This is a genomic window from Paenibacillus sp. JJ-223 (assembly GCF_927798175.1).
Taxonomy (GTDB): Bacteria; Bacillota; Bacilli; order Paenibacillales; family Paenibacillaceae; genus Paenibacillus; species Paenibacillus hubeiensis.
On record NZ_CAKMMP010000001.1, the window covers coordinates 1 to 230,686 of the forward strand.

At 50.8% G+C, this 230,686-nt stretch carries 188 protein-coding genes, 1 pseudogene, 1 riboswitch and 2 other annotated features (1 of these 192 cut by a window edge); of the genes and pseudogenes, 152 read left to right on the plus strand and 37 right to left on the minus strand.

Translation table 11 applies throughout. The features are described 5' to 3' along the window. The 14 genes from L6H98_RS00005 to L6H98_RS00070 form a co-directional block, all read left to right on the plus strand. Positions 1-1,924: dynamin family protein (locus L6H98_RS00005; protein WP_236411857.1), on the plus strand; the 1,924-nt coding region annotated here is incomplete at its 5' end. A gap of 273 nt (positions 1,925-2,197) precedes the next feature. Further along, the gene (locus tag L6H98_RS00010) at positions 2,198-3,970 is read left to right on the plus strand and encodes an ABC transporter ATP-binding protein (protein ID WP_236411859.1); all 1,773 of its coding nucleotides are present in this window, start codon (positions 2,198-2,200) and stop codon (positions 3,968-3,970) included. Then, on the plus strand, positions 3,967-5,817 hold the full coding sequence (locus L6H98_RS00015) for an ABC transporter ATP-binding protein (protein WP_236411861.1): 1,851 nt from the start codon (positions 3,967-3,969) through the stop codon (positions 5,815-5,817). Before L6H98_RS00010 ends, L6H98_RS00015 begins: the two co-directional genes overlap by 4 nt. 137 nt (positions 5,818-5,954) lie before the next feature. Next, positions 5,955-7,142 (plus strand): formate-dependent phosphoribosylglycinamide formyltransferase, encoded by a 1,188-nt coding sequence (gene purT / locus L6H98_RS00020; protein WP_236412896.1) that lies wholly within the window; start codon positions 5,955-5,957, stop codon positions 7,140-7,142. After that, a complete protein-coding gene (locus L6H98_RS00025; RefSeq protein ID WP_236411862.1) occupies positions 7,132-7,590 on the plus strand; it encodes a GNAT family N-acetyltransferase in 459 nt (152 codons plus the stop codon). Before purT ends, L6H98_RS00025 begins: the two co-directional genes overlap by 11 nt. 180 nt (positions 7,591-7,770) lie before the next feature. Continuing rightward, the gene (locus tag L6H98_RS00030; protein WP_236411875.1) at positions 7,771-8,526 is read left to right on the plus strand and encodes a CAP domain-containing protein; all 756 of its coding nucleotides are present in this window, start codon (positions 7,771-7,773) and stop codon (positions 8,524-8,526) included. Between the two features lie 224 nt (positions 8,527-8,750). Then, positions 8,751-9,608 (plus strand): GDSL-type esterase/lipase family protein, encoded by an 858-nt coding sequence (locus tag L6H98_RS00035; protein WP_236411877.1) that lies wholly within the window; start codon positions 8,751-8,753, stop codon positions 9,606-9,608. Then, positions 9,608-10,573: an ABC transporter ATP-binding protein gene (locus tag L6H98_RS00040; RefSeq protein ID WP_236411879.1), complete on the plus strand. Its 966-nt coding sequence runs from the start codon at positions 9,608-9,610 to the stop codon at positions 10,571-10,573. The genes L6H98_RS00035 and L6H98_RS00040 overlap by 1 nt, the downstream gene beginning before the upstream one ends. Next, positions 10,566-11,555: an ABC transporter permease gene (locus L6H98_RS00045; RefSeq protein WP_236411881.1), complete on the plus strand. Its 990-nt coding sequence runs from the start codon at positions 10,566-10,568 to the stop codon at positions 11,553-11,555. Before L6H98_RS00040 ends, L6H98_RS00045 begins: the two co-directional genes overlap by 8 nt. Positions 11,556-11,630: 75 nt before the next feature. Then, a complete protein-coding gene (parE, locus tag L6H98_RS00050) occupies positions 11,631-13,610 on the plus strand; it encodes a DNA topoisomerase IV subunit B (protein ID WP_236411883.1) in 1,980 nt (659 codons plus the stop codon). Positions 13,611-13,622: 12 nt separating this feature from the next. Then, positions 13,623-16,088, plus strand: a complete 2,466-nt coding sequence (gyrA, locus tag L6H98_RS00055; protein ID WP_236411885.1) for a DNA gyrase subunit A — start codon at positions 13,623-13,625, stop codon at positions 16,086-16,088. Between the two features lie 240 nt (positions 16,089-16,328). Next, entirely contained in the window at positions 16,329-16,766 is a 438-nt protein-coding gene (locus tag L6H98_RS00060) for a MarR family transcriptional regulator (RefSeq protein WP_236411887.1), read from the plus strand. A gap of 223 nt (positions 16,767-16,989) precedes the next feature. Next, on the plus strand, positions 16,990-17,454 hold the full coding sequence (locus L6H98_RS00065; protein WP_339273151.1) for a MarR family winged helix-turn-helix transcriptional regulator: 465 nt from the start codon (positions 16,990-16,992) through the stop codon (positions 17,452-17,454). Further along, positions 17,451-18,965: a DHA2 family efflux MFS transporter permease subunit gene (locus tag L6H98_RS00070; RefSeq protein WP_236411891.1), complete on the plus strand. Its 1,515-nt coding sequence runs from the start codon at positions 17,451-17,453 to the stop codon at positions 18,963-18,965. Before L6H98_RS00065 ends, L6H98_RS00070 begins: the two co-directional genes overlap by 4 nt. Before the next feature lie 137 nt (positions 18,966-19,102). Here the strand turns inward: L6H98_RS00070 and L6H98_RS00075 are convergent, their stop codons facing one another. From L6H98_RS00075 to L6H98_RS00085, 3 genes are all read right to left on the minus strand, one after another. After that, positions 19,103-19,447 (minus strand): MGMT family protein, encoded by a 345-nt coding sequence (locus L6H98_RS00075; RefSeq protein WP_236411893.1) that lies wholly within the window; start codon positions 19,445-19,447, stop codon positions 19,103-19,105. A gap of 157 nt (positions 19,448-19,604) precedes the next feature. Then, a complete protein-coding gene (locus L6H98_RS00080; protein WP_236411895.1) occupies positions 19,605-20,333 on the minus strand; it encodes an RNA pseudouridine synthase in 729 nt (242 codons plus the stop codon). A 3-nt stretch (positions 20,334-20,336) separates the two neighbouring features. Further along, the gene (locus L6H98_RS00085; protein ID WP_236411899.1) at positions 20,337-21,200 is read right to left on the minus strand and encodes a class I SAM-dependent methyltransferase; all 864 of its coding nucleotides are present in this window, start codon (positions 21,198-21,200) and stop codon (positions 20,337-20,339) included. Positions 21,201-21,427: 227 nt separating this feature from the next. On the opposite strand from L6H98_RS00085, the gene L6H98_RS00090 reads away from it, so the two are divergent. From L6H98_RS00090 to L6H98_RS00100, 3 genes are all read left to right on the plus strand, one after another. Next, positions 21,428-21,880 (plus strand): flavodoxin, encoded by a 453-nt coding sequence (locus tag L6H98_RS00090; RefSeq protein ID WP_236411901.1) that lies wholly within the window; start codon positions 21,428-21,430, stop codon positions 21,878-21,880. A gap of 5 nt (positions 21,881-21,885) precedes the next feature. Continuing rightward, entirely contained in the window at positions 21,886-22,695 is an 810-nt protein-coding gene (locus L6H98_RS00095; protein WP_236411903.1) for a hypothetical protein, read from the plus strand. An 85-nt stretch (positions 22,696-22,780) separates the two neighbouring features. Next, complete coding sequence (locus tag L6H98_RS00100) at positions 22,781-23,347, plus strand: nitroreductase family protein (protein ID WP_236411905.1); 567 nt, start codon at positions 22,781-22,783, stop codon at positions 23,345-23,347. A 22-nt stretch (positions 23,348-23,369) separates the two neighbouring features. Here L6H98_RS00100 and L6H98_RS00105 read toward each other — a convergent pair whose 3' ends face one another. Further along, positions 23,370-24,827: a 4-hydroxyphenylacetate 3-hydroxylase N-terminal domain-containing protein gene (locus L6H98_RS00105; RefSeq protein WP_236411907.1), complete on the minus strand. Its 1,458-nt coding sequence runs from the start codon at positions 24,825-24,827 to the stop codon at positions 23,370-23,372. Positions 24,828-25,025: 198 nt separating this feature from the next. Next, positions 25,026-25,178, minus strand: a complete 153-nt coding sequence (locus L6H98_RS00110; RefSeq protein ID WP_236412898.1) for a DUF1540 domain-containing protein — start codon at positions 25,176-25,178, stop codon at positions 25,026-25,028. Positions 25,179-25,474: 296 nt separating this feature from the next. Here L6H98_RS00110 and L6H98_RS00115 point away from each other — a divergent pair, with 296 nt between their 5' ends. Continuing rightward, the gene (locus L6H98_RS00115; RefSeq protein ID WP_236411910.1) at positions 25,475-26,287 is read left to right on the plus strand and encodes an ATP-binding protein; all 813 of its coding nucleotides are present in this window, start codon (positions 25,475-25,477) and stop codon (positions 26,285-26,287) included. A gap of 82 nt (positions 26,288-26,369) precedes the next feature. Here the strand turns inward: L6H98_RS00115 and L6H98_RS00120 are convergent, their stop codons facing one another. Beyond that, positions 26,370-27,833: a HAMP domain-containing sensor histidine kinase gene (locus tag L6H98_RS00120; protein ID WP_236411912.1), complete on the minus strand. Its 1,464-nt coding sequence runs from the start codon at positions 27,831-27,833 to the stop codon at positions 26,370-26,372. After that, entirely contained in the window at positions 27,818-28,504 is a 687-nt protein-coding gene (locus L6H98_RS00125) for a response regulator transcription factor (protein WP_236411913.1), read from the minus strand. The genes L6H98_RS00120 and L6H98_RS00125 overlap by 16 nt, the downstream gene beginning before the upstream one ends. Before the next feature lie 212 nt (positions 28,505-28,716). Between L6H98_RS00125 and L6H98_RS00130 the strand changes: the two genes are divergently transcribed. Both L6H98_RS00130 and L6H98_RS00135 read left to right on the plus strand, forming a co-directional pair. Beyond that, complete coding sequence (locus L6H98_RS00130; protein WP_236411915.1) at positions 28,717-29,433, plus strand: YceI family protein; 717 nt, start codon at positions 28,717-28,719, stop codon at positions 29,431-29,433. 282 nt (positions 29,434-29,715) lie between these two features. Further along, a complete protein-coding gene (locus L6H98_RS00135) occupies positions 29,716-34,083 on the plus strand; it encodes a glycosyl hydrolase 53 family protein (RefSeq protein ID WP_236411922.1) in 4,368 nt (1,455 codons plus the stop codon). A 178-nt stretch (positions 34,084-34,261) separates the two neighbouring features. Here L6H98_RS00135 and L6H98_RS00140 read toward each other — a convergent pair whose 3' ends face one another. Continuing rightward, entirely contained in the window at positions 34,262-35,077 is an 816-nt protein-coding gene (locus tag L6H98_RS00140) for a DUF6492 family protein (RefSeq protein ID WP_236411923.1), read from the minus strand. A gap of 195 nt (positions 35,078-35,272) precedes the next feature. On the opposite strand from L6H98_RS00140, the gene L6H98_RS00145 reads away from it, so the two are divergent. After that, positions 35,273-36,037 carry a YheC/YheD family protein gene (locus L6H98_RS00145; RefSeq protein WP_236411924.1) on the plus strand — a complete coding sequence of 255 codons (765 nt, stop codon included), beginning with the start codon at positions 35,273-35,275 and terminating at the stop codon, positions 36,035-36,037. 219 nt (positions 36,038-36,256) lie between these two features. Here the strand turns inward: L6H98_RS00145 and L6H98_RS00150 are convergent, their stop codons facing one another. Further along, positions 36,257-36,970: a stalk domain-containing protein gene (locus L6H98_RS00150; RefSeq protein ID WP_236411930.1), complete on the minus strand. Its 714-nt coding sequence runs from the start codon at positions 36,968-36,970 to the stop codon at positions 36,257-36,259. A gap of 489 nt (positions 36,971-37,459) precedes the next feature. On the opposite strand from L6H98_RS00150, the gene L6H98_RS00155 reads away from it, so the two are divergent. The 11 genes from L6H98_RS00155 to L6H98_RS00200 all read left to right on the plus strand — a co-directional run bounded on the left by L6H98_RS00155 (position 37,460) and on the right by L6H98_RS00200 (position 54,823). Next, entirely contained in the window at positions 37,460-38,164 is a 705-nt protein-coding gene (locus L6H98_RS00155) for a hypothetical protein (RefSeq protein WP_236411931.1), read from the plus strand. Beyond that, positions 38,112-38,639: an accessory gene regulator B family protein gene (locus L6H98_RS00160; RefSeq protein WP_236411932.1), complete on the plus strand. Its 528-nt coding sequence runs from the start codon at positions 38,112-38,114 to the stop codon at positions 38,637-38,639. Before L6H98_RS00155 ends, L6H98_RS00160 begins: the two co-directional genes overlap by 53 nt. A gap of 1 nt (position 38,640) precedes the next feature. After that, positions 38,641-38,763: a hypothetical protein gene (locus L6H98_RS31225; RefSeq protein WP_290371397.1), complete on the plus strand. Its 123-nt coding sequence runs from the start codon at positions 38,641-38,643 to the stop codon at positions 38,761-38,763. 243 nt (positions 38,764-39,006) lie between these two features. Then, a complete protein-coding gene (locus L6H98_RS00165; protein ID WP_236411933.1) occupies positions 39,007-40,047 on the plus strand; it encodes an SPFH domain-containing protein in 1,041 nt (346 codons plus the stop codon). Further along, complete coding sequence (locus L6H98_RS00170) at positions 40,044-41,078, plus strand: sugar kinase (protein WP_236411934.1); 1,035 nt, start codon at positions 40,044-40,046, stop codon at positions 41,076-41,078. Before L6H98_RS00165 ends, L6H98_RS00170 begins: the two co-directional genes overlap by 4 nt. Positions 41,079-41,178: 100 nt before the next feature. Next, positions 41,179-41,889 (plus strand): response regulator transcription factor, encoded by a 711-nt coding sequence (locus L6H98_RS00175; RefSeq protein WP_236411935.1) that lies wholly within the window; start codon positions 41,179-41,181, stop codon positions 41,887-41,889. Then, positions 41,886-42,875, plus strand: a complete 990-nt coding sequence (locus L6H98_RS00180; RefSeq protein ID WP_236411937.1) for a sensor histidine kinase — start codon at positions 41,886-41,888, stop codon at positions 42,873-42,875. Before L6H98_RS00175 ends, L6H98_RS00180 begins: the two co-directional genes overlap by 4 nt. 176 nt (positions 42,876-43,051) lie before the next feature. Beyond that, on the plus strand, positions 43,052-43,822 hold the full coding sequence (locus tag L6H98_RS00185) for an ABC transporter ATP-binding protein (protein WP_236411938.1): 771 nt from the start codon (positions 43,052-43,054) through the stop codon (positions 43,820-43,822). Beyond that, positions 43,797-45,737 (plus strand): FtsX-like permease family protein, encoded by a 1,941-nt coding sequence (locus L6H98_RS00190; RefSeq protein WP_236411940.1) that lies wholly within the window; start codon positions 43,797-43,799, stop codon positions 45,735-45,737. The genes L6H98_RS00185 and L6H98_RS00190 overlap by 26 nt, the downstream gene beginning before the upstream one ends. A 295-nt stretch (positions 45,738-46,032) precedes the next feature. Continuing rightward, positions 46,033-48,627, plus strand: a complete 2,595-nt coding sequence (locus tag L6H98_RS00195) for a LuxR C-terminal-related transcriptional regulator (protein WP_236411942.1) — start codon at positions 46,033-46,035, stop codon at positions 48,625-48,627. Positions 48,628-48,847: 220 nt separating this feature from the next. Then, positions 48,848-54,823, plus strand: a complete 5,976-nt coding sequence (locus L6H98_RS00200; protein ID WP_236411944.1) for an invasin domain 3-containing protein — start codon at positions 48,848-48,850, stop codon at positions 54,821-54,823. Positions 54,824-54,971: 148 nt separating this feature from the next. Here the strand turns inward: L6H98_RS00200 and L6H98_RS00205 are convergent, their stop codons facing one another. Genes L6H98_RS00205 through L6H98_RS00230 form a run of 6 tightly spaced genes read right to left on the minus strand, consistent with a single transcriptional unit; the run spans position 54,972 to position 58,159 of the window. Further along, entirely contained in the window at positions 54,972-55,313 is a 342-nt protein-coding gene (locus L6H98_RS00205) for a cupin domain-containing protein (RefSeq protein ID WP_236411946.1), read from the minus strand. A 23-nt stretch (positions 55,314-55,336) separates the two neighbouring features. Next, positions 55,337-55,636, minus strand: a complete 300-nt coding sequence (locus tag L6H98_RS00210; RefSeq protein WP_236411948.1) for a metal-sulfur cluster assembly factor — start codon at positions 55,634-55,636, stop codon at positions 55,337-55,339. A gap of 20 nt (positions 55,637-55,656) precedes the next feature. Beyond that, positions 55,657-56,889 (minus strand): hypothetical protein, encoded by a 1,233-nt coding sequence (locus L6H98_RS00215; protein ID WP_236411949.1) that lies wholly within the window; start codon positions 56,887-56,889, stop codon positions 55,657-55,659. 13 nt (positions 56,890-56,902) lie between these two features. After that, on the minus strand, positions 56,903-57,553 hold the full coding sequence (locus tag L6H98_RS00220; RefSeq protein ID WP_236411951.1) for a DUF2249 domain-containing protein: 651 nt from the start codon (positions 57,551-57,553) through the stop codon (positions 56,903-56,905). Next, positions 57,534-57,908 (minus strand): hypothetical protein, encoded by a 375-nt coding sequence (locus L6H98_RS00225; RefSeq protein ID WP_236411957.1) that lies wholly within the window; start codon positions 57,906-57,908, stop codon positions 57,534-57,536. Before L6H98_RS00225 ends, L6H98_RS00220 begins: the two co-directional genes overlap by 20 nt. 17 nt (positions 57,909-57,925) lie before the next feature. Next, positions 57,926-58,159, minus strand: a complete 234-nt coding sequence (locus L6H98_RS00230; RefSeq protein ID WP_236411958.1) for a DUF2249 domain-containing protein — start codon at positions 58,157-58,159, stop codon at positions 57,926-57,928. Positions 58,160-58,485: 326 nt separating this feature from the next. Between L6H98_RS00230 and moaA the strand changes: the two genes are divergently transcribed. From moaA to L6H98_RS00260, 6 genes are read left to right on the plus strand one after another with little or no spacing between them, the layout of a single operon-like run. Beyond that, the gene (moaA, locus tag L6H98_RS00235) at positions 58,486-59,487 is read left to right on the plus strand and encodes a GTP 3',8-cyclase MoaA (protein ID WP_236412900.1); all 1,002 of its coding nucleotides are present in this window, start codon (positions 58,486-58,488) and stop codon (positions 59,485-59,487) included. A gap of 55 nt (positions 59,488-59,542) precedes the next feature. Then, complete coding sequence (locus tag L6H98_RS00240) at positions 59,543-63,265, plus strand: nitrate reductase subunit alpha (RefSeq protein ID WP_290371398.1); 3,723 nt, start codon at positions 59,543-59,545, stop codon at positions 63,263-63,265. Continuing rightward, entirely contained in the window at positions 63,255-64,724 is a 1,470-nt protein-coding gene (gene narH / locus L6H98_RS00245; RefSeq protein WP_236411960.1) for a nitrate reductase subunit beta, read from the plus strand. Before L6H98_RS00240 ends, narH begins: the two co-directional genes overlap by 11 nt. Positions 64,725-64,744: 20 nt before the next feature. After that, the gene (gene narJ / locus L6H98_RS00250) at positions 64,745-65,380 is read left to right on the plus strand and encodes a nitrate reductase molybdenum cofactor assembly chaperone (RefSeq protein ID WP_236411962.1); all 636 of its coding nucleotides are present in this window, start codon (positions 64,745-64,747) and stop codon (positions 65,378-65,380) included. Then, on the plus strand, positions 65,377-66,102 hold the full coding sequence (gene narI / locus L6H98_RS00255; RefSeq protein WP_290371399.1) for a respiratory nitrate reductase subunit gamma: 726 nt from the start codon (positions 65,377-65,379) through the stop codon (positions 66,100-66,102). Before narJ ends, narI begins: the two co-directional genes overlap by 4 nt. Further along, on the plus strand, positions 66,103-67,614 hold the full coding sequence (locus L6H98_RS00260) for a nitrate/nitrite transporter (protein ID WP_236411964.1): 1,512 nt from the start codon (positions 66,103-66,105) through the stop codon (positions 67,612-67,614). A gap of 162 nt (positions 67,615-67,776) precedes the next feature. Here the strand turns inward: L6H98_RS00260 and L6H98_RS00265 are convergent, their stop codons facing one another. Beyond that, on the minus strand, positions 67,777-68,481 hold the full coding sequence (locus tag L6H98_RS00265) for a Crp/Fnr family transcriptional regulator (protein WP_236411966.1): 705 nt from the start codon (positions 68,479-68,481) through the stop codon (positions 67,777-67,779). 69 nt (positions 68,482-68,550) lie between these two features. Here L6H98_RS00265 and L6H98_RS00270 point away from each other — a divergent pair, with 69 nt between their 5' ends. Continuing rightward, positions 68,551-69,264: a YwiC-like family protein gene (locus tag L6H98_RS00270; protein WP_236412905.1), complete on the plus strand. Its 714-nt coding sequence runs from the start codon at positions 68,551-68,553 to the stop codon at positions 69,262-69,264. A gap of 175 nt (positions 69,265-69,439) precedes the next feature. Here L6H98_RS00270 and L6H98_RS00275 read toward each other — a convergent pair whose 3' ends face one another. Next, positions 69,440-69,865 (minus strand): YlbF family regulator, encoded by a 426-nt coding sequence (locus L6H98_RS00275; protein WP_236411968.1) that lies wholly within the window; start codon positions 69,863-69,865, stop codon positions 69,440-69,442. A gap of 95 nt (positions 69,866-69,960) precedes the next feature. Beyond that, on the minus strand, positions 69,961-70,950 hold the full coding sequence (locus L6H98_RS00280; protein ID WP_236411979.1) for a multicopper oxidase domain-containing protein: 990 nt from the start codon (positions 70,948-70,950) through the stop codon (positions 69,961-69,963). A gap of 400 nt (positions 70,951-71,350) precedes the next feature. Between L6H98_RS00280 and L6H98_RS00285 the strand changes: the two genes are divergently transcribed. The 12 genes from L6H98_RS00285 (at position 71,351) to L6H98_RS00340 (ending at position 81,519) form a co-directional block, all read left to right on the plus strand. Further along, entirely contained in the window at positions 71,351-71,959 is a 609-nt protein-coding gene (locus L6H98_RS00285) for a hypothetical protein (protein ID WP_236411981.1), read from the plus strand. 39 nt (positions 71,960-71,998) lie between these two features. After that, on the plus strand, positions 71,999-72,655 hold the full coding sequence (locus L6H98_RS00290) for a hypothetical protein (protein WP_236411982.1): 657 nt from the start codon (positions 71,999-72,001) through the stop codon (positions 72,653-72,655). Next, positions 72,652-73,209 (plus strand): hypothetical protein, encoded by a 558-nt coding sequence (locus tag L6H98_RS00295; RefSeq protein ID WP_236411984.1) that lies wholly within the window; start codon positions 72,652-72,654, stop codon positions 73,207-73,209. The genes L6H98_RS00290 and L6H98_RS00295 overlap by 4 nt, the downstream gene beginning before the upstream one ends. Before the next feature lie 98 nt (positions 73,210-73,307). Beyond that, the gene (locus tag L6H98_RS00300; RefSeq protein WP_236411987.1) at positions 73,308-74,066 is read left to right on the plus strand and encodes an SMI1/KNR4 family protein; all 759 of its coding nucleotides are present in this window, start codon (positions 73,308-73,310) and stop codon (positions 74,064-74,066) included. Then, entirely contained in the window at positions 74,063-75,364 is a 1,302-nt protein-coding gene (locus L6H98_RS00305; RefSeq protein ID WP_236411989.1) for a hypothetical protein, read from the plus strand. Before L6H98_RS00300 ends, L6H98_RS00305 begins: the two co-directional genes overlap by 4 nt. A 48-nt stretch (positions 75,365-75,412) precedes the next feature. Beyond that, entirely contained in the window at positions 75,413-75,841 is a 429-nt protein-coding gene (locus L6H98_RS00310; RefSeq protein ID WP_236411990.1) for a hypothetical protein, read from the plus strand. A gap of 27 nt (positions 75,842-75,868) precedes the next feature. Further along, a complete protein-coding gene (locus L6H98_RS00315; protein ID WP_236411991.1) occupies positions 75,869-76,492 on the plus strand; it encodes an SMI1/KNR4 family protein in 624 nt (207 codons plus the stop codon). 57 nt (positions 76,493-76,549) lie between these two features. Beyond that, the gene (locus L6H98_RS00320) at positions 76,550-77,581 is read left to right on the plus strand and encodes a leucine-rich repeat domain-containing protein (RefSeq protein ID WP_236411993.1); all 1,032 of its coding nucleotides are present in this window, start codon (positions 76,550-76,552) and stop codon (positions 77,579-77,581) included. Positions 77,582-77,687: 106 nt separating this feature from the next. Beyond that, positions 77,688-78,134, plus strand: coding sequence for a carboxymuconolactone decarboxylase family protein (locus L6H98_RS00325; RefSeq protein ID WP_236411995.1), 447 nt, complete (start codon positions 77,688-77,690; stop codon positions 78,132-78,134). 42 nt (positions 78,135-78,176) lie between these two features. Beyond that, a complete protein-coding gene (locus L6H98_RS00330) occupies positions 78,177-79,142 on the plus strand; it encodes a sigma-70 family RNA polymerase sigma factor (RefSeq protein WP_236411997.1) in 966 nt (321 codons plus the stop codon). A gap of 640 nt (positions 79,143-79,782) precedes the next feature. Continuing rightward, positions 79,783-80,481, plus strand: coding sequence for a DUF1361 domain-containing protein (locus L6H98_RS00335; protein WP_236411998.1), 699 nt, complete (start codon positions 79,783-79,785; stop codon positions 80,479-80,481). A 12-nt stretch (positions 80,482-80,493) separates the two neighbouring features. Beyond that, positions 80,494-81,519 (plus strand): serine hydrolase, encoded by a 1,026-nt coding sequence (locus L6H98_RS00340; protein ID WP_290371400.1) that lies wholly within the window; start codon positions 80,494-80,496, stop codon positions 81,517-81,519. A gap of 92 nt (positions 81,520-81,611) precedes the next feature. Here L6H98_RS00340 and L6H98_RS00345 read toward each other — a convergent pair whose 3' ends face one another. Then, positions 81,612-82,634, minus strand: a complete 1,023-nt coding sequence (locus L6H98_RS00345; RefSeq protein WP_236412001.1) for a serine hydrolase — start codon at positions 82,632-82,634, stop codon at positions 81,612-81,614. Positions 82,635-82,981: 347 nt separating this feature from the next. Here L6H98_RS00345 and L6H98_RS00350 point away from each other — a divergent pair, with 347 nt between their 5' ends. Both L6H98_RS00350 and L6H98_RS00355 read left to right on the plus strand, forming a co-directional pair. Further along, entirely contained in the window at positions 82,982-84,055 is a 1,074-nt protein-coding gene (locus L6H98_RS00350) for an ankyrin repeat domain-containing protein (RefSeq protein WP_236412002.1), read from the plus strand. Between the two features lie 160 nt (positions 84,056-84,215). Continuing rightward, positions 84,216-84,803, plus strand: a complete 588-nt coding sequence (locus tag L6H98_RS00355) for a cupin domain-containing protein (RefSeq protein WP_236412003.1) — start codon at positions 84,216-84,218, stop codon at positions 84,801-84,803. A gap of 89 nt (positions 84,804-84,892) precedes the next feature. Here L6H98_RS00355 and L6H98_RS00360 read toward each other — a convergent pair whose 3' ends face one another. Continuing rightward, positions 84,893-85,780, minus strand: coding sequence for a LysR family transcriptional regulator (locus L6H98_RS00360; protein ID WP_236412004.1), 888 nt, complete (start codon positions 85,778-85,780; stop codon positions 84,893-84,895). A 112-nt stretch (positions 85,781-85,892) separates the two neighbouring features. Here L6H98_RS00360 and zwf point away from each other — a divergent pair, with 112 nt between their 5' ends. The 5 genes from zwf (at position 85,893) to L6H98_RS00385 (ending at position 93,952) form a co-directional block, all read left to right on the plus strand. Continuing rightward, on the plus strand, positions 85,893-87,419 hold the full coding sequence (zwf, locus tag L6H98_RS00365; RefSeq protein WP_236412005.1) for a glucose-6-phosphate dehydrogenase: 1,527 nt from the start codon (positions 85,893-85,895) through the stop codon (positions 87,417-87,419). A gap of 62 nt (positions 87,420-87,481) precedes the next feature. Further along, positions 87,482-88,147 (plus strand): fructose-6-phosphate aldolase, encoded by a 666-nt coding sequence (gene fsa / locus L6H98_RS00370; RefSeq protein ID WP_236412006.1) that lies wholly within the window; start codon positions 87,482-87,484, stop codon positions 88,145-88,147. 91 nt (positions 88,148-88,238) lie between these two features. Next, positions 88,239-89,657, plus strand: coding sequence for an NADP-dependent phosphogluconate dehydrogenase (gene gndA / locus L6H98_RS00375; RefSeq protein ID WP_236412007.1), 1,419 nt, complete (start codon positions 88,239-88,241; stop codon positions 89,655-89,657). 191 nt (positions 89,658-89,848) lie between these two features. After that, positions 89,849-90,952 (plus strand): metallophosphoesterase, encoded by a 1,104-nt coding sequence (locus L6H98_RS00380; RefSeq protein ID WP_236412008.1) that lies wholly within the window; start codon positions 89,849-89,851, stop codon positions 90,950-90,952. A 210-nt stretch (positions 90,953-91,162) separates the two neighbouring features. Continuing rightward, on the plus strand, positions 91,163-93,952 hold the full coding sequence (locus L6H98_RS00385; RefSeq protein ID WP_236412009.1) for a family 78 glycoside hydrolase catalytic domain: 2,790 nt from the start codon (positions 91,163-91,165) through the stop codon (positions 93,950-93,952). A gap of 55 nt (positions 93,953-94,007) precedes the next feature. On the opposite strand, the gene L6H98_RS00390 is transcribed toward L6H98_RS00385, so the two are convergent. Further along, positions 94,008-95,252, minus strand: a complete 1,245-nt coding sequence (locus L6H98_RS00390; RefSeq protein WP_236412010.1) for an AraC family transcriptional regulator — start codon at positions 95,250-95,252, stop codon at positions 94,008-94,010. 171 nt (positions 95,253-95,423) lie between these two features. Here L6H98_RS00390 and L6H98_RS00395 point away from each other — a divergent pair, with 171 nt between their 5' ends. From L6H98_RS00395 to L6H98_RS00420, 6 genes are all read left to right on the plus strand, one after another. Then, the gene (locus tag L6H98_RS00395) at positions 95,424-96,713 is read left to right on the plus strand and encodes a family 1 glycosylhydrolase (RefSeq protein WP_236412012.1); all 1,290 of its coding nucleotides are present in this window, start codon (positions 95,424-95,426) and stop codon (positions 96,711-96,713) included. A 26-nt stretch (positions 96,714-96,739) separates the two neighbouring features. Beyond that, a complete protein-coding gene (locus L6H98_RS00400) occupies positions 96,740-98,143 on the plus strand; it encodes a glycoside-pentoside-hexuronide (GPH):cation symporter (protein WP_236412014.1) in 1,404 nt (467 codons plus the stop codon). A gap of 306 nt (positions 98,144-98,449) precedes the next feature. Beyond that, positions 98,450-99,307, plus strand: a complete 858-nt coding sequence (licT, locus tag L6H98_RS00405; RefSeq protein ID WP_236412022.1) for a BglG family transcription antiterminator LicT — start codon at positions 98,450-98,452, stop codon at positions 99,305-99,307. Positions 99,308-99,416: 109 nt separating this feature from the next. Next, entirely contained in the window at positions 99,417-101,324 is a 1,908-nt protein-coding gene (locus L6H98_RS00410) for a beta-glucoside-specific PTS transporter subunit IIABC (RefSeq protein ID WP_236412023.1), read from the plus strand. An 18-nt stretch (positions 101,325-101,342) separates the two neighbouring features. After that, positions 101,343-102,806 carry a 6-phospho-beta-glucosidase gene (gene ascB / locus L6H98_RS00415; RefSeq protein ID WP_236412024.1) on the plus strand — a complete coding sequence of 488 codons (1,464 nt, stop codon included), beginning with the start codon at positions 101,343-101,345 and terminating at the stop codon, positions 102,804-102,806. Positions 102,807-102,974: 168 nt separating this feature from the next. Then, positions 102,975-103,550 carry a hypothetical protein gene (locus tag L6H98_RS00420; RefSeq protein WP_236412025.1) on the plus strand — a complete coding sequence of 192 codons (576 nt, stop codon included), beginning with the start codon at positions 102,975-102,977 and terminating at the stop codon, positions 103,548-103,550. Positions 103,551-103,558: 8 nt separating this feature from the next. Here the strand turns inward: L6H98_RS00420 and L6H98_RS00425 are convergent, their stop codons facing one another. Beyond that, positions 103,559-104,446, minus strand: coding sequence for an AraC family transcriptional regulator (locus L6H98_RS00425; RefSeq protein ID WP_236412026.1), 888 nt, complete (start codon positions 104,444-104,446; stop codon positions 103,559-103,561). Positions 104,447-104,579: 133 nt separating this feature from the next. On the opposite strand from L6H98_RS00425, the gene L6H98_RS00430 reads away from it, so the two are divergent. The 7 genes from L6H98_RS00430 (at position 104,580) to L6H98_RS00460 (ending at position 115,115) form a co-directional block, all read left to right on the plus strand. Next, a complete protein-coding gene (locus L6H98_RS00430) occupies positions 104,580-107,285 on the plus strand; it encodes a family 78 glycoside hydrolase catalytic domain (protein ID WP_236412028.1) in 2,706 nt (901 codons plus the stop codon). 153 nt (positions 107,286-107,438) lie between these two features. Continuing rightward, on the plus strand, positions 107,439-108,527 hold the full coding sequence (locus L6H98_RS00435; protein ID WP_236412029.1) for an acyltransferase: 1,089 nt from the start codon (positions 107,439-107,441) through the stop codon (positions 108,525-108,527). Positions 108,528-108,724: 197 nt separating this feature from the next. Continuing rightward, positions 108,725-109,285, plus strand: a complete 561-nt coding sequence (locus L6H98_RS00440; RefSeq protein WP_236412030.1) for an AAA family ATPase — start codon at positions 108,725-108,727, stop codon at positions 109,283-109,285. Positions 109,286-109,770: 485 nt separating this feature from the next. Continuing rightward, positions 109,771-110,610 carry a BglG family transcription antiterminator LicT gene (gene licT, locus L6H98_RS00445; RefSeq protein WP_236412032.1) on the plus strand — a complete coding sequence of 280 codons (840 nt, stop codon included), beginning with the start codon at positions 109,771-109,773 and terminating at the stop codon, positions 110,608-110,610. Between the two features lie 356 nt (positions 110,611-110,966). Beyond that, positions 110,967-112,889 carry a beta-glucoside-specific PTS transporter subunit IIABC gene (locus L6H98_RS00450; RefSeq protein WP_236412041.1) on the plus strand — a complete coding sequence of 641 codons (1,923 nt, stop codon included), beginning with the start codon at positions 110,967-110,969 and terminating at the stop codon, positions 112,887-112,889. A 64-nt stretch (positions 112,890-112,953) separates the two neighbouring features. Next, a complete protein-coding gene (locus tag L6H98_RS00455; protein WP_236412043.1) occupies positions 112,954-114,399 on the plus strand; it encodes a 6-phospho-beta-glucosidase in 1,446 nt (481 codons plus the stop codon). Between the two features lie 191 nt (positions 114,400-114,590). Beyond that, complete coding sequence (locus tag L6H98_RS00460) at positions 114,591-115,115, plus strand: GNAT family N-acetyltransferase (protein ID WP_236412045.1); 525 nt, start codon at positions 114,591-114,593, stop codon at positions 115,113-115,115. 162 nt (positions 115,116-115,277) lie between these two features. Here the strand turns inward: L6H98_RS00460 and L6H98_RS00465 are convergent, their stop codons facing one another. Further along, entirely contained in the window at positions 115,278-117,185 is a 1,908-nt protein-coding gene (locus L6H98_RS00465) for a serine hydrolase domain-containing protein (protein ID WP_236412047.1), read from the minus strand. Positions 117,186-117,478: 293 nt separating this feature from the next. Between L6H98_RS00465 and L6H98_RS00470 the strand changes: the two genes are divergently transcribed. From L6H98_RS00470 to L6H98_RS00485, 4 genes are all read left to right on the plus strand, one after another. Further along, positions 117,479-118,201 (plus strand): response regulator transcription factor, encoded by a 723-nt coding sequence (locus L6H98_RS00470; protein ID WP_236412050.1) that lies wholly within the window; start codon positions 117,479-117,481, stop codon positions 118,199-118,201. Continuing rightward, positions 118,198-119,268, plus strand: a complete 1,071-nt coding sequence (locus L6H98_RS00475) for a HAMP domain-containing sensor histidine kinase (protein WP_236412052.1) — start codon at positions 118,198-118,200, stop codon at positions 119,266-119,268. Before L6H98_RS00470 ends, L6H98_RS00475 begins: the two co-directional genes overlap by 4 nt. Positions 119,269-119,313: 45 nt before the next feature. Then, positions 119,314-119,574, plus strand: a complete 261-nt coding sequence (locus tag L6H98_RS00480) for a hypothetical protein (RefSeq protein ID WP_236412054.1) — start codon at positions 119,314-119,316, stop codon at positions 119,572-119,574. Positions 119,575-119,647: 73 nt separating this feature from the next. Beyond that, positions 119,648-119,830: a YjfB family protein gene (locus L6H98_RS00485; RefSeq protein WP_236412057.1), complete on the plus strand. Its 183-nt coding sequence runs from the start codon at positions 119,648-119,650 to the stop codon at positions 119,828-119,830. Positions 119,831-119,939: 109 nt separating this feature from the next. Here L6H98_RS00485 and L6H98_RS00490 read toward each other — a convergent pair whose 3' ends face one another. Then, positions 119,940-121,289, minus strand: a complete 1,350-nt coding sequence (locus L6H98_RS00490; RefSeq protein WP_236412058.1) for a response regulator — start codon at positions 121,287-121,289, stop codon at positions 119,940-119,942. After that, on the minus strand, positions 121,277-122,998 hold the full coding sequence (locus L6H98_RS00495) for a histidine kinase (RefSeq protein ID WP_236412060.1): 1,722 nt from the start codon (positions 122,996-122,998) through the stop codon (positions 121,277-121,279). Before L6H98_RS00495 ends, L6H98_RS00490 begins: the two co-directional genes overlap by 13 nt. A 278-nt stretch (positions 122,999-123,276) precedes the next feature. Here L6H98_RS00495 and L6H98_RS00500 point away from each other — a divergent pair, with 278 nt between their 5' ends. From L6H98_RS00500 to L6H98_RS00520, 5 genes are read left to right on the plus strand one after another with little or no spacing between them, the layout of a single operon-like run. Beyond that, complete coding sequence (locus L6H98_RS00500) at positions 123,277-124,200, plus strand: ABC transporter permease subunit (protein WP_339278435.1); 924 nt, start codon at positions 123,277-123,279, stop codon at positions 124,198-124,200. Positions 124,201-124,218: 18 nt separating this feature from the next. Next, positions 124,219-125,088 (plus strand): carbohydrate ABC transporter permease, encoded by an 870-nt coding sequence (locus L6H98_RS00505; RefSeq protein ID WP_236412062.1) that lies wholly within the window; start codon positions 124,219-124,221, stop codon positions 125,086-125,088. A 20-nt stretch (positions 125,089-125,108) separates the two neighbouring features. Continuing rightward, on the plus strand, positions 125,109-126,794 hold the full coding sequence (locus L6H98_RS00510; protein ID WP_236412065.1) for a hypothetical protein: 1,686 nt from the start codon (positions 125,109-125,111) through the stop codon (positions 126,792-126,794). A 27-nt stretch (positions 126,795-126,821) separates the two neighbouring features. Further along, positions 126,822-128,534 (plus strand): discoidin domain-containing protein, encoded by a 1,713-nt coding sequence (locus tag L6H98_RS00515; protein WP_236412066.1) that lies wholly within the window; start codon positions 126,822-126,824, stop codon positions 128,532-128,534. A gap of 46 nt (positions 128,535-128,580) precedes the next feature. Then, entirely contained in the window at positions 128,581-129,522 is a 942-nt protein-coding gene (locus tag L6H98_RS00520; RefSeq protein ID WP_236412068.1) for a family 43 glycosylhydrolase, read from the plus strand. 101 nt (positions 129,523-129,623) lie between these two features. On the opposite strand, the gene L6H98_RS00525 is transcribed toward L6H98_RS00520, so the two are convergent. Further along, complete coding sequence (locus tag L6H98_RS00525; protein WP_236412070.1) at positions 129,624-130,451, minus strand: sugar phosphate isomerase/epimerase family protein; 828 nt, start codon at positions 130,449-130,451, stop codon at positions 129,624-129,626. Positions 130,452-130,751: 300 nt separating this feature from the next. Here L6H98_RS00525 and L6H98_RS00530 point away from each other — a divergent pair, with 300 nt between their 5' ends. From L6H98_RS00530 to L6H98_RS00575, 10 genes are all read left to right on the plus strand, one after another. Beyond that, positions 130,752-131,192, plus strand: coding sequence for a MarR family transcriptional regulator (locus L6H98_RS00530; RefSeq protein ID WP_236412073.1), 441 nt, complete (start codon positions 130,752-130,754; stop codon positions 131,190-131,192). Between the two features lie 21 nt (positions 131,193-131,213). Further along, positions 131,214-133,163, plus strand: a complete 1,950-nt coding sequence (locus L6H98_RS00535; RefSeq protein WP_236412075.1) for an FUSC family protein — start codon at positions 131,214-131,216, stop codon at positions 133,161-133,163. A gap of 213 nt (positions 133,164-133,376) precedes the next feature. Then, a complete protein-coding gene (locus L6H98_RS00540; protein ID WP_236412077.1) occupies positions 133,377-134,009 on the plus strand; it encodes a spore coat protein in 633 nt (210 codons plus the stop codon). 405 nt (positions 134,010-134,414) lie between these two features. Next, a complete protein-coding gene (locus L6H98_RS00545; RefSeq protein WP_236412080.1) occupies positions 134,415-136,127 on the plus strand; it encodes a histidine kinase in 1,713 nt (570 codons plus the stop codon). Beyond that, entirely contained in the window at positions 136,124-137,548 is a 1,425-nt protein-coding gene (locus tag L6H98_RS00550; RefSeq protein ID WP_236412082.1) for a response regulator, read from the plus strand. Before L6H98_RS00545 ends, L6H98_RS00550 begins: the two co-directional genes overlap by 4 nt. Before the next feature lie 558 nt (positions 137,549-138,106). Then, positions 138,107-139,843, plus strand: coding sequence for an extracellular solute-binding protein (locus tag L6H98_RS00555; RefSeq protein ID WP_236412090.1), 1,737 nt, complete (start codon positions 138,107-138,109; stop codon positions 139,841-139,843). A gap of 60 nt (positions 139,844-139,903) precedes the next feature. Beyond that, complete coding sequence (locus L6H98_RS00560; protein ID WP_236412092.1) at positions 139,904-140,818, plus strand: ABC transporter permease subunit; 915 nt, start codon at positions 139,904-139,906, stop codon at positions 140,816-140,818. A gap of 13 nt (positions 140,819-140,831) precedes the next feature. After that, complete coding sequence (locus L6H98_RS00565; RefSeq protein ID WP_236412094.1) at positions 140,832-141,725, plus strand: carbohydrate ABC transporter permease; 894 nt, start codon at positions 140,832-140,834, stop codon at positions 141,723-141,725. A 291-nt stretch (positions 141,726-142,016) separates the two neighbouring features. Continuing rightward, entirely contained in the window at positions 142,017-143,645 is a 1,629-nt protein-coding gene (locus L6H98_RS00570) for an alpha-glucosidase (protein WP_236412096.1), read from the plus strand. 52 nt (positions 143,646-143,697) lie between these two features. Then, complete coding sequence (locus tag L6H98_RS00575) at positions 143,698-145,362, plus strand: alpha-glucosidase (protein ID WP_236412097.1); 1,665 nt, start codon at positions 143,698-143,700, stop codon at positions 145,360-145,362. 177 nt (positions 145,363-145,539) lie between these two features. On the opposite strand, the gene L6H98_RS00580 is transcribed toward L6H98_RS00575, so the two are convergent. Continuing rightward, the gene (locus L6H98_RS00580) at positions 145,540-146,460 is read right to left on the minus strand and encodes a DMT family transporter (protein ID WP_236412098.1); all 921 of its coding nucleotides are present in this window, start codon (positions 146,458-146,460) and stop codon (positions 145,540-145,542) included. After that, positions 146,457-147,317, minus strand: a complete 861-nt coding sequence (locus L6H98_RS00585; RefSeq protein ID WP_236412099.1) for an AraC family transcriptional regulator — start codon at positions 147,315-147,317, stop codon at positions 146,457-146,459. The genes L6H98_RS00580 and L6H98_RS00585 overlap by 4 nt, the downstream gene beginning before the upstream one ends. A gap of 360 nt (positions 147,318-147,677) precedes the next feature. On the opposite strand from L6H98_RS00585, the gene L6H98_RS00595 reads away from it, so the two are divergent. The 8 genes from L6H98_RS00595 to L6H98_RS00630 all read left to right on the plus strand — a co-directional run bounded on the left by L6H98_RS00595 (position 147,678) and on the right by L6H98_RS00630 (position 157,962). Next, on the plus strand, positions 147,678-148,142 hold the full coding sequence (locus tag L6H98_RS00595) for a hypothetical protein (RefSeq protein ID WP_236412981.1): 465 nt from the start codon (positions 147,678-147,680) through the stop codon (positions 148,140-148,142). Between the two features lie 222 nt (positions 148,143-148,364). Continuing rightward, entirely contained in the window at positions 148,365-149,687 is a 1,323-nt protein-coding gene (locus tag L6H98_RS00600) for a nucleobase:cation symporter-2 family protein (protein WP_236412100.1), read from the plus strand. A 234-nt stretch (positions 149,688-149,921) separates the two neighbouring features. Beyond that, positions 149,922-151,394 (plus strand): protein adenylyltransferase SelO, encoded by a 1,473-nt coding sequence (locus L6H98_RS00605; RefSeq protein WP_236412101.1) that lies wholly within the window; start codon positions 149,922-149,924, stop codon positions 151,392-151,394. A gap of 174 nt (positions 151,395-151,568) precedes the next feature. Then, positions 151,569-152,132, plus strand: coding sequence for a DUF4375 domain-containing protein (locus L6H98_RS00610; RefSeq protein WP_236412102.1), 564 nt, complete (start codon positions 151,569-151,571; stop codon positions 152,130-152,132). 82 nt (positions 152,133-152,214) lie between these two features. Then, positions 152,215-152,441, plus strand: a binding site (T-box leader). A 136-nt stretch (positions 152,442-152,577) separates the two neighbouring features. After that, the gene (tyrS, locus tag L6H98_RS00615; RefSeq protein WP_236412103.1) at positions 152,578-153,840 is read left to right on the plus strand and encodes a tyrosine--tRNA ligase; all 1,263 of its coding nucleotides are present in this window, start codon (positions 152,578-152,580) and stop codon (positions 153,838-153,840) included. 617 nt (positions 153,841-154,457) lie between these two features. Continuing rightward, entirely contained in the window at positions 154,458-155,381 is a 924-nt protein-coding gene (locus L6H98_RS00620; protein ID WP_236412908.1) for an ABC transporter permease subunit, read from the plus strand. Between the two features lie 13 nt (positions 155,382-155,394). Next, complete coding sequence (locus tag L6H98_RS00625; RefSeq protein ID WP_236412104.1) at positions 155,395-156,303, plus strand: carbohydrate ABC transporter permease; 909 nt, start codon at positions 155,395-155,397, stop codon at positions 156,301-156,303. A gap of 39 nt (positions 156,304-156,342) precedes the next feature. Then, entirely contained in the window at positions 156,343-157,962 is a 1,620-nt protein-coding gene (locus tag L6H98_RS00630) for an extracellular solute-binding protein (RefSeq protein ID WP_236412109.1), read from the plus strand. Between the two features lie 64 nt (positions 157,963-158,026). Here the strand turns inward: L6H98_RS00630 and L6H98_RS00635 are convergent, their stop codons facing one another. Next, positions 158,027-160,312 (minus strand): helix-turn-helix domain-containing protein, encoded by a 2,286-nt coding sequence (locus L6H98_RS00635; RefSeq protein WP_236412112.1) that lies wholly within the window; start codon positions 160,310-160,312, stop codon positions 158,027-158,029. A 209-nt stretch (positions 160,313-160,521) separates the two neighbouring features. Here L6H98_RS00635 and L6H98_RS00640 point away from each other — a divergent pair, with 209 nt between their 5' ends. The 5 genes and pseudogenes from L6H98_RS00640 to L6H98_RS00660 all read left to right on the plus strand — a co-directional run bounded on the left by L6H98_RS00640 (position 160,522) and on the right by L6H98_RS00660 (position 168,715). Beyond that, complete coding sequence (locus L6H98_RS00640) at positions 160,522-161,808, plus strand: alpha-L-fucosidase (RefSeq protein ID WP_236412114.1); 1,287 nt, start codon at positions 160,522-160,524, stop codon at positions 161,806-161,808. 14 nt (positions 161,809-161,822) lie between these two features. Next, a complete protein-coding gene (locus L6H98_RS00645) occupies positions 161,823-162,863 on the plus strand; it encodes a carbohydrate-binding family 9-like protein (protein ID WP_236412117.1) in 1,041 nt (346 codons plus the stop codon). Further along, positions 162,860-165,475: a transglutaminase-like domain-containing protein gene (locus L6H98_RS00650; protein WP_236412119.1), complete on the plus strand. Its 2,616-nt coding sequence runs from the start codon at positions 162,860-162,862 to the stop codon at positions 165,473-165,475. Before L6H98_RS00645 ends, L6H98_RS00650 begins: the two co-directional genes overlap by 4 nt. A 28-nt stretch (positions 165,476-165,503) precedes the next feature. Beyond that, positions 165,504-166,541 carry a glycoside hydrolase family 18 protein gene (locus L6H98_RS00655; protein WP_236412121.1) on the plus strand — a complete coding sequence of 346 codons (1,038 nt, stop codon included), beginning with the start codon at positions 165,504-165,506 and terminating at the stop codon, positions 166,539-166,541. A 51-nt stretch (positions 166,542-166,592) separates the two neighbouring features. Further along, positions 166,593-166,861 (plus strand) — a binding site (T-box leader). Positions 166,862-167,100: 239 nt separating this feature from the next. Then, positions 167,101-168,715: pseudogene (locus L6H98_RS00660) on the plus strand (glutamine--tRNA ligase/YqeY domain fusion protein). A 93-nt stretch (positions 168,716-168,808) separates the two neighbouring features. Here the strand turns inward: L6H98_RS00660 and L6H98_RS00665 are convergent. From L6H98_RS00665 to L6H98_RS00680, 4 genes are all read right to left on the minus strand, one after another. Next, a complete protein-coding gene (locus L6H98_RS00665; RefSeq protein ID WP_236412123.1) occupies positions 168,809-169,090 on the minus strand; it encodes a YxcD family protein in 282 nt (93 codons plus the stop codon). A gap of 5 nt (positions 169,091-169,095) precedes the next feature. Then, a complete protein-coding gene (locus L6H98_RS00670) occupies positions 169,096-169,590 on the minus strand; it encodes a hypothetical protein (protein ID WP_236412125.1) in 495 nt (164 codons plus the stop codon). A gap of 105 nt (positions 169,591-169,695) precedes the next feature. Beyond that, a complete protein-coding gene (locus L6H98_RS00675) occupies positions 169,696-170,259 on the minus strand; it encodes a PadR family transcriptional regulator (protein WP_236412127.1) in 564 nt (187 codons plus the stop codon). A gap of 188 nt (positions 170,260-170,447) precedes the next feature. Then, a complete protein-coding gene (locus L6H98_RS00680; protein WP_236412129.1) occupies positions 170,448-171,014 on the minus strand; it encodes a carbonic anhydrase in 567 nt (188 codons plus the stop codon). 246 nt (positions 171,015-171,260) lie between these two features. Between L6H98_RS00680 and L6H98_RS00685 the strand changes: the two genes are divergently transcribed. From L6H98_RS00685 to glnA, 19 genes are all read left to right on the plus strand, one after another. Further along, positions 171,261-172,775, plus strand: a complete 1,515-nt coding sequence (locus tag L6H98_RS00685; protein ID WP_236412130.1) for a carboxypeptidase M32 — start codon at positions 171,261-171,263, stop codon at positions 172,773-172,775. Between the two features lie 192 nt (positions 172,776-172,967). Next, a complete protein-coding gene (locus tag L6H98_RS00690) occupies positions 172,968-173,972 on the plus strand; it encodes an ABC transporter substrate-binding protein (protein WP_236412133.1) in 1,005 nt (334 codons plus the stop codon). A gap of 30 nt (positions 173,973-174,002) precedes the next feature. Next, positions 174,003-174,797 (plus strand): ABC transporter ATP-binding protein, encoded by a 795-nt coding sequence (locus tag L6H98_RS00695; protein ID WP_236412135.1) that lies wholly within the window; start codon positions 174,003-174,005, stop codon positions 174,795-174,797. After that, a complete protein-coding gene (locus tag L6H98_RS00700) occupies positions 174,794-175,627 on the plus strand; it encodes an ABC transporter permease (protein ID WP_236412136.1) in 834 nt (277 codons plus the stop codon). The genes L6H98_RS00695 and L6H98_RS00700 overlap by 4 nt, the downstream gene beginning before the upstream one ends. Positions 175,628-175,939: 312 nt before the next feature. Beyond that, positions 175,940-176,917 carry an aromatic acid exporter family protein gene (locus tag L6H98_RS00705; RefSeq protein ID WP_236412138.1) on the plus strand — a complete coding sequence of 326 codons (978 nt, stop codon included), beginning with the start codon at positions 175,940-175,942 and terminating at the stop codon, positions 176,915-176,917. Positions 176,918-176,992: 75 nt separating this feature from the next. Continuing rightward, positions 176,993-177,553 carry an outer spore coat protein CotE gene (locus tag L6H98_RS00710; protein WP_236412140.1) on the plus strand — a complete coding sequence of 187 codons (561 nt, stop codon included), beginning with the start codon at positions 176,993-176,995 and terminating at the stop codon, positions 177,551-177,553. A gap of 179 nt (positions 177,554-177,732) precedes the next feature. Further along, a complete protein-coding gene (locus L6H98_RS00715) occupies positions 177,733-178,977 on the plus strand; it encodes a hypothetical protein (RefSeq protein WP_356722645.1) in 1,245 nt (414 codons plus the stop codon). Between the two features lie 205 nt (positions 178,978-179,182). After that, positions 179,183-181,978, plus strand: a complete 2,796-nt coding sequence (gene mutS / locus L6H98_RS00720; RefSeq protein WP_236412146.1) for a DNA mismatch repair protein MutS — start codon at positions 179,183-179,185, stop codon at positions 181,976-181,978. 23 nt (positions 181,979-182,001) lie between these two features. Further along, a complete protein-coding gene (mutL, locus tag L6H98_RS00725) occupies positions 182,002-184,155 on the plus strand; it encodes a DNA mismatch repair endonuclease MutL (RefSeq protein WP_236412147.1) in 2,154 nt (717 codons plus the stop codon). A gap of 17 nt (positions 184,156-184,172) precedes the next feature. After that, on the plus strand, positions 184,173-184,958 hold the full coding sequence (locus L6H98_RS00730) for a class I SAM-dependent methyltransferase (RefSeq protein WP_236412148.1): 786 nt from the start codon (positions 184,173-184,175) through the stop codon (positions 184,956-184,958). Then, the gene (gene miaA, locus L6H98_RS00735; RefSeq protein ID WP_236412149.1) at positions 184,939-185,889 is read left to right on the plus strand and encodes a tRNA (adenosine(37)-N6)-dimethylallyltransferase MiaA; all 951 of its coding nucleotides are present in this window, start codon (positions 184,939-184,941) and stop codon (positions 185,887-185,889) included. Before L6H98_RS00730 ends, miaA begins: the two co-directional genes overlap by 20 nt. A gap of 345 nt (positions 185,890-186,234) precedes the next feature. Further along, a complete protein-coding gene (gene hfq / locus L6H98_RS00740; protein WP_056689929.1) occupies positions 186,235-186,477 on the plus strand; it encodes an RNA chaperone Hfq in 243 nt (80 codons plus the stop codon). A 170-nt stretch (positions 186,478-186,647) separates the two neighbouring features. Next, positions 186,648-189,341: a PBP1A family penicillin-binding protein gene (locus tag L6H98_RS00745; protein WP_236412151.1), complete on the plus strand. Its 2,694-nt coding sequence runs from the start codon at positions 186,648-186,650 to the stop codon at positions 189,339-189,341. 239 nt (positions 189,342-189,580) lie between these two features. Beyond that, complete coding sequence (locus L6H98_RS00750; protein WP_236412153.1) at positions 189,581-190,144, plus strand: DUF402 domain-containing protein; 564 nt, start codon at positions 189,581-189,583, stop codon at positions 190,142-190,144. A 231-nt stretch (positions 190,145-190,375) separates the two neighbouring features. Further along, positions 190,376-191,353: an AAA family ATPase gene (locus tag L6H98_RS00755; RefSeq protein WP_236412912.1), complete on the plus strand. Its 978-nt coding sequence runs from the start codon at positions 190,376-190,378 to the stop codon at positions 191,351-191,353. A gap of 495 nt (positions 191,354-191,848) precedes the next feature. Further along, a complete protein-coding gene (hflX, locus tag L6H98_RS00760) occupies positions 191,849-193,135 on the plus strand; it encodes a GTPase HflX (RefSeq protein WP_236412154.1) in 1,287 nt (428 codons plus the stop codon). Between the two features lie 84 nt (positions 193,136-193,219). Next, positions 193,220-194,473, plus strand: coding sequence for a methionine gamma-lyase family protein (locus L6H98_RS00765; RefSeq protein WP_236412157.1), 1,254 nt, complete (start codon positions 193,220-193,222; stop codon positions 194,471-194,473). 83 nt (positions 194,474-194,556) lie between these two features. Beyond that, positions 194,557-194,970 (plus strand): MerR family transcriptional regulator, encoded by a 414-nt coding sequence (locus L6H98_RS00770; RefSeq protein ID WP_236412159.1) that lies wholly within the window; start codon positions 194,557-194,559, stop codon positions 194,968-194,970. 131 nt (positions 194,971-195,101) lie between these two features. Beyond that, complete coding sequence (gene glnA / locus L6H98_RS00775; RefSeq protein WP_236412161.1) at positions 195,102-196,430, plus strand: type I glutamate--ammonia ligase; 1,329 nt, start codon at positions 195,102-195,104, stop codon at positions 196,428-196,430. A gap of 578 nt (positions 196,431-197,008) precedes the next feature. On the opposite strand, the gene L6H98_RS00780 is transcribed toward glnA, so the two are convergent. The 3 genes from L6H98_RS00780 to lexA all read right to left on the minus strand — a co-directional run bounded on the left by L6H98_RS00780 (position 197,009) and on the right by lexA (position 200,318). Next, entirely contained in the window at positions 197,009-197,866 is an 858-nt protein-coding gene (locus L6H98_RS00780; RefSeq protein ID WP_236412163.1) for a hypothetical protein, read from the minus strand. 1,233 nt (positions 197,867-199,099) lie between these two features. Continuing rightward, entirely contained in the window at positions 199,100-199,378 is a 279-nt protein-coding gene (locus L6H98_RS00785; protein WP_236412165.1) for a hypothetical protein, read from the minus strand. A 313-nt stretch (positions 199,379-199,691) separates the two neighbouring features. Further along, positions 199,692-200,318: a transcriptional repressor LexA gene (gene lexA, locus L6H98_RS00790; RefSeq protein WP_236412171.1), complete on the minus strand. Its 627-nt coding sequence runs from the start codon at positions 200,316-200,318 to the stop codon at positions 199,692-199,694. Between the two features lie 275 nt (positions 200,319-200,593). On the opposite strand from lexA, the gene L6H98_RS00795 reads away from it, so the two are divergent. The 8 genes from L6H98_RS00795 (at position 200,594) to L6H98_RS00830 (ending at position 207,646) form a co-directional block, all read left to right on the plus strand. After that, a complete protein-coding gene (locus tag L6H98_RS00795; RefSeq protein WP_236412183.1) occupies positions 200,594-200,968 on the plus strand; it encodes a LysM peptidoglycan-binding domain-containing protein in 375 nt (124 codons plus the stop codon). Between the two features lie 99 nt (positions 200,969-201,067). Then, positions 201,068-201,277, plus strand: a complete 210-nt coding sequence (locus L6H98_RS00800) for a DUF896 domain-containing protein (protein WP_236412185.1) — start codon at positions 201,068-201,070, stop codon at positions 201,275-201,277. 130 nt (positions 201,278-201,407) lie between these two features. Further along, entirely contained in the window at positions 201,408-201,920 is a 513-nt protein-coding gene (locus L6H98_RS00805) for a hypothetical protein (RefSeq protein ID WP_236412187.1), read from the plus strand. A 29-nt stretch (positions 201,921-201,949) separates the two neighbouring features. After that, entirely contained in the window at positions 201,950-202,741 is a 792-nt protein-coding gene (locus L6H98_RS00810) for an HAD family hydrolase (RefSeq protein WP_236412189.1), read from the plus strand. 583 nt (positions 202,742-203,324) lie between these two features. Beyond that, positions 203,325-204,287 carry an ABC transporter permease subunit gene (locus tag L6H98_RS00815; RefSeq protein ID WP_236412190.1) on the plus strand — a complete coding sequence of 321 codons (963 nt, stop codon included), beginning with the start codon at positions 203,325-203,327 and terminating at the stop codon, positions 204,285-204,287. Between the two features lie 12 nt (positions 204,288-204,299). Continuing rightward, entirely contained in the window at positions 204,300-205,169 is an 870-nt protein-coding gene (locus tag L6H98_RS00820) for a carbohydrate ABC transporter permease (protein ID WP_236412191.1), read from the plus strand. Between the two features lie 68 nt (positions 205,170-205,237). Next, positions 205,238-206,869: an extracellular solute-binding protein gene (locus L6H98_RS00825; protein ID WP_236412192.1), complete on the plus strand. Its 1,632-nt coding sequence runs from the start codon at positions 205,238-205,240 to the stop codon at positions 206,867-206,869. 102 nt (positions 206,870-206,971) lie between these two features. Then, entirely contained in the window at positions 206,972-207,646 is a 675-nt protein-coding gene (locus L6H98_RS00830) for a GntR family transcriptional regulator (protein WP_236412193.1), read from the plus strand. 103 nt (positions 207,647-207,749) lie between these two features. On the opposite strand, the gene L6H98_RS00835 is transcribed toward L6H98_RS00830, so the two are convergent. Further along, positions 207,750-208,289 (minus strand): cupin domain-containing protein, encoded by a 540-nt coding sequence (locus L6H98_RS00835; RefSeq protein ID WP_236412194.1) that lies wholly within the window; start codon positions 208,287-208,289, stop codon positions 207,750-207,752. 178 nt (positions 208,290-208,467) lie between these two features. Here L6H98_RS00835 and metH point away from each other — a divergent pair, with 178 nt between their 5' ends. The 22 genes from metH to thiO all read left to right on the plus strand — a co-directional run. Continuing rightward, positions 208,468-211,908 (plus strand): methionine synthase, encoded by a 3,441-nt coding sequence (gene metH, locus L6H98_RS00840; protein WP_236412195.1) that lies wholly within the window; start codon positions 208,468-208,470, stop codon positions 211,906-211,908. A gap of 80 nt (positions 211,909-211,988) precedes the next feature. Then, positions 211,989-212,933 carry a ribonuclease Z gene (gene rnz, locus L6H98_RS00845; protein WP_236412196.1) on the plus strand — a complete coding sequence of 315 codons (945 nt, stop codon included), beginning with the start codon at positions 211,989-211,991 and terminating at the stop codon, positions 212,931-212,933. A 140-nt stretch (positions 212,934-213,073) separates the two neighbouring features. Continuing rightward, the gene (locus L6H98_RS00850; RefSeq protein ID WP_236412197.1) at positions 213,074-213,214 is read left to right on the plus strand and encodes a hypothetical protein; all 141 of its coding nucleotides are present in this window, start codon (positions 213,074-213,076) and stop codon (positions 213,212-213,214) included. Positions 213,215-213,325: 111 nt separating this feature from the next. Continuing rightward, positions 213,326-214,135: a TIGR01457 family HAD-type hydrolase gene (locus L6H98_RS00855; RefSeq protein ID WP_236412199.1), complete on the plus strand. Its 810-nt coding sequence runs from the start codon at positions 213,326-213,328 to the stop codon at positions 214,133-214,135. A 7-nt stretch (positions 214,136-214,142) separates the two neighbouring features. Further along, entirely contained in the window at positions 214,143-214,964 is an 822-nt protein-coding gene (gene mutM / locus L6H98_RS00860; protein WP_236412201.1) for a bifunctional DNA-formamidopyrimidine glycosylase/DNA-(apurinic or apyrimidinic site) lyase, read from the plus strand. Beyond that, complete coding sequence (locus L6H98_RS00865) at positions 214,954-215,802, plus strand: deoxyribonuclease IV (RefSeq protein ID WP_236412914.1); 849 nt, start codon at positions 214,954-214,956, stop codon at positions 215,800-215,802. Before mutM ends, L6H98_RS00865 begins: the two co-directional genes overlap by 11 nt. A gap of 22 nt (positions 215,803-215,824) precedes the next feature. After that, complete coding sequence (locus tag L6H98_RS00870; RefSeq protein WP_236412202.1) at positions 215,825-216,166, plus strand: cyclic-phosphate processing receiver domain-containing protein; 342 nt, start codon at positions 215,825-215,827, stop codon at positions 216,164-216,166. Beyond that, entirely contained in the window at positions 216,163-216,480 is a 318-nt protein-coding gene (locus L6H98_RS00875; protein ID WP_236412203.1) for a thioredoxin family protein, read from the plus strand. Before L6H98_RS00870 ends, L6H98_RS00875 begins: the two co-directional genes overlap by 4 nt. A 2-nt stretch (positions 216,481-216,482) precedes the next feature. After that, entirely contained in the window at positions 216,483-217,256 is a 774-nt protein-coding gene (locus L6H98_RS00880) for an ATP-binding cassette domain-containing protein (RefSeq protein WP_236412916.1), read from the plus strand. 6 nt (positions 217,257-217,262) lie between these two features. Beyond that, the gene (locus L6H98_RS00885; RefSeq protein ID WP_236412204.1) at positions 217,263-218,318 is read left to right on the plus strand and encodes an SAM-dependent methyltransferase; all 1,056 of its coding nucleotides are present in this window, start codon (positions 217,263-217,265) and stop codon (positions 218,316-218,318) included. A gap of 242 nt (positions 218,319-218,560) precedes the next feature. Beyond that, positions 218,561-220,030 carry a serine/threonine-protein kinase gene (locus L6H98_RS00890; protein ID WP_236412205.1) on the plus strand — a complete coding sequence of 490 codons (1,470 nt, stop codon included), beginning with the start codon at positions 218,561-218,563 and terminating at the stop codon, positions 220,028-220,030. Between the two features lie 118 nt (positions 220,031-220,148). Beyond that, positions 220,149-221,144 carry an SAF domain-containing protein gene (locus L6H98_RS00895; protein WP_236412206.1) on the plus strand — a complete coding sequence of 332 codons (996 nt, stop codon included), beginning with the start codon at positions 220,149-220,151 and terminating at the stop codon, positions 221,142-221,144. Between the two features lie 71 nt (positions 221,145-221,215). Further along, the gene (locus L6H98_RS00900; RefSeq protein WP_236412207.1) at positions 221,216-221,929 is read left to right on the plus strand and encodes a hypothetical protein; all 714 of its coding nucleotides are present in this window, start codon (positions 221,216-221,218) and stop codon (positions 221,927-221,929) included. After that, a complete protein-coding gene (locus tag L6H98_RS00905; RefSeq protein ID WP_236412208.1) occupies positions 221,926-222,756 on the plus strand; it encodes a hypothetical protein in 831 nt (276 codons plus the stop codon). The genes L6H98_RS00900 and L6H98_RS00905 overlap by 4 nt, the downstream gene beginning before the upstream one ends. Positions 222,757-222,761: 5 nt before the next feature. After that, positions 222,762-224,588 carry an ATPase, T2SS/T4P/T4SS family gene (locus L6H98_RS00910; protein WP_236412211.1) on the plus strand — a complete coding sequence of 609 codons (1,827 nt, stop codon included), beginning with the start codon at positions 222,762-222,764 and terminating at the stop codon, positions 224,586-224,588. Next, positions 224,578-226,647 carry a hypothetical protein gene (locus L6H98_RS00915; protein WP_236412213.1) on the plus strand — a complete coding sequence of 690 codons (2,070 nt, stop codon included), beginning with the start codon at positions 224,578-224,580 and terminating at the stop codon, positions 226,645-226,647. Before L6H98_RS00910 ends, L6H98_RS00915 begins: the two co-directional genes overlap by 11 nt. A 31-nt stretch (positions 226,648-226,678) precedes the next feature. Next, positions 226,679-227,164 (plus strand): ABC transporter permease, encoded by a 486-nt coding sequence (locus L6H98_RS00920; protein ID WP_236412215.1) that lies wholly within the window; start codon positions 226,679-226,681, stop codon positions 227,162-227,164. A 16-nt stretch (positions 227,165-227,180) separates the two neighbouring features. Continuing rightward, positions 227,181-227,582 (plus strand): hypothetical protein, encoded by a 402-nt coding sequence (locus L6H98_RS00925; protein ID WP_236412217.1) that lies wholly within the window; start codon positions 227,181-227,183, stop codon positions 227,580-227,582. Beyond that, complete coding sequence (locus L6H98_RS00930; RefSeq protein ID WP_236412219.1) at positions 227,575-228,126, plus strand: hypothetical protein; 552 nt, start codon at positions 227,575-227,577, stop codon at positions 228,124-228,126. Before L6H98_RS00925 ends, L6H98_RS00930 begins: the two co-directional genes overlap by 8 nt. Next, positions 228,113-229,099, plus strand: a complete 987-nt coding sequence (locus L6H98_RS00935) for a hypothetical protein (RefSeq protein WP_236412221.1) — start codon at positions 228,113-228,115, stop codon at positions 229,097-229,099. The genes L6H98_RS00930 and L6H98_RS00935 overlap by 14 nt, the downstream gene beginning before the upstream one ends. Before the next feature lie 151 nt (positions 229,100-229,250). Continuing rightward, positions 229,251-229,360: riboswitch (TPP riboswitch) on the plus strand. A 202-nt stretch (positions 229,361-229,562) separates the two neighbouring features. Then, complete coding sequence (locus L6H98_RS00940) at positions 229,563-230,270, plus strand: thiamine phosphate synthase (RefSeq protein WP_236412223.1); 708 nt, start codon at positions 229,563-229,565, stop codon at positions 230,268-230,270. Further along, positions 230,263-230,686, plus strand: the 5' end (the start) of a protein-coding gene (thiO, locus tag L6H98_RS00945; protein ID WP_236412225.1) for a glycine oxidase ThiO. The gene runs 797 nt beyond the window's last position; 424 of the gene's 1,221 nt are visible here — the first part of the coding sequence; it begins with the start codon at positions 230,263-230,265; its stop codon lies beyond the right edge, outside the window. Before L6H98_RS00940 ends, thiO begins: the two co-directional genes overlap by 8 nt.

The following is a 230,686-nucleotide window of genomic DNA, read 5'->3' on the forward strand; positions in this document are numbered from 1 at the left end:
CCAGGCGCCGGCGGCGCACGGGCACCCGGCGGCTGGCGCTGAACGCCGCCGGCGCCTGGACGCTGCGGCGGCTCGGCTGGAGGCCGCCGCAGCGCTGGTGGAGCCGTACCCCGCCATGGGGTCGGCGGTACGGGACTTGCGTGCACGCGCGGCTTCGCTCGCGGGCGGCACGTTCACGCTGGCGCTGTTCGGTGCGTTCAGCGCCGGCAAATCCTCCTTCGCCAACGCGCTGCTCGGCGAAGCTGTGCTGCCTGTCTCGCCGCATCCGACGACGGCGGCGATCAACCGCATCATGGCTCCGGCCGATGGCGCGGAGCATGGAACCGCCCGGGTCCGGATGAAGACCCGGGCCGCCTTCCAGGAGGATTTGGCGTATTCGTTCCGCCTGCTGGGCTTGGGCGAACCGGAAGCCGATTGGCAGAAGCGGGTCAAAGGGCTGTCCCCGCAGGACGTGCATCCGGCGGGACGGCCGCATTACAGCTTCCTCCAAGCCGCCGCCGCAGGCTGGGCGGAGACGGAGGAGCTATTGGGACAGGAGGTACACGTCGACCTGGAGGGGTACCGCAGCTTTGTAGCCAATGAGCGGAAATCCTGTTTCGTCGACAGCATCGACCTCCATTACAGCTGCCCGGTCACCGAACAAGGCATCGTGCTGGTGGACACCCCTGGAGCGGATTCCGTGAATGCGCGGCATACGGGCGTGACCTTCAATTATATGAAGAATGCGGATGCACTCATTTTCGTGACCTATTACAATCACGCGTTTTCGCAGGGAGACCGGCAATTCCTGCAGCAACTGGGACGGGTGAAGGACAGCTCCGCCATGGATCAGATGTTCTTCGTCGTAAATGCCAGTGACCTTGCTTCCTCGGAAGAGGAGCTGGAACAGGTACTTGATCATGTCAGCACTCAGCTTCGCGCCAACGGCATCCGTTCTCCGCGCCTGTTCCCGGTGTCCAGCTTGATGGCATTGGAATCCAAAAGCGACGGCGATGCGGATCGTCTTGCCCGATCCGGGTTTGGCACGTTCGAAGAGGAATTCAACCGTTTTGCCGGACGCGAATTGGCCGATCTGGCCGTGGGCGGGGCTGCCGAAGAGCTGTCCAGAGTGGCGCAGCGTTTGGAGCAGCGCGCACAGGACGCTGCCCAGGGCGAAGAAGTGCTGCAGCGGCGCAGAGCCGAGCTGTCAGCCGGTATGGAGCAGTCCCGAGTTCGGATCGAGGCGTTTGCAGGGCGTACGATGAAGGAGGAGCTTGCGCAGGAAACGGGTGAGCTGTTGTTTCATGTCCGGCAGCGTTTGGGCTTCCGATTGGGCCAGTTTGTGGCTGAAGCCTTCCATCCTTCCGTGTTAAGGGAGGACCGCGGGAACCTGAAGGCGGCTTTTGCTGCTTGCGGCCGCGAACTGCTGCGCATGATTTCCGTGGAATTGGAGCAGGAATTGCTCGCCACGACGCTGCGTCTCGAGCAGGCCGGGAAGTCCTGGATCGCGAAGCAGCTCGCTGACTGCACCGCCGATCTGGAACGAATGCTGGAGGGCATGGATCTGTCGCAGGCGTTTGACGAGCAATGGGCAACGCCTTTGCTGAAAGAGATCCGGTTGGAGGAGCCATCCGGCTGGAAATCATACCAAAGCTATTTCCGTAATCCGAAACAATTTTTCGAAGGTGATGGCAGACGACGATTGCAGGAGGCCATCGAACCGGTCATTAAACAGATGGCTGCGGATGCGCTGCCGGCAGCTCAGGAGCAGCTCGTCGGATTCTACGATGACCGCGTGCGGGCGTCGCTGCGGCATCAAGCCAATCTCTTGACGGAACGGGTGCAAGAAGCGGCAGCCGCCCTGAATGAAACGATGACCAGCGGCGTGCCTGCCGAAGAGTGGCATAACCTGTCCGTACAAGTTATGGGCTGGAGAAGCGAATAGCGTTTTCATAATGAAATATGTCCGGTCATATCGATCGAAAAAAAGGTTCCCGACCCGAAAGGTCAACAAGGGAGCCTTTTTTTGTACGAACAACCTGAAAGCCAGAGAATATTCAAACATTTGCTTGAAAGCCGGGTCTTATGTTTCATTTATGACGCATTAAGGGTAAAGCCGCCTGAATATGGGCAGTTATTCGCTTTGCCGCCGATGAGGTACGGTGATAAACTTCATAAATGTTCATATTAATTTGAACGAGATAAAAGGAGGAGAAACATGGATGTTCTCAGGCAGCTGCAAACCTTTTTTTGGGAGAAGCGAAAGTATCTGTTTTTATCGATCTTATGCCTCGCCATAGCGACCGCACTCGGCCTTGTCTATCCGAACTTGCTGAGAATTCTGATCGACGATGTGATCGTTCCGCGCAATTTTGAAGACGTTCCCATACTTGCCTTGGCGGTGTTAGGTGTCGTTATCCTGAAGGCGGGAATGCAGTTTTTACACGGGTTTTTCGGCGGAAGGCTGGGTAACTACTTGGCATACCGTTTGCGCAATGCTTGTTACGAAAAGCTTCAGTTTTTATCCTTCCGTTATTATGACACAGCCAAAACGGGAGACTTGATGTCCCGCCTTACCGGAGACCTGGAAGCGATCCGCAACTTCATCGGATTTGGTTTCGCACAGATTCTCAACATGTTCCTGATGGTCATTTTCGGGGCCATCATGATGATGACCATGAGCTGGCAGCTTACTTTGCTGACATTGATCTGCATTCCGCTGCTCGCTTATGTCGCACTGCGATTCGAATCCCGGATACACCCTGCGTTCCAGGAAATGCGCCTGGCCCTCAGCTCGCTGACGACCGCAGTGCAGGAGAACATTACAGGCGTGCGCACCGTCAAATCGTTCGCCCGGGAACCTTATGAAGTCGACAAGTTTTCGACGCGGAATGAGCGCTACAAAACGAACCAGATTCATGCTGCAACCTTGTGGAGCCGGTATTTCCCGATCATGGAAATTTTGGCCTCGCTAAGCGTGGTGCTGCTGCTGATTATCGGGGGACGCATGGTTATACAGCAAACGCTTACCCTGGGTCAACTGGTTGCCTTTTTCAGTTTGATTTGGTACATAATCGGTCCAATGTGGGGTCTCGGCTTCCATATCAACAACTATACGCAATCCAAAGCTTCCGGCGAACGCGTGCTGGAGCTGCTGAATACACCCGTGGATGTCCGGGAATCGGAAGATCCCGTCATTCTGAAGAATGATCAGGTCCGCGGGCATGTTACGTTCGACGCCGTCACGTTTGCGTACGGCAACAAAATGCCAGCGGTAAACAACATTAATTTTGATGCGCCTCCAGGCACGGTCATCGGTTTCCTCGGTGGAACGGGTTCGGGTAAATCGACCATCATCCAGCTCTTAATGCGTGCCTACAACGTCAGTTCGGGGACGATTAAACTCGATGGCATCAACATCAACGATATCGGCATTCGCAGTTTGCGCAGCCAGATTGCTTCCGTATTCCAAGAGACGTTCCTGTTCTCCTCCAGCATTCGTAACAATATTTCCTACGGACTGAAGGACGTCACGATGGAAGAGATCGAGCGTGCGGCCAAATTGGCGAAGGCGCATGATTTCATTATGGAATTCCCGGAAGGCTACGACACGGTCGTTGGTGAACGGGGCATGGGACTTTCAGGAGGGCAGAAACAGCGGATTGCGATCGCAAGGGCACTGCTCAAAAATCCGAAAATTCTGGTGCTCGACGATGCAACCAGCGCGGTGGATATGGAAACCGAGCATGAAATTCAGTCCGGCTTCCAGGAAGTCATGCGTGGCAGAACGACGTTCATTATTGCGCACCGGATCTCCTCCTTGCGCCATGCCGATGAAATTCTGGTCCTTGATGAAGGCCGGGTGGTCCAACGAGGAACGCATCAGCAATTGATTCAACAACCTGGTCCGTACCAGGACGTGTATCATATCCAATATGCAGATTATATCGCCCGCGGCAAGCGTGAGGCTGGGGAGCAGGTGAATTCATGAGTTCCGAAACGGCGGCAGTCAGGCGCGAGACGAAAGGGGTCTCCGACAAAAAACTGAATGAACGTTTTGTTTATCAGGACGATGAAGTAATAGAAAAGCCATTTAATTGGAAGGAATTCGGGCGGTTGTTTGGTTACATGAAGCCTTACGCCAGACAGCTGCTGCCTCTCATCTTGTTGATGATGATTTTAGGGACGGTTACGAAGTTGTCGGTTCCGTTCCTGACGAGTCTGGCCATCGATAAGGCGATTGCACCCGCTTCAGGTGCGCCGAGCATGAATCTCCTCTATTTGATCGGGGGAGCCATCCTCGTATTGTATATCATTCAGTGGGCGGCCAATACCTATCGCATCAAATGGACGAATATTATCGGTCAGCGCGTCATCTATGACCTTCGTTCGGATTTGTTCAAACATATCCAGAAGCTTTCATTCAACTTTTTCGACAAAAGACCGGCAGGCTCGGTGTTGGTACGGGTAACGAATGACATCAACTCCTTGCAGGACCTGTTTACGAACGGTGCGGTCAACGTCATGATTGACTGCGTGCAGCTTCTCGGCATCATCGTGATCCTGCTGTTCATTAACTGGAAACTGGGTCTGGCAGTCATCATTACCGTACCGATCATGTTCATCATTTCCACGAAGCTTCGCGTCCTGATTCGACGGGCATGGCAGGATGTTCGCATGAAGAACTCCCGCATTAACTCCCACTTGAACGAGTCCATTCAAGGGATTCGTGTCACTCAGGCGTATACGCAGGAAAAAGAGAACATGAAATATTTCGACAACATGAACTTGTCGAGCAAAAAATCCTGGGACAAAGCGTCCGCGATGAACCAGGGGTTTGGGCCGCTGATCGAGATTACGGGCGGTTTCGGAACATTGATCCTGTTCTGGTTCGGTGCCTATCTCATTCAACATGGCCACCTGACCGTCGGTTTGCTTGTTGCCTTTGCCAACTATGTCGGCAACTTCTGGGACCCGATCAACCGGCTCGGCCAAATGTATAACCAACTGCTCGTCGCCATGGCTTCATCGGAGCGCATCTTCGAATTTATGGACGAACAGCCAAGCATCGCGGATAAACCGGGAGCCAAACCGCTTCCTTCCATCAAAGGGGACATCGTGTTTGATAACGTCGTCTTTGAATACGAGAAAGGTCGCCAGGCACTGAAAGGCATCAGCTTCAAAGCCGAGGCCGGCCAGTCGATTGCCCTTGTCGGGCATACCGGTTCGGGAAAAAGCACGATCATCAACCTGATCAGCCGTTTCTATGATATTACGAGCGGTCGCCTGACCATTGACGGGCATGATGTGCGGGACATTACGGTGGAGAGCTTGCGAAGCCAGATCGGCATCGTGCTGCAGGATACGTTCATTTTCTCCGGGACGATCCGGGACAATATCCGTTTCGGCCGGCTGGATGCCACGGATGAAGAGATCGAGCAGGCTGCAAAAGCCGTTAACGCCCATGAATTCATCATGAAATTGCCTGGCGGCTACGATACGGAAGTCGAAGAACGCGGGAACGTGTTGTCCATGGGGCAGCGACAGCTTCTGTCCTTTGCCCGCGCATTGCTCGCCGATCCTCGCATTCTGATTCTGGATGAGGCGACGGCCAGCATCGATACGGAAACGGAATTGAAAATCCAGGATGCTTTGAAGCTTCTGTTGAAAGGAAGAACGTCGTTCATGGTTGCCCACAGGCTCTCTACGATCCGCAACGCCGATAACATCATCGTGCTTGATCACGGCGAGATCAAGGAAGAAGGAAATCATGAACAATTGATCCAGAAACAAGGGATTTACAGCGGGTTAATCGAAGCCCAATACAGATTTTTGTAAAAAATGATCGAATAAACACAAAAAATCTTGTAAAATTCACAAGAAAAATAGGGAGCACTCTTGCAATCTTTCACCAAAACCCCGAAAATAGAGAGAAAGATATAGAAGATTTCTCTTTGGGAGGATTGGAGAAGAACATGTGGGGTGCTCCTTTTACGGCTCAAGCCAAAAAGATGCTGCTTTTGGGCAGTGGTGAATTGGGGAAAGAGGTCGTTATCGAGGCCCAGAGACTCGGTGTGGAAACGATCGCGGTAGATCGCTACGAGAATGCACCCGCGATGCAGGTTGCTCACCGGTCCTATTGCATCAATATGTTGGATGCCGATGAACTGAAACGAATCATTCGCAAGGAACAGCCTCACTATATTGTGCCGGAGATTGAAGCTATTGCGACGGAAGCTTTGCTCGAACTGGAGGAAGAAGGATTTTGCGTCGTTCCGACAGCAAGAGCTGCCCGTTTGACGATGGATCGCGAAGGCATTCGCCGTCTTGCGGCAGAACAGCTTGGATTGCCGACAGCTGCATATCGTTTTGCCGACAGTCTGGACGAGCTTCACGAAGCGGTTCGCGAGTTGGGAACGCCGTGCGTGATCAAACCGCTGATGAGCTCTTCAGGCAAAGGCCAGAGCGTTTGCCATACGCTGGACGACGTGCAGGATTGCTGGAACATTGCCCTATCGGGGGCACGCGGCAAATCCGTACGCGTCATTGTGGAGAGCTTTGTTAAGTTTGACAGCGAGATTACATTGCTGACGGTAAGGTCCGTCTCGGGTACGGTTTTCTGCCCGCCCATCGGACATATTCAGAAGGATGGGGATTATGTCGAATCTTGGCAGCCTCATGCGATGACAGCCGAGCAGTGGGAACAGGCTTGCCACATTGCCAAAACGGTGACCGATGAGCTTGGCGGTTACGGTTTGTTCGGCGTCGAACTGTTCCTTACGGCCGAAGGCGTCGTGTTCAGCGAGGTATCTCCTCGTCCGCACGATACGGGCATGGTTACGATGGTCACGCAGGACAACTCCGAGTTTGCGCTCCATGTTCGCGCGATTCTTGGGTTTCCGGTGACAGATGTACACCTGCTTACACCTGGAGCCTCGGCTACATTGAAGGCTAATGATGAAACCGCCGATTTTGCAATCAAAGGTATGGAAGAAGCACTCGCTTTGCCGCGCACGCAAATCCGCGTGTTTGGCAAACCTGAGACCAAAGTAGGGCGCCGAATGGCAGTAGCACTGAGTGCAGCCCAGGATGTGCAAGAAGCTCGAAAAACAGCGGTACAAGCCGCAAATATGCTGAAAGTGGAGGTAAATCATGTCCAATAATGTAGAGGCTCCTGTACTGACGATCCGGGAATGTGAACTTCGCGATGCTGAAGCGGTAACGGGACTGATGAGAGAGGTCTGCTATCCGACAACGGCCAATGTCATGAGAGAGCGTATTCAGGGTTTGGAAAACAATCCGAACGCGTGCATGCTTGTTGCCGAAGTGGATGAACAAATTATTGGGATGATCGGCTTGCAGTGCGTGCAAAGCCATGCTTATCCGGAACCGGCTGCCCAGATTACTTCCTTGATCGTAGGCCAGAAGCATCGTGGCGGCGGAATTGGCCGCCGTCTGATGTCGCATGCCGAGGATTGGGGCAGGAAACAAGGCGGCAAACAGCTATTTGTGACTGGCGCCAATCGTGATGTGGCTTCTTCTGCGTACAGCTTCTACGAGCATATCGGTTTTCAGAAGAGAGGCTATCGTTTCAGTAAGGTTCTTTTATAGCATGAATAGGGCATCCGACAAACCATTGCTGTTGTCTGGATGCCTTCTTTTTTAATGTAAAAATGACAAAAAAGTTACTTTTCCATTTTTTAATAGGTTCACAACACCAGTGACAGTTGTTATACTGCAAGAGTGTTAATTACATTTTTGTAACAATTAATTTCAAGGAGATGAATCAATTTGAAGAAAAACTGGTTGAAAACTGTTGCTGCTGGAAGTCTGACAGCTGCACTGGCGGTGGGAATTATGCTGCCGGCCTCTGCTGCTGCTGCAAATCCAACCACATATACTACTTCTACGGTCACTTATAAAATTACGGATGCGGCAAGCTTGAAAGCTGTCCTGGAACAATGGAAGAAACAAATCGAAGAACAGCTCAATCAAGGAACGACAGCTCAAAAACCGGCGGATCAAACAACGGAAACAACAAAGCCGGCTAAACCAGCTAATCCAACACCTGCGAAACCTTCCGATAACGGAAGTACATCAAATAACGGCAGCAACAATGGAAGCACTGCAGGCAACACAGGCAACAATAACAGCAACAGCGGAAGCGAAACGTCCCAATCCGACTTTGCTGCGCAAGTGGTCAAGCTGGTGAATGCAGAGCGTGCCAAAGCTGGTCTTAGTGCTCTGACTTCGGATGCATTGTTGAACAAAGTCGCTGTAGCCAAAGTGAAAGACATGAGCGACAACAACTACTTCGATCATCAATCGCCGACATATGGTTCGCCATTCGACATGATGAAACAATTCGGAGTAACGTATAAAGCCGCTGGCGAAAACATCGCAAAAGGCCAAAAAACGCCTCAGGAAGTCGTGACTGCATGGATGAACAGTGACGGTCACCGCAAAAACATTTTGAGCGCCAGCTTCACGCACATCGGCGTGGGATACTACAATGGATACTGGGCACAGGAATTCATCGGCAAATAATAAAGACATCGGACTCATTCCGTAGTTACAAAAGGGGTATGTCCGTACAGCGAGGTCTGTGCGGGCATAGCCTTTTTTCGCTGTTAGAGCAAAAGGATACAGCGTGCGTCAAAATTTGCAAAATTGGCACAGAACATTTATGTTAATTAGACGAAGCATCATCTGAATGTAAAGCCATTTTTCAAATTTTAAGTACCTGGAGTACATGAGCGGAGATGTGATGAATGAAAAGAAGAACGGTGGACTCATCGCCTTGGATTTGGCGGATCATCAGCACGGTGTCCGTTTTGGCTACGCTGCTGTTATTATTCGGATTTGTTTACGCGATCAAGGATGTCATGTTTCCCCAAGGGGACGCCGGAACATCCTCCGGGCAAACCTCTGGAAAACCGTCCTCAAGCGAAGCCGCACCGGTTCAAGACGGGAAAATTCGCATGGCCGTCATCGGCGATTCGCTTGCACGAGGGACGGGAGATGACGAAGGTCTTGGCTTTATCCGCCGTACCGCCAACCTGCTGCAACAGCAGGGTCATGACGTGCAGGTGCTGAACAATCTTGGCGTTAACGGGCTGAGAACCGATGCTTTGCTGAAAAAGTTGGATGAGCAGGGCGTGCGGTACGTGCTGCAGCAAGCAAATTTTATTTTGTTGTCGATCGGCGCAAATGATCTGTTTCAAGGAGGTCAAGTGCTTCAGGGACAAGATCCGCCAACCCCGGAAAAACTGGCAGAGGTTCTTCCGGAAACCTCCAAACGTTTGCAGGACATTTTAAAAAAAGTAAAAGAAATTAATCCGCAGGCCCAGATTTCCTATGTCGGATTGTATAATCCGTTTGGTGACGTGAAGGAACTCAAGGTTCCCGGGAATACGGTCGTTGCGGCATGGAATGACGCTGCGCTGGAGATTTTGAACCAGGAAGACCGCATGTCGCTGGTGCCGACCTTCGACATTTTCCAGAACCATTTGGGCAAATATCTTTCTTCGGATCATTTCCACCCGAACGGGGACGGTTACCAGGCCATCGCGGTCCGCATTGCACAGGAGTACCAGAACGTCAATGAAACGCAAGGGGGTGCAAAGTGATGCCTGAACAGCAAAGCGTACCGGTGCTCTCCGTTCAGCATGTCAAGAAAAAAATCGGACGCAAATGGATTATCAAAGATGTTACGTTCGATGTGCAGCCTGGGGAAATTTTCGGTTTTTTGGGTCCGAACGGGGCGGGCAAAACGACAACCATCCGTATGCTCGTTGATCTGATCAAACCGACGGAAGGCAAAATTATGGTGTGCGGTTATGACGTGAACCGGGATCCCGAACGGGCACTGCAGTTTGTAGGTTCTATCGTTGAAAATCCCGAAGTGTATACATATTTGACAGGGTGGGAGAACCTGGAGCATTTTGCCCGGATGCAGCCCGGCGTAGATCATAAGCGAATACAGGAAGTTGTCGATATCGTTCGCCTGGACCAGCGGATTCATGATAAAGTAAGAACCTATTCGCTCGGCATGCGCCAGCGCCTGGGCATTGCCCAGGCTTTGCTGGGAAGACCGCGTCTGCTCATTCTCGATGAACCGACCAACGGGCTGGATCCCAAGGGCATAAAGGAGCTTCGCGCATTCATCAAGCAGCTTGCCGGCGAAGGCATGGCCGTGTTCGTCAGCAGCCATCTGTTAAGCGAAATACAATTGCTGTGCGACCGGGTGGCCATCATCAGTTCCGGAAAAGTGCTTGCCGTCGGAGGCGTGAATGAACTGATCGAGGACCATTCCCGCATGGCCATCTGGCATCTGACCCCGCTGGAAGCGGGGAAAAATATGCTGTTGGAAGCCGGGATTACGCTGGTTGACCGACCGGCCGAAGTGATGGACGACACCATTATTGCCGGTTTGGGACCAAATGCCGTCGTCGCCGAAATGGATGAAGATCAAATCCCCGCATTGGTCGACCGGATGGTCCGGGAAGGGATCCGGGTCGAGGGCGTTCAGCGGATTCAGCCGACCCTGGAGCAATTATTCCTTAAAATGACGGAAGGTGAATCCATTGAGTAACATCATGCCGCTTATTCGCAACGAAACGATCAAAATGGTGAAGAAAAAACGCCTTTATATCATTTTCATCGTGCTTGCGGTCCTGGTGCCCATGTTTACGTATGCCCAGATGAAATCTGCGGAAAATAACCGCGACAAATTCGGCGGCGATTGGCGTCTGGAGCTTCAGCAAGCCATTACGGACAATCAAAACTCGCTCGGCAGCGATCGCGTGCCGGAAGAATACAAAAAATATCGCACGGTGTATATTCAACAGATGCAGTATTATCTGGAAAACGACGTGAATCCCAAAGAGCCGAACGGCGTAACGTTTACGCGGGAGTTCATGAACAATGCGGTAGGTTTGTTCATTCCGCTGCTCATCATGGCGATCGCTTCGGATCTGGTGTCGGGAGAACGCACGACGGGAACGATTAAAATGCTGCTGACCCGTCCCGTCAAACGATGGAAAGTGCTGCTGAGCAAACTGGTAACGCTGCTCATGTTCGTTTCCATCATCGTTGTGTCTGCATACGTGATATGTTATGCCATTTCGGGCGTGGTCTTCGGATATAAAGGCTTTGGCATGCCGATTTTCACCGGTTTCAAAATTGTGGGCACCGATGTGGACATGTCGGGCGTGCATGCGGTGAAGCAATGGCTGTACTTGCTGATGCAGGCAGGACTGATCTGGTTCGTGAGCGTGATCGTTGCCGTTCTTGCCTTCATGGTGTCGGTGCTTGTTCGCAGTACGGCGGCAAGCATCGTGATCATGATGGCGGCGCTGATCGCGGGAACGATTCTGACCAGCATGGCCGCATCGTGGAATTCCGCCAAATATTTGTTTATGGTTAATTTGCAATTGCCTGATTATTTGTCCGGCGGGCTGCCTCCGATCGAAGGAATGAATTTGGGTTTTTCCCTTATTGTGTTAAGCGTTTGGGGCATAGCGTCATTGGTTGTGTCATTCCTTGTCTTTACGAAACGGGATATCTTGAATTAAAATGGACAAGGATAAGAAAACATCTGTTTGCATTTTTCGCTTTTTTTAGTTGCAAGTTAAGAAGGGGGAGCATGAATGGTCGAGCAAATCGATATGTCGGCAGGTTCGACAGGCGGGGGGCAAGGAACCTCGGGCTACGACGCGGACGACATTCAAGTACTTGAAGGGCTGGTCGCGGTCCGGAAACGGCCGGGTATGTACATCGGCAGCACCAGCAATTCGGGACTTCATCATTTGGTATGGGAAATCGTGGACAATGCCGTCGACGAACATCTCGCCAAATTCTGCTCCAAAATCGATATCACGCTGCATAAGGACGGGTCTGTCACGGTTCAGGATAACGGAAGAGGAATTCCGACGGGTATACATAAGACAGGAATTCCCACTCCCCAGGTCGTGTTTACGATTTTGCACGCAGGAGGAAAATTCGGTGGGGCAGGATATAAGAAATCCGGGGGGCTGCACGGCGTTGGCGCATCGGTTACGAACGCGTTGTCCGAATGGCTGGAAGTCGAAATTTACCGGGATGGCAAGATCCATCGGCAGCGGTTCGAATATTGGCAGGACAAAAAAGGAATCGAGCACGTCGGCGAACCTGTAACCGGGCTTGAAGTGCTTGGCAACACCAATCGCACGGGCACCAAAGTGACGTTCAAACCGGATGTCCGGGTGTTCCAGAACGGCATTCAGCTGAATTACGATACGCTTGCCGAACGTCTGCAGGAAATCGCATTCCTCAACTCCGGTTTGAAAATCGTGCTGAAGGACGAACGCTCGGGCAATCAGGATGAATACATGTATGAAGGCGGAGCGAGCCAATTCGTGGCGTTTTTGAACGAAAACAAAGACGTGCTGCATGATGTCATTCACTTTTATGCGGAAAAGGATGACATCGAAGTCGAAGTAGCCATTCAATATAACGCAGGTTATACGGAAACGCTTGCTTCCTTCGTGAACTCCATCCCGACCAGGGGCGGCGGTACTCATGAGACCGGATTCAAGACGGCGTATACCCGTGTCATGAACGAGTATGCGAGACGTACGAGCATGATCAAGGAAAAAGACAAAAATCTGGATGGCAACGATCTGCGCGAAGGCATGATGGCCGTCATCAGCGTGAAGATGTCCGAGGTCGAATTCGTCGGACAGACCAAGGACCAGCTCGGCAGCGCTTCGGCGAGAAGTGCCGTGGATTCGGTCGTCGCCGAAAACATGCAGCGTTTCCTGGAGGAAAATCCCCAGGTCGCGCAAACGCTGATCCGCAAGGCCGTATTGGCATCCAAGGCGCGGGAGGCTGCCCGCAAGGCCCGCGACGAGATGCGCAGCGGCAAAAAGCGGAGCGAAAGTTCCAATCTGAACGGCAAATTGACGCCGGCGCAATCCAAAGATTTTTCGCGCAACGAGCTGTTTATCGTGGAAGGCGATTCTGCCGGCGGATCGGCCAAGCAAGGCCGCGACTCCAAAATTCAGGCGATCCTTCCGCTGAAGGGCAAACCGCTTAATCCGGAGAAGGCAAAGCTGGCGGATATATTGAAAAACGAGGAGTACCGTGCCATCACTTCGGCGATCGGCGCCGGCATCGGTACCGAATTTGCGGTGGAGGACAGCAATTATTCCAAAATCATCATCATGACCGATGCGGACACGGACGGTGCGCATATTCAGGTTTTGCTGCTGACCTTTTTCTATCGCTACATGAAACCGCTCATTGACGAAGGCAAAGTATTTATCGCCCAGCCTCCGCTTTACAAGCTCACCAGCAAGTCCGGCAAAATGTCGACCGTGCGTTACGCATGGACGGATGAGCAGTTGGCGAACTACATGAAGGAGCTTGGCAAAAACGTGGAGCTTCAACGGTATAAGGGACTTGGAGAGATGAATCCGGAGCAGCTGTGGGAGACAACGATGAATCCGGAAACGCGGTCCTTGCTTAAAGTGGAGATCGTGGATGCGGCAAAGGCCGAACGTCGTGTTTCCACCCTCATGGGTGACAAGGTTGATCCGCGCAAGCGTTGGATTGTCGAAAATGTCGACTTTACAGAGTACGAAGAATAGAAGGTGTTTGGAATGAGTCTATCAGAGCAGTTTTTGCCGGCCTTTCTGGAAGAGGTCGTGGGTGACCGTTTCGGTCGCTATTCCAAATATATTATCCAGGATCGCGCCATCCCGGATGTGCGCGATGGTCTGAAGCCGGTTCAGCGGCGGATTTTATACGCCATGTACGATTCGGGCAACACACCGGACAAACCCTATCGCAAATCGGCGAAAACGGTCGGGGACGTGATGGGGAATTACCATCCCCATGGAGACTCTTCGATCTATGAGGGTATGGTACGGATGGCGCAGCCTTGGAAAATGGGCCATGTATTGGTGGACGGCCACGGCAACTGGGGCTCCCAGGATGATGACCCGGCAGCGGCGATGCGTTATACGGAAGCCCGGTTGTCGCCGATTGCAATGGAAATGCTGCGCGATATCGAGAAACGGACGGTGCTGTTCAAGGACAATTTCGATAATACGGCCAAAGAACCGGTTGTACTGCCATCCCGATATCCCAATTTGCTCGTGAATGGCGTCAGCGGCATTTCCTCCGGTTTTGCGACGGAAATTCCGACCCATAATTTAAGGGAAGTTATCGATGCTTGCCTGGCTGTTATGGAGAAGCCATCGATTGGACTGGAAGAAATCATGATGTTCCTGAAAGGACCGGATTTCCCGACAGGCGGATTGATTATGGGCGGCGAAGGCATTATGGACGCGTACCGCACGGGTCGGGGCCGCATTTATATCCGCTCCAAAACCGATATCGAAAACATGCGCGGCGGCAAACAGCAGATCGTTATTACGGAAATTCCGTATCAAGTGGTCAAATCGCGTCTTGTGACCTCGATGGAGAACATTCGGCTTGAGAAAAAAGTCGAAGGCATCGCCGAGGTCCGGGACGAAAGCGGGCGTGAAGGTTTACGCATCGTCGTCGAGTTGAAGAAGGATGCCGATGCACAGGGCATACTGGCCTATTTGCTGAAAAAGACGGATCTTCAGGTGACGTACAATTTCAACATGGTTGCCATCGTCAACAAGGCGCCGCAGCAGCTCGGGCTAAAAGCGATGCTGGAAGCTTACATCGCGCATCAGCGGGAAGTGGTCACGTATCGCACCCGATTTGAACTGGAGAAAGCCGAAGATCGCGCCCACGTGCTGGAAGGGCTCGTCAAAGCGCTTAACATTTTGGACGAGGTCATTGCGGCCATTAAAGCATCCAAAAACCGCCAAGACGCGCAAAACAACCTCATGTGGATGTTTGGTTTTACGGAACGACAGGCCGACTCGATTCTCACCCTGCAGCTCTATCGCCTGACCAACCTGGAGATCACCTCACTGGAGAAGGAGCTTGCCGATCTGATGAAAAAAATCGCGCAGCTTCGTGGCATTCTGGAGAGTGACCGCAAGCTGATCGGCGTCATTCGCAAGGAGCTGCTGGAGATTCGCGAGAAATACGGCATCGACCGCCGCTCCGCCATTCAGGGCGAAGTCGAAGAACTCAAGGTAAACCTTGAAGTTCTGGTGAATGCCGAGGATGTATTTGTGTCATTGTCCAAAGAAGGGTACATCAAACGCACGGGAATGCAATCTTTCACTCGCTCTGGCGGGGAACGCAGCGGAAGCGGCGTGAAGGAGGGCGATTATATCGCCCAACTGCTTGAAGTGAATACGCTGGACAATTTGCTTGTGTTTACGCAAAAAGGCCAATACTTCCTCCTGCCTGTGCACCAGGTTCCCGAATTCAAGTGGAAGGACCCGGGTACGGCGATCGTGAACGTGATTCCCCTTGGGAAAGATGATCGAATCACCAACGTGCTGCAGATCAAATCGTTTGATGAGCCGAATCACAGCCTTGTATTTGTCACGCGCAAGGGACAGGTGAAACGTACCGAACTGAAAGAGTACGTGACGAAACGTTCCGGAGCCGTAGCTGCTTGCAAAGTGGGCAAAGACGATGAAGTTCTCTCGGTGCATCTGAGCACGGGAGATAAGGACATCTTGTTGATTACCAAGGAAGCGATGGCTATTCGTTTCCGCGAGGACGAAGTGAACGCCATGGGACGGGTGTCCGGCGGGGTAAGAGGCATTCAGCTCAAGGATACGGATGAAGTGGTTACCGCTCTTTGGGTGGAAGGAGAGGAAGGCGAAATCGCGATATTGTCCGATCTGGGATACGGCAAACGCTCCTTGCTTCTCGATTACGCTCTTCAGAGCCGTGGCGGCAAAGGCGTGGCTACCTTCGAATTCAAGGAAGGCAAGCGGGTCAAACCGAACGGCAGCCGCATCGCCGGGGCTTTCTACTGCCGTGAAGAACGCAAAGTGAACGTAATGACCAAAGAGGGCCAGGTATTCACGCTGTCCTCCGAGAGCATGCCGATCCAAGAGCGGAAGCATATCGGCAAACTGCTCGTACATGTAGACAAAAAGGATGAGGTCGTGGAGCTTCTGAAGGACTTGGATGAAACCAATTCGCATGACGGTCCGTCTTGACCCTTTCCTTGCAAAGACGTTTCGCCTTGCAAAAGCACAGCAGCTTTTGTCGGGCGGACCGTCTTTTTTTGTTGTTCGGACACGGATTAAAAGAGAGACTTCATGCGAAGTTTAACAACCTTCGTCGATTGCGGTCGATCGCTGGGAAATTGAAAAAATGCAGCAGGAATGCGGCTTTGAAGCGCGAAAACCTTAAGCAGATGAAGTGATTACCTGACCGCAGAGAGGAGCGATACCAACATGTATTATTCCGATTTCACCAAATGCTGGTCGAGGCTGACCAAGGATTACAAACTTCACATGGACCAGGAGCTGGCCCCTTCCTTAACGGAAGCACAATTGACTGCACTCGAGGTACTTGATGATCATGGGCGCATGAAACCATCCGACCTGATTCCATTTTTGGCGACGACCCCTGCAGCGGTTACGATGCTGCTTGACCGAATGGAAAAGAACGGATTGATCCATAGGGAGCGCGACGATCAGGATCGCAGAATCGTTTGGGTGTCCCTGTCCGAAAAAGGCAGGATCGAAACACAGCGCGGGCTCGCCATCCGCAATGAATTCATGAACTCTGTGCTCAGCAACATTTCGATGCATAATCAGCAGCTGCTGGTATATTTGCTGGGAAAAATGACTGCCCCCAAAAATAAGGAGCATGCCTTATCCACTTCATAAAATGATGGTCTTTGGGTAACCATAGGAAAACCTGCTCGTTTGAGGCAGGCTGCCTATGGTTATTTTTTTTGATAAGGCGGGTTTTGCAAGGATTTAGCCAATCTCCAAAAAATCGAAAAAAACCAATATGTAAAGAGTTGACTATGTAAAAAAAGATGCTTATAATAAATAATTGTTCCCCTGATATTTCGTGTGCGAAATATTATATTCCAAAAGTAAAAGGGTGAAACAATTGTCAGATACACAGGACACATATGAAGTTTTCTACATCATCAATTCGTTTCGACAGGTTAATCAAATGCTGTTTCGAGAATTCTGGAATGAAAACAAAGAAATTGAATTGACCTCGATCCAATTCATGGTGTTATCCATTTTGAAGGAGCGCCCTTCGATCGGCAACAACGACGTGGCCGAATTGTGCCATGTCGGCAGCAGTTCGATGAGCGCCGTCGTAGAACGTTTGGTCAAAGGCGGATACATCGTTCGCACCCGTTCCGACTCCGACCGCCGCTCCGTTGTGCTGCAGATGACGGACAAAGGGGAACGCGCACAAAAGGAAACGCATCGGCTGTGGATGGAAAGAGTGTCTCCGATTTTGGACATTCCCAAAGAAGATTTGGACCACCTGCTTCGGATTCATAATCTGATGATTGAAAAGCTACAAGGAAGAGAGATGAACAACGAATGAGTACAACAACTGCAGCTGCTCCATCATCAGCGATGGACAGCATCAAGAAGGGACCGATTGTTGCCGCGCTATTGATCGGAGCATTCGTGGCCTTTTTGAACCAAACATTGATGAACGTGGCTCTTCCGAAGATCATGGAAGACCTGGCGATTGGAGCCAACACGGCCCAATGGCTGACAACGGGCTACATGCTCGTCAATGGCGTTTTGATTCCGGTAACCGCATATTTGATTGCGAAATTTTCCACGCGCCAAATTTTTATTACCGCCATGCTATTATTTACCATTGGTACGCTGATCTGCGGAATTAGTCCCAACTTTGCCATTCTGATGGTTGGACGGGTTATTCAGGCAGGCGGCGCGGGTATTCTGATGCCTCTGATGACGGTTGTATTTTTGACCATCTTCCCGATCGAGAAACGCGGTCAGGCCATGGGTACGATGGGGATCGCGATGATCTTGGCTCCGGCCATTGGACCAACATTGTCGGGTTATATCGTCGAGCACTATTCCTGGAGATTGCTGTTTTATATCATCTTGCCATTCTCCATTATTGCAACAGCGATTGGTATCGCTTTTGTCAAAAACGTAACGCGCCAATCCAAACCGAAACTGGACTATCCGGGCGTTATTTTGTCCACAGTGGGATTTGGCAGCTTGCTCTACGGATTCAGTGACGCAGGTACAGACGGATGGGGCAGTACGGTCGTTATCACTTGCCTTGTTGTGGGCGCCGTCGCTCTGGTCCTGTTCGTCATTCGCCAGCTGATGACTGATCATCCGCTGCTTGAGTTCCGCATTTTCAAATACAATATGTACACATTGACCACGATCATCAACATGCTGGTGACGATGGCGATGTTCGCGGGTATGATCCTGCTTCCGATCTTTCTGCAAAATATTCGCCAGTTCACGCCGATCGAATCCGGCTTGCTGATGATGCCGGGTGCCATTTTGATGGGGATTATGTCCCCGATTACCGGACGGATCTTCGATAAAGTGGGTGCGCGCTGGTTGTCCGTTGCCGGACTCGCCGTAACGGCGGTCACAACCTGGGGTCTGAGCAGACTTGCGATCGACACATCTTACGGATACATGATGTTTATTTACACAGCGCGTATGTTCGGGATGTCCATGCTGATGATGCCGATTCAGACAGCCGGTCTGAACCAGCTTCCGCAGCGCCTGAACGCGCACGGTACGGCGATGTCGAATACGCTCCGGACGGTTGCCGGTGCAATCGGTACGGCCATTCTCGTTACGATTATGAGCAGCAAACTCAAATCCCATCTGGCTGATACGATGGCAGCGAACCATATTTCGCCGACGGATCAGGCAGCCATGTTGAATGCGACGGCAGACGCTACGATTTATGGCGTTAACTATGCCTTTACGGTAGCTACGTGGATGACGGTAGCGGCAATGCTGCTGGCTTTCTTCATCCGCAAAACCAAACCAGCCGTAGAGAACGAAGCAAGTACGGAACCGAAAAAATCCAGTGCAACAGCGTAATACAACCCTGTCCTGCAGGAACGTGGATTCAGGGATGAGGATCATCCCATAAAATAAAAAAATCCCTTCCGGGTTAGTCGAATTGGCTAGCCCGGAGGGGATTTTTATTTGGGGCAGCGTACATGTTGCGCGCGCGATTATTCTTCATCGAGGGGAGGTTCCAGCAGGAAGTCGGGACCCGGATCATGGCCGAAGCGTTGAAGATCAATCGTGCCATCCAGTTGAAACTCTATGCCCTCGCTGATGAGCTCCGTTTCCTGCATCATACGGGAGTGCTCATCAGGGATGGAGATGGCGCCTTTGGCGTTTACGACGCGATGCCAAGGCAATCGCTCTTTACGGCTCATGGAGTGGAGAATGCGTACCACTTGTCTGGCGGCTCGCGGGCTTCCCGCAAGAGCGGCAATCTGTCCGTAAGTCATGACTTTGCCCTCGGGAATGGCGGCGATCATGGCGACGACTTGTTTGGTGAACGGTGTCACGAAAATCAGCTCCTTGAAGTTAGGTGATGGAGAAAGAGGTTATCGGAAAATGCTTTCGGCGATGCATCGTTCGAACAACCGGAACTTCGGTTGGAACATAGATAAGGAAAAAACCGTGCAAACCGGATATCGATCCGGATCTGCACGGTTGGAAAGTCTATTTGCTGAAGGTTTTCTCATAGAGATCGAGGGACCACTCGGACCATGGATACTCCCGTGGCGGCAGTGATCGGAGCACGACCTCTTCCTTCGTGACCGGATGTGGAAACGCAGCAATGGAAGACCAGAGCGCGATCTGTTGTCCGGGTTTGTTCAGATGTGCGCCGTATTTCTGGTCGCCATAGAGCGGGCAGCCGACAGCCATCATCTGAACCCGGATTTGGTGTGATCTGCCTGTGTGCAGCTCGATATGAACGAGACTGTGTTTCTCCGTTTGACCGACGACCCAATAGTCGAGCACGGCATCTTTGCCGCCCGAAGTGCCTTTGGGCACAACCTTGACCGTATTGGTACGGGCATCTTTATAAAGCGTATGCTTCAGCGTGCCGTTCAGCGCGGGCAGTTTGCCGTGTACAACCGCAGCATAGATTTTGCGAAAATCACGCCCGCGCACCGTATCGGACAGGCGGGAAGCGGCTTTGGACGTTTTGGCGAAGATCATCGCGCCGCCAACCGGACGGTCCAGCCGATGGACCAGACCGAGATATACGTTGCCGGGTTTGTTGTAGCGTTCTTTCAAGTCCTGCTTGAGCAGTGTAAGCAAATCCGGGTCGCCCGATGCGTCTTCCTGCGTAGGCACGTTCACCGGCTTGCTGATGCCAAGCAAGTGATTGTCCTCAAAAAGCACAGGGATATCCGCACCGGACAAATGTTTGTGCGCGGACATGGATCAGGACTCCCAACGGCCAAGGATGCCGCAAGGCAGGTTCAGGCCGCTGCGCGTAATCGGAAGGCCGATTTCTCCGGCGTTGATCGTGCCTCCGTATTTGGCGGACATGGTCATCGTCAGCATGTTGCGCAGAACGGTTGGGGAAATGCCTGTCGTATAGGAATTAATGAGCATAAACAACGGGTTGTCCGAAATAATCTCCATGCAGGATTCGAGGAACGGATGCAGGTTCTGCTCCAGCTTCCAGGTTTCGCCGTTCGGGCCGCGCCCGTAGGACGGCGGATCCATGATGATCGCGTCGTAGCGGTTGCCGCGACGGATTTCGCGCTGCACGAATTTGAACACGTCATCGGTAATGAAGCGTACCGGGCGGTCGGCCAGGCCGGACAGCTGTACGTTTTCTTTGGCCCATTGCACCATGCCTTTGGCTGCATCGACGTGAACGACGGAAGCCCCGGCGTACGCGGCTGCGACGGTGGCGCCCCCTGTGTAGGCGAACAGGTTCAGCACAGAAATCGGGCGGTTCGCGCCTTTGATTTTATCCATCATCCAGCTCCAGTTGGCTGCCTGTTCAGGGAACAGCCCGGTGTGCTTGAAGCTGGTCGGTTTGATATGGAATTTGAGGTTTTCGTATCCGATCGTCCAGCGTTCGGGAATAGGCTTTTTCATATCCCAGCTGCCGCCGCCGGAAGAGCTGCGGTGATAGTGCCCGTGCACTTGACGCCACTCGTTCGTTTCTTGTTTTTTCGGCCAAATAATTTGCGGATCCGGTCTGCGCAGAATGATGTCGCCCCAACGCTCGAGCTTCTCGCCGTCTCCCGTATCAATTACTTCGTAATCCTTCCAATTCTGTGCTACGTACATTGTGGTTTATCCATCCTTCGAAAGTCATTTGGATACTATTGTACAACAAATGATCACCTGCACGCCAGCTAAGGCGCGGATGAATTGCTTGGCCACAAAGCGCGAGCAGAATTGAGAAGGGAACTAAAATAATATTTGACAATGATAATCATTATCATTTATTATTTTGATGATATCGTATCGTTGGATTGACATGACATGAACCTATAAAAGCGAGGGGACAATAGATGGCTAAGTTATTGGTTGCATATGCAAGCCTGACAGGAAATACGGAAGAGATTGCAGAGTTGGTCGTGGAGGGAATCGAGCAGGCAGGGCACGAAGCGGTTCTCAAGTCCGTGACGGACTGCAACGCTGCCGACCTCATGGATTACGATGCATTTCTCATTGGAGTATATACCTGGGGAGACGGGGAAGTACCGGATGAATTTCTGGACTTTTACGAAGAACTGGATGAGCTTGACCTGAGCGGCAAGCGGGCGGCGGTGTTTGGCAGCGGAGATACGGCTTACGAGCAATTCTGCGGTGCCGTGGATGTGGTGATGGATAAGCTGAAAGAGCGCGGGGCGGACGTGCATTCAGAAACGCTGAAGATCGAATACAGTCCGACGGAGCAGGAGAAGGTGACTTGCCGCGATTTCGGCAAAACGTTCGCTGCCGACGGAGTAAGGGTGTCCTGATCATCATGTTGAAGCATAACATTCAAGCAGCTTCGGAACGTGAAACGACACGTTTTCCCGAGCGTCTGCTTGAAGATTACAGGCTTGAAGAAATGCTGCGCAGCCCGCATCGGTTTCTCCGCCCGGAACCGAATGCCGACCAGCCTGTCACCCTGGAATGGAGGCACCGCGTGCAATACGCGGTCAGCCACGCAGTCAATGCGTTTTACAGCATGGAGCCGGGGATTCGCAAGGAAGTGCCCATCCAGTATTTGCTGGAAAAATGGTGGCCCAAAAAAACGACCGGTTTCGATTCCGTATTGCATTATTGGGACGTGAAAAACCGGATTACCGACGAGTTGTCCCTCGTGGCGGCCATGAACGAAGATCTGGATTATCCGTCCATCGTGTTCGAACAGTGGAAAACGGAAATACCGTCGATGTCCATGCATTTGTCCATGATTTTTCAGACGGTCTGGCAGCCTGCCGGTTGGGACTCGCTGCTGATCCAGAAATACATGGTCGTTTACGACCCCAATGTGGTTGAAGCATTCCAGCATATGGCTACCTTATTTTGCTGGGAAGCTTTCGGGCAGCTGCCGGGCATGATCGAAACGTATTGCCTGTTAGAGGGGCGCAAAATCCGCCATCTCCCCGGGCCGAGGTCGCTGCAGCGCTCGCAGGATTACATCCGGCTTGTCCGGGAAAGCATTCCCCGAGCGAAGGAGTCGTGCCTGGATTCGGATCGGTTTACACCTCGGGATAAGGCGCGCATTCATGACGAAACGGACCGCTGGAAATGCGAAGGCGAGCCCAAGAAAAATTGGGTGATGTAACGTCACTTATAGTGGCGGAATGCTGACAGAAGCGTGCATGGATATGCCGATTCGAATGGACAGAGAACAAGGGAGGAGCGAAGAAATGTCGGCAGGTATGAGGCAAGATATGGGGCATGGCAAAAAGCGCACAGGCGGTTGCGAGTTCAGTCCGCTGCCTGTTCCGAAATCCGTAATCGCACGGTTGCTTGATCAAGCAGATCCTTCATTATACGTTATGACGCCGGAGCCCTGGCGGTTTATGCTGTTCTCCGGAGAAGGGCGCCAGCTCTACCTGGAGGCGGTTCGTCAGAGTTATCCCCCTCATCTGGCGGATCGTTACGGGGATTGGGCCGCGTATCAATACACCGAAGCCATTCCCGCGCATCTTGTCGTCGTGGCACCGTTTAACGCCCGGGAAGATGATCCGCTGCAGGCCAAAGCATGGAGCAGAAGGTTCAGCCAGCTTGCGGCGGAGCAGGGGCTGCAGGCAGTCTGGAAAACAAATGACTACCAGCAGCATCCCGTGTTTATGAATCTGATGGGTTTAACGAGTGCGGAACGGGTATTGGGCGTGTTCCACATCGGCTATGGGGATCGGCCTTCTTTCGGCGATCTGAGCGTGGGCAGACCGGCCTCGGAGCTAATGACCGTCTACGACCATCGGATGTAGTGTCCGCCGAATGGCCTAACGTTTAGCGGTTTGTATTCGTGATGAAATCAAGCACTTGTTTGCGGAAGCGATCATCGCCGGAATAAGCCGATACCAGTCGGCCCGACGCTGTAATCGTGTTGCCGAAGAAGAAACGTTCGAACTGCTTTTGTCTCCCGCCGAATGATCCGGCGCCGAGTTCCCATATGAGACGAAATAAGGCGGTCCGTTCAAATGATGCCAAATCGCTGCCTTTCAGGTACGTTTCCAGGTGTGCCGCCGCAGCCGAGCGGAAGTCTTCTTCTTGCGGGATCATGATCATGCCGCTCGAACCGACGAGCTGCAAAATTTCGATCATGTCGGGATACAGCTTGGGATAGATGAGGTTGGCGGCCATTAGCGGTTTGGGGGCAGGCAAAATAAATCCGCGTCCGTCCGGAATGGCACCTTCTTCAGCCGCAACGGATAATGCTTTCAACGTTTCCAGGCCTGCCATCACGCGGGCTGTTTTTTCGATAACATGTGATTCGGAGCCCAAATCGAGCGTATCGGTCAACAATTGGATCGTTCCGAGCAGAAACTCGGTTTTGGCAATATACCGGCACAGCACTTGATGCCCGGCATGAACGTGGAAATGGCTTTCCCGGAACAGGAGGGGGGACAGTTCCTCTTCTCCGGCGAAAAAAATTCGGTCATTGGGCACCAGCACATGATCGAAGATCACCAAATTGTCCATTTCCTCGTATTTGGAGCTGAGCGGGTAATTGAAATCCGACTCCGCCGCGTAACTATCCCGGCATACCATTGTAATTCCCGGCAAGTCATTGGGCACCGCGAAGGCAAAAACAAACGGGTTCTCGTCTTCGAATGGTGCAGGCGAAGGAGAAGGATACACAAGGATTTCGTCCGAGGTGGCGCCTTGGGTCGCCATCAGAAACGCGCCGCTGACGATCAGACCCTCATGGGTGCGTTCCACGATTTTGGCGGCGATCGATTCTTCCGTGGAATCCAACTGACCCGAAATTTTGCTCGCATGCGGCTGGATGAAGGCATGGGAGAGGGTGATATCATTGTCCCGGCAGTAGGCGTAGTAATTTTTCAAATTTTCGGCATATTGCGGCGATGCTTCGTTAAGTACTTCTGCGGCAGTATAGAAGGCCATAATCGCTGTATTCATGTAATCCGGAGATCTCCCCAGAAAACCATGGTGGATGCCTGACCAGATGTTCATCGCTTTTCGGCGTCTGCGCAAATCGTTGACATCGGTGGGCGGAAGAAAAGACATGCCTACAGGGCTCCCGTCGGATGGGGAAGCATAGGTCATCACGTCGGCCCATTGCGGGTCATGCTGCAAGTCATACATTTTCGCTTGCGTGCGCATCAATCCGGAGAACGCGAAATGTTCGGAGCGTTTACCGCTCAAAAGCTCTCCCTTGTACCAGCAAGGGACGGTTTGTTCGTCGATGCGGTTGATATACTGCTGGCCGTTTTTAGCGGGCATACACATTCACCTCTTGGATCGATTCGGTCATGGGCAGATTTCCTGCTGCCGTAGTTTACGTGGGGAGGCGCCCGAATGTGCATCCGTGAGCAAAACCGGGGAATATTTTAAAAATAAAGCTTGATAATAATTATCATTCTTGTTACAATACAAAAAGAAAAGGAACCGGCCAGGGTCCCTTTCCTTCAAGAGAGATGTTTATTTTACTTCAAATGTTTTGCAATCTGTTTCAGCAGAAGTGTTCGCCTCTTTGTTGCTGTGGCTTACAATGTAGATGGAAGAAGCGCTGCATTTGTTGTCTTGAGCCCAGTAACGGCAGGAGTTAACTTCACACAATACGTCTTTTGCCATGATTGTTGACCTCGCTTTATCGGAATTGTCATTCATGGTAAAACGCTCCAGACTTAGCAAGTTGCCGCTTGCGAATCTGATCATTTGCTCTAGCATGAGATGCAGGGCTTTTTTGCGTTTTACAAGAATGCAAATTAAGAATAACAAATATTGGGCACGCTTGCAACAGGATGATCTGTAATCCATGGATGATTTGCATAATAACTGGACAGACTTTGCAAAATGGGCTTCTTATGTTATTGTTTAATAGTAATATTTACGATTAAACCACAATGAAATGAGGAGCATCCGAGATCATGGGCAAATCTATGAATTCCTATCGTATGCCGCGAGCTAAAGGCATGGATATGGCTGCATTTTATACAAGCAAAGAATGTGAGCGCAAAGCGAGACATATCGTATTTTCCGCAGAAAATGAAAGAATCGTCGAAGAATTTATTGCGATCCAAGGCATGAAGGAGGGATTTGCGGCTCACGATGTGCCTTTGCCGAACAGGTTGGTCATGTTTGGTCCGCCGGGAACGGGCAAAACGCTAACCGCTTCGTATTTGGCAGCCCGACTGCAGCTGCCGCTTGTGCTCGTCCGTCTGGATGCGATCATCCACAGTCATCTCGGAGAGACCGGCTCTAACGTCCGCAAGCTGTTTGAATATGCCCGAACGAATCCGTGCGTGCTGTTCATGGACGAATTCGATGCCATTGCCCGTACCCGGGAATCGAATGATGAAGTGAAAGAAATGGCGAGGGTGGTCAACACCTTATTGCAATGCATGGATGAGTGGGAAGGGGAAAGTGTGTTTATGGCGGCGACCAATCTGGACGCACAGTTGGATCATGCGATATGGCGTCGTTTCGATACAAAAATAAATTATACCATGCCTGATCGCCAAAGCCGTGAGACGTATGTGGGCAAGCTGATCGGTTCCTTCGAACACGAACCGGGATTACCGGACTACATATGCAACCGCCTCGAAGGCTGCAGCTTCGCCGACGTGGAGCAGATCGTTCTCAAAGCCAAGCGAAAAGCGATCATTGCCGGCCGTTCGCTGCAAGAGCAGTTTGTGGCAGAGGCTTATGCCGAATACATGCCGAGACCGGTAACGACTTAGCTTTTGATCTTGAAGAAATGAACACCCCCGAAGATTTCGTCAGAGAATCTTTCGGGGGTGTTTTTGGTCTGCAATCGGTGTGTCAAGCATTGACCGGCGAACGGTAGGTTTGCTCGCGCTTGTGCTGATCCGGCGGGGTCCAGAGCGGAAGCCTTAGCGTAAAGATGCTGCCTTCCGGGCTGCTGGAAGCGAGGAACAGTTCTCCGTCCTGCGCCTCGGCGAGCAGACGACTGTAAGTCAAACCAAGTCCGAGTCCGCGAGTCCGGCGTTTTTTGAGTTCGCCGCGGTAGAAACGTTCGAAGATTTTGGGCTGGTCTTCAGGAGCAATGCCTGTGCCATAGTCCCGTACATCGATCGAGAGATGCTCTCCCTCGGCTTGCAGGCGAATCCGGAACGCAGGCGTTTGTTCATCAGACATGGCTTGAAGCCCGTTATTCAGCAAGTTGACGATGATCTGCTGAACGCGGAGCGCATCGCCGATCGCATACTGCGTGCCCGTTGACGCTTCCAATTCAATCTCGGGCATTTTGTCCTCGCAGGTGATCCTCCACTGATAGATGATTTCCCTTACCAGCAGATGGAGATCGATCCGTTCATGCCGCACCGCCACGCTGCCGGCGCTCATGGCGTTATAGTCCAGCAAATCGGCGACCATACGTTCCATCCGCTGAGATTCCTTCAGAGCGATATCGAGAAATTCCTTTCCTTCCTGGGGGCTGACAATGTCATCCCGTACGGCCATGACCAGACCCTTGATGGAGGTGACCGGGGTTTTCAATTCATGAGTGACCCCAGCCAAGGACAAGGCGCGCCATTCTTCCAATTGTTTCAGGCGAATGGACATATCCCGGAAGGAGCTGACAAGTTCATTCATTTCCTGTTCCTTCGTATCGATGTCCAGATTGACCTCATAATTGCCGATTCGGATCTGTTCTGCCGCATGGGCGACTTGCCGGATCGGTTTGGAGAGCTTGCGCGACAACCAATATATGGTGAACCAGCCGCACAGAATCAAGGCGGCGAGCAGCAGCACCACGATGACAAACGTTTCCGTGCTGAACGTGAGCGACTTTTTGGACTGCATGACCCATACTTTGCCAAGGGTTTCATTCGAGTCTGTAATGTTGACGGTAACGCCGGCGTAGTTCTTGTTCCTTGGCGCATTCAAGTCATCCGACAGATGATAGCGCACATCGTCCTGCGTCATTTTCGGCCTGGAGTACATCAAATGATGGTTGTTGTCCAGCACCATGATGCAGAAATAGTTGTCCGTGTTGAACAGTTTGATCCGCTTGTCCACCAGCATATCGATGTCCGGGGGGATGAGCAGCCTGTTTCCCGGTCCGGTCACTTTTTCCGCGATCTCAAGGCCGAGCAATTCGGCGGTTTTCATGCTTTTCTCAATGGACGTACTGCGGATCCAATAGAGCGCTCCTGCTGCAATCAGGGTGAATCCGATACAAAGAATCAGAAAATAGCGAAGAGTCCAGTAGGACAGCATGGATGTTTTGCGTTTGGGCGGATTCGGTTTTAGTTGGCGATCCAAAATTGATACCCCATTCCCCGCAGCGTGCGAATTTCTCCCGTTTCCGATTCCCATTGGCCTAGAGCCTGGCGCAGCCGCTTGATGGACAAGTCCACGGCCCGGTCGCTTCCATCATAGTCGAGCCCCCATACCTGTTCGATCAAGTGGTCTCTCGTGAAGGTCCGGTTGGGATATTCGGACAGGAACAGCAGCAGCGACAAGTCTCTTGGCGTGAGCGCCACTTCTGCACCGTGCAGCAAAACCTGCTTGGCCGTCAGGTCAATCACCAGGCTGCCAAAATATCGCTTGCCTGCACCGCCCGCCGTCAAGTAGGGATTGCGGCGCAGCACGGCATTGACCCGTGCCACGACCTCTTCCGGCACAAAGGGTTTGCTCATATAATCGTCCGCCCCGGCATTCAAGCCGTTCAGGCGGTCCTGTATATCGTCCAGTGCCGTCAGCATGATGACTGGACATGCGCTTTTATCACGAATCATTCGCAGCAGCTCCCAGCCGTCCATGCCGGGCAGCATGACATCCAGCAGAACGAGGGAAGGCGTGCTCGCATCAAACATGCTGTGGGCCGTCGGCCCGTCCGCGGCATGTCGCACATCGAATCCTGCTTTTCTCAGATAGGCAGCCAGCACGCGTGCGATAGCTTCCTCATCTTCGACGATGAGTATGGATTTCAAAGCGGGTTCTCCTTTCCAATGCCTTCGATTATTATCGGCACACGGCCTGAACTGATTGTACATGATCACATTTCTCAAAGCCAAGGCCCCTTTTTTCAGAAAATTGAAGGAAAATTTCCCTTGGTTTTCGTTTTGACGTCATCTTGACACATTCGGTTGATAAGATACTTCCAACGAACAAACAAATAACCAATCATTGGAGGAGAATAGAGATGAATAAAAAGACGAAGACTTGGGTGATTTCCGGCGTGGCCGCGATAGCGGTGCTTGGTGGTGGGGGTTATTATTTCGCGAACAGCTATTTGGGCAACAACGTCGAGATCGAGCAGGTACTGCCAGCCAGCACTTCGGGTTCCGCGGTGAGCGATGGCGGAGAGACGAGCTCCACAACGGGCGAAGCTGCGGGAGCGGAGCAGCTGAATGGCGATTGGAACATTGCCGAAGGTTCGAAAGTGTATTTCTCCGTAACGACATCGCGCGAAACCGTCAACTTCGTGGACGAGCAGGTTAGCGGCTCCTGGACAGTGAATGTGGACGATCCATCCCAGATGTCCGCCAGCGGACAGATCGAACTGGATGGCCTGGATTCCGGCAACGCTCAGCGCGACGAGCACGTGAAACAGGCCGATTTCTTCGACATCGCAACGAATCCGCAGGCGACGTTTACAGCAACATCGTTTGAAGGCGTTCCGGCAGAATGGCCGGCAGGCCAAACGGTCGACTTCAAAATGAACGGCACGTTAACGGTTAGAGGCATTGAGAAAGAAGTCACGTTTGATGTCAAAGCGGCGCAAGAAAACAACCAATTGCTGTTGTCCGCAACCACGGTCGTGACATTCGAAGACTTTGGCATGACGAACCCACACTCGGTTGTACTGTCCACCGAAAACGACATTCAAGTTCAATTGGAATTGAAACTGGACAAATGATCGGCCGAAGAAACACTCTATTATCTGATGTAGCAGCCGCTTCGATCCCATATCCAGCTCTCAAGTAGAATAAGCCTGTTTCCGGCCGGCATCTGGCAGGGGGACAGGCTTTTTGCATTGGGCCTTGCGCGTGAAGGATAGGCGCATTTTGTTGCAATAACTGCTGTTTCCTTTGCAAAATGCCGTGTTCCTCTCCAAATAGAAGCGCTTACAATTAGAGGTGATTTAGTGCATCACTTGTACAAATCAAGGCATGCCAATGCATGAGGGGGAGATCGGAAAGTGAACAAAAAGTACATATGCGGCTGTCTGGCCTTGCTGCTGATCATCTGTGATTGGGGATGGATGGCGCGGCCCGCTGCCGCGGCAAACGTAAATGTTGCCCTGAACAAACCGGTATCGGTAAGCTCGGAATACCAGGAGTACGGCAGCAAGAAGGAGCATTTGGTAGACGGGAGTCCGGATACACATTGGATGGCCAAGGCGGCAACGTCGGCGGACAGTCCGCAATGGGTCATGGTTGATCTGCAAGAAGCGTATGCATTGTCCGGCGCCGAGGTGACCTGGAAGGATTCGGATGTGGTCGTTCGGTATGCCGTCGAGACATCCGTGGATGGGGAAACGTGGACGAAACAAGTGGACCGTACGGATAATGATCATGCAGAGAGCACGGCCAGTCTGGAATTTCAGGCATCGGGCGCAAGATACGTGAAAGTCAGTATGCCATTTTACAAAGAAACCGGTGCTTGGGCTGCCATCTCCGAGCTTCAAATCTGGGGACAGGAAGAAGGCACGGAGCCTGCGGACATTACTTCTTATGATTCGGTTAGCGTGTCGACGCTGAGAAGGGTAACCCCTGAGCTGCCGAAAGAGGTAAATGCCCATTATTCCAATGGCAAACGAGCGGCCGTGCCCGTCGACTGGGCTGCGATCGATCCGGGGCAGTACGATGCAGCAGGCAGCTTTACCGTAACGGGGACGGTGTACGGCGCCTCCGTGCAGCCTTCCGCCACGGTCACGGTGCAGCAATATCGCGACGATTATGCGCGCGGGGTGGACATTTCCACGCTTACGGCGATTGAAGACAATGGCGGTACATATGTCGACAGTGACGGTACGAAGCGGGATTTGCTCGATATTTTGAAGGATCGGGGGGTGAACTATGTTCGCCTTCGTTTATGGAATGATCCGCAGAAGTCGAATGGCTACAACGACAAGCAAGATGTCATTCGGATGGCTACACGGGTGAAGGCCAAAGGCATGAAGCTGTTGGTCGATTTCCACTACTCGGATGAGTGGGCTCACCCTGGCCAGCAAATTCGCCCCAAAGCATGGGAGAACCTGTCCTTCGAGGAATTGAAGTCAGCGGTTCGGGAATACACGCAGGAAGTGGTAAGCGAGCTTAAAGCGGCTGGTGCAATGCCGGACATGGTTCAGATCGGTAACGAGATCAACAGCGGCGTATTGAACGGTCTGAACAGCAATGTGAATTTTGATGAAAATGCGGCTTTGCTGAACAGCGGCATTGCAGGCGTGCGCGACGTGGAAGGCGGCGACCAGGTGCGGATCATGATCCATCTGGCCGAGGGCGGAAAGGCGGAAATGTTCGATTGGTATTTTGGCGAACTAGAGAAGGGCAACGTGGATTACGACACCGTCGGATTATCCTATTATCCGTTCTGGCACGGCACGTTTGCCGACGTGCAGGCAACGATGAACCTTATCGCCGAGAAATACGGAAAAGATGTCATCATCGCGGAGACGTCCTATCCGTTTTCGTTCAAAAACGGGGATGCCCATGGCAACATTATCGGCACGCCGGAATCGCTGCATGTAGGCGGAGCGACATTTCCCGCCACGGTACAGGGTCAATATGATGCCATCGCCGGCATCATGGACATGATCGCCAAAGTTCCGGGAAACAAAGGCGCAGGATTTTTCTATTGGGAGCCGGCCTGGATCGCGGCGGACGTAGGCTGGATCGCTTCGGAAGGAGATGCGTGGGAGAACCAGGCCATGTTCGATTACGACGAATATCCGGGCAATGGGGGTTACTCCTACGAAGGACGCGCCCTGGATTCGCTGGATGTGTACAAACGCGGCATGGACATGGAGCCTGCCAACCGGCAGCGGCTGTGGGCAGCGATCTCGCGTGCCGAAGCGCTGGTGGAGAGCGATTTTGAGGCGGAGAGCTGGAAGACGCTTGCACCCGCGATCGAGCAGGCGCGCCAAGTCTACGAACAAGCCTATGCGAATACGGGGCTGACCCAAGCGGCGTCCGATGCTGCAGCACAGGCTTTGGAAGAGGTCATGCTGCACATGGAAGTCATTCCGGCCGATCTTACCGCACTTCAGGCGAAGATCGAGGAGGCTCGCACGTATAAGGAGGCAGACTGGTCTGCTGCGACGTGGGCGGTATTGGCAAAGGTGCTGGAGCAGGCTGAACGTGTATGGGCAGATCCGCGTTCCACGCAGACCGAGGTCAATGCGGCGGCAGAGAAGCTGGATAAGGCCATCCAGGGATTATCCGATGTGGACAAAACGGCTCTGACCATCCGAATCGGGGAAGTGCAGCAGCTTGCGGAATCCTCCTACACGAAGCGAAGTTGGCATGCGCTCAGAACAGCGCTGCAGGCTGCCATCGCCGTTCGTGACAAGACGGATGCGATCCAAGCGGAGGTGAGCCAGTCGCTGGCTGATTTGGAGCGGGCGGCCGAAGGGCTGATTTCGCTGGAAGCGCTGACGACAGGCAAGACGGCTACAGCATCCAGCAGTGCAGGTACGGGCGGCGGGCAGGCAAATTCGCCGGGTGGCGCGATCGATGGCAATCCGAACACGTCCTGGGGAACGGATCAGAGCGTCGGCAGCTGGTGGCAAGTCGATCTGGGGCAAACGGCCGTGCTGCGCAAAATCGAAATGTCGATGTGGAGCGGCGGCATCAAATACCGCATCGACGTGTCGGATGACAACGAACATTTCACGACGGTGATCGATACGACGAGCGACGTCGTGGTGTCGACGAGCCCGAGGCATGTTTTGCCGGAAGGTACGAAAGGCCGTTATATCCGGGTTACGGTCACTGCAGGTTCGACCTGGGTCGGATTCCTGGATTTTGAAGCGTATGGCGTGTTCCCGGCAGATTCTTCCGCGCTTGCTTCCACCGTGGATGCGGTGAAGTCGTTGCGTCAGAGCGATTATACGCGAGAGAGCTGGAGCGGCCTGACCCAGGCATTGGATTTGGCACATACGCTGCTGGCAGATGAAGAGACGTCTTCGGCGGAGCTTGCCGCCGCCAACGATGCATTGTCGCGAGCGATCAACGGACTGGTGAAGCAGCCGCAGACCACGGACCCGGGAACAGGCACAGGAGGAACAACCCAGCCCTCCCAGCCGGGCACATCCGGCAGCGGAAATCATGGCGATGCAGCCCATGAAGGTACGATACCGAACATTGCAGAGACAGGGAACGATCCGAGGGGTTCTTCGCTGACGATTCAAGGCACGTTGACCCAAGGCGTAGAGTATGTGGTTCAACCGACGCCGGGACAGGTGGCGCAGCAAGTGAAGGCGTTAGGCAGCGGGCAAAAATCATTGACGTTGATTGCCGATGTGCCGGATTCCGCGGAAGCGGTCACCTTCAAGCTGGATGCCGGACAATTCGCCGGATGGGTACGATCCGAATCGCTGCAGGTGTTGGAGCTATCGTTCAAACAGACGCGTGTACGCGTATATCTCGAAGATCTTGAGTCGCTGAAGGGCAACGTTTCCGGTGCCCTGGAGATTCGAGTAGGGGGAATGCCGTCGGATGCAACCGACGAACAACAAGCGGCCATGAAAAGCGGGAGAGAGATCGTACAGCTCCGGTTGTCGGTCAATGGAGAGCCCGTGGCATGGACGAACCGTGGCATTGAAGTGCTGTTGGAGGAGCTATCCGGGCCAAGCGCGGATCATCGGGTTCTGATTATGCAGACGCTTCGGGATAACGGGAAGCTGAAGCCGATCCTGTTCAGTCATTATGACGCAGCAGGCAAGCGGTTTGCGTTCAAACCGAATGAGCAAGGCACATTTGTGCTGACCGAAATTGCGGTGCCGTTCAATGACATCCAGCAGCATGCGTGGGCTTTGAACGAAGTGGGTGAATTGTACGGCAAAGGCGTCGTGTCGGGGATGACCGGGGACAGCTTCAAACCGCAAGAAGCGCTGACCCGGGCTCAATTCCTGCAGCTGCTTACGGGCGCGTTGGCCGACATGAATCACGAAAAGGAGAGCATTTTGCTTCCGGCGGACGTGAACGAAGATGCGTGGTATGCCGAGGCGGTGCGTCGGGGGATGCAGATGGGCATCGTGACCGGCAAAGCAGACGGCACGTTCGGAGCGAATGAGCCGGTGACGAGAGAGCAGATGGCCGTCATGCTGCAGCGGGCGCTGCAAGCTATGCACGGTGGCGAGGCAGCGAATGCTTCAGCAGCGGCGACTTCCCGATTCAGCGATGACGAAAGCATTTCCGCGTATGCGAAACAGGCGGTCGCGGCCATGCAGGATCTGGGGCTGCTCCAAGGCATGGCAGATGGCAGGTTCGAGCCGCAAGGGACGACCAGCCGGGCGCAGGGTGCCGTCGTTGCTGCACGTATGCTGCGGCAGTTATACTAAGTTGGAACGTCAAAAGGATCGGGCCATAAATGGGCCCGATTTTTTTCCGTTTGCGGGAGTCCGATCAGTTAACTGACGGACCTTCGGTTAACCATAGGCCAACAAGCCTTTAGGCATCCGCCTGAATTTCGGATCATCGGGGAATGGAATCGTTTGCGCTCTTTCCACGAGGTCCTCCTTAAGCTCTTGGAGCTTTGCTGTAGATTTTCCGTTTGTGAAAGGACAATGAGCGGTATCGGCGTGATAATGTGCGGATTTCCTGATTCGATAAAGAAGAGGCGTCCTTCGAAAGGCTCTTGTTCTTCGAGCTCCTCAGGATCATGCGCTCGGCATGACTTGAGTACATATAGTTGGCATAGGTTTCATATTCGGAAAAGCCGAATTGCTTCTTCTTGTTGATGCTGGATAGGATTGCCTTATACCACGGCAAGCGGTGGATCGTTTCGATTTTCTTTTTTAATGAAGCAAGCTCCGTTTTTTCAAACAGCATGTAGTGGGTGACGAATGAACGGGGCCGAGGGGCTTTGCTGCGCAGCAGCTTGCGGTACGTGTTGAAATATTCGGGTTGGCTCCAATCGCGACAATAAAATGCAGTTTTGTTACCGGTCATGAACGAGTGGGGGCGAATCAGGACGGTATCCGCATCGATGACCAGGAAGTGCTGCGCTTTGACGACGCGGTCTCCGTTCATTTTTAAAAGTTGCTGGTACAGCCATCCCGACCGGTTCCACCGGGACGATTGATAATGAATATCGTCTTTGGTGAAGGGAAGGACGGTTCGTTCGTTCACGAACGTACAGTTTTTACGGGAGCAGAGCTTTCGGATACCGCTGCTCTCCGGAGATACGATGTAGATTCGACCAATGGGATGCCGGACATGGCGTCGAACGCTATCGATGACATGGGGAAGGGTATTCAAGTCTTTATCGATCGCGGGGATCAGCACGTCGATTCGGGTCGAGTTGTTGGCTTCCGCTTTAGCCTGAACGGCCATTTCTTCAGCTCCTTGCGCGTTGGTTTTCATTTTGTTCATGGTATGTGTGCATGAGGGAGATGGTCAGGGCGCATGAACGCATCCATTTTCGTTAATCGGGGGCGTTTGCGTAGGGTGTCCGATTCCCTTATGCATATAATGCATGGTCTTAATGAGGAGGCAGGAAGTCTTTCATCGAATGAGGGGAGAGGAAGCGTGGTGGTAGTCCGTAAATCGCAGCCATTAAGCAGCAAATGGGTAAAGACGAAGGCGATTCTCAGTAACGATTACATCAGGCCGTTCGTTCCTGATACGCAGAGATATAATGCGGCCAATCTGAAATCGATGATCCACAAATACGGCATGGTTTATGTCAAACCCGAGCGCGGTACGCATGGGAAAGGCGTAATCAAAGCGGAAGTGGCGGGGCGGCGGCATTATGCCTATCAATGGGAGCAGCGGCGTTGGACATTCGAGGACTTCGATTCCTTTCATGCCAGCCTGAATCGACGTGTAGGGAAAAAGGAGTACCTGGTTCAGAGAGGAATCCACCTGCTCAAGCACAACAACAGGCATTTTGATATCCGGGTCATGGTCCAGATCAATCCGAACAAACAGTGGGAAGCTACCGGGGTGATCGGTCGGCTGGGCCACCCCGCGAAAATCGTGACCAATTATCACAGCGGCGGCAAACCGATGGACATTCACCAGCTGTTGGGATCGCATGCTTCCTCAAAACGTAGAGAACAAGTGGTTCGGGATATGAATGAGCTCGGATTGCAAATCGCCCGCCATATGAAGAAAAAATACCCTTATCTGAAGCAGATCGGCGTGGATTTTGGCCTGGATCACATGATGAAGCCGTGGATCATTGAGGTGAACATCAAGCCAGACCCTTATATTTTCAATCAATTAAAGGATAAAGCGATGTACCGCAGGGTCATTCATTGTTATCGCAAACTGCAAACCGAGCCGAAATAATAGGGAGTATCCAAAAACAGCGGCAGGCAAAAAACGTCACGTTAAATGGCTTTTTTGCGAGTAAAGGCCGTTTTGTCCAAAATGCCCCCTGCAGGAATAACTCCCTTCAAGTTAAGCGCCTCTAGTATATTAGGAGAAACACACTTCCCTCATAGCGTGCCTTCATTATGTGCTGTTATGAGGGAAATGATGAAAACGTTGGATTTGATTGAACAAATATTAGTTGAGTTCGGTGAGTTTAACATCCCAAAGTTTGGAAGGCTCCGATGAAGAAGGCGTTCCATGCGTGTTAAACTCTATCGTCAATTTATTCCCGCCTACTACATCAACATTAAAATTTATCGGTTCCATCCCTCTTGAAAGAGTCGGGGATTCATAGATTTTTTGGTCATCAACAGTGATTACTACTGAACGAAGATAACCGTCTTCCAGTTTGTCTGATACTGCGTAATTTCCTGAAATCGTTTTATATTTTCCTTTTAATAAATACACTGCCTGATCCCCATTTGAACGTAAGTTTAACGATGGTTGAATCTTTTCTTGTAGAATTTCAAAGGCTGTTAATTTATCATCCCATTCAAACTTGCCTTCCCAAGGAGTGAGTTGGTGCAAGCCAACAATTTTACCAGTTCCCTGTTGTTTTCCAATGGAGACAGTGGCAGTCGTCCGATCCCAACTTACATCTTTTCCTAGAGCTGAAGATATACCGCGGATTGGCAGATATGTAGTACCGTCTACAATGAAAGGCTCGATCGTATTTCCGTTTGCATCTTTTGGTGTTATTGCTACGCCGTCTACAATTACTTTAATGTTGTTGTACACTGCAGTCAGTTTCTTACTGAAAGGATAGTCAGCTGCATAAGCAATCCCAGAGGTTAGTAGAAGGGTTGCAGAAGCACCTATTATAATTCCTTTGAACGTGTTGTTCTTCAAGTCAATCTCCTCTTTTCTAGTATATGTATTTGCTATATCTCATTATTGTATGATTTCAAATAAATGGACAGTGTCTAGCATGGGTTTAATTACTTAAATTTACATTTCGGTAATGGAAATTATAATGGCTTCACTCAAAAAAAGTTTCAATTATGTATGATGTTTGTGAGGTAATGACGATGATTTAGATTGAAGCGGGATGAGCTTATGAACGAACGTGGGCTGAAATCCTCGCCAAATCAGCAACATGACAGCGATCAGTTGAAACATCGTTTCTGAGAACTCATGATGTATCCTTTTCTAAATAACAATATTATCCTTTACAAAAATGCTGGATTTACATTATAATAAGAACAAATGTTCCTATTACAAAAGAAGAAATGATAGCGATTTGGGGTATCCATCTGTATTAAATTGGCTATGGAATTGCCATACGTTCCTTTATAATAACTACAATAGTTATTCTAATAGGGATGGTGCCAGGTTGCCGTGGTCATTTATATTATCCTTGGATTTTTTGATGCATTAGCGATGTTGTTATTGATGCTGAAACTGTACATGTTACCGTTTAGAGCGTATGGCGTCAAAATTACATATTTCGTTTTCTTTATCTCTACATTTTCGTATATGATGCGCATTACTTTAGAGTCGCCAAAGCTGGATTTACCTTTGCAGTATATTTTCTTCGTGCTTTTTTTACGGTTTGGGATGGAGCTGAAAGTGCACTTGTCTGCTTTTATAGCTGGGGCGGGAATATCCGCTTATGCAGCAATACAAATGGCCATTTACCATCTGTTTCATTTTTTTGATGTTATGCACATAAGCGTGATGCAGCAGAATGAGGGAAGTATGGTTTATTTGCTTCAGTCCGCTTCCATCCTGATTACCTATGCGATCGGCTTTGTGCTCTCCATCTTCGACTATGGGTTTTCATTTATCATCAGGCCACCGCATGACTTTTTGACAAAAGAGAACTACCTATCCAGCACTAATTTACCTTACTTAATAGGAACCATCATTTCTGCATTTATGATCTGCATGACGTTGATCTTATTGTACAGCTCTGATCCAACACGGCTTTTAGTTCTAGCCATTCTAACGTTTGGAGTTTCCTATTTCTTTTCCATAAGGAGGGAACGAGGTGATATTAGAGCGGTTGTCGAGGCGTATCGCGCTAAGCATAAAAGCAGCTGATCCTGAAGGACCTGGAACCGTTGAAATTTTGGAGTACGAGCTGGGCCTTCGTCTTAACTGGTATACAGGGTTGTTATTGACAATCCTTTTAGGTTTGGCATTCGGGACGTTTATCGGAGCTCTGATCGCTCTGTTTTCATTTGTGATGCTGAGAAAGTTTTCAGGCGGAGTGCATCTGCCGATAACGATCTGCTCTGTTGTAACGGGAGTTGTTGCGGCGATCATTCCGTTGATCCATTTGAATGTAGAAGCCATGCTTGTACTGAATGCAATCAGTCTTATTATTGTATTGCTTTATGCGCCAAACGAATTTGAGTATGTCAATCCAACATCGTGGGATCGATGGCTGAAATGGATTTCAGCCGGGCTCGTAGTCGCCAATTTTGCAGTCAAATCACCGGAAATAACATGGGCATTTTTTATTCAAGCCATTCTCATCCTTCCAGTATGGACCAAACGGGAAGGAGGTGATTAAATTGAATCAAAAAATAGCGCGAGTATTTGCTGCAGGCCTTACAAAAGGGGCAAAGAAATCTTCTGAGAAACGCAAAAGCATTGTTGGAGCGATGAAAATGCCCGAAGCATTGAAGAAGAAATGATTCTGGATGAATGATCGAAGATTAATAGGTGTTTGATAAAGCGATGGCTTTTACGGCCTTCGCTTTTTGTTTTTTCTAAAAATGATACTTGCATATCAGAGCATGGAAGCCTTCTCGCGTCCAAGATCGAAAAGGAAGAAACCTGTTTACGTTTAGTGATATTGTCATATTGACATTAACGTTCTTGTTTGTTATCATTTCGATAATATCATAATGACTATATTAAGAAATGGGGAATGAGCGATGTTTGGTTTTCGCTTCGTCAAGTTTCAGCCCAGCGAGTACGTAATGAAGATCAAGAACGGTAAAGTACAGCGTCAGGGCGTAGGTTTGTCGTTCTATTACTATGAGCCGACGACTTCGGTCGTGGTGCTGCCGGTTTCGTCCGTGGATGTGCCTTTTATGTTCGAAGAGATTACCGCCGATTATCAGACGGTTACCGTTCAGGGGCAGTTAAGCTATCGGATCGTGGATTACATGAAAATTACCCAGAGCCTCAATTATGCCTATAATTTGCGCAAACACCAGCATATTTCCGACGATCCCGGCAAGCTGGACCAGCGGGTGATCACGATCGCCAAAGTGCTGACCAAAAAACATCTGGAACAGATGCCCTTGCGCCAAGCCATCCAATCGAGCGAACGGCTGGCGCGCAATATGAAACAAGAGGTGGCCCAGAGCGAAGAATTGGAGAAGCTTGGCGTGGAATTAATGGGGCTGTCCATTCTGGCCATTCTGCCCAATAAGGAGACGATGCGTGCCTTGGAAGCACAGGCGAGGGAAGAGATTTTGCGCCAGGCCGACGAAGCGCTGTATGTACGTCGCAATGCCTCCATCGAGCAGGAACGCAAAGTGAAGGAAAACGAATTGAATACGGAGATCGCGGTGGAAACGAAAAAGCGGCAAATTCGTGAAACCCAGTTGCAGGCAGAGCGTTCGGTAAGGCAGAAGCAGAACGAGATGCAGCAGGAGCAGCTGCAGTTCGACACAGGCATGGAGGAACGCAAACGGCAGCTCATCGAGCTGACGGTGGCGAATCAGAACGCCGAAGCGGACGCGAAGGCATATGCGCTCGCGGCCGTCATGAAATCGCTGCAGGACGTGGAACCGGCCGTGCTGCAGGCGATGGCCAACATGGGCATGAATTCGGATAAGCTGATCGCGCTTGCGTTTCAGGAGCTTGCGGAGAATGCCGGCAAAATCGGGCAGCTGAACATCTCGCCGGACCTGTTGCAAGGACTGATGTCCCCGTCTGCGCGCGAGCAGGGAGGCCGGGCAAGATGAGATGGGGACACAGCGGACAGAACGCCGGAGCGCCAGCTGCGGAACAGGGGCGAATGACCGAAAACAAGCTGGTTCTTATCAAACGCAAAACAAGGCTTGAGGAACTGGTCGTCAGGTACAATACCGTGCAGCAAGCCCAATTTTATATCGAGCGGATGGGCGCGGACTTCAGCGATTACATGGAAGAAGACCGACGTTATCAGCAGGCGGTGTTGCAAGTCAGGCAGCAGCTGGCGCAGCTTGGGCGAGTGCAGGTCGTCGAGCGGGAGCATGTGCCCAACTTCATTTTTGGCGAGCAGGATATCGTTGTCGTTGTCGGTCAGGACGGCCTGGTGGCAAACACGCTCAAGTATGTCACGGGCCAGCCCTTGATTGGCGTCAATCCGGATCCTTTGCGATGGGAAGGCGTGTTGTTGCCTTTTACGACCGAGGATCTGGGGCTGATCATCCCGGATGTCATGCAAAAGCGCCGTCAGGTAAAGGAAGTGACGCTGGCCAAGGCCGAACTGAACGACGGGCAGGTGCTGTACGGCGTCAACGATTTGTTCATTGGCCGCAAAACCCATGTTTCCGCCAGATATGAAATGCATCTTGGCCCGGCCCATGAGCGGCAATCTTCCAGCGGCATCATCGTGTCGACGGGCATGGGATCGACGGGCTGGTTCAAAAGCGTGCTGGCCGGGGCATCCGGCATCACTCGTTCCGAGGCCTGGATGCAGCTGCAGGACAGGGAGCATGGAAATGAAGACTCGGATAAAACCTATCGCCAAACAGCTTCCATCAGCAGCCCATTCGGCTGGGATGCACCGTATTTGTATTTCACGGTGCGCGAGCCGTTTCCGAGCCGAACGACGTCGGCAGACCTTGTCTTCGGGCAGATCCATTCGCGCCAGCCCCTTCGTATTGTATCGCAGATGCCGGAGGATGGGGTTATTTTCAGCGATGGGGTGGAGCAGGACTTCCTGGAATTCAATTCAGGCATCGAAGCGACGATCAGCCTTGCGGAGAAGCGTGGGCAATTGGTGATCTAAGAGCTAGTTGACCGCCGGCCCTTTATTTCCATATCAATTCCGGCTAGAATGGTAGACTGGATGAAGTAAGTGATGTCAGGGATTGGAAAGAGGGTTGACCATGCAATCGATTTTGATGGTTGAGGACGATACCAAGCTTGCCGGGCTGCTGGCCGCATATTTGACCCGTAACGGGTTTCAGGTGCATATGGTGCGGGATTTTCGCGATGTTTTGCATGAATTTGCTGAACGGGGACCCGATCTGGTATTGATGGATGTGAACTTACCGCAATATGACGGCTTTTATTGGTGCAGGCAAATCCGCACGCATTCGATCTGTCCGATCCTGTTCATTTCCGCGCGCGACAGCGGCATGGATCAGGTGATGGCATTGGAGAACGGAGCGGACGACTATATCACGAAGCCGTTTCAATACGAAGTCGTGCTTGCCAAAATCAGGAGCCAGCTGCGCAGAGCCTATGGAACGTATGCCGCCGTTCAGCAAGAACCGAAAATCGCGAATGGCGCGTTGGTGCTGTATCCGGAACGATACGTGCTGGAGCATCAAGCAAACTCGGTCGAATTGACGCAGAAGGAAGCAGCGCTTATGGAGGTGCTTATGAACAAGGCGGGACGGGTCGTCGGCCGGGATAGGTTGCTCGATGTGATGTGGGAGGACCAGCATTTCATCGACGACAACACGCTCAACGTGTATATTACGCGGGTACGCCGGAAATTGAAAGAGCTAGGAGCGGGAGATGCGCTGGAAACGGTGCGGGGTGTGGGATATCGCTTGCTTGACCTTGATGGCGAATGGGGAAGACGCGCATGAGGCTTTTTCTGAAAGACCACCGCCTTCTGCTCGGATGTTATGTTGTTCAAATGCTGCTTGTTCCGTGCGTATACTGGGTTTCCGGCGAAAAGAGGCCGCCAAGCATCATGCTGTACGGCGTACTGCTTGGCACCGCGGTGCTTGCGGTGTATCTGGTCGTGCGCTATATCCAGCTTCGTGAAGTGTACCTTGCGCTTCAGGAGCCGGAACGGCTCGTTCGCGAACCGTATCATTCGCTCGGCGATGCGGAGCTTGCGCTCGCAACCCGGAATCTGGTATCTGAACTGGAACGCCGGCAGCAGAACGAAATCAATGAACTGCGGGCACGGAGCGAACAGCAGACCGTGTTCATGAACCGCTGGGTGCATCAAATGAAAACGCCGTTATCCATCATTCAGCTCACGTTGGAGGATGTGGAAGACGAGACCGCCGGCAGCATTCAGGACGAATTGGACAAATTGCGCAAAGGGCTGGAAATGGTGCTGCACTCGTCCAGGCTGGAACAGTTCGAAGGAGACTTCCGGGTAGAGCGAATTTCGTTGCTGGAGAGTGTCAAAGCCAGCATCGCCGAAAACCGCCGCCTGTTTATCCGTAAGGGAGTGATACCAGTAATCCATATTGAACCGAAATGGCAAATATATAGCGATACCAAATGGCTGCGCTTTATGTTGACTCAGATTTTAACCAATGCCGTCAACTATTCGGAGGGCGGTTCGGACAAAAAGATCACCTTGACCGCTTATTCGCAAAATGATCGCATCATTTTGGACATCCAGGATCAGGGCATCGGTATTTCGGCCGAAGACATTCAGCGGGTGTTCCATCCGTATTTTACGGGGGAGCGCGGCAGGCAGTATCATGAATCGACGGGGATGGGCCTGTATTTGGTACGTGAAATCAGCAAACGCCTCGACAACCGGGTCGAATTGTTTTCTGGGCCGGAGGAAGGCACCCTGGTGCGATTCAGTTGGGATATGGCGAAATGAGTGAGATTTAATCGTGGTTTAGCAAGGTGCTTGCCTGGGGCGAAGCGCCTTTTTGTGATGGGAACACAACCTTAAAGGCCGTGTAAGGAAAGTTTAAGGTAAATCGATGGTACGGCAAGTTGCGGTCGGATATGCTTGTAATGTAACACACCAATCACGAAGGAGAACACGAGAAAATGGATATGCTTCAAGTTACGGCTTTAAACAAAACCTACCCGGGAAAGGTGCAGACCCAAGCCCTTAGCGATATACATCTGAGCATCCGGCAAGGGGAGTTCGTCGGCATTATGGGACCTTCGGGGAGTGGAAAAACAACGCTGCTCAACATGGTCTCGACGATTGACGACCCAAGCTCGGGCGAGGTGAAGATCAATGGACAAAACCCGTTTGCGATGAAAAGAAAGGAGCTGGCCAGATTCCGCCGCCGTGAGCTCGGATTTGTGTTTCAGGATTTCAACCTGCTCGACACGTTGACCGTGGCCGAAAACATCGTGCTTCCCTTGACGCTGGACAACGTCAGCCTGAAAGAGATGGAGAACAGGCTGGAAGCGATCACGACCCGGCTGGGGATCGATCAGATTCGGAACAAACGCATCTTCGAAATTTCCGGCGGCCAGCGGCAGCGGACGGCCATCGCCAGGGCGATCATCAACAGACCGTCCCTGGTGCTTGCGGACGAGCCGACGGGAGCGCTCGACTCGGCATCATCCCAGGCCGTCATGGAAGCGCTGGAGCAGATCAACCAGCAGGAAAAAACGACGATCATGCTGGTGACGCATGATCCGCTTGCGGCCAGTTACTGTGACCGCATCGTATTCATCAAAGATGGCCGGCTCGCGGCCGAAGTGCACCGGGGTGACAACCGCCAGACGTTTTTCCAGCGCATCATCGACACGTTATCTTTCTGGGGAGGGAATTCGCATGAGCTTTCCTCAGTTCGCATTTAACAACATTCGCCGCAACGGGCGGGCGTACATTGCTTTTTTCCTGAGCAGTGTCGTGATGGTCATGATCTTTTTTGCCTATGCGATGTTTATCTATCATCCTTCGGTGAAGGCTATGCCCATGGGAGAGACGACATCGGTGGGGATGGGGATTGCATCAGGCATTGTATACGTGTTTGCCATTTTTTTTGTCATCTATTCGATCGGCGCATTCCTGAAGTCCAGAAATAAGGAGTTCGGCATTTTAACGATTCTTGGTGCCGCGCCGGGCCAGATCCGGCGCTTGATCATGCTGGAAAATATGCTGATCGGAGCCGTGTCGATCGTGGCAGGCATTGCCGGCGGCATGCTTTTATCCAAATTGTTTCTCATGGTGGCCACCCGTTTCATTGGCATGGAGGATCTGCCGTTCTATTTTCCACTGAAGGCGATTGGACTGACGGTAGGGGCGTTTATGCTTTTGTTTGTCGGCGTTTCGCTCTTTACCCTGGCGTTTATTGGAAACAGGCGCGCGCTGGATCTATTGACCGGAACGAGCAGGCCGAAAAAAGAACCGAGGGTGTCATGGCTGTTCTCGCTGATCGGCGCTGGATTGCTGGCGACCGGGTTCATTGCACTGTACGATGACCTGCAAGAGGTGAACATTTTGATCGCTGCGATTAGCGGCATTGCGGGAACGTACTTCTTTTACTCCCAGCTCTCGGTATTGGTCATGCGATTATTGAAGCGAAGCCGGCGTTGGGGATGGAAGGGGACACGCCTCTTGTGGGTGTCGGAAATGGCGTACAAAATCAAGGATAACGCACGTATGCTGTTCATGGTTACGGTCGTGATCGCCCTGGCTTCGATGAGCGCCGTCGTCATTTTATCGCTGGACCAGGATAATCGGGAGAAGTTTCGGGAAAGCGAGTTCCCGGTTCAGTACCGCATCTACGATGCTAAGGAAGGCGAGGATTTTGGCATCATTGATTCTGTTTTCAAACAGGCAGGCGTAAATTATGAACGAGCTTACGTACATTATGATTGGGGCGTAGCGGAGGGCAGCCATACGGCACTGTTGTCGCTCAGCGATTACAATCGCATCAATGCACTTCGCGGAAAGCAGGCTGAGCAGCTCGCGTCCGGCAAAGGGATATTTATCGACTCGCGCAATTCTGCGGAAATGGACAGCCATACGACATTTCATTCTTATGCAGCCGGTGACATGATGACGCTCCAGCAGGAATCGGGTTCAACCCACGTTCAGATTGACAAGTCGATAAAGGACGCTATGTATTGGGATACCATGTTTGCTTCAAGCGTATTGGTTCTGCCGGATGAGGACTTTTCACAAGTGGGAGAAAAGAATTCCGGAGCCAACGTTTTGTTGTACAGCGTTCCGTCATGGGGCAAAGACATACCTGCCAACCATTCGCCCGAGGCGCGGATTAGCAGGGAATTGCAGGCATTGGACGACGACATGCAAATGGATCCCGAGAAATACGATTTTTCCGGGTACATGGCAACCCGATACGCCAACTTTGAAAATACGCGGGAAGCCACCTCGATCATTACGTTTCTGGGTGTGATGATCGGTCTTGTGTTCTCCATCTCTTCGGCAAGCTTCCTGTACTTCAGGCTGCATACCGATCTGGAGGCGGACGGGAGGATGGTGCATGGCTTGTCGAAAATCGGTTTGAGTTTTCAGGAGATGAAACGTTCGTCCACCGTGCAGATTGCGATCCTGTTTTTCTTCCCGATGCTGACGGCCATCGTCGAAACGCTCGTTGTTGTCAAACCGTTTCTGACCCAATTCGGCGTTACGGATTATACGGTGCCCGTTTTGAGCGTCTTCGGGGCGTTCCTCGGCTTGCAGACCCTTTACTTTTTCATCATTCGTGGTCGCTATATTTCCTCCTTGCGCAAAAAGATGGTATGAGTACATGCTGGAGCATATGGTCGGCTTGACATGATTTTCAACAAACATAAATGGCCCGGAACCCTGATTGCTATCAAGGGTGTCCGGGCCGTTGTCCGTTTACGGGCAGTACATAACGAGGTGCTTCGCTAGGGCTTGAGCGGCTTCTTGCCGGCAAGGGCGTCGAATTAGGTGTGCATTTGCATGCTAAGATTAGCCGAAGGACTTGAATGAAAGCCGAATTTCGTTTTCAATTTAGTTATGACCGTAACAAGCTGCATTCTGGTTCTTTATTATCCCGAACGGAGGCAACACATTGAGAGCGAACCCCGACATCATGAAATACAAATTGGAAGTCCCTGAACCCCGTAAACATTGGATAAACCGAAAGCTGATTCAACCACCTTCAGCAGGAGATTTGCCTCAAGGAATCACCTTGATCACCGCACCTGCCGGGAGTGGGAAAACAACAGCGATGACGCAGATCGCGCACAGCGGCAATCACCAGATCGCATGGTATGCGCTGGATGAACATGATAATGATTTGCGGAGATTTTGGCGTTACCTCGTACATATGCTGCATCCCTACCTGACGGCGGGCGCGAGTGACCGTCTGTTATCGCTGCTTGCGGAGTATGCCGATCGCTCGTTGAAACCGTTTCTGGACCAGTATCTTAACGATGTATACGATATCCAACCATCGATTTGTGTTGTCCTTGATGATTATCATGTAATCTGGAATGAAGAGATTCATGAAACCCTGAATTACTGGCTTCATCATTTGCCGGCGAACATTCACGTCCTGATCGGTTCACGTTCAGAACCGCCCCTTAAGGGATGGCAGACGTGGAACGTCAAGGGCAAACTGCGAAAAGTCAATGCACTCCAATTGGCGTTTACGGCCGAACAGGCGCAGGAAATGTGCAAAACGATCCTGGGTGGAGAACTTCCCAAGGAATGGGTGAATGTGCTGATCAAGCGCACGGAAGGCTGGGCTGCCGGTCTTCAGCTGGCGTTGATTTCCCTTCAGCAGCGGCCAAGCGGGGAGTGGGCCGATTGGGTTCGGCATCTCGATATGGACCAATATATTGAACAATATCTGTTGGAAGAGATATGGAACGGATTGGATGAACAGGTCCAACGTTTTTTGCTGGAAACGTCCGCTTTGGCCAGATTCAATGCCATGTTGTGCGAGGAGGTAACCGGTCTTGCGGATTGCGGAGAAAAGTTGGGATTTTTGCAAAGTAATGGCTTGTTTCTGATCCCCCTTGAAGGAGGGTACTTTCGTTATCATCATTTGGTCGGCCATTTTTACGAAACGAGGTTAAGAGAGCGTTCCCCGGAGCGCTGGCTTGAATTAAAGCGGAATACCAGCAAGGCTTATGCACGCATGGGCTGGCATGAAGAAGCGGTGGAATTTGCTTTTGCAGGCAAAGCTTATGATACAGCCTCCGCAATCCTGGAGGAGCATCTTCATGGATTCGTTCAGCGGGGGGAATTTTCCCTGCTCCATGATTGGCTTGCGCGCTTCCCGGCAAAGTTTCCGGTGTCAGACCGGATCAGGCTGGTCCGTGTTTTCGTAAGCTCGGTGCTGGGCAAGCACGAGGATGCGCGTACGATGATGGAAACGATGGAAAATGAATTGTTCGGAACACCTTTGCAGCCGGAACAGTTGGAGCTCTTGAGCGGACTGTTTTTCGTCAAAGGAAATGCGGCGTTTCATTCTGGCCAATTCCAGGAATGGTTTCGGTTTGCCGAATCTTTTCAGCTTCGGCTTCCGCAGGACCCGGTTTTTTTCGATTTTAATTATAACTTCAACCAGCCCTTCGTCCGCTATACTACCTTTGGCCTCGGGGGCGTCTTGACAGAAACGACGGCAGAGCTGGGGCAAAGGATAACAACGATCCTGAAACAGAATGGATGGGAAGAATCGCTGATGTGCCAATATGTCATGCAGTCATTGGTCGAGGGATACTACGAGTGGAATGATCTGGATCGATGCAGAACGCTGTTGGACCGAATTACGGCAAAGGGGCGTTATTTGAAAGTTCCGGGATTGTTCGTTCCCGTCCGTTTGATGATGGCCCGGTTAAGTGTGGCGTCGGGAGACCGTGCAGGTGCCAGAGTGATCGTCGAACAGACGCTTCAGCGAATGGATCGCGTATCCGACATGCCATGGCATCGGTCTTTAATAACGTTTCTTGCCGAAATGGACCTGGCAGAAGGAGCCGTGGATCAGGCTGAAATGCGTTTCAAGGAGATACACCTTTCCCCGGATCATCGGGTACATTTAGGGTCGATTCAAGAGACCCTTGTTCTTGCAAGGCTGCTGATTGCCCAGGGCAGGGCGGATGAAGGGCAGAGGCTGCTGATGCAGCTCTCCCTGCTGGCAGAGGAATCCGGCATGGCCAACGTGGCTGTCTCGTCGTCAGTCCTGCAAGCTTGGGGGGATCTGGTTCAAGGTAAAAGAAAACAAGCGGCAGAACGAATCTCTACTGCCCTTCAACGTGTGATGCCATTTCGTTATACCCGTACTTTCGTGGACGAAGGAGGCTGGATGCAACGGTTATTGGAAGAAATGATGGTCCATTCGGCATTCGATAACCAACCTGCGTTGAAATCCTACGCCGCCGAGCTGTTGTCCGTCCTGAAAGCGGAAGGGAATGGCGAAGCAGCAGAGGCGCAGCTTGACATCGACGGTTATGAACTGACCGCCAAAGAAATCGAGATGGTCAAACTGCTTCATCTGGGTTGCATGAATCGCGAGATCGCGGATCAGATGGGGCTTTCGCCGGGCACGGTCAAGGTGTACCTGAACCGAATCTACAACAAGCTTGGCGTGCGCACCCGGACGCAGGCTGTTCTGGTAACCACTCCGGTACCTCTCGCATTTCCGCCTTATCCAGGATAGGTATCAGATTACAAAGTAAAGTTCCGCACAGCCGCAGCACGGGTGGAGATCCTCCGGATTGCGGCTGCTTCCCCTGCTTAAAATCCCGGGAGTTAACTTTAGTTAATTGTAGGCCACGGCAGGCTTTGATAGGATGTCGATAGGAATAAAGGCCCGGTTCGCGGGCCGGTCTTTTATTCTTGCGAGAATGGCATCCATCAACACGAAGGGGAAGGTTTATTTGCACTTATTACGTAAAATCGTCTTGGTCCTGATCGTTTTCGCGCTGGCGATGCCGCAGATTGCAATCCGGCCTGCCGAGGCGGCCTCCGGTCTATCGACCTCCATCAAAACCGCCGGGGGAGGATACCTGCATTCGCTGTTTATCGCCGCAGACGGTGCCGTCTGGGCGTTCGGAGATAACAGCGCGGGTGAGTTGGGCGACGGCACGACACAAAATTCGTTTCGTCCGGTCCAAGTCACCAAATTCGACGGAACCCCCCTAACGGGAGCCAAAGAGGTGGCAGGGGGCGGTTATTATTCACTGGCTTTAATGGAAGATGGAACCGTCTGGGCCTGGGGCAAGGGAAGCGCCGGGACTCTTGGAAATGGGGCATTCGATGACCAATACCGGGCAGTGCAGGTGATGCAGTCCAACGGAACCCCGATCCAAGGAGTGCAAAGCATTGCCGCAGGTTACTCGCATGCGCTGGCGCTAAAAGAAGACGGCTCTGTATGGGGATGGGGTTCCAATTCGTCGAATGTATTAACGGATTACAACGATTATCTAATTCCGCGAGCTGTACAGTTGAAACAGTCCAGCGGCTCCTATCTTACGAATGTCAAGGCCGTAGGCATCGGAGATTATCATTCGATGGTCCTGAAAAACGACGGGACGGTGTGGGCATGGGGATTCGGTGGCTTGAGTTCGTTGGGTAACGGTTCCACCAATAGTTCCGTATATCCGGTCCAAGTCATCGATGCCTCCGATCAGCCCTTGGCCGATATCGTCGGCATCACGGGTCATCGTTTGGGCGGACTGGCCTTGAAGTCCGACGGAACGGTATGGGCATGGGGGTATAATGAAAATTATAACCTGGGCATCGGGGATGGCGTGACAAGCAGCACCAAGGCCCTGCAGGTGCTGCAAACCGGTTCTGTCCCGTTAACCGACGTGGCAGAGCTGGCAGGCGGAGGTCGGGTCACCGTGGTTCTCAAGAAAGACGGTTCCGCATGGTGGTGGGGCATGCAGAATCGAAATCTGAAAGTGGCCACGCGTTTGATTAACGATGCGTCCGACATCGCGGCTGGAGACACTCATGTGCTCGTCACCAAAAGAGACGGAACCATATGGGGCGGTGGATGGACTTCGAAAGGCGAGCTTGGTATTTCCAATGAAGCGACATATATCTATTATACCAGTCCCATACAGGTATACCCTGCTACCTTGCGAATGACTTCGAACCAGAACCGGCTTACTGCGGATGGCGAAAGCAAAGCTTTAATCACCGTTACTTTGCTCGAAGGCAGTAAACTGCCGATCGGAAAAAGTGAGGGCAGGCTGCAGCTTCAGGCTACCCTCGGCGAGCTTGGACCCGTCACCGATCATGGAGACGGCACGTATTCCGCCGAATTTACGGCATCAACAACGACCGGGAATGCTGTCATCAGCGGTACGCTGAATGGCTATCCCATGACCGCAACGACAACGATCACGCTGGTGCCCCTGCCACCTTCGGCCGAGAAATCGACCGTGTCGTCAAGCCCTTCGTCCATCATGGCGGACGGGGGCAGCGCATCCACGATTACGGTACAACTGAAGGATGCAAACGGCAATTCGTTGACTTCCGGAGGCCATGCCGTGAAGCTCTCCGCGACTTCCGGGACGCTCGGAACGGTGCGGAATAACGCCAACGGCACGTATACCGCGATACTAACCTCGCCGACAACCGTCGGTTCTGCCACGGTTTCCGCATCGGTAGACGGAGTCCCGATCCGGCAAACGGCAACGGTTCAATTTCTGGCCGGTCCGGCTTCGGCAGACAAATCGACCATCAGCGCATCGGCAAATACGATTCCAGTCGGAACGGGCAGTACGTTAGTTACCCTCCGGTTATTTGATGCTTACGGGAACCCTATTGCATCAGGCGGAAACACCGTCAAATTGAAGTCGACTTTGGGAAGTTTCGGTAAGGTGAGCGAGTTGAACAATGGAACCTTTACAGCTACGCTGCAGGCGGGTACGGTTTCGGGCAAAGCAACGATCCGTGCCGAACTAAATGGGACTCCCTTAAAAGATCAAGCCGAAGTCATGGTTGAGCCCGGTGCGGCATCCCTCTCGAAATCGACGCTTATTCCTGAGCAACCCATCCTTGTTGCCGACGGGACAAGCCTTACCCAGATCAAGCTGCAAATCCGGGATGATTACGGCAACGATTGGATGGCTTCCGCCGGACAAGTGACCATGAATACAACGGCAGGCGTCCTGTCCAAAGTCACCGATCTTGGCAACGGCAGCTACACAGCGACGCTTAAAAGTGAGATCAAAGTCGGCACGGCTGCTGTTTCCGCGAAATTGAACGGTGCTGCGGTGACTCAACAGGCTTTTGTTGAATTTTCTCCGGGTCCGGCTTCTGCCGCGGGCTCTACCTTTATCGCTGACCGTCAGCAGGTAACCGCCGGAACAGGCGAAGCCAAGTTGACCGTCCAGCTGTTCGATGCTTACGGGAATCGCCTTATAAGCGGCGGAGACAAGGTGGCCATTAGCGCGGACAAGGGACAAGTTGGCAACGTGACGGATCAAGGGAACGGTACATATACGGCTGCCTTTACCGCTCCGACGAGCATAGGGAACGCCGAATTATCCGTCACGGTAAACGGTTCACGACTTCCCGAGACGCTAACGATCCGTATTGAACCGGGGAATGTATCCGCTGCGGCCTCCTCCGTTGAAGCGAGTGATTCCTTCTTAACGGCGAACGGCGTTAGCGAGACTACGATTACGGTACATTTGAAGGACGCTTACGGCAATCCCGTTACCCCTGGCGGGGAGCAGGTAGAAATTTCTGCTTCAGCAGGAACCTTGACACAGGTGGAAGATCAGGGGAACGGCATCTATAGTGCGGTCCTGACCTCGAGCACTTTCACAGGTACGTCGACGATCACGGCTTCCGTGAACGGTCAGATTCTGGATCATTCGGTCCATGTCGAGTTCGTGCCTGGCACAGCTTCGGACAAGACCTCCGACCTGATGGCCGAAAGCGCTCAAATCACAGCCAACGGCGTGAGTTCGACATCGATTCTGTTGCAGCTGAAGGACGAATTCGGAAACCTGCTTACAACGGGCGGAGAACAAGTGGATCTTCGGACCACGGCAGGCACCTTGAGTTCGGTATTGGATATGCAGGACGGCACATATACGGCGATATTGACATCAGACACGATGGCCGGAACTGCTGAAGTCACCGGCGTTTTAAATGGTGTCCCTATGGTGAACGCCGCTGCCGTACAATTTCTTCCGGGTCCTCCTGCAGCAGATCAATCTACGTTGACGGTGGACCGCAGCGTCCTCTCGACGGATCCGGGAAGCAGTGCGGAAGTGACGGTGCTGTTGAAGGACGCCTATGGCAACGAATTGATCACCGATGAGGGTGCGGGTCGTCTGCAATTGGCTGCCACGCTAGGCAGTCTTACCGCGCCTGTTTATGCCGGGCAAGGCCGATATACGGCCCAAATCCAATCGAGCCAGGCCGGTAATGCAACGATCACGGCCATGATCGATGGAGCGATGCTGCCCACGGAAGCAGAAGTGCAGTTCTTGCCTGGTGAAGCTTCGCCTTCAACCTCGTCTATGGTTACTGATACCGAACGTTCGACCGCAAACGGCATCCAGTCCGCAAAGATTACGCTGCAGTTGACGGATGCCTCAGGCAATGCGTTAACGGATGAAGCCGTTCTGCCCGACGTGCAGCTTTACAGCTCGTTAGGCAGCCTTTCGGAGCCGGAATATGCAGGGGGAGGCAAATACACTGCCGAGTTAACGTCGACCCGTGCCGGAATCGCTGCCATTACGGCAACGATCGATGGTATCCTGCTTGATTCCAGGGTCCAAGTAGAATGGCTTCCGGACATCCCGTCCGCACTCGCGTCTACTCTGACGGTGGACCGGCCGGCTGTGCCGGCCAATGGATCGGAGCATGCGTCGCTCGAACTTAGCGTACGGGATGCATACGGGAATGCTGCCGCCGGCGAAGTCCGGCTCGAATCTACGCTTGGAACCGTCACCGAAGTAACCTATGTCCGTCCTGGGACATACACGGCGGAACTTCGTTCAACGGAAGCGGGGATCGCTGACATTCAGGCCTGGATCGACGGTGAGCCTGTTTCGGGCAAAGCACAGGTTGCTTTTACGGATGGAATTTGGTTCTCGCCTTCGTCCTATCGAATACCGTTGGGGGAATCTGTTCGTACGGTCGTAGAGGTCACCTATGAAGATCAGGCATCGGACCGCACGGACGATGTTGATTTTCAGTATGAGGACGGCATCATACAGGTGTCTCAAGCCGATGATGGGGACTGGTATATCACCGGTCTTCGAACGGGACAAACCGTGCTTCAGGCGGTATACGCAGGTGAATCCGGTCCTCTGACGGCAAGCGTGCCCGTTACGGTGTTTGCAGTGCCGACCCGGTTGGAGTTCGCCGAACCGAGTTATTCGGTAGAGGAAGGCAAGCGTGCCCAGGTTAACATCGTTGCCGAATATTCGGACGGAACGACGAAAGACGTGACTGCGGAAGCGGCATATGCCATGCAAGACGACAGCATTGCCGCCATAGACGCCTCGGGCCGATTGCTCGGGATCAGGGCGGGAACCACGGGATTAAACGCGGAGTTCGAAGGTTTGAGCGCATCCGCCGATGTTAAAGTTTCGGCTGCAACCGTTCCTCCCCAGCCTGGAACGGGAAGTGGAGAGAACGGAGCGGGAAGCGTGACTTTACCAACGTCCCCGTCGTCCGGTTCGAACGAGACCAACCATGATCCGGAACAGATGCTCGAGTTTGAGATCCAATTCGACGAAACCAAGCGTGAGCTTGTTCGGTTGAGTTCGGAGGAGCTTTCGTCCGGACGCATTGTGATCGATACCGAGGAAGGCAGCCGCCAATGGAGCCTCTTGACGTCCCAAGCCGTCCTGAATCAGTTAAGGATGATCAACGACGATTTGTTTGTGGAATGGAAGACGCCTCTTGGAACCATCGTTCTTCCCTTGAGCCAGATCGGAGATCAAGATTTGTCCGATTCTCAAGAACAGATTCGCATATCCCTGCGGGAAGCGGAGGGTGAGATCCAATCCAATGTGGAGAATATAGCCAGCAGACTCGGGGCAAGTCTCCATATAAAACCATTTGTTCTATCGCTGGAAACCCTGGATCGAGCAGGTAACGCGGCACCGTTGGTTTCTCTCGATCTGTCGATCATGTTCCGCACGGGTAAAGCCGTGGTTCAGGGAAACAAGCAAACAACTGCAGCCACGCTGGATCCGATTACCGGGAAACTCGGCTATGTACTTTCGCAAGCAAGCGACGATGCATTGGAGTTTCACATCAACCCGGGTCGGTTATATGCGGTGCTCGAAGTCCGCTCCTCATTTACGGACATGTCCGGGCATTGGGCCGAGGGTGCTGCCGAACGGCTGGCGACCCGATTGATCGTCCAAGGCACAGGCCAAGGAAAGTACGAGCCGGGACGTGCTGTAACGCGAGCCGAGATCGCGAGCATGTTGGTCCGGATGTTTGGATCCAGCAAGCAAGGAACGTCCGAACCGTTTGGCGATGCTTCGGGTCAATGGTATTCCAGCGACGTGCAGGCTGCGTATGCAGAGGGCTGGATTCATGGTTATGCGGACGGGACGTTTCGTCCGGAAGCCGGTGTATCCCGCCAGGAACTGTTCGTTATGTTGGCCAGAACACTTGAGTCTATGGGATATCCCGTAAAAGAGACAGGTGCACATCTGCCTTATTCGGATCAGGCATCCATCTCGGCGTGGGCGCAGAATGCGGTCCGGCAGCTCACCGAAACAAATCTCCTGGCTGGCGATCCGTCGAACAGGCTGCAGCCTTTACGGACGGTCACTCGGGCAGAGGCTGCTGTGCTGCTTGAACGGATGATGGAACTCTCGTCCAATGATCAAGTGCAAGCTCAGGAAACCGGTTCACTTTGATATAACTTGATGAATCGTTGTGTATGAAGAAGGCAGTTGATCGGGTGCGATCAACTGCCTTTGATATATCCGGAACTGCTTCGCAAGTGTTCCCGGCAAACACGGATGCTGTGGTAACGAATGTTCAAATGCGATACATTGCGCGCGATTAGACGTTCTGTGCATAAGAAGCGCCCGGCACTTTGTTCAGCACAACAAACAGTCGTGCTTCGGTGTTACCGGTATTATGGAATGCAAACTCCGTGTCGCCGCTGCAGCAGACGACATCTTCCTGCTCTACGCCATGTTCCTCACCGTCCAGAATCAGCGTGCCGGAACCTTCGACGACGAGCAGAATCACGTCCGTGCCTGGATGTTTATGCGCGGGAAGCTGTTGTCCCGGCCGAAAATGAAGCGCAAACGTCACGCCGTCGCCTTGTTTGAACAAGACGCGTTTCGTAAAGCGTTCATCGTCGAATGCTTTGACCTCAAATAAGGATTGAATAAGCATTGAAATTCCTCCCTGTGAACGAATTAGAAGTATCCCAGCATTTCCTTGGCGTTATCCGACATCAGCTGCGGGGTCCATTGCGGTTCCCAGACAAGCTCCACCTCGATCGCATCCTTACCGGTTTTCTGCTGCAATACCCAACGAACGGCGCCAACGATCGTGTCATGCAAAGGACATCCGGGTGTCGTCAAGGTCATGCGGACATATACCCGCTCCGCCTCTTCCTTCACCTCGTATACCAAACCCAGGTCAACGATGTTGACCCCGAGCTCGGGGTCGTAGACTTCTTTCAGACTTTCCAGCAGACTCGGTGTCTGTTCCATCTCTCTCACACTCCATTGTTCTATCGTTTGAATACCCATGCAATGTTGACCATGTACGCGATGGAAATGAGGGACAGCAGGGTGCCGCCAACCATCATGACCTCCGCCAAATCCAGCAGGATGCCGCTTACGAGCAGCATGCTCGCAGCAGCCATTGCCATCATGCCCCGCCATACCATGTTCTCGCTCAGCATGCCAGCCATCAACGGAACGCCGGGACGGCCTGCCTGCTTGCCGTATTTATGCGTCCACCAAAGGAAAGGTACGATTTTGGAAGCATAACCGAGAATCGTCAGCGATACCCAGCCTCCGAGATATAACCACCCTGCCAGCAGCACAACCCTGGAATCCAGCAATAGATCCGGATCTTGGGCAGCGTATATAAGCAGTGCCAGGGCAAAAGCGGCAGCAGCTCTGGTGACATATACCGACCAACGAATACCGGGCCCCGGATTGTTCTTGTTTCGCTTGTCCTGGATTTGTTCCAGATGATAGGCATAACAGACAAGCGCAGCCGCGAGCAGCAGGAGCGCACACCAGAGCATGAGGCCCTGGATGCCGGTCAGAAATGCTGCTGCGCCCAGAATGACAGCGGCGTTCCAGAGATAGAGAACGGCATGCTGCAATCGGGCCGGATAATGGTGGGACAGGTAGAACATCGGCAGCATTTTGTAGCTGAATCCCGTAATCAGCATGCCGAACCAGCCGAGCGTGCCCATCCAGATATGTGCGCCAAACAATCGTTCATGCAGCCCGTTCCACTGGCCGAAGGCAAAGTTCAAACCCATGAGCATGCCCGTCAAGCCGGTCAGGACAAGATATAGGCAGGCCAAGGCGGCACTGACGGTGACCGTATTCCAGCGGGAGGCTTTGAACAGGGTGACGCCCATGTTCCATGCGAATATCAGTATGCCGATCAAAGCCAGCGTTGCCGATCCGGCAATCCAACGTACATCGCCCTGGATGAATCCGTACAGCATGCCGGCCAGCCCGATCAGGAACGTAAAGTAGTGGACGTAGCCCAGCTTCAGACTATAGATGTCAGATTGCAAAATGACGTGAATCAACTGGTACACCGCCCCCATAGCGAGCATGGATGCCCATCCAAGCACGAAAAGGTGGGCATGGAACCAGCCTTCAGGACCTCTTAGATCGTCGCCAAGCCAGCCTGTCAGCGATAGCAGGGAAAACAAATGATAAGCGAAAAAACCGAGGATGCCCGTCAGGATAAAGAAAAACGGCAGCCTGGACATGGCGACTCCCTCCTTACCCTTTCACGATGCTCACTTTGGCTGTGCCGTCTTCCTGTTCTTCCACCGTGTAGCTGCAGCCGAGCCGGTTCAATTCCTCGATCAGGAAAACGGGAACGCGGTCGTTGTGGATCAGCACAACTTCCCCGGGTCGGCAGCGATCAAGCGCTGCAAGCGTGCGCATCATCGGCTGCGGCGGCTCCAGCCCGCGGTTATCGAGCGTGATGGCCTTGGCTTCCGCCTGGGCAGCGACCGGCTCATCAACGGAATTCCGGTCGGCAGCCGGGGAAGCGTGGACATCTGCGTCCGCGGCCATATCCGGCAGATCCGGTTTCCCGGCACAAGCCGAAAGCTCGTCGTGGGCTTCGGTGCGGGACTCGACCGCCGATACGCCTGACTGCCCTTTGGGCCAAGTCTTGTTTTTTTTGTGTACAAAGGTGGTCACCCAATGATCTGCGCTGATCCGCTCCGCCGTGCTGGAGTATCCCTTCATTTTGAGAATGCCGAGCAGCGGCGTCGGTTTGAAAGGCGCGTGCAGTACGAACACATCCTGGGGATGCAGCCCTTTGACGGTATCCATAATCAACTGGAACGGTTCCAGCTTCTTGCTAAGGTGGGGCCGGACGTCCAGCTCTACGATCGGATGTTCAGCGTGGGACATGGTCATTCGCATCCCCTCCTGTTTCACGGCCCGGTTCCGGGCCAGCCAGTTCTTTTGCCGATTCGTACAATGCAGCCATGCCGCCGTATAGCGCATGGAAGAACGAGTCCGGCGCATCCAGCGAGAAGGACATATATTGTTTGGGATCCATCCCGAGCATGTGTTCGAATAACGACGCGCTGTCGTATGCGTAAAAGCAAAAATGGGTGAACGCGAAGCCAGGCATTTTTTCATAAATGGTGATGATATCTTCCGCATATTTGGCTTGCTCGCGCCCGGCCAGTTGAACCATGGTTACGGCGTCGTCCAGGCCGAGGGTGATGCGCAGCGTTTGGTCGTCGATGATGTCGACTTGCGCCATGATGGATCAGCTCCGATCTATAATTTGCTGATTTTGACCTGGAACGTGGCAGGACCTTGCTCAATGTACTCCCACTCGAATTGGTCCGGATGAACGGATTGGAACTGAAAGCGAAGCGGCACCGGATCGTGGTCGTTAATGAGCAGCATGGCTTCCTGTGGCTGCAGGTTTTCGAACGTTTCGAAGATGACTTTATGTTTCAGATGCGGTGGATACTCGGTCGCGTTAACGGTTGCTGCATATGGCTTCATGGAACATTCCTCCAAGCGGATATCGTTTTTTTGTGCTGCACGATCATTATAGAAAAGCCGTAAGGGCGTCTGTGTGAGCATGCTCACACCTGAGGCATTGTCATAATCTTGCCTTATTTATGCAAAAATCGGGTCTAAGCAGGATGGGCCAAGGAAAAACGGCAGTTGGCGTGTGCGCTAGTTATCAGGAGTGGTGACTTTTTTCACAGTTTGCATGTCAAACCATCCTTATATTTAGCGTCTAGATGACAGGTGATGGGAGGATTCGCATGATCCTTGATCCGAGAACAAGCCGGAACATGCCGACCAGAAGGGGGACGATGCGCATGGAAAGCAGACTGGTGGACCCGTTCGGGCGAGTGCACGACTATTTGCGGATTTCGGTAACGGACCGCTGCAACCTCAGGTGCGTGTACTGCATGCCTGAAGAAGGCATGCAGTTCGAACCCGGCGAACGCATCATGACTTATGAAGAGATCACGTCCGTCGTAAAGGCCCTCGCTCCTCTGGGGATTCGCAAACTGCGGCTCACGGGCGGGGAACCGCTGGTGCGGAAACATTTGGACCGGCTTATTTCGATGTTAGCGAACATACCGGGAATAGAGGATATTTCCTTGACGACGAATGGCATGTATCTGGCATCTTGTGCGGAACGTTTGCGGGCCGCGGGATTAACCCGCGTCAATATCAGCCTGGATTCGCTCAAGCCCGACCGTTTTGCCCTGATTACGCGGGGCGGCAAACTGCAGCGCGTTCTCGACGGCCTCAAGGCAAGCCGGGCGGCAGGTTTTCATCCCGTCAAACTCAATGTGGTGCTGATGAAGGGTGTCAATGATGACGAAATCAGCGACTTTCTGCGCATGACGCTGGATCAGCCGATCCAGGTGCGTTTCATCGAGTACATGCCGATCGGCGGGAGCGTTTCGGGCTGGAAAGCCGGTTATTTGCCGCTCGAAAAGGTGCTCGAAACTTGCGGGCAGTCATGGAGTTATGAGGAGGATGCCGCAGTTTACGGGAGCGGGCCCGCCGACAGCTACCGCATCAAAGGGGCGGCGGGCAGTTTTGGGCTGATCCATCCGGTCAGCAGCCATTTCTGCGGCAGCTGCAATCGGCTCAGGTTGACGGCAGACGGCAACATCAAGCCGTGCTTGTACTGGTCGGACGAATTCAACGTCCGTCCGCTCGCGGGGGACGACAAAGCCGTGCAAGAGCTCTTTTTCAAAGCGCTCGGTTCCAAACCCGAAACGCATGCCATGGCGCAGGCATTGAACGACCAGGACATCGGCGGGGTTCCGACGCATCGCCGCATGTCTCAAATCGGAGGTTGAACATGAACAAGGCTTCTTATTCGCAACAAAATGTCACATTTGTGGGAGGACAACGATGAGCAGCAAAAAGATGCCGTGGATGGGCAAACTCAAATATTTTGTCAAACGCGAAAAAAACGAGGAAGGCTGGAGCGAGATGTCCCCGGCCAGCCGGGACTGGGAGGACGTATACCGCCGGCGCTGGCAGCACGACAAGGTGGTTCGTTCCACGCACGGAGTCAACTGTACGGGCTCCTGCAGCTGGCAGATTTACGTTAAGGACGGCATCGTGACCTGGGAAACGCAGGCAACCGACTATCCGTCGACAGGGCCGGATATGCCCGAATTCGAACCGCGCGGCTGTCCTCGCGGCGCAAGCTTTTCCTGGTATTTGTACAGCCCATTACGCGTCAAATATCCTTACGTTCGCGGCAAACTTCTGGAGCTGTGGCGTGACGCGCTCAAGGCGCATGGCGATCCGGTCAAAGCATGGTCCAGCATCGCGGATGATCCTGCCAAAGTGAAAGCCTACAAGGCGGTTCGCGGAAAAGGCGGGCTGGTGCGGGCTTCCTGGGAGGAGGCGACGCAAATCATTGCGGCATCGATGATCCATACGATCAAACAGTACGGACCTGACCGGATTATCGGGTTCTCGCCGATCCCGGCGATGTCCATGGTCAGTTATGCCGCAGGTTCGCGTTTTCTGTCCCTGATCGGTTCGCCGCTGCTCAGCTTTTACGATTGGTATGCGGATCTGCCTCCGGCTTCGCCCCAAATCTGGGGAGACCAGACGGACGTGCCGGAGAGCAGCGACTGGTATAACTCGGGATACATTCTCGTATGGGGCTCCAATCTGCCGATGACGCGCACGCCGGATGCCCACTTCCTGGCCGAAGCCAGATATCGCGGGACCAAAGTGGTATCGATCAGCCCCGATTATGCCGAATACGTGAAATTCGCGGACACCTGGATGTCGGTGAAACAGGGCACGGACGGCGCGCTCGCGATGGCGATGGGGCATGTCATCCTGAAGGAGTTTTACGTCGATCGCCCGACGGATTATTTCATGCAGTATGCGAAGCAGTACACGGATTTCCCGAATTTGCTCATGATTGAGGAAAAAGACGGCGCATTCGTTCCGGGCCGCTTCCTGCTGGCCGAAGATTTGGGCATGGAAGGCAACAACATGGCGTGGAAAACGCTGGTATATGACGAGAACAGCGGGACATATGCCATTCCGAAAGGAAGCTTGGGCTTCCGTTGGGGCGAAGAAGGCACATGGAACCTGCAGATGGAGCAGGTGGAAACCGGCGAACCGATCGATCCGCGCCTGTCGATGCTCGGCGTTCACCACGACGTGATGACGCTGCAGCTGCCATACTTCGATGATCAGGGCAGACATGTCATGGAGCGGCAAGTTCCCGTACGCCAGATCTGGGTCGATGACCGGTGGATCATGGTTACGTCGGTGTACGATCTCGTGTTGGCGAAGTACGGCGTCGAGCGCGAAATGACGCGTTCCGCCGATTCGGCGGATGCGGTGCCGGTACGAAAAGCGGCTCATAAGGCCGAGGGACCTCAACCGTTTACCCCTGCATGGCAGGAGAGCATCACGGGCGTGGACCGGGATACGGTTGTGCAGATCGCCCGCGAATTTGCGCAGAATGCGGTAGACACGAAAGGCCGCTCCATGATCATCATGGGCGCGGGCATCAACCACTGGTACAACTCGGACGTCATCTACCGCGCCATCATCAACTTATTGCTCATGACGGGCTGCCAAGGCGTAAACGGCGGCGGCTGGGCGCACTATGTCGGACAGGAGAAGCTGCGTCCGGCCGAAGGCTGGCAGACGATTGCTTTTGCCCGCGACTGGACGGGACCTGCCCGTTTGCAGAACGGGACGTCGTTCTTCTACTTCGCGACAGACCAGTGGCGTTATGAAGAGACCCCGGTCGGCGAATTGACATCCGCGCTGGAAGGCAATCCGAGATTCCAACATGTGGCGGACTACAACGTCATGGCCGCGCGGCTCGGATGGTTGCCGTCGTATCCGCAATTCAACCGCAACTCGATCGACCTGCATCAAGATGCGCTGAAAGCAGGGGCATCGACGAAGGAAGAGATCGGCAAATATGTGGCGTCCGAGCTGCAGAACAAAAACCTGAAGTTTTCCATCGAGGCGCCGGACGATCCGGCAAACTTCCCGCGCGTTTTGTTTGTATGGCGGGCCAATCTGATCTCCAGCTCGGGCAAAGGGCATGAATATTTCCTCAAGCATTTGCTCGGCGCAACGAACGGCCTGCTTAACGATGACGATCACGGTTTGCGTCCCGAACATGTCGAGTGGGCTGATGAAGCGGCCGAAGGCAAGCTGGATCTGATGGTTAACATGGACTTCCGCATGGCAGGTACAGCAATGTATTCCGATATCGTGCTGCCTGCCGCGACCTGGTACGAAAAAAGCGATCTCAGCAGCACCGACATGCACCCGTTCGTGCATCCGTTCAATCCGGCGGTCGCCACGCAGTGGGAATCCCGTTCGGACTGGGACACGTTCAAGGAAATCGCGCGCGTCTTTTCCGGCATGGCGGAACAGCAGTTCGACGGACCTCAGCAGGAGATCGTAGCGACGCCGCTCCTGCACGATTCCCCGGATGAATTGGCCCAGCCTTACGGGCAGATTCGCGACTGGAGCGCCGGCGAATGCGAGGCGATTCCCGGACGCACGATGCCGCACATCCATGTGGTGGAGCGGGACTACGCCGCCGTTTACGACAAAATGATCAGCCTGGGGCCAAACGTAAAAGACAAACCGATCGGCACGAAGGGAATCTCTTGGACGGCAGCCGAGGAGTACGAGAAACTCAAGAGCGTATTGGGCAAACAGCGCAAAGACGGCATCGGCAAAGGCTGTCCGGACCTCAGCACGGACCGGAACGTGGCCGAAGCCATTCTGACACTCTCCACCACCACGAACGGCAAAATGGCCGTGCGCGCCTGGGAATCGCTGGAGAAGAAAACGGCGCTGCACCTGAAGGACTTGGCCGAGGAACGCTCCGAGGAATGCTTCACGTTCGACGAAATCACGTCGAAACCGAAGACGGTCATTACGTCGCCGGCCTTCAGCGGTTCGGAAAAAGGCGGCCGCCGCTACTCCCCGTTCACGACGAACGTGGAAAGACTCATCCCGTGGCGGACGCTCACGGGCAGACAGCAATTTTACATCGATCATGCGATGCTGCGCGAGTTCGGGGAGACGCTGGCCACGTTCAAGCCGATCCTGAAACATACGCCGTTTCATCCGAACAGCAAACGTCCGGTCGAAGGCGGCAAAGAAATCGTGCTCAACTATATGACGCCGCATAACAAGTGGTCGATCCACAGCATGTACTACGATGCCCAACCGATGTTGACGTTGTTCCGGGGCGGGCCCACGATCTGGATGAACCATGAGGATGCTGCAGAAGCCGGCCTCGCCGATAATGACTGGATCGAATGCTTCAACCGCAACGGGGTCGTTGTGGCGCGTGCCGTCGTCACGCACCGCATTCCGCGCGGGGTAGCCTTCATGTACCATGCCCAGGACCGCCACATCAACGTGCCGGGCACCAAAATATCGCAAACGCGCGGAGGCACGCACAACAGTCCGACCCGCATTCACGTGAAACCGACGCACATGATCGGCGGTTATGCCCAATTGAGCTATGGATTCAACTATTACGGCCCGACAGGCAATCAGCGTGACCTGAACGTCATCATCAGAAAACTGCAGGAGGTGGATTGGCTTGAAGATTAAAGCACAAGTCAGCATGGTCATGAACCTGGATAAATGCATCGGTTGCCACACATGCAGCGTAACGTGCAAAAACACGTGGACGAACCGGCCGGGCGCCGAGTACATGTACTGGAATAACGTCGAAACGAAACCGGGCATCGGTTATCCGAAGCAATGGGAGGATCAGGAACGTTACAACGGCGGTTGGGAAATGAAAAACGGCAAGCTGGAGCTGAAGTCCGGCGCTCGCGCCAAACGGCTGCTCAACATTTTCCACAATCCCGACCAGCCGACCATCGACGATTATTACGAGCCGTGGAACTACGAATACGAGAAGTTGACGAACAGTCCGGAGAAAAAACATCAGCCCGTCGCGAGACCGAAATCCCAGATTACGGGCAAATACATGGAGCTCGAATGGGGTCCCAACTGGGAAGACGACCTGGCGGGCGCCCACGTTACCGGGCTGGAAGATCCGAATATGAAAGGCATTGAAGATTCGATCAAAATGGACTTCGAGCAGGTATTCATGATGTACCTGCCCCGCATCTGCGAGCACTGCCTGAACCCGGCCTGCGTCTCTTCCTGCCCATCGGGCGCGATGTACAAACGGGAGGAAGACGGCATCGTGCTCGTGGATCAGAATGCCTGCCGGGCATGGCGTTTCTGCGTCTCCAGCTGTCCGTACAAAAAGGTGTACTTCAACTGGCAAACGAACAAAGCCGAGAAATGCACGCTCTGTTTCCCGCGGATCGAAGCCGGATTGCCGACGATCTGTTCGGAAACATGCGTCGGCCGCATCCGTTATATCGGCCTGATGCTGTACGATGCGGATCGTGTGGAAGCGGCGGCTTCAGCCGATAACGAACAGGATCTGTACGAATCGCAGATGGGCATTTTCCTCGATCCGAACGATCCGGAAGTCATTCGGGAAGCACGCAATTCCGGCATTCCGGAGGATTGGATCACTGCAGCCCAGCAGTCGCCGATCTATAAAATGGTCGTCGATTGGGGCATTGCGCTCCCGCTTCACCCGGAATACCGGACACTGCCGATGGTATGGTACATTCCGCCGCTTAGCCCGATCACGAACCGGATCGAAGGCCAGGGCAGTTCGCTGGAGGCGAACGACATTTTCCCGGCGATCGACAATATGCGCATTCCGGTCGAATACCTGGCCAACCTGCTGACCGCCGGAGATACGACCCGCATCCGCGCCGTATTGCGCAAAATGGCCGTCATGCGCATTCACATGCGCAACCAGCAGACCGGAAAACCAAGCGAGCCGTCCCTGCTGAACAGCGTGGGTATGGATGCGCAGGAGGTTGAAGACATGTACCGGCTGCTCGCGATTGCGAAGTACAACGACCGCTTCGTCATCCCGCCGGCCCACCGTGAGGAAGTGGAGGATTTGTTCAGCGAGCAGGGCAGCTGCGGATTGAGCTTTGCCGGCGGTCCGGGTTCCTGCGGCGTATTTTGATGTGAAAGGAGGCAGCAACGATGACAACCGATGTCAATGAGGGAGCTGGCACGACCCTTGTTCATGATTGGGATGCAGCGAGAATGGTGTGTAAGCTCCTCTCGTATTTGCTCCAGTATCCGGATGCCGAATGGCGTGCAGGATTGCAGGGCTTCCGCGAAGCTGCAGGCTCCCTTACAGATGGCGAGGCCCAGAAGGTGTTGACCGCGTTCTCCAGACGAGCGGAAGAGGCGGATCCAATCCGCTGGCAGGACGAATACGTGCGCACATTCGATTTTGACAAAAAGTCGAACTTGTACTTGACCTATGCCGTGTACGGGGATGAACGCGACCGTGGGCCTGCGTTGATCGAACTCAAGCGCAGATACGAGGCTGCAGGTTTCTATATGGAAGGCAGCGAATTGCCGGATTATTTGCCGATGGTGCTTGAATTTGCGGCTGAAGCTTCCGAGGAAGAGGCGCTTGGCGTAATCTCCGTGTACCGCAAAGCGCTGACGGCGATGGCGGAAAGCCTGTCCAGGCTAACGACGCCATACGCGCCGCTGCTTGAATTGCTGCTTCGGGTGCTTCCCGAGGCGGATGACGATGCAGCCGTGGAGGCAAGCGCCGACGTCGGCTCGCAGAACGGATTATGGACAGGTGGGGTGAAACGGTGAGTACATTGGAGCTATTTTTATGGGGGGCTCTGCCTTACATGGTGGTCATTTTCTGCATTACGGCCACGATCTGGAGATATGTCACCAATCCATTCGGCTGGACGTCCAAATCGAGCGAAATGCTGGAGAAACGCATGCTTCGCTGGGGGAGCCTGCTCTTCCATATCGGAATTTTTGCCGTTATATGCGGTCATATTGCGGGTTTGCTGGTGCCGGTAGAGTTTTACCACTGGATGGGGTTAAGTGACGAGGGATACCACCTCGTTGCGATTGCAGGCGGCATGCCTGCCGGAATCATTGCTTTTGCCGGGGTGGTTCTGCTGCTGATCCGACGCTATGCGTCGCCCAGGGTTCGCGCAACGAGCAGCGCCGGCGACTGGATTGCGTTGATCGCGCTGGTCGTCGTTATCGTCTCCGGCCTATTGGCTACTTCGGCCAATGCGGTGAACCACACGGGGTTTGATTACCGGACCACGATTAACCCGTGGCTGCGCGGCCTGATGATATTCCAACCGGACCCGACGCTTATGCAGACGGTGCCGATGAACTTTAAAATTCATATTTTGCTGACGTTTGTATTGTACTGCGCGTTTCCGTTCACCCGTCTCGTTCACATGCTCAGCATGCCCTTGGGCTACCTGAAACGGAGTTACGTCGTATATCGCAGACGGGACGGGGCGGTATACCCGAATCAAGAACACAAAAAAGAAAGGGCGATGTAAATGCGAAACAAAGGTAAGGTGCAATTGCCCTTGCAAACGGCCAGTTTGATTCTAGGGTTCATGGTATGGGTGATCCTGTCGTCCCTCATGCCTTTCATCAAAGAAGACATTGCGCTGACTTCTTCCCAGCTGGCATGGTCCACGGCCATTCCGGTCTTGATCGGCTCGATCGCACGGGTTCCGATCGGCTATTGGACGAACCGGTACGGTGCGCGCAACATTTTCATGATCAGCTTCATTCTGCTGCTGGCTCCCGTGTGGTGGGTCAGCCGCGCAACGTCGTTTGCGGATCTTGCCATTGGGGGATTTTTTCTCGGCATCGGCGGAGCGGTATTCTCTGTCGGCGTAACGTCGCTCCCGAAATATTACCCCAAAGAGCGTCACGGCTTCGTGAACGGCATTTACGGCATCGGCAACCTGGGAACGGCTCTGTCCGCATTCGGTGCGCCGCTTGTTGCCGACAAGTTCGGCTGGTCGACAACGGTGATGCTGTACAGCATTTTGCTGGTCGTCATGGCCGCCCTCAACTTTGCGCTCGGCGACAAAAAGGAAACGCGTGTCAATGTGCCGCTCATGCAGCAGCTCAAGGCAGTATCGCGTAACAACAAGCTGTGGCTGCTGTGCCTGTTCTATTTCTTGACATTTGGTTCGTTTGTGGCGTTTACGGTGTATCTGCCGAACTTCCTCGTCAGCCATTTCCAAATGGACAAAGTGGACGCAGGCGTTCGGACCGCGGGATTCATCCTGCTTGCCACCATCATGCGCCCTGTCGGCGGCTGGCTGGGAGACCGGTTCAATCCGTTTAAAATTCTGATGTTTGTGTTCGGCGGATTAACGATCGCAGCCATCGTGCTGTCTTTCGCGCCGTCCATCATGATGTACACCGTAGGCTGCCTGACGGTTGCGCTGTGCGCCGGGACGGGCAACGGCACGATATTCAAATTGGTGCCGCTCTACTTCGTCAAGCAGCCGGGCGTGGCCAATGGTATTATCTCCGCGATGGGTGGTCTGGGCGGCTTCTTCCCGCCGCTGATGCTTACGATGCTTTACGGCATGACCGGACATTATGCCATCGGCTTCATGGCGTTGTCCCAAATCGCGCTGGTGAGCCTGGTGCTCGTAATCTGGATGTTCTACCAGGAGAAGCTGCAGCTGTCGGCCAGCATTCTGGAAAACACGGTGGAGGCGATTCTGATCACGGACACCCATAGCGTCATTCGTTCCGTGAATCCGGCATTCACCGCCGTGACGGGTTACAGTGCGGAAGAAGCCGTCGGGCAGAAGCCGAGCCTGCTGAAATCAGGCAAGCAGGATCGGCAGTTTTACGAAAAATTATGGTCGGAGCTGAAGCAGAAAGGGTACTGGCAAGGGGAGATATGGAACCGGAAGAAAAACGGGGAGGTCTACCTGGAATGGCTTAGCATCACCGCGATCCGCAACGAAGCGGGCGAAGTGAAATATTACGCAGGCATGTTCAGCGACATGGGAGAACGGGATATCCCGGCAACGTAGTTTCATCGCATGCTTCTGCTTCATCGACACACAAAAGACCTTAACGCCACGACTGATGTTAAGGTCTTTTTCATACGATCGAAACGTAGGGCTTCGATCCGGGAACAGAAATAACTTCGTTTTCGGAAGGGCAAACGTGGGTGGCGTAAAGCGGCGGAGGCTTCAGACGGTGTCCCTCTGCTGTTTCAGCGCAGGCAAATCGTAAATGACGATCCGGCTTCGATCCACATTGAGCAGCTGTTCCTTGGACAATTGGTTCAACAGCCGATTGGCCGTTTCGCGCGTCGTTCCGATTGAATTGGCGAATTCCTGGTGGGTCATCGGCAGGTTGATGACGATCTTGCTGCCGTCGGCCTGTCCATGCTGTTCGGCCAGCATGAGCAGGAAAGAGAGCACGCGATTGCGCACGTCTTGTCCGGACATGACTTGCAGCTTGTCCTGAAGCTCGCGGATTTTGTCTCCGAGCACGCGCATGATTTTGATGGCGATGGCCGGCGTATTCAACATTACGCGTTCGAAATGCCTTACCGGAATGGCGAGCAGTTCGGATGGCGTAATGGCTTCGGCCGTAGCCGGGTATGGATGGGCATTGAAGAAGCCGGTATGCGGAAACATGTCGCCCGTTTTGAGGAAGGAAACGATCTGCTCGTGTCCGTTTTCGTCCGTTTTATAGGCTTTGACGATCCCGGTGCGAATGAAAAACACGGCTTCCTTTTCGCTGCCTTCGGTAAAAATGACCGTTTTTTTGACCATTTTCCTGGAGATGGCGATGTCCTCCACCTGTTTCAATTCTTCGGGAGTCAGATCCTGAAAAATGGGGAATTGCTGCAGAAACTCCGCAGCCGTATCTTTGTTTTCCCTGCGCATATTCGAAATCTTCCTCTCTGTAAGATGATATTATGGAATGAATAGGAGGCTGGTTGCTTCGTGACGAACATGAAAATGGTTATTCCGCATGAGCATGGCGGCTGGGCCATGGTCAGTGTGCCCTTTCTGGTAGGCGTCATTGCCAGCAGCCCGCGATGGCTGCATATTCCGCTATTTTTGGCCTGGCTCGGCTTTTATTTGACAGCATATCCGCTGCTTCAATCGCTGAAGCGCAAAGCAGGCCGGGACAGGTTGTACAAATGGGCTGCCATCTACGGCACGGCTGCGTTGATCTGCCTGATTCCGCCGCTGATCGGGCAGCCGCAGCTGGTTTGGTTTGCCCCTGTATTGTGTGGATTGCTGGTCGTAAACATCTGGCATGTGCGACAAAAAAGGGAGCGTTCCCTGGTAAACGACCTTTGTGCGATGATCGTATTTTCGCTTGGCGGCGCTGCCGCCTATCTCATCGGTTCAGGTGGATGGGATTACGGTATGGTGATCGTGATGCTGTTCAGCTTTCTCTATTTTACAGGAAGCACGTTTTTTGTGAAATCGGTCTTTCGGGAACGAACCAATCGGCGGTGGACCAGGCTAACCCTAATCCTGCACGTCGTGCTGCTGCTCATCCCGGTGGCGATCGGATATCCATGGATGGCCTTGGCCTATGTTTTTCCGGCTGTGCGGGCCTTTGTGTATGCAGGGAAGCCGCTTAGACCGATGAAGATCGGCATCATTGAAATCATTGGTTCTGTCCTGTTCGTGGCATGTGGGCTTCTGTTGTGATGCCCATCATTTTATCATAACGCGTCCGTTTGACAGACCGGGTGATTTTAATCACAACTGACCTCGGCTTGAGACTCTCACCATGTTGACTGCTTCCATAGTCAAGCCAATGAAAAGAGAGTATCTGCTCAGATCGGAATCTGGCGGATACTCTCTTGGATTATGGACGGATCAATTAGTGACCACCGGAACAGCTGCCGCCGCAACCACATGTTTGTTTAGGCAGTTCTTTCTTCTCCGGCAGGCGGTTCAATTCCACCGATTTGGTGAAATAGTGGCTGATTTCTTGATGCAGCTGGCTGAACTCGCGCTGGGCATACAGGAAACGGCGGATTAACGGATGATCGTACAACGCGCGTTCGGCTTGCTCATAATGCTGGATTTCGGATTCCTGCAGCTCGATGTCCAGGCTTTCTTTTTGTTCCATGGCCTGATGCATCTCCATAAACCGTTCGTACTGGTCTGTCGCTTGTTCATCCGCGGCGAATTCGTCGATCATGGCACGCATTTCCCGATATCCTTCATCCTGAAGCAGTATAGTGCACAATTCCTGCATTTTGCTCATCAGGGGTTCCTTATTCAGTTTAACAATCGCATTCATGATATGACCTCCTAACCTTCTTGTCTTAACTGTATAGTGTAAAAGGAAGGGCTACTGTGACGATACTCACACGAAATGTTAATTTTACGTGTCTCTTAATGTTTCATGGGCGGACCGCCATGATCGAGGCCATCCTTGGTCACGCGAAGCACGGCGGAGGCTCCTTTGGAAGCATGGTTGAACTGATGCGTAACGATCGGATAATCGCCTTCTTCCGTGACGGTAAACTCCACTACGGCGCCGCCGCTCGCAGGGAGTAGGACGGTCTGCATGCCGTACTGGATATTTTTTGGATTGCCGTCGATGTAGACCCGATCCATGATCGTGCCCACGATATGAAATGAGGATACTTCATTGGGGCCGGCATTGCTAATGTAAATGCGAACGTTGTCCCCTACCTTGGCGAGAAGTGGCGAATTGGTCAAACCGTAATCATTGCCATTAAATACGACGTAATCCGGTTGGTCGTTCAGGAACGATTCATAATCGTGTTCCTTGTACCATTCGCTCTGAACGAGCGTAAATTCACGATCGATCAAGTTCTCGGAAGGATAACCGTTCTTGGGTTCAACGATAATCATGCCGTACATGCCGTTGGCGATGTGGGCCAGCACAGGTTTGGTGCCGCAATGGTACATGAACACGCCAGGGGAAGACGTTGGATATGTAAACGTACCTTGCTCACCGGGCATAACATCGATAAATTTGCTGCTGGGCGAAGCATGCACGGCATGGAAATCCATGGAGTGCGGCATACTTTCATCCAGGTTCTTCAGCGTGAAAATAAGGGTATCGCCTTCCGTTACGCGAAGAACCGGCCCGGGAGCGGTTCCGTTAAACGTCCATGCATTGTAAATCGTGCCTTCGGAAATTTCGAGGTCGGTAACTTGGGCGGTCATTTCGATATATACGTTATTGCCGTCCCTGCGGATGACCGGGTCTACCGGCGGCTGGCTGACGGATACGGAAGCCGAATCGTTCTTAGGCTCCACATCGACAGTTTCGGCGGAACTGCAATGGGAGAGGGCAGCTGTAAACACGGTAAAGATCAAGGAAAGCTTGAACCAATTCAACCAAGTGAGCATAGGAACACAACCTTATTTAAGTGATCGTTTTCACAAATCAAGCAGCGAAAAGACTGCATCAAGTATAGTCTGGCTTCTTTGAACGTACATGAAAGATGTTTTGTTCTATATAAAATACGATACAATGAGAAATTCGGGTGTGACGTGAGACACACTTCCCCATCGCGCAGAACTTTTGTGGACCTAGGACGTTGGTCGCGGATCGGAAACAAAGACCTTCGTTTCTTGTGCTGAATGATTGGCTTACTTATAATTTGAAGTGATGGTCCGTATTTTCTCCTTTGAACAAGGGATTCGAAAAAATTGGGGGATAACAGCGATCGTAAGAGGGTACTACGCTCGGAGTGGCTTATTGTGATTGATTAAGGCGGTTTCTATAGAAAGGGGGACTGAGTCCGACATGAAACGTTTCGAGGATGAAGGAGCCTACAAATACAGCTTCTATTCCGTTCTTCGCCGAGGGGAGCCGGTTGACGTTAGATGCCCAATGTGCAGGGGCCATGCTCAAATCGTGGAGAAGAACGGACAATTCGTATGGAGATGCAACCAATGTTACGCAGGCGCAAATGAAAAGCCGCTGCACGAATATCGCGCCAAGGGCAACTGCGTACAGTGCGAACGATGGTTTAATGTGCAGTTAACGGATGAGAAACGCACTCGTCACAAATCCGCTCACATTGATTGCCCGCATTGCGGGGCGACCAACCAATGCGAGCTGCAGCGCAAACCGGCATGCAGAAGTTATTACCCGGATACCCGGGACGGGCGAGATCCGGTGTTCGGCATGGAACTTTATTTTCTGGATGACGTCAGGGGCAAGCTGGTCTGGGCTCTGAACCGTGCCCATCTGAATTATTTGATTTCGTATATCTCCGCCGATCTCCGTGTGAGACGGGCAAACGTTCCGCTCAAGACGGCATCGCATACCATTCCGGCGTACATGAAACAGGCCAAAAACCGTTCAGCCGTCGTTCGCACATTGACCAGACTCCAATACAAGGCAGGATAAGAGGGCCATCAGGCACCTTTTTTGGGGGAGGGCAGACATATGAGAAAAGGCGCAAAATGGTTCATTGTATTGGTGATATTCATTGTTTTGCTTATACCGGCCTATTTCATTGCTCAGACATACGGTATTTTTCAAAAAGAAAAAGTGTTATCAGATTATGCCCTGGCAGTAGACGTTGACGGCGAATCGTATAATGCTCTGCCGTTGGTGAACGGGTTTGCCGCCATGGACAAACAAGGTCCTGACCGGCAGCTGTACTACAGGGTGGATATGAGTCATATTCAATATTTGTTCCAACTGGCTTATGGAGAATATGCCATCGAGACGGGAGGAGACAATCCTTACCTTGCGGGAAGGGTGGATTATGAGAGCTCTCAAACGGACTATGTCCGTTCTGAAAATCAATACAAAAATGCCAATGACTATGATACGGTGTTGAATTTTTACGATCGGGACAATAGGCCGATCTATATGTATCGGCAAACGGGAAAAGGAGACGGCGATCTCGTCAAGTCCATCATCCACCAAGGAATGACCCGTACCCATAACGGAGGCAGCGAACCTGCGCGTGATCCCTATCTCAACATCACCGCCCTGTTCCGCGATAAACTGGGGATAAACGTAAATCTGGAAGTCGATGAAGAACAGAAGATCGTAACGATCCACATGAAGCCAATGGAGGAGAATAAACAATGAACAATACAGGCGTACATAAAGGACCTTCCTATTTGGAAGGTTTGGTCACGGCGGTGTCCGATGAAAATCAACATGAGGTGGAGTGGCGCGGCAAACTGCAGACGGCAGACGGTCATGACAAGTTCCATCTTTTTTATTATGGGGACTTGCTGGATGATGAAGTGATCACTTGGGATGGAATGACGCCTTCGATCGTCTATGCAGAGCATACCGTAACCGGAGAACGCTTTCTGTTGATCGATTCGGCCAAGCATGGGTACGATGCGATGGTATGCGAGACATATCCCGAGGAGGATATTGCCAATCGCCCGCTTCGTCCGTATTTGGACATTGAAGGAGAAGATGTGTTTGAAGTGCATTTGTCTGCCTTTTACAACGTGCCATGGGATGAAGAGTTCGGGGAAGAGGTTGATGAGGACGGAAGGTTCGAACTGATCACAGGCGAAAAAGTGGAATTCGAGCAAGTCCAGCGGGACGGGTACGACGCGTTTGCCATTCGGATCGTGAATCGCAAAGGGCTGGCAACCGAAGTGCTGCAGGAAGAACTGGCTTAACCGCCTATATAGGCCGCAAAAAACAAACAGACGCTGCGGTTTCTATAGATGAAATGTCGACATGTTCATGACGTTAATGATGGGAGGAAGCCATAAACATGTATATTGTGACTCGCATGCTCAACCCGGTACCCGCCGAGGAACTGGATTCATTCGAACAACGGCATGCCGTCACGCTGCCTCGTTCATACCGCAGCTGGCTGGGCACATATGGCGAAGGGACATACTCGGGATGGATGAACATACAGGGCCCCGATGCCGAGGTATTGAAACCCTTTGCCGAGTATGACTTTTGGCTGCACGACGAAGAAGCGCCGATCAGCCAGGAGCAGATCGGGGAATGCATAAGCATCGGCAGCTCGGTCGATGGGGATTTTCTGGCGATTCATTCCGGCGTCGCAGGACTGCTGTGGCTTCCGCGCCACGATGAACGCATCCGTTTGTGGCACGACATGGAAGAGGGATTCGGCGAGCAGCTGAATCGAATCTACAGCGACGTGTACTCTGATGCCTCATTGGCCGAACCTCGGTATTTCGAGCCATGGAACGAGCTGCGGCAGCATACGTTTTACCATTATGCTGGAGCGAAGCAGGGAGGCTTGTCGCTGCAAGAGGTTGCGCAAGTATTCAAGGCCCGTTTTGAATGGGATGCTATACTGGAAAATCAGCATACATGCAAACTGTTTTCGGCTTCCATGGGTGGATATCTCCGCTTCAATTATGCGTACGGATCGGAGATCGCCTTATTTTATGAGGCGGGGAAAGCAGGCGGGGCGCCTGAGACGGAGATCGATCGTGTATTGCAGGAACATGACTGCAAGGCTATCAATCCTATGGGAGCGGAGGAATCATATTGAATTGGTTGAATGAACGCATTGCTGCGGCATGGCGAGCGGAAGGCAGGCGGTATGCGGACAATGTGAACGCATTTGTGCGGCGCAGCATGGCCGGCGAGCAGCCGGATGAATCCGAAATTGCGGAAGATCAGCGGAAACAGTGGGCCAAAGCGGTGTGGGAAATGGTGAAGAAAGCCAATGAAGCCGGTGAAATCAGTCGGCTTCGCGAGGAACTTCCTGCTGCGACTTGGCCGATGGCTGAAGCGTTTGACAAGCAAATGCAGCCTATCCGCGCGATCGGATACCTGCACGATGGATCTATTGTGTTCAGCAGCGGTTCGATGGCTCACCAGGGACGAGTATATACGGCCAACCGGCAAGGAGAGCTGCGCGGCACAGCATATACATTTGCCGGATGTTCCGCCGATCAGTTAGTATGGGCGCTTGCTTCTGCCGATGGCATTCATGTCGTGAGCAGGCCGGACGGGGCCTTGGAAGGCGAACGGTTAGCCACCTATCGTTGGGGAGACATTCAGGATCTGATCCATGAAATTCTGCCGAATACCGAGTCCTTTGCGGACTGCGAGTTCCCGGAGCGGACCTTGGAGCTGCTCGTCCCTCTGGAAGACGGAAAGGTGCTGCTGCTGCAATCCTATTATGGCATCTATCTGATCGAACCTAATAAAGTAGAACTGCTTCATCCGGATCCGGAAGATATCGAGGAATATGAACTCGAAGACACGCGTTTGGATATGGGGCATGCTGCGGTTTCCAGGGACGGCACATGGATTGCCTATGGAAGCCAAGCGAGTGAGCACACGCTGCTCAATCGCCGCCAAGGCCAAAAGTACATGTTCTATCCCGAATCGAGCTATCCGCACTATGCCGTTTTTTCTGGCGACAACCGCAATGTCTGGTTCAATTCCTGCCATTTCTACAATGGCGTTACGATCCGAATTCCTTTGGAAGAGGCGGAAGGCAACGAAAAAAGAGAGGATTGGCCTATAGTGGATGAGCATGCGCGCATGTATGCCGCCGTTGAAGTGAAGGAAGGCATCGTTGTCGGAGATGCTTACGGTTATCTGCGCTGCATCGATCAGGCGGGACAGGAGCAGTGGCGTTATTATGTCGGCGGCACGATCTTTTCATTGGCGACCTCACCCGATCGGTCCGAGCTATTGGTAGGTACCTACAGCGGCATGCTTCATGTGCTGGATCTCGCATCGCCGGTCATGGATGAATACAGCATCGGTACGGGGACGCTGCGTGAGCGGGAACGGTTCGTATTGCTGCGCGGCGAGAACCCTGTGCGTTGGTAACCGCCTGTTAAACGGGATGAATGTATCACGGAAAGGGGAGGGATGCCAATGACGCGCGATGAAGCGGTGCTGCTCCTGAAATGCCATGCTTTTGCGTTTGATGACGTTCAGCACCCAAAGATGGAGCATGGTTTTCTGGGCAGTCTTCGCCCGTTTCGAGGCACCTTATTTGAAGAAAATTTTCATGAACTGATGGAGATTGTGCGGGTCCTGTCTCCGGATTTGTCGCAGTCGGCCGTTGATCGGGAGATCATGTCCTGCTTGTGGAGCATCGTGCATCTTGGACGGGCTTGGGCGGTAGAACCGGAAGGCATGCTGCGCAGAAACGGATTGATTTCGCAGAAACAAATCGACCAGATGGATCAATGGCTGGGCATGTTATCCTATGCCATCATGATTCTATTGGAAGATGGCGGTGAAAAAGAAGCTTTTTGGGAGTATAGGGAATACGTTCGCGAGAATGCCGCGGAGCAATAACGTACATGAACGGAAAGGGGAAAGAGGATGAAGCCGGATGAGACGTCGGGATCGATACGCCATGTCCATACGCTGATGGATGAATTGGAGTTTTTGTTGGAGGAAAAGGTCCAAGAGGCAGAAATTCGGGAGTTGCTTGACCAGTATCGGGATATTGGCGGGGCTTCAGCGGCAGAGCTAAACGCCTTTGAACAGGAGTTTGGCGTTCGCTTGCCTGCCGATTTCCGTGCGTTTTACGAGCGCAAAAACGGCAGCGGTTATGCTCTTCATGTGTTGTATCCCGGCGATGAAGAGGCGGGGGAATGGACGCCGTTTTATTTGATGTCGCTAGAGGAGATGCGGGATGGGATGCGAATGATCAGCGGGGAGAACCAGAGGCTGGACGAGTTTTATTCGGCAGAGGAAATCGGTAAACTGGACCCGGAAATCCGGCCTTATCTTTTCCACCAATCACGGGTTCCGTTTGCGACCATCGCCGGAGGCTCGCTCTATTTGATGTTGGATTTCGATCCGACGGAGCAGGGAACATATGGCCAGGTTATCGTTTATGTGCATGACCCGGACTTTGTTTATTACGTGGCGCCGACGTTCACGCAGATGCTGGAACAATCGAACAGGAACCTGAGCACGATGGAGGAGATTGATTATTGATCGGTCCTCCTGTTGCTGCAAAGAATGCTTGAATTGGACTCGAATAGGAGGTCAACGATGATACCGTTTCATACGGACCCGAGGAATGAAGCTTATGAACAGCTCATTGATGAGCTGATTAAGCGCACGGATCGCTTTATGCTGGTGGATCGGGGGTACTATGATGATATGCCTTTACGAGTAAGCGAGGTATTGAGCAAACTGGAACCGTATCTGATCGAAAAATGTTCGATGGAAGAATTGATGCTCCGCAGCGGGGCCATGTATACCGAGGGAACGTACTACATTTTTCGCTGCACTCCGGAATCCGGACAGATTCTGAAACAGGAGGCCAGACGTTTCAAAGACTGGTTCTATCCCGATTTGCCGGATGATCTCTGTTTTTTGCAAAAAGACGGGAGTGATTATTTCTTCAGCGTCGCACATGAAGACATGTTCGGCATGCGCATCTCCGAAGAAGAAGCGATTCAGCTCATGGAGCGAATTCCCGGGCTCTTCTTTAGGCTCAAACGGCATGAGGAGCTGGACCGTCTACTTGATGACGCCATTCGAAATCAGACGGATCGTCTGGAGATCAGTTCTATGGGGATCCAAGCTATACCTGACCGTATCAAGGAATTGAAAGCGTTAAAAAGTCTGGAGATTGTCGAGCGGGATCTGTTCACGCTCCCGAAAGCATTGTTTGAACTTGCTTCATTGGAGGAATTAAGCATCATGACCGGGGATCTGGAAAGCCTTCCGGCAAACATTCGCAGACTAAAGAAACTGAAGCATCTGACCATATATTGCGGAACTTCATTCATTCAAGATTCGGATTGGAAGCCCAAACCGAAGCAGGACATCGCATTGGATCGCATTCCTCCGGAAATTGGCGAGCTCAGCCAGTTGGAAAGCCTTCATATTGCGTACACTGCCATTAAGGAACTTCCTCCCGAACTGGAAAAGTTGGCCAAGCTGAAATATTTGAACATCTCCAATAGCCTAATTGAGAGTGTACCTGATGTAATCGAACGCATGCCTTGGCTGAAGAGCATCCATTTGTCATCCGCCGAATGGAGCTGGAAGAACGTATTGGATACATATTTCTGATGGATCTATGTCGCAGAAACATTTTTTTATCAGAAATCCTGAATCTTGTCACAAACCGGTCCCCTCGTTTGTCTTCAGTATGAAACCATAACTGGAGGCGAACCTAATGAAAATGAGAATGAACCACATGAAAGCCAGCCCAAGCACATATAAAGCCATGTCGGCGCTAGAGCAATACGTATCGGGACAGTTCGAAGACAAGGTATTGTATGAGCTGATCAAGATCAGAGTGTCCCAAATCAACGGATGCGCATTTTGCCTCGACATGCATGCGAAGGATCTGATGAAACTGGGCGATTATGCCGATCACATTTTGCTGCTGAGCGTATGGCGGGAGGTTCCGCTGTATACGGATAAAGAGCGTGTGGCGTTGGAGTTGGCCGAGACGGTTACGCTGATTGCGGGGAAAGGCGTGCCTGATGCATTGTTTGAGCGTGTGCGCGAACACTTTAGCGAAGCTGAAGTGATGGACCTTGTGATGGCGATCAACACCATCAACAGCTGGAACCGTATTGCCATTACGACCGGCATGTTCCCGGGATGTTATAAATAAGATCTTTCCCATAACCCAACGGTCCAGAGGAGGCCACAGACCATGAATATCGACACATCTGCCAATGCAACGGAGGGTGCTTCTCTGGACGTTGGTAAATTATATAGGCAATACAAGGCGTATGCCTTTTCGATTGCTTACCGGATGCTCGGCAGCGTCGTCGAAGCGGAGGATGTCGTCCAGGACTGTTTCGCTGCATTGCAGGCACAGGAGCAACAGCAGAGAGAAGTGGATGAACCCATTCGCAATCCCAAGTCCTATATCGCAAAGCTCATTGTAAATCGCAGCTTGAATCTGCTCGCTTCTGCCCGTAATCAGCGGGAAAGCTATGTGGGCGAATGGCTGCCCGAACCGATGACCGACCCCGGCCTGATGCCCGAGGAAACGATGGCGCAAAAGGAAATGATCTCCTATGCCTATTTGGTCATGCTGGAGCGTCTGTCGCCTGTGGAGCGTGCCGTCTTTGTGCTGCGCGAGGCGTTTGGGCACGAATATCGTGATATTGCCGAGTGGCTTGGAAAAAGCGAAAGCAACTGCCGCCAAATTTTCAGCCGCGCGAAACGCAATTTGCCGAGCAGCGTTCCTTCCATGGAATATGGCGAAGCCGAGCTTGCCGCCAAACAGAAATTGCTTTCCCGGTTCACGGCTGCATTCATGAACTATGACGTAGGGGCCATGATGGAATTGCTGGCCGAGCAGCCTGTATTCACCTCCGATGGCGGAGGCAAGGTGCATACGGTCATGAGAACGATGAACGTACGAAAAGGCGTTGTGGCCCTGCTGACCTCGCGGCGGGTTCTGAATGGACTGCGGCAAATGCAGTGGATGGTCGTTCGGATCAACGGAGAACCCCAGGCGGCTTTGTTTGTGGAGGGTAAGCTGAGAGGCGTGCTCTGTTTGCAGGCCGATGCATCGGGAGAGCGGCTTGAGGGATGTTATCTGATCGTAAACCCGGACAAATTGAGATCGATCAAAATAACACAGGAGAACATTGATCTCCAAGAATGAAGACCCTATCCGACATATTGACACACAAAGCGGCAGCACCCGAAGAGAAGGGGCTGCCGCTTTTTTCGCTGCGCATACAACTTTATTCTTCTGTAAAACGTTCATATAGTGATTCGATGATATTCCGAATTTCAGGAGTGAGCTGACCGTTGTTCTCGTCCAGGAGCGGGAGAATCTGTTCGATGGCATCCAGAAGTACGCTTTGGGACCCGGGCTCCCGGTTTTGTACGGCTTTTTCATAAGCCTCCTTGACCACAGAATTGATGCAGCGCTCTTCATCGTCGGCAGTCCAGTCGTAGGCCGGGCGAGTTATCGCTGCCGCTGAACAGATAACCTACGTATAACGAACCTTTAAGGTGGTTGGCCTGCTGCAGAAGTTTCGGACACTCGGCACATTGATTTCTTTTACCAAAGCGATATAGGTTAAATCGGAATTGAAATGACTCAACCCGTCGCCGGCAAACTAATCAGGCACAAAAAGGTTACGAATTTGTCTTTGTCTGTCGGTCCTCACGGCCTTTGATTGTTGAGTTTCGGAATGGTATGATCAGGTATATCAAGTAGAATTTTGGAATTTCGATAGAAATGAAGGACCGCCCAATATCGGAGCCGCAGGCTCGCATGAAATGAGGTTTGATCGTTGAAGAAGCTGAACTACATAAACTTGTTTTTCATCATGTGTGTATTAACTGCGGTCACGGTCGGATTATACTATGCCGCTGCGGATTGGCTGGATCAGCGCTATTTCCGCTTTTTGATCTGGAATCTGTTCCTGGCATGGCTGCCGTTCGTTTTTTCTTCGGCATCCTATGCCCTTGCCCATCTGAAATGGAAAGCGGCTGGGTGGCTGGCTGCTGCAAGCGGGCTGGTATGGCTGTTGTTTTTCCCTAATGCGGCCTATATCGTCACCGACCTGTTGCACCTCACCGTACGTAGCGGCAAATATGTTGCGGGAGACGAAATCCATTTCAGATACTGGTATGATTTGATTGTCGTCATGATGTTTGTGTGGACAGGGCTGCTGCTTGGTTTCCTGTCGATGTACCAGATTCATGAACTGATCTGGAGAAAGTTTGGGCGCATCGTGTCCTGGATTTTCGTGCTTGTCGGCTGCGCGCTTGGAAGTTACGGCATTTTGCTGGGCCGCGTCTATCGCCTGAACAGTTGGGACGTGTTAACCAACCGGGATATGCTGATCGAACTCATGCATGAGAGTCTTAGCCGAACTTCGCTGGCCTTTTGCATGTTTTTCGGAGTATTTCTATTGAGCGTATACGTGGCTGTTTATGCGTTGATTCATCAGGGTCGACGAAGGGAAAATCATGTTTCGAGGGAGTAGGTGGTACGGGTGGTGCAAGGAAGCCAACTGGTAAACAAGGTGTCGGCGATTATGGAACAGCTTGATTTTTCAGGTATAGTGCTTTTCCGGAAAAACGGGGAAACGCTGCTCAACCTGACACGAGGGCATGCCCAGCGAAGCGATGAGTTGCCCATTATGCCGGATACCCGATTCGGGATTGCGTCCGGCTGCAAAATCTTTACCGCCGTAGCGATCGGCCAACTGGTCGAGCAGGGGAAACTGACTTACGAGTCCAGGCTGTCCGAGGTGCTGGATATCGACTTTCCGCTTTGGGATGAATCGATCACCGTGCATCAACTGCTGACGCATACCGCGGGCATCCCGGATTATTTCGACGAGGAGGAAATGCACGATTTTGCGTCCTTGTGGAAGGAACGACCGGTCTATGCGATGCGTGAACCCGGTGATTTCCTTCCGATGTTTCAAAACCTGCCGATGAAGTTTGCGCCGGGCGAACGATTCCATTACAACAATGCAGGTTATATCGTGCTTGGTCTCATTATCGAACAACAATCGGGAACTTCGTTTGCTGAATATGTCGAAGAGCATGTTTTCCGCCGCTGCCAAATGGAGGATAGCGGTTATTTTGAAGCAGACCGGCTTCCTCGCAACACTGCAACGGGGTATGTGGATCATGAAGACGGGACGTGGACATCCAATGTTTTTTCGATTCCCGTCAAAGGCGGAGCGGATGGGGGGGCTTATACCACGGGGCCGGATATGCTTCGCTTTTGGAGTGCGTTGTTGAACCACGAATTGTTGAGCGGGGAAGGAACGAGTCAGCTGCTCAAGCCCTATAGCCGCCAGGAAGACAACGAGTATTATGGAAGAGGCGTATGGATTGATCTGGACGGTAAAGAACCATTCAAAATGCACGTGATGGGTTTTGATCCGGGCGTATCCTTTATGTCTGCCGTATACCCGCAGCAGAATGCACAGCTGGTCATTTGCTCCAATCGGGAATCGGGACCGTATCGGATCAGCCGCGCGATTGAAGAGGAATGGGATAAAGAATGAACGGTCAACCCAAAGAGCGAATTCAAATCGGACGGCTGTCCGGAAATGAATTCGCTCTTTGTTGCTCCCCCTTTTGGAGAGTGCGCGGTCCATTATATGTTGGATGCTCCGTAGAGCATGGGCGCAATCAGGCGCGGAAATACGTCCAACGGCGGCTTGTCCCGTTTGCGCTTATCGTTGGTCAGCACGGTCACAAGCTCCAGCGCAGGCACGACGTAAACGTACTGACCGCCGAAGCCGCGCGCATAGTAGTAATCGAGTGAAGCGGCATCGGCAGCTTCTAAGCCCGTTGAGTGCTTCGTGCCGGATTGCTGTTCGGCAGCCGCCTTTGCTTCTCCGGGATGGGCATCCACCCACCAATGCCAGCCATAACGGCCGCGGTTCGGAGGCGTAACGTCGATGAACGGCTGGGTGGAGCGATGCACCAACTCGGTGGAGATGATTTGCTCGCCATTCCACATGCCCTGCTGCAGGAACAGCTGCCCGAATTTGAGCAGATCGCCCGGCCGCATTTTCAGGCCAAAACCTCCCGTATGTACGCCTTGAGGATCAGATTCCCACTCAACCGTTTCAATGCCCAAGGGACCAAACAGGAAACGTTCCGCGAATCGTGCAACAGGCATATCCGTTGCCTGCATCAATATGGCGGATAACATCTGCGACACGCCCGAATTGTATTCCATATAGGTACCTGGAGCGTGGCTCAGTCGCTGCTCCAAGGCAAAGTCGACCCAGCGCTCCGTACGGGTCATGCGCGGAAAGGAATTTTTTCCGCCGAATTCGTCCCAATCGAACCCGGCAGTCATGGTTAACAGATGCTCAAGCGTTATGCGTGCTTTGCGAGGATCGGGATCATCCAGCAATGTCGGGAAAAAGGCGGAAATTTCCGTTTGCGGCCCGGATAACCATCCGTGATCCATCGCAATGCAAATGAGAGAAGACAGTATGCTTTTGGTGCATGAATTGATCTTGGCAATTTGCCCGGGGATCTCCGGGTTCCGGTAGTGCTCATAGATCGTTTCACCCCGCACGCTTACCAGGCAGCTGCGCAGATCCAGCGGGGGAATCATTTCGTGCAATTTGGACTGTATGTCAAATATTCCGGTAGATTTCATAAGGTCCTTTCCGAATCCGGTCTGCAGACCGACCGGCACTCTGCTGAAAAACGGATAGCCCTAATCTTATCATAAGATGAATGAAGTTCTCAAATTCCGTCATGGGATCGGTTTTCAGCCCCATTCTTGAGCGCTTGGGGCAAGATCGACAAAAAAATATGGGTGAAGTAGAAGAAGCCCGCCCGATGATGCGCTTGTGCGCATCTTTTTTGGCAAAGCCAAGCAGGACGTTCCGGTGTTTTGGGACAATCAGACGATGAAAGAGGCGGCCGCCTTTTGTATGATAAATATTTGAGGGTTGCTAGAACTGCAAAATAGGATCAAGATGCGCAAGGAGGGATGCATTAATGTTCAAAATCGGCCATATGGGGAAATTCGAAACATTGCCCGCGATTGCGGAGGCGATCTGGGAGAACAACCTGCCTGTGGTGGAACAGGCGATAGATGAAGGCTTGGCGCTCGAAGAGCCGCTCGTGCTGAGCAAATACATATCCATGACTCCGCTGGATATCGCATTGACTTTGAATAAACCGGATATGGTGAAGCTGTTGGTCGAACACGGGGCGGAACTGAATGCCAAAGACCGACCAGCGATGCTTCAGGCGGCCCGTTATTGCGGGGAAGACGTGATCCGGTATTTGCATGAAAAGGGAGCAAGGCTCGACGGCCGCAGCAAGGTGAAATCCACCGCGTACGACGAGGCGTATTACGGCAACAAGAACAACATTCCCCTGTTCAACGAACTGGGGCTGGACATCCGGAAATACGCCGGCAAAACGCTGCGCACAGCGGTGTCGGATCACGACATGAAAACAGTCCGTTATTTGCTGGATCACGGCGTCGACATCAATTACAACGAGCCGGACATGGTGTATCCATACAAGGCGACCCCGTTAACCGTCGCTGCCCGCAACAACAATCTGAACATGGTTCGGTTTTTGGTCGAACAGGGGGCGGACGTGACGATTCAGGAGAAGGACGGGGAACGAGCCTATACCATCGCAGTATCGCAGAACAACGGGGAAATGGCGGAATATCTCAAGGCGCATGAGCCCGAGGAATTTCACAGCGTGAGCAACAAGCTGCATGCTCTGAAAGCGTACAAGCTGCCACAGCCGCTGATTGATTTTATGATGGACAATCCGGGCCGGGTGGATTTGCCAACCAACGATTCGGGCGTCGGTTATATTGAATTTTTCCATCTGGTCGATGCGGTGGAAATGAAATTAGGCCGAAAAAAGCTGCTGCGCCTATCTTCCCGAGTCGACCAGTATTCGCACATCGCCATCGTCTGGAATCCGGGCATGAAGCGGATCGGATACGTCGATCTTGAACATCAGGAGCAGGGCGACATCGCGGCATTGAACGATTTCCTAGCCGATCCGGGCCGGGAGTTTGCCCGTTTTATCGACGAAATGTGAGCCATTACAATCATGACAACAAGCCTGTCCGGCGCGTAATGCGTCAGCAGGCTTTTCTTCATTTGCGGGGCACATTCTTAGGGCTTCCGGCATGACTCTGCTCTAGGACGCATACAGTACAACAATGAGCAATTTGCCCAATAAAGGAGGTAACCGTGGCATGATCGATCCGATTTTGCAAGACCCGAATGTGCAGCTGGCGGCCGATTCCACAGCCGTGATTAATTATCAGCGTGATCCGCGCAACGTTGTAACCCAGCTGTTCGGTGAGCAATTGCCTGCAATCAAAAATGGATTTTTCAATATTCATATGACCAAAGGGATCATTGTGCAGCCACACTACCACATCAATTCAACGGAAATGGTCGTTGTCATTTCAGGCGAAGTGACCACGTCCGTGTTTGACCCGTTTACGCGCAAACGTTTGAATTACCGGCTGAAGCCAGGGCAGGTGTCGATCTTTCCGAAGGGCTGGTTTCACTGGTTCGTGGCAGAAACGGATGACGTGCACGTGCTGACGATCTTTGACGTGCCTACGCCGGATATCGTGCTTGGCGCGGACTTTCTGGCCGCGACGCCTCCGGAAGTGGCCCAGCGCGCGTACTGCTTGGATGAAGAGGCTTACGCCAAGGCGATCGCATCCATCAGAAGCGATGCTATTGTGGGTCCGCCCATCGGTTGTATGGACGCTGTGTCCGATCTGGGGACCAAAGGTTCCAACCCTCCCAAGAGGGAGGGCTGGGAATAAAATTTGTTTTCATGAGTTTGTCTCAAAGTTAGTTTGCCTCGAAAAACGAAACAGCCTTTTCATCCTCCGCGGACGAAAAGGCTCTTTTCTTAATTTTTGAAAATAAGTTCCATAAATCGGCCTGCTGCCAAGGAAATAGGCATGTTGCGTTTGGTCATGATGCCCACCTGGGACGGCGGTAGAGTAACATCCAGCTGCACTTCGAACAGGGAACCTTCTTCAAGTTCCTTGGTAATGAATTCGCGCGTCACATAAGAAATACCCAATCCCCGCCGAGCAAACTCGATCAGCAAATCAACGCTGCCGACTTCGATTTCGGGCCTTGGCGTGTAACCGTAACTGTTGAATAACTCCGTAATCGCCATCCGTACCCGGCTGTTCCGTGAAAAAAGGATCAGCTGATGCTCCAGCAGCTGCTCCAACGTAATGATTTTGCCTTTCAATTCGGCAGCGTAACGCTCCCCGGCAACGAATGTATCGTTAAGCTGCAGGCTTTCCTTGACCTCAAGCTGGGGATCGACGATCGGCATGCGCACGACGCCCAGGTCGATTTTGCCTTCTTTCAGGAACGTTATGACTTCCGGCGTCGTCCCATGGCTTAGGTGGAGCTTGATGCCCGGATATTGGGTATGGAACTCTTCCAGAAACGGGAGCATGTAATGCTTGAACAGCGAATCGCTGCCGCCCATGCGCAGCTCTCCGCTGTCCAGGCTTTTGAGCGCGGCCATTTTTTCTTCCGCCATCGAGATCAGGATCTGCGACTGCTCGATGTAGGAATACAGACTGGCGCCTTCCTGGGTCAGTGCAACGCCTTTGGACGTGCGATAGAAGAGCGTAAGCCCGAAGCTGTCCTCGAGCTGTTTGATCGCATGGCTGACGCTGGGTTGCGTAATGTAAAGCGCCTTGGCGGCCTGGGTCAGGCTTCCGGTTTTGGCGGCCCAATAGAAAACTTTATACAACTCGTAATTTGTAGTCATAGATATTATCTATATCTCCTGTGAAATATATTAATTACTTGTATGGCTCTGAAAAGTATTATAGTGGAACTACAGCAAAGAAACCAGAGTTATTCGGAAGGAGTTACGGGAGATGGAACCAACGACGATCATACTGTTTGGTGCGACTGGCGATCTGGCCAAGCGAAAAATATATCCTGCTTTGTATAATTTATACATCGAACAAAAACTGCCGGCTTCCTTCTCGTTGATCGGGCTTGGACGCCGCGAATGGAGCGACGATTTTTTCCAGTCTCAAGTGGAAAAATCCTTGCAGGAATTTTCGAGACGCGCGCCTGATGCGGAAAAAGTAAAATCTTTTGTGCAGGCTTTTCGTTACAGTGTATTGAATATCAGCCATAAGGAAGATTATATAAAGCTGCTTCGCATGGTGGAAGAAGGGGAAGCGCAGCGCGGAGCTGCTTCGAATCGTCTGTTCTACCTGTCGGTAGGACCGGAGTTCTTCGAGCCTATAGCCGAAAATATTCAGGAAAGCGGTCTTGGCGATACGCAAGGCTGGAAACGCCTTGTCATCGAGAAGCCGTTCGGCCATGACCTGCAATCGGCGCGGGATCTCAATCGCAAATTGAGCGAGGCGTTTACGGAGGACGAGATTTACCGGATTGACCACTATTTGGGCAAACCGATGGTACAGCGCCTGGAGACGCTGCACCAGAACAATCCGATCATGAAGGCGCTTTGGAACAATCGGTACATTTCCAATGTGCAAATTACGGCGAACGAGACGGTTGGCGTTGAGGAACGGGCATCTTATTACGATCACGTGGGCGCCGTGCGCGACATGTTCCAGAACCATATGCTGCAATTGCTCATGATGATGGCGATTCAGCTTCCTTACAACAAAAGCGACTCGGACAAAGTCCGCATGAAGAAAAAGCACATCATGGAATCGATTGAGCCGCTGCAAAAGCAAAACGTGGGCGCAAGCGTCATTCGCGGCCAATATGCGGCGGGCAGCATCCAAGGCAAGCCGGTGCAAGGCTACAAGGATGAGCCGGGCGTTGCGGAGAACACGATGAACGATACCTTTATCGCCGCGAAGCTGCAGATTGACGATTTCTTCTGGCGCGGGGTTCCATTCTATATCCGCACAGGCAAACGCATGAAAGAAAAGTCCACGCGCATCGTCATCGAATTCAAGGAGCCATCCGGTCAGACTCATTCCGAGAGCAACAACGGTTCCAAACCGAATCTGCTTGTCATTGAAATGAGTCCGGGCGAGAGCATGACGCTCCAGCTGAACGCAAGCGATCCGGAAAACAAAGGCGAATTCAAGCCGGTGCATATCGACTTGTCCCCGGATCGGGAAAATCTGGCCGAAGCTTACGAGAACCTGATTCGCGATGCGCTGCATGGGGATCCTACGTTCTTTGCGCATTGGGATGAGGTTGAATTGTCGTGGGCATGGGTCCAGCCGATTCTGGACGCATTTGCAGAGAACCTGCTTCCGCTGCACACCTATGCCGCAGGAAGCTATGGCCCGGCAGAGTCCGATGCCTTGCTCGCCGAGGAGGGACATCATTGGTGGTTTGACGAGCCTGAAGAACAGGTGAAACAAGCTGCTTCTGGAGTTCCGTTGGCGGTTAATGGTAATATGTAATATGTAACATGCTGAAGTAGTACCAAATCCAAAAAATAAACTATCCAGTGGAGGGAATCAACATGAAATTTTTCATCGATACAGCAAACGTGGAGCAAATTCAAAAAGCATATAAAATCGGCGTCCTGAACGGCGTAACGACGAATCCTTCTCTCGTAGCCAAAGAAGGCGTGAAATTCGAGGACCGCATCGAAGAAATCCTGAAGCTGGTTCCTGAAGTGGAATCCGTATCGGCAGAAGTAACGCCGGATGCAGAAACAGCAGAAGAAATGATCGCGCAAGCGGAAGAACTGATCAAAATCAACAACAGCGACAAAAACATCACGATCAAATTGCCAATGACGCTGGCAGGTCTGGAAGCATGCCGCTACCTGACGAAAAAAGGCGTGAAAACCAACGTAACACTGATCTTCACGGTGAACCAAGCTTTGCTTGCAGCTCGTGCTGGCGCAACGTACGTATCCCCATTCTTGGGTCGTCTCGACGACATCTCCGAAGATGGCGTGCAGTTGGTGAGCAAAGTAGCCGAACTGTTCCGTGTGCATAATCTGGATACACAAATCATTGCTGCATCCGTAAGACATCCGGATCACGTAACACGTGTAGCGTTGGCAGGAGCACATATTGCGACGGTTCCATTCTCCGTCATTGAGCAAATCTCCAAACACCCGCTGACAGACCAAGGTCTGGAAAAATTTGCGGCAGACTGGAAAAATTCCGTGAAATAATGATGATGACGCGGAGCAGGTGGCCGTTAGATTCGCCACCGCTCCGCCCCATAATAAAGCTTTAGAATATTAAAATGATCAGGAGGATATAATGAGCAAACAACAGATCGGCGTTATCGGACTTGCGGTTATGGGCAAAAACTTGGCCCTTAACATTGAAAGCAGAGGCTTTACGGTGTCGGTATTCAACCGTTCCCCGGAGAAAACGCATGACCTCTTGAAAGAAGCGGAAGGCAAAAACCTGACAGGCACGTTCTCCATCGAAGAGTTCGTGGCATCCCTGGAATCCCCGCGCAAAATTTTGATCATGGTTCAAGCGGGCAGCGCAACGGACGCAACGATCGAACAGCTGCTGCCTCATCTGGACGAAGGCGACATCATCATCGATGGCGGAAATGCCTACTTCCCTGACACGCAGCGCCGCAGCAAAGAGCTGGAAGACAAAGGCATTCGCTTCATCGGCACAGGCGTATCCGGCGGTGAAGAAGGCGCGCTGAAAGGCCCTGCAATCATGCCGGGCGGACAGGAAAGTGCCTACAAACTCGTCGAACCGATTCTGACGGCGATTTCCGCCAAAGTAGGCGACGATCCTTGCTGTACATACATCGGACCAGACGGTGCCGGACATTATGTAAAAATGGTGCACAACGGCATCGAGTACGGAGATATGCAGTTGATCGGTGAGGCCTACCATCTGCTCAAATCCGTGCTGAACGTCTCGGTCGAAGAGCTGCATGAAATCTTTACGGAGTGGAACAAAGGCGAACTCGACAGCTACCTGATCGAGATTACGGCCGACATCTTCTCCAAATACGATCCGGAAACCGGCAAACCGATGGTCGACGTCATCCTGGATGCTGCCGGACAAAAAGGAACGGGTAAATGGACAAGCCAAAGCGCGCTGGATCTGGGCGTACCGCTGTCCATGATTACGGAATCCGTATTCTCGCGCTTCTTGTCTGCCATGAAGGACGAGCGCGTAGCGGCGAGCAAAATCCTGAACGGCCCGTCCGCGTCCGCTTTCACAGGCGACAAAGCTGCGTTCATCGAGAGCGTGCGCAAAGCGCTGTTCGCAAGTAAAATCGTATCCTATGCCCAAGGCTTCGCACAAATGCGCGCAGCTTCCGACGAGTACGGCTGGGATCTGAAATATGGCAACATCGCGATGATTTTCCGCGGCGGCTGCATCATCCGTTCGCAGTTCCTGCAAAACATCAAGGAAGCGTACGACAACAATGCCGAGCTGAAAAACCTGCTGCTCGACCCTTACTTCCAAAACATCGTGGAATCGTACCAGGATGCATGGCGCGAAGTGGTGTCCGTAGCGGTAACGCAAGGTATTCCGGTACCGGGCTTCTCCAGCGCGCTGTCCTACTACGACAGCTATCGCACAGAGCGTCTGCCGGCCAACCTGCTGCAGGCTCAGCGCGACTACTTCGGCGCTCACACGTTTAAACGCGTGGACAAAGAAGGCACATTCCACCACAACTGGATGGAAGCAAGCGAATAATCGTTAGACGACGCAATCATAAAAGTTCAAGCATTCCTGTGTCCGATGCGAAAGCCCTTGGCTCTCGGCGGACGCGGGAATGCTTTTTTGCATTGGAAAGATGCCTGGAACAGGGCTTCTGGGTTATACTGGTGCAGACGGGTTAAAGGCATCATTAGAAATTGAATATGAACGAGGAGGATCGTCGTAGAATGTTTGTCGTAGCTGGTATTGCATTTCTGCTCGTATACGGATTGCTGGTATTTTACATAGGCTGGAGCGGGTGGAGCTGGATGAAACCCGTTGTGAGCGCACGTTTCCGCTGGCTGTATATTGTTATCATCGCATTTCTGGCTTGTTCATTTATTTTGGCGCGGATGTTTGGAAGCTTATCGTTTCTGAGCATCATTGGATCATACTGGTTGGCCATCTTCTCATTGTTATTGATGATTCTGCCGGTTGTACATATCATCCTTTGGCTGCTGCGGTTGACGCGCATACCCAGGCATCATGCACACAAATGGGCCGGCGCGGCGACGCTTGTTTTATTGTTGTCGACACTGGGTTACGGCATTTTCAATGCATATAGTCCGGTCGTGAGGGAGTACAGCATTCAGATCGATAAAAAAGTCGAAGGGCTGGACACGCTTAACATCGTGATGGCAGCAGATACCCATTTTGGGCTGCTGTCGGGACCAAGCCACGCTAAACGAATGGTGAATGAGATTAATGCACTGAAGCCCGACCTTGTGCTGTACCCTGGCGACCTGATCGACGATAACCTTGAGCTATACAAGAAAAGCGGGATCGCGGACATTATTCGTGATATCCAGGCACCCTACGGTGTTTACGCAACGCTTGGGAATCATGACAAATTCGACGGTCCGATCGAAGCGTTGATTGCAGCCTTGGAACAAAGCAACATGAAGGTGTTATATGATGAGCAAATTATGCTGGATGACAAATTGACCTTGATCGGGCGCAAAGACAGAACCGAGACGGATCGTGCTGAGGTCGCTGCTTTAATGGAAAACGTGGATCAAAGCAAACCGGTCATCATGCTGGACCACCAGCCGTATGATCTGGATATCGCCGAACAAAACGGCATCGATCTGGTTGTGTCCGGCCATACGCATCGCGGGCAGATTGCCCCGGCCCAGTTCATCACGCAGGCCATTTACGAGAACGATTGGGGTTATTTGCAGAAAGGCTCCATGCACTCCATTGTCACGTCGGGTTATGGATTTTGGGGACCGCCGATCCGTACAAGCAGCCGCTCCGAAATCGTGCAGATTCATGTCACGTTCAAGCAATAACGCGAGTCGTATATTTAACGTCACAGCCCTTCTTGTTGAAGGGCTATTCGGCATTTGATCTCGGTTATTCGGCTGCTCCGATACCTGATTACAAAAATGCGTCCCCACGTACCATAAAAAAAGCACTGTTTTTATTATCCTAAGAGAGTCACCGCGATCCTTCTCGATGGTAGAAGCATACGGCGGGGTGAACTTGAGGGGGGATTATACGTGCTTGAAGTCGGATCATTGCGAACGGAATATTTGGAAAATCCTTTGGGCGTGGACGCAGCATCACCACGATTAGGTTGGAAGGTGTACAGTTCAGAGACGAACGTTATGCAAACCGCATATCATGTACAAGCATCCGGAACAAAAGACTTTAACGATTTGATCTGGGATACGGGGAGAGTAGAATCTGACCATTCCCAAGTCATCTTGTATGCAGGTCCGCCGCTGGAATCGCTGCAGCGCGTCTATTGGAGGGTTAAAGTCTGGGACAATCACGGTGAAGAGTCCATATTCAGCGAATGCGCCTTCTTTGAAATCGGGCTGCTGCATGCCAGTGACTGGCGTGCCTGGTGGATTGAACCGGAAAAGGAAGTGCAGATCGATGCCTATAAACCTGCCCCTTATATTCGCAAGGAATTCATTGTAAGGAAGGGACTTGTCCGGGCCAGGGCATGTTTGACGGCAAAAGGACTATACAGCTTTTATTTGAACGGGGCGGAAGGTACGGACCATCTGTTTACTCCCGGATTTACATCTTATCATGAGCGATTGCAATATCAGATCTATGACGTGACTCGTTTGCTGCAGGAAGGCGCTAATGCGCTTGGCATTATTCTTGGCGACGGCTGGTGGAGAGGTTCTACCGGCGGGGCAAGCTTGAAAAATAATTTCGGGTACAAGCTGGCTTTTTTGGGACAACTGATGCTGCAATATGAGGACGGAACGATCGAATGGGTTTGCAGTGACGGGACATTCAAGACATCATACGGACCGCTGCTGAAATCAGACATGAAGGCTGGCGATCTTTATGATGCCCGAATAGATATGGAAGGCTGGAACCAACCCGGATATGACGATTCTTCCTGGGAGCAAGTACAGGCTGCCAAAGATGAACTAACTGGCCTGATTGCGACCCGCAGCGTGCCGGTTAGACAAAAGGAAACCTTTTCGCCAACGGTATTACACACGCCGAATGGCGAGACCGTGCTGGACTTTGGACAAAACATCGCAGGCTGGGTGGACATGAGGGTTTGCGGTGAAGCCGGTACCGATGTTGTACTCATCCATGGGGAAACGCTGGATAAAGACGGGAACTTTACCTTGCAAAACCTGGCCCATCACGGGCCGTTAGAGGACTTTCAAGAAGTTCGCTACATTTTGAAGGGTAAGGGTATCGAGCATTATCGTCCGCGCTTCTCGATCTTTGGTTTTCGCTACGTGCTGGTCAAGAAGCATCCAGGCATTGTAAAAGCAGAAGATTTTACGGCAGTGGCCATCTATTCGGATATGGAGCAAACGGGTGAATTTACGTGTTCCAATCCCTTGATCAACCAATTGGTCTCTAACTCGCGCTGGAGCCAAAAAAGCAATTTCATGGAAGTGCCGACGGATTGCCCGACCCGGGAGAGAGCAGGCTGGACGGGGGACGCGCAAGTATTTTGCAAAACGGCAGCCAATTTTATGAACGTGCATTCGTTTTATGAAAAATGGCTGGCCGACCTGGCGTCCGAACAATTCTCGAATGGATCCGTAGGGAGTACGGTACCTACCGTGATCGGCTATCACAACAAAGAGGAATGGGAGAGGTTCTCCAAGCAGAATAAAGACCCCATGATGGCCATACGCAGGCCAGAGCCAGGAACGGCAAGCATGCTTGACGGTTCTTCCGGCTGGGGGGATGCGGCGGTTATTATTCCATGGACGTTGTATCTGTGTTACGGAGACCAAACCATTCTAGAGAAGCAGTTTGATTCGGCTAAGGCATGGGTGGATTATATGGCCGTCAGCGCCAGGAAAGCCAATGAACGTTTCAAAGACTCTCCTGCCTATCAGAACTATACCGACGGCGAGCTTGATGCGGATTACATTTGGGATACCAGCTTCCACTGGGGAGAATGGCTCGAAGCCGATTCCGAATTCAACGATCTGGTCGCGGCGATGAGCAAGTCCCAAGGCTGTCATCCCGATGTTGCGACAGCGTATTTCGCCTATTCCACGCGCCTCCTGGCCGAAATGGCTTCCGTACTCGGAAAGCTCAAGATAGCAGAAGAATACCAGCGTCGATATGAAAAGATCAAGCGTGTGTACAATGCATACTTTGTTCAGGATAACGGGCATATTCTGGACGATCGGCAGGCGCCGAATGTCCGGACGCTGGCGTTTGGGTTGGCGGATACAGCCAAACGACAAGCGGTTGCGGACCGTCTTGCCGAGATGGTCGTAGCGCAGAAGCATCATTTGAATACGGGATTTTTGTCCACGCCGTTCATCCTTCATGTTCTGGCGGATCATGGGTATCCCGAAATCGCCTATCGGCTGCTGGAGCAAACCTCCGATCCCTCCTGGTTATATGCCGTGAGCCATGGCGCTACAACGATTTGGGAAAGCTGGAGGGGAATCAAACCGGACGGGGAACTTACGGGTTCATTGAACCATTATTCCTATGGAGCGGTATGCGACTTCTTATTTACAGGCATTGCAGGCATTCGCCCGCAATGGAAAACGCCGGGTTTCAAACATTTTACGATAAAACCGCTGGTTGGAGGAACGCTTACACATGCATCTGCAACGTATGAATCTCCCTATGGCGTGATCCAATCCGGTTGGTTGAAGACGGAAAGAGGCGTTACCTACGATTTTGGCATTCCTGCGAATTCCAGGGCCACCGTTATGCTTCCGGGCAAGCAGGTTGACATCAAGCGAGTGTCTGCCGAGTTTCCCGATGTCCGCTATGAAGACGGGCATATCATCTTTGCGGCAGGAAGCGGGAAGTACACGATCGCGTTGTAATACGCCTTACAGACCAAAACGAGCCAATATTCATTGGGCTCGTTTTTACGTTGGGTCAACCTTTTTCGATCAAATGATGTTTTTCGCGATATTGTTTCGGGGTCACGCCCACGATCTTTTTAAATACTTTGGTTAAATAGCTCTGGTCATTAAAATGAAAGAGCGAGCCTAATTCGGATATCGAGATGGCGCTGTACGCCAGTAAACGTTTGATTTCTTCGATCTTTGTTTGTTGAATGTATTCGCTTACCGAAATGCCGACCTCTTTTTTGAACAGGGCCGACAAATATTTGGGACTAAGTCCAATCTCCAAGGCGATGTCGTTATGGTGGATTTCTTCATAAATGTGTTTATGAATGTACTCCTTGCAGGCTATGATTTTTTTCGAATATCTTTCGTGCCGTGCTTGCTTCACCTTCTCTGCAAACGTATGCAGGACTTCGCGTGCCAAACTTCGGATTTCATCCAGTCGATCCAATTCCTCGAGCCGTTGTATAAACCTGTCGTGTAATGCAAAGGCGGTATCCTCGTTCAAGCCTCCGTCCATAGAAGCTCTCGTTACCAAAGCAATCAGCGTAATGATATGGTTTTTGTTCGAACGAAGGAAGCTGGATTTCGACAAGACGGATGAGGATTCTTCTTCCTTGATGAAGGACAGTTCGTCGATGTCCTCGACCCTGCCTTCTTTGATCATGAACAAAAGCTTTTTTTCGAACAATCGAACCTGGTTGTGATCCGCAGATTGCAAATACTGGGTGAATTCAAGATTCACGAATCCCTTTGCTTTTTCATAGTCATCGAACTGAAAATCTTCGTACAGGACGGATTGCGGAGAAAGCAGCTCCTTGTTGAACAAGTGATAAATAAAAACGCTGATATGATTCAGCTTGTCATTGCTCAAAATCGGCAAACGTTCATAATAACGCGCGACTTGATCGCGATAAAAAAATGCATCCCTATCATTGATAATGCCAGTTAATACTTCATTAGGTATGGGGTGGGACAGGGTAGGACCCATAATCAGGGTGCCTTCAAACAGATCGCCATCGAAATAGCTGATTAATATGAACTTTTCGGAGAATACCGATTTGGTAATAACAGGAATCCGATATGTTCTTCTGGGTTCGAAATATAACGGGTTCAAATAACTTCCGGTGCGACGTTCGATCAATGGGTTGATCGGTTGGCCGCGCAAGTTGTCATAGATGACTTTTCCTTTCGGACTGATAAAGAAAACAGGCAGTTCAAACGTATTGGAAACGAGGCTGCACATCGCGTCGATGGTAATGCATGTGGTCATCAGGATCAACTCCCTGCTGGAGATTTCATGCTGTATTCAGGACAATAATACTAAAAAACATACGAAATCACCATATCAAATCCAGGGTGAATGCTACTATGGTCATAGCGTCAAGTCAGAAATTGAAAACGCTTCCCCGGGGGAACAAATTGAGATGGAAAGGTGAGGACGATGACAAAACCATTTAGGAGCGATTTTATGTTGGGTGCGGCTACGGCCGCGCATCAAGTGGAAGGAAACAATATCCATAGCGATTTCTGGGCGATGGAGCATATGCCGCACTCGTTGTACAAAGAACCTTCCTTACAGGCGGTGGACCATTATCATCTTTACGAAAAAGACATTCAAATGTTGGTGGATGCAGGCTTGAATACGTATCGCTTTTCCATCGAATGGGCAAGAATTGAGCCGGTTAAAGGGCAGTTTGCTGCAGAAGAGATCGAACATTACAGGAAGGTCCTGGAATGCTGCCATCAACATAAGGTGAATCCTGTCGTGACATTGCATCATTTTTCGTCTCCCAAATGGCTGATTGCCGAAGGGGGATGGGAGAGCGAAACAACGGTGGAGCATTTCAAGAACTATTGCCGGCATGTCGTTTCAGAGCTGGGGCCACTGATGCCTTACATCTGTACGATTAACGAAGCGAACATGGGGAAACAGATCACCAAAATTATGAAACGAATGATCGGCGCCGCAGCGAACGATTCGAACTCCACAACACCCGCGGATGTGCAGGTGGGTTTAAACGTCGATGTGCAAAGCAGCATGGAGAAATACTTTGCGAGTTTGGGACAGGTGTTTGGCATGGATCCAACAAAAGTACAACCATTTCTCTCCCCACGGACGGAGCAAGGCGAACAGATCATTATGAAATGCCACCAAGCAGCCAGAAGCGTAATCAAGGAATTGAATTCGTCGATCAAGGTTGGCATCACGTTATCTTTGTACGATCATCAGGCGTTACCCGGTGGGGAACAGCTGGCAGAACAAGAACAGCAGGAGGACTTTTTAAACTATTTGCCGTTTCTCCAAGGCGATGACTTCATCGGCGTTCAAAATTACTCCAGAAAGATCCATGGACCAAGTGGGGTTGTCCAGCCGCCGGACCACGCGAAGTTAACCAAAATGGGATATGAAAACTATCCTCAAGCATTGGCGAACGTGCTTCAATTTGTGGCCAAACATTGGGATGGACCGATCATCGTAACCGAGAATGGCATATCCACAGATCAAGACGACGAACGCGTCGAATTCATCCGACAGGCCACAGCTGGCGTACAGAAGTGTATGGAAGACGGGATTGATGTGATCGGGTACATGTATTGGTCCTTGTTGGACAATTTCGAGTGGCAGCTTGGCTACGCTCAAACCTTTGGATTGATCGCCGTCGACCGATCCACGCAAATCCGAACTCCGAAAGAAAGTTTGTCGTTTCTTGGCTCGTTCAGAAATCGGTAAGCGCATACATTCAAGGGGGCATCATTATGGGAGTAGTCAACGTCACTCAGAGTCAGCCAGTCGCGAGCATGCCGGAAGAAGATCGAAAGCTTTCATTCCGGGAGAAAGTGGCAGCCACGATCGGCAACATGACGGGAACGATGCACAATCAAATCATTGCCACGTTTTTGCTGTTCTTTTATACGGACATTCTCGAAATAAGCCCCGCTTACGTGGCAGGTTTATTTCTGGTAGCACGGATTATCGATGCTATTCTTGTTCCCGTATTTGGCGTGTTTGTTGATAAAGTGAGCACGCCGTGGGGGAAATACGTGCCATACTTTGCCATTCTGGGAGTACCGATCGCCATTTTCGGATGGCTGACCTTTACGGACTTTGGGTTGGGGGCAAACGGGAACGTTATCTATGTTACGGCAACGTACCTGGTATACAGCATCCTGATCTCCATAAAGTATGCGCCGAGCAACGCCGTAGGTCCCGCGATCACCAAAAGAATCGATGACCGGATCTCGATGGGGCAAATCGGTTATATCGCCATTATGCTCGGTGCATTGTTCGCATCATTGGCTTTTCAACCGCTTTACAAAGCATTGGGAAACGGGAATGATGCCAGAGGTTTCTCGTTGATCATGGGCCTGGTCGGATTGGTGGGGATTTTGGTATCCATTTTCCAGGTAACATCTTTGAAAGAAAGATACATTAACCCGAATAACAGCCAAAAGACACCGTTGAAAGAAATGATATCAGCAGTGTTCACGAACAGGTCGGCCGTTGTTCTGTACATCTACGTGCTGGCTTTGAACTTGTCCAACGGAATCCGAACGGCAATCATGATCCATTACTTCAAATATTTCTTTAATAACGAAGGGCTTGTGGTCATATACGGTGCGGTAAGCATACTGCCCACGTTTCTCGGCGTCATGGTGAGCGGACCGATCACGAGACGGTTTGGCATCAAAATCAATGTGCTGGCCGCTTCCGTCGTAAACGTGATCTGCATGCTTTCGGTGATGGTTATCCCCGATACAAAGGCTGGAATTATCATTTTTATGGCCTTGAATGCGATCACCGCGTTTTTCCTGGGCGCATCGACGCCGGCGCAAGGCTCCATGATGCCTGCTGCCATGGATTATACCGAATGGAAGACCGGAAAAAACGTAAACGGTTTGATGGGTTCCATTCAAGGTTTCGTGCAAACGTTGGCCATGGCATTGGCCGGGTCTATCGCAGCGTGGGCATTGCATGTAGTGGGGTACGTACCTGGAGTCGAACAAAGCAGCGAGACCATTTTTGGCTTGAAATTGTTAATGGGCGTGCTGCCGGCATTTGTTCTATTATTTACCGCATCGATCCTATGGTTTGACATTTCGGAAGAGAAACAGAAGCAAATTACGAAGGAACTTGCAGAACGCAGGCAACAAAAAAGTTAATCCTTTTGCGTCGGAATCATAATTGCGTCCCGACAGGGCATAATTATGGCAGGAATCATCAGACTCGGACAATACGGAATAATCTCATGTCATTGACAATGACGACGGCGTCGGTGCCGGAATGATGCATGGATTATGCCATGTTCGAGACGATTTTTCGTTGACACCGTTTTCAGCTTGTGGTACATTAGTCCCGAGGCTTGTTACCGGTAATGCGGGCAAAACCACAATAGAAATGATGTTATCATTATTTCTGTTTTGGTTTTGCCCTTTTTTAATCCTCAAAATAAAGTGGTGGGTCCAGACATGATCATTAAACAAATATTTAATAATAATATCGTCAGCACCGTCGATGACAAAAACCAGGAACTGCTGATCCTCGGCCGGGGTATCGGATTCAAGTTCAAAGCGGGCGACCCGATCGATGAAGAGCGGATCGAAAAAATTTTTCGTCTCCAGGATGCATCGATCTACGAGAAATTCAAGTCGATCGTCACCGAGGTGCCTGTAGAGATATTGCAGGCGACCGACGATATTGTGAGCTTGGCCCGGACGCAGCTGAACAAAACGATCAGTGACGGCATTTATGTGTCCCTGTCGGATCATATCCATTTTGCCGTACAGCGGATGGAAATGGGACATATCGCGCGCAATCCGTTATCGTGGGAGGTACAGCATTTTTACAAGGCAGAGTATGATGTGGCCCGCGAGGCACTCACCTTGCTGCGCGAGAGATTGGACATTGAATTCCCGAAGGAGGAAATATGCAACATCGCGCTGCATTTCATCAATGCGGAGATCAATGATTCCATGAATGACGTGACTCACCTGATGCAGCTGCTTCAGGAGATCATGAACATCATCAAATATCACTTCAACGTCGAAGTGGATGAAGATAGCGTCAACTATTTTCGGTTCATCACGCATTTGAAATATTTCTGCCAACGGGTCATCACCCATACGTCGCAAGACGATGCGGAGGAATACCTGTACGAGGTCGTTCGCAAGAACTATCCCGAAACGTTCAAATGCATACGCAAGATCGAAGCTTTTATCCATAAAAACTATCAATACGACATGACGCATTCCGAGCAGTTGTATCTGACGCTCCATCTGGAACGCCTGATGAAAACGAAACGGGATGCCGCCAAGGAAAGCGAATAACGATGGGCTTGTTACTGTTCAATCAGGCAATACCCGAATGAATCACTGACGCACGCGAGCGTTGGTTTCATTCGGGTATTTTTTGTGGACACAGAAGGAGGAAAACGAGATGAATCATCAGGAAACGGCAAAAAACATCGTCAAAGCCGTTGGGGGAAAAGACAACATCAATTCGGTGTACCACTGCGTTACCCGTCTTCGTTTTGATTTGAAGGACAACGACAAAGTGGACAACGGAACGCTCAAAAACCTGGACAAAGTCATGGGTACGAACGTTTCCGGAGACCAGTTCCAGGTCATTATCGGCAACGACGTGTCTAAAGTATTCGACGCCATGGTGAAGGAAGAGCCTGCGCTGCAGCAAAGCCAGGACAACAAAACCGCCAAGCCGGAGAAAAAGCAAAACGTGATCCTGAGCATTTTCGAAACGATCGCGGGTGTATTTGCACCAATGCTGCCAGCCATCACGGCGGCCGGTATGCTCAAAGGGTTGCTGGCGCTGTTCGTATCGCTCGGCTGGATGGCTGCCGGAACGGACACGTACCGCATTCTGTCGGCCATTGGGGATGGCGTGTTCCATTACCTGCCGCTTCTGATTGCGTTTAGCGCTGCACGCAAATTCGGTGCCAATCCGTTCGTCGCCGTGGCGCTCGGAACCGCGCTGATGTATCCGGACATGAGCACATTGCTGTCCAGCGGGGAGTCGGTTTCCTTTATCGGCATTCCGGTAACAGCGGTGAGTTATGCTTCTTCGGTCATTCCGATTTTGCTGGCCGTATGGATTATGTCCTATGTGGAAAAATGGGTGGACCGTGTCATCCCGGCTGCGCTGAAGCTGCTGCTGGTGCCGCTGGTTACGCTGATCATTATGGTTCCGGTTACGCTGATCGCCATCGGGCCACTGGGAACATTCGTAGGCAGCGCTTTGTCGGGCGGCATCAACTGGTTGCTGAATGAAGGCGGATTGATCGCAGGTCTTGTGCTTGGCGGTGCGATGGCCTTGATCATCATGACGGGTATGCACTATGCGCTTGTACCCATCATCCTGAGCAACATTGCAACGCTTGGATTCGATAAATTCCTGCCGCTCACATACATCTCCAACATGGGTCAAGCTGGTGCCACACTGGGCGTATTCTTCCGTGCAAAAGATAAAAAGTTGAAAACCGTAGCCTTGTCGACGAGCTTTACCGCTTTGATGGGGGTTACGGAACCGGCGATGTACGGGGTGAACATGAAGTTCAAACGTCCGTTCGCTGCTGCGATGATCGGTAGTGCAGTCGGTGGCGGGTTTGCGCTGGCATTTGGTGCAAAAGCGTACGTTCTGGCCGGTAACGGCGGTCTTCCAGGTCTTCCTGCCCTGATTGGACAAACGTTCTGGTACTCTCTGATCGGCATGATCCTTGCGTTCGTTGTGGGTACGATTGCATCCGTATTGCTGGGCATCAAAGAAGAGGAAGGCGACGCTGAGGCGCTTGCCCCATTCGCTCCGAATGCGGCGGCGACGCCTGCCAAAGCAACCGAAGTGGTTGACGTCAATGCCATGGAAGCGCCGGCGCCGTCAAGCAATGCGATGGCTTATGCGCCGCTGACAGGCAAATCCATCGAGCTCAAGGAAGTGAACGATCCAACGTTCGGTGATGAAATGATGGGTAAAGGCGTTGCATTTGTGCCAACCGTGGGTGAACTGGTTTCTCCGGTGACCGGCACAATCATGAACGTGTTCAAAACGAAACACGCGATCGTGGTTCGCAGCGATGACGGCATGGAACTGCTCATGCATGTGGGCATCAACACGGTGAAACTGCGTGGTCAGCATTTCGAAGCGCATGTGGCGACAGGTGCGCGCGTTAAGGCTGGAGATAAATTGCTGACGTTTGATCTGGAAGAAATCGCGAAAGAATACGACATCACAACGGCCATGGTTGTGACGAATACAGCCGATTACAGTCAAGTACTTCCTGTGAAACTGGGAGACATCGTTGCCGGCGAAGAAGTATTGGAAGCCAAAATCTGAGGAGAGGGAGAGAGCGAGATGAACAAACGACAAGGTTTTCCGGAAGGATTTCTGTGGGGCGGCGCCATTGCCGCCAATCAGGCAGAAGGGGGATTCGACGAGGGCGGCAAAGGCTTCTCGACGGCGGACATGGTTCCTTATTTTGCGAAAAAGGATTACACCAACCTGCGGGAATTGATGCACGTAACGAGCGCGAAGGTGGAGAAAGCGATGGCTCATCACAGCGCCGAAGGATATCCGAAGCGTTACGGCATCGATTTCTACCATCGGTTCAGAGAGGACATCGCCTTGTTTGCAGAGCTTGGGTTCAAGGTGTTCCGGTTGTCGATCAACTGGCCGCGCATTTTCCCGAACGGTTACGATGAAGAGCCGAACGAAGAAGGATTGCGCTTCTATGATGAAGTGTTTGACGAGCTGAACAAACATGGCATCGAACCGCTGGTGACGCTGTCCCACTATGAAATGCCGATGGGGCTGGTGCTTAAGTACAACGGCTGGGTTGGTCGTGAAGTGATCGGCCATTTCTTGAGATACGCAGAGACGGTGATGACTCGCTACAAAGACAAGGTCAGATACTGGCTGACATTTAATGAAATCAACACAACGATCATCGAACCGTTTACAGGAGGCGGCGTGATCGAAGACCGCGTGGACAACGTGATGCAGGCGTCCTACCAAGCCCTCCACCACCAGTTTGTGGCGAGCAGCCTGGTTACGAAGAAGGCACGGGAAATCAATCCGGATTTCCAAATCGGCTGCATGCTGGCACGCATGATCCATTATCCGGCTACATCCAAACCGGAGGACGTGCTGCAGGCGCAAATCGACAACCAGCTGAACCTGCTGCATACGGACGTGCAGGTGCGCGGAAGTTACCCTGCGTTCATGGACCGTTACTGGGAAGAAAACGGGGTGTCCGTCGTCATGGAACCAGGCGACGAGCAAATTTTGCGCGACCACACCGTGGACTTCATTTCGTTCAGCTATTACACGTCCCTGGTGTCTGCGGTAAATCCGGAGGATTATGGCGTAACTGGCGGCAACCTGTACAGCACGATCAAAAACCCGAACCTCGAACGCACCGAGTGGGGCTGGCAGCTTGACCCGATCGGACTGCGCATCGTGCTGAAAGAACTTTATGACCGCTATCAATTGCCGCTGTTCGTCGTTGAAAACGGTCTTGGCGCGAAAGATACGGTTGAACCGGACGGTTCCATCCAGGACGATTATCGCATCGACTACCTCAGAAAACATATCACCCAAATGAAAGAAGCCGTTATGGACGGCGTCGATCTTATGGGATATACGAGCTGGGGAGCCATCGACATTATCAGTGCGTCGACTTCCGAAATGTCCAAACGATATGGCGTCATCTACGTCGACCAGGATGATCTGGGACAAGGCACGCTGAACCGAATCAAGAAAAAGAGCTTTGGCTGGTACCAAAAAGTGATTGCATCCAACGGTGCAGACCTGAGCTAAGCGTATGCCAAGCGTAAAATAACATGTTCAAAGCCCTTGCGCAGCGGATGATGCCGCGTGCATGGGCTTTTTTTAGTAAGGGATCGAATATGCATTGGTGTAACGCGCCACAGGATGGAATGATGACACGGATGGTGATATACTGGTTTCCGAGTAGGGGGAATACATATGAAGAAAGCGATTATTGCCGTAGACATGGACGATACGATCTGCCATCTGGTGAAGCGGGCCATTCATTATAACAATTTGCAGTTTCCGACGCATCCGCTGCGTTATGAAGATATGGTAACGTGGGACACGACGCATTTGCGCCATCCGGATTCGACGCACGACATCTTTTATGGCAGGCCGGGATTATTCGAAGAGCTGGAGCTGTATGACGATTACGTCGTGGAAGAGATGCAGAAGCTGAACGAGGCGTACGATGTCATTATCGTAACCGCGGCCGACCCCGCCACCGTGGTGGAGAAGTGGAACTGGCTTCAGCGCCACATGCCGTTTATTACTGCGGAGCAGTTCATTACCTGCAAACGCAAAAACTTGCTCGGATTCGATCTGTTAATCGATGACGGGCCGCACAACCTGCTTCCTGCGCTCGCTGAGGGCAAAAAGGTACTGTGCATTCCTCATCCTTGGAACGTGCGAGAGCGGGAGCAGCATGCGTTCCCACTGATGAAAACGTGGAAAGACGCAAAGGAAATCGTAGATCGCCTGTTGGCGCCGGATTCTTCGATCTCCAATTAAAATACGGTTCAACCATGATGCGTGGAATGGGGTGTATGCTTCTTGCGGTACGCCAGCGGCGTATCGCCCGTAATTTTTTTGAAATTCGCATAAAAGGAGTCGACATCCCGATACCCGACCAGTTCGGCAATCAGGCTGACTTTGTGCTGTGAACGCTTCAGCAGTTCACAGCTTTTTTGTATGCGCAGATGTTGCAGGAATGAGCCGAAGCTTTGTCCGGTCTGCGTGCGGAACATGCGCTGGATTTGTTTGTCGCTGCAATTGCAGAGGCGTGCCAGATCGGACAGGCGCGTTTTCTCGGCGAGATGCTGCTCCAAATATTGAATGATATGGTCGAGCTCCGGCGGTTTGACCGGGTCGTTCGGCTCCACCCTATGGATGAAGCGGTAGGTGGTTACGACCAGTTGGCTGACAAGCGTATACAGCATGGTAGACGAGCCGATCCCGGGAACGGAGCACTCGCGGTGCAGCCTGGCCATCAGGTCTTCGATCCGTCTCCCATGGTCTGTAATGAAAACGTAAGGGGCCTTGTTTTGCTCCAATTCGTTCAGGTGCGAAAGGATCTCGGGTTCCTGAATCATGCCGGCCAATTCCTGGATCAATTCGGCGTTGAACAGGCAGTTGCTGATCGTGAGCGGATGTTTGGAAACGTCGGTCGTAGCCGGGCGAAAGACGTGCGGAACGCCGACCGGAATCACGAACAGCATGCCCTGATGCACCGGAATGACCTCGTTTCCGATATGATGGAAACCTCGTCCCCCGGAAACATAGCTGTATTCCACGAAATCATGCGCATGGAAGGGACCTGCAAAATTTTCCGAGACGCGGTTGACGAACAATTTCAGCTGGTCGCGGAAAAAGTACTCTCCTTTAAATATCTCAATGACAGGCTTCATGATCAAACCTCCTTGCTTCGTGGCCGGATTGCCGGGTGAAAAAGTCCGTTCTGCCGGGTAATTCTCAGGTTCGGGTCGATATAATTATATCGTAAGCCCTTACAATAGACCATGCGGAAAGGATGCTGCAACCATGTTCATCGTTAATCATCTTCGCTGCGAATATCGGAAAAATCCGATCGGACTGGACATTTCGTCCCCCCGGATCAGCTGGCACCTGGAATCCGATGCCCGGAACGTCGTCCAGGAAGCTTATCAGATCCAGCTATCCCTCGTACCCGAAATGAACCGAATCGAGTGGGACTCGGGACGGCAACATTCCAACCGTTCCATTCATGTGGAGCTGACCGGTTGGAAGCCTGTCCCCCGAACCCGATACTATTATCGCGTTCGTGCTTGGGATGGTGCGGGCAATGAATCGGAATGGTCGGAACCGGCTTTTTTCGAAACAGGCCTGATGGATGCGGAAGACCGATGGCAAGCCGATTGGATCACGGCCGGTGCAGCATTGAAGGATGATCCTTCCTGCCCGCGCTTGCGCAGAGTGTTCGAACTGCAAAAAGCGGTAGTCAGGGCAACCATTTATGCGACAGCACTCGGGTTATATGAACTGCACCTGAATGGTGCCAGGGTAGGAGATCATTATTTTACGCCAGGCTGGACCAGTTACGACAAACGTTTGCAGTACCAGGTGTATGATGTTACGTCCATGCTCGTGGCCGGGCAAAACGTGATCGGCGCGGTTCTCGGAGACGGATGGTACGGCGGGCATTTGGGCTGGGACGGCCGAAAGGGATTATTCGGCGACGATTGCGCGCTGCTGCTGGAACTGCATATTCGATATGAAGACGGCTCCGAGGATCGGATCTTGTCGGGAAAGGACTGGATGGCATCCGCCAGCGCCATTGCCATGTCGGACATATATATGGGGGAAACGTACGACGCCCGACTGGAGTCCGATTGGCTGGACGCATCCCGCGCATCCTGGTCACCGGCAGCGATTTTGGACCATGCCAAAGACATCATCGTTGCGCAGGAGAACGTCCCGGTTACGGCGATGGAGCAGCTGAAGCCGATTGCGCTGCTGACCACGCCGGAAGGCGATCGTGTGCTCGATATGGGACAAAACATGGTGGGCTGGATGAGGTTCAGCGTGCAGGGTGATCCTGGGCAAACGGTTGAACTGCTGCATGCGGAGATTCTGGACCATGCCGGCAACTTCTATACGGAAAATTTGCGTTCCGCCAAGCAGCAAGTTCAATATACGCTGAAAGGCGGGGGCGTTGAAACGTATGAACCGCATTTTACGTTCCAGGGGTTCCGATACGTGAAACTGATCGGTTTCTCCGAACCGATTCAGATCGACGATTTTACAGGTGTTGTGCTTCATTCGAATATGGAACGCACGGGCGAATTCGCCTGCTCCAGTCCGCTCGTCAACCAGCTGCACCACAACATTTTGTGGGGGCAAAAGGGCAACTTCCTCGACGTGCCGACCGATTGCCCGCAGCGCGACGAACGGCTCGGCTGGACGGGGGATGCGCAGATGTTCATCCGCACGGCGTCTTATCTGATGAACACCGCTCCATTTTTCACGAAATGGCTGCGGGATTTGCGGGCAGACCAGCATGAGGACGGGGGCATTCCGTTTTTTGTGCCTGACGCCAACGTATCCGGGAGCGACAGCGCCCATTCGTCGGCGGCATGGGGCGATGCAGCGGTCATTTGTCCGTGGACGCTCTATGAAATGTATGGAGATACGAGACTGCTCGCCGAACAATATGACAGCATGAAGCAATGGATCGAATACATTCGATCACAGGGTGATAACCCCTACTTATGGAATACGGGCTTTCACTTCGGGGACTGGCTTGGCCTTGATTCGAAACCGGGAAGTTATGTCGGGGCTACCGACCGGGATTATGTCGCGACCGCATTTTATGCCTACTCGGTTTCCCTTACAAGGAAAGCAGCCAGCGTGTTGGGGTATGATCAGGATGCGGTTTACTTCGACCAATTGCATGCACAGATCATCCAAGCTTTCCGCAACGAATTCGTTACACCTGCCGGCCGCATTTCCGTGCCGACGCAGACAGCGCATGTATTGGCTTTGCACTTTGACCTGCTGGAACCGGAGCACCGCAAACGGGCCGGTGATCAATTGGTGAAATTGGTTGAAGAGGCGGGCAATCATCTGACCACCGGTTTTGTCGGAACGCCATATCTGAACCCTGTGCTCAGCGCTGCCGGTCACCGCGATTTGGCGTATACCCTTTTATTTCAAAAGGATTATCCATCCTGGCTGTTCCAAGTGACGCAAGGTGCCACGACCGTGTGGGAGCATTGGGACGGCATGCGGGAGGATGGCAGCCTTTGGAGCAGGGACATGAATTCGTTCAATCATTATGCGTACGGCGCGATTGGCGAATGGTTATACCGTGATGTCGCAGGCATACGTCCGGATGAACATCGCCCCGGCTTCGGCATGGTGCATATCGAACCACAGCCGGGACCCGGATTGGATTGGGTCAAAGCCAAGGTGGACACCATGTATGGCACGGTTTCGTCAGCATGGCACCGCCAAGACAATGGCGAAATGATCGTGGAGGTTCACATTCCGGCCAACGTTTCGGGTACGGTGCTCCTTCCGCTTGCTGCGAAAGCTGCAGTAAAGGAGCAGGGGCAGCCTTTGGAAGAGGTGACGGCGATCCGCGCGTTCCGGGCAGAAGGGACGGATACCCGCGTGGAGCTTGGCTCGGGCAGTTATACGTTCACCTACGTTCTGCCGAAGGCTGACGAACATCCTGAACTCGAAGCGGAAAAAGTACAATCGAGTTAAGATCAAGTCTCCAAGGATTGCCGCAAATTTTGTTGAAAAATGACGAAAATAATATGGATAAAGATTGAAAAAACCTCGCTTGCCCACTAGAATGAAGATGGAATCTGGATTGCGGCCGGAAACTATCATATCAGGCATAAGCGAGGTTTTCGTATGGAACTACCGGCTACTCGGCCACAGCGCATTTCGTATTTGGGCTTTTTCCGGGCCTTTGCGATCATGGCGGTGGTGGCCATTCATGCAACGTCTACGGCGGTCGCGCATTATCCCAAACAGACGTTGGACCACCAGTTTTATTTTTTCTGGAACAGCTTTTTGCAGTTTGCCGTACCGGCATTCCTGTTTTTATCGTCACTGGTGTTATTCTACAACTATAGCGCACGAACCAATGAGCAGGGCTGGAAGCTGAAGTTTTACAAAAAACGTTTGTTATACGTGTTCGTCCCGTATCTCGTCTGGTCCTTCATTTATTTTGTCGTCAAGGAATGGCTTGCCGGCGAACAGCCGCAGGACCATTGGCCACGCTTGGCGGAGCAGCTGCTGACAGGACGCGCGCACACCCATTTGTACTTTTTCCTTATTATTTTGCAATTTTACATCGTATTTCCTTGGCTCCTTGCCTTGACGCGATATCGGTTGGTAAAACGATATTTCCCTTTGTTTTTTGTGGCAGGGCAAGCCGTTTTTTATGCGCTCCATTTGCAATTCCACTTTGAACGGCTCGGCAGCCTGCTGCCAAGCTACCTGATTGTCATCGGTTTCGGTGCATGGGCTGGCCTGAATTACGAGGCGGCACTGAAGAGGTTGAGGGCATGGAAAATCGCTCTGCTGCTCGCCCTGATGGCCGGAGGGGCCGTCTTTATCTATGGCGGCGGAATGATCAAAAGCATGTTTGCTTCCGATTCATTCGTGGCTTATGCGCTATTATTCGTTTTTCGGAATTTGTTTACACTTTCTGCCTGCTTGCTGCTGCTGCTCGTATGCGCATGGATTGAGCGCCGGAAAAGGCCTGCTGCCAAACGTGTCGCCAAAGTGTTGAATTCCCTGGGTACCGTTTCGTTCGGCGTGTTCCTGATCCATCCGATGATCCTGCTCTTCTGGCGGCGCGAACTTGCGGCCCTGCTGCTGCAGAACTTCAGTCTCGGCATCGTAATGTCTTATGCGGCTGCGCTGCTTCTATCCTGGATGTTTGCAGTCGGTTTGCGCAAAGTGAAATGGGGATGGGTGCTCATTGGACAATGATGTTCGATGGCTGAGCTTATTCGCAGCAACAAGAGAGATTTCAGACTTCCGGCATGTGCCGAAGGGGCTGAAGTCTCTTTTTTGGTTTGCAAAAACGTGGACTGAAGTATATCTAATTTTCCTGTTCACATGTAATATGGATGGATATCCAATATATTCTTAGGTGGGATATACGAACAAAACGAGGAGTGATCACCATGAAACTGGTTATTATTGTTGGGCCGCAAGCGGTAGGCAAGATGACGGTAGGGCAGGAGCTGGAGAAGATCACCGGCCTAAAGCTATTTCACAATCACATGACGATCGATTTGGTATCGCCTTATTTCAGTTACGGTACCCCGCAGGGCAAACGGCTCGTCAGCTTGTTCCGCCGGGAAATTTTCGAAGAGGTATCGAAAAGCGACCTTCCCGGATTAATTTTTACATATGTGTGGGCATTTGATGTGGCCGAGGATGGGGAATACATCCGGCAGCTTCGTGAAATGTTCGAATCGAGAGGGGCGCAGGTGTGCTACGTGGAGTTGGAGGCCGATCCGGCGGAACGGCTCGCACGCAATCGCAGTCCGCACAGGCTGCTGCACAAACCAACGAAACGGGATGTGGCATGGTCCGAGCAGGACTTGCTGGAAAGCATGGAAAAGTATCGGCTGAATTCAGAACCAGGTGAAATCACGCATCAGCACTATGTTAGAATCAATAATACGAATCTGACTCCGGAGGAGACGGCTCGGCAGATCAAGGAAAGGTTCAATCTGTAACCTTTTGTGAAAGAAAGTATAAATCCATTTCGGATCAAAACACGTTGGTTTCCGGAATTTGAAATTTCCCAACATTTACAAACGATTTATATTTGGCCTCATATAACCACGCATGTTCACCCGCAGAAAACGGGGCGCATATCGCATCATGACAGTCTGAATATCATATGACGATGCAAGGACTTGCATGAAAACCGGTTTCAGGAGGGAAACTTAGATCTATAATTGACGAGTACCGAAAAGGAGATTTTTTAATCTTTATCGTTCTCCAAGTAACTATATTGTCTAAATGCAAACGCCATGATTTCCGCCGTGATTCATCCCTGCGAATAAAACAAGATTGTTTCAAACCCATTAAAATTACTGTTGTATAATGTAGAAAAATGTAATAACATAATTTCACGCAATAGTTGACATTGAAATGGGCGATGCCATATACCTGACGAAGGTAAGGTTTGCCTTTTTCTGTATATTGGAGTGATAAAGTGAAAATTGAAAAGGTCCTCAACAATAATGCTGTCGTTGCCGTTAAGGACGAGCGGGAAGTCATCGTGATCGGGCGCGGAATCGCATTTCAGAAGCGTGCGGGCGACATGGTTGCCGAAGAGCATATTGATAAAATATTCACGCTTCAAAACGAAGACATCCAGGAAAATTTCAAAGCGCTGATCGCAAGCATTCCCTTGGAGTACATGAAGGTATCCGAGGAGATCATTAATTATGCCAAATTGAAGCTGGGCAAAAAGCTGAACGAAAGCATTTATCTTCACCTGACCGATCACATTCACTTTGCCATCGAGCGTTACAAAAACAATTTGCCTATTCGGAACGGGTTGTTATGGGAAACCAAGCAGCTCTACAAGGACGAATTCGAAGTGGGGCTCGAGGCGCTGAACATGATTTGCGACCAGTTCGGCATCCTGCTGCCCGAGGACGAAGCCGGATTTATGGCGCTGCATTTTGTAAACGCCGCTCTCAACGAGGAAATGCCCAATATTCGCAGCATGACCCAAGTGATGCAGGAGATTTTGACGATCATCAAGTATCACTTCAAAATGGACTTTGACGAAAATTCACTGACGTATTATCGCTTCGTCACCCATTTGAAGTTTTTCTCGCAGCGGTTGGTCAACGGCAAACATTACAAAAACAACAACGATGACGAGTTGTTCGAAATGATCCAGAAGAAATATCCGGAAGCTCACAAATGCTCGCTCAAAATCAAAAAGTTCATCGAAAACAACTACACGTATCAACTGACCAACGAAGAATTGATGTATCTGTCCATCCACATTGAGCGTGTAGTGCATGCGACGACAGAGTAAAATAATTTTATTAATTTTAATAATAAAACGCTTGCAATTGTAAAACGGATGAGCTATTATAATCACATAAAGTAAGCGCATACAACAAACGGGTTGTAACTGTTCAATCAGGCAACTCCGACCACCTTGAAACGATAAAGATGGGTTGCAACTTACTTTTGAAACAAGATGTGGGGGTTCACAACCAAATATCTATTGTGTACAGCCTTACAGGGTTGCAACCGTTAAGGGCAAAACCTGAATTGCTGAATCACACGACCTGTGTTCCGGAGAAATACCGGCGCGCTGCGTGGATTCAGTAGTTCAGGTTTTCTTTGTTTCACCGCAGAAAGTTCAATCAGAAAGGGAGAATTACAATGAACTACGATCAATTGGCTAAGGACATTCTGTCCCGCGTTGGTGGTCCCGGAAACGTAAACAGCGTGTTCCATTGCGTAACGAGATTGCGCTTTAAACTGAAAGATGAAGGCGTCGCCAAAACGGAAGAGCTTAAAAATTTGCCAGGCGTCATCACCGTCATGCAGAGTGGCGGCCAATACCAAGTCGTTATTGGTAATGAAGTGCCTGATGTGTATAAAGCCGTTGTCAAAGCAGGGAATTTGTCTGCCGAAGGTCAGGTAGATGAAGACAAAGCAGACTCCGGTCCGAAGGGCAACTTGTTTAACCGCTTTATTGACATGATCTCGGGCGTGTTTACTCCGGTTCTTGGTTTGCTTGCCGCGACCGGGATGATCAAAGGATTTACAGCCATGTTTGTATCGCTGGGATGGGTGGACAATACGTCAGGGACGTATGCGCTGTTAAATGCAGTGGGGGATTGCTTGTTCTACTTCTTCCCGATCTTCCTTGGATACACGGCCATCAAAAAGTTCGGAGGAACACCGTTCCTGGGCATGGCCATCGGTGCTTCGCTGGTCTACCCGACATTGGCGGGCATCAGAGCCGGAGAACCCATGTATACGTTGTTTGCCGGCACCTTGTTCGAATCACCTATTCGCATTGAATTTTTAGGTATCCCGGTCATTTTGATGGATTATGCTTCATCGGTTATCCCGATCATCGTAGCCACGTTCTTTGCGGTGAAGATAGAGCGGTTTTTCAAAAAAGTTATGCCTAAAGTGGTCAGCAACTTCCTGGTTCCGTTTTGCACTTTGCTCGTCATCGTACCACTCACGTTCCTGTTGATCGGTCCGATCTCTACATGGGCGGGTCAATTGCTGGGAGCGTTCACAACTTGGATTTACGGACTGAGTCCTCTGATTACAGGTCTCGTAATTGGTGGTCTATGGCAAGTGTTTGTATTGTTCGGACTTCACTGGGGACTCGTTCCTGTGGCCTTCGTGAACTTGGCGAATTTGGGATATGATCCGGTTTTGGCCATGTCTTTCGCGGCATCCTTTGCTCAGATCGGAGCTGTGCTTGCGGTTATCGTCAAGTCCAAAAGCACCAAACTGAAAACGCTGGGCGCTCCGGCCTTTATATCGGGTATTTTCGGAGTAACTGAACCGGCTATTTACGGCGTGACGCTCCCATTGAAAAAACCGTTCATCATGAGTTGTATCGCGGCGGCCATCGGAGGCGGCATTCTCGGATATGTGGGCACAAAAGGGTACATCATCGGTGGTCTGGGCATTTTCGGATATCCGAGCTACGTTAACCCCGAAACAGGCATGGACGCTATATTCTTCTGGACGATTGCGGCTACGCTGATTGCATTCATCCTGGGCTTCATTCTCGTCTATGTGACTGGATTCAAAGAACCGGAAGAGAAGAAGGCAGAAGCGGCGCCTGCGCCAAAAACAGAATTGGAACCAAACCCGAACCAAAAATTCGAAATCGCAAGCCCGATGGCTGGCGAAGTGGTCGAGCTGAAAGAGATCAACGATGTGACGTTTGCCGGAGAGCATATGGGTAAAGGCATTGCGATTCGTCCAACAAGCGGCCGTGTCGTATCCCCTGTTAATGGTGTAGTACAGACAGTATATCGCACGAAACATGCGATCGGACTGGTCAGCGACGACGGCGTGGAAATGCTCATTCATATCGGCCAAGATACTGTTCAACTGAAAGGCCAGCATTTCACGCCGCATGTGAAAGATGGGGACCGCGTCAACGTTGGTGATCTGATCATGGAATTCGATTTGCAGGCGATCAAGGATGCAGGGTATGAAACGGTAACGCCGATTATCGTTGCGAACACGTCCGCTTATCTGGATGTCGTAGGGACCAAACACGCCACCGTGAACGAAAAAGAAAAACTGCTTACGGTTTTGGGTTAACTTCCCCGAATCAATGATTTTCAGATGACTTGATTTCAAGTTTGGATAGGAGGAAACGAAATATATGTTTAAAACGTATACGTCCTTCCCGGAGAATTTTCTCTGGGGAGGAGCTACTGCAGCCAATCAGCTCGAAGGCGCTTATCTGGAAGATGGCAAAGGTCTGACCACGGTGGATTTGATCCCGATTGGACCGGACCGCATGAAGATCGCAATGGGAGCACTGGATTCGTTTGAGCCCAAGGAAAGCGAGTTTTATCCTTCCCATGGGGCGATCGATTTCTATCATCGTTACAAAGAAGATATTGCGCTTTTCGCGGAAATGGGCTTCAAAAGCTTCAGGATGTCCATCGCCTGGGCGAGGATTTTCCCGAACGGGGATGACGCGCAGCCGAACGAAGCCGGACTCCAATTTTACGACGATGTGTTTGACGAGCTGCTCAAGCACAACATTGAACCTGTCGTTACGATCTGCCATTTCGATGTGCCTGTAAGTTTGGTGAAGAACTATGGCGGGTGGACCAACCGCAAGATGGTCGGATTTTTTGAAACATATGCTCGCACATTGTTTGAACGCTACCGGAACAAAGTGAAATACTGGATGACGTTTAACGAAATCAACATGCTGCTGCATCTTCCTTATATCGGGGCGGGGATCGTCCTGAACGACGGCGACGACAAGGAAAAGGTATTGTACCAGGCAGCCCATCATGAACTGATTGCCAGCGCGCTTGCCGTCAAAGCCTGTCACGAGATCATTCCAAATGCGATGATTGGTTGCATGCTTGCGGCGGGAACGGTATATCCGTATACGAGCAATCCGGAAGATGTATGGAAAGCGATGGAGTTGGACCGTGAATCGTTCTTCTTCATCGACGTGCAGTCCAAAGGCGAATATCCGGGATATACGAAACGCTTTTTCCGGGAACGCGGCATCGAGCTTCAAATGGAAGAAGGCGATCTCGAACTGCTGCGGGAAAACACGGTGGACTACATCGGTTTCAGTTATTACGCGAGCCGCTGCACCAGCGCCGATCCGGAGGTGCTGAAAAATTCCACGGAGGGCAACGTGTTCGGATCGGTGAAAAATCCGTATTTAGAAGCCTCCGAATGGGGTTGGACGATCGATCCGAAAGGGCTGCGCATTACATGCAACCAATTGCATGACCGTTACGGCAAACCGCTTTTCATCGTCGAGAACGGGTTGGGCGCGACGGACGTGCTGCTCGAAAATGATACGGTCGAGGACGATTATCGCATCGACTATCTGGACCGCCATTTTGCCGAAATGGCCGAGGCGATTCAGGATGGCGTCGACATCATCGGTTACACGAGCTGGGGACCGATTGACCTTGTCAGCGCCGGAACCGGGGAGATGAAGAAACGGTACGGCTACATTTATGTAGACCGGAACAACGATGGCAGCGGTTCGTTAAGAAGAATTCCGAAGAAAAGCTTCCATTGGTACAAAGAGGTCATCTCGAGCAATGGCGCAAAGTACTTTGAGTAATCGTACAGAAGCTTGCTTTGAAAAAGGAAAGCCGACTTCCCTTCGCAGGAATCGGCTTTCCTTTTTATCGTATTGCTGGTTCGGCCGTATTTCTTATAAGATGGAAAGGGAATGGAAGACGCTGATCGCAATGCTCGCTTCCTGCCGATCCGGGGGCGGCAAGCCCAAACCAAGAGATAAGGAATGAGGAGATGGCCATACCGCTTCAAGCCATGCCGAAAGTCATGGCGATTCAGGAACATCAGGTGGACGCAGCCGTCCGGTTTGCGATGAAGGTGCGGCGCGAAGTATTCCCGATGCTGAATCACGAAACGCTGCCGACGGACTTGCTGCATTTCCATGCGCATTACATGCATTCGGATCAAAGCAAGTTTCTGGTCGCAGTAACCGAGAACAACGAGATTATTGGCTCCATAGGGATTGTGCCGTACGACGGGCGCATCGAAGAAATCAAAGGACGGTATCCCGAAGGGGCGGCCGCCGAAGTGGTGAAATGCTACGTGGATGCGGAATACCGCAGACACGGCATCGGTTCGTTGCTTGCCAGCGCATTGAAGGATGCCGTGCGGGAAATGGCGTACAATACGCTGTATTTGCATACTCATCGCTTCCTTCCGGGGGCCGTGGATTTTTGGATGCGGCAAGGATTTGCGATCGTTACCGAGCAGTATGACGAGTGGCAAACGGTGCATATGGAGAATCTGCAGGCATTCTAAGGGAACGTTTCTGGACGTGGAATCCATTGTTTTTCACAACAAAACGATTTTGAGCTATCGTCTGCTGGACGAAGCGGACAGAACCCGGCAAAAAGACAAAGGCGGTTTCGCATGATGCGAAGCCGCCTTTGTCTATGTTTATGGAGAACGAGCCTCCATGAGTCAACTATAATGTAGAGGAAGCATGTTCCAATAAAAAAGAAAAGCAACGGTGAGCAAGCTGAGGCCGGCGATCAGGCATGAAGTCAAGGAGGGCACGATCCGATTGCGAATGTGCGGTTGCAGAGGCCTGAGCTTCATGACGGCGATATACCAAGCACGAACCAGCCCGATGAAGGGCAAGGCCGAGAAACACCAAACATACCACCAGGGATAACCGTGAATCATTGCTTCCGAATTGCCATACAACAATTGCCCGGACAAGTAACAGGTAAATATGGCAGCAATCCATGTAGATGAACAGGCCGAGGCAGGGCCGAATCGTTTGGGCGAAATAACACGCAGCAGACAGCGGACGACCCCGATGACGAATAAAAGCACCCATGACACCGCAATCGTAACATATATGGCTAATGATGTGGCAGGATGGCGCCACCAGGGAGGTTTTTCAGCCAAGGTAACTCCCTGAGTAAAACTCATACTCCATTCATCGCGACCCTGCTTAAACGAAACGGTATTGTCGCTTTCTTGTTCCCGAAACAGTCCGGTGCCTATGGGCTCATAGATGCGACTTTCCTTCTCCCCCGGCCCATCCGGAAAGATCCCATGGATAACAAGGTGGTTCTCCGATGCGCTCACTTCGTAGTCCCTTGTCCCAAGCCACCGCAGCCACTTGCCCCAGCCATGCAAAGGTCCAAGCGTCAACGTATAGGTCCGGGCATATTGCTGCAGCTGGGAAGAAACCGGCGTTTGATTCACTTTAAGCTCTTGTCTTGCTTCAGGAAGAAGCTGAACGATGGAGGATATGATCGAATCGTGCAATTTCCCGCCTTGCGACGGTGCGTTGCTAATGACGAATATGCCCAGCTTGCGGGAAGGCACGAGCACCATTTTGGCCGAAAAACCGTTAATATCGCCAGTATGGGACAACGTCAACAGCCCGCTTCGCAGCCGTGTACGGAAAAAACCGTACCCTACGCCTTCCAGGTCGGGATGCTCGGCAAAGTGGCGTGCCTGCATTTGCCGCACCGTGTCGGCATGAAGGAGACGTTTCCCGCGAAACATGCCGTCATTTAATTGCGCAATCATGTAATGCGCCCATTCCACCGGCACCATGCTTACGCCTCCGGCACCCGGCATGTTGACGTATGAGTGGGGGAGAGGGACATAGGATCCGTCCTCAAACGTGTACGAACGGGCCATGTCCGGTGATAGAGGGGCTGAAATGCCAGCACTCGGCATATCCAGCGGCTCGAAAATATACCGGGACATATAATCATCGATCGGTTTTCCCGACACATCCTCCAGCAGACTGGCGATTAGGCCATAATTGGCATTGTTATAGGCAAATGCTTCGCCGGGTAGACGAACAGGCGGCTGCTCGTCGAAATAATGCTTCATGAATGTCCTAAGCTCCACGGCTTTGGAGGGAGAGGCGGCCTCTACGCCGTACATGGCATCATCCAGACCTGCAGTATGTGTGAGCAAGTGATGCAGTGTGATGGGCTGCTGCTGGAACATCGGGACATGGAAGGATGAGAGGTAACTGTTCACGTCTTGATCCAGCGATACCTTTCCCTGTTCTTCCAATTGCATAATGGCTGTTGCCGTGAGGCTTTTGCTTAGCGATCCGACCGGCAGAATCGTTCGTTCCGGGTCCATCGGTACGCCATGTTCAACATCCGCGAATCCGTATCCTTTCTGGAAAATGATCCGGTCTTGCAGCGTGACAACGACGGCGACGCCAGGAATGGACTCGCGCGCCAGTGCCTTTTCCACGGCCGAATCGGCCGCCTGCTGCAACTCATGCGGGCGAATCGCTTCTTGGGCTGCGGCCTGATCCGGGAAGTATCCCGTTCCCATGATCGTCATGAGCAAGGCCAGCAATATAGAAGACCATCGGTGTTTCATGTGTTATGTGCCTCCTCAAGCAGAATAAGTTCCTATATAAACCGCCAAAAACATCCAAACGTTAACGGAGAAGGCAGGAACCAATCTGGGGATAACAGCGATCGGAAGATGGTACTGCACTTGCAGTGCCCTAGTGTGATTGATTCGTGCGGTTTATATCGTTGGACCCATTGTAATGCCGGATTCTTTCATGGGTCTGTCACGAATCATAAATTAACCTTACAAAATACGCCAAGAGAGGATGAGCATGATACACTGGGATTATGTACAAATGATGGAAGAGGGAGATTGGCGTGGAACGAACGGTGCTGTTGGTGGATGACCATCACGAGATTGTGGAATTGCTCGGCTTATTTCTGGCTAAGGAAGGCATTCGTGTGATCGAGGCCCATAATGGTGCAGAGGCATGGGCGTGCTTGCATAACGAGCGAATCGACCTTGCGGTGCTGGATATTATGATGCCAGGCATCGATGGAATCGAGCTGCTGAAGCTGTTGCGCACGGAATATAAGCTTCCAGTCATCATGTTGTCTGCCAAAAATCGCCATGATGACAAAATCAACGGACTACTGCTTGGCGCCGATGATTTCATCGGGAAACCTTTTAATCCGCTTGAGGTTGTGGCCCGAATCCGGGCGCTGCTGCGGCGGACGTATGATTTTAATGACGTGTCCCTATCCGATCAGAAGGTGGAGAGTGACGAAGTTACGGTGGTCGGCGAATTGCGGCTGAGCCACCGGGACTGCATTCTGTATAAAAAAGAACGCGCCATCGCGCTGACCGCAATGGAATACAAATTGCTTTCCATGCTGATGCAGGCGCCCGGCAGGGTGTATACCAAAAAACAGCTCTTCGAGCAGGTGTGGTCCGATCCTTATTATGAAGACGCCAATACCGTCATGGTTCACATTTCCAGGCTCAGGGACAAGGTGGAGGAAGATCCCCGAAAGCCGATATATATTCAGACCATTCGGGGGCTTGGATACAAGTTTGCCAGAAAAGAGGATATCCCTTGAAGAAGGAAAAATGGTTCGATGCCATGCTGAAGTCGGCCGTCTGGTTTGCAGCAGCGCTAAGCATCGTGATAGGGGTCTTTGTGCTGCTTGTGCTTGATGTGGAAAACCAGACTTTGGAGATAAATCATATTCATCTCACGTTGTTGTTCGGTGGATTCGGCGCTTGCTGCGTGGTCTACAGCATGTGGAGTGCGAGACGGGTGACGAGACCGCTCGAACGGATCGCTTCTGCCATTCAGGGAATGAAAGAAGGAGAGTATGGAAAGCGCCTGGACATCGATGGTGGTTATGAATTTGAGGTCATTCAGAAGTCGTTCAACGAGATGGCGGAAGTACTGGAACGGGCACGGGAGGACAACCGCAAGCTGGAGCGGGAAAAAAGGCAAATGCTTGCCGATCTGTCCCACGATTTGAAGACGCCGATCACCATCATCCAAGGATATGCCAAAGCCCTGGAGCTTGACATGGTTGAGGGCGAAGAGAACAAGGTCAAAACGTATCGTTTGATGTATGGCAAAGCGGAGCAAGTTACCGCGATGATCGACCAGATTGTCATGTTGTCCAAGCTGGACAGGCCGGATTATCCGCTCATGCTGGAACATACGGATATCGCCGAGTTGACGAGGGAGGTTGCTGCGGAATTTTACGAGCTCTTCGAACTGGAACAGTACACGTTGGAAGTGGATTGCTCTCCGGAACACCTCATGGCAGATTGCGACTTACGCTTGATGCATCGGGCGATGTCCAATTTGCTGTCCAATGCGATGAAGCACAATCCGCCGGGAACGAAGGTAACGATCGAGCTGGCGGAGGCGGGAGAGTTCGTTTCATTGGCGGTGGCGGACAACGGCGTAGGCATTCCGGCGAATTTGACGGACGTGATCTTTGATCCTTTCGTGCGAGGGGATGCCGCACGGACGGAGGACGGCGGTACAGGGCTCGGGTTGTCCATCGTCCGCCAGATTGCGGAATTGCATAAGGGAACGCTTCATTTAAACGGTGCGTCTGACGGGACGAGATTTGAACTGCTTTTTCCCAAGTCCATGTCAAACAGAAGAGCGGAATGAAGGCTTTACGCCGCAATTCCGGAGAAAAGGAAGGGATGGATCGACATGTCGGAAAATATGAAAGTCGAATTCGAGATCAGAGCTCTTGGAGCGGAGTCAGTTCCGGGTTATGAAAGCTGCTATCGTCAGCATGAGATTGCCAGAATGCTCCGGCTGCCGGAAGATACGACATTGCGACAGATTGAGGAGATCGCCAAAAAGCTGATTGCAGAGGTCAAAGAACAGTATTCCCAGCCTGAACAGCTGCTCGTAAAGGTAACGATTCGAGGCCGTGAAATGGATGGCGAGCTGAAGGTTTTGGGGTAAGTCTTTCAATTTCCGCACGTTCAACCGATATATAGGAAAGACCCGAATACAAGGGGAGAAAGGAGGAGAGAGGATGGATATTGCCGCTTTGTCGATCGCAATGAGCCAAACTTCGCTTGCCCAGTCAGCCAGCTTGCAGGTGTTGTCCATGTCCAAAAATATGGCGGAGCAACAAGGCCAACAGATGGCCGAGATGCTCAAGACGGTTCCGGCGCCGCATCCGAATTTGGGCGGAAGTCTGGATATTTCCGTATAAGAACATCAATGAGTTCGTGCAGACGAATAAACCCTTGGATGCCAAGAAGTCGCTTCCCTTGCGACTTCTTGTATCGATGGAAATGACAACGGCAGCGTAACTTTCCGCTTCATTGATGGATTGTGTTTCTGCGGTACTGATAGGGCGTAACTCCGTATTTTTCCTTGAACAATTGGATGAAATACTGATTTTTTTTGTAACCGACCATGTGGGCGATGTCGGCGATGCGAAGTTCGGAGTCCTGCAGCAGTTGTGAAGCTTTCTCCAACCGTTTTCTGGAGATGTAGTTAGAGACGTTTTCACCCGTTTCCTGTTTGAAAAGTTTGGAAAGGTAGACAGGATGAAGATGGGCGACTTTCCCCAGCTCATCCAGGCTGAGTCCATGAGCCAGATGGTCTTCGATATGCCTTTGCACTTTCGTGACGATGTTCTGAATGGACATCTGCTTGCTGCTGCTGATCCGGCTGACGCTGCCCTTTAGAATCGGCCAAAGTTCGTCGGGATTCCGAAGCCGATTGAATATCCAATCCGCGGCTTCAGAGGCATTCCGATGTTGATCTGCAAGATATATATCAATAATCCTCTCCATAAGAAAGATCATTTTTTGTTTTCGGTGAACGATTCGTTCATATTGATGAACAACATTGTTGAAGGATTCCCATTCCCCGCATGACGGCAATTGTTTGAATACCCGTGTAAAGTCGTCTGACGATACGTCCTCATTCAGGAAAAATTCATAAAACAGCTGCCGGGTTTCGTTGCGATCGTTCAAGGAAAACGGAGGGGACAAGACCGCGTGATCGAACTGATCGGCCAGTTTCCCCGCGGCGTCTTCCGGAACAAAAGCGATCAGCCGCCTGCCTGCAGTCCAAACGAGACGGCTCCATTTGTCCCCGACAGCATCCTTTAAACGACTCACATCCTCTGGGGAACAATCCTCTGCCCTGAAACCGCAAAAACGATGCTGCCCTAAACCTTCCGAATAAGCAGCGAATTCCTTCTTTAATGCCTCGTTTTCTCCAAGAAGGGAGAGCATGTACCCCAAACCGTCAAAGTTGTCCCATGAGGCAGGTTGAACGGGCCTTGTCTTCACAATGTGTTGGATGGCTTTAGACATGGCTTTCTCGACGTCATCTTTATCCACGGGTTTCAGTAAATAGTCGAGTGCCCCTAACCGGATGCCTTGCTGCGCATAATCGAACTGCGAATAGCCGGAAAGGATGATGACCTTCGTCGGCAAACTGTTTATGTGAATATGTTGAAGCAAATCTAATCCCGAAACCTCAGGCATGCGGATATCCGTGATCAAAATATCTACAGGGCTTCGATTCAGCATGTCCCTCGCTTCGATCGAATTGGTCGTCGTTTCAATCTGATCGATGCCGAAGGCTTTCCAATCCAGCAAGTGTTTCATATACTCGACGACATAATGTCCGTCATCCACGATTAATAATCGCATAGGCGTTCCCCTTTCTCTATAGGCATCTCGATCAGCAGCAGGACAGACAAGCCGCCCCAATCATTCACGGAAAATTGCAATCCGCTAGCCTCTCCGTACGTATTTTTCAAGCGCCGGTTCACATTCCAGAGACCCACGCCTCTTGTCCCTTCCGGCGGGGTAGCGTGTTCAAGCTGAGCCTCCAAACGGCGAATTTCGTCCGGTGCAAGCCCTTTTCCGTCATCCGACACTTTGATTAGAATGGCTGCTTCCGCCCTTTTGATATCGATGGTTACCCGATGGGCTCCCTGCTGTCCTTCGATTCCATGTTGAATGGCGTTCTCCACGACGGGCTGAATCATGAGAGGCATCAGGGGGGTGGAGGCCAGTTCCGGCGGTACATCGATGTTGTACTCGATCTTTTTGCTGAGCGTCATGATGATGAGATAGTGTTCCGCAAATTGCAGCTCGCTTTCCAGAGTGACTTCATGCTGATCCAATTTGGTTAAATAGCGATAATACTCGGCCAGATGTTTGCTCATACGCATGACGGCATCCGGAGAGAATTGGGCCACCGACATGATGAAGAACAGACTGTTATACAGAAAATGAGGATTAATCTGGGCTTGCAGCTGTTTCAGCTCCGCACTTCTTCTCAGCTCCGTTTCAGTCTTTAAAGATACGAACAGACCCTGAATTTCCGCAACCATGTGGTTAAAGCTCCGGAAGAGGCCGTAAAATTCGTTATCGGTGTTTTCGGTAATGCGCGTGCTGTGATTGCCCTGCTCGACCTGCAAAAATTTTTTCTCCATTAATCGGATATTGCGGTCGTAGTTTCGGTAAAACGTAAAAATGACAACCAGGCCGAGCGTCAGCACCGCTAAGATGCTGGCAAGGAAAACTTTGCGGCTGCGGTCGAGCGGTTGCAGAAAATCATTCGTGCGCGTATATGTAATCAGGTAGGCATCGATCGGTTCTATATATCGGGAAAGAACATAGTAATCGTCCGAATTTGTATGATAATCATATTTTAACGTTGCGTCCTGCCCGGGCGAAAGCATATCCGTAATCGCTTTCAACAAGTCGGTATCGACTTCTCCCTCACTCCACAACCGCTGCTGATTAAACAGGAAAAAGGCGTTGGAGCTGTCATTGTTCACCGCCTTTTTTAGCAGGCTTTTCAAATAATCGGTATTCAGCTTTACGCCGACTACATACTGAGCCGGTTCCGTTTGCCCGGATTTATGGATGTAAGGGTAGATGGCAAAGTAATACAAGCTGTCGCCCTGGATTTGCCATCCCTGGCGATGAACCTTTTGGAAAGGAAGCCTCGCTTCAAGCGTATTGTTGGTCGACAGGAACGTTTCTTCGGACGTCCAGTAAATACCGATCGATTCAATGGACCGGCTGGACAGGAGCGTTTGCCGCAAACGGTCAACGATGTCATTTTTTTTCATTTGCGAATCGTAATTGCTCAGCTCGATCACATGATTCTGATAGAAGCGAACATCGCTGTCAGCCGCAAACTGAACCCCGTACATGTTTGCCTCATACATAATCCCGTCAAGAATGCCTTTCACGTAATCAAGCTGGTTTTTGGAAGCGCCGATCAGATTTTCTTCCAGCGTTTTGGAACTCAGGCGATTCATCACGAAAAACAAACTTAACGTCAGCAGCAGAAAAAATACAAAAAAATAAATAAATCGTTTCATGTACATTTTTTTGATCATAGACGTTCCCTTTCCGCAGCAAAACTTGAGTGACGGCGTTCCCGTATCGAATTAGCTATATCATAAGATAAACTGTCAAAAAGCGGAAGAGTGGGATGTGCATTTTAATAAAAGCGGTTTCAAAATGATTCAGGTTGAGGTGATGATCTTGAAATGTTGGCATTTTGGCATGTAAGCGCTTTTGTTAAGCTAAATACGAGGATCGCATTCCAAGAGTCGTCATAAAGGAGGTATGCAGTATTAATGACATCGGTTTCGCAAAATCGGCCAAAACAACGATAACAGCCGTTTCCCGACGAAATTCATGGAAAAAGGAAATCAAGAAAAACTGGCCGTTGTATGTACTATGTATTCCTGCTATTGTGTTTGTCTGCATTTTTTCTTACGGTCCCATGGTAGGTTTGCTCATGGCGTTTCAGGACTACAAACCATGGCTGGGCATTAGCGGCTCACGGTGGATCGGGTTGGAAAACTTCGAAAGAATATTCCGGTACGACGAGGCGACCCAAGCGATCGTCAACACGCTCATAATCGCCGTTTCCAAAATTATCGTCGGCATTATCGTTCCGATCATTATGGCCATTCTACTCAGCGAGCTGCGAAATGTCGGCATCAAAAAAAGCGTGCAGACACTGGTTTATCTGCCGCATTTCCTGTCCTGGGTCACCGTTGCGGGATTGATGATCGACATTCTCGGCTTGGATGGGGGCGTCAACCAGCTATTGACGTGGATGTTCGGCAGCGATCCGATTTATTTTTTGGGGGACCCTGACCTGTTTAGATTCACGGTGGTGGTCAGCGACGTTTGGAAGAGCTTCGGGTTCGGCATGATCGTCTATTTGGCGACCATTGCAGGAATCAATCCTTCCTATTATGAAGCGGCCGAGATCGACGGCGCCACGCGCCGGCAGCAAATTCTATACGTCACCTTGCCCAGCATGCTGCCGATGATTATTGTCATTTCTACGCTCAGTCTGGGAAATATTCTGGACGCGGGATTTGATCAGGTGTTCAATTTGTACAACCCGCTGGTCTACAGTACGGGAGATATCATCGACACATATGTCTATCGTTCTTCCTTGCTGAACGGACAGTACGGGTTCGGGACCGCGGTAGGACTGTTCAAATCGGGGATCAGCCTGATCTTGATCGTCGTATCCTACAGGCTGGCCTATAAGTATGCCAATTATAAAATATTCTAACAGGGAGGGAGAGGGATCGTGTACCATAAGACGACAGGCTATAGAGTATTCTCGGTGTTCAACTATGCGTTTATGATTTTGGCGGGACTGGCGTGTTTTCTTCCGCTCCTTCATCTATTGGCGCAATCGCTCAGCAGCAAAGCGGCCGTTAGCGGCAACCTGGTGTCGTTTTGGCCGGTCGGATTCAATGTGGATAGCTACGTAAAAACGTTTAACAATTCCAATTTCATCGGTTCCATGCTGACATCCATCCTTCGAACGGTTTTGGGCACGTCAATCAGCATGTTTATCCTTACCTGTGCAGGATATGCCCTCTCCAAGGAGTTCCGGGGCCGCAACGCGCTGATGTGGTTTTTTATCTTTACGATGCTCTTCTCCGGAGGATTGATCCCTTCTTACATTTTGGTGACAAGCCTCGGGTTGAAGGATACCATTTGGGCGCTTGTGCTGCCGGGAGCGTTCGGAGCCTACAATCTGATTCTTCTCGTCAATTTCTTCAAAACGATTCCAAAAGCGTTGGAAGAAGCGGCATTTATTGATGGAGCGTCCTTTTTCGCCATCCTCAGCAAAATTTATTTGCCATTGTCTCTGCCGGGACTGGCGACCGTATCCCTGTTTATTATGGTGGGGCACTGGAATTCCTGGTTTGACGGGATTTTGTACATGTCGGATGCGAGCAAATATCCGCTGGCTTCTTTTCTGCAAACGGTGGTGGTGCAGAGCAACATGCAGAATATGGCCATGAGCCAGGCCGAAGTCGAAGCCATGTCGGAGCAAAGCATTAAAGCAGCCCAAATTTTCGTCAGCACGCTGCCGATCATATTGGTCTATCCTTTTTTGCAACGATATTTCGTGAAGGGCATCGTGCTGGGGGCTGTCAAAGAATAAAAGCGAGGGGGATTATTTCAATGAAAAAAAGAAGTAATGGTTGGAAAATGGCAAGCATGATCATGCTGTCGACGGCGCTTGTTGCCGGCTGCAGCAGTGGAGAAAGCAAAACCGTCGCCACGACGGAATCGGTGCTCAAGGACGGAAAATACGATCCTCCGATCACGATGACGATTGCGAAACAACAGGATGAAAACGCGGGCAAATACATCAATGGCGAAAGTTTGAACGACAATGTGCTGACCCGTTGGGGCGAGGAAAAGCTGGGGATCAAAGTCGAAACCACCTTGCTGGGCGGTGACGCTTCGCAATACAATACCAAGCTGCGGCTGGCGCTCACGGGCTCGGAGAAGCTGCCTGACGTTCTGCCGGTGTATGACACCATGCTGGTGAATGATTTGATCGAATCCGGGCGGGTCAAGGAAATTACCGAAGATATCGCAGTTTACATGCCTGACCGGATTAAAGAAATTTACAAACAATACCCGTCGACCTTCAATCCGGTTGTCAGGGATGGCAAAGTTTACGGGATGGCGATCGCGCCGAATTTGACGGAAGGCGAAGTCATGCTGATCCGCCAGGACTGGCTCGACAAATTGCAGTTGAAGGCGCCGACGACAATCGAGGAATTCGAGCAGGTCATCGCGGCGTTTACCAATGACGACCCGGACGGCAATGGCAAACAAGATACATACGGCTTTACGTTCTCCGGTAAAGATTCGTACAACACGGGTTGGGTCAGCGATCCGGTCATGATTTTCAGCGCATATACGGGCAAACATCTCCCTCGCCAATGGTATAACGATAACGGCAAACTGACCTATGGATCGGTGGCCGCCGGCAACAAGGAGGCGCTTGCAAAGCTGCGCGATTGGTATGCCAAAGGGTATTTGAACAAGGAACTAGCCACGCAGGGTGCGTGGGACGCACTGTCGGATTTTACCCAAGGGAAAGCAGGCATCATCATCGGTCGTCCTTGGCTATACGGCAGTGTGATGGATGTTGAGAAAAATATAGAGGGAGCGAAAATCAGCGCTTATCCGACCATTCAAGGCGTGAACGGTGACAAAACCTATCAATCCGCCCAGCTGAATGATGGCGTGTTTATGTTTAACAAGGATTTTCAGAACATGGAAGCGTTCTTCCTGTACTACGATAAAATGTACGATGCCGCGTTCGGTACCGGAGAGTTTAAATACGGCTACGCCCAGGGATACGATTATGATATCGTCAATGACGAAGTGACGTTTGATCCGCAGAAATTCAACAAGCCTTTGGATGCCGTGCAAGGCGTCGGGAAAATGGCATTTACCAAAAATACGCCGAGCGTAGACGGCCCCGGCAAATCGTATTACGATCTGGCGAATGGTGCGAAGCCCGATACGGGCGTCCTGATCCGAAGTGCATCAAGTGATCCAACGACCAAAGACGGGTATCGGATTTCATACGAAAACCGGGATGCGTTGCTGCCAAATGCATTTAATGGGCCGCCTACAACAACGATGCAAAATGTATGGGAGCAGTTGACCACGATGGAACAGGAAACATTCACCAAAATCATTTATGGCAATGAGCCGCTTGAAGCGTTTGATGCCTTTGTCAAACAGTGGCACGAAAAAGGCGGAGACGACGTGATCGAAGAAGTCAACGAATGGTACAACCAGGCAAGCGAGACGGATGTCATGGCCATGATGAAGTTGAAATAAAGTTTGGTTAGAGGGAGATGATGAAGCGTGATTAAAGGGAAACAAGGGATGGCGATCGTCATTGCAATGTTGTTGCTGGCCTTTCATTTCTCGTCCTCGGCACAAACCGTTCATGCTGCCGGCGAGGAAACGAATATTGCCGCAACCCTGTTTGTGCTGAAGAACGAATCAGAAGTATCCAATGCCAAAATACACTGGGCACCTGTCGACGGAGCGACGGGATACGAGCTGTTCAGATCCGAAAACAATGAACCTTTTGCATTATTGCAGACACTAGGCGGAACTACGACGGATGATTATGACCTTAACATGGGCAGCACATACAGGTATCAAGTGAAGGCGTATGCCGGCAATTCCTTGTTAACTTCCGCCGTTTCGCCCGAATACACACCTTACGTCCTTCCGGATAACCTCACCACATTTGATAATACAACAAAATCAACCCTAAACCTTCCGAATGAACTTAAAGTCGGGGATACCTACTACAGGTTCAATTTCGTGCAAAAGCCATCTGGCGGATTTGGCCAAATGATCCAACAGACGTCGACCGACGATATAACCTATGGGAACGACAAAGTGGTACTTTCCTATACGGATCATCCGGACCTGGCCGATTCCAAATTTGAGGGTATCAATATTCTGTACCATGCGCCTACAAATAAATTTGTATTTTGGGCCCACTACGAGAACAGCAGGGACTACACGCTGGCCAGAGTATCGGTGGCTTCGGCGACGCCTGGAGAGCACTTTACGTTTCACAAAAGCTTTCGACCGGAAGGAAACGAGTCCAGGGACATCTCCATTTTCAAGGACGACGACGGTTCTGCCTATTTGATCTCCACGGCGAATAACAATTCGGATACGATTTTGTATCAGTTGACCTCCGATTGGCTGGACGTGGATCATCAAGTTTCCGTGATTTACCAAAACCAACATAGGGAACTGCCGAAAGTCATCAAAAAAGACGGCATGTATTATTTGTTTTCTTCCCAGGCTGCCGGCTGGTATCCAAGCATACCGATGTATTCCTCGGCCACAAGCATGGATGGGGAATGGTCTGAGCTGCGCGTGATCGGCAATACGTCGACCTTCTCGGCGCAATCGGGCTCCGTGATGCGGGTAAAGCCAAACACCGGCGACAACGTCGTGATGGTGGCTTATCGCTGGATGTTCGGTTGGGCAGGTACGCAAAACGGTACAACCGAGGAACGATTGCTCCCTGTCTGGTTCTCCAATGGTTACGCATTCTATGATTACTTTGATCAAATTCTGTACAATGCAAACGATGATGTCGTCGTTCCCGTCCAGAACGGCAAACTGCTGTCGCAAGGCAAAGAGGCCACGGCGCAAACGGCGTCGGGAACCAAACCGGCCAGCTACGCCAATGATGGAAGCTACCAAACCGAATGGACCGCCGCAAGCAGCGCCTGGCCGCATTGGTGGAAGGTAGATCTGGGCTCGGTTCAACAGATCAATAACGTGCAGATTTCCTGGTGGATGCAAAAAGGCTCTGAAGGATTCTACAAGTATAACATTGAGACGAGCACAGACAATGTCCATTGGACGGTAGCCTTGGATCGGACCGGCAATACGTCTTACGGCTTCACTTCCGATAGCCTCTCAAATACGGCCAGGTATGTAAGAATAAATATGCAAGGCGCAAAGCTGCACAATAACCCTAACAACTGGTATACTCCAAGGCTGTGGGAAGTGAAGATATTCGGAACGGACATCGATTAACGATTTTTTCCTAAAACATGAAGTGAAATAGAAGGGAGGCAGCGGCGTGAATACTAGACTAACCAATGGCAGCATTTGGAATGATATAAACGGTGAGCCGATCCATGCCCATGGCGGACATATTCTGTTCCATGATGATTTTTATTATTGGTATGGCGAAGACCGCAGAGGCGATATGTATGTTAGCTGTTATCGTTCCAAAGATCTATTCAACTGGGAGTTTCGAAATCATATCCTGACGACTTCAACTCCGGTGGCGCCGATTAGAGTCCGAACGAATCTGGGATTAGTGAACGAAAAGGGTGGAAAAGTCAATCTGGAACGGCCTAAGGTGCTCTTTAATCCGGCGACAAAGAAATTTGTTCTCTGGGTTCACTATGAAAACGGGAACGATTACCACGACGCTGCATGCGCCATTGCCACATCCGATTCTCCCGATGGCCATTTCGTGTATCATGGCAGCTTTAATCCCTTTGGGTATATGTCGCGGGACTGCACCCTTTTTCAGGATGATGACGGTACTGCCTATTTTATTTCGGCTGCCAGAGACAATGCGGATCTTCATGTTTATCGGCTGCAGGAAGATTACCTTAATGTTGAATGTCTTGTCGGGAAGCTATGGCAGGGTGAGTACCGGGAAGCGCCTGCCGTCTTCAAGCGAAATGGGAAGTATTATATGCTCACCTCTTTTTGCACGGGTTGGGAGCCGAATCAAGGGAAATATGCGATGGCCGACTCCATGGAGGGTCCGTGGAGCATGCTTAGCGATTTCGGGGACGAAACGACGTACCATACCCAGCCCGCCTTTGTACTGAAGCGGTCGGAGCAGGAATTCCTGTACTTTTCCGATCGCTGGAACGGAGCCGATTACTTTCAATCCAGCTATGTGGTATTGCCGATCGAATTTCATGGGGACGTTCCGACCCTGAATGATTATTCTTCGTTTTTATTCGAAAGAGAAACCCGTTCGATGATGTTTGAACGTTAAGAATTGCGGTTAATGTAAACAAACTACAATGGACTTCTTCGCAGAACAAGCCGGAAACCAAGGTTCCCGGCTTGTTTGCAGTTCTTTCATTACTCCATCCGTTACAAAGCTTCGAACACGCGATCAAAACCCGCTTTCGATTTGGCGAACAGTTCGCTTGAAGCAAGGGTCGGTGCAGGCGCCAGCACTTCTTGGGCTACAACTCCCGTGTAACCAATGGCCTGCAAATTTTTCAGGAAGCCCTTCAAATCGATGACCCCCTCGCCGGGATATAAGCGTTCATGATCAAGCAATTGTTCAATCGGCAAATCGTAAGCATCATTGATATGAACGTGAACAATCTGCTCCTTTTTCAAATTCAGCACCTCTTCGATCCGTAAACCGTTCGTATGCCAATGATAGGAGTCTACCAACAAGCCTACGTTGGGAACGTGAATGGCATCGATCCAGTCCAGGGTATGCTCCACACTCCAAATAAACGGATTTTTCCATTGGGTTCGCAAATGATGGCAGCCCACGAACTCCAGCCCGAGCCGAATACCGTAGGCGCCCAAAATATCGGCGCAAAGTCTCAATCTTCTTGTAGCCGCTGCCATAAATGGCGCCGCCGGCTGGTCCGTCGATGGTAAAACATAGGTGCAGCAGTTGAAACAATTCAGCGCAGCAGAGGCTTCGGCCATTTCAACCAGAGATGGAAGGCCTTCGCGAAATTGCTGTTCCGAGTTTCTCCAGTCCACCGTCAAATCCGATGAACCGATGATGATCTGATTGCTTTCCAACAGGTGTGCGGCCTGTTCCTTGCCATATTGTCGAACCAATGAGAGCGGATTCAAATCGACGGACTGGAAACCGTGCTTTGCCGCATTTGTAATATACTGTTCATCCGACTCGATCTTTCCCAAACCTGCCTTCGTTAATCCTCTAATCATCCTCATCGCCTCCTGTAACCGTCCACTAGTCTGATATGCAATTACTCCTGTACCCAATCCAATCAAATTCAGGATATACATTCATAATAACAGCAGCATCCAAAAAAGAAACGATATAAGTTGAACGAATTATTTTTACACGGAGCTACTAGGTGGTCGGAACCATCGTCCGATCGCGGTTAACCCCAGATTTTTTTTGATCCGCTTAGTGCAATATTTGCTTTTTCTCACGATAAATTCTAAAATTAATATGTATACGAATTATATGTATACTAATCAATTTTGAAGGTGGAGACACTTATGAATCTTAGCTCCGAAGAATTATATGGATATGCCTTAACGAAAACAAGCAGAGCGATTCTTCGTTTTCTTACAGGCCATTTAAAGCGTTTTTCCATTACGCCCGAACAGTGGACGGTATTGAAGAGGGTGTTTGAGCATGAAGGCATTACACAAAAAGAGCTGGCTGTCATTGCGGATAAGGACCCTGCCACCTTGGCAAAAATACTGGATAACCTGGAGAGGAATCGGCTGATCGTTCGCCAAACCAATCGTCAGGACCGTCGTTCATATTTGATTTTCATTACAGAAGATGGCACGAAATTAAGAAACGAGGTCGAAAAGGATTTGGAACAGGTTTTCGATCAAGTATTGGAAGGGATTACGGAGGATGAATTAACCATGTTCAGCCGTGTATTATCCCGCATCGAAAAAAATGCGATAGCCCATACCCAAAATTAGTTTGAAACAGAGGTTGGTAAGATGGATCATCAACAGACTCATGACAACAGAAGGCGGGCAAAGCATCATTTTCCGAAGAAAACAACGGTTAAAGAAGCCTTTCGAATCAAACCTAGCCCGTTAAACTGGTTCAGGGGAGTCGGCTCTGCGATCAGTGTGGGCATTCCCTCGTTGACCGGTTTTTGGATCGGAGACCCTGCCCTCGGCATATTGGCATCCGTCGGAGGTTTCACCTTTCTTTATGTAACTAATGAAACCTATTCCCAGCGAGCGGCAAGATTATTCTGGGTTGCGCTTGGATTAACCGCTTCATTTGCGCTTGGCGCGTTAAGCTCCTATAATGACATGTTTATGGTGCTCATGTTTGGGGTGATCGGAGGGCTGGCCACGTTTCTGTTTCAACGTTTTCAGATGGCCGGCCCTGGCGGCATGTTTTTTGTTCTCGCTTATTCGATTGGCACCTCCATGCCGCATGAACCGAGTGCTTTGGGCCCCAATGTGTTGTGCGTATTGTGCGGGGCGATTTTTGCCTGGATCGTCGGAATGGCGGGAGTGCTCGTAAAGCCTTACGCTGCCGAGACCAAGGCGGTCTCTGCCGTCTATCATAGCCTGTCGAATCTGCTGTCCTCCATCGGAACGGATCATTATACAGAACGGCAGCATCAGGCGGCGTTTCTCATGAAACAGGCGGATCGGACATTGTCCCATTCCTATGTTTTTGGAAAACGGAACGATAACACACGCGCTTTGGAAAAATGGAAAAGATTGAACGCGCAAGCCGGCGTAATATTCCTTTCGATTCTCGATGTTTCGCTGGAGCCGAAACACGAGATCGAAGATCAACTCGCTGAAACGCTGCGGATCATAGGCAATCAGCTCCATCAGAACAACAGCGAGAAGCATTTCGACGTCCGAATGCCCGAGGAGGGAAGCAGTGCTTCGCTTATCGCATTATATTCAAACGTGAAGTCCGCGGTTGAGATGAACTGCGATACAACTCATTCGGTTCTTTCCCCTACACCCGCTGCGAATATCGATTTCCGTTTCCGTGACAATTTCCAAAACGCGTTCAACAAGCAATCCCATTTGCACTATGCCGCTCTCCGCTATGGAATCGTGCTTTTGATTTCAGCGGCTATTGCCTATGGTTTTCATTTGAACCGTTCGTATTGGGTTCCTTTATCCGCGGCTGCAGTCATGGGTGGCGGAACTTACGTCAGCAGTCTGCATCGGGGGATTCAGCGTTCCGCGGGCACGATGATTGGCATTTTGGTCGGTGCGGCCTTGTTATGGCTGAAACCTCAGGGGGTATGGGTTCCGTTAACGTTGGCCGGGCTTCAATTTATTGTCGAACTGATCTATGCCCGAAATTACTCGTTGGCGGTTATTTTCATCACCCCCAGTACGTTGCTGATCGGAACGACGATTAATCCGGCGCTGACCAGCGGGTATTTCATATCTGCTCGAATCGTCGATATCATCATCGGGAGCTTCGTGGCCATCGTCGGAACAACGCTGTTATGGAGGAAGATTTATTCCAGACGACTGCTTGCCGTATTGTCGGATGCCGTTGCGAAGGAAGGGGAAGCCTTGATTGCCATGTTGAAGAGTGAACGTGCAGAGCTTAAAGAGTCCAAACGACAGGAGCTTCAACACGCCCTGCTACGGCTTCGCTCGGTTTATGACAGTGCGTTTGCCGAGTCGATCAGCAGGGATGCAAAGATCACGAGCCTTTGGCCGGCCGTGGGGGACTGTTTGCATCTCGGATACATGCTGCTGGCAGCGTCCCGCCATCCTGCCGGGGAACCGATGCCGGAGGCACGGACGATGGAGTACGGTCGCTATTTCGAAAGGCTTGCAAACTCCATTAAAGATAAGAAGAAACCCGTTATGGACATTCCGGAGCTGCCCGAATACCCTGCCATCTATGAAGATATTGCCCAATTTCAACGTTCTTTGCGCATCATTTGATGGCCTCAGCGAATCCTATTGGCTGATTGTATCCTCATCTGGAAGGATCCTGGTTCCATGCAATACCAATAATTATTCCGAATAGTTAAAGTCAGGATGCTCATAATATCGGTGGACTGACAAATAAGGAACAGGTTGGCCAAAGGCGAAAATCCGGACCTAACACTGTTCCTTGTGCAGCTAATCGACCAAAAAACAGGAGGCAATGCGCGAATGCAACTGCAAAACCAAAACCATCAAAACATGCACACAGGAACGGTTCCCCCACAACTGAATCATGGCGGCCACGAGATGTTTGACGTTCAGGAGGTGCTTAGCGGAGCGATCAATACGCTGAACACGTATACCTTGCTGAGCGAACACGTGCAAGATCCTGAATTGAAGGACATTTTACAGCGTCAAAAACAATTCATCGCCGATGAATACAATATTACATTGGATTGTTTCAAATCCGGTCAGAATCCATCCAAAGAAACGCAAAGCTACAAAATGAAACAAGGCAATGATTTTATTTTTGGCATGAAACCAAGCCAGCCGAGAAAACCTATGCAGTCGGCATCGGAAATTTGTGACCAAACCATTTCCAATTGCATGCTGAATGCGGTCAAATCAGGAGCTGTCATGAAAACGACGGCTGCGATGGAAACCACAAACCCGGTTGTACGCCGCGTCCTGGCCGATTCGCTGCCGAATTGCATCGAAATGGCCTATGAAATCTCGATCTATCAAAATAAACGCGGTTTTTATCAAGTCCCTCAGCTGGCTCAGCAGGACATGACGCAAATCCAAAACGGCTTTGCTCCTGCGCCGATCCAGTCCATTCCGGGTGCAAACTTCACGCATTAAGCCGTTTGAAGCACATGGATTTCGGTGAATTACAATTATGTTGAAACAGAGAACCTTTGCTGATGAAAATCAGCAAAGGTTTTTTCGTCATTGTTAAGCGATTCATTCCGCAACATTTTTTTCTGTATTACGATTCAACATCGATTTAACTCCCAGCACGAATGAAAGCGTTTGACATATTTGAATATCGATCTATAATTATGAAAAGAAATTGGACTTGGACGGCCAGAGATAAAAGGGCCCATGGTTTTTTCTGCCTGATTGGATTGAGATGCCGACAAGCTTCAACTAGGCCGATGCCTACGGGGAAAACGATAATCGGTACAGCTGTATGGATATAAACAGCAAGCTTCCATAACCAGGAGCTTGCTGTTTCATTTTTATAAGGAGAGAGAGCAGGCCGACATGACACTTAAAAAAAGAATTTTTTTATTGTTTTTTCTCAGTGCGTTTATCCCTTTTATCAGCATATTCGCGATTTCTTACTACACCATTGATTCCATTTTCGCCAATAAAATCGATGATGGCATCCGCAGCAATCTGCAGCAGGTGACGTCCTCGCTGGAGAATTCGATCACGAATATGAATCATGTCACACAGCAGTTGTCCTATAGCGGAACTTTGGGCAAAAAATTGGATGAATTTTTGAAGCCTTCCGCCGATATTTTTGAATTGATCGAGGCCAGAGATGCATTAAAGAGCGAGCTGAACGTCGTTACGTTTACGAATCCGAATATCGGCTTGACCTTGTATTACTTTCAGAAAGAAGGCACGACCCAGTTCGGCAACTTTCCGATCAAAGATCGTTTTGCTCCCGAGTCTCTGCCCGTACTTTTCAAATCATATGGCATTGCGTACTATGGTCCTCATACCAGCATGAACCGATTCGATGATCAACTGGTGTTGTCTGCGATGCGAAAAGTACAACTGCCTCAAAGGGACGATGTGTATATATACGTGGAATCCGGCTTTCGCCTGACACAGGAAACGCTTGGCTACAACCAATACAAAGGCGCTTTATCGCATTTGATCCTGAATGGGGAGGGTAACATCGTTTATAGTGAAATACCGGAAGCCATGAGAGTCGGAGAAAATTTCTCCAGCTTGTCGGAAGGGGCGGCCAAAGACGGAATATCCCGTGGTTATCATTGGTTCAAGGAGGATTCCTCGCAGAAATGGAGCGTCGTATCCGTCATTTCGCAGGCTCAGTATCAACAGGAGAAAAACCAGTGGCTGCTTCAAATATTGCTGGTCGCTTTATTTTTCCTCGGCTTTACCGTCTTTCTTGCTTGGCTGCTGTGGAAGATGGTCTACAAACCGCTCGGCCTGTTCCATTCGGAGATCAACGGTATGTCTAAAAATCCGCAAACGACAGGCAGCCAGGCTCGCACGCAGATTCCCGAATTTGATTTTCTGCTCGGTGAATTTTCGAATATGCAGCATCAAATCCGGGCCCTCTTCAAGGAAGTGCAGCAGAAAGAGAAAATACGTGCCGATCTGGAAGTGGAAAAGCTGCTTTATCAGATCAATCCGCATTTTCTCATGAACACGCTGGATACGGTGCACTGGCTGGCCGTCATGAACGGACAAGGGGAAATCGACAAGCTGGTGCAGTCTTTGAACAAGCTGCTCTATTACAATTTGGGCAAATTAGGGCAAGTGTCCACGATGGAAGAGGAGATCGATGCGCTAAGACAGTATCTGATTTTGCAGCAGATTCGGTATGACTTTGAATTCGACGTCCGCATTACCGCGGATGAACAAGTCCTTCAAATCCCTGTACCCCGTTTTATTTTGCAACCGCTGGTTGAAAATTCGCTTTATCATGGATTGAGCGACGAAGGTTTTATTCAAATTGAAGTTACGCGTACGGCAACGTTGAACATTATGATCCAAGACAACGGAGCAGGCATGACGGAGGAGGCCATTCATAAACTGCTGAACAATCGTGTGGCTGAACAACAAAAAGTAGGAATGGGCATCGGACTCAACTATGTCCACCGCATGCTGCAGGCACAGTACGGGGATCAGGCACGACTGGTGATTGAGAGTGAATTGGGAACAGGGACAAGCATATTGCTCATACTGCCTATTAAAGGAGAAGAGATCTCGGCATGATTAAGGTATTGATTGTGGATGACGATAAGCTGGTACGCAAAGGCATAAGCTCTGCGATGCCGTGGAGCGAGTTCAACATGGAGGTTGTCGGAGAAGCCAGCAACGGGTCGAAGGCGCTGGATTTCCTGAAATCCCAGCCGGTCGACCTGATGCTGACGGATCTGGCGATGCCGGTGATGTCGGGAATTGAACTGATGCGAGCTGCAAGGCAGCTTTATCCGGAGCTGCATATCGTCGTGTTGACGCTGCATCAGGATTTTGATTATATCCAGGAAGCGCTCAGGCTGGGAGCCATCGACTATATAGCCAAGGTTCAGCTTGAGAAAGAGCAGTTCGAACATGTTTTGCACCGCATCCGTTCCCGAATGGACGAGCTGGCGAAAACAAATCGAAAGCTGCCTTCGCTGCATGAACTCAACGTTCATTACCGGAAGGTATACGCGCTGGTTTCGCTGGATCGCAAATCCGAGCAGCGGTGGCCGTTGGAACTGACTGCCCATGGAGATGAGATCAGGTGGGAGGTTGAGCGGAATAGCTGGATGTGGGCGGCACCTGAACACAGAGAGGATCAACTGTTTCAACAATTGCAGCAATCACTCAATCAAGTTCCTCAAGGTACGCTGCTGGTTATATCCGATATCCAGGAACGAACGTGGTCGCAAATCCAGAACTGGATTATGAATTATACAGAGACGTCTTTATTCTATGCCTACAATCCGGATGACCCGGTCATTGCCGTTTCAATGAATGAGGAAGACACCTTTCCTGAAGAACCGAGGGATGAGGACATCGATCGAATTAAGCAAAGTTGGTTCCAAACCCCATGGACCCACCATGACGGTTACTATAACCAACTGATTGAACAGTTCAAATCATTGCGATTGCATCGAGGCCAGCTGATGGGATTGCTGTACTCGATCGTTATGGAGTGGAACCGCCTTTTTGCCCAAACGACGCTTGGAAGAATCTCCATGATCCATTCTTTCCAGTCCTGGCACGAGGTAGAGGCATGGATCAAACAGACCGCTTCAGGCATTCGAAAGGCCGATGAACAGACTTCGTATTCACAGGAGATCATCGATGCCGTAAAAAAAGCGGTGATGATCGTGCAGCATAATTTGGACCAGGCGTATACAGCTTCCGGCCTCTCCCAACAGCTCAATATCAGCCGAAGCTACTTCAGCCAATGTTTCAAGGATCTGATGGGGAAAACCTTTAATGAGTACTCCCGATTCATACGAATAGAGAAGTCCAAAGAGTATTTACTGAATACGAATAATACGATTTTTTGGATTGCAGAGCGGGTAGGCTATACGGATGAAAAATATTTCAGCCGCATGTTTCGCGAACTGACAGGCATGCTGCCAAGCGAATATCGGCAGGCCGGGAGAGGGGATAAACAGCAAACCTCTTCCAGATGACCGACGATCTATATAAACTGCAAAAAACAAACACACATTAACGGAGAGGCAGAACCAATCTGGAGAAGCAAAGCGTTCTAAAAGCTTTCTGAAAGAAAGCTGCATCGGAAGCATAGGCTTATCACCGGATTTTCCCCTTAGAAAAGGGGAATCCCAAAAATCTGGGGATAACAGCGATCGGAAGATGGTACTGCACTCGCAGTGCCCTAGTGAAAATGATTAGTGCGGTTTATATAGACGAAAAAAACGAATATAAAGGTCAAGGAAGCGGGCTGGGTGACCAAATCCCACGATGATCGTTGAACGCCGTCAGATTCCTGTTTCAGGAGCTGCCGGTTTTTGTTTTTTGACCGACGAATCGCATGGATAGACGATTGTATGTCAGTAGGTAGGATAAATGTTCACAAGTGAACCGCTGTTTCAGGGATTCCGGTTGAAACTGTAACCATTCTTCTATCCAAACAGACGTTCAATCCCTATCTCGATGAGTCTTCTCTTTATTTTATAATGAAAGCGCAAACAACAATAAACAATCAGAACGAAGGGGAATCGAATGCGATGAGAACAAAATGGTCCATGAAAAGCGTGCGGTTGACGAAACGTCTGGCCGTGCTGTCGATGTCTGCGCTGATGGTTACAACCCTTGCGGCATGTGGGGGCGCCTCCGATGCTCCTACGGCGGAGGAAGCAGGCAAATATGAGGTAACGCCGGGAGATCCGTTCAGCGCTTATAAAGATGAAATCACCGTCACCATGGGTCGCGTAACTACGGCCAACCCGAAACTGCCGGCCGGAGACACCTATGAGAATAACGCATATACCCGACTGGTCAAAGACACGTTTAACGCTCAGATTAAAGATCAATTTGAAGCTAATGGCGAAGATTACAGCCGTCAAGTTTCGCTGGCCATCGCATCCGGGGAACTGCCTGACATGATGCGCGTCGATTCCAAGGATGAGCTGAAGGAACTGGTGGATAATGATCTGATTGAGGATCTGACGGCCGTTTACGATCAATATGCCACGGATAACATCAAGCAGATTTATGATTCCTATGATGGACGCGCTTTGGACAATGCAACGATCGATGGACGTTTGATGGCCCTTCCGGCAACTGCTTTGGATTCCGCACCAGCGATGGTTTGGGTCCGTCAAGATTGGCTGGATCTGCTGGGCATTCAACTAGATGCCGATGGAGACGGAGCCCTCACGCTCGATGAAGTGGAGAAAACGGCGCTGGAATTTCTGAAAAGAGATCCTGGTCAATCCGGAAACCCGGTCGGCATTCCATTTGTGAATACGCTGAACACAACAGATTATAATGCTTCTGCCTATACCATGCTGGGAGTTGCCTCAACGGAGGGCGCATTCCCGCAATATTGGATGAATGGCGAAGACGGCAACATCGTTTATGGCTCCACAACAGAAGAAACGAAGCGGATGCTGGGCATCATGGCGGATTGGTTCAAGAAAGGGATCATCGACCCGCAATTCGGGACACGCACGTTTGATGATATTACCGCACTCTACACCAACGGCCAAAGCGGGATCGCTTTTGGACCATGGCATATTCCCGACTGGGGACTGATCAGCGTGAAACAGATGGATAAAGATGCAAAATTCACGGCATATACGTTGGAGGATGCAAACGGTAAAGTGAACGTGGCGCATGCCAATCCATCCAATCAGTTCATCGTGGTAAGAAAAGGATATGAGCACCCTGAACTGGCCGTCAAAATTGTAAACCTGTTCTACGACAAACTGGCCAATGATAAAGATGTCGCAACAACGATGCCGGAAGCCGCCAAGTATCAGGAAACCGGGGTAGACGGTTCGACCCGACCGTTTAATATCGAAGTCAACTCCGCTACGTCGCTGCTGGATGATTATTCCGATGTCGTTCGCGGGATTAAAGGAGAGATCGGTCTGGATCAAGTTCGTACAACCGAATCGAAAAACAATATCGGAAGCATCAAAACCTATTTGAGCGATATGGATACGGATAACGTTACGGCCTGGTCGAAATATCACTCGCGGATCAACGGAGTCGGGCTGATCGACAAACTGACAGAGGAAAATAAATTCGTATGGATGACACCTGCATTCTCCGGAACGACGCCAAGCATGAAACAGACGTGGGCGAATCTGACGAAGCTGGAGCAGGAATCGTTCATCAAAATCGTGACAGGTTCAGAGCCTCTGGACTACTTCGATACCTTCGTCAGCAATTGGAAGAAACAAGGCGGCGACCAAGTCATTCAGGAAATACAAGCCGAGGTCGCATCGAAAAAATAAACATCCATGAACAATGGCAGGGCTGCGATTGCAGCCTTTCTTCACGAAAGGGGTTCATCCATGAAGCAGGGGAATTTGAAAGCAAGAGGCCGGTTAGGCACGGGTGCCATGTATCATATGATGATGCTGCCGGGCATTTTGTTTTTGCTGGTATTCAGCTATGTTCCGATGGTCGGCGTCATTACGGCTTTTCAGGACTACATACCGGCCAAGGGCATGTTCGGCTCCGAGTTTGTCGGGTTGAAGCATTTTATTTATATGTTTAAGCTGCCGGATATCGCGCAGGTCATCAGCAATACGCTGGTGATTGCCATTGCCAAAATTGTGCTGGGAACGATGATGGCGATCATTTTTTCCATTTTGTTAAATGAGATCCGCCTGAAATTCGTCAAAAAATCCGTGCAGACGATCGTTTATCTGCCGCACTTTTTATCCTGGGTCGTTCTGGCGTCCGTCGTTGTCAACATGTTCAGTCTGGACGGAATCGTAAATCAAATGTTGGCGTTCTTTGGCCTGCAAAATATTAATTTCCTTGGCAGCAACACCTGGTTCCAGCCACTGATTATTGGAACGGACGTGTGGAAGGAGTTCGGTTACAGTTCCATCGTCTATTTGGCTGCCATCACTTCGATCGATCCCGGTCTGTATGAAGCGGCAGGAATGGATGGGGCCAGCTGGTGGAGAAAAGTATGGCATATTACCCTGCCGGGCATGCTGCCTATTATCCTCCTCATGGGTGTAATGAGCCTGACCAATATTTTGAGTGCCGGCTTCGATCAAATCTATAATCTGTATAACCCGGTCGTCTATGAGTCGGGAGATATTCTGGATACCTATGTTTATCGCATCGGACTTGTCGGGCGTCAGTATAGCTTCGGTACGGCTGTCGGCTTGTTCAAATCCGTGATCGGAATCGTTTTGCTTTTGTCCGCCAATCAATTGGCCAAAAAATATACCGACCGAAAAATATTTTAAGGAGGCAACGTCCGTGCCCTATTCCGCAAATGTAAAAGACCGAATTGGCCGGTTTGTCATCTATGCCATCGTCATCTTCCTGGCATTGATCTGCCTTCTTCCGTTATGGAACATCGTTGCGATTTCATTCAGCAGCAGCGAGGCCGTATCCGCGAATGCGGTAGGCCTCATTCCGGTCAATTTTACAACAGCAGCCTATACGAAAATTATCGACGATGCCCAGTTCTGGCGTTCTTTCGGCATATCCGTGCTGCGCGTCGTACTTACACTGATCCTTAACATGATTCTTATCATATTGATGGCATACCCGCTATCCAAGTCGAAAAGGGAATTCAAGGGCAGAAACATTTATATGAATATTATGATTTTTGCCATGCTGTTCAGCGGGGGGATGATTCCCAGCTACCTGCTGATCAAAAACCTGGATATGCTGAATACGATCTGGTCGCTTGTTCTGCCGGGGGCTGTCCCTATTTTCAGTGTGATTCTCGTGATGAATTTCTTCTCGGCCGTGCCCAAAGCGCTGGAAGAAGCCGCATTCATCGATGGGGCGAACCCGCTCCAGGTCTTGTTCAAAGTGTATGTTCCCGTATCCATCCCGGCGCTGGCGACGGTTGCGTTATTCAGTATCGTCGGTACGTGGAATGACTTCTTCAGCGGTTTGATCTACATGACCAAAGTCAGCAATTATCCGCTAATGACCTATATTCAATCCCTTAACGTGAATATTGCGGAACTGCTGCAAGCCGGGACCAATTCTTCCGAGCTCAGCAGTCTGACCGAAATTTCGAACAAAAACCTGAATGCAGCCAAAATCGTAGTCGCCGTCATCCCGCTGCTGCTGATTTATCCCTTGCTGCAAAAATACTTTGTCACCGGCATTGTCGTCGGATCGGTCAAGGAATAATAAGATGCTGTGAAACCATGAAGATAAACCGAGTATAAAAACCGCAAAAAACATACGCATCTTAACGGAGAGGCAGGACCAATCTGGAGAAGCGAAGCGTTCGCCTAAAAGCTTTCTGAAAGAAAGTTGCATCGGAAGCATAGGCTTATCACCGGATTTTCTCCTTTGAAAAAGGAAATCGAAAAAATCTGGGGATAACAGCGATCGGAAGATGGTGCTGCACTCGTAGTGGCCTAGTGTAATTGAATAGTGCGGTTTCTATATACATGTGTTAGAAAGGTTGTATGAACGATGGAACATAAAAAATGGTGGAAAGAGACTGTCGTGTATCAAATTTATCCACGAAGCTTTCAGGATAGCAACGGGGATGGAATCGGCGACCTGAAGGGCATTGTGTCCCGGCTGGATTATTTGCAGAAACTCGGAATCGGTGCCATCTGGCTATCGCCGGTTTGCAAATCTCCGCAAGACGACTTTGGTTATGATATTTCCGATTATCAGGATATCGATCCGATGTTCGGGTCTTTGGAAGATATGGAAACGTTAATTCATGAAGCCGGGGAACGCAACATCCGGATCATTATGGATTTGGTGTTGAACCATACTTCGGATGAACATCCCTGGTTCCAGGAAGCCAAAAAAAGCAAAGACAATCCGTACCATGACTATTATATCTGGAGAGATGGCGTAGAAGGAACGCCCCCAAACGACTTGGGCTCCACATTCGGTGGTTCAGCTTGGCAGTGGGTGCCTGAGATCGGGCAATATTATTTGCATCTGTTTTCGGCCAAACAGCCGGATCTCAACTGGGAAAACCCCAAAGTCCGGCAGGAGATTTACGATATGATCAATTGGTGGATCGATAAGGGCGTTGGCGGTTTTCGACTTGACGTCATTGATCTCATCGGCAAAGAGCCGGATTTGAAGATTACGGGGAACGGACCTCATTTGCATAAATACATCAGGGAACTGAGTAAGGAAACGTTTCAAAAAGCGGGAGACCTGCTCACCGTTGGAGAAACATGGGGCGCCACCCCGGACATCGCAAAATGGTACAGCAACCCGGACGGCAGCGAGTTTTCCATGGTATTTCAATTCGAACACATCAGCCTGGATGAACAAGAAGGGAAAGGAAAGTGGGATCTTAAACCTTTGGATGTGATGGAATTAAAAAAAGTGCTGTCCAAGTGGCAGACAGAGCTCAAGGGGGAAGGCTGGAACAGTTTGTTCTGGAACAATCACGACTTGCCTCGAATCGTTTCCCGTTGGGGAAATGACGGACCATTCCGGATCGAATCGGCTAAAATGTTGGCCACGCTTCTTCATGGCATGCAAGGTACGCCTTACATTTACCAGGGTGAAGAATTAGGCATGACGAATGTGCAGTATGCGATGGAAGATTATCGGGATATTGAATTGCTGAATTTTTATAAGGAAAGAATGGAAAAAGGACATTCTGAACGCGACGTTATGGAGTCGATCTATACCAAGGGCCGTGATAACGCGCGAACACCGATGCAATGGGATGCTTCCGATAACGCGGGTTTTACGCAAGGAGAACCTTGGATTAAAGTGAACCCGAATTACAAGCACATTCACGCTGAGGAAAATTTGAATAACCTTGAATCCATATTCCATTACTACCGGAAACTAATTCAATTAAGAAAAGATCATGACGTGATCGTATATGGGGATTATGAGCTGATATTCCCGGATCATCCAGATGTATTTGCTTACACCCGGACGCTCAATGGAACTAAAATCCTGGTGGTATGCAACTTCCAGGGACAACAGGCCGAACTCCCGCTCCAGGAACAATTGGCAGAGACAAATCAGCTGTTAATATCCAATTATTCAGGCCAAATGTCGGAGAGTGAGCTGCGTCCATTTGAAGCGAGAATGTACCTTATCCAGGCTTGAAACATAATACTATAAATAAAGTTTAGTGGTTGAGAAAGAAGGATTGCATCAAATGAAAAAAGTATGGTGGAAAGAAGCCGTAGCTTATCAAATCTATCCAAGAAGCTTTATGGACTCGAATGGGGATGGGATCGGCGACATCAAGGGCATCATTTCAAAACTGGATTATATTCAGGATCTCGGCATTGATCTGATATGGATCTGTCCTATGTATCAGTCGCCCAACGACGATAATGGTTACGACATTAGCGATTACTGTTCCATTATGGGTGAATTCGGCACGATGGAAGACTTTGATCAATTACTGAACGAAGTTCACCGCCGCGGCATGAAACTCATCATGGATCTGGTGATCAATCATACCAGCGACGAACACCCGTGGTTTATGGAATCGAGAGCTTCGCAGGATAACCCCAAACGGGACTGGTACATCTGGAGAGACGGGAAAAACGGGGAAGAACCGAACAACTGGGAGAGCATCTTCGGCGGATCTGCATGGGAATATGACGAGGTGTCGGGACAGTACTATCTTCATCTGTTCTCCAAAAAGCAGCCGGACTTGAACTGGGGAAATGAAGAAGTTCGGAAATCCATTTATGAAATGATGAATTGGTGGCTTGATAAGGGGATTGACGGGTTCCGCGTCGATGCAATCAGCCATATTCATAAAGAAGAGGGCCTGCCGGACATGCCAAACATCGAGGGCGTCAAATACGTCTCTTCTTTTGAAAAACATATGAACGTCAAAGGAATCCAGCGTTATCTGCAAGAAATGAAAGAGGAAACGTTATCCAAGTATGATGTGGTGACCGTTGGGGAAGCGAATGGAGTAAAAGTAGAGGACCAGGAAGATCTGCTGGATTGGATTTGTGAAGTCAGAGGCAAATTCAATATGGTCTTCCAATTTGAACACCTGGACCTTTGGAACAACAGCACGGACAGGCAGCTTGACATTCCCAAATTGAAACACGTCATGACCAAGTGGCAAAAATCGCTTGAAGGCATCGGCTGGAATGCTTTGTTTATTGAAAATCACGATCAGCCTCGCAAAGTTTCGTCTTGGGGGAATGATGCGGAGTATTGGTATGAGAGCGCCACTGCGCTAGGAGCCATGTACTTTTTCATGCAGGGCACGCCCTTCATTTATCAAGGGCAAGAGATTGGAATGACGAATGTGGCTTACCCTTCCATCGATGATTATAACGACGTAGCCGATCGGAATTTATATCAGATCAAACGCGAAGAGGGCATGTCCCATGAGGAAATCATGAACATCATCTGGGCATCGAGCCGCGACAACTCCAGAACGCCGATGCAGTGGTCTTCGGACAAACAAGCCGGGTTCACCACGGGCATCCCGTGGCTAAAGGTGAACGACAATTACGTCGATATTAATGTAGAGAAACAGCTTCAGGAACGACGGTCGATCCTTCACTTTTATAAACAAATGATTCAGCTGCGAAAAGGACACGACGCGCTCATATACGGGACCTATGAGCTTCTTATGCCGGATCATCCAAGCGTATTTGCGTATACCCGTACATTGGCAGACCAACAAGTGCTGGTACTCATTAATCTTACGGGACAAATCGTGGAGCTCGGTGGAGAAGAGAAGTATCCCGACTTTTCGGAGATCTGGCTTACCAACTACGAGGACTGCAGGCTGCCAATGCAGCTGAGACCGTTCGAAACGATCATAGGTTTAACCGGAAAATGAAAAGTACGAAGCGTCGTTGCTGCAGCAAAGGCATGAATAGGCTAGCCAGGATACTGGTTAGCCTATTTTGCTCTTTGACGAGGCGTGTGCCAAGAAACAGCCCAACCCATTCGGTCTTCGTTGGGCAGTTCCTTGTGCTCCTTTGTACGCCTTTGCTCAGAGGGAGTCCTTGTTCTTTCATTTTATGGCTCTCAGCCTGGATGCTCGGCCAGCGCGGGCGGGACGTTCGGAGAGATACGATCCAACCAGCGTCAACAGTGCGCCGAGAACGGTGCCCCAGGTCAACGGTTCGCGGAGCAGCAGGGTGGACGCGATCACGGTGATTACCGGCACGAGATAGATGTACACGCTTGTTTTCACTGCACCGAGCAAATGAACCGCCCGATTCCAAGTGACAAAGCACAGGGCGGAAGCGCCCAAACCGAGAAATAGCAGGTTGGCCGCGTTAGCGGGCACGAGCAGCCGGGCCGGATCAGGATGAACGCCTTTCAGCCATACCGCCGGAATCATGAACAGCAGCCCATAGCCAAATACTTTGCGCGTTGCGCCGATGGCATGGTAACCAAGCTGGCCGATCTTTCGCATGAGGACCGAATAGAAGGCCCACACCGCAGGTGCAATGAAGGCAAGCAGGTCACCGAGCGGATTGATTTGCAGCACGGTTTGTCCATGAAACGAAATGAGTATAATGCCCATAAGCGCGATGCCGAATCCAAGCATAAAGTTGCGGTTCAATCGTTCCCCGTCCAGCGCGAAATGTGCGATCACCGCGGTGAAGAACGGAGCGATGGATACGATGACGCCTACATTGGAGGCGAGCGTATATTCCAGAGCCACATTTTCAATCAGGAAATATAACGTAACCCCGCACAGCCCGGCTGCCATGAACAGCCGCTCTTCCCGGAAAGAAGCGATCCGCTGGAAGCGTGGATAGATCAACAGCAATGCAGCGTACCCCAGCACAAACCGGAACACCAGAATCTCCACCGGGGTGAAGTCCACGAGCAGCCATTTGGTGGAAATAAACGTTGTGCCCCAGACCAGCATCGTAAACAAGGCCAGCAAATGGCCGGTTGAAGCTTTGGTTGTTTTCGTCATGTCGGATTGCCCGCCTTTTCTGCATGCGGTACCGCTAGTTGTTCGTGATTGAAAATGCGCCGGTATTGTCGCGGCGTCAGCCCGATCAGTTTTTTGAAAAAATTCGTAAAATGGCTTTGATCGCTAAAACCTGTCCTGGCAGCTACTTCCATCGGGAACAATCCCTGTTCGAGCAGCCGCTTTGCGTGATTGATGCGAATGGTCTCCAGGTATCGGTAAGGGGAGATGCCTTTCTGGCGCGTAAACAGCCGCAGCAAATGATATTTGCTCAGGCTTGCCAGATCGGATAACTCGTTTAATGCGATGCTGTCCATGTAATGCGATTCGATATAAGCGCACACGCGCGTAATTTCGGCGGTTTGCTCCTGTTCGGCGTTTGTCCGTTCGGTATCCGAATGTTCGCTGATCAATTGTTCCAGAAGGACGAACAGCAATTCCTCTTTGCAAAAGTCCTGCCGCTCCGCAAGGATCAGGTCATGCAGCTCCTGCAGCGTTTCTACCAGCTCGTTCTGGCAAAGGACATGCGTGGTGAATCGGGGCATAACGTCATGCCCGGTCATTTCCGCAGCGTATCGCCGCATCACCTCCGGTTCGATGTTCAAGCAGCGATAGTCGAGCGTCCGGCCGTCCACCTGCTCGCAAGCATGCGGATCACCGGGATTAAAAATAATGATGTCGCCGCTGTTTAACAAATATTCTTCCTGGTTGCACACCAGATGGCGTTTGCCATCTTCGATGAAACCGATCACGTAATAATCGTGAAAATGGTTCGGAAATTTCTGCATGATGCCCTCGAAGCGGTAAGCTTCCAACTGCAGATCGGGATCGTATACGACGGTTCGCACTTCGCGAGTCACATGCTGCACCTCTTTCAAATGATGTTTCTGCCATTATAAACGAAATCCTCTCCCGTGTTCTTGGATGATATTGCTTCATTTTAGATGTGTGTTGCCTGCCTGAGCATACGCTATTTATAATGAATATTAATGAAAGATTCCCGGCATAGTGGAATTGAGTGCAGGCATTAACGTCACGGAAGAAACGGAAAAATATCCACGGATATACCATTGGCTTGAGGGTGATATTTGAAAATCAAAACGCGCTGCGCGCTTATTGCCCCCATCCGGCTCATCAGGCCTTCGTGTCCGTACTGGATGGAGCAGCGTCATCGTATCCGATTACCCGATTGCTGAACAAGAGAAGGGAAGGGCTGTTGAATGATGATGAACACCCGCTCCGTGCGACTGGAGGATCTGAGCAAGCTCGAATACAGCGTACGCATTGGCAAAGTATCCGCAGAAAGTTACCGATCCATCATGATTTTGTCCTTCAAAGGCGAGTACGGTTTCGGCAGCAGAGGCAATAGCGATGCCAGATACATGAGCGCCATCGGCAAGGCCGTTTTGGACGCCTGGGCTCCCTGGGGATTGGTCATCGATTTGAGCGAGCTCAAGTACGAATGGGGAGACGAACTGGATCGCGTGTTCGACATCGGGAGCGAGCTGGCGAGAATCAAACCGTTCCCGGTGGCTTTGACCGTTGGACCGGCTTCAGAGGAGGCGGTGCGCACGCTTATTTTGGGTATCGGCGCTAAGGAAACCATCGAGGATATCGGTTGGGTATTTCGCAGCATCGAGGAAGGTTGGACCTATGTTGCAAATCAGTTAGAGCCAAAGGATTAATGGTTCGTTCAATATACATAGGAATCGATGTCAGATAATCTAACTTGGATTTCGGGATTTATTGTTAAGAACGCCTAAGTGGTGTGTCTTTCTTTATCTCCTCCAACAATTCTCCATGCCACCTGCTCGAAATCTTCCGAATTGTTTATATAATGTGAACTAACATAACGGCGTTTCTTCAAAGAGGTTCACGGATAATGATCATTCGGGGGGAGAGCTTTCATGAACAAAACGAAAAAAATGAACATTTTTTCATTGGGAATCCAGCATGTCCTGGCCATGTATGCCGGGGCGATTCTGGTTCCGCTGCTGGTCGGCCGGGCGTTGAACCTGACGGCAGAACAACTCGCTTACCTGGTCTCCATCGATCTGCTGACCTGCGGAATCGCGACATGGCTGCAAGCGCGGAAAGGCAAGGTTCTGGGCATAGGTTTGCCGGCAGTGCTTGGAAGTTCCTTCGTGGCGGTTACACCGATGATCGCAATCGGCAATCAGTACGGGATTCCGGCCATCTACGGCTCCATTATCGCGGCAGGCCTCTTCATTATGATCTGTGCGACCTTCTTCAGCAAAATCGTGAAACTGTTTCCGCCGGTCGTGATCGGTACGGTAGTGACCATTATCGGCCTTGCGCTTATTCCGACCGGCATCCGCAATATGGCGGGCGGCAGCGGAAGCGAGGATTTCGGGGGACTCAGCCACCTCGCGCTTTCCTTCGGGGTATTGATTTTCATCCTGATCCTCCACCGTTATGCGCGCGGATTTGTCAAATCGTTGGCTGTTCTGCTCGGCATCATTGCGGGAACCCTGGTCGCTGTCCTGATGGGCAAAGTCAATGTTGCTCCCGTGCTCGAAGCTTCCTGGTTTCGCCTGCCGCAGCCGTTCTACTTCGGATGGCCGACCTTTGAATTCGGTCCGATCCTGACGATGATCATCGTGGGAATGGTGGTTATCATCGAATCGACGGGTGTGTTCATGGCGCTAGGCAAAATTTGCGACCAACCCGTCACCGATAAAGATCTTGCCCGCGGATACCGTGCGGAAGGTCTGGCTTTTGTGCTAGGGGGCATCTTCAATGCTTTTCCGTACAATACGTTTGCTCAGAACGTGGGTCTCGTTCAACTCTCCCGAGTGAAGACGACCAATGTCGTCGTGGCGGCAGGCGGCATCCTTGTTTTCCTCGGTTTGATCCCGAAAATCGCCGCTTTCGCAACCATTATCCCGAGTGCCGTGCTTGGCGGGGCAACGGTTGTGCTGTTCGGCATGGTGGTGTCGTCCGGCGTTAAAATGCTGCAATCCGTTGACTTCAGCAAACAATCGAACTTGCTGATCGTCGCGTGCTCGGTGTCGCTTGGCCTCGGGGTGACGGCAGTTCCCGACTTGTTTGCCCAGCTGCCGCAAGCGATCCGCATCATCGTCAGCGATGGCATCATTACAGGCAGTTTGTCTGCCATTCTGCTCAACGTATTTTTCAATCTCGGCATCAAAAAAGAAAGCATTCCGCTTCAGTCGTCCCCTTCGCAGGCGAACGAAGCACATTCTTGACGTTGAATTAAGCGCACATAAAGCATCGTTTTCCATTCAGTCGGCTTGCTAAAAGTTCATCGCGTTCTTCAGAGCGCGCATGGACTTTTTGCTTTTTGAAAGGTCATATTGAAAAGTTCAATAAGCCGAACCATGCAAAAATAAGGCAAATATGCTACAGTTTTTTCATGACCGCCGTAAACGATGAATGTTATGAGGAACCATATCGAACAATATAACAAAGGAGAGGTGATCATGATGCAGAAGCAACTGATGGATGCCGGATGGAATCTGGACAATAGCTATGCCAGGCTGCCATCCGTTTTTTATACGAAGCAATCCGCCCAGCCCGTTGCTCGCCCCAAATTATTGGTGTTGAATGACGCGTTAGCGGCATCGCTCGGGTTGAATGCAGACCTGCTGAAACAGGAGGAAAACGTAGAAATCTTTGCGGGCAACCGAAATCCGGTCGGATCGGAGCCGTTGGCGCAGGCTTATGCAGGGCATCAATTCGGCCATTTCAACAGGTTGGGCGATGGACGTGCGCTGCTCATCGGTGAACAGCTGACGCCGGCCGGCGAACGAATGGACATTCAGTTAAAAGGGTCCGGCGTTACGCCGTATTCCCGCGCGGGGGACGGAAGAGCCGCGATCGGGCCGATGCTGCGCGAATATATCATTAGCGAAGCGATGCAAGCGCTGGGCGTTCCGACAACCCGTATTTTGGCCGTGGTATCCACGGGCGAAACGATCTATCGCGAGACGGAGCGGCCGGGTGCCGTTCTGACGAGAGTGGCGGCAAGCCATTTGCGCGTTGGGACGTTCCAATATGCAGCCGCTCTGGGCAATGTGGATGACCTTAGAGCATTGGCCGATTATGCCATTCAGCGGCATTATGCCGAACTGGCAGCAGACGATGACAGGTATTTGCGTTTGCTCGAAAACGTTATACGGCGTCAAGCTGCCTTAATTGCGAAATGGCAGCAAATCGGTTTTATCCACGGCGTGATGAATACGGACAACATGACGATCAGCGGCGAGACGATCGACTATGGCCCTTGTGCTTTTATGGATAACTATAATCCGGCGACGGTGTTCAGTTCGATTGATACCCAGGGACGTTATGCTTACGGCAATCAGCCTTATATCGGAGGCTGGAATTTGGCGCGCTTTGCGGAATCGCTGCTGCCATTGCTGCATACTGACGAAGAACAGGCCGTGCAAATGGCACAGGATGCCATCTCTTCCTTTTCCGAATTGTATCATCATCATTGGTTGGCGGGTATGCGTACCAAGTTGGGGCTGTTTAACGCAGAAGCGGCGGACGAAGAACTGGTCAAAGACTTGCTGGACCTCATGGAGAAACACCAGGCTGATTACACGAACACGTTCGTGGTACTAACCTTTGGGCAGGCGGTCGGTCATGGGCTGAGCGACGATGCGGAATTTGCGAATTGGCATGCACGCTGGCAAGCCAGACTCGCGAGACAGGAACAGGGCCCGGAGGCCGTGCGCGAACAGATGAGCAAGACCAATCCTGCGGTCATTCCGCGCAATCATCGGGTGGAGGAAGCGTTGGAGCGCGCAGAGCAGCATGGCGATTACAGCGTGATGAACAAGCTGCTTGCCGTGTTGAAGAATCCCTATGCCCATAGTTCCGAACAGGCGGAGTACGCCGCTGCACCCATGGCTTGCGACCCGAACTATCGCACGTTCTGCGGTACCTAACGAACGAGGCGGATAGCTTGGAGGGAGGAAGCCGTTTGTCAGAGCTGCGAAGCTTGTCCCGGTTGCGGGAGAAGGTATTAGCGTTATTCGGATTTCACGGACTTTCCTAGTGAACAGATGGAGGGTTATGTCAATCGCAGATTTTCGACATTTCGGGAAGATGGCGCCCCTTGTGTGAAGGTATCCGATCAGGGATTTGTCGTTCGCATCCATGAACGGGGCAGCGAGGTGTACGAACGACAACTGGACGATAAAGATGTGGTTCTCTATTGGGGAGGGATCATTCTGTTGGACAATAACGACATACATGATTTGTGGTACGACTATGCCATCGCTTTCGTAAGCTTGAAGAACAACTCCGCACGGGGATGGGGCGACCTCACGCCAGAACAACAGGAAATCGCCGCATTGTGGCTGCTGGAGGCGGATGTGTTCAACGGCGGTTTTGTGCAGTTTTTTTGCAATTGGGGGGAGGAAGCGCTGGTCCATGCGGTTCGTGCGCTGCAAACGATCGGAGCCGCAGACGAGCTAACCTACGTGAACGCTTGTTTCGATTGCATCCGACATCTGGAGAACGATGAACGCCTGACGGAACTGTGGGATATCCCCCGGTTTCTGACGGACCAGGAGGAGCAGCAGTTGGATACGCTGGATCAACGGTTCTGGAACGGAGAAAGCCAAATTGCCCCCAAGGCGTATGAACATTACGCCAGAACGTTGAAAATCGCCGTTCCATAATACTTGGTATGGCAACATTCCATTGAGGAAAACGGCTTGCAAACGTTCAAACGTTCGGATATACTGTCTATAATCTGAAACATGAATTACGTTGAAGGAGCGCAGTAGCAGCTTTGTCCCTGTTTCCAGAAAGTCAGGGGTTGATGGAACCTGACACATACAAGGACTGCGAAGTACACTCTGGAGTATCTTGGGTAATGCCAAGCGGGTTTGGCGAACGTTATTTCGTCATAAGTGGTATGGGCAGCGTGCAACGTCAGGCTGTTCATGCAAACTGGGTGGTACCACGGTTATTCAATCGTCCCTGTGTCTGCGTGCAGACCGGGTGGCGATTTTTTTGTTTTTTGGCCATGGACAGGTAGCTTGCCGTGGCAAAGTTCTGCACAGTGTGTCTTCATCACGCGTATTCATGATTTCTTTAACTTTAGAAAAGGGGTTGTTTGTGTTGAATATTTTGGACGAACTGCAATGGCGCGATGCCATTAACCAGCAAACGGATGCGGAGGGCCTGCGCGAGCTGGTCGAATCGAAATCCATTTCGCTGTACTGCGGCGTTGACCCTACCGGCGACAGCATGCATATCGGACATCTTATTCCGTTCATGATGCTCAAGCGTTTCCAATTAGCAGGGCATCGTCCAGTCATTCTGATCGGCGGCGCAACCGGCACGATCGGCGACCCGAGCGGGCGCCAGTCCGAACGTTCCTTGCAAACGCTGGAACAGGTGCAGGAGAACGTAAACGCATTGACGGCACAGATGAAAAAATTGTTCATTACGGAAGGCGACAATCAGGTACGCCTGGTGAACAACTACGACTGGACGCACAAAATCAATGTGATCGAATTTTTGCGCGACTACGGCAAAAACTTCAACCTGAACACGATGCTTGCGAAGGATGTCGTGGCGAGCAGACTGGAAGGCGGCATCTCCTTCACGGAATTCTCGTACCAGATCCTGCAATCGCTCGATTACCTGCATTTGTTCCAGAACGAAGACGTGCAGCTGCAAATCGGCGGTTCCGACCAATGGGGCAACATTACAAGCGGTCTTGACCTGATCCGCAAAAAAGAAGGCCCTGATGCCAAAGCGTTTGGTTTGACCATCCCGCTGATGCTCAAAGCGGACGGAACGAAATTTGGCAAATCGGCCGGGGGCTCGATCTGGCTGGATCCAAACAAAACGACGCCGTTCGAATTCTACCAGTTCTGGGCGAATACCGATGATCGCGACGTCATCAAATACTTGAAATACTTTACGTTCTTGTCCAAAGAAGAAATCGAAGCGTTGGCGGAAAAAGTGGAAACCGAGCCGCACAAACGCGAGGCGCAAAAGGCGCTTGCCGAAGAAATGACCCGTTTCGTGCATGGCGAAGAAATGCTGGAACAAGCCAAGCGCATTACCGCCGCATTGTTCAGCGGCGACATTCGCTCGCTGACAGCGGACGAGATCGAGCAAGGCTTTAAGGAAATGCCAACGTTCGAAACCAACGGCGAGGCGAAAAACATCGTTGACTGGCTTGTGGATCTGGGCCTGGAGCCATCCAAACGCCAAGCCCGCGAAGACATCACGAAGGGTGCCATCTCCATGAACGGGGAGAAAGTAACCGAGCTCGACTTCACCATTTCGGCAGAGCATGCCATCGGCGGCAAGTTTATCATTATCCGCAAAGGTAAAAAGAATTACAGCCTTGTGAAGCTGCAGGGGTAAGCATTCGATGCATGTGCTGAGGCCATGTTCCATTGGGAACATGGCTTTTGTTACGTCTTATTCATGTTTTGTTTATGTGATATAACCTGTCGCTATACGTTCATTATTATCAGCGCAATGTAAAATCATCGCCATCTATATAGATTGAACCGGAAATTTACACGATAACGAAGAGGGCAGAAAGAATCTGGAGAAGCGAAGCGGTCGCATTTATCACCGGATTTTCCCCTTGAACAAGGGGGTCAAAGAAATCTGGGGATAACAGCGATCGGAAGATGGTTCTGACCGCGTAGTGTCTCTGTGTAAAAATCATTGGTTCAACCTATATAGATCAACAACTCCGCATTCTTTCAATTGCCATTTTTCCACTTCGGGAAATTGTAACCGCTTCCTTTTGCGCGAAAACAACACATTCACCAATGGTCAAAATGATGCCGCAACGACGGGAAGCGTTGATGCATCAAGGGTGGGGGATGCGCTAAAATCACATGTTTACGAAAAAAAGCATGATCCACTATCGTTAACATGAAGGTGCGCAAGCAAAGCTGACATGTAAACCAAGCAGAAGGAGGCGATCCGGCGTGCAGGAAGTCAATCCGATCCATCGGCAGGAGGTCCTGAACAGGGCCAAAATCAACAAGAAACGATGGAAGAAGGTCTGGAAAAACTGGGAGCTCTATCTGTTCATTGCGCCGGCATTTTTGTATTTTCTTATTTTCCATTACGGACCGATGTACGGCATCCAGATTGCGTTCAAAAATTACAATCCGGCCCGCGGTATTTTTGGAAGCGCATGGACGGGTTTCGATCACTTCAACCGTTTTTTTGATTCGTATTATTTTTGGGACTTGATGTGGAACACGCTGGCGATCAGTTTGTATGAGCTGGCGGTTGGTTTTCCGATCCCGATCATTTTGGCGCTGGCCTTCAATGAACTGAAACACAAACGTTTCAAAAAATGGGTGCAAACGGTCACTTACGCGCCGCATTTCATCTCCATCGTAGTGATGGTCGGCATGATCATTGCTTTCCTGTCGCCGTCCACAGGCATCGTTATTCGTTTGATCGAATGGGTGGGCATCGATGCACCTGCTTTTCTGACAAGCCCGGCCTGGTTCAAGACGGTCTACGTTCTCTCTGGCGTATGGCAGAGCGCAGGGTGGGGCACGATCATTTATCTTGCCGCCTTGTCAGCCGTCGACCCGGGCCTTCATGAAGCGGCGATCATTGACGGAGCGAACCGGATGCAGCGCATTCGTCACATCAACATTCCCGTGCTGGTGCCAACGATGACCATTTTGCTCATTCTGAATATGGGAAGTTTGCTGGGCGTGGGGTTTGAGAAAATTCTCTTAATGCAAAACCCGTTAAACATGGAGTCGTCCGATGTGATTTCAACATTCGTCTACCGCTCCGGTCTGGAAAATGCACAATACAGCTTCTCCACCGCCGTCGGGTTGTTCAATTCCGTCATTAACGCGATTCTGCTCATTACGGTCAATCAAGTCGTGCACAAAACGAGTGAGAACAGTCTGTGGTAAAGGAGGTAGCAGAATGACAACAGGCATCAAAGAAACGAGGCAAGACCGGATTTTTCTGACACTGAATTATATTTTCGTCACCATCGCGTTTCTGCTTGTTGCTTATCCGTTGGCATACATGATCAGTGCTTCGATCAGCAATCCCAAAGAGGTCGCTTCCGGTGCGATGTGGCTCTTTCCCAAGGACATTACGTTCGAAGGGTACCAGAGAGTGCTTCAGGATCAGAGGATCTGGTCAGGTTACGCAAACACCATTTTATATACGGTCGTGGGTACGGCAGTGAATCTCATGGTCACCATTCCGGCGGCTTATGCGCTTAGCAGAAAGGATTTCGTTGGCCGAGGTTTTTTTATGGGCATGTTCATGGTCACGATGTTTTTTGGCGGCGGGCTTGTTCCGAGTTATCTGTTGATCAAAGGGTTGGGACTGATTGACAGCATGTGGGCATTGATTCTGCCTTCCGCGGCCTCGGTATGGAACATTATCGTTACCCGTACCTTCTTTCAAGGAACCATCCCCGGCGAGCTTCAAGAAGCCGCCCAGATTGACGGATGTTCCAATTTCAAGCTGTTTTTTAGCATCGTCCTGCCCTTGTCGATGCCGATCATTGCCGTTATGGCTCTCTTCTATGGCGTCGGACACTGGAACAGTTACTTTTCGGCGATGATTTATTTGAACGATTCGGCAAAATACCCGCTGCAGCTCGTGCTGAGGCAGATTCTCGTTCTTCAGGAAATGTCTGCCCAAGGCTCCGGCATGATGGACGGATCTTCCGCTTCCGCGCTCAACAACAAAGCGGAGGTAGCAGCGCTCGTCCGTTACGCGGTCATTATTGTGTCGACGCTGCCGGTGATTATCGTATATCCGTTTTTGCAACGCTACTTCGTCCAGGGTGTCATGATCGGTTCGGTTAAAGGCTGATCTATACCAAATAAATCATCCAGAAAGGGAGTTGTTGTCATGAAAGGAGTTCGCAAGAAGTCGACGGTTCTGCTCAGTTTGACGTTAGTTGCCAGTTTGCTGGCCGCATGCGGAAATGCCTCTGACGGTGGTTCAACCGCCGAACCGGGGACGCCGGAGGAGACAGGGGTGAAGCAGGAAGGTTTTCCGATCGTTGACGAGCCGATTACATTGACCATGATGTCCCAGGATGTGGGTGTCGCGGATTGGAACACCATGCCTGTCATTCAGGAAGCCGAGAAGCTGACGAACATTAAATTTGAATTCCGACTCACGCCCATAGACAGCTTCGCCACAAAGAAAAACCTCGTTTTTGCCAGCGGCGATTTGCCCGACGTGCTGTACGGTGCGGATCTGACGCCAGCAGAACAGGTTACTTACGGAACCCAAGGCTCGCTGATTGCGCTTGAACCGTACATTGACGGAGGATATGCGCCAAACCTCAAAAAACTCTTCGATGAAAATCCGGACATTCGCAAATCATTCACAACACCCGAAGGTCACATATATGCGCTCCCCTTCATCGACAGTGCAGCCGTCTGGTATCGCAGTCCGATGTGGTATAACGGCAAAATGCTCGAAGCGCTTGGTGTAAAAGAACTTCCGCAGACGACGGAGGAACTGTACGCATTTCTGAAAAGAGTGAAGACCGAGGATCCGAACGGAAACGGGAAAGCCGACGAAATTCCGCTCACTTCCGTGAAATTGGATGATCTGCGAATGTACTTTTTGGGCTTCTGGGGAATGTATGATCCGGTTGTATATGTCGATAAGCAGGACAATGTTTTTTATACACCGATGCAGGAAGGATACAAAGGTTATTTGGAGTTCATGAACCGTCTGTGGAAGGAAGAGTTATTGGATCATGAAACATTCTCCCAAACGCCTGAGCAGAAAAAAGCCAAAGGAGAAAACAATCAAATCGCGCTCTTTAACGATTATTATTCCTATTTTACATTGGGCGGCGATCCGAATGAAGCGATGAAAAATCCGCTCATGACACCGGTAGCCAGCGAGATTGAAGGTTCGCCTGTTTACGGCATGCACCCTGGACTCTCGGCTAACGGAACGTTTGCCATTACCAGCGTGAATGAACATCCGGAAGCGACGATGCGTTGGATCGACTATTTGTATTCGATTGAGGGCCAAACCCTATTTAACCAAGGCCCGGAAGGCACGCTTTGGAAGTATACCAACAAAGCTACGTATGAAAAAGAATGGCTGCCTGTCCCGGGAGGCGGCGACCGCGAAGAGTACAGAGGCACGATTACGCCGAACTTCGGCATGCTGACGCCAGGACACAACTCGCCCGAACTGACGAATGGCCTGACCACGGAATTCGATGAATGGATCAAGAAAGAAAACGAAGCGAAGCTGATCCCGATCGGCAAAGCGCCATATCCTAACGCCTATTTGACCAACGAACAGCAGGATGAAGCTTCAGCGTTGCTGTCGGACCTGAGTACGTATGCCAAACAAATGGAAGCGAAGTTTGTGACCGGAGAAGTGCCGATGTCCGAATGGGACAGCTATGTAGCCCAGATGAAAAAGATGGGCGGGGACCGCATCCAGGAAATTTATCAGGAAGTTTACGATACTTGGAATGCTGCCGGTCAATAAAAAGTAAAAAGAAGCCAACATTCGCGGACAGTGCAGCCCGTCTGCATGTTGGCTTTCCTGTCCGTCAACTCGCAGATCCGCTCTCCGCATCGCTTGCCGTGACGCGATGGAGCTTGCGATATTGACCTGGCGTAAGTCCGGTCTCCTTTTTGAATTTGCGGATAAAGTTCGGCGTATCCAAGTAACCAACCTCCTGAATGAGGTCTTTAATGGGAGTATCCGTTGTTTTCAACTGATGCACGACCATGTCCAGCCGCTTTTGCCAAATATATTGCAGGAAATTGATGCCCGTCTTTTCTTTGAAGAAACGGCTGACGTGCGAGGGCGAAATTTCAAACTCGTAAGCAAGGGTATCCAGACTTAAACTGTGTTCCCTGTAATGTGCATCGATATAGTCAACGATCCGATCGATCAACGATTGCTCTTCTTGCAGAGCCCCTTGCTGCACTTCGGCACAAATTTGCGAAGCCAGGGACAGCAGCATGGATTCCAGCTCCTTCAGCGAACCGCCGACCGTCATGTCGGGAGTCAGTCGTTGTATCAGTTGATGGTCGCCAAGCTCTGAAGCGGTCTTTAACACGGTGTTCAACAAATCAAAGCTGACGCAACGCAGAATCAGCGCCGGCTGCATGGACGATTGCAGGTTTTCTATGGAAGAGCGTATCGTCCGTGACGCGATCTCCACATTGCCTTGCTTCAAGCTTTGGGCCAGTTTCAGATGGGTCTGGTTCGGGATCCAGTAGGAAGGAGTTGTGTCCTTAGACATTTCTTCGAACAATGCGGAAGCCCCGCGGTCACCCGGAACGAGCAGATCAAAGGCGGAGCAGGCCTCGATGTACGACTGATTCAGCTCATGCAGCTGTCGATAAATGCTTCCGGCGCCAATCATCGGTGCAATGGAGTGCGATTCAACGAGCATGCGCTGCACGTGTTCCATCGTTTGCTTCATTTGAACGGTCTCGTCTAGTCCCGCTACTGCATCGAAATTCATGATGATGCCGAATCGGTCCAGCTGCGGCAGTTCAACGCCATACCCGGTAGCGCACATATCAGGCATATCGATATGGGCAAGTGTGCTTGCAATCCGGCGACGGTGCTCCCGATCAGCATTGGATTCGTTCCAGCCGACAACCATGACGAATAAATACTTCTTGTTCAGTTTCAGATCGAACAGCTGCATCATTTCAGGTGAAACCAGCTCCGGGTTGCCGGATTTGATGAGCGTGGACAAATATTGATTGCGGGCGAACGGTTCCTGCATATCAATCCGGGAACTGAAATCTTGCAGTGCAGTGTGTATTCGCTGCAGTTCGTTCCCGTAACCGATTGTTTCTTCGCCATTCTTCTTCGGAACGCGGGATGAAACAAACTCAACCAATGCTGAGATGGGCTGATACTGCATTTTGGCAAGCACCAATGCGATAACCGCTCCGACAAGCAGTACGACTCCGATGATCATCAGCATGACATCCCGAACGTTAAGCACGCTGCTGAAAAATTGGGAGCTGGGCATGACGGTCATGTACGTCCAGCCATTGGTTTCGGATTGTACGGCGACAATGGAATAGGCTTTACCATCCAGTGCTCGTTCTTGTATGCCTGGAACCATCTGATTCAACAACATTTCTGAAGCGTCTGCGCTTAGCGTATCGCCTTGATGGTTGGCAGCAAGTACTTGCCCTTCTCCGTCAAGTACAAAGGTTAAGCCTTGATAACTTCCAAGGACGGAATCCATCAAATCGGTAATCGCCGACTCCTTGATGAAGTACATCACGGTTGCATGCGGGTTCAAGCTGTTGGGTGTAATCGGGATCAGATAAGCCAGTTTGCGGTCTTGCAAGCCTTCTTTAATGCTGACCGTATCGGCGGGTCTTACCATCGGATGTTTGATTTCATTCAGATCATGCTGCAAGGACGTTTTGTCCCAATTAGCGAAGCCAAGATTGCGCGCAAATACGTCGAAGTCGGTAAGTCCTTTGCTGGAGTAAATATGTTTGCCGTTATGGAAGTACAGATAGATTTCATCCATGATGGAGCTGGTGGCTTTGTATTGATCCAATGCGCGAATCGCTTCCGGGCTGGTCAGCGTTTGAGTCGCCTTATAATGGGACAGCCGATGGTCGTACGAAATCCGGGAAGCAATATCGCTGAGCTCTTTCATGCGGCTATCGATCGTCGTTTTGGTTTGTGAGAGTTGGGCCAGCCGTGAGTTTTCGATCTCTGTCCGGAGCGTCTTCACGGCATTTTCATAGATGAATATGGTCATGAGCACCAGGGGGATCAGCAGAATGAGCAGGTAAGAACAGATGTATTTGAGGAACAGCCTGGATTTGAAATAGTTTATTCTCAAGTGAAAGCGACTCCTTTCCATTGGAAATGGTCATTTCTCCTTAAATGATAGCAATATTGAAACGGTTTGCACACCAATTATTTCTCGATTAAGGCGAACGCTTCGCTTCTCCAGATTGGTTCTGCCTCTCCGTTAACGTGTGTATGTTTTTTGCGGTTTATATATTCAGCCAAATATAAATTTTACAAAAGTGAAGGGCGGTGATCGTCGTGCAGAAATGGTTTGAGGATGCGAAATTAGGAATATTCATTCATTACGGCATTTATGCGGTGGACGGCGTGGCGGAGTCATGGTCGTTTTACAATGGGCGCATGTCATACGAGGATTATATGAAGCAGCTGGACGGTTTCACCGCTTCCAAGTTTGATGCAGATGCATGGGCCGACTTGATCGAGAAATCGGGCGCCAAGTATGCGGTGCTGACGACGAAGCACCATGATGGCGTGGCTCTGTGGGATACGCAGCACAGCCATTTGAACACCGTGAAGAAGACGCCCGCCGCGCGGGATATCGTCAAGCAATATGCGGATGCAATCACGGAAAAAGGCTTGCGGCTCGGGTTTTATTTTTCCCTGATCGACTGGTCCCACCCGGATTATCCGAGTGTATATGAAGGCGGGAACGTGCCCGAAGATCCTGCTTCGGCCAATCGCTTCTCCAGCCCCGTAGACGGCATCCAGGATGAATCCAGATGGGAGAAGTTTCTCGAGTTTAACAACCGGCAGCTGGAAGAACTGCTTACCGGATACGGCAAGGTAGACCTGCTGTGGTTCGACGGGGACTGGGAACGCAGCGCGGAGCAATGGAATTTGCCTCATTTCAAGCATTATTTGAAATCGTTCCAGCCGGAAATCATCATTAATTCGCGTTTACAAGGGCATGGGGATTACAAGACGCCGGAGCAAGGCCTTCCGATTACCCGTCCAGAGGGGCCGTGGGAATTTTGCACAACGATCAACGGTTCATGGGGGTATGTTCCTGCGGATGAGCATTACAAATCGCTGCATCAGATCGTGCGCATGTTCTGTGACTGTATCTCGATGGGCGGCAACATGCTGCTTGATATCGGACCGAAGGAAGACGGCACGATCGATGAGAGACAAGAGGCGATTCTGCTTGGATTAGGCAGTTGGATCAGAGCGCACGAAGAAGCCGTCTATGGGACAAAGGAGGGGGTCATGAGCCGATATTACGGGGATGGCAGCACGCTCTCGGCAGATGAGAAGACACTGTATCTCTTTGTGCATGGGGATCCGAAGGAAAGCATCTGCATGAAAGGGTTGTGCAATGAGATCCAAAAGGTATCGGTGCTTCACTCCGGCAAGCCACTGACCTATGACATCCACGGAGGGGTTCCCTGGTTCCAAATTCCCGGCACAACCTGGATTCATCTGACTCGCGAAGATACCCATGAGCTGACAACGGTAATCAAGCTGGAGTTTGCCGAAAAAGTCAACATGTATGGCGGCTCGGGAGCCGTCGTTACACATAACTGAATGGAGGGAACGAAATGACGCTAAGTGGTGTACCTGTTCCGCAAATAGACGTTTATCAGCCAAAGCACTATTTTTGCCGCCGCGCGGAAGGTGAGCTGGAGCTTGACGGGAAGCTGGATAAACCTTTCTGGGATCGGGCGGAGTGGACGGAGAAGTTTGTCGACATTGAAGGAGACCTGCGGCCGGCTCCCGCAAAGGATACGCGGGTCAAAATGCTGTGGGACGATGAACATTTTTATTTCGGCGCAGAGCTGTGGGAGGATCAAATCTGGGCGACGCTGACCGAGCGCGATTCCGTCATTTTTTATGACAACGATTTTGAAATTTTCATCGATCCGGACGGGGATAGCCACGGATATTACGAATTCGAGATCAATGCGCTGAACACGGTATGGGATTTGCTTCTGATCAAACCTTACAGGGATGGGGGTCCTCCGCTGGACAGCTGGGATATGAAAGGGTTGAAGACCGCCGTGCACATTGACGGCGAGCTCAATCAGCCGGGTGCCAATAACCGTAAATGGTCTGTGGAGATCGCGATACCATGGACCAGCTTGAAAGAGTGTGCCAAGGAACATCGTGCCCCGGTACCCGGCGAATTCTGGAGAGTGAACTTCTCGCGGGTGGAATGGCAGGCTGAAGTGGTGGATGGAACGTATCAAAAAGTGATCGATCCCGGCACGGGGAAGCCTTATCCTGAGGATAACTGGGTGTGGTCGCCGATGGGGCTGGTCAACATGCATTATCCTGAGCTGTGGGGATATGTCGTGTTTACGGATGAACAGGAGGAATTAAACCATTTTTCCATTCCGGAGGATGAGCAGATCAAGTGGGAGCTGCGGAAGCTTTATTATTTGCAGCGTAACTACAGAGAAAAGGAAGGTACGTTTGCTCAGGACTTGTCATTGTTGGATGGGTCACCTGATCTGGACATTACTACGGAAGTCGTTGCTGCGGACCGCTTGTTTCAAATTTCAGCGGCAACGGCGGATGGGAACGGGAAATGGATCATCAGGGAAGACGGCAAACTATGGAAGGAGGGGAATGCGAGATGAGTGTGCCAACGTCGGTTTTTTCCCTTTCCCCCGAAGAGATGAATCGGATTGAAGATAAGCTGCGGTTAAAAAGGGAGCTAGTCGGGTCAAGGCTGAATGAAATGTTTGCCGTATTCCAAGAAACGTTGTCTCCGGAAGAGGAATGGGCGCTCAAATATCTGTATGCATACAGCCCGCTTCAGGATTTAGCCGATGTCCCTGGTGCATTACTTCACAGTCATGTCAGGGCCGCGCTGAAGATTCGGCATGAGGTGCCTTGGGGAGAACAGGTTCCGGATGATTTATTCCTGTACTTTGTGTTGCCATGCAGGGTAAATACAGAAAACATCGAAGACTGGCGAGCTGCCTTTTACGCAGAACTGGCGGGCCGCATCCACGGTCTGTCCATGGCCGATGCCATCCTGGAGGCTAATTACTGGTGCCACGAAAAAGCGGTCTATACCGGAAGCGATCTGCGCACCGTTTCTCCGCTCACGATGATTCGGAGCGCAAGGGGAAGATGCGGCGAGGAATCGACGCTTGCCGTGGCTGCCCTTAGAAGCATCGGCATTCCTGCTCGCCAAGTCTACACGCCTCGTTGGGCGCATTGCGACGATAACCATGCTTGGGTGGAAGCGTGGGCGGATGGAAGGTGGCATTACATCGGGGCGTGCGAGCCGGAAGCGAGGTTGAACCAAGGTTGGTTTACGCCGCCTGCCCGCCGCTCGATGCTGATGAACACAAGAGTGCTGGGAAACTATCAGGGTCCGGATGACATCACTCTTGCCGAAGAAGGGTTTACCGAACTGAACCTGCTGGAGAACTACGCGCCTGCCAAAACGATCACCGTAGCGGTTAGAGATCAAGACGGCGGGATGATCGAAGGTGCTGCCGTCCGCTTCGAATTGTATAACATGGCCGAATTCTACCCCATTGCAGAGCTGATGACGGATGGGGAAGGGCAGGTCGGCTTTAAGACAGGATTTGGCGATTTGCTCATCAGGGCCGTGTATCGTGGACGGTGGCAGGAGCGCAAGGTCAGCATTGGCAAATTGGACTCATTGGAGCTTGTTTTGGACCTGAACAGCGAACCTGTTCAGGAACGGGGCGTCGTTGATTTGGATATGGTTCCTCCACCCGAGACGGAAGGCGACGAACTGCCGGCAGTGACGGATGCAGCCGAGTCCTTGCATCAACGTCGATTGCAGAACGGGGACGCTGTTCGCGCATTGTTCGAAGGCACATTTGTGACGGAGTCGGAGAGCCATCGTTTAGCTCGGCAACTTGGCCTTTCTGAAGCACGGGTGTGGGATATCTTGCAAAAGGCGCGTGGAAACGGGCATGAAATAGCCGGATTTCTTCGGGAGAGCTCGCCCGAGCATGGGGAGTGGCCGCTGCTGTTGTTGGAATCGCTGAATAGCAAGGATTTGATCGACACATTTCGTCCTGTCCTGAATGAACATTTGAATGAATCGCTGCCTCTTCGCGGCATGCTGCCGGATCATTTGTTCATTCCTTATGTCCTGTGCCCGCGCGTTTCCTATGAAATGCTTGGCTTGTACCGAAGAGAATTCCGTGATTCCTTCAAAGCGGATGAGTGTGGTTCCATGGTGAAGGACCCGGCGCTTCTTGCCGCTGTACTGAAAAGGAATTATGTTTATGTTGAAAATTTGCCGAATCTAAAAGGCAAGGGAACAGCTGTGGGCACCTATCGGCTGATGGCCGGAGATGAAGAGTCGCTGGCGATTTTGTTTGTTTCCATGTGCCGCAGCTTGGGCATACCCGCTCGCCTGCATCCCCTGGAACGCAAACCTCAATACTGGAAACAGGGGGCATGGATGAGTGCAGATTTTGGAGATCAGGAAGATGTGGAGCAGGGCAGCGGTTTTATTCAACTCAAACGGATGGAAACGGCGCTGGCGACGCCAAAAGCATCTTATTATGAAAATGTCACGATTGCACGTCTTGTTGAAGGGAAATACGTAACGCTGCATTTGCCGCACGGAGAAACGAATCTGTTCGCGGCTCCGCTGGAGGTCGAGCAAGGATCTTATCGGATGACGACAGGCGTACGTTTGAAAAACGGCACGGTTAGCGTGAAGTTGACGTACTTCGAGGTGCAGGCGGGGGAAGAAACCCATGTTGACGTAAACTTCCGGAGTGCGGAGGAGGACCTTCCCGTTCTTGGCGCGGTAGATCAACAAATGGAGCTGCGTTGGCAGGACGGAACCGTAACCCGACTCAATGACCAAAGTTCTGGCCTGACTTCAGGCGCACTGCTGGCCTGGATCGAACCAGGAAGGGAACCGACCATGCATTTGTTGAAAGAGCTGGCCGATTCGAACCAAGCGTTGGCAGAAGGCGGTCTCCCGATCGTGCTGATTACACCTTCCTTGGGTACGATCAGTCCTTTTAGCGCAGATCCGTTGAAGCAGCTACGGGCACAGGTTCGATTCGCAGAAATAAACAAAGGTGCAATACCCGAAGTGCTGTGCAGTCCAATCGCGTTAGAGTCGGGATTCCCTCACCTTGCGGTGCTGGATCAACAATACCGCATTCGGTATGTTTCTTACGGTTATCGCATCGGAGCCGTGAAGGAAGCTGTTCGTGTCGGCGTTATGCTCGCGAAGTGACCTAGTGTGATCAAGGGAGAGGTGACATATGAGCCGAAAATGGATCATCGGATACGTCGGTCATCGTGATCTGAAGAGCGTGACAGAGGCCGATCTGAAACGAATGACGCACATCAATATCGCTTTTGCCGGTATTCGGGAGGGAGCCATTCACACCGAGCATTTGCAAAACATGGATCAAGTTTCCGTGATCAAGAGGACCCATCCGGATTTGCGCTTTATTTTGTCCGTTGGAGGCTGGAGCTCCGGCGGTTTTTCGGAGGCAGCGGCGACGGCAGAGGGCAGGAATAGAATCGCCGAATCTGCTGTGCTAGCCGTAACCACTTATGGACTTGATGGCATTGATTTGGATTGGGAATACCCATGTTATGGAGAGGCTGGGATTGCGGCATCCGCAAGTGACAAGCCGAACTTCACGATGCTGCTGAAAACCATCAGGGAAGCGTTGACGCGGCAGGGTGAGTTGGACGGGAAGTATTATATGCTGACCATTGCAGCGGGAGCGGACCAATACTACGTGGATGGAACGGAAATGGATCAGGTGCAAAGGTACGTCGATTACGTGCAGCTGATGACCTATGACATGCGGGGCGGCTTTCAGGTATTAACGGGACATCATACAAATCTCTTTACGCCAACAGGGGATTTGTTCCGCATCAGCGTTGATGCTTCGGTCCAAACGTTTCACAGGGCAGGTGTGCCCAAGGACAAGATCATCATCGGTGCCGCGTTCTATTCCCGCATGTGGAAGGGCGTGCCCGACCGGAACGATGGATTGCATCAAATGGCAGAAACGACCGGCGGTTACGGTCCGGAGTATACGGAGTTAAACGCCAATTACATTGGGTTGAACGGGTATACCAGGCATTGGGATGATGAAGCAAAGGCGCCGTATCTCTTTAATGGACACACGTTTATTTCTTATGACGATCCTGACTCCATCCGAGCCAAATGCCGATATGTACATGATCATGAATTGGGCGGCATTATGTTTTGGGAATATAAATGTGACAAGACACATCAATTGCTCGAAACGATGGATCATGAATTTGACAGCCAATCGTAAACGAAAAGGGTTTGACTTTCATTTTGGCTTTGATTACAATGATGGGAAATATTGAACGTGATGACGAGAAGAGTAGATGCTGATTTTTTTATACAGAGAGCCCTGATGCTGAGAATGGGTGAAAAAACAGCATTGAAGCAAGCCTCCGAACGGTCCGCCGGAACAAAACGTGCAGCGTCAGGGATGGTGGAACGGGTGCTCCCGATATAGAGCACAGGGTTCAGTACGGTTCGCAGTATGAACGGAAATGGACTTGATGAGACTGGAATGGCGACATTTCGGTGAACCTGGGGTGGCACCACGAGAACTTCGTCCCCAAGACATATCGTCTTGGGAGGTGAAGTTCTTTTTTTGTTGATCATTACGTGGTTGATCATAACAGGGGAGGCATTCGAGCATGGAAGCAGGTTTCGACAAACCGAAAAAGGAAACAGAACATGATTTGAATAGGGAATTCGTGATGGCGAGACGTGAAAATAAACAATCCCGGCAAGACGAGGACGAACGCAGCTCCACCCAAGGTGGGAGTTACCTGGAGAACCTCATCCGGGAAGATGTGATGGCTGGCCGTTTTCAACGTCCGATCTGTACCCGCTTTCCACCCGAACCGAACGGGCACCTTCATATCGGCAGTGCCTACGCCATTCACATCAATTACACGACAGCTCAAACATTCGAGGGTACCTTTCATTTAAGGTTCGACGACACGAATCCATTGAAAGAGGACATCTCTTACATTGAGTCCATTCTCAAAGATATGGAATGGCTTGGTTACAGCCCTGGGGGGCGTATATTATGGGTCTGATTATTCCGACCGAATCTATGCCGCAGCAGTTGAACTGATTCAACAAGGCAAAGCGTATGTGTGTCATCTTTCTCCGGAGGAATTGGCAGCTAGCAGGGGAACGTTAACCGAACCAGGAACCGACAGTCCCTATCGCAATCGAACCCCAGAGGAAAATTTGCGCTTGTTTCAGGAGATGCGAAATGGAATCCATCCGGACGGATCTTGTGTACTTCGTGCAAAAATCGACATGGCTTCTCCGAACATGAATCTTCGTGATCCGGTGCTGTACAGGATCATTCATGCCCCGCATTACCGGACAGGAAATGCTTGGTGCATCTATCCAATGTATGATTTCGCTCATCCTATTCAAGACATGATTGAAGGCATTACACATTCCCTCTGTTCCATTGAATTCAAAGACCATCGTGCACTGTATGATTGGGTGCTGGCCGAATTGGGGATCTTGGAACCGCCCAGGCAGTGGGAGTTTGGACGCGTCAATATCGCCGGTGCGGTGACCGGCAAGCGTTACCTGCGGAAAATGGTTGAATCCGGCTGGGTAGATGGCTGGGACGATCCCCGGCTGCCAACGATTTCCGGCCTGAGACGCAGGGGATACACTCCCGAGAGCATTAGAGAATTCATCGGTGGTATTGGACTCGCAAGACAGCAAACAACGGTGGATATATCCTTGTTGGACCATGTGCTCCGTCAGGAGCTTAAACCGAATGTTCCGGCGATCATGGCGGTTGTTCATCCCCTAAAGGTGATACTCATCAATTACCCGAATGAAGGTGAAGAGATGCTGCCTATTGAAAACAACCCGTTGACCGCTGATCTGGGTGTGCGCGAGGTAGCCTTTTCAAGGGAGTTATACATTGACCGCGATGATTTCATGGAAGTTCCTGCGAAGGGGTTTCATCGGTTGGCGCCAGGTGCAGAAGTGCGGCTCAAGGGTGCATATTTCATTCGCTGCGAGGAGGTTATCAAAGATCCGCGATCCGGCGAAATCATTGAACTGCATTGCACCTACGATCCCCGAACGAAGAGTGGCAGCGGCTTCAAAGAGCGTAAAGTCAAAGGAACCATTCACTGGGTATCGGCCAAGCATGCTGTAACATGTGAACTGCGGTTATACGATCAACTGCTGATTCCCGGAGTGAATTTGGACGATATTGGTGGGGATGAGAGGTTGGGGATGAATCCCGATTCTTTGCACATTGTTAAACAAGCAGTGGTTGAGCCTTTTGTGCAGCAATCGAATCCGGGAGAACGATTCCAGTTCATTCGCCATGGCTATTTTATCCTTGACTCGATGAATGAGTCTTCAGGTGAACAGTTCGTCTTCAATCGGATTGTTTCGCTAAAGGACGGATGGAAGCGATAGAACACTCTTGCGAGCGAAATTAAAAAAACTAAAAAACCGTCTCCAGTCAAATGTCATAAACATTGGGAGACGGTTGGTTGTATGCGATGCAAGTTAGTGCTGATTCACAATCGCTGTAATCTCTTCATCCAGATCCAGACGCACATCTTCACGGTATGCCCGAATATTGTATTCGCTGTGAAGATAGCGCAGGATCGCTTCGATCATGTTGGACTCCACCAGGTATTGGCTGCGACCGGCAACCCATACTTCTGCGGTGTAGCCTGTATCTTCTTCCCAGCTCAGCTCAACGTTGACGTCTGTTGGACGTACGCCCTTGCGCTCGGCGGTATGAATGCAAATAGCGTTGACGATCTCATCCATGCTCAGAATCATAAGGATTAATACCGTCCGTTTCTGTTGCGATCATCGTCACGATCGTCGCGGCTGTCATAGCGGCCGTGAGTTGCCGGTTTGCGGCGATTGGCAATCGCTCTGAAGAGGGCCATAGCCAGCATGACGATCGCTACGATGGCAATGACGTTAACCAACAGTCCGAGGATGTTGCCAAGGAAGCCCATGCCTCCGAACAGTCCGCCGAACAGCATACCAGCCAGGCCGCCCAGCATCATGCCTTTCATGAAACCGCCGCCACCGCCGAAGAATCCGCCACGGTTCGTTGTTGAAGCGCCTGTAGTTGAATTGTTATTGGAATTGGATTGGCTCACGTTGTTGTCGGATTTTTTCGGTGTATTGGTATAGCTTTTTGTCCCCGATTTGAAACCGCCGCGTTTGGCGTCGGCGTAGTCTGGAGCGAAAGCAGAGACTGTACCGAACAACAGTGTGAACGCCATGAAAACCATCATGAGATGTTTGATGCCGAATTTGTTTTTCATTGGTAAGATCGTAACCCCCTGATTAAAGTGTTTGATGTGCTGCCCGATTGGGCCTTACTGCGTTAATACGAATGAATCTGAAGAGAAGTTTCAAATTTTTTTAAATTAATTTTGCGCAATGCTTGGTGTGGAATGAATGGCTTTTTGTCCGTCAAGCAGCTGAGTCACCCATTTGCACCATTCCAGTCCGGTTTGGGCATTCATCAGCCCTTTCTGAACCAGAATGTAACTGCCGAACTCGCGGCTGCCTACGCGCAGATTATCGTGAGGAATGCGGGATTTCAGCTCTTCATAATAACGGATTCGTTCCAAAAACCAATTTTTTCGTTCATTCAGGATCCGTCTCATACTGCCATCTTCCGCGATTCCTACGCATAGGATGCGCAAATTGAATTCGTCTCTCGTGACGGGAGCGGTTACAGGGGTGATCATCCACTCAAGCAGCTTTTCGATCCCTTGGTCCGTAACGGCATACATTTTTTTGTCTGGCTTGTCGGATTGCTGAACCCAGCGGGACGATAACAAACCTTCGTTTTCCATTTTGGATAGGAGAGGGTAGATCTGGCTGTGTTTGGCTTGCCAATGTGGCTGAATTTTCAGCATCAAATCATAACCTGACGACTCCTCGCGGGTAAGAAGCCCGAGCAATCCGTAGGAAAGTATGTTCATGCACATGTCTCCTTAATATTAGGGCTCGGTCAATGAAAATCACGCCAATGGCGTAGAGCTGACCGCTTTCATAAAAGTGTACACTGAAACTGTATGGTTTGACAACCTGACAGACCAAGTGTCTAAAATTAGACAAAAAAAGAGTGCGGAGAACGGCTCCGCACCCAAAGCGATATAAAGAGAGATGCCTATTGTTGTTCATACCCTTCAACGACAAGATCAAGCTTGCCTGTGTAGGAATCGATAATCATGCCGTGAACAGGTACGCCCGGTGGAAGCAGGGGATGATTCTTGATGACTCCCACAGTATGTTTTACCCCGTCCTCAACGCTGTCAAACCCGCGCAGCCATTTGGTCAGGCGAATTCCGGAGTTTTCGAGGGTGCTCATGACTTCCTCGGATACACCGCGCTCTACCATATGGCCGATCATCGTGTCTGCATGCAAGGATGCCATGCCGCACTCGGTATGACCGACAACGACAACCTCGTCCGCGCCGAGCTCGTAGATGGCAACGAGCACGCTGCGCATTACGGAACCGAAAGGCTGGGAGATGATTGCACCCGCGTTTTTAATGATTTTGACTTCGCCGTTTTTCAGGTTCATTGCTTTCGGCAGCATTTCCACCAGACGAGTGTCCATACATGTGATGATAGCCATTTTTTTGGTCGGGAACTTACCGGCCGTATACTTTTCGTATTCTTTGGTCTCGACAAATGTTTTGTTGTACTCCAAAATCTCTTGAATGTTGTTCATGTCCATTGCCTCCTGTTATCCAATACGATGAGCACGGCCGCTTGCATAATTCGCAGCTTGTCCTACGCTCTTAAGCTTATCATGGTTTGCCCATGACCCATCATGATGATTCCTACATCTCTTGCACTGGTATTCCGCCCAACAAGGGCATATTAAAAATTGCATCTGTTAAAAGTTGATTATACGCATTGCAAAAAGTATCATCAATAGGGGATGCAAATATTTTTGGAGAGGTGACGGCCCATTATGGACGAAAATACACAGAAACAGCTGGATTCATTCCATGAATTGGTTCGCAAAATTAAAAGTTATCACGAGGCGATCGGCCTGCTGCATTGGGATCTGCGCACGGGTGCGCCCAAAAAAGGTGTTCCGACCCGATCCGAAACGATTGGCATGTTATCCACCGAAGCATTCAAATTGCAAACTTCTGCAGAGATGAAATCCCTGCTCGACGCGTTGACTCATAAAGACGCATGGGAAAAGCTCGAGGACATAGACCGCCGCATGGTTGAGGACTGCAAAAAGGAATATGAACGAAGCCAGTCCGTACCGCCGGAAAAGGTACAGGCTTATGCCGTACTTGCCGCCAAGTCGGAAACCGCTTGGGAAGATGCCAAACATAACAGCGATTTCGCGGGTTTTGCGCCCTATTTGACAGACATCGTGAAGATGAAACAGGAGTTCATCGACTATTGGGGCGTAAAGGCCACGCGTTACGATACGCTGCTGGATATGTACGAGCCGGACCTTACGGTGGAAAAGGTAGATGCCGTATTTGATCGGCTGAAGGCACGTCTTGTGCCGCTGCAGGAGAAAATCAACGCTTCGCCGAACCAACCCAAAACCGATTTCCTGGACCAGTTGTTCGACAAGGAGCAGCAAGAAAAATTCAGCCTCTTTATTCTGGGTCAAATGGGGTACGACTTTGAAGCAGGCAGACTGGACGAAAGCGTTCATCCGTTCGCAACCGGACTTAATCCCGGGGATGTTCGCATCACGACGAACTATTTGCAGGACGACGTGACAAGCGCCATTTTCAGTTCCTTGCATGAAGGCGGACACGCACTATATGAGCAAAACATTGATGCAAGCCTGGAAGGCACGCTGCTCGCGGAGGGCACCTCGATGGGCATTCATGAATCGCAGTCCCGTCTATGGGAAAATATGATCGGCCGCAGCCGTGCGTTCTGGACGCGTTATTACAAAGATTTGCAGCAGCATTTCCCTCAGCTGGCCGAGGTGGAGCTGGAAGATTTCTATCGTGCGATCAATCGGGTGGAAAGCTCGCTGATTCGCATTGAAGCGGATGAATTGACCTACAATCTGCACATCATCATTCGTTATGAAATCGAGAAAATGCTGTTTAACGAGGGGCTTTCTGTGCAGGACCTGCCCGAAACATGGAACGCCAAATACGAGGAGTATCTCGGCATCGTTCCGCCGAACGACGGTCTGGGCGTCCTTCAGGATGTTCACTGGTCGGGCGGCGATTTCGGATATTTTGCTTCCTATTCGCTGGGCAACATGTATGCCGCCCAAATCGTACATACCCTCCGCAAAGAGCTTCCCGAATTCGATGAACTGGTGGCCGCAGGCAACCTGATTCCGATCAAGGAATGGCTCACGGACAAAATCTACCGTTACGGCAGAAGCCGCAAACCTTCGGAGTTGATTCTCGCCATTACGGGCGAGGAGCTGAACCCGGACTATCTGGCCGATTATCTGGAAGCGAAATACACGGAAATTTACAACCTGTAAGGACATTCGTCCATTCAAGGAAAAGCCTGACGTGAGAACATCTCATGTCAGGCTTTTTTTGTGCTCCCGGTAGGCGATGAACACCGGTGGCGGAATCCATTCTTTTGCCGTACCCGAGTTCTTAACATTTTGATGGGCGAGCGCATATTGATGGTAGAGAGAACAAACCGCACACGAAAAGGAGGGAAAAGCATGAAATATACGCCCTGGTTTATCCGGGCCATCGTCATATTGCTGATTATCATCGTGGCGCTGACAAGTTGCAGGCAAAACGGTAACGAAGCCAAAATCACGATCGGCGAGGTCACGCGTTCCGTGTTCTATGCCCCGCAATACGTCGCGGCAGCCCAAGGCTTTTTCGAAGAGCAGGGACTGGATGTGGAAATTCAGACGACGGCCGGCGGCGACAAAACGATGGCGGCGCTGCTTGCAGGATCGGTGGATATCGCGCTCGTTGGCGCCGAGACGTCCATCTACGTGTATCAACAAGGCGCAGAGGATCCGGTGATCAATTTCGCCCAGGTTACGCAGACGGACGGAACGTTCCTGTTTGCCAGGGATGCCGCAGGCAGCTTCGACTGGGAACAGTTGAAAGGATCCGAATTTCTGGGTCAACGCAAGGGCGGCATGCCGCAAATGGCAGGGGAGTTCGCGATGAACAAACACGGCATTAACCCGCATGCCGATCTGCATTTGATCCAGAACGTCGATTTCGCAAACATTGCCTCTGCATTTGCTTCAGGCACGGGAGATTTCGTGCAGCTGTTCGAGCCCCAGGCTTCGATCTTCGAGCAGGAAGGGCGCGGCAAGGTCGTTGCCTCCTTCGGAACGGAGAGCGGCCAATTGCCTTATACGGTGTTTATGACCAAAAAAAGCTACTTGAACGAAAAAAGCGATATGATCCAAAAATTCACAAACGGATTGCATCAAGCACAGTTGTGGGTCGAATCCCATTCAGCCGAAGAAATCGCCGAAGTCATTGCGCCATTTTTCAAGGACATCGATCCGGCCATTCTCGTCAGCAGCGTGGATCGATACAAGCAACAGGGAACATATGCTACCGATCCGATGATCGACGAAGGCGAATGGAATAACCTGCTTGACGTGATGAGCGCGGCAGGCGAGCTGAAAGAGCGGGTAGCGTTGGAAGCGATCGTGGACAATGCTTATGCCGAGTCGGCTTCGTCTTCCAAGTGATTCGGAGTTCGGGAAAGGAAGTGATTGCCGATGCCTGAATCCGAACCAATGATACGATTGCAAGGCGTTTCGCAAGTTTACGTGAGTGAGCGGGAAGCTTCCCTGGTCCTTGAAGATTTGAATCTTCAGGTCGAGCAGGGAGAATTCGTGAGCCTGGTCGGGCCAAGCGGTTGCGGCAAAACGACGCTGTTATCCATCATCGCAGGGCTATTGGTGCCTACTTCAGGGGAAGTAAACGTCAAAGGCAGGCTCGTAGACGGTCCCTCGGCGCATATTGGCTACATGCTGCAGCAGGATTATCTGTTTCCATGGCGCACGATTCTGGACAATGCTTTGATCGGGCTTGAATTAACGGGCCGGCTTGATGAGCGCAGCCGTGCGCGGACGCGCGAACTTTTGGCCGGCATGGGGCTTTCCGGCACGGAAAATCAATATCCCTCGGAACTGTCAGGCGGTATGAGGCAGCGCGTAGCCCTTGTTCGCACGCTGGCGACGGAACCCGGGCTGCTTTTATTGGATGAACCGTTCTCCGCGCTCGACTATCAAACGAAGCTGCAGCTGGAGGATCTGGTATCCGATACGTTGAAACAAACCGGCAAGACGTCAGTGCTCGTAACGCATGACCTGTCGGAAGCCATTGCCGTCAGCGACCGGGTCATCGTGCTGGACCGGAATCCCGGCCGAATTCGGCGGGAATTTGTCATCCCGGACGCCATTCGAAATGTCCAGCCTTTTTATGCAAGGGAACAGGAAGAATTCAACGAGCTTTTTCAAGCGTTGTGGAACGAATTGGATCAGTCCGGAGGAGGTGAGCAAAGCAGGTGAATCAGACCGAAGAGAAACCGCGGATCAGGGAAACATGGCTGCGAGAATTGCATCAAGGGCACCTGCGGCAGGTGTCGGCATGGCGCCGTAAAGTGCTTACGGTACAACTGGCATTGCTGGTAGCCATGTTTGTATTGTGGGAATTGGCCGGGCGGCTGCGCTGGATTGACGTGCTGCTGTTCAGTTATCCGAGCAAAATATTCAGCCAGATCGGCAAAGATGCGGTCAGCGGAGAGTTGTGGACGCATCTGGCGGTTACCGTAGGTGAAACGGCAGTGGGTTTTTTACTGGGTACGCTTGTCGGAACCCTGCTTGCCGTGCTGATCTGGTGGTCCCCTTTTCTGTCCAAAGTGCTCGATCCGTACATGGTCGTGTTCAACAGCATGCCGAAGGTCGCGCTTGGTCCCATTTTTATCGTCATGTTTGGCGCGGGCTTTACGGCGATCGTAATGACGACTTTATCGATTACGGTGATCATTACCACCCTTGTTGTCTATAATAGTTTTAATGAAGTCGACGACAATTACATTAAAGTCATCCGTACTTTTGGGGGAAGCAGATCCGAAATTTTTGCCAAAGTGGTGCTTCCGGCTTCATATCCGGCGATCGTTTCCACCTTAAAGGTGAACGTGGGCATGGCGTGGGTAGGCGTCATCGTCGGAGAATTTTTGGTCGCCAAACAGGGGCTTGGGTATTTGATCATTTATGGTTTTCAAGTGTTCAATTTCACGCTGGTGCTTTCGAGCCTGCTCATCATTGCAGCGGTAGCTACCGCGATGTATCAGATGGTCGTATACGTAGAGCGCAAATTGCTGGCAGGACGCCAATGATATGTACCGAATTTCACAGAAGGTGTCACGTTGCCCGAAAACTTAAAATCAAGTACCATAACGATGACGAATATTCCGCGCAGTCCGGAATGGATGCGGCGATGGACAACGTGGCTTGAGCGCTTTCGCCGCATCAATCTTTTGCCAGCGTCCCTGTTCCGGGGCGCATTGTTGTGTTGCCGGCATGCTGTGCATGTCGGTTGACTCCGTTTATCTTGTTTCAAAAGAGCCGGAACGGATTCCGCCCGCCTGATTTAGGGGATGAAAGCTGGCCGGGACATATGTGCAGCTAAGAGGAGAGGACATTTAGAAATGGGTTTTAGGGTAATCAAAACCGCAATCGCAGCTCTGATGGCTGTTCTGATTGCGGACGGGTTCGGCTTGCCTGGACCAACTTCGGCAGGTTTGCTGGCCATACTTGGCGTTGACGTCACGCGCAAAAGGAGCATTCGGACCATTTCCGCGCGGTTCTTCGCGTCCGTGGTAGGGCTCCTGTTTGCAAGTGTACTTTTTCACGTATTAGGATTCCACTACTGGGTATTGGCCATTTACATATTAGCTGCCTTTCCGGTGATCGTCAGGGCCGGGTTCAAAGAAGGCATCGTCACGGGATCCGTCGTAGTGTTCCGCGTGTTCAGCGGCGGGGAAATGGATCTGCACGTCATCCTTGTCCAAATCGGGCTGCTCCTGATCGGTCTTGGTTCCGCGATGGTGGTCAACCTGGCCTACATGCCTGCGGCAGATCCGCAAATGCTCCGCATCCGCAAACGGATCGACGAGTTGTTTTCGATCATTTTCAAGGAGTTTGCCACGACGCTGCGCAATCCGAACGAGGTGTGGGCAGGCAAGGAACTGATCGAAGCGGACAAAGCGGTGCTTGGAGGCATAGAAGCGGCCAAGCGTTCGTTGGAAAACCAGGTGATTCATCCCAACGAGGGCTGGAGCGTATACTTTTATATGCGCAAAACGCAGCTGGATTCCATTCAGCATATGATGCATCTAGTCTCGCAAGTTTATCAGAAAATGCCGCATGCCGAGATGGTTGCCGAGCTGTTCGAACAGCTCAGCCAGGACGTGTTGACGGAATCCTATACCGGACGGACGGAAAAATTGTTGGCCGAAGTGCAAGAGGAATTTAGGAGGATGGAGCTGCCGGATACAAGGGAAGAATTCGAGATTCGTTCGGCCATTCTGCAATTGTGCCGCGAACTCGCGTTGTATCTGAAAATCGCGAAGAAAGACAAAGCGCCGTCGCCGATCGCCGACCGTGTCCACTCTACAAACGAATAATAGAAAATAGTTGTCACCCTAGACGGATGCCCTGCATACACTTGTAGTGAATGATTGCATGGAGGAGGTTTAGAGATGTCATTGAGTCATAAACATCAATGTAGAGAGATCATTACGAAAGCGATCTGCGGCAAGGGTCGTAAGTTCTCTACCGTAACACATACCGTGACTCCGCCAAATGGTCCGACAAGCATTTTGGGGGCTTGGATTATCAACCACCAGTATGAAGCCGTATCAGCGGGAGACGGAATTGAAGTTATTGGTACTTACGATATCAACATCTGGTATTCCTATGACCAGAACTCGCAGACAGATGTAGCCAAAGAGACGGTGTCCTATGTAGAACTTGTGCCATTGTCGTATCTGGATTCCAAACACCGGGCGTCCACGGTTGAGGTGTCTGCGGAGGCAACGCAGGAGCCTAGCTGTGTGGAGGCCGCGGTGTCGGCGGGGGGCGGCAGCGTCATCATCCGGGTGGAGCGGGAATTCGCTGTTGAATTGATCGCCGAAACCAAGGTGTGCGTGAAAGTGTGCACCGAGGGCTGCGGGGATTACGAAGACAAGGATTATGACTTCAACAGCGCCGATGGAGACTATGACGATCTCGATCCCGATTTGCTGGATGACGAACTGTAAGTTGGCCGAAGCCGCCGCGTGAGGGGATCACTCATTTTGAAGTTAATGTATCTTATGCGCCGCAAGCGGCAATGAGAGGGCGGAAGCCCTCTTTTTTTAATTATTTGTGTTCACCCGAAAGGGAGTTGGCCTGATGAACGGGATGGTTATCAATTTGCGGGCGAAAGAGGAGAAGGGGCATGCATGTGATGGATGAGGCCGAGTCGGCCGTACAGCGTTACGAAAAAATGACCCTGGCCGAACGGTCCGGTCGGCTTGAGCGATCCGGCATCGATTATCTTGCCGGTCGCAGCAAGCAGATTCGCGGCCCGGGTTTGCGCGCAGCCTATGAAGTACACATTTGCTGCCTCCAGGCGATCCGCATCAAACGCAGGGATACCGGCGATGCGAGCAGGCTGCGGGAGAGTTTGTTGGAACGGGACGACGCCCCGACGTTATTTCGAAGATTGGAGCGCATGGCAGTCAAGACGCTGTATGCCCTGGGACTGGACCACGGAGAGGTCCGGTTGGAAGCGGGGGGCAGGAATGGCTGCAGCGTCGTATCGATTGACCCCCGTCCATGGAAAGGATGGACAGAGCCCCTGTACCGGGAAGCATGGAAGCAGCATCAAACGGCTTTGGACGAGGAGCAGGCAAACGAAGTGTCGCCTGTCCTCGGCATGGATCCGGAATTTCTGCTGGTGCAGATGCCCGAAGCCAAAATTGTGCCGGCCTCCAGGTTTTTGGAGCGTACCGGGCAAGCCGGGTGCGATGCCGTAACGATCGGCGGCAGACGCGTATATCCGGTGGCAGAGCTTCGGCCCGAGCCGAGCTCGGAACCGCGGGAACTGATTGCTCATCTGCTGCGGGCGTTCGGATCGGCTTCGCGCAGCATTACGGACCATACGTTGATCTGGCAGGCGGGGAGCATGCCGCAGAGGGGTCTTCCGCTCGGCGGACACGTTCATTTCAGCAGCATAACGCTGAACGGGGAGCTGCTGCGGACGCTCGACAACTATTTGGCTTTGCCGCTTGCCATGCTGCAGGATCCTCGCGGCGATGCCCGGCGTCCGCGTTACGGAGCCCTCGGCGATTTCCGCCTGAAATCCCATGGAGGCTTCGAGTACCGGACCTTGCCGAGTTTTCTGGTTTCTCCGTTGGTGGCAAAGGGGGTGGTTGGCCTCGCAGGCCTGATCGCTTCCAATTACAGAAGGCTGCGCCAGCGTCCGCTCGCAGGGGCGGCCGTGCATGCCGCTTTTTACAGTGCGAGGCGGGAGGTGCTGGGACAGCAGCTTCCTTCGCTGCTGAACGATTTGACCGCATTGAGCGATTACGGGCGTTACGAACGGTATGTCGCTCCGCTGGTCGCCCATATGAGAGAAGGAAACACCTGGGATGAGAGCCGTGACATTCGCAAGTTATGGAATATTCGGGCAGGCACATGAGGTATGGGCACTTTTTTTGGTTTTTGATATAATGGAAATCAGGTCAATTTCGATGAGATAACAAGAAGTGGAAGAATCGGAGCCTGTAAGGGGAGCGGCTGATGGAAGAAACGTGAGGCGGCGGCACATCGGTGCCTGACCGCCTTTATTGTACCTTCCGGCTGCTTCCCTCCTGGCAATTTGCAGCAACGGATGGAGGATAACGATGGCTCAGTATACGCCTATGATACAACAATATTTGCAAGTCAAAGCCGAGGCGCAGGACGCTTTTCTTTTTTTCAGGCTGGGCGACTTTTATGAAATGTTTTTTGAAGATGCCATTAATGCGGCGCGTGAGCTTGAAATTACGTTGACTGCCCGCAACGGAGGTTCGGACGAGAAGATTCCGATGTGCGGCGTGCCGTACCATTCAGCAGAAGGGTACATACAACGTCTGATCGAGAAGGGGCATAAAGTTGCGATTTGTGAGCAAATGGAGGATCCGACGGTCACCAAGGGCATGGTGCGGCGAGAAATCGTGCGCGTTATTACGCCTGGCACGGTGATGGAGGGCAAAACGCTCGGGGACAAGTCCAACAACTATATCGTTTGTTTGACGGGAGATGCGAACACGCTTGCGCTTGCGGCATGTGATTTGTCTACGGGTGAGCTGTATGTGACGTCGGTTCCCTATTCGAAGGAATGGCTGAAGGACGAAATCGGCATTTACGAACCATCCGAGCTGATCGGGGACGCTGCGCTGCTGGATGAGGTGGCTGCCCAAGCATCGCCAATCGGGCGACCTGTCGTATACACCCCATGGGTGAAAAATAAAGAAGAGCTTGTGCGCCAGCAGTTCGGGGAAGCGGTCTGGGCGCGTCTCGAGCCTGAGCGTCAGACATGCATCGCGCGGCTGTTCTCCTATTTGAATGAAACGCAAAAACGTTCATTAGGACAATTGACGCAGGTCAGCGCTTATGAGCCGGATCATTACATGATTTTGGACCCGTTCACACGGCGCAATCTGGAGCTGGTTGAAACCGTGCGCGAACGCTCCAAAAAGGGTTCCTTGCTGTGGTTGCTCGATCGCACGGAAACGTCCATGGGAGCGCGCATGCTGCGCCGCTGGATCGACAAACCTTTGCTGCAAAAAGGGAAGATCAACGAGCGGCTCGAAGCGGTGGACACGCTGTATAACCAGTTTATTTTGCGCGAGGATCTGCGGGCCGAACTTAAGGATATTTACGATTTGGAACGCTTGGTTGGACGAATCGCCTTCGGCAACGCGAACGGACGGGATCTGAACGCGCTCAAAATGTCGTTGGACAAGGTTCCGGCACTGCGCCGGCTTTGTGCGGATTCGACTTCCGCCACGCTTCGCCATATCGCGGAAGTGATGGACGATTGCAATGACCTGCGCGATGCGATCGCGAGCGCCATTGTGGACGAGCCTCCGGTTTCCGTGCGTGACGGCGGAATTATTCGTCCAGGATATCATGAGCGGCTGGATGAGCTGCGCGAAGCCTCCCTCAACGGTAAACAGTGGATTGCCGAGCTGGAAGCAAGGGAACGCGACGCAACCGGCATCCGGTCGCTGAAAATCGGTTATAACAAAGTGTTCGGCTATTACATCGAAGTGACCAAATCGAACCTGTCGGCACTGCCGGAAGGGCGTTATGAACGGAAGCAGACGCTCGCCAATGCGGAGCGTTTCATTACGCCGGAGCTGAAGGAAAAAGAAACGCTGATCCTTGAGGCACAGGACAAAATGGTCGATATCGAATATGCCTTGTTCACGGAGCTGCGTGACCAGTTGAACCGGCAGGTGGCCAGATTGCAGAAACTGGCTGAGCAAGTGGCGGAAATCGACGTGTACCAATCGTTTGCTGCGATCAGCGCAGAGCGCAACTTCGTTCGTCCCGTGCTGACGGACGGTTATGATTTTGTGGTGGAGCAGGGCCGCCATCCGGTCGTGGAAGCTGTGATGCATTCGGATGCGTTCATTGCCAACAGTACGGCGATACAGAAGGACGCCGCACGCATCCTGCTCATCACCGGACCGAACATGGCCGGCAAGAGCACGTACATGCGACAGGTGGCGCTGATTTCGATCATGGCTCAAATCGGCTGTTTCGTTCCTGCGGGCAAAGCGGAGGTGCCGATCATGGACCGCATTTTCACACGAATCGGCGCTGCGGACGATCTGATTGGCGGCCAGAGCACGTTCATGGTGGAAATGGCCGACATTCAGGTCATGACCGAAAAGGCGACGCCGCGCAGTCTGATCATTATCGATGAATTGGGCCGGGGAACATCCACGAGCGAAGGCATGGCCATTGCGCAATCGGTGATCGAATACGTGCATGACGTGATCGGCTGCAAAGCGCTGGTTTCGACGCATTTCCATGAGCTTGCGCATCTGGAGGAAAGTTTGGACAAGCTGGCCAACTACTCCATGGCCGTGCAGGAGAGCGGAGACAAAGTTCATTTCCTGCGCAAACTGATTGCTGGCGCCGCGAGCAGCAGTTACGGCATCTATTGCGCGCGTCTCGCCGGATTGCCGGATACGATCATAGAGCGGGCGAACGGCCTGCTGCACGGGTTTGAACAGGCGGCTGCACAGGTTGCGGTGGGCAGCGAGCTTGCGGCGAAAGAAAAGAATTCAAGTGGCGTGCCGTCTGCCAGTTATGAAACAGATCAGGCCGCATCCGACGGATCCTCCATTCTTCGGGATGAGAAGCAAGTGAATGGATCGACCGGATCGGTGATTCGGGAGGACTACCGACCTTCGGACAATACAGGCAAGGACCGTCAGGGGAAAGGACGGCAGGAAGTGGTTCAGCTCTCGATCTTTGATGACGAGGAGCCTTTGCACACCCCTGAACCGATTACTTCCGTGCCGGATGAGCGTACCCAGGAACTTATCCGCCAGATGAAGGATGTGGATGTCATGAACATGACCCCGCTTCAGGCGATGCAGCTGTTAAACGAACTTAAAGTCAAAGCCCAGCAATTATCCTGATTCAAGCGGGAGGGGAATAAACGATGGCGAAAATCCATGTGCTGGATGAACATATTGCCAACCAGATTGCGGCCGGGGAAGTCGTTGAACGCCCGGCCTCGGTCGTCAAGGAGCTGCTCGAAAATGCGATCGACGCAGGGGCAAGCAAAATCGAAGTGAGCGTGGAAGAGGGCGGATTGCTCAGCATTCGCGTCAAAGACAACGGATCCGGCATTGAGCCGGATGATCTCGAAACGGCTTTCTACCGCCATGCCACGAGTAAGATTGCGCACGGGCGGGATCTGTTTCAGATCACGAGCCTGGGCTTCAGGGGAGAAGCGCTGCCCAGCATCGCGGCCGTGTCCAAGGTCGAGGTGCTGACGGCCAGCGCGGACGACGGCCGGGGCCGCAAAATTGTCATCGAGGGCGGCAAGCTGTGCTCGCACGAGGATGCAGCTTCGCCGCAAGGGACGGAATTTGTGGTGAAGGAGCTGTTTTATAACACGCCGGCCAGGCTCAAATACATGAAAACCATTCAAACCGAGCTGGGGCACATCTCGGATGTGCTGTACCGGATGGCATTGTCCCATCCCGACATTTCGTTCACGCTGCGGCATAATGCCAACACGTTGCTCCAGACGCTGGGGAACGGAGACCTGCTGCAGGTGGTGGCAGCCATTTATGGCACGAGCGCGGCCAAAGCGATGCTGCCGATTGAAGGCGAAAATTTGGATTACCGCGTCAAAGGTCTGATCAGTCTGCCTGAATGGACCAGAGCGAATCGGGGCGGCATGTCGACGATTGTAAACGGACGGTATATTCGGAATTATGGGCTGAATCAGGCCATTCTCAAGGCATATCATACCCTTCTGCCTATTAATCGTTACCCGCTCGTCGTCGTACAGCTGGACATGCACCCTTCGCTTGTGGACGTCAACGTTCACCCTGCGAAGCTGGAAGTGCGGTTCAGCAAGGAGACTGAACTGTACGAGTTCGTGGAGACGACGCTTCGCGGCATTCTGCGCAAAGAAGTGCTGATTCCTCAAGTCACGAAACAACAGGTCAGACGCGGGGATGATCGGGCCATCATTCAGGAGCAGTTTGTATTTCCAAGGGCACCGTACAAAGACGAGCTGCCCGCGGAGGGGGAGGGACGTCCGGAATCCTATCCCGATCAACGGATTCAAGCGCCTCGCCTGAACGAGGATGCGGTTGCTTCGAAGCCTTCCGGACAGAGTGCGAACATTGAAGGCGATCCGGATATGGACCTGGAGGCACCTGCTGAAGTGAATGAGGGAGAACGTTTGGATTTCTCGGCCCAGTTGGCACCTCTTCCCGAGGTTCCTCCCGAAGAGACCACTGCCTACGGCTCGGCAGGGACGGACGAAGTCATCGTGCCTGCATCTGCAAAACCGTCGACTTCACAGCCTCCCGAGCATAGCCGAGGTGCAGACTATCGTTCCAAAGCTTCGGCTTCGCCGGTGTCGGTGAAAGAAAGCCGTCCGGCTTACCAGCCACCTTCGCCAGCTGCGCAGCGGGAGTATGCCGGAACGGGCAAGCCGCTGCCGGATGTCGACAAACTGGCTGCTGCGCTGAAATCCGATGCGGCCGTGCCGTCGTTTCCGGAGCTCAGCCTGATCGGACAGCACCATGGCACGTATCTGATCGCGCAAAGCGATGACGGTCTCTACCTGATCGACCAACATGCTGCGCATGAACGGGTGAATTACGAATATTATTTCGAAAAATTCGGTAATCCCGCGCAGGCTTCGCAGGAGCTGTTGCTGCCGATCACGCTGGAATTTACGCCTTCCGAGACCGAAAAAATCAAATCCAGGTTGGCCTGGTTCGAGCAAGCCGGCGTTTATCTGGAGCATTTCGGCGGCCAGACGTTCCGTGTACGCTCCCATCCATATTGGTTCCCGCATGGAGACGAGAAAGATATTATAGAAGAAATGTGCGAATGGGTGCTCAGTGAACGCAGCATCGACGTGGGCAAGCTAAGGGAGGCTGCATCCATCATGTGCTCCTGCAAAGCATCCATCAAAGCGAACCAAAAGCTGACGGAGCAAGAGGCCGAGGTGCTGATTCAGCGTCTTGCGTCTTGCCGCCAGCCATACACTTGTCCGCACGGGCGTCCCATCGTCGTTTCATTTTCAACGTATGATCTGGAAAAATTGTTCAAACGGGTCATGTGACTGTTTAGGAGGAAGTTATGTATATTACAACCGGTGACACGCAAGCCGATTCCCTAGTGGAACGCGCTCGCCGCTTGGCGCAATTGACAGGCGGAACATATGTGCCGCGCGGCAATATGTCCCTGTCCAAAATGGCCGACCGATACCAAGCCAACGAAATTCTGGTTGTTCTGCAAGGAAGGGCACGACTATATCGCAAACATGCGGAACAGCTTGAGTTTCATCCCAGCATGGGGTTTATCCGGGCGAAGCGCGTGCTTGCGGGAGAGTCTGATCCGATGTTGGATGCCGGAGCGGTCCGCCAAGGGGATACGATCCTCGACTGCACAGCCGGACTCGGGACGGATGCGCTCGTATTTTCGGTAGCGGCAGGCCCAACGGGAAGGACCATTGCTTGCGAGAGCTCGCTGCCGATCTACGCGCTGTTAGCCGAGGGCATGTCCCACTATGAAAGCAAACTGCCCGAGGTAGACGAGGCGTTTCGCCGGATCGAGCTGCATCATGCCCATCATCTGGATTTGCTGCGCTCCTTGCCGGATAACAGCTGCGACACCGTCTATTTTGACCCGATGTTTCGCGAACCGATGATGGATTCGAGCGCCATCCAGCCTTTGCGTGATTACGCGAATCCGAGCGCGCTGGACATCGAGAGCATCGAAGAGGCAAAACGGGTTGCCCGCAAGCGAATCGTCATGAAGGAAAAGCGCGGCAGCGCCGAATTTACGAGGCTTGGCTTCGACGTTCTCGATCGGGCCAATGCAAAAACACTGTACGGAGTGATCCATGTTGAAAGCGGAAGTTAAACCGAAGCTGCTTGTGCTTGTCGGGCCGACGGCGGTAGGAAAAACCAAAATGAGCATCGAGCTGGCCAAGGCTTTCGATTGCGAAATTATTTCAGGCGATTCGATGCAGGTCTATCGGGAGATGGATATCGGAACCGCCAAAATTACCCGGGATGAAATGCAGGGCATTCCCCACCATCTTATTGATATTCATGATCCCGAGTATCCCTATTCCGTGGCCGAGTTCCAGGAGAGCTGCACGCGTCTGATCGGCGAAATCCATGGGCGCGGCAAGCTGCCGTTTATCGTGGGCGGCACCGGCTTGTACGTGGAGTCGGTTTGTTACGGCTTCCAATTTTCGGACAGCGGATCGGACGAAGCGTTTCGGAATGAGCAATTCCGCTATGCGGAGCAGCATGGGGCTCAAGCGCTGCATGACCGATTAAGGGCCGTTGATCCCGCGAGCGCAGACCGTTTGCATCCGAACGACCAGCGCCGCATCGTGCGCGCGCTTGAAATTTTCCATTTGACCGGGCAAAAGTGGTCCGAGCAGTTGGCTTCCCAGCAGAAAATATCCCCGTACGATCTCCTGATTGTCGGCCTGACGATGGATCGGCAAAAGCTGTATGCGCGCGTAGAAGAACGGATCGATCTGATGATGGAACAAGGATTGGTTGACGAGGTGAAATCGTTGCTGGAACGTGGCGTAGGTCCTGGACACATCTCCATGCAGGGATTGGGGTACAAGGAAATTGTCGCTTACCTGCAGGGCGAGGTGAGCTTGGAGGCTGCGGTGGAATGGCTGAAAAGGGATACGCGCCGTTTCGCCAAACGCCAGCTCTCCTGGTTCCGGCACATGAAGGATATCGAGTGGGTGGACGTTACGGACACCGAGGATTTCGAAGGTAATTTCAGGAAGGTTCGTTCACGGATCGAGCAACAATTTTATTAAAAACATCGGGACTTTGGGCCTCTGTCTTCTCCAGGCGAGAAGATGGGGGTTCTTTTTGCAAACAGGAACCAGGGGACCATTTTTCGTCGGTTTCTGGACGTCGGAGGTCAACGAAACGCTGGAAGAACGATTGAAAATTTGCCCCCCTTTTGCAATTGTGACAAGCGGTGTATAATGGATAAGTCTTCTAATCGTCATGAGCCTCATGCTGAGGGGCGAGTTGACAGACAAGGGGTTTTTGTGGATTATATGAAACTGTTCATGATATAATAGCACGAAAGCTACTCAGCGATATTGAATACGAACCATAACATGAATTCAAATGAACCAATGGGGGTACGGCTAATGAACAAGTCCATCAACATCCAAGATACGTTCTTAAACCAACTGCGGAAGGAAAATATTCCAGCAACGGTATATTTGACGAACGGGTTCCAAATTCGCGGAACGATCAAGGCTTTTGACAATTTCACAATCGTGATCGATAGCGACGGACGCCAGCAAATGGTCTATAAGCACGCCATCTCCACGTTCACGCCGCAACGCAGCGTATCGTTGATGCAGCAGGATAACAACGGCGAAGCTTAAAAAATTGCGAAACCTTTTTCACAGCCATTTCGTCTACATGTATAGGATTTGAAGCGGAGCAACCTGAATAAAGGGTTGTTCTTTTCATTCCGGGCAAAAAAGGCTTGCCGTCAGCCCTTGCCCAATAGGCGAATAGAAATCAAGCAACCGAAAGGGAGTCAGGAGGAAACATGCCAAACGATCCGTTGTCGAGGTCTAATCGCAACAACAACAGTGGCAAGTCATCCAATAAAGCGAAACCAAAGACCTCTAAAAAGAAAAAAATTACGGGTAAACGTGTTGGATGGACGCTGTTTTTTACAATGGCAATCGCCATTTTCTGTGCACTGGGCGGATATCTATTTATTATGGTCAGCGGGGAACGCCTGCTTACGGCCAACATGGACAAAACGACGATCAACGAAACGTCGAAAGTGTACGACCGTAACGGTGAATTGATGGGCGAGCTGTCGATCAAAAAACTGGAGCCGGTCGATGGAGACGAGATTCCGAAGCTTGTGAAAGAGGCGTTTGTGGCTACGGAAGACAGACGATTTTATGAGCACCAAGGCGTCGACATCTGGGCGATCGGCCGTGCGGCCGTCAAGGACGTCATGGCCCGCTCGATGGTAGAGGGCGGCAGTACGCTGACCCAGCAGCTGGCCAAAAACATGTTCTTGTCGCGCGACAAAACGTTTTTCCGCAAAGCGACGGAAGTATCCATCGCGATGGCGCTCGAGCGCAAATTTACGAAAGACGAAATCTTGACGATGTACTTGAACCGGATTTTCTTCGGCCATCAGCGGTACGGAATCAAGGCAGCATCCGAGTTTTATTTCGGGGTCACCGACTTGAAAAAATTGGAGCTGTGGCAAATCGCCACGCTCGCGGCTATGCCAAAAGGGCCGTCGGCGTACAACCCGCTCAGCAATCCGGAAGCGTCCAAGGAACGCCGCGCGGTAGTGTTACAGTTGATGTACGAGCAAGGATACATCAGCAAAGCGGATATGGATGAAGCCAAAGCGGTCGATTACGACTACACGCCGCCGGAGAAAGAGAGAAAATACCAGGCCTTTATCGATTACGTTTTGCGTGAAGCCGAAGAAGTGACGGGCAAAACGGAAGATGATCTGAACATCGGCGGATACAAAATTTACACGACCATGGATGTGCAGGCCCAAACGGCGATGGAGAAAGCTTTCTCCGACGACAGCCTGTTCGAAAAAAGCAAAGACGACCAAAAGGTGCAGGGGTCGATGGTGATCATGAACCATGAAAATGGAAGCCTGGTTGCCTTGCTGGGCGGACGCGACTATCAAACGAAAGGTTACAGCCGCGTTACCCAAAGCCGGAGACAGCCGGGTTCGGCATTCAAACCGATCGTATCTTATGCGCCTGCACTGGAGTCCGGGGAATATAATGCCAATTCTCCGCTCAGCAATCAAAAGCAGTGTTTTGGCAACTACTGCCCGGGAAACCTGCATGGTTATTCGTCAACGATCAGCATGACCGATGCCATTACGAAGTCGGAAAATATTCCGGCGGTATGGCTTTTGGACAAAATCGGCGTCAATACCGGCGTGCAGTTTGCCAAGAAGCTGGGCATTCAGCTTACGGACCAAGACAAAAACCTGGCGATTGCCCTCGGGGGGCTGAGCAAAGGGACCAATACGCTTGAAATGGCTCAGGCTTACAGCGCTTTTGCCAACCTTGGCGAATATCAGGAAGCGTACTCCATCAAATCGGTTGTGGACAGTACCGGCAAAGAGATTTATAAGCACAAGTCCAAAACGACGCGAGTCATGAGTGAGCACAATGCTTACGAGTTGACCAAAATGCTGCAGAACGTCGTCAACGACGGGACAGGACGCGCTGCACGTTTGGATCGTCCGGTTGCCGGCAAAACGGGTACGACGCAGAGCGGCATTTCCGGCAACAGTTCCAACCGGGATGTGTGGTTTGTTGGTTACACGCCGGAATGGACTGCGGCGGTCTGGATGGGATATGACAATCCGGATGCGAACCATATGCTCAAAAACAGCAGTAAATTGTCCGCTGCGTTCTTTGCGAAAGTCATGAACGATGCGCTCAAAGGCGTTCCTGTCAAGGACTTTACCGTTCCGGAAGGAGAGAAAACGGCGCCACCGGTGCAAAAACCGGAGACACCACAATTGTCCGTAACAGGACTGAGCGGGGCTTATGATCCGACAACGCAGACGGTATCGTTGTCGTGGAGCGGATCGGGAGATTCCCAAACTCAGTACCGGGTGTACCGTAAAGAGACGTCTGAGTCGGAGTTCACACGCCTCATAGACGCTGTTGGAACGACTAATGCGCAGGATTTAAGCGCCCTTCCAGGGTTGACTTACGAATACTACGTAACTGCGTATGACCCGTCTACGGGAGTAGAGACGTCACCTACCAACACCATTTCACTTTTCATCGAAGCACAGGAATTGGAGCCGCAGGAGCCTGATCCTGGCACGGATCCGGGACTGGATCCGGGGACGGAGGAGCCGGGAATAGACAATCCGGGCGGCGAGCTTCCCGATAACGGCAATGGCAACAATGGGAATGGCAATAACGGGAATGGAAATAATGGCAATAACGGCAATAACGGTAATGGAAACAACGGCAATGGACATGGCAACAACGGAAATAACGGAAACGGGAATAATGGGGAACCGAGCCAGGATGGACAATCCGGCAACGGCAATCCACCGCCCGATCAAGGCACGACTGAACCAGGCGGGAATGGGGATGGCTCGAGTGACGGGGCTGTCGTCATCCCGGGAGAGGTTGTTACGCCGGATGGCGGAGATAGCGGCAGTACGGTAGAGTCAGATCCGAACGTCGTCGATCCGCAAGCCGGCAACGGAGGTTAACGAAACATATTCGAAGAAATGAAAGGCCCTGCATCCCGATTGGCTTTGGGATACAGGGCCTTTTGCATTTCTGTTTCCGATCATGCGATTTTGAGTGTATACCTTAAATATGGTAAGCTGTAGCTATTGTAATACGTCGTGCAGAGCATGTTCAGGAATCGCTCCCATGCAGACGTTATTCGCTGTTCACCACATTAGAGCAGGCCAGGTGGGCCTGTTGTCGGCAAAGAGGGGTTCGTATGAAACGGAAATTCGGGGATCGCGCAAATTGGCGCCGGATTACGAACCGACAATTTACATGCCGGTTCGTGCAATCCAAAATATTTACAGGCTACATCACGTTGTACACGATACAGGATTTGAAGGAACCATTGTGGAAAACCTACGGAGGAAGCACGTTTTGCATTGCAGACAAAGGGTATTCCTGGCTGCAGTATTATCCCAAAGGCGAACATTTTGTCGTGACTGCCATGTTTGATAACCAAGAGCGCATCGTGGAATGGTATATTGATACATGCAGAAGCCAAGGAATTACCGATCAAGGCGTGCCTTGGTTCGATGACCTTTATCTGGACGTCGTTGTACTGAAGGATGGAGAGATCTTTTTGTTGGACGAGGATGAACTTGAGGAGGCGCTGGCGCGGAAACAAATCACGACCGCCGACTATGATTTGGCCAATCGAACGGCGAAGGAGCTGCTGCGTGCCATCGATGCACACATGTTTCCTTATTTCCAGTTATCGCTTAAACATCGCAAATCCTTGTTCGAGAACGGGGAGTTCCGCAAAAACGTCCAGCTTTGAATGAAACGGAACGTGTCCGGCTGCCGTCCAGCAGCATTTTTGCCACGGAAAGTCCTCTTGCTTTCACGATGGGCCTTCATTTCAGCAGATTAAAATGAACGTCATGCCCAAACCAAAAGCCCCTAATGAGAAATTTAGATCTCAATAGGGGTTTTGTTGTTCAAAGCATTTGTTCGATTGCAGAGTTATAACGATAGCTTCGAGCATATAATGAGCCTTGAGGTGATGACTGTGGGCGAAAAAACGAGAAGAATAACTGTAAACGAATCAAGAATCAACATCGTGTTTAATTCTCAGAATCAGGGTGAACCTTATGTTGAGCAAGCGGAGGAGCCTCTTCCATCAAATAGTCATCATGAATCTGTGGCGGATATTTTCAAAGAACTCGATGAAATGATCGGATTAGATAAGGTTAGGGATCTCGTTTACGAAATATATGCGCTCATTCAAATAAACAAATTCCGTGCCGAAGAAGGGCTGAAGAGCAGCAAACAAGTGTATCACATGATTTTCAAAGGCAACCCGGGTACGGGGAAAACCACCGTTGCAAGAATCATTTCGAGAATGCTGAACCGGATGGGCGTACTTAGCAAAGGTCATCTCGTGGAGGTTGAAAGAGCCGACTTGGTGGGGGAATATATTGGTCACACAGCTCAGAAAACGAGGGACTTGGTTAAGAAGGCCATGGGAGGAGTGTTATTCATTGACGAAGCTTATAGTCTGGCTAGGGGCGGAGAAAAGGACTTCGGGAAAGAGGCCATCGATTGTTTAGTGAAAGTGATGGAGGATCGTGCTGACGATGTCATTATCATACTTGCCGGATATCCCGATGAAATGGATGAGTTTATGCAAATAAATACAGGGCTGCCATCCAGGTTTCCTATTCAAATCAATTTTGAAGATTACTCCGTGGATGAACTGATGCTGATTGCGCTGAAAATGGCCTCTGAGAAAGAATACAATCTCAACTCAGATGCCATGGACCGATTGAAGGAGTTGATTTACCTGGAAAAGGAAAGCAGGTTAGACTTTAGCAATGCTCGGTACGTGCGGAACGTCATTGAAAAGGCAATACGAACCCAGGCTGTTCGACTAATGAGTTTGGGAGGCAAACCATCCAAACAAAAGCTTACCGAGATTACATTCCGTGATGTTCCTGCAGCGAAAACCAAGCTTACAGACATTACGGAAGGGATACATTTCAATTAGTCGGTGTACTTTTTCGATAGAGGAGGTGATCGTTCGTTTTCTTTCTTGCTTAGGGTGGGGAGTAAGGACTGGCGGCGGAGTACATAATTTCAACGCATAGGCCATCATGATTAAGAAGGCGGAAGGATTTATCATGTTCCAGGGAGAATGGTTAGGATAGCAAGCATTGCCGGGCGATGTTTTATAAATTTCCCATCCGATGTTAAACTAAATAAGGGAACATCGACATGGGAACAATGAAACCGTACTCCAAGGCAATGGGATTGAACGTTCCATCCGCTATTCGATGGTCCGTTTGCCTGGACCTCGCCTTCAGTTCAATCTCGGCAAATCTGGAACGGAAACCGACTGGACGGAGGATTTGAAGTTTGGGTGAAAGTAAGCGATAATGAATATCTTTGGATAAGCCGGCCGGGCCCATCCGGTCCGGCTTGGCATGCATGGCAAGACGTTGGAGGTTGACGATCGTACCATGCAGAAGGAGGGAATGATACGATGGCAAATGTCACACATGATACCAATCAAGTACAAAAAGATCGTGCCATATTGGTCAGCCTGATTACGGATGAGGTCAAACGATCGGGTATTAATCCGGAATATTCGCTCGAAGAGCTGGTCAAGCTTGCCGAAACAGCAGGCGTTGAGGTTTTGAGCGTCCTGACCCAGAACCGGGAAACGCGGGATACGAAATGGTTCATCGGTAAAGGCAAGGTGGATGAGCTGCGTGCAGTGGCGGAAGAACTTGGCGCAACGACGGCGATTTTCGATCAGGAGTTGTCCGGGGCTCAGGTTCGTAACTTGGAAGAAGCGCTCGACCTAAAAATTATCGACCGTACCCAGTTGATTCTGGACATTTTCGCGCAACGCGCCAATACGAGGGAAGGGATCATCCAGGTAGAGCTGGCCCAATTGAGCTATTTGTTGCCACGGTTGTCCGGACACGGCAAAAACTTGTCCAGACTGGGAGGCGGGATTGGTACCCGCGGACCGGGGGAGAGCAAGCTTGAGACGGATCGCCGCCACATTCGCGGAAGGATCGATGATCTGAAGCGGCATTTGGAGGAAGTAACGCGACATCGCAAACTTCATCGCGAGCGCCGCAAAAAAACGGGGATAGTTCAAGTGGCACTCGTCGGATACACGAATGCAGGCAAATCGACACTGTTGAAACAGCTTACAGAAGCCGATGTATATATTGAGAACCAGTTGTTCGCTACGCTGGATCCTACATCCCGTACGATGGAATTGCCCAGCGGCAAAGAAATCGTGCTTACCGATACGGTTGGTTTCATTCAGAACCTGCCCCATGATCTGATTGCTGCATTCCGCGCTACACTGGAGGAAGTGAATGAAGCAGACCTGATTTTGCACGTCGTGGATGCATCTTCCGAAATGCGCGAGGATCAGATGAGAACGGTAAATGCCATTTTGCAGGAGCTGGGTTCCGGCGACAAGCCGCAGCTGGTCCTGTTTAATAAAAAGGATGCATGTACTCCTGAACAGCTTGAAATGCTGCCGCAGGACAAGGAACATATGAAGATCAGTGCATACGATGAAGTTGACCAGCTCAAAATCCGGGAGCGCATTCAGGCCGAGCTGACAGGCGATACCAAACGTTTCCGCATTCCGGCGGATCGCGGTGATCTGACTTCGGTATTATATAAGATCGGAGACGTGGTGGACACGTCGTTCGAAGAGAATGATGTGATCTATCAAGTGGAGCTGCAAAAGGGCGAATATGAAAAATACGGCTATTTACTCGAAGATTTCATCGTTTCGTAACATTGGCGATACATTTGTATGGTAAGTTGACATAACAATATATATTTGACGTTAGATTCATGCAATAAAGGAGAATAAAGCAGGATGTCCAGTTTTGATACAGCAATCATTGAGCTTCAACAACAGGTTGAACGCCAGATCGAGCAACAAATGAAAGAGATTGATCGCTTGGTCGATCAAAATCAATGGAAAGTCATCGATGCATTTCAACGGAGAAAAGTGAGCGACTTTCATTTTGCGGGATCGACAGGTTATGCCTACAACGATCGCGGACGGGAAGTGCTTGACGAGGTATATGCAGATGTTTTCGGAGCGGAAGCGGCGCTTGTCCGCCCTCATTTCGCTTCGGGAACGCATACGATTGCAACGGCCTTGTTCGGCGTTCTGCGCCCGGGGGACGAATTGTTATATATAACGGGGAAACCCTATGACACTTTGCATAAAGTCATCGGCAAGCCTGGTGATGGCACGGGTTCCCTGATGGATTTCGGCATCGATTACAAGGAAACGGCACTGCTTCCCGATGGCGGGATCGATTGGGAAGCAGTGCGAAATAGCGTGACGTCAAAAACCAAAGTGATCGGTATCCAGCGTTCGCGCGGGTATGATTGGCGCTCGTCTTTTTGTATCGACGAAATTGCGGACATGGTCACACGCGTGAAGGCGATCAAGGAAGATGTCATCGTGTTCGTGGACAATTGTTACGGGGAGTTTACCGAGCCATTGGAACCTACCCAAGTGGGCGTAGACCTGATGGCCGGATCGCTGATCAAAAACCCTGGCGGCGGTCTTGCGGAAACCGGTGGATACATATGCGGAAAGGAAAAATATGTACAGCTTGCAGCCTATCGTCTGACGGCCCCCGGTATCGGCGGCGAGGTTGGTGCAATGCTTGGCACGACACGGGGAATCTATCAGGGACTTTACATGGCTCCAACGATCGTTGGACAAGCCGTTAAAGGAAGCGTTTTTGCGGCAGCGATGTTTGCGGCTTCCGGATTTGTCACCAAACCTGCATGGAATGATAAACGAACTGACCTGATCCAGGCGGTCCAGTTCAGTTCCGCTGAGCATTTGATTGCCTTCGTTCAAGGGATTCAGCGGGCAGCGGCGGTGGATAGCCATGTCGTTCCCGAGCCTTGGGACATGCCGGGATACGAACATCCTGTTATTATGGCGGCAGGTACGTTCATTCAGGGCGGAAGTCTTGAGCTGTCTGCGGATGCACCGATCCGAGAGCCTTATATCGGGTACATGCAAGGGGGATTAACGTACTCGCATGTCAAATATAGCGTTTTGATGGCATTACAAGCCATGAAAGATCGTAAATTATTGTGAGTTTATCTAACACGTTATTGACACTTTGTAACAAGTAAATGTACAATAAGGTGAAGAATAGATGACTGGAAGGTTGATGAGTGATGGGCGACGAAATTCGCAGAAATATGGCCTTATTCCCGATTGGCATCGTTATGAAGCTGACGGACCTGTCCGCACGGCAGATTCGTTATTATGAGCAGCATAATCTGATCGTTCCGGCAAGAACGTCAGGCAATCAGCGTTTGTTTTCGTTTAATGACGTTGAACGTTTGCTCGAAATCAAGGCTTTGATCGAAAAAGGAGTAAACATCGCGGGCATCAAACAGGTAATGAACCCTGTGTCCAAGGAATCCGAGGAAGCAACCGTCATTACGGCCGATACGGAAGTGAAACGCAGGGAACTATCGGATACGCAGCTTCATCGTTTGTTGAAACAACAGCTGGTTTCCGGAAAAAGACCGGGACAAGTATCGCTTATTCAAGGAGAGCTTTCCCGATTTTTCAACAAAAAATAATGTTGCGTAATCTCGCGTGTCATAGGAAATGTTCCTGTCATAGGTTGAGCCTTTTCTTGACCCATGCGGGTTTCTAATGTACAAATATAACATGCAAGCTAAATAAGCAGAGAAGAAAGGGAGAGAGTATCGTGAGTTATACTAAAGAAGACATTCTCCGCATCGCAAAAGAAGAAAATGTACGGTTTGTTCGTTTGCAGTTTACAGACTTGCTCGGTGCAATCAAAAACGTTGAAATTCCGGTAAGCCAGCTGACAAAGGCTTTGGACAACAAAATGATGTTCGATGGTTCTTCCATTGAAGGATATGTGCGCATCGAGGAATCCGATATGTACCTCTATCCGGATCTCGATACTTGGCTCATTTTCCCATGGGTGGCCGACAACCGCGTTGCTCGCATGATTTGCGACGTATACTTGCCGGACGGAACGCCGTTCCCTGGAGATCCGCGCGGCATTCTGAAACGCAGCCTGAAGGATGCGGAAGAAATGGGCTTTACAGCGATGAATGTCGGGCCTGAGCCAGAGTTTTTCTTGTTCAAGACCGATGAAAAAGGTAACCCAACCAACGAATTGAACGACCAAGGCGGTTATTTCGATCTGGCTCCAACGGATCTTGGCGAAAACTGCCGTCGTGACATCGTTATTACGCTCGAAGAAATGGGCTTTGAAATTGAAGCTTCCCATCACGAGGTAGCTCCAGGTCAGCACGAGATCGACTTCAAATACGCGGATGCGTTGAAAGCGGCTGACCAAATCCAAACGTTCAAACTGGTCGTTAAAACGATTGCTCGCCAGCACGGATTGCATGCTACATTCATGCCAAAACCGTTGTTCGGCATGAACGGTTCCGGTATGCACTGTAACCAATCCCTGTTCAAAGGCAATGAGAACGCGTTCGTGGACGAGTCCGATGAGCTTGGCCTTAGCAAAACCGCTCGCCATTACATGGCAGGAATGCTGAAGCATGCTCGTGCATACGCGGCGATCACGAATCCTAGCGTAAACTCCTACAAACGTCTTGTACCTGGTTACGAAGCACCTTGTTACGTAGCATGGTCTGCAAGTAACCGCAGTCCAATGATTCGTATTCCGGCTTCCCGCGGTCTCAGCACACGCGTCGAAGTGCGCAACCCGGATCCGGCTGCGAACCCATACTTGGCACTGGCTGTGATGTTGAAAGCAGGCTTGGACGGCATCAAACGCGAGCTTCCTTTGCCGGCTCCAATCGACCGCAACATCTATATCATGTCCGAAGAAGAGCGTGTGGAAGAAGGCATCCCAAGCTTGCCGGCTGACCTGAAAGAAGCTCTTAATGAGCTGATCCGCAGCGAAGTCATCTGCGACGCGCTCGGCGACCACGCTTTGGCTCACTTCTATGAGTTGAAAGAAATCGAGTGGGATATGTACCGCACGCAAGTTCACCAATGGGAACGCGATCAATATATCACGCTGTACTAATTGGGTTAAAACCTTGTAATCACGGGGTTTAATGAGATTTCATATGGGGACGTTTAGTGAGGAGATTACGCTTCTATTGAGGTGTATCCCCCAAACGTCCCCATGTTTTTTTGTTTGTCTGAACCAAGAGTATTTGAGGTATATAGCTCGTATTTGTTGATGATCGGTTTATCAGTTACAGGAGCAACTCGAAGAATATCCAGTAGATATATCAAAACTCTCTAGCTGCGTGAAGAAAATTAGTTATATCCTCAGAGGCAGTGAAATCAACTGACTTCTTTCTTCGCATCTCTTTAATAATAGAACCTTTACATGGGTTCCGCTCCAACTTTCCTTGAATTACGGCCTGTTCTATTTCAGCATAACTTGATGATTTCAACGGTCCTGTTAAACCTTTCTCCTGCGCCTTCAATGTGTAACACAATTCCAAAGCTACTGGACGGCAAATTGAGGCAGTGAAGATTCGCCTTGCGCTCCATGAGTGGTAGCTTACCGAAGATCGCATACGTGGCAGGCCATTCAAAATGATAATAACCTTTACATTAAAAGAACCCCAAAGGGGCTCTTTTATAGTCATCCTATATTTTTAAGTTAGACCAAGAACCTAATTTGGTTTTAGCTCCTGCTGTTTTTGTCCAATGAGTCTTTGGCGGTATACTAACTTCTACAGTTTTGTGTTGATGTTCAATTTCTACCCACAGCTCTTTGTTATTGACCCATGCTTTAAATTGATATCTGGTAATCCCGTCTGCTTCAGGCCATGTGGCAGTAACTGAATTATTTCCTTTTCTTAGAAAATATTCTCCTCCAGTTCTTATTCCGATTATTTTAGGTAACAACTCAATTTCACACTCATAAATTTTGTAATCTACAGAGACAATATCGACACTTGCCGTCCCAGAATAAATAAATTCCCCCTTCCCATCTGAACAAGGTTGTACTTCGTCATTTTGAACTATTAACTCAGTAAACCATATTTCATCACTAACCCCGGGATCACGGTTTGCTTCTTTCTGCATTTTAACAACAGGACCGGTACCGTGGTCAGTATTCAGGAAATAACCAGCTCGCGATTTTATTAAAATTGGTTCTCCCGGTTGAATCGAACCAGCGCCATCTAGCCGCTCAATGAACCATATTTCATCACTAACCCCGGGATCACGGTTTGCTTCTTTCTGCATTTTAACAACAGGACCGATACCGTGGTCAGTATTCAGGAAATAACCAGCTCGCGATTTTATTAAAATTGGTTCTCCCGGTTGAATCGAACCAGCGCCATCTAACCGCTCAATGAACCATATTTCATCACTAACCCCGGGATTGCGGTTTGCCTCTTTCTGCATTTTAACAACAGGACCAGTACCATTGTCAGTATTCAAGAAATAACCAGCTCTTGTTTTAAATAAGAGTCCATCAGTATGTTGAATAGCGACCATTGTTATCCTCCATTATAAAAGTATTTAAACTTATTTTTACAAAAATCAAGGAATTTATTCAGAGAGGGACTCGTTTTGGGGTGCTCAATAATTACAACAAACAAGGTGTTAAAATGGTTTTGTGTAAATAGTGGGATTCGATATACTGATTGTAATATTGGAGATATCTTTATATGTTAGGTGGCCTAAGAGTATATGAATAATACATATCGTAAATCGGAAACAGACTTTTTTGTCTTTGCTTTATGCCAGACTCGTGTATCTGTCTGGCTTTTTCACAGGACCTAGAAGAAATTATGGACTATGGTGTAATTTAGAAGCATCCGATCATGTATCTGTGAGGATCGCGGGTAATAGATATTTTAAAGATAAGTTTGAATTTAGGGGAACAGAGGTGGATAAATGTTGATCCAAAAAGTATTATCGATTCGTAGTGAGGTAAAAGGGATGTTGAGGCAAAGGCAGTTGGTAGGATACTTGGTTGTTGCATCAGGTGATATACACAAGCAGCTTGGTTTCCAGGTATCGTAATGCCTTCTTGTTGTTATGCTATGTGAGAAATGATGAAGACAGGGGCTGTTGTTTTACACCACACTCACTTACAGTAGGTTATTTCATTTAAACAAAGGCCCCGCTAAGTTTATTTTAAACTGTATTCTATAAGATAGACACTTTGAAAAGTCCTTTACAAAGGGTACGTAATCGAATAATTACTTAATTACTTGTTATTTCCTTCGTATCATATTAGAATGTCAGGGTAGGTACCCAAGGTGATTCCCGAGAAGGATTATCTTAATGAGCAATAATAAACGTACAAAGCGGAGTTTTATGGAATGGGTATGGATACTGCTAGTCACTGTGTTATCGTTTAAAGTGTTATCGAAAATTTTAGATCTATTTAAATAATTTTCTCTACCTACAAATAATATGGGATTCTAGTTGGGGCGCTGATTTTTGAATCAGCGTTCCACAGGTGCAAAATATAGTGAATTTTTGATTTGATTTATATCGCTTCTGTTGGGTATACAAAATAAAAGTATTACTTAAAATAAGCAATGAGATGATAAAAAGTCTCATTGCTCATTTTTTTAACTGTCCCCCAGTTTATCCCCAAAAACTCCCCTAAGTCATGAAAAGCTATGATTTGCTGTAAACACGCGATCAATATATCACGCTGTACTAGAATCCCTAATCACTTGCGCCATATGGCGTGAGGGGTTTTTCAAGTTATTATTATATAGCGGTCATTGAATCATCTTCTGCTATGTGGTTCGCTGGTAGAGGTTTTTTTCGCAAAGTTCGATCATACAGATATGGTTTTCCATGATATTCCCATGCATTCTTTTGTTTCTCTTTTTTATGTACAGAAACTTTTATCTCTAAATTGGCAACATTCCTTTGGAAGTCGGAAGCGGTTCGTTTGCACCATCGTAATCCGCTTTCTTCCGTTGCACTAAAATGGACGCGCAGTGGAAATCCATTCACTGTCAATTCGAATTTATATAGATTCATGTTTTATCTCCTTTCTTTGAAGCCGGTATAACTTGTGCTCATTACATGAACTTTGACTAGATGATAACATAGGAACATGTGTTCTGAGAATATAATTAAGAAAAATTTTATTCTGCAATCTTCTTTATTATCATGAATCGTGGAAAATCACGAATAACCTCTTATCGAATGAGAAGAAGATGGAAGTTTCCGGAATGGAGTCGGAGGAGGAGGGGGGGGATTCACAATATCTAAGACATAAAAAAAGAGGTTGACCCATTAAACGGGCCAGCCTCTTGTTGTAGTCATTCATGATGTGAAATGTTGCGCAAAATTAGTGAATATCACGGAAAAGACCGATGACCTTACCCAAAATGCTGACATGTTTGAGACGCAAGGGCTCGAAAGTGGCATTTTCCGGTTGCAGACGAATATGATCCTTTTCTTTATAAAACGTCTTTACCGTCGCTTCGTCTTCTTCCGTCATGGCGACGACGATATCGCCGTTATCCGCCGTTTGCTGCTGGCGAACGATGACATAGTCTCCATTGACGATGCCTGCATCGATCATGCTGTCTCCGACAACGGATAACATAAAGACTTTCTGTTCGCCGACATAGTGTGTTGGAAGCGGGAAGTAGTCTTCAATGTTCTCGGTTGCCGTAATCGGTACCCCTGCCGTTACTTTACCGACAACGGGAACACGAGCGACGCTATGGGCAAACTGATGTGAATGCTCGGACTCTTCTTGGCTGAGCAGTTCAATCGCCCGAGGTTTCGTTGGGTCGCGTCTGATTAGTCCTTTTTTCTCCAATCGATCCAAATGACCGTGGACGGTTGAACTGGATGCCAACCCGACGGCTTCACCAATCTCTCGTACGGAAGGAGGATACCCCTTCAACCGGACTTCATTGCGTATAAACTCCAGAATAGCCTGTTGCCTGCTGGATATCTTCGACATACCGTATCAACCCCATTTAGTAACGTTTGGGAAAATTATAACATAGAACTACCGTTCGTACAAACATAAGTTCTAAAAAAAGCGATAAAATCAACGTTTTCGTGGAGGGTTGGTTTGAATCGTCGTCGATGCATCGAATTTTGGACGTATCCCGCTGTAACGCCATGCTCAAAAAAAGAGCGAACAATTGTTCTAAAAAACTATTGTATGAAACATGTGTTCGTGCTATATTGATTTCAACGAACCGGAACAAATGTTTGGAGGGCGAAGGAACCATGAGATATTCCACTTATCAAAGCATTTACGAACCTGTCAATACAGAGGCTGTCAAATCCAATATGGGATTGCTAAAGAAACGGCTGATTCAGAACAAGGCAGCAGCTCTGCTATTAAAATTAACGATCGTTTCATTGATCGTCATTATTGGCTGCAGCGCAGTGCTAACAGTGTTCGCAGGTGATGAGGAAAATTTGATTCCTGGTGGTAAGGTGGCGGTGTCTCAAGGGGAAACGCTGTGGAGCATCTCGTTGGAACACAAACCGGAAAATATGGATACGCGTGTATATATAGAAGCAATTAAGGAAGCAAATCAGTTACAAACAAGTTCAATTCAAGTCGGGCAAGTGTTGGAATTACCTCGCTTTAAATAATTATATAGAAGATTTGCACCCTGGTTATGCATCAATCTTGACAAGCAGACCCGAACATGTCAAAGTTAATGTGACTTTGTATTTTTGGAGGGGACAAGTTTGGATATAGATCGCCTGGTAGGACGCATTAATGAGTTGGCTCGCAAACATAAATCCGCTGGATTGACAGAGGAAGAACTTGAAGAACGCGCCAAACTCAGAGAAATTTATTTGAACAACATTCGCAACAATTTCAGACAGCAGCTGGATTCCATTGAAATTGTTGATGACGAGAACGATCAGGGCCGCCAGGGCAAACTCAAACACTAGAGAAACCTAAGCTATCCTTGTGATATCTAGGTTTCTTCTGTTTATATTTGAGTGTCCATAATATAGGGGGAAGTGTTGGCTAATCGTTGTTGTGCCGACCTGCATAAAAGAACATATAAGGGGGATTTTCATGGCTCGTTCGTTCGAGAGAACGGTTCGAAGAAATTCGAAACAATTGAATCAACAGCGCAAGAAAAATGGCCAACCTGTATCAGGAACACCGGGAGAAGACGTATTTAAAGGCCGCAGTCTTCTGTTTCCCGTATTTTTGTTGGGGCTTGCTGTGCTTTATTTGTTTATGAGCACGTTTCTTACCCAAACTTCCATGACGACCTGGGACTGGGTAACGATGCTGTTATACGTATTTTTGGCGTTCATTTTCTTTCTGCGCCGACCTTACGTTAAAGTGAGCAGCAATCGAATCGTGACGCTCAAAGGAAACCGCGAGCGCTCCATTGGCGTGGACGATATTGTCAGATTCCGTATTGAACCAGGCACAGTGGTCATTGAGCACAACAGCCGTGGAAAACGATGGGTATTTACGAAACTGATTAACCGTTACGATACCGATGCGCTTGCAGAGCGTCTTCTTAAATTTGCCAAAGCACATCAGATCACCGTGGAAACAATCGATAAAAAGTAATCCATTGCATAAAGGGGAAGATGACCGGGATGGCGTTGAAAGCGATTTTGTTCGACCTTGATGATACTTTGTTGTGGGATGAGCGCAGTGTAAGAGAAGCTTTTCATGAGACATGTCTCGTGGCAGCCCAAGAAACGGGCATTGATCCGAAAAAGCTTGAAGAAGCCGTTCGCAATGAAGCTCGTAACTTGTACGAATCTTACGAAACGTTTCCGTTTACCAAGATGATTGGAATCAATCCTTTTGAAGGTCTTTGGGCCAATTTCACAGGAGGAGAACAAGCGGAATTCCGCCAGTTGGAACAGCTCGCTCCGGTGTATCGGAAGGAGTCATGGCGACGTGGCTTGTTGAAATTGGGCGTAGACCAAGAGGAATTAGCCGAGCGTTTGGCTGAACAATTTGCGGCTGAGCGTCGAGCGAGACCCCATATCTACGAAGAAACGATGGATACGCTGCGTGAACTGCAAGGGAATTACAAATTGCTGCTTTTAACGAATGGTTGTCCTGCTTTGCAGCAAGAAAAATTGGACGGCGTGCCCGAATTGGCTCCATTTTTTGATCATATTATTATCTCGGGTTCTTTCGGAAAGGGAAAACCGGATCCGTCCATCTTTGAACATGCTTTAGCCCAACTCGGCGTCAAACCTGAAGAGAGCATGATGGTAGGGGATAAGCTTACTACGGATATTCGGGGAGCATTATCTTCGGGTATTCGAGCTGTATGGATTAACCGGGAAAATAAAGAGAATCCAGAGTCGTATGCACCTGATCATGAAATTAAACATTTGGCAGATTTGAAGCGTATTATTGCTGAATTTTAAGTTCTTATGCATTAACATATCGTACAGAAGGAATGTTGGTACTTTATTTGGGGGCAGCTGTTTTGCCATCCATTTGAAGCAGCCAACATTTTTTTTTTATAAAAAAGATGTTGAAATGTTGGAACGGTTGATTTAGAATATAACTAACATACTAGTATGACTAGTATGCGATTGTACAAAGCGATTCATCTTGTAACTAAACGATGCAACGACGTTAAGCATCCCGCTAACAAAAACGGTGAAAGGAATGATCGTACACCATGTTTAGCGTGAAGGGAGCAAGAGTGTAATCGCTATTCATTTCGTATTCATTGTAAGCGCTTTATAGTTATTGTGAAACCACTGGAATTTGGGAAGCGACGGTTTGTACTTTTAAGCTTCCATTTCGATGTTGGCGGTTTAGAGAAATCAATTATACCAGTTTACACAAAAATGATACCGTTTACATGGTTTGATGGATCTATTTTGTTATGGGGGTGAACATTCAGTATACATCAAGAAGCGTCAGGTCACAGGAAAAGTGTGGGTTTACAGCGATTGGACCCATGCCTTAATTCATGTTTATGGATCGGAGTGAGGACACATGAAGACGGAAACTGCTAAAACGACATTAACGATGACCTCTTTGCGTAAAGAAAGCAGATTACAGACAGCTGCAGCGCTGTTCCGTAAAGATTGGCAGCTGTACTCATTGTTAATTCTTCCAATCATTTATTTGCTGATTTTTAAATATGGTCCGATGCTTGGAAACATCATTGCTTTTAGACGATTTGTTCCCGGGGGAAGTATTTTCGGGGAAACATGGGTTGGATTCAGATATTTCCAAATGTTTATTCAAGACCCGACCTTCTGGAAAGTGTTTGGAAATACACTGATGCTTGGCGGTTTGGCGCTGCTCTTCACCTTTCCGGTACCGATCATCTTTGCATTGCTGCTGAACGAGGTGAAAAGCAAACGATTCAAAAAATTCGTGCAAACGGCTTCATATCTTCCGCACTTTCTGTCCATCGTCATCGTTGCCGGTATGATCCTGCAGCTGACAGCCGTAAATGGCTCCATTAACAGCTTGGTATCCTTCTTCACTGGAGACACCATTCCCTTCATGCAGCGCGCTGAATGGTTCAGAACCGTCTATATTACCTCCGAAGTTTGGCAGGGAATGGGCTGGGGGGCGATTTTGTATCTGGCAGCATTGACAACCATCGACGACTCCTTGTATGAAGCTGCCCGAATCGATGGCGCGAATCGTTGGAAACAAACGCTGCATGTGACCATTCCTGGCATTTTGCCCACAATTGTTACACTGCTGATTCTGAATCTGGGCAACTTCCTGGCGGTTGGGTTCGAGAAAATATTGCTCCTGTACAATCCGCTGACTTATGAAACATCTGACGTGATCTCCACCTATCTGTACCGGGTCGGCCTGCAATCCAGCAACTTTAGTTACGCGACAGCCATCGGATTGTTCGAATCGATTATCGGGCTCATTCTCGTATTTTCGGTGAACGCGATCTCGCGCAGATTGACGCAAAGAAGCTTGTGGTAAAGGAGGAGCATCATGTTTGAATCCAAATCATACAAAGTGTTCAAGGTATTCAATGTCATCTTTTTATTGTTCGTAGTGTTCATTACGCTTTACCCGTTTTTGAATGTCGTGGCGCAATCCTTCAGCAGTGAGTCGTATATTAACTCCGGCAAGGTGAGCATTATCCCAAGAGGATTCAATATCGACACCTATAAAACGATTTCCAAGGACAGCATGTTCTGGACCAACTATAAAAACACGGTGATATACACCATTGTGGGCACATTGATTTCCATGTTCATGACCACGATCTTCGCCTACGCGCTGTCCAAAAAGCGTCTGATGGGCCGCAAGTTCCTGACGATGTTCGCCGTGTTCACGATGTTTTTCAGCGGTGGTCTGATTCCGAACTATGTTTTGATCAATTCGCTGGGCTTCAACAACACCATGTGGGCACTGGTCGTGCCGGGCGCAATCAGCATTTATAACATGTTGATCATGAAGTCCTTCTTTGAAAATATGCCGGAAGAGCTGGAGGAAGCGGCAGCAATCGACGGCCTGAATACGTATGGCATCTTGATCCGCATCATTTTACCGTTAAGTAAAGCAGTTATGGCAACGATGGTACTGTTTTATGCCGTTAGCCATTGGAACTCTTGGTTCCCTGCATTTCTCTATCTGGACAAAAAGGAACTGTTTCCGGTCACGATTTATCTTCGCAACATGATCGCCGGAGCAACAGGGGGAGCTTCTGCGGGAGCATCCGCGGATAACCTTACTTCGATTGCGGCCAACATCAAATCAGTGACGATGGTTCTGACGATCCTGCCGATTTTGACGATTTATCCGTTTGTGCAGCGTTACTTTGTAACCGGTATCATGCTGGGGTCCGTGAAACAATAGGCTCCAGCCCGATATATAAGCTTGTTTACGCAAGGCCAACCTATACCACATGCAGGGGGACTAAAAGGATGAAACAGAAGCCACGCAAGCTTGTAGGCAAAATGGTTTTGGCAACTTTGATGAGCGTCGTGCTGGCAGCATGCAGCAGCGGTGCAGGAGGCGGCGAAGCCGATGTGAAAACGAAGGGCGCCATGGAAACGTATAATGTCGGGGATACCTTCAAGGCGACCGAGCCGTTCAACCTATCGATATTGTACAGCGATCAGCCGGCGTATCCGTATAAAAAGGATTGGCTGTTATTCCAAAAAATCACCGAAATGACCGGTGTAACGTTGGAACCTACCATCGTTCCGATGAGCGACTATCCCCAAAAAAGATCCCTCCTGATCAGTTCGGGGGATGCACCTCTGGTAATCCCTAAAACTTATCCGGGCGAAGAATCGGCATTTGTATCGTCGGGTGCGGTTCTGCCGGTCAGCGATTACATTGACCTGATGCCGAATTTCAAAGATAAAGTGGAAAAGTGGGGACTGGAGGATGAACTTGAAGGCCTTCGGCAGGAAGATGGGAAATACTACGTGCTTCCAGGTCTGCATGAAGAAGTATGGCCTGATTATACGCTTATCGTAAGAACGGACTTGTTTGAAAAAAATAATATTCCGATTCCGACCACTTGGGATGAATTGTACCAGGCAGCCAAAAAACTAAAAGAAATTTATCCGGACTCCACTCCGTTCTCGGATCGATTCAAATTCAACAGCACGCTGAACATCGCTGCCACCGGTTTTGGAACGAAAGCAGGTTGGGGATTCGGCAACGGACTGACGTACAAGAAAGATCAGGATGAATTCGTGTATACGGCGACGACGCCGGAGTACAAGGAAATGCTGGAGTATTTCAACAAACTGGTTACGGAAGGATTGCTCGACAAAGAAAGCTTTACGCAGGATGATGATCAGGCCACGCAGAAATTCGTTTCCGGCAAGTCCTTCATCATTAACGGTAACTCGCAAACGCTCGTGCTGCATCGCAATGACATGAACAAAACGCTCGGCGAAGGGAACTTCTCCATTGCCAAAATTACGGTTCCAGGCGGTCCAAAAGGACAGCTGATGTCCGGATCCAGACTTGAAAACGGTGTCATGATCTCGAGCAAGATCAAGGATAGCGACAATTTCAAAGCCATTATGCAGTTTATTGACTGGCTCTACTACAGCGACCAAGGTCAAGAATTCGCGAAATGGGGCGTTGAAGGCGAGACCTTTACCAAAGAAAACGGCGTTCGCAAGCTGGCAGACGACATCAACTACAACGGACTGAATCCAAAGGGAACCAAAGATCTGCGCATTGATTATGGTTTCTCTGGCGGGGTGTTCGCGTATGGTGGAACGACCGATTTGCTGCAATCCATGTTCAGCGAAGAAGAACTGAAATTCCAGCAGGACATGAAGGAGACCAAAGAAGTGGTTCCGGCAGAACCACCGATCCCGTATTCCGAAATTGACCGTGAACAGGTTACGCTGCTGAGCACGCCGCTCAAAGACTACACGGACCAAAACACGTTGAAGTTTATTCTGGGCGAACGCAAATTGTCTGAGTTTGATACCTTTGTACAGGAACTGGAAAGTCAAGGATTGTCCCAATACGTGAAGCTTGCCAACGACACTTACAAGAAGTATAAAGAGAGCAAACAACAGTAACCTAATGCCCAAAGCCCGGATTGCCGTTTCACTTGAGCATTTCAGTGGAGCGGCAATTTGTGCTAAGATGGATGAATACGGCTGAGAGGAAGAGGTTAAGGAATGTCACTTAATCAAAAAATTAGAGGATCGACCCGGGCATATTCATACAATCTGATTAAAGAGCGCATATTGCATCTTGAACTTGAGCCGGGCACGAAGATTTCCGAAAAGGAAATTGCGGATGAATTGCAGGTGAGCAGGACCCCTGTCCGGGAAGCGTTTATGAAACTCGCCGAAGAAGAACTGCTCGATATTATTCCGCAGAGCGGGACGGTCGTGTCGCTCATTAATTTGGAACACGTGGAAGAAGGGCGATTCATCAGGGAAAAGATCGAAATGGAAATCGTGGCTCTTGCTTGTGCTTCTCTTGAGGAAGAGTTCAGGTTCCGACTGGAGACCAACATTGCGATGCAGGAAGTATGCCTTGATAACAATAATGTTTATAGGCTGTATGAGCTCGATGAAGAATTCCACCAAATACTGTTTCAGGCGACAGGCAAAATGCGGACATGGAAGATGCTGCAGCAGTTGAACATTCCTTTTAATCGCTTGCGCCTGCTCCGTTTGTCCGAAGTTTCCAACCTGGACGTCATCGTTTCCCAGCACAAAGAGATCTATAGATTGATTACGGCACGGGAGACCGAGCTGGCCGTTAAGGCCATGGAAGAGCATCTTCGTTTGGTCATGATCGAACAAGAGCCGGTCAAAGCCAAATTCCCGCATTATTTTATATAAAACTCATAGTGGTGAATAATGCCTCAAGAGATGCAACGAACCCCTGTTCGATGGCGAACAGGGGTTTTGTTTAGCATATTACATATTCATGCTGTGAATCATCTTATTTGATAAAGGATGGATCCGGATAAGGGCTTGCAATCCAGCCGTCTTTTTCAATAAAGAGGCGTACAGCGATGATTTGTTTGTTTTCCATCAGCGTAAAGAAGTGCGGAATGTTTTCAGGCACGGAGATGACGTCTCCGGGCAGCAGTTCTACATTAAAGTAACCTTCTTCTTCCGTTCCTTTGATGACAAAAATCCCTTTACCGCCAACAATGGCGCGGATTTCGTCCTCGGAGTGCGTATGGATTTCTTCAAATTTGGCCAGCTTCGCTTCAATGTCGGGCGTATCTTCAGACAAGGTGATCACGTCCCAGATTTGATAGCCGCGGCGCGCAGCCAAATCTTTGATTTCGGCATCGTACGTCTCCAGAACCTGGTTTTTTTGCTCGTCGGTCAGGTTGAAGTTGGTTTGCAGTTCAGGGCTTAATTTGGAGGCATCCCATTTTTCATATAATACGTCATATTTGTTCAAGAAATTTCGAACGTTTTCTTCTCCGGTGATACGTTCGTTCGTTTTTCGGATCACGATTTCAGCCATTTTCTTCCCCTCTTTTCCACTAGGTTTGATAGACATTATATCGGAACGCTTCGATTTTGTCGATTCATTAATTCGTTCGGGTCGATGCCAAACCCGCCACACGGCTGATGAAAACGATCTTTCACAATAAGTTAGTTTCTGTTAAACTAAGATTTAACGTTTTGCGGGGGTGACCATATTGGATAAGCTTAGTCTACACGATGCATTAAAACAACGAATATTAATCCTCGACGGTGCAATGGGGACGATGATCCAGCAAGTTGAACTTACCGGCGCAGATTTTGGCGGCGAAGAGCTGGATGGATGCAATGAGATGCTCGTGTTAACACGCCCGGATCTCATTCAGCGGATTCACGAAGATTATTTGGAAGCCGGTGCCGATTTAATAGAAACCAACACGTTTGGTGCGACTTCGGTTGTACTGGCTGAATATGAAATACAGGATCGCGCGCGCGAAATCAATCTGGCTGCGGCCAAGATCGCGAAGGCTGCCGCCGACCGCTATTCTACGCCTGACCATCCGCGCTACGTCGTGGGTGCAATGGGCCCAACGACCAAAACGCTGTCGGTTACGGGCGGAGTGACCTTCCAGGAGCTGGTTGACAGTTATTTCGAACAGGCCGTCGCTTTAATCGAGGGCGGCGTTGATGCGTTACTGCTCGAAACTTCACAGGATACGCTCAACGTAAAAGCAGGGAGCATCGGCATTCAACAAGCCTTCGAACAGACGGGCGTCAAATTGCCGTTGATGATCTCGGGCACGATTGAGCCGATGGGTACCACTTTGGCAGGTCAAAACATCGAATCGTTCTATATCTCTCTGGAACACCTTAACCCGATTTCGGTGGGGTTAAACTGCGCGACAGGACCCGAGTTCATGCGTGACCATATTCGTTCGCTTTCGAGCATGGCCTCGGCCGCCGTCAGCTGTTATCCCAACGCGGGTTTGCCGGATGAGAATGGGAACTATCATGAATCGCCGGAATCGCTTGCCCAAAAGATCGGTGCCTTTGCCGAGCAAGGCTGGCTGAACATCGCGGGCGGATGCTGCGGCACGACGCCTGCACATATCCGGGCGATGCGCGATACCCTGGCAAAGTACCCCCCAAGAGAACTGAACGGAACACATCCGCCGGCGTTATCCGGCATTGATCCGGTATACATCGAGCAGGACAATCGCCCATATATGGTGGGAGAGCGGACCAACGTGCTCGGATCACGCAAATTCAAACGCCTTATTGTCGAAGGGAAGTATGAAGAGGCTTCGGAAATTGCGCGTGCACAGGTGAAGAACGGGGCGCATATTGTCGACATTTGCGTACAGGACCCTGACCGCGAGGAAAGCGAGGACATGATCAAGTTCCTTGAGCTCGTCGTCAAAAAGGTCAAGGTCCCCCTGATGATCGATACGACCGATGCAAAGGTCATCGATCTTGCATTGCAATATTCTCAAGGCAAAGCGATTATTAACTCCATTAACCTTGAGGATGGCGAAGAAAAATTCGAGCTCGTCACACCTTTGCTGCACAAGTACGGCGGAGCCGTCGTTGTAGGTACGATCGATGAGCGAGGCCAGGCGATCAGCAGAGAGGACAAGCTTGACGTGGCCAAGCGCTCCTATGATTTGCTCGTAAGAAAGTACGGCCTGCAGCCGGAAGACCTGATTTTTGATACGCTTGTTTTCCCTGTCGGTACGGGGGATGAGCAATATATCGGCTCGGCCAAGGAAACGATCGAAGGCATTCGTCTGATCAAAGAAGCCATGCCGGAATGTCACACAATTCTCGGAATCAGTAACATCTCGTTTGGTTTGCCGGAGGCAGGCCGCGAAGTGCTGAACTCCGTGTTTCTGTACGAGTGTACCAAGGCGGGACTTGATTATGCGATCGTAAATACGGAGAAGCTGGAGCGCTATGCCTCCATTCCGGAGGAAGAGCGCAGATTGTCCGAAGAGCTGCTCTATAACACGAACGACGAAACGCTGGCTGCATTCGTTGCCGCTTTCCGCAACAAAAAGGTAGAGAAAAAAGAGAAAATCTCGAACCTTTCGTTGGAAGAACGGCTTGCTTCTTATGTGGTCGAAGGCAGTAAGGAAGGACTTATTCCCGACCTCAATGAAGCGTTGACCAAATACTCCGCGCTGGAAGTCATTAACGGGCCGTTGATGGCGGGCATGGAGGAAGTGGGGCGGCTGTTCAACAACAATGAGCTGATTGTTGCCGAGGTGCTGCAGAGCGCCGAAGTCATGAAGGCATCCGTTGCCCATCTGGAGCAGTTCATGGAGAAAAACGAATCATCGGTCAAAGGGAAAATCATTCTCGCCACCGTTAAAGGTGACGTGCATGACATTGGAAAAAACCTCGTGGAAATCATTCTCTCCAACAATGGTTACCAGATCATCAATTTGGGTATAAAAGTACCACCTGAACGGATCATTGAGGCTTATCGCAAGGAAAAAGCGGATGCGATCGGTTTGTCCGGACTGCTCGTAAAATCAGCGCAGCAGATGATCGTAACCGCTCAGGATTTGCGCACGGCAGGCGTGGACGTTCCTATTATGGTCGGCGGGGCGGCACTGACTCGCAAATTCACCAAAACACGTATCCGTCCGGAGTACGACGGCATGGTCGTGTATGCCAAGGATGCCATGGACGGGCTGGATCTGGCGAACAAGCTGATGAATCCGGAAACCCGCGCGCAGATGCAGCTGGAGATGGACGCGGAAAAAGAGGCTGATGCAGCCAACGCGGACAACGTGAAGTCGATGCCAGAGCTTACTCGCGTGGAACGGTCCGACATCGCGATCGATAACCCGGTGCTTGTACCGCCTGATTTGGAACGGCACGTGCTGCGGAATTACCCTATTTCGCACATCCTGCCTTACGTCAACATGCAGATGCTGCTCGGACATCATTTGGGGCTTCGTGGTTCGGTAGAGCAATTGCTCGCTGCGGGTGATCCCAAAGCAACTGATCTTAAAGCGGTCGTGGATGGCATCATGAACGACGCGATTCGCGACGGCATTATTCAGGCCCATGCGATGTATCAATTTTTCCCGGCACAATCGAGCGGAAACAGCATTATCGTGTATGATCCGAAGGATACAAGCCAAATATTGCATACTTTTACGTTCCCGCGGCAAAAGGTCGATCCGTTCCTGTGCTTGTCCGACTTCCTCAAGCCGGTAGAGTCCGGTATTATGGATTACGTCGGATTCCTTGTGGTCACAGCTGGACACGGTGTGCGTGAGCTCTCCACCACCTGGAAAGAACAAGGGGACTACCTTCGTTCACATGCGCTGCAGTCGGTAGCGCTGGAAGTAGCGGAGGGACTCGCAGAACGCGTGCATCATATGATGAGGGATATATGGGGCTTCCCGGATCCTCAAGAAATGACGATGAAGCAGCGCCACGGGGCGCGCTATCAGGGCATTCGGGTGTCTTTCGGATATCCTGCTTGTCCGGACCTGGAAGATCAGGAGCCGTTGTTCAAACTGATGCGTCCCGAAGATATCGGCGTACAGCTGACGGAAGGCTTCATGATGGAGCCCGAAGCTTCCGTTTCGGCGATGGTATTCAGCCACCCGCAAGCGAAGTATTTTAACGTGGATAAAGCATAACAATAAAGAGCAATGGTCATGCAAAGACCTCCGCATCGTCGGAGGCTTTTTGCTGGCAACAGAAAGAGGTGCAATCCGGAGTGGAACTATATTTCCTGGGAACTAACGCTGGTGTACCTTCGCTGCAGCGCAATGTAACCTCTATTGGGCTTCGTTTGCTCGATGAACGCAAGGCATTGTGGTTGTTTGACTGCGGGGAAGGAACGCAGCATCAGATTTTGAGCTCTCCGCTCAAACTGAGCAAACTGGAGAAAATATTCATCACCCATCTGCATGGCGATCATGTATTCGGGTTGCCGGGCCTGCTTTCCAGCAGGGCATATCAAGGGGGCACGACGCCGCTTACCGTATATGGTCCTCCAGGGACGGAACGCATGATTGCGACAACGCTGGAGCTAAGCCAGTCCCGACTGAATTATGAGCTTCTTATCGTTGAACATACGGGTGGAATTATTTTCGAAGACGAGAGTTTTGTAGTGGAAGCCGGCCTTTTGGAGCACCGCATCGACAGTTACGGCTACCGGGTGACCGAGAAGGATCGTCCAGGCAGTCTTGACCCGTCGAAAATGGCGGAGTACGGTTTGAAACCAGGGCCTTTGTTCGGACGATTGAAGCGAGGCGAATCCATTACGCTGGATGACGGTCGGACGATTGCTCCGCAAGACGTGCTCGGCACGCCAAAGCCCGGCAAGATTGTAACGATCCTGGGAGATACACGCCCGTGCGAAGGGGTACTGCCGCTTGCGCAGCATGCGGATGTGCTTGTTCATGAAGCGACGTTTACCCATGAGCTGGCGGATACGGCGCACGAGTATTACCATAGCACGGCTAGGCAAGCGGCCGAAGCGGCAATGGCGGCGAATGCGGGGCAGCTCATTTTGACGCACTTCAGCTCGCGTTATAAGGATGAGGAGCAGCTGCAGCCCCTGCTGCAGGAGGCTCAGGAAATATTTCCGAATACCCGTCTTGCCGTGGAACACCAGCTTATGCCGATTGCTCATTCGGGTCCAGCCCCAAAAGGTTGAATACGAATGGATGGTTGGGCATCTGCAGACGGGCGTTGATTAGGAAAGCCTATTATGGCTCGGGACTGGGGAAGCATTTCCCGCAGTCCCTTTTGCAATCTGTTGGTAAACGGTGTAGGATGGGCATTGAGCATGAGGAAATGAACCGAATTATTTTCCGGGAAAGCGCAGGAAATGACAAGCTTGTACAGAAGGCGCGCGAAGGCGGACGTCTATCTTCGATCAAGTTCGACGTGTTGCGTGCTGCGAAGCGGGCGTTTCCTTTTTGTCTCTATACATAGTATCGCCGGACAGTATTGTTTGGAAGCCAACCATTTGTGGAACTGTTCTGCAATTTGGGCTTTCAGCAATGCTTTCCTATGGTTCATGCCATGAAGAAAGGAAGTGTCTGAGTGATTAAAGCTTTTTTGATTGACTTGGATGGTACGCTTTATCACGGAAAACATCGAATCGAGGGAGCAGATCGGTTAATTCATTTTTTGAATGAGCAAAAGATGCCTTATTTGTTTGTCACAAACAACTCGTCGCGTACGCCTCAAGGCGTGGCGGATCATTTGAGAGGGATGGGCATACCGGCTGAAGCTGAACAAGTGTGTACTTCGGCGGTTGCCGCGGCAGAATACGTAGCAGGAATTGCGCCTGGCGCGCGAGTCGCTTGCATCGGAGAAGAAGGGCTGCTTCAGGCGATTCAGGATGCTGGATTGACTTTAACGGATCACGATCCTGATTACCTGATCCAGGGGATTGACCGTGATTTCAATTACGCCAAATTGACGCAGGCGCTTCGGTGGATCAATGCAGGTGCGGAATTCATATTGACGAACCCTGATCTGCAGCTTCCTTCGGACGACGGGCTTACGCCGGGGGCGGGAACGCTTGGCGCGGCCATTGAAGCGGCGACCGACGTCCGGCCTACCGTTATTGGCAAACCGTCCAGCATCATCATGAAGTCGGCCATCCAACGTTTGAACCTGAATCCGGAAGAAGTCGCGGTCATCGGGGACAATATGCGTACCGACATTGGTGCAGGCGCCGCAGCTGGCTGTGAAACGTTGTTGGTGTTGACAGGAGTGACGACACGCGACAACATGGATAGCCACATCAATGCTGCAAAGGTACGTCCAGACCATGTGTTTGAAGATTTGAACAATCTGATCGAGTGGCTGTCTGAGCAAGTCGGCCATCCAACGACGAAGGAGTAGATGTACGATGCCGGAATTGCCGGAAATGGAAAACTACCGGACGCTATTGTCCGATCACATACTGGATAAACCGATTACGAACGTAGCGGTTAACCGCGAAAAATCCATTAACAAAACGCCGGATGAGTTTGCACAGCAGCTGGTGGGCAATCGCATCATTTTTGTGGAGCGTAGGGCGAAGCATCTTATTTTCCACCTTTCCAACGGAAAGCGCCTCGTACTGCACTTGATGCTGGGCGGATTGCTTTATTGGGGAACCGAGGATGATCGACCAGACCGCACGACCCAAGTTGAGCTTCATTTCGGTGAACAAATTTTATTCTTTATCGGTCTGCGGTTGGGTTATTTGCATCTGTTGACTTCGAAGGAAACCGAAGAAGCGATGTCTGAGTTAGGACCCGAGCCGCTGGACCGCCGCATGAACGCAGAACGGTTTGCCGCGCTGCTCAAGGGGCGCCGGGGCACGCTCAAAACAACGCTGGTCAATCAACATATCATTGCGGGCATCGGCAACTGTTATTCGGATGAAATTGCGTTTGCTGCGGGCTTAAGACCCGGGTCCAAAACCCAAAATATTGCCGCTTCTCCGGAACTGAGCGAACGTCTATATCATGCCATGCAATCGGTATTGCGCGAGGCAGCCAGCGAAGGCGGATATATTGAAATGCCGCTGATGCAAGGCGACTTGAAGACAGGAAATTTTGATGACCAATGCAGGGTGTACGATCGCGAAGGCGAAGCGTGCCCGCGTTGTGGGGGAACGATCGAACGTGTGGAAATCACGGGCAAGAAGGCATTTTTCTGTCCGGATTGCCAGCATGACGCCTAACAGCGGCATCGGCGCGCACGTCAGCACCAAAGGCGGATTTGTCCAGGCGGCCAAGCGGGCTCATGCACAGGGGGCAACGGCATTTCAGTACTTTCCGAAAAACCCCCGCAGTCTCTCGCTTAAGGCTCTGGATGCCATAGATGCCCGGCAATGCCGGGACTATTGCATGGAGTACGGATTGGCGTCCATCGCCCACTCGCCGTATCCTACTAATCCTGCTTTGGGCATGTCCCGTGGAGAGGCGGGATATCATGCGGTGATCGCTTCGATTCGCAATGACCTGGAGATCGCAGATGCTTGCGGCTCCGTGGGCACGGTGGTTCATTTTGGCCATATGAAAAGCGACGACCCTTTGGTGGGTTATCAGCATATTATACAGACCCTTGACATGGTTCTGGAGCAATGGGACGGGAAGGCAAAGGTGCTGCTCGAAAATCAAGCAGGCGATCATGGACCTATGGGAACAACGATGGAAGAGATGGTGCAGATTCGCAAACTATGCAGCCACCCTGAACATATTGCTTTTTGCTTTGATACCTGCCATGCTTTTGCTTCAGGCATGTGGTCTGAGGGGGAAGAGCAGGCCATGTTAGAAAAGGGAAGAAAGCTTGGCTATTGGGATGCCTTGGCCGCCGTACATTTCAACGATTCGAAATATGCATCCGGCTCATGCAAAGACAGACATGCCCGAATTGGCGCCGGTCGCATCGGAAGTGATGGAATGAAGGCGCTGCTGGCGTCTCCCGAGTTCGGAAAAGCCGTCGTTGTCATGGAAACGGAGACGGGCAAAGACGGAACGCACCGCGAAGACATCGCGTTAATGCGTTCCTGGCAATAAAAGCGGGGAGAGGAGAGATACCATGCATGTATTTTTGGATGACTACCGGGCATGTCCGAAAGGCTTTGTGCTCGCAAAAAACGCGGAGGAATGCCTGATGCTGCTCAGGGAATGCGAAGTAGATATATTGTCGCTCGATTATGAGCTGGGTCCCGATTCCCCGAACGGTGGCGATGTCGCTGCAGCGATCGTAAGAGAAGGCCTCTATCCGCGCGAGATTTATTTGCATACCTCGAGCATGTTTGGCAAACGTCAAATGTATGAAATCCTTTACTCAAACAAGCCGGCAGAAGTCATTATGCACAACGGACCAATGACAGGTGAGGTTATGCTTCGCATTGCCGCGGGAGCGGGTTCCCGATGAAGCCGATCACGCAAAAAATGCTTTTGCGCAACGTATGGGAAGGCTTGCCACAAGCAGTCTTCATCCATACTCCGCTATGCGGCACATGTGCCGCTGCCCGGCGCATGCTGGAGGTTGCCGAGCATTTGCTGCCGGAGGATGTGTTGGTCGAGATGAATATCAACGATATTCCCGAGTTGGTGCAGAAGTATCAAATATCCAGCGTGCCGGCACTTATGCTGTTTGACGGTGAGCAAGAAAGGCCAACAATGGTTTATCGAATGAATTCAACCCAACATCTTCTCGGCGAAATTCGAAAGGTGGTGCTGGGATGAGTATCATTCAGATGCAAGACGTTTCCCTCCGGAGAGAGGAACGTCAAATTTTGGACCATGTGCAGCTGCACGTTCAGGAAGGCGAGCATTGGGTGATCCTGGGACGCAACGGTTCCGGGAAAACAACGCTGCTGGAGCTGATGACGGGGTACATGTTCCCAAGCCAGGGACGTATCGACGTATTGGGCAACCGGTACGGGCAATGCGATGTGCGGGAAGTGCGCAAGCAGATCGGCTACATCAGCCAGACGCTGATCGAAAAGCTGACTTTGCGAGATCCTGTCTGGGAAGTTGTGGCTACCGGGGCCTACGCATTTCTGCGTTTTTATCAGGCGATTCCGGACGAGGTTCAAAACAAAGCGCGGCAGCTGTTAGAAGAAATGGACTTTGGCAAACTCGCCGATCAACCGCTCGGTACATTGTCCCAGGGGGAACGGAAAAAGGTGATGCTGGCGCGTTCGCTCATGGCCGATCCCAAACTGCTCATCATGGACGAGCCCTGTGCGGGGCTTGATCTGTATGAACGCGAAAAAATGCTGGCCGAAATCGACCGGCTGCGCCAGCGGGACATGACCGTTATTTATGTCACGCATCATATTGAGGAAATCATGCCTTTATTTACGCATGTCGCTCTTGTTCGCGATGGCCGCATTGCCGCGGCAGGTCCGAAACATGATGTTTTGACGCAAGAAACCATTAAGCTTACGTACGACATTCCGGTCGACATCCAATGGGTGGAAGGACGGCCTTGGATTCGCGTACGTTCTGGAGGGTAACACATTTTGAGTACACAGTCACAATCACCTTGGGAGGAAGGTAACTTCTCCCGTTTTATTTGCACGGCCAATCATGGCTTTGCGCCCTACGCGCAGGAAGAATTGCGCCGAACGTTCGGAGCGGTCAAGAGCACGGTGCTCGTGCCCGGCGAGGTGTTGCTTGCAGGCTTGCCTGTTGCGGAAGAACAAGTTGCCAGTATGCTGCAGACGGAGGATCCGACGTTTCTGCGTCATATTCAACCGGTGCAATTTCAGGAAAACGCAGCCGATTCCGAACAAGCGCTGGAACGCTTGCTTGCTTTTATAACGAATCATCAAGAGCTGGGCGGTTCACGCGTGGCGTTGCAGGCGCGCAAAACCGAAGGTGCGTTCTGGCATGAAAACGCTGCGTCGCTGAAGCAATACCTCACCGACAAATTGGAGGATCTGGGCTGCGAGTGGGTTGTTCGCGAAGCAGATTACATCGTATCCGTTTTCGCTGCTGAGGAAACCTTGTACGCGGGAATTTCGAAACCGGAACAAAATTTGTCGGACTGGAATGGAGGAGCCATCCGTTTTCAGAAGGAAGAGGGGCAGATTTCGCGGGCCAAATTCAAACTGCTGGAAGCGGAGCAGACCTTTGGCATCGACTTCAGATCTTTTCGCAAAGCGCTGGACATCGGAGCCGCGCCAGGAGGTTGGACATCGTTTCTGTTGGAACGCGGCCTTGAGGTTACCGCTGTGGATCCGGCCAAGATGGATGCGGGTCTGCTGCAATCGCCCAAGCTTACGTTTTTGAGAAAAAATGCGGGTGACGTGAAGTTTAAGGAAGGCGAATTCGATCTGCTGGTATGTGATATGAGCTGGAGTCCCAAGCTGATGAGCAGGCTTGTTTCCGATCTGATGTACAGCCTTCAGTCCGGGGGAACCGCGATCGTTACGGTCAAGCTGCTTCACAAAAAGCCGCTGGCCCTGATCAAGGAAGTCATCGACACCTTTGAACGCTCCCGTTTGCAAATTCAACGCTCGAAGCAGTTGTTCCATAATCGAGAAGAGATTACGCTTTACATGATTAAATATTAACAGATACGCTGCTGAGGAAGATTGTTTTACCAGCGAGGATGGAAAAATTGGGCGTACTGTGTATGACATGATCTGAAATGGTTTTTGTACTTTACAACCAACACCGGCATGTACTATAATGATACCAATATTAACCATGACGTTTAAAGGGAAAGCATCCCAGAGTCAGAGCTACCGATGTTTCGGTAGTGCGGCTTTGGAGTGCTTTCCCTTTTTGTCGTGCGAGAAAGGAGGGATTGACAGTGAAACATTCGGCCGGATTGGTGCCAGGAAGACTGCTTGGCGACAGATACCGCATCGTTTCGGTTCTAGGCACAGGCGGCATGAGCCGTGTGTACGAAGCCGAGGATTTGAAGCTTCCCGGCAAAACGTGGGCCGTTAAGGAAAGCGTGATGAGCTTGCCCTATGAGAGCACCATGGACACGGAGGCGGCCCTGCTCATTTCGCTTCGACATCCAAGGCTTCCGCAGATTGTCGATTTCTTTGCCCCGGATGAACAAGGGTATGCTTACCTGGTTATGGAGCGAATCGAAGGCATGACGCTGGCCGATTATTTCAGACAATGCGGCGGTAAAATCCCGATGGAGCAGGTAACGGAATTTGTGCTTCAGTTGCTTGATGTATTGGAATACTTGCATCACCTCGACCCGCCCATTATTTACCGGGATATGAAGCCGTCCAACATCATGATCACGCCGGAGCATGAAGTGAGATTGATTGATTTCGGCATTGCCCGGAGTTATAAGACGCTTCAAAATCAGGATACGATCAAGCTGGGAACTGCCGGATTTGCCGCGCCGGAACAATACGGATCGGGACAAACGGATGCCCGTTCAGACCTATACGGACTTGGCGCACTGATGCTGTATCTCTTGACATGCGGTGCTTATACGGAGTGGATTCATGGGGTAGAGGCTTCTGTACGAGGCGACGTTCCACGCATGTACATCCCTGTTGTGCGAAGGTTGCTGCGCCAGGAACCCCAGGAACGTTTTCAATCGGCTGGCGAAGTGCGCACGGAAATTTTGCGAAGACCCGGAAGTGTTCCGCTTTCAGGAAATGCATCGGTAACGATGAATGGTGGTACCCGTGTCATCGCATTGATGGGAACGGCGGCCGGTGTAGGCGTAACGCATACATCCATAGCGATAAGCCATTATTTGGAGCGGAACAACGGCAAGGTAGCCATTATTGAAATGTCTCCGCGTTCGCAGTCGTTTAGCCGTATCCAGCAAATCGCCCATGGCGGCAAGCCGCCTGCTGCAGGCCGGAATTTTGTGGTCAACGGTGTCCACTACTGGAAGCAATCCGGAAGGGCAGATATTTTGTCTTTGCTTGGGGGCAGCTACCAGTTTATCGTCATGGATTTGGGCAGTGGTCAGGATCAGCAGCGGCTGGAGGAATTTCTAAGAGCCGACCTGCCCATCGTTGTAGGTTCAGGCGCGGAGTGGAGGCAAGCCGAGATTGGAGCTTTGATTCGCTCGCATCATCGTTTCCCGCGGGACAAGTGGACCTATTGCCTGCCATTGGCCGCTTCGGATGCAGTGCAGCGAATTCGCAAATCACTGGATACGGAACGCGTATACAGCCTTCCGCTGCAAACAGATCCCTTTGACAAGGATCCACACATGGATAAGGTGCTTGGGCAATTATTGCATCATCTGACAGGGCATACGCCGGCTAAGCGTTCGTGGTTTACCAGAAAGAAATGAGCCGTGTATATGATGGTAAGGCTTACAGGATGAAGTGTGGTGAAGCAAGCTGAGATCATCAAGAAATGACGATCAATTCCAAAGCAGAACATGCAATTAAGGGAAAGGAGAGCCTTTTTTGTCCAAATTACGAAAGCAAAGCCGACAACGGATTTATGCTGGCCTGATTGGTGCGGGTGCAGCAGGCCTGCTGTTTGGGGGATACGTGATTTACAGCCTCATTACGCTAAACGACACCAAAGCGGAGATCGAAGCGAAGTTTACAGCAGCCTTCGAGCAAAAAGAAGCCGAGCTTCTCCAGCAATGGGAGTCGGGGGCGCAGGCATGGGTGACCGTGCGGGATATCGAAGCGGGGGAGCCGATTCTCGCGGAAGACATTAAGCTTTTTGCCGTCCCCGACGCACAGGCACCGCGCAATTTGTGGTCCAGCAGCAAACAACCCGAAGATCAGCGAGCCAAGATCGAGCTTAAAAAAGGAACAGCCATTACGACGGAAATGGTTTACGAAGATACGCCTGCTCCTCCGGATTTAAGGAACCGGGAGCTTCAAGTTGTTCTGCTGCCTTCGTCGTTGGCCCAGGGTGATATCATTGATGTTCGGATCCAGTTTCCGACAGGCCAGGACTACATTCTATTGTCGAAAAAGAAGGTGGAGCGCCTCAATGCCTCTACATTATGGATTACGATGACGGAAGAAGAGATCTTGTCGCTATCCAGTGCGATCGTGGATGCCTACTTACATAAAGCTTCAATCTACGCCCTTACCTATGTGGAACCCCAGTTTCAAACTGCGGCCATACCGACGTATCCAGCGAATCAGGAGGTGTTGAAATTGCTGGAGAGCGATCCGAATATCGTCAGGCGGGCCGAGCAGGAACTAGTGCGCCAAGTGCGCAGCTCATTGGAAAGCTCGCTTGCAATCTCTGCTGCCGCGCCTTCGCGGAGCGTTGAACAGGATGTGGCGCAATCCTCTGTTTCGTACAATAACCGTCCAGTCGCTGGCGAACGAACGGATCAGTCCGCGAACGTTGATCCAGGCAGCGTGTTTGACCAACCGGCGGACAGCGGCAGTGCTGAGGAACAACAACAAAGGGTGCTGACTGGCGGGCAATGAGACACAGAAAAACAAGCGATTTATTCTATTAATGATTCTTATAACAACGCGATTGTTTAGGAGGGGTTCAATTGCATGCATGGATTTTTGCGGGATTGTGCGAGAAAACGGATCTGATGTTGTACTTGTGCAAAATTTTGGCGGCGTCCGGTAAAAGGGTTTTGCTTGTAGATGGTACGCTTCAACAGAAATACATGTATAGCGTGGGTGAAGGCAATCACTCGCTTCGCATTACTGAGTTTGAAGGATTCGACGTCGCTTGCCAATTCGTTACGTCCGCAGCGGTTGAGGGCCATCTCGAAGCAAGCGGCGAAGGGATTGACGCTTATGATTACATCGTTTATGACGTGGAAAGCTCCCATTTCGCTTCCCGAGATTTATGGCTGCAAGCCGAGATCCGTCTCTGGGTCTGCGATTACGAGCGTTATAATCTCGAGCGTAGCAAGGGCTGGCTGGAGCATTTGCTGGAGGAACAGGACTTGCCGGGCAATCTTTCGTTTCAACGGATTTTGATCAATGCGGTGGATTGCAAACTGGATGTTCAATATTTATGGACATATCTTGATAGAGGCCCGTTTGAGTGGACTGCAGAATCTCTGGTGCTGCCCTGGGATGAACTGATTGCGGCAGTCAAATTGGAAAATGAGCATCATCGCCGAATACGGCTGGGCCCACTTTCTCGAAACTACAAAAAATCGCTTCGCCGCCTGATCGAGCAGCTGACAGGCTGGGAACCGATTCAGAGCCGCAAGGCGATGAAAGAAGCAGAAAGGATGAGGGCATGAGTACGGTAGCGTTTTGGAGTCCATTTCCCGGAAGCGGCTGCACCTCCAGCTCATTGATTGGCGCGTATGCTATGGGTTTGCAGTACAGAGTAAGAATTTTACTGGTGAATTCAGGACAGGCGGGCAGCGGAGTGGAGGCGTTGCTTCCTCCGATTCAAGGGTATGAAGCAGACTCGCTTCACCGTTTTGACGAAGGGGGATGGGATGCCATCGAGCGGCTGCATGCCAGCGGCGCATTGACCAAACATAACGTCAAGGATCATGCCAAACCGCTGATCAAAGACCGCTTGGACTTGCTGACCGGTTCCATGAACAATATGGAGCGATTGCATAAAGGGCAGGCTGAACCGCTGAACTCGCTGCTGAATGCGGCGAACGAATACTATGATCTGGTCATCGTAGAGGCGGGTCAGGAAGGGAGAGATGCAAGTCTTCTTCTGCAGCGCGCTGAGTTCGTGGTCGTTCATTTGACGCAGAACATGAGGGAGCTTGAACAGTTTTTTGAAGGAGAAATGCCTTCTTGTATGAAAGACCGAAAAATGCATTTGGTAATTGGCAAGTATGACCCGCATGCCCGAGCAACGCTAGCGAACATTCGTCGTCGTTTCCGATATAAGGGGACGATGTCGGCGATCCCGTACACAACGGGGTACCTTGATGCAGCCAATCGGCGCGATGTGGGGAGTTTTCTGCAATTGCACGGGTGGGGTGGCAATGAAGGAAAAGGGAAAGACAGTTTCAGCAAGCATATGGCTGAATTCGCTCGCCTGATCATGGACGGCGCAGGAATGCGCACGATCTTGAAAAGGCTTGAAAGGGGAGCCTGACCTTCATGGGGGTGAATGGTACATTAATCGGCGTAATGCTGCTTGGAATCATCCTCTTTTTTGGGGCGAAATACAGGAAGCTTGATCGTGAACAACAAGAACGGAAAGATCATAATCACGAATCGCTAACCATCGAAGGTTTGACGGAGAAAGTAAAACATTCGCTGCATGAGTTAAGTCACAGCCAGTTGGCCGACGCCGACTTGCATGAAGAGGAATATCAGCGGAGAATCAACCAGCGTGCCGAGATGCGGAAAGCGCTGAAAGGCTGTGTCTCCGGCAGCCTGAGCGACAAACTTTATGTTAAAAGACTCATCGGCGATCTGCTCACGCGGAGTCTTGGATTGAACAAGACCACCATTGATGAAGTCATTCCATTTGAAGATCAGGAATTGTTAACGGTTCAGGATCGCTTTGAAATTGTGTTTTTTTTGTACAAACAGCAATTCGGGGTGGATGCTCTTTCCCGGCTGATCGAAACGTATGATCTTGGGAAATTGCGAATGGAGGCAGAAGGGGAGAACGGGGGGAGCTACTACATTTCGGAGGAAGACATCCATTACGTTTTCGATTGCGAATACCGCAGGCTAGAATTTCATGAAAAAAGAGATATCGTCGTGCAGCGAATCTATCAACACTACAAAGGGTTTTCGATTGTTGACGAGATTCGTGACCAACGCATTGATGGCGTGAGCGGCGGAGTCAGCGGCATATTGGATACGCAGGATCAAGGAGGTCGGTTACCTGCATCGTGGAATGATCTGATACAGGATACATCGTTTGTGGATGAAGCGAAAGAGCCTTTAAGCGCAGCGGAGAGCGTTTGGATTTTTTACAAGGGGAGATCGATCCACCTGTCGTTTCTGTCCTTTGGCAGCGTCCGTGAACTGAAAAGGGTATGCCAGAACATTTACAAATACAACTACCCTGGACAGTTGTCCGAGGCGAACGGATATAAAGTGAACGAGATGAAAGACGGTTCGCGCGTTGTTGTCGTTCGTCCTCCGTTTGCGGAATCGTGGGCCTTTTTCGTACGGAAGTTCGATATTCCGAATGCTTCGCTGGAGCAGCTTGTCACTGGCGAAAATGCGGAGCTGCCGATTATGCTGTTGTGTTATTTGATGAAAGGAAGCCGGATTACCGCTGTGACCGGAGCTCAGGGTTCGGGGAAAACAACGCTCCTTATGGCCATGGTGAAACACATTTATCCATCGTATACCTTGCGTGTGCAAGAGATGGCCTTCGAGCTGCAGCTGAGACGTATTTATAGCCGGCGCAACATATTGAGCTTTCGCGAAACCGAGCATATTTCCGGTCAGGAAGGCCTAGATTTACAGAAAAAAACGGACGGAACCGTGAATATTTTGGGCGAAGTAGCGAGTGACGAAGTAGCGGCCTGGATGATTCAAATGTCTCAAGTCGCCAGTCTGTTCACGCTGTTCACTCACCATGCCAAAACGTTCAGGGATCTTGTGTTTTCCCTGCGCAATTCACTGCTCAAAACAGGGATGTTTCAACATGAACATATTGCCGAAGAGCAGGTCGTCAGCGTGATCAATTTCGACGTGCACATGAAAAAAGATGCGGAGGGACGCAGATACATCGAGCGAATCACCGAATGCCTGCCGCGTTCCGGGCAGATCGAGAGCGTTGAAGAGCGGGTAGGGTTTTCGTTCCGCAACGTGGTCGAGTATCGGGACGGAAGTTATGTTGCGGCTGCGCCTTTAACTGCTGAAAGCATGTCCGAAATGCGGGATCAAATGACGATGCAGGATGCAGACCGGTTCGAGCGGTTTCTGAGCAAACATTGGGGGGATACCCATGCCGTTTAAATCGATCCTGTTATTGCTGCTTGCATGCTGTGCTGTAGGTCTGGCGGTTGTCATGCTGATTCTAGCGATTCTCCGCCATAAAGGAGGTGTTGCAGCAACCAGACGGCAAACCGTATTTTCCATGCCAGGAAGCCGGAGGCTTGCCGGTTGGAGATCGTTCTTATTGCAGAGCTATCGTTGGAGCATGAAACTGCCGTTATGGTCTGCATACGTTCTGCAGGTCAAAAAGAGGATTTCGTTCCGCCATGTCGGAGATGAAATGGCGCTGAGAAAAACGACGATGGGGATCGTGCTCATCGTCGCAGGAAGCTGCAGTTTAGTCGGTATCGTTCTGTTGATGGTTCAACCTGGATGGAGCTTTTTGTTATTGGTTGTTCTGTGCGCGGTTGTGTTGAACAGCCTGGTCTTGGATATGTGGCTAAATCGCTTGGAGAAACGTTTGTTGATGCAGATGCTGGATGTGTTTGCCGAAGTGCGTCATCGTTATCACCAGCACGGCATGATCGAAGAAGCGCTATACGAGGCAGCGGAAACAGGCAAAGGGGAAGCCGCGCAGCAAGTCATGCTCATCTACGAGGCGTTGACTTCACCGGATCCGAACGAGGCGCTGGAAAGGTATTATGAGGTTGCTCCTAACCGTTTTTTGAAAGGATTTGCGGGCATGTCCTACTTGGTCATGGAATTCGGGGATAAGGACAGGGCGCACGGCTCCATCTATCTGAAGGGGCTCGGCAACCTCACGCAGGAAATCCACTTGGAAATTTTGCGCAGGGACAAGCTGGATTACCTGTTGAAAGGGCTCAATATCATTGCGCTTGCCCCGGTACTGTTTACGGCGCCGATCGAGCGTTGGGCCAGAAGCAGCTTTCCTTCGATGGATGAGTTTTACGGAAGCAAGCTGGGGTTCGTAACCAAGATATCCATCTATGTGGTGATTATTGCTGCCTATTTACTGCTGCAGCGCCTGCAACAGTACGATGAAACGCGTTTTCGGGCAGGGCGCAGCAATACCGTATGGGAGCGAATCCTTTACAAGCAGCCTTTTATTCGAAAATGCTCATTTCTGCTTGCAGCCAAACCCGGCAGCATCAAGTACGGCCAAACCGTACGTTTGATGAGAGAGAGCAGCTCGGAGCTCAAGTATGAATGGTTGGCTATTCGAAGGTTTGTCCTCTTTGCAGGATGCTTTCTATTCTCTCTTTGTTGCATTGCTGCGCTTCACCAGGTGGAACGGAACCATATTTTATATGCGCCTGTCCGGGATGACCGAATGTTCGGAGCCATGTCTGCAGATGAATTGAAACAAGCCCAGGATACGGCGGATCTGGACCGGGCTGTGCTGCAGCAGGTCTCCAAAGCAGGGAATGCGACTCATGACGAAATCGTCCAAGCGCTAGAGCGCGTTAGTTCCCGGAAGCTTAAGGACGAGGTGCAGAATGAAACGGTTGCCCGGATCACGCAAAAATGGGAGAAGCTTCAACGTCAATATTTGCAGTGGTGGGAACTGCTCATTGCTTTTCTGATCGGCACGTCCGGGTATTATTTGCCCATATGGCTGATGCTGTTTCAGCGCAAAATGCGCGGCATGGACATGCTGCATGAAATTTACCAGTTCCAGACGGTCATCTCGATTTTGCGCGACATGGAGCGGATGTCGGTGGAAGAGATTCTGGAGTGGCTTAACCGGTTTGCCGTCATTTTCAAACGCCCTTTGCAAAAGTGCCTGCTTCATTTCGAACATGGGCCGGAGGATGCCCTTGAACATTTAAAGGCGGATGCGCGGCTCCCGGAGTTTCAACGCCTTGTGGACAAGCTGCAGCTTGCGCTGGGCAAAATTTCGATCCAGGAAGCATTTGATGATCTGGATAGCATGATGTCTTTTTATTTTGAACAACGCAAGCAGGAGTACGCCAACATGGTCGATGCCAAGGCTGCATGGGGAAAAATGATCGGGTTTGCGCCTATGTATGCACTGGTCTTTCTCTACTTGGTCGTCCCGCTTGTTGGCATGAGCTTCCTGCAGATGAACATGTATTACGAACAAATCCAAAAATTATAAATCATACAACTTATTTTGGGAGGAATTGAAAATGAACAATGCATCCAGTGCGCTAAAGGTTGCTGCCGGGATTTTTTTGACGATTGCCTTGATTACGATCGTGGTGCTGCTGTTTATATCGGCCCAGGAGGCCACCAAGACGGCACAGAACAACTTCGCGGACATTCAGACCGAATTGTCTCAGGCTGCATTCACCGTTTATGACGGAACAACGATCAGCGGCTCCCAGGTGACCAATGCGCTGCGAAAGTATGCGGACAAGGACCAGTTCGGCATTCAGATCATTACTGGCAAAAACGCAGCGGGACAATGGTACGGCAATGAATTGAACATTTCACGTGACGTCAATAACGCAGATTATGGCTCGGTGATCGCGCCTGATATCAAGGTAGGGAGCATTAATCAAACGATGAACGAGAAAGACAACCAATACGTCAATCCGAGCGGGAAATTCAAAGCGATCATCGTGAAAGATAAGTCCAATGTGGTGAGAGGGCTTATTTTCACACAATCGTGACAGGAGCTGGAGGGTGATGTCCCGAAACACGCAGCAGCTTATGTTGTTTTGCACGGCGGTAGTTATGTTTGTTGCAGCTTGTATGCACGGACAGCATCATGTTCGCCACTTGGCACAAGCCATTGATCAGACCATCCAGGGAACGGAAGCTATGGAGGGCAAGTTGACAGCAACGCTGAGAATTTCTGAGCCGGAACGTTATAGCGGAGCGGAAGTGCTGCATACGGTCAGACAGATGACGGGGACAACCATTCAGGTGGAGGTGGACGGAAGCACCTATCGTATAGACCCTTTGGCAGATAGAGGGGCGACCGTTCCGGTCCAGCTTATGGGTCTCTACAGGCCTGAGTTTATCAGAGACGAGTCCGGGCAGCTGAATAAAATCTCGTTCTGGAAGGAGGCCGGAGATATTGATTAATGCCGCATCCAAACTGCTTGCCGTCTTGTTGGCAGTACTTCTGCTATATGTATATCCGGCTGCCGAAACGGCGGATCGGCAGGATGAGATTTCCCGGATGACCGTTTACCAGACCGTCACGCGTTTTGTTGATTCCGCTCGCACCAAAGGTTACATTTCTCCAGCCATGTTTGCCGAGTTCGAAGAACAATTGGCGCGCACGGGCAATGTCTACGACATTTCAATGGAGCATCTGCACAAAAAATATGTGCCGAATTACATCGATCCCCAAAATCCTGCGACTTTTACGGGGACGTACGAGACGGTTTTGGATGGATATTATTCAAGCCAAATCAAAGAGAAGCTTTTTCCGACCGACGGTTTAGAAACCGCGGAGGATCCTGTCAGGAGATACACGTTTACAGTAGGGGATTTTTTTACCGTGTCCGTCAGAAATACGAATCGAACCCCCGCAATGCTTATCCGCGAATGGCTAAATGGGACAATCCAATCTCCCGCCGTGTTTACCACGTATGGAGGGATGGTGCTGAATGAAGATTACTGAGCTGTCCATCGTTTTTGTGCTTGTCTTTTTTCCGTTTTTTTGGATCGTGTCGCAGAGCAGTCGGGAACTCCAAGAGGCCCAGATCCTCAGCAATAGATACGAGACAGCGCTGAGGACTGCCGTCATGGACGCTGGCATGGTCATGCACCAGAACGAAAAGCAAAGTGGAGAAGCGGGCTACGGTTCATCAAAGTTTGTGAACGCTGATAAAGATTTGGCGCTGGAGACGTTTACGCAAACGATGGCTCTTAATTTGGGGATTCAGGACGATCCGCCAGCGATTCGCTCCTTGTTCGATTATATCCCGGCTATCGTTGTTCTGGACTACGACGGTTACTACATGTATGCCAAAGAGACGGAAATGATGGGGGAGTCCGAAAACTATTTTCGTCACGTATGGAGCCCGAAGAAACCTTATACCTATGCAGACGAAGACGGAAACAGCATCAATTTCACGTTGGATAGTTATGTCTACGCCTATGATGCCGAAAAGCAAATGTGGCTTGAAGGCTTTCGGAATGAACTCATCGCGTCGACACGGATCCCGTTGCTGAGAAATGATGAACATTTTGAACATGTGCGCAGAAGCCGGATTGTCAGTGCCGTTCAGGAGGATTTGGCCGAGGTCATCAATCGTCACAACGAATTTGCCAGAAGAAATGGCATCTCATACACGTTTACTCTGCCGCTCATCTCCCAGGAAGACTGGTACAACTCTATAAATGACACAGGGATCATTGCTTTCATTCAGGGTATTCCGAGCGGGAGCCGAAAAATCAACAACTTTGCCATCGGAGGCGGCCGGCTTGTTAAGAGGACGGCCGTGATCGGCGGCGTGGATCCTGACAGCGGCATCAAATATTATTATCCGGCCACATGCTCGAACGGATACAGGCCGGAGGAAGTTTTTACGGATGCCCAGGAGGCAGCGGCTCGAGGCTATTTTGAGCAAAATTGTTATATCAATCACTAGTATCCTCCGACGAAAAGGCACTGGATAGTGCGATATTTTCAGCTGCGTAGTCTAACCTAAAAAAGCGCTGATCTTCCTGATTTTTGGCAGTGCACGGAAAAATGATCGATGACAAAACAGGATGCCTATGGTAATATAGGCTACAACTTCATAAGAGCACTAGGGGTGCCGCGCGATGCGGCTGAGATGGAATAATTCGATTCCGGACCCTTTGTACCTGATCTGGATCATACCAGCGTAGGGAAGTGGCACGTTTTTCGTCATGACAAGGAAGGCTGTATTTCAGCCGTCGCTTGGATTGCAATGCGATTATCGGCAATGCTCGTTCCATGCATAAACGCGTGAGAATAATGCTCATTGGTTTCGCATTTGCCTTGCATTGCACGAAAGATACGAATAAGTCGCCACTCCCCTGCGGGAGTGGTTTTTTGTGTTCTTTTCTGAAAGGCAGGTGAACCGAGTTATGGTTGCTTCGCAAACTCAATCAGTACCTTCATCATTGGAGCTCCATGTCATTTCAAACGGAACGGGGGACCTTGATGTTTTTCTTGAAAAGGCGATCCGGGTGAGCCCTTGGGTGGATTACATTCATATTCGGGAAAAACATCTTGCGATCAACCAAAGATTGCATTGGGCCGAACGAATGCAAGAAGCGGGTATCCCGGCTTCGCAAATTGTCGTTAATGGCATTCCTGATCGAATGGATGGTTTTTCTGTTCCTAAGTTGTGCGGCGTGCAAAGGGGGGAATCGGATTTCAAACAGTATGGCACAACCATCCGGATGGACAACAAGCATGAACCGATCCGTCTGGGCGTTTCCGTGCATTCCTTGGAAGGGGCGAAGTCCGCTGAGCGCCAAGGCGCAGATTATGTTATTTTTGGGCACGTTTTTGCTACCAACAGCAAAATTGGCGCTGCGCCAAGAGGCATACCTGCATTGAAAGCGATATGCAGCTCCCTTTGCATTCCCGTCATTGCGATCGGCGGAATTCGCCCTGATGCCGTCGATGCGATTTACGCAGCCGGGGCAAGCGGGATTGCGGTCATGTCCGCCATATGGGAGAACAGTAAACCTGAGCAAGCAGCCGCTGCATTCAAACAGGCTATGTCCGGTGTACGGCCCATGAATGACGCCATTGAACGAGATGAAGGAGGGGCAATCGTTGTTTGATGATCGCATTAGCTTAGACGGTAGTTCGGGGTTCGACATTCTCGACAAAAAAGAGAATCCACGTTCGCGAAAGGACATGTCTGCCGAAACGATCGTGATCGGAGGGGGTGTCATCGGTTGTTCCATTGCTTATGAATTGGCAGCCCGCGGGCAGGAAGTAATGCTCCTGGAACGAGCCCGAATGGGTGGAGGGACGTCATCGGCGGCGGCCGGCATGCTGGCTGCCGACAGTGAGCACTTTCATCATGCGGCCATGGCGGAGCTTGCCCGGCGCAGCCGTGAACGGGTTCACCGGCAGAGGGAGCATATTCAAGCGATGAGCGGAATTGACATTGGCTTGCGGCAGGCCGGGTTCATTACGCCTTTTCGAAGCGGACAAAAGGCAGGACTATATGCAGCCGCATATGAAACAGATT

Excerpts from the sequence above, each read along its gene's own strand:
- L6H98_RS00085 (WP_236411899.1), bottom strand. The coding sequence starts at position 21,200 with ATGTACGTAGCACAGAATTGGAAGGATTACGAAGTAATTGATACGGGA.
- L6H98_RS00070 (WP_236411891.1), top strand. The coding sequence starts at position 17,451 with ATGAGTACAACAACTGCAGCTGCTCCATCATCAGCGATGGACAGCATC.
- L6H98_RS00785 (WP_236412165.1), bottom strand. The coding sequence starts at position 199,378 with ATGAATCTATATAAATTCGAATTGACAGTGAATGGATTTCCACTGCGC.
- L6H98_RS00850 (WP_236412197.1), top strand. The coding sequence starts at position 213,074 with ATGAACCGAATTATTTTCCGGGAAAGCGCAGGAAATGACAAGCTTGTA.
- L6H98_RS00330 (WP_236411997.1), top strand. The coding sequence starts at position 78,177 with ATGAATATCGACACATCTGCCAATGCAACGGAGGGTGCTTCTCTGGAC.
- L6H98_RS00765 (WP_236412157.1), top strand. The coding sequence starts at position 193,220 with ATGTCCAGTTTTGATACAGCAATCATTGAGCTTCAACAACAGGTTGAA.
- ascB (WP_236412024.1), top strand. The coding sequence starts at position 101,343 with ATGAACAAACGACAAGGTTTTCCGGAAGGATTTCTGTGGGGCGGCGCC.
- L6H98_RS00440 (WP_236412030.1), top strand. The coding sequence starts at position 108,725 with ATGAAACTGGTTATTATTGTTGGGCCGCAAGCGGTAGGCAAGATGACG.
- L6H98_RS00435 (WP_236412029.1), top strand. The coding sequence starts at position 107,439 with ATGGAACTACCGGCTACTCGGCCACAGCGCATTTCGTATTTGGGCTTT.
- L6H98_RS00705 (WP_236412138.1), top strand. The coding sequence starts at position 175,940 with ATGGGTTTTAGGGTAATCAAAACCGCAATCGCAGCTCTGATGGCTGTT.
- L6H98_RS00105 (WP_236411907.1), bottom strand. The coding sequence starts at position 24,827 with ATGCCCGCTAAAAACGGCCAGCAGTATATCAACCGCATCGACGAACAA.
- L6H98_RS00205 (WP_236411946.1), bottom strand. The coding sequence starts at position 55,313 with ATGCTTATTCAATCCTTATTTGAGGTCAAAGCATTCGACGATGAACGC.
- L6H98_RS00025 (WP_236411862.1), top strand. The coding sequence starts at position 7,132 with ATGTCCAATAATGTAGAGGCTCCTGTACTGACGATCCGGGAATGTGAA.
- L6H98_RS00575 (WP_236412097.1), top strand. The coding sequence starts at position 143,698 with ATGAAAAAAGTATGGTGGAAAGAAGCCGTAGCTTATCAAATCTATCCA.
- L6H98_RS00465 (WP_236412047.1), bottom strand. The coding sequence starts at position 117,185 with ATGAAACACCGATGGTCTTCTATATTGCTGGCCTTGCTCATGACGATC.
- mutL (WP_236412147.1), top strand. The coding sequence starts at position 182,002 with ATGGCGAAAATCCATGTGCTGGATGAACATATTGCCAACCAGATTGCG.
- zwf (WP_236412005.1), top strand. The coding sequence starts at position 85,893 with ATGGAACCAACGACGATCATACTGTTTGGTGCGACTGGCGATCTGGCC.
- gndA (WP_236412007.1), top strand. The coding sequence starts at position 88,239 with ATGAGCAAACAACAGATCGGCGTTATCGGACTTGCGGTTATGGGCAAA.
- L6H98_RS00570 (WP_236412096.1), top strand. The coding sequence starts at position 142,017 with ATGGAACATAAAAAATGGTGGAAAGAGACTGTCGTGTATCAAATTTAT.
- L6H98_RS00355 (WP_236412003.1), top strand. The coding sequence starts at position 84,216 with ATGATCGATCCGATTTTGCAAGACCCGAATGTGCAGCTGGCGGCCGAT.
- parE (WP_236411883.1), top strand. The coding sequence starts at position 11,631 with ATGGTCGAGCAAATCGATATGTCGGCAGGTTCGACAGGCGGGGGGCAA.
- L6H98_RS00285 (WP_236411981.1), top strand. The coding sequence starts at position 71,351 with ATGAAACGTTTCGAGGATGAAGGAGCCTACAAATACAGCTTCTATTCC.
- L6H98_RS00495 (WP_236412060.1), bottom strand. The coding sequence starts at position 122,998 with ATGATCAAAAAAATGTACATGAAACGATTTATTTATTTTTTTGTATTT.
- hfq (WP_056689929.1), top strand. The coding sequence starts at position 186,235 with ATGAACAAGTCCATCAACATCCAAGATACGTTCTTAAACCAACTGCGG.
- L6H98_RS00110 (WP_236412898.1), bottom strand. The coding sequence starts at position 25,178 with ATGGCAAAAGACGTATTGTGTGAAGTTAACTCCTGCCGTTACTGGGCT.
- L6H98_RS00680 (WP_236412129.1), bottom strand. The coding sequence starts at position 171,014 with ATGAACAACATTCAAGAGATTTTGGAGTACAACAAAACATTTGTCGAG.
- L6H98_RS00460 (WP_236412045.1), top strand. The coding sequence starts at position 114,591 with ATGGCCATACCGCTTCAAGCCATGCCGAAAGTCATGGCGATTCAGGAA.
- L6H98_RS00265 (WP_236411966.1), bottom strand. The coding sequence starts at position 68,481 with ATGCGCAGGGAAAACAAAGATACGGCTGCGGAGTTTCTGCAGCAATTC.
- fsa (WP_236412006.1), top strand. The coding sequence starts at position 87,482 with ATGAAATTTTTCATCGATACAGCAAACGTGGAGCAAATTCAAAAAGCA.
- L6H98_RS00670 (WP_236412125.1), bottom strand. The coding sequence starts at position 169,590 with ATGAAAAACAAATTCGGCATCAAACATCTCATGATGGTTTTCATGGCG.
- L6H98_RS00190 (WP_236411940.1), top strand. The coding sequence starts at position 43,797 with ATGAGCTTTCCTCAGTTCGCATTTAACAACATTCGCCGCAACGGGCGG.
- L6H98_RS00410 (WP_236412023.1), top strand. The coding sequence starts at position 99,417 with ATGAATCATCAGGAAACGGCAAAAAACATCGTCAAAGCCGTTGGGGGA.
- gyrA (WP_236411885.1), top strand. The coding sequence starts at position 13,623 with ATGAGTCTATCAGAGCAGTTTTTGCCGGCCTTTCTGGAAGAGGTCGTG.
- L6H98_RS00920 (WP_236412215.1), top strand. The coding sequence starts at position 226,679 with ATGAACAATGCATCCAGTGCGCTAAAGGTTGCTGCCGGGATTTTTTTG.
- L6H98_RS00510 (WP_236412065.1), top strand. The coding sequence starts at position 125,109 with ATGAAAAAAAGAAGTAATGGTTGGAAAATGGCAAGCATGATCATGCTG.
- L6H98_RS00230 (WP_236411958.1), bottom strand. The coding sequence starts at position 58,159 with ATGAAGCCATATGCAGCAACCGTTAACGCGACCGAGTATCCACCGCAT.
- L6H98_RS00595 (WP_236412981.1), top strand. The coding sequence starts at position 147,678 with ATGATGATGAACACCCGCTCCGTGCGACTGGAGGATCTGAGCAAGCTC.
- L6H98_RS00655 (WP_236412121.1), top strand. The coding sequence starts at position 165,504 with ATGAGCCGAAAATGGATCATCGGATACGTCGGTCATCGTGATCTGAAG.
- hflX (WP_236412154.1), top strand. The coding sequence starts at position 191,849 with ATGGCAAATGTCACACATGATACCAATCAAGTACAAAAAGATCGTGCC.
- L6H98_RS00540 (WP_236412077.1), top strand. The coding sequence starts at position 133,377 with ATGCAACTGCAAAACCAAAACCATCAAAACATGCACACAGGAACGGTT.
- L6H98_RS00165 (WP_236411933.1), top strand. The coding sequence starts at position 39,007 with ATGTTTGGTTTTCGCTTCGTCAAGTTTCAGCCCAGCGAGTACGTAATG.
- narJ (WP_236411962.1), top strand. The coding sequence starts at position 64,745 with ATGACAACCGATGTCAATGAGGGAGCTGGCACGACCCTTGTTCATGAT.
- L6H98_RS00170 (WP_236411934.1), top strand. The coding sequence starts at position 40,044 with ATGAGATGGGGACACAGCGGACAGAACGCCGGAGCGCCAGCTGCGGAA.
- L6H98_RS00795 (WP_236412183.1), top strand. The coding sequence starts at position 200,594 with ATGAGATATTCCACTTATCAAAGCATTTACGAACCTGTCAATACAGAG.
- L6H98_RS00360 (WP_236412004.1), bottom strand. The coding sequence starts at position 85,780 with ATGACTACAAATTACGAGTTGTATAAAGTTTTCTATTGGGCCGCCAAA.
- L6H98_RS00210 (WP_236411948.1), bottom strand. The coding sequence starts at position 55,636 with ATGGAACAGACACCGAGTCTGCTGGAAAGTCTGAAAGAAGTCTACGAC.
- L6H98_RS00780 (WP_236412163.1), bottom strand. The coding sequence starts at position 197,866 with ATGGTCGCTATTCAACATACTGATGGACTCTTATTTAAAACAAGAGCT.
- L6H98_RS00480 (WP_236412054.1), top strand. The coding sequence starts at position 119,314 with ATGTCGGAAAATATGAAAGTCGAATTCGAGATCAGAGCTCTTGGAGCG.
- L6H98_RS00390 (WP_236412010.1), bottom strand. The coding sequence starts at position 95,252 with ATGACCACATGCATTACCATCGACGCGATGTGCAGCCTCGTTTCCAAT.
- L6H98_RS00870 (WP_236412202.1), top strand. The coding sequence starts at position 215,825 with ATGCATGTATTTTTGGATGACTACCGGGCATGTCCGAAAGGCTTTGTG.
- L6H98_RS00280 (WP_236411979.1), bottom strand. The coding sequence starts at position 70,950 with ATGCTCACTTGGTTGAATTGGTTCAAGCTTTCCTTGATCTTTACCGTG.
- L6H98_RS00695 (WP_236412135.1), top strand. The coding sequence starts at position 174,003 with ATGCCTGAATCCGAACCAATGATACGATTGCAAGGCGTTTCGCAAGTT.
- L6H98_RS00805 (WP_236412187.1), top strand. The coding sequence starts at position 201,408 with ATGGCTCGTTCGTTCGAGAGAACGGTTCGAAGAAATTCGAAACAATTG.
- L6H98_RS00825 (WP_236412192.1), top strand. The coding sequence starts at position 205,238 with ATGAAACAGAAGCCACGCAAGCTTGTAGGCAAAATGGTTTTGGCAACT.
- L6H98_RS00425 (WP_236412026.1), bottom strand. The coding sequence starts at position 104,446 with ATGAAGCCTGTCATTGAGATATTTAAAGGAGAGTACTTTTTCCGCGAC.
- L6H98_RS00270 (WP_236412905.1), top strand. The coding sequence starts at position 68,551 with ATGAAAATGGTTATTCCGCATGAGCATGGCGGCTGGGCCATGGTCAGT.
- L6H98_RS00545 (WP_236412080.1), top strand. The coding sequence starts at position 134,415 with ATGACACTTAAAAAAAGAATTTTTTTATTGTTTTTTCTCAGTGCGTTT.
- L6H98_RS00875 (WP_236412203.1), top strand. The coding sequence starts at position 216,163 with ATGAAGCCGATCACGCAAAAAATGCTTTTGCGCAACGTATGGGAAGGC.
- L6H98_RS00485 (WP_236412057.1), top strand. The coding sequence starts at position 119,648 with ATGGATATTGCCGCTTTGTCGATCGCAATGAGCCAAACTTCGCTTGCC.
- L6H98_RS00650 (WP_236412119.1), top strand. The coding sequence starts at position 162,860 with ATGAGTGTGCCAACGTCGGTTTTTTCCCTTTCCCCCGAAGAGATGAAT.
- L6H98_RS00865 (WP_236412914.1), top strand. The coding sequence starts at position 214,954 with ATGACGCCTAACAGCGGCATCGGCGCGCACGTCAGCACCAAAGGCGGA.
- L6H98_RS00180 (WP_236411937.1), top strand. The coding sequence starts at position 41,886 with ATGAGGCTTTTTCTGAAAGACCACCGCCTTCTGCTCGGATGTTATGTT.
- L6H98_RS00315 (WP_236411991.1), top strand. The coding sequence starts at position 75,869 with ATGAAGCCGGATGAGACGTCGGGATCGATACGCCATGTCCATACGCTG.
- L6H98_RS00310 (WP_236411990.1), top strand. The coding sequence starts at position 75,413 with ATGACGCGCGATGAAGCGGTGCTGCTCCTGAAATGCCATGCTTTTGCG.
- L6H98_RS00220 (WP_236411951.1), bottom strand. The coding sequence starts at position 57,553 with ATGACCATGTCCCACGCTGAACATCCGATCGTAGAGCTGGACGTCCGG.
- L6H98_RS00490 (WP_236412058.1), bottom strand. The coding sequence starts at position 121,289 with ATGCGATTATTAATCGTGGATGACGGACATTATGTCGTCGAGTATATG.
- L6H98_RS00350 (WP_236412002.1), top strand. The coding sequence starts at position 82,982 with ATGTTCAAAATCGGCCATATGGGGAAATTCGAAACATTGCCCGCGATT.
- L6H98_RS00715 (WP_356722645.1), top strand. The coding sequence starts at position 177,733 with ATGCATGTGATGGATGAGGCCGAGTCGGCCGTACAGCGTTACGAAAAA.
- L6H98_RS00580 (WP_236412098.1), bottom strand. The coding sequence starts at position 146,460 with ATGACGAAAACAACCAAAGCTTCAACCGGCCATTTGCTGGCCTTGTTT.
- mutM (WP_236412201.1), top strand. The coding sequence starts at position 214,143 with ATGCCGGAATTGCCGGAAATGGAAAACTACCGGACGCTATTGTCCGAT.
- L6H98_RS00745 (WP_236412151.1), top strand. The coding sequence starts at position 186,648 with ATGCCAAACGATCCGTTGTCGAGGTCTAATCGCAACAACAACAGTGGC.
- L6H98_RS00525 (WP_236412070.1), bottom strand. The coding sequence starts at position 130,451 with ATGATTAGAGGATTAACGAAGGCAGGTTTGGGAAAGATCGAGTCGGAT.
- L6H98_RS00345 (WP_236412001.1), bottom strand. The coding sequence starts at position 82,634 with ATGAAATCTACCGGAATATTTGACATACAGTCCAAATTGCACGAAATG.
- L6H98_RS00455 (WP_236412043.1), top strand. The coding sequence starts at position 112,954 with ATGTTTAAAACGTATACGTCCTTCCCGGAGAATTTTCTCTGGGGAGGA.
- L6H98_RS00275 (WP_236411968.1), bottom strand. The coding sequence starts at position 69,865 with ATGAATGCGATTGTTAAACTGAATAAGGAACCCCTGATGAGCAAAATG.
- mutS (WP_236412146.1), top strand. The coding sequence starts at position 179,183 with ATGGCTCAGTATACGCCTATGATACAACAATATTTGCAAGTCAAAGCC.
- L6H98_RS00630 (WP_236412109.1), top strand. The coding sequence starts at position 156,343 with ATGAAAGGAGTTCGCAAGAAGTCGACGGTTCTGCTCAGTTTGACGTTA.
- L6H98_RS00685 (WP_236412130.1), top strand. The coding sequence starts at position 171,261 with ATGGACGAAAATACACAGAAACAGCTGGATTCATTCCATGAATTGGTT.
- L6H98_RS00040 (WP_236411879.1), top strand. The coding sequence starts at position 9,608 with ATGCCTGAACAGCAAAGCGTACCGGTGCTCTCCGTTCAGCATGTCAAG.
- L6H98_RS00815 (WP_236412190.1), top strand. The coding sequence starts at position 203,325 with ATGAAGACGGAAACTGCTAAAACGACATTAACGATGACCTCTTTGCGT.
- purT (WP_236412896.1), top strand. The coding sequence starts at position 5,955 with ATGTGGGGTGCTCCTTTTACGGCTCAAGCCAAAAAGATGCTGCTTTTG.
- L6H98_RS00185 (WP_236411938.1), top strand. The coding sequence starts at position 43,052 with ATGGATATGCTTCAAGTTACGGCTTTAAACAAAACCTACCCGGGAAAG.
- L6H98_RS00430 (WP_236412028.1), top strand. The coding sequence starts at position 104,580 with ATGTTCATCGTTAATCATCTTCGCTGCGAATATCGGAAAAATCCGATC.
- L6H98_RS00300 (WP_236411987.1), top strand. The coding sequence starts at position 73,308 with ATGTATATTGTGACTCGCATGCTCAACCCGGTACCCGCCGAGGAACTG.
- L6H98_RS00710 (WP_236412140.1), top strand. The coding sequence starts at position 176,993 with ATGTCATTGAGTCATAAACATCAATGTAGAGAGATCATTACGAAAGCG.
- L6H98_RS00295 (WP_236411984.1), top strand. The coding sequence starts at position 72,652 with ATGAACAATACAGGCGTACATAAAGGACCTTCCTATTTGGAAGGTTTG.
- L6H98_RS00225 (WP_236411957.1), bottom strand. The coding sequence starts at position 57,908 with ATGGCGCAAGTCGACATCATCGACGACCAAACGCTGCGCATCACCCTC.
- L6H98_RS00625 (WP_236412104.1), top strand. The coding sequence starts at position 155,395 with ATGACAACAGGCATCAAAGAAACGAGGCAAGACCGGATTTTTCTGACA.
- L6H98_RS00600 (WP_236412100.1), top strand. The coding sequence starts at position 148,365 with ATGAACAAAACGAAAAAAATGAACATTTTTTCATTGGGAATCCAGCAT.
- L6H98_RS00115 (WP_236411910.1), top strand. The coding sequence starts at position 25,475 with ATGGGCAAATCTATGAATTCCTATCGTATGCCGCGAGCTAAAGGCATG.
- L6H98_RS00750 (WP_236412153.1), top strand. The coding sequence starts at position 189,581 with ATGAAACGGAAATTCGGGGATCGCGCAAATTGGCGCCGGATTACGAAC.
- L6H98_RS00550 (WP_236412082.1), top strand. The coding sequence starts at position 136,124 with ATGATTAAGGTATTGATTGTGGATGACGATAAGCTGGTACGCAAAGGC.
- L6H98_RS00560 (WP_236412092.1), top strand. The coding sequence starts at position 139,904 with ATGAAGCAGGGGAATTTGAAAGCAAGAGGCCGGTTAGGCACGGGTGCC.
- L6H98_RS00420 (WP_236412025.1), top strand. The coding sequence starts at position 102,975 with ATGAAGAAAGCGATTATTGCCGTAGACATGGACGATACGATCTGCCAT.
- L6H98_RS00935 (WP_236412221.1), top strand. The coding sequence starts at position 228,113 with ATGAAGATTACTGAGCTGTCCATCGTTTTTGTGCTTGTCTTTTTTCCG.
- L6H98_RS00015 (WP_236411861.1), top strand. The coding sequence starts at position 3,967 with ATGAGTTCCGAAACGGCGGCAGTCAGGCGCGAGACGAAAGGGGTCTCC.
- L6H98_RS00665 (WP_236412123.1), bottom strand. The coding sequence starts at position 169,090 with ATGATTCTGAGCATGGATGAGATCGTCAACGCTATTTGCATTCATACC.
- L6H98_RS00690 (WP_236412133.1), top strand. The coding sequence starts at position 172,968 with ATGAAATATACGCCCTGGTTTATCCGGGCCATCGTCATATTGCTGATT.
- L6H98_RS00530 (WP_236412073.1), top strand. The coding sequence starts at position 130,752 with ATGAATCTTAGCTCCGAAGAATTATATGGATATGCCTTAACGAAAACA.
- licT (WP_236412022.1), top strand. The coding sequence starts at position 98,450 with ATGATCATTAAACAAATATTTAATAATAATATCGTCAGCACCGTCGAT.
- L6H98_RS00675 (WP_236412127.1), bottom strand. The coding sequence starts at position 170,259 with ATGAACATACTTTCCTACGGATTGCTCGGGCTTCTTACCCGCGAGGAG.
- L6H98_RS00260 (WP_236411964.1), top strand. The coding sequence starts at position 66,103 with ATGCGAAACAAAGGTAAGGTGCAATTGCCCTTGCAAACGGCCAGTTTG.
- L6H98_RS00095 (WP_236411903.1), top strand. The coding sequence starts at position 21,886 with ATGTTGAAGCATAACATTCAAGCAGCTTCGGAACGTGAAACGACACGT.
- L6H98_RS00605 (WP_236412101.1), top strand. The coding sequence starts at position 149,922 with ATGATGCAGAAGCAACTGATGGATGCCGGATGGAATCTGGACAATAGC.
- L6H98_RS00925 (WP_236412217.1), top strand. The coding sequence starts at position 227,181 with ATGTCCCGAAACACGCAGCAGCTTATGTTGTTTTGCACGGCGGTAGTT.
- L6H98_RS00915 (WP_236412213.1), top strand. The coding sequence starts at position 224,578 with ATGCCGTTTAAATCGATCCTGTTATTGCTGCTTGCATGCTGTGCTGTA.
- L6H98_RS00290 (WP_236411982.1), top strand. The coding sequence starts at position 71,999 with ATGAGAAAAGGCGCAAAATGGTTCATTGTATTGGTGATATTCATTGTT.
- L6H98_RS00240 (WP_290371398.1), top strand. The coding sequence starts at position 59,543 with ATGAGCAGCAAAAAGATGCCGTGGATGGGCAAACTCAAATATTTTGTC.
- L6H98_RS00325 (WP_236411995.1), top strand. The coding sequence starts at position 77,688 with ATGAAAATGAGAATGAACCACATGAAAGCCAGCCCAAGCACATATAAA.
- L6H98_RS00175 (WP_236411935.1), top strand. The coding sequence starts at position 41,179 with ATGCAATCGATTTTGATGGTTGAGGACGATACCAAGCTTGCCGGGCTG.
- L6H98_RS00905 (WP_236412208.1), top strand. The coding sequence starts at position 221,926 with ATGAGTACGGTAGCGTTTTGGAGTCCATTTCCCGGAAGCGGCTGCACC.
- L6H98_RS00130 (WP_236411915.1), top strand. The coding sequence starts at position 28,717 with ATGAATAAAAAGACGAAGACTTGGGTGATTTCCGGCGTGGCCGCGATA.
- L6H98_RS00320 (WP_236411993.1), top strand. The coding sequence starts at position 76,550 with ATGATACCGTTTCATACGGACCCGAGGAATGAAGCTTATGAACAGCTC.
- L6H98_RS00820 (WP_236412191.1), top strand. The coding sequence starts at position 204,300 with ATGTTTGAATCCAAATCATACAAAGTGTTCAAGGTATTCAATGTCATC.
- L6H98_RS00100 (WP_236411905.1), top strand. The coding sequence starts at position 22,781 with ATGTCGGCAGGTATGAGGCAAGATATGGGGCATGGCAAAAAGCGCACA.
- L6H98_RS00090 (WP_236411901.1), top strand. The coding sequence starts at position 21,428 with ATGGCTAAGTTATTGGTTGCATATGCAAGCCTGACAGGAAATACGGAA.
- L6H98_RS00395 (WP_236412012.1), top strand. The coding sequence starts at position 95,424 with ATGACAAAACCATTTAGGAGCGATTTTATGTTGGGTGCGGCTACGGCC.
- L6H98_RS00400 (WP_236412014.1), top strand. The coding sequence starts at position 96,740 with ATGGGAGTAGTCAACGTCACTCAGAGTCAGCCAGTCGCGAGCATGCCG.
- lexA (WP_236412171.1), bottom strand. The coding sequence starts at position 200,318 with ATGTCGAAGATATCCAGCAGGCAACAGGCTATTCTGGAGTTTATACGC.
- L6H98_RS00380 (WP_236412008.1), top strand. The coding sequence starts at position 89,849 with ATGTTTGTCGTAGCTGGTATTGCATTTCTGCTCGTATACGGATTGCTG.
- L6H98_RS00060 (WP_236411887.1), top strand. The coding sequence starts at position 16,329 with ATGTATTATTCCGATTTCACCAAATGCTGGTCGAGGCTGACCAAGGAT.
- L6H98_RS00010 (WP_236411859.1), top strand. The coding sequence starts at position 2,198 with ATGGATGTTCTCAGGCAGCTGCAAACCTTTTTTTGGGAGAAGCGAAAG.
- L6H98_RS00940 (WP_236412223.1), top strand. The coding sequence starts at position 229,563 with ATGGTTGCTTCGCAAACTCAATCAGTACCTTCATCATTGGAGCTCCAT.
- moaA (WP_236412900.1), top strand. The coding sequence starts at position 58,486 with ATGGAAAGCAGACTGGTGGACCCGTTCGGGCGAGTGCACGACTATTTG.
- miaA (WP_236412149.1), top strand. The coding sequence starts at position 184,939 with ATGTTGAAAGCGGAAGTTAAACCGAAGCTGCTTGTGCTTGTCGGGCCG.
- L6H98_RS00535 (WP_236412075.1), top strand. The coding sequence starts at position 131,214 with ATGGATCATCAACAGACTCATGACAACAGAAGGCGGGCAAAGCATCAT.
- L6H98_RS00830 (WP_236412193.1), top strand. The coding sequence starts at position 206,972 with ATGTCACTTAATCAAAAAATTAGAGGATCGACCCGGGCATATTCATAC.
- L6H98_RS00770 (WP_236412159.1), top strand. The coding sequence starts at position 194,557 with ATGGGCGACGAAATTCGCAGAAATATGGCCTTATTCCCGATTGGCATC.
- L6H98_RS00835 (WP_236412194.1), bottom strand. The coding sequence starts at position 208,289 with ATGGCTGAAATCGTGATCCGAAAAACGAACGAACGTATCACCGGAGAA.
- L6H98_RS00810 (WP_236412189.1), top strand. The coding sequence starts at position 201,950 with ATGGCGTTGAAAGCGATTTTGTTCGACCTTGATGATACTTTGTTGTGG.
- L6H98_RS00730 (WP_236412148.1), top strand. The coding sequence starts at position 184,173 with ATGTATATTACAACCGGTGACACGCAAGCCGATTCCCTAGTGGAACGC.
- L6H98_RS00080 (WP_236411895.1), bottom strand. The coding sequence starts at position 20,333 with ATGTCCGCGCACAAACATTTGTCCGGTGCGGATATCCCTGTGCTTTTT.
- L6H98_RS00035 (WP_236411877.1), top strand. The coding sequence starts at position 8,751 with ATGAAAAGAAGAACGGTGGACTCATCGCCTTGGATTTGGCGGATCATC.
- L6H98_RS00140 (WP_236411923.1), bottom strand. The coding sequence starts at position 35,077 with ATGGCCGTTCAGGCTAAAGCGGAAGCCAACAACTCGACCCGAATCGAC.
- L6H98_RS00910 (WP_236412211.1), top strand. The coding sequence starts at position 222,762 with ATGGGGGTGAATGGTACATTAATCGGCGTAATGCTGCTTGGAATCATC.
- L6H98_RS00555 (WP_236412090.1), top strand. The coding sequence starts at position 138,107 with ATGAGAACAAAATGGTCCATGAAAAGCGTGCGGTTGACGAAACGTCTG.
- L6H98_RS00215 (WP_236411949.1), bottom strand. The coding sequence starts at position 56,889 with ATGTCCAGGCTGCCGTTTTTCTTTATCCTGACGGGCATCCTCGGTTTT.
- L6H98_RS00645 (WP_236412117.1), top strand. The coding sequence starts at position 161,823 with ATGACGCTAAGTGGTGTACCTGTTCCGCAAATAGACGTTTATCAGCCA.
- L6H98_RS00450 (WP_236412041.1), top strand. The coding sequence starts at position 110,967 with ATGAACTACGATCAATTGGCTAAGGACATTCTGTCCCGCGTTGGTGGT.